This is a genomic window from Pseudacidovorax sp. NFM-22, from assembly GCF_021401245.1.
Lineage (GTDB): Bacteria > Pseudomonadota > Gammaproteobacteria > Burkholderiales > Burkholderiaceae_C > Xenophilus.
Genome location: NZ_JACBFY010000006.1, coordinates 55,002 through 275,706 on the forward strand (window position 1 = coordinate 55,002; position 220,705 = coordinate 275,706).

The following is a 220,705-nucleotide window of genomic DNA, read 5'->3' on the forward strand; positions in this document are numbered from 1 at the left end:
AGCCCGTGGCGGAAACGCTGCGGATCGCGCGAAAGCAATTCCACCAGTGCGGCGACGCTGCGCAGGAGTTCGGCGCCAAGGCCCGTTTGCTTCGCTTCGTACCACTCGAAGGCCATGCGCAGGTCTTGCTGCGCAGGCTTCTCGAGATGCACTTCGAACTGCATCGACTCAGAGCCGGACGCCCAGCGACGCGGCGAGTTCGGCGGGCGTGCATGCGGTGCCGGGATTTGCCTGAACCCACGCCCAGCGACGGTCGAGCTCGGCCTTGAGTTCTTCGCTCATCGGCGGCATGAGGTCCTGGTCGATGCTGTCCCAGAGATCCTCGACGAGTTGCAGCTTCTCGTGCACACCGAGTTGGGCGATTTCTTTCGGGAGCGCGCTCATGTCAGCCTCCTGAGACAAGACGGGGTTTGTCCAGCAGATACAGCAGCTGCGCCTTCACCTCCGGCCATTCGCCGGCGCGCACGCTGTACATCACGGTGTCGCGGATGGTGCCGTCGCGGCGCAGGGCGTGGCCGCGGATCACGCCGTCCTTCTTGGCGCCCAGGCGCTCGATGGCGCGCTGGCTGGCGAAGTTGAAGTTGTCGGTGCGCCAGCCCACCACGTGGCACTGCAGCGTCTCGAAGGCATGGCGCAGCAGCATCAGCTTGCAGGTGGTGTTGACATGCGTGCGCTGCACGCGCTGCGCGTACCACGTGTAGCCGATCTCCACCCGGCGGATGGCGGGCACGATGTCGTGGTAGCTGGTGGTGCCCAGCACCGTGCCGCTGGCCTCGTCGAGCACCGCGAAGGCCAGGCGGTTGCCGTCGTCGCGCATCTTCAGCGCCTGGGCGATGTAGGTGGCGGTGTTCTCCGGCTCCGGCACCGAGGTGACGCGGATGTTCCACAGCGCGCCGTCGGCGGCGGCCGCGGCCAGGCCGGCCTCGTGCTGCGGGGTGAGCGGCACCAGGCGCACGCCGCGTTCGCTCAGTTCAACGGGTTCGACGAAGGCCATGGCAGCTCGGCGCGGTCAGGAGGGTCGTGGGCGTGCGGCGACGGCTCAGCGGTTGTTGCGCTGCATGAAGACCAGCTTCTCGAACAGCGTCACATCCTGCTCGTTCTTGAGCAGCGCGCCCACCAGCGGGGGCACGGCCACCTTCTCGTCCTTGCTCTGCAGGGCTTGCAGCGGGATGTCCTCGGCCACCAGCAGCTTGAGCCAGTCGAGCAGCTCCGAGGTCGACGGCTTCTTCTTGAGGCCGGGCAGGCCGCGCACGTCGTAGAAGGTCTTCATCGCCGCGGCCAGCAGTTCCTGCTTGAGATCGGGGAAGTGCACCTCGACGATTCGGCGCATGGTCTCGGCGTCGGGGAACTTGATGTAGTGGAAGAAGCAGCGGCGCAGGAAGGCGTCGGGCAACTCCTTCTCGTTGTTGGAGGTGATGAACACCACCGGCCGGTGCTTGGCCTTGATCAGCTGGCGCGTCTCGTAGCAGTAGAACTCCATCCGGTCCAGCTCGCGCAGCAGGTCGTTGGGGAATTCGATGTCGGCCTTGTCGATCTCGTCGATCAGCAGCGCCACCGGCTCGTCGGCCGTGAAGGCCTGCCACAGCACGCCCTTGACGATGTAGTTGTGGATGTCCTTGACCCGCTCGTCGCCCAGCTGCGAATCGCGCAGGCGGCTGACGGCGTCGTACTCGTACAGGCCCTGCTGCGCCTTGGTGGTGGACTTGATGTGCCACTGCAACAGCGGCAGGCCCAGTGCGCTGGCGACCTCTTCCGCCAGCATGGTCTTGCCGGTGCCCGGCTCGCCCTTGACCAGCAGCGGGCGCTTGAGGGTGATGGAGGCATTGACCGCCAGCATCAGGTCCTGCGTGGCGACGTAGTTGTCGGAACCCTTGAATTTCATGGATGGCTTGCAGTGGGGAAAAGCGGGAGGGAGGTGCGCCCGATGCACGTGCGATCAGGGCTTTCCAGCGGGTCGGCGCAAGGGTCGGCTTCCTATAATCGCCCGCCGATCCCCCAAGTCCTCACGAGATTTTGCGCGCAAAATGAACAAGCTGTTGACCACGATGTTTGCCCTTGCTGTCGCTTGCGTGACCAGCGTGGCCTCTGCGCAGAAGGTGACGGGCAATGCCGACAACGGCGCCAGGAAGGTGGCCATGTGCGTGGGCTGCCACGGTATCGTGGGCTACCAGGCCAGCTTCCCCGAAGTGCACAAGGTGCCCAAGATCGCGGGCCAGAGCGCCGGCTACATCACGGCGGCGCTCACCGCCTACAAGGGCGGCGACCGCAAGCATCCCACCATGCGCGCCATCGCCGACACCCTGACCGAGCAGGACATCGCCGACCTGGCCGCCTACTACTCGGCCCTCGGCATGAACGACGGCGCGGCCCCGCCCGCCACCGCCAAGCCGCCCAGCGACAAGGTCCAGGCCCTGATCGCCCGCAATGCCGAGAACAGCTGCACCAAGTGCCACGGCGCCAACTTCAACACCCCCAACGACGCCACTGTGCCCAAGCTGGCCGGCCAGTACGGCGACTATCTCTTCGTGGCGCTCAAGGCCTACAAGACCAGCCACCCGATGGTCGGCCGCTCCAACGCGGTGATGAGCACCCAGGTCAAGCCCTACAGCAACGCCGAGCTCAAGCAGCTGGCCCAGTACATCGCCTCGCTGCCGGGCGAACTCAAGACGGTGCCGGAGTCCGAGCTGCACCGCACCGCCAGCAAGTAAGTCAGCGCTGTCGGTCCCAGGACGAAGAAGGCCTGCGAGGCGAACGCCCGCAGGCCTTTGTTCATGGGGCGCTTGGCTTACCGCCCCGGCTGCGCGGGGCGCATGGTTCAGGCGGTCTCCAGCGCCATCAATGCTGTCGCCGTGTTCGAGATCGGCAGGTGGTAGTTGGCGTGCACCTTGCGCACCGACGGGCCGGCCGCCGTCAGCGCTGCGCGCATGGCCAGCCACATGAGCAGTTCCACGCCCTGGGTGCCCGCCTTCTCGACGATCTCATGCACGGAGAACTGCGTGGCCCACTCCGGGTTGGTGAGCAGGCTGTCCATGAACTGCAGGTCGAAGCGCTTGTTGATGTGGCCGGCGCGCGTGCCGTCGAGCTGGTGCGACAGCCCGCCCGAGGCGACGAAGAGCACGCGCCGGTCCTCGCCCCAGGTCGCCACGGCTTCGCCGACGGCCTTGCCCAGCGCATAGACGCGGCTGGCCTTGGGCAGCGGGAACTGCACCGTGTTGATGCACACCGGCACGATCGTCACCGGCCACTCGCCCTGCGGCCACAACAGCTTGAGCGGCAGCGTGCAGGCATGGTCGACCAGCATCTCCTGGCAGCTGACGATGTCGAACTCGCGCTCGACCAGCGTGTTGATCAGCTGCCACGACAGCGCCGGCTCGCCGCCCACCGGCGGCTGCGCCGGAATGCCCCAGCCCTCGTCGGCCGAGGCGTACTGCGCCGCTGCGCCGACGGCGAAGGTCGGCATCTTGTCGAGGAAGAAGTTGAGCCCGTGGTCGTTGTAGAACAGGACCACCACGTCGGGCCGGGCCGTCGCCAGCCAGTCGTGCACGGGCGGATAGCCGTCGAAGAAGGGCTTCCAGTAGGGCTCGGCCTGCAGGCCTTCATGGATCGCCTTGCCGATGGCGGGAATGTGCGAGGTACCGATGCCGCCGATGATCTTGGCCATGGGGTGTCTCCGGGTTGGGGTCACTGGAAGTTGGCCGCGACGAGCCGGGCCTTGAATTCGTCCTTGGACAGGCCCGTCTGCTGGGCGCCGATGTCCTGCATGTCCAGCTTGAAGATGCCCGCGAACTTGGCCAGGTAGTAGGCATTGCCGCCCGCCGCAATGAGCTGCAGCACGTTGCGCGCACGGATGGCCGCCGCCTGCTCGGCATCGAGGCCGTAGCGGCGCATGTAGCCCTCCTCGTCGGCCATGAAGGCCTGCCGGTTGGCTTCCTCGTTGAAGGAGAAGCACATCTTGTTGAGCGCATAGCCCTTGCGGGCCTGATCGCCGTCGAACAGGGTGGTGCCCTCGATGGGCGCTGGCGTGCGAGTGTTCATGCGGTCTCCTCGTCGATCCCGTGGTGATGGAAGGCCGCCAGTATTCGCCCGTCGTTGCCAAAGATAAACCGATGGATCATCATGGATCGCATGAGCGATTTCGATTGGTCCGATCTGGACGCGCGGCTGCTGCGCCTGCTGGTGGCGGTGGTGGAGACGGGCTCCATCACCGGCGCGGCGCAGCGCCTGGGCGTGACGCAGTCGGCGGTGAGCCACCTGCTCGACAAGCTGCGCGCCATCACGGGCGACCCGCTCTTCGTCAAGTCGGGCCGTGGCATCGTGCCGACAGCGCACGCGCAGGCACTGGCGCCGCAGGCGCGTGAGCTGCTGGCGCAGCTGCAGGCCTTTGCGCGGCATGCCCGCTTCGATCCCGCCGCCTGGCGCGGTGTGCTCACCGTCGCGGCCAATGACTTCCAGCGCGAGGTGCTGCTGGTGCCGCTGGCCGCGCGGCTGCGGGCGCAGGCGCCGGGGCTGGTGCTGCGGGTGCTGCCTTCGGACGTGCCCACGGCCGAGATGCTGCGCAGCGGCCAGTGCCAGTTGGTGGTCAGCCCGCGGCCACCCGAGGGCAGCGACATCGTGCAGAAGCGCCTGTTCGAGGACCGCTGGCGCGTCTTCTACGACCCGGCCGTGCGCGAGGCGCCGACCACGCGCCGCGAGTGGCTGGCCGCCGACCATGCCACCGTGGTCTATCCGCCGCAGCGGCGCATGGCGCTGGACGAGGCGCTGGCGGCGCGCGGCATCGAGCGGCATTTCGTGGTGACGGTACCGGGCTTCGCGGGCCTGCCGGCCTTCCTGCGCGGCACGCCTTTGCTGGCCACGGTGCCGGGGCTGCTGGGCGAGGGCCTGATGCGCGAGTTCGCCAGTGCGGCGGTACCGGTCGCGTGTCCGCCGTTGCCGATGTACATGGTGTGGCACCTGCGGCATCAGCAGGACGCGGCCCATCAATGGTTGCGTGAGCAGTTGGTGGCGGTGGTGCCGGCGCGGCGCTGAGTGTTGCGTTGGGCGGTGGCGTGCCTACGTCGGGGTTGCCCAGGTCGCGCGGTATGCACGGGGCATGTGGGCATGTGGGCATGGGGTGCGTGGGTGCTTCGCATCCATCTGTCGCGGGGCAGCAGTGGCGTGCACGGGTCGCACGGGTCGCCTTGACGGTAATCCGGCAGAGGACGCCGGCATGCGTGCTGCCGGTGCACGCTCGCGCTGACCGGCTTGCTGCGCATGAAGGGTGCTCGCTCTCCACCGACGCGCCTTCTGCACTGCACGGCGCCGCGAATGGCACCTCCGCACGCACACCGGCATCCTCCGCCTGGACGCTGCGCCCGAACTGCCGGGTTCGACCGCCCAGATCCTCACTCCGTTCGCCCTGAGCCTGTCGAAGGGCAGAGCGGCGCGCGGCGCAAAGGCGGGCCGTCCTCGTCCGCCTCAGTTCAACCTCGACGGGCGAGGCTTCGACAGGCTCAGCCCGAACGGTCTGGGGTTGACTGGCCCACATTGCCCCACGCCCCCACGCCCCCACGACTCCACGACTCCACGACTCCATGACTCCATGACTCCATGACTCCATGACTCCATGACTCCATGACTCCATGACTCAAGGGCTCACGGCCCAACCTTAAAAGGGGAGGGCTCGAGCGCAGCGTCGAGGCGGAGGATGCCGGTGTGCGTGCGGAGGTGCCATTCGCGGCGCCGTGCAGTGCGGAAGGCGCGTCGGTGGAGAGCGAGCACCCGCGCTGTGCAACAAGTCGGTCAGCGCGAGCGTGCACCGGGAGCACGCATGCCGGCGTCCTCTGCCGGGTCACCGTGACGGCGACCCATGCGACCCGTGCGACCCATGCGACCCATGCGACTCATGCGACCCATGCGGCCCATGCGACCCATGCGACCCATGCGACCCGAACGACCCATGCGACCCAAGACCCAACCGACGCAATCGCCCAGGCATGCGGCACCGGGCGACGCCCGCCGAAGCCCAGGACCCCGCGTCCTCAGTTCGTCTGCGCCAACTGCTCCAGGATCGCCGGGTTCTCCAGCGTCGACGTGTCCTGCGTGATCGCCTCGCCCTTGGCGATGCTGCGCAGCAGGCGCCGCATGATCTTGCCGCTGCGCGTCTTCGGCAGGTTGTCGCCAAAGCGGATGTCCTTGGGCTTGGCGATCGGCCCGATCTCCTTGGCCACCCAGTTGCGCAACTCGTTGGCCAGGGCCTTCGCCTCCTCGCCCGTCGGGCGCGGCCGCTTGAGCACCACGAAGGCGCAGATCGCCTCGCCCGTCGTGTCGTCCGGGCGGCCCACCACTGCGGCCTCGGCCACCAGGTCGGTCTTGGCCACCAGCGCCGACTCGATCTCCATCGTGCCCATGCGGTGGCCCGACACGTTCAGCACGTCGTCGATGCGGCCGGTGATGGTGAAGTAGCCCGTCTTCGCGTCGCGGATCGCTCCGTCGCCCGCCAGGTAGTAGCGGCCCTGGAATTCTTCCGGGAAGTAGCCCTTGCGGAAGCGCTCCGGGTTGCCCCAGATCGTGCGGATCATCGACGGCCAGGGTCGCTTCACCACCAGGATGCCGCCCTGGCCCCAGGGCAGCTCGTTGCCCGTCTCGTCCACCACCGCGGCCGCGATGCCCGGGAAGGGCAGGGTGCAGGAGCCCGGCACCAGGCCCGTCGCGCCGGGCAGCGGCGTGATCATGTGGCCGCCCGTCTCGGTCTGCCAGAAGGTATCGACGATGGGGCAGCGCCCGCCGCCCACATGCTGGTGGTACCAGGTCCAGGCCGCGGGGTTGATCGGCTCGCCCACCGAGCCCAGGATGCGCAGGCTCGACAGGTCGTAGCGGGCCGGATGCACCGCCTCGTTGGCCTCGGCCGCCTTGATGAGCGAGCGGATGGCCGTCGGCGCCGTGTAGAAGATCGTCGCGCGGTGCGCCTCGATCATCTGCCAGAAGCGGCCGGCATCGGGGTACGTGGGCACGCCCTCGAACACGATCTGCGTCGCGCCCAGCATCAGCGGCCCGTAGGCGATGTAGGTGTGGCCGGTCACCCAGCCGATGTCGGCGGTGCACCAGAAGATGTCGCTGGCCTTCATGTCGAAGGTCCAGTGGCAGGTCAGGGCCGCATGCAGCAGGTAGCCGCCGGTGGCGTGCTGCACCCCCTTGGGCGTGCCGGTGGAGCCCGAGGTGTAGAGCAGGAAGAGCGGATGCTCCGCCTCCACCCATTCGGGCTCGCAATGCTCGCTCTGGCCCTCGACCAGCTCGTCCAGCCACAGGTCGCGCGGCGCCTGGAAGGGTACGGCCGCGCCGGTGCGCCGCGCCACCAGCACATGGCGCACGCTGGCGCAGCCGCCCTGGGCCAGGGCCTCGTCCACGATGGCCTTGAGCGGCAGCTGCTTGCCGCCGCGCACCTGCTGGTCGGCCGTGATGACCAGGCAGGCGCCGGTGTCGGCGATGCGGTCGCGCAGGGCGTGGGCGGAGAAGCCGCCGAACACCACCGAGTGGATGGCGCCGATGCGCGCACAGGCCTGCATGGCCGCCACGCCGTCGATGGACATGGCCATGTAGATGACGACGCGGTCGCCCTTCTTCACGCCCAGGGCGCGCAGCGCGTTGGCGATGCGGTTGACCCGCACCAGCAGCTGGCGGTAGCTGACGTGCGTGACGGCGCCGTCGTCGGCCTCGAAGATCAGCGCCGTCTTGGCGCCCAGGCCGCGCTCGATGTTGCGCTCCAGGCAGTTCCAGCTGGCGTTGAGGGTGCCGTCGTTGAACCACTCGAAGAAGGGCGCGCGGCTGTCGTCCAGCACGCGGGTGAAGGGCGTCTTCCAGCCCACGTACTCGCGGGCCAGGCGGCCCCAGTACCCCTCGGGATCGGCCTCGGCCTCGGCGACCAGGCGGTCGTAGGCGGCGCGGCCGGAGACATGGGCCTTCGCGGCCAGGGCGGTGGGCGGGGGATAGAGGGCGGCGGTGTCGCTCATGGTCGTCTCCGTCAAGGGAAAAAGGGTCACTCGATGGCGCGGGCGGAATGCACCCGCTCGCGCAGCACGAACTTCTGGGTCTTGCCGGTGGAGGTCTTGGGCAGCTCGCCGAAGACGATCCGCTTGGGCATCTTGAAGCGGGCCAGCAGCGGCCGGCAGAAGTCCAGCAGCGTGGCCTCGTCCACCGCCATGCCGGGCTTGAGCTCGACGAAGGCGCAGGGCACCTCGCCCCACTTGGCATCGGGCATGGCCACCACGGCGGCGGTCAGCACGGCGGGGTGGTGGTGCAGCGCGTCCTCCACCTCGATGGACGAGATGTTCTCGCCGCCCGAGATGATCACGTCCTTGCTGCGGTCGGTGATCTTCACGTAGCCGTCGGGATGCAGCACGCCCAGGTCGCCGGTGTGGAACCAGCCGCCGGCAAAGGCCTCCTCGGTGGCGCGCGGGTTCTTGAGGTAGCCCTTCATCACCGCATTGCCGCGGAAGAAGATCTCGCCCACCGTCTCGCCATCGGCTGGCACGGGCTGCAGCGTGGCGGGGTCGAGCACCGTCACCGCCTCCTGCAGCGGATAGGGCACGCCCTGGCGGCCGTTGAGCCGTGCGCGCTCGACCGGCGGCAGCTGGGCCCACTCCGGCTTCTGCGCACACACGGCCGAGGGGCCGTACACCTCGGTCAGGCCATAGACATGGGTGATGGCGATGCCGGCGGCCTCGCAGCCCTCGATCACGGCGGCCGGCGGCGCCGCGCCGGCCACCAGGCCCTGCACCGGGTGGTCGATGCCCGCGCGCAGCGCGGCGGGCGCGGCGATCAGCAGGCTGTAGACGATGGGCGCGCCGCACAGGTGCGTGATGCGGTGCTCGCGGATCAGGCCATAGATCACCGCCGGATCGACGCGCCGCAGGCACACGCTGGTGCAGGCCATCAGCGCCGTGGTCCACGGAAAGCACCAGCCGTTGCAGTGGAACATCGGCAGCGTCCACAGGTAGACCGCGCCCGGGGGCAGGTTCCAGGCCAGGGCATTGCTGGCCGCGTTGAGGTAGGCGCCGCGGTGGTGGGTGACCACGCCCTTGGGGTTGCCGGTGGTGCCGCTCGTGTAGTTGAGGGCGATGGCGTTCCATTCGTTGGAAGGCGGCTGCCAGTCGAAGGCGGGGTCGCCGGTGGCCAGCAGGGCCTCGTAGCCGATCTCGCCCAGCCGGGCGCCGGGCGGCGCCGTCTCGTCCTCCACCTCGATCACCAGCGGCCGGTGCGGGCCCAGGGCGCTCAGCGCCTGCGCCACCACGCCGGCGTACTCGCGGTCCACGAGCAGCACCTTGGCCTCGCCATGCTGGAGCATGAAGGCGATGGCCTGGGCGTCGAGCCGGGTGTTGAGCGTGTTGAGCACGGCCCCCGTCATGGGCACGCCGAAGTGGGCCTCGTACATGGCCGGCACGTTGGGCAGCATGCAGGCCACCGTGTCGCCAGGGCCCACGCCGCGCTGCGCGAGGGCGCTGGCCAGGCGCCGGCAGCGCTCGTAGGTGGTGGCCCAGCTCTGGCGCAGCTCGCCATAGATGAGCGCGGTGCGCTGCGGAAACACATGCGCCGCCCGCGCCAGGAAGGACAGGGGCGTCAGCGCCACGAAATTGGCCGCGTTGCGGTCCAGGCCGAGGTCGTAGGGATTGATGTGCGTCAAGCTTGTCTCCTGCGCAGTCATGCCATCGTTCGACGGCGGTCATTTGTTGGCTTGGGGTCAGCCACATGCAGCAGACTCCGCCGCCGCAAGGGATGCGCTTCACGAATCCAGCAGCATTCATGAAGCGCATCCCAAGGATGAACCCCGAAGATTGCAGGAGACGCCGCCGAATATGACGAATGTTTGCAGCCCTGCTGCAGCCGACGACGGCGGCGGCCCGGCGCCCCTGCAGCGCTACGTCACGCTGCAGACCGGCCTGGACATGCTGGACGACGGCATCTCCATCTTCGATGCCGAGCTGCGGCTGGTGGCCTGGAACAAGGCCTACCTGCGCCTCCTGGGCTTTCCGCCCGAGCTGGTGTGGCTGGGCGCACCCTTTCGCGACTTCATGGTGTTCAACGCCCGCCGCGGCGACTACGGCGCGGGCGACCCCGATCAGCAGGTGGAAGAACGCATGGCGCTGGCCCGGCGCTTCGAGCCGCACGACGTGGAGCGCACCCGGCCCGACGGCCGTGTGCTGCGCATCCGCGGCCAGCCAGTGCCGGGCCTGGGCTTCGTCACCCTGTATTCCGACGTGACCGAGCGCCACCGCGCCGAGGCCACCATCCGGCGCCAGAACGCCGAGCTCGAAAGCCGCGTGGCCGCACGCACCGCCGAGCTGCAGCGCAGCGAGCAGCGCGTGCGGCTGGTGATGGACTCCATCCCGGCGCTGGTGGCGTACTTCGATGCTGGCCGCGTCTACCGCTACCTCAACCGCGGCTATGCGGACTGGTTCGGCGTGGACACCGCGCGGCCCGAGGGCGTGAGCGCGCGCCGCTTCCTGGGCGAGGCGGTCTATGCGCATGTCAGGCCGCATGTCATGCGCGCCCTGGCCGGCGAGCCGCAGAGCTTCGCCTACGACCTGCGCACGCAGGACGGCCAGACCCGCACCGTGCGCACCTCGCTCGCGCCCGAGCGAGCGGCGGATGGTCGCGTGGCGGGCTGCTTCGAGCTCACCTTCGACATCACCGAGCAGCGCCGCGCGCAGGAGCTGGTGGCGAGGGCGCAGAAGCTGGAATCGCTCGGCCACCTCACCGGCGGCCTGGCGCACGACTTCAACAACATCCTCACGGTGGTGATCGGCAACCTCGACGCGCTGCTGCGCCGCGGCGCAGCCGACGACGAGGCGACGCGCGAGTTCGCCCAGCCGGCCCTGGACGCCGCCCGCCGCGGCGCCGAGCTGGTGCGGGCGCTGCTGAGCTTTGCGCGCCGGCAGCCGCTGCAGGCGGCCTCGGTGCACGTGGGTGCGCTCATCGAGACGGTGGCGCGCCTGGTGCGCCGCGCGCTGCCCGACACGCTGGCGCTGGAGGTGGACGCCGGCCCTTCGGCGCTGTGGACCTGGATCGACGCCACGCTGCTCGAGCAGGCGCTGGTCAACCTGGTCCTGAACGCGCGCGACGCCACCGGGCCGCTGGGCCGCATCGTGCTGCGGGCGCGCGCCGCCCGGCTCGATGCCGCCCGGGCGGCGCCCCTGCAGATGTCCGCCGGCGACTGCGTGTGCATCGAGGTGCAGGACGATGGCTGCGGCATGGACGCCGACACGCTCGCCCGCGTGTTCGAGCCCTTCTTCACCACCAAGCCGCCGGGCAGCGGCACGGGCCTCGGCATGGCCGTCGTCTACGGCTTCATCCGCCAGTCGGGCGGCGCCATCGACCTGCGCAGCACGCCGGGGCAGGGCACCACCGTCACGCTGTGGCTGCCCGCGGCCGAGGCACCCCCGCCCGAGGCCGATGAACTGCCGCCCGGCCAGAGCGCCGCACCGGCCTCGCAGGGCCTGGCGCTGCTGGCCGACGACGACGCGCAGGTGCGCCGCGTGATCCGACGCAGCCTGCTGGAGCTGGGCTACTCGGTGCTGGAGGCCGAAAGCGGCGCCGAGGCGCTGCAGCTGCTGGCCCACATGCCGGGCCTGGCGCTGGTGCTGTCGGACGTGCAGATGCACGGCCCGGTCGACGGCGTCGCCGTGGCCACCGCCGCCTGCGCCTTGCCGGCGTCGGACGGCGCGCCGGCACCTTCCGTGGTGCTGATGAGCGGCCACGCGCCCGAGGCCATCGCCCGGCCGGCCGGCGTGCCCGTGATCACCAAGCCATTCACCGCCGAGCAATTCGCGCGGGCCATCGAGGAAGGGAGACGACCGCCATGAACACGCCACGCCACGGCATGCCCCCAGCACCGGGTGCGCGCAGCCCCGGCGCCCACGACGAGGGCGGCGCGTCCGACCTCATCTACGTGATCGAGGACGAGCCCGAGGTGGCGCGCATCGTGCGCGCCACGCTGCAGGACTTCGGCTTCGCCTGCGAGGTCTTCGCGAGCGGGGCGGCGGCGCTGCGCCGGCTGCAGGTGGAAAAGCCCGACCTGTGCATCATCGACCTGGGCCTGCCCGACATGGACGGCCTGGACCTGATGCGCCGCATCACGGCGGCCAGCAGCGCCGGCGTGCTGATCCTCACCGGCCGCGGCCACCCTGCCGACCGCGTGATGGGCCTGGAACTGGGCGGCGACGACTACGTGACCAAGCCCTTCGAGGCGCGCGAGCTGGTGGCGCGGGTGCGCAGCATCCTGCGCCGCCGCGGCCAGGCGGGCGCTGCTGCGGCCACCCAGCGTCGCCGGGCGCGCTTCAACGGCTGGTGCATCGACTGGGCCTCGCACGTGCTCACCGCCCCCGATGGCACCGAGCACCTGCTGGGCACGGCCGAGGCGCAGGTGCTGCGCAGCTTCATCGAGCGGCCGCACCAGATCCTGACGCGCGAGCAGCTGCTGGGCACGCGCGACCTGCTGCCCACCGACCGCAGCATCGACGTGCGCATCTCGCGCCTGCGCAAGAAGATCGAGGCCGACACCGAGGCGCCGCAGGTCATCAAGACCGTCTACGGCGCGGGCTACCTGTTCGCGGCCAATGTGGAGTGGGACTGAAGTCGGCGTCAGCCTCGCGCAAGCCTCATTGCGCGACTTGGATTGCAATGTGACGAATGATTGCGCCGGGTCCGCGCGCCGGGACCGGCATCGAAGAATGCGGCACAGGCTCATTCCAGATGCCAGGAGACAACCCCATGAAAGACCCGGTCGCGGAGCGCATCCGCTCCCATCCCAAATACCTTGAGCTGCGGCGGCGCCGCAACCGCCTGGGCGGCTGGCTCACCGCGATCATGCTGCTCGTCTACTACGGCTATGTCGCGCTGATCGCCTTCGACAAGCCCTTCCTCGCGCAGCCCATCGGCCAGGGCGTGACCACGCTGGGCATTCCCATCGGCCTGGGCGTGATCGTCTTCACCATCGTCATCACGCTGGCCTACATCCGCCGCGCCAATGGCGAGTTCGACCGGCTCACGGCCGAGATCCTGAAGGAGGCCGGCCAATGACGCGCGTTTCCTTGCGCACCACCGCGGCCCGCCTGGCGCCGGCCGCGCTGCTCCTGCTGGCCGGCCTGGCCCATGCCGCAGGCGGCGACGTCGGCCAGGTGGCCAAGCAGCCCACCAACTGGATCGCCATCGGCATGTTCATGGTGTTTGTCGCGGGCACGCTCTACATCACCAAGTGGGCGGCCAAGCGCACGCGCTCGGCGGCCGACTTCTACACCGCGGGCGGCGGCATCACCGGCTTCCAGAACGGGCTGGCCATCGCGGGCGACTACATGTCGGCCGCCTCCTTCCTGGGCATCTCGGCGGCCGTGATGGCCACGGGCTACGACGGGCTCATCTATTCCATCGGCTTCCTGGTGGGCTGGCCGGTGCTCACCTTCCTGATGGCCGAGCGGCTGCGCAACCTGGGCAAGTTCACCTTCGCCGACGTGGCCGGCTACCGCTTCCGGCCCGGCCCCATCCGCGCCTTCGCGGCCAGCGGCACGCTGGTGGTGGTGGCCTTCTACCTGATCGCGCAGATGGTGGGCGCGGGCCAGCTCATCAAGCTGCTGTTCGGCCTTGACTACTGGGTGGCGGTGGTGATCGTGGGCGCGCTGATGATGGTCTACGTGCTCTTCGGCGGCATGACGGCCACCACCTGGGTGCAGATCATCAAGGCCGTGATGCTGCTGGCCGGCGTGACCTTCATGGCGGTGATGGTGCTGGCGGCCTTCCACTTCAGCCCCGAGGCGCTGTTCGCCAAGTCGGTGGAGGTGCGCACGCAGATCGCCGCCAACGCCGGCAAGTCGCCCGACGAGGCGCGCAGCATCGGCCTGGCCATCATGGGCCCGGGCGGCTTCGTCAAGGACCCGATCTCGGCCATCAGCTTCGGCATGGCGCTGATGTTCGGCACCGCCGGGCTGCCGCACATCCTGATGCGCTTCTTCACCGTGCCCGACGCCAAGGAGGCGCGCAAGTCGGTGGGCTGGGCCACGGTGTGGATCGGCTACTTCTACCTGCTGATCTTCATCATCGGCTTCGGCGCCATCACGCTGGTGCTGACCAACCCCGAGTTCGCCAACGTGGCCACGGGCGTGATCCACGGCGGCGCCGGCGCGACCAACATGGCGGCCGTGCTGGTGGCCAAGGCGGTGGGCGGCAACGTGTTCTTCGGTTTCATCTCGGCGGTGGCCTTCGCGACCATCCTGGCCGTGGTGGCGGGCCTGACGCTGTCGGGCGCCTCGGCGGTGTCGCACGACCTCTATGCCACGCTGATCAAGCAGGGCCGTGCCGAGCCGCGCGACGAGCTGCGCGTCTCGCGCATCACCACCGTGGCGCTGGGCGTGATCGCGGTGCTGCTGGGCATTGCCTTCGAGAAGCAGAACATCGCCTTCATGGTGTCGCTGGCCTTCGCCATCGCGGCCTCGGCCAACTTCCCGGTGTTGTTCATGAGCGTGCTGTGGAAGGACTGCACCACGCGCGGCGCGGTGATCGGCGGCACGCTGGGCCTGGCCGCCTCGGTGGGGCTGACCATCGTCTCGCCCTCGGTGTGGGAGGCGACGCTGGGCTATCCCAAGGGCTCGGCGCTGTTCCCCTACACCTCGCCGGCCCTGTTCTCCATGGCCATCGGCTTCGCGGGCATCTGGCTGTTCAGCCTGCTCGACCGCAGCCGCCAGGCCGCCGCCGAACGCGCGGCCTTCCCGGCGCAGCAGGTGCGGTCGGAGACCGGGCTCGGCGCGTCGGGCGCCTCCGGGCACTGAGCGCAGCATCTCGCGGGTGGGGCGGCATCCTTCGCTCCGCGCCTTTCCCGGGGGTGCGGCCCGCGCCAGGGGTGCGCCGGCAAGGACAGCTGGCGGCAAGGCGCAGCGGGGCATGATCGGGCCATGCCGTCTTCCGTCCGACTCCTGTCGCAGCTCTCCCGCCGTCGCCTGCTGCAAGGCGCGGCGGGCGCGGCGCTCGCCGCTCCCTTCCTCCGCTTGCATGCCCAGGGCGGCGACAGCCGGCCGCTCTTCACGCTGGGCGTGGCCTCCGGCTGCCCCACGGCCGAGGGCGTGGTGCTGTGGACCCGCCTTGCCCCCGATCCGCTGGCGGGCGGCGGCATGGGCGAGGCGCCGGTGCCGGTGGACTGGGAACTGGCCGAGGACGAAGGCTTCGCCCGCATCGTCGCCCGCGGACGGGCCATCGCGATGGCCGACCTGGCGCACTCGGTGCACGTCGAGGTCGCAGGCCTGGCGCCCGGCCGCGACTACTGGTACCGCTTCACGGCGCAGGGCATGCGCAGCCCCGTCGGCCGCACCCGCACCGCGCGGGCGCTGCAGGACGCGCAGCCGCTGCGGCTCGCCTTCGGCTCCTGCCAGCAGTACGAGCAGGGCTTCTACAGCGCCTACCGCGACATGGCCGCGCAGGACCTGGATGCGGTGGTGCACCTGGGCGACTACATCTACGAGTCCTCCTGGGGCCGCCACCATGTGCGCCGCCACGAGGCCGGCCTGCCGCAGGACCTGGCCGGCTACCGCAACCGCTACGCGCTCTACAAGGGCGACGCCGACCTGCAGGCGGCGCATGCGGCCTTCCCCTGGTTCGTCACCTGGGACGACCACGAGGTGCAGAACGACTATGCCAACGACCGCTCGCCGCAGACGCCCGATCCCGCGCAGTTCATGGCCCTGCGCGCGGCCGCCTACCAGGCCTGGTACGAGCACATGCCGGTGCCGGCCTGGATGCGTCCGCAGGGCGCGCAGGCCCGCATCCACGGCCGCTGGCAGATGGGCGGCATGGCCGAGCTCTTCGTGCTCGACGGCCGCCAGTACCGCTCGGCCCATCCCTGCGTGCCGGTGACCGGCAACAAGGGCTTCGTCGACTGCGACGAGCGCACCGCCGCCAGCCGAAGCTATCTGGGCGCAGAGCAGGAGGCCTGGCTCTACCAGGGCCTGGCGCGCGCCCAGGGCCGCTGGACGCTGATCGCGCAGCAGACGCTGATGGCGACGGCCCCGCGCAGCCGTGGCGAGGAGCGCGGCTACTGGGTCGACGGCTGGGACGGCTACGCCGCCAACCGCGAGCGCCTGTACGGCGCGCTGGCGGCGCGGCCCGAGCGCAACGCGCTGGTGCTCAGTGGCGACGTGCACTGCTTCTGGGCCGCCGACCTGCAGCGCGCCGGCGACGCGGCGCCACTGGCCACCGAATTCGTGGGCGGCTCCATCAGCTCGCAGGGTCCGTCGATAGCCACGGTGGCGGCGCTGCAGGCCAGCAACCCGCAGCTGCGCTGGGGCCGTGGCGACGTGCGCGGCTATGCGCTGGCCACGCTGGCGCCAGCCGAGGCGCGCGTGGAGTTCCGCGCGGTGGACGACATCCGGCGCGCCGATTCCAGCGTGAGCCGGCTGGCGCGCTTCGTGGTCGAGCACGGTTCGCCGGGCGTGCACACGGTGGCGGGCTGATGCCGCGCGGGTCTGCCGTCCCTGGAGTGGCGGACGACGCGCGGTGCCTGCCGGCATTGGGCGCCGTTCGGCCCCGGACGGCGCTCCGTGGCCCCTCGCAACCGCTGCACGGGAAGACCCCGCCTGCCGACCCGGATTCGCCCCTCTGTCGCCGCCATGCCCGCCGACGCTGTTAGGGTCGGCGATTTCCGGGTTTTCCCTCATCCTTGGCCGACCACCGGTTCCGCTTGCCGATTGGCAATGCCGGCCGGCGTCCTGCGCCCTGTTCTGTCCCGCGCCTTGCCCATGACTTCCGCCGCTTACCTCGCCGACGCCCAATCCGAACGCACGCTATTGCGGGCCGTGCTCGCCCTGGGCCTGGGCGGTTTCTCCATCGGCACGGGCGAGTTCGTCATCATGGGCCTGCTGCCCGAGGTGGCGCGCGACATCGGCACCAGCATTCCGCAGGCCGGTCATGCGATCAGCGCCTATGCGCTGGGCGTGGTGGTGGGTGCGCCGGTGCTGGCGGCGCTGGCCGCGGGCTGGCGCCGCCGTGTGCTGCTGATGGCGCTCATGGCCTTCTATGCCATCGGCAACATCGCCAGCGCCCTCGCGCCGGATTACCTGTCGCTGCTGGGCCTGCGGCTGTTGACCGGCCTGCCGCACGGCACTTATTTCGGCGTCGCGGCGCTGGTGGCGGCGGCCCTGGCACCGCCCGGGCAGCGGGCGCGCGCGGTCGGTCTGGTGATGCTGGGCCTGACCGGCGCCACGCTGGTGGGCGTGCCCATCGCGGCCTGGCTGGGCCAGCATTTCGGCTGGCGCGCGGCCTTCGTCTTCGTCGGGCTCATCGCCGCCGCGGCGGTGCTGATGATCCGCCTGTGGGTGCCCGACATGGCGGCGGCGCAGGGGGCCAGCCCCATGCGCGAACTGGGCGCGCTGCGCCGGCGCCAGGTGTGGTTCACCCTGGGTATCGCGGCCATCGGCTTCGGCGGCATGTTCTGCGTGTTCAGCTACGTCAAGCCCACGCTGACCGAGGTGGCCGGCCTGTCGGTGGGCCGTGTGCCGCTGGTGCTGGCGCTGTTCGGTGTCGGCATGGTGGCGGGCAACCTGGTCGGCGCGCGCCTAGCCGACCGGGCGCTGATGCCGACCATCGGCGGCATCCTGGCCTATGCGGCGGTCGTGCTGGCGGCCTTCTCGGTCACGGCCCACCACCCGGTCGCGGCGTCGATCAACATCCTGCTGGTCGGCACGCTGGTGGCCATCGGCCCGGCGCTGCAGATCCGGCTGATGGACGTGGCCGGCGACGCCCAGACCCTGGCCGCGGCCCTGAACCATTCGGCCTTCAACATGGCCAACGCCTTGGGCGCGTGGCTCGGCGGCGTGGCCATCGACGCGGGTCTTGGATGGACCTCGACGGGCTGGGTGGGCGCGCTGCTGGCGCTGGCCGGGCTGGCGCTGTTCGCGGCGGCCCTGGCAGATGGGCGTCGCACGTCGCGGGGGGCGCGGCTGGCGTGAGTTCGTTGTCTTGGCGGGCGCTTCTGCTGGGCGCTTCGTATTGGATGGTGAGCCGGGATTGCGTGTGTTCGGTGGTTGGCCTGGGTGGCTTGCTCATTGGCTGGCCCACGACTCCTGTTGCTTGATCTGCCAAGTGCCAACTTCGTCGGATGACCACCGGCAGGGGTGCTAACCGGCGGAGGGCGCCGGCATGCGTGCTCCCGGTGCACGCTCGCGCTGACCGGCTTGGTGCACACGGCGGGTGCTCGCTTTCCGTCGACGTGCTTGCCGCACTGCACGGCGCCGCGAATGGCACCTCCGCACGCACACCGGCACCCTCCGCCTCGACGCTGCGCCCGAACGGCCGGGTTCGGCCGCCCAGGTCCTCACTCCGTTCGCCCTGAGCCTGTCGAAGGGCAGAGCGGCGCGCTGGGTATATGAGCGGCGCTCCTGAGCCGCCTCCATGCAACCGCTAGGGGAGGGGCTTCGACAGGCTCAGCCCGAACGGGTTGGGTTTGACTGGCCGGCATTAGCTCCTGCGCCCGAAGGGTCCAGAGCACCCCAAGACCCAACAACGCCAAAGATCCAATGGTGTCAAAGGCCCAACGGCCCAACGGCCCAACGGCCCAACGGCCCAACGGCCCAAAGACCCAAAGACCCAAAGACCCAAAGACCCAAAGACCCAAAGACCCAAAGACCCAAAGACCCAAAGACCCAAAGACCCAAAGACCCAAAGACCCAAAGACCCAACGGCGCCAAAGACCCAGGATCCAAAAAACGGAGGGCTCGCGCGCAGCGTCGAGGCGGAGGGTGCCGGTGTGCGTGCGGAGGTGCCATTCGCGGCGCCGTGCAGTGCGGCAAGCACGTCGGTGGAGAGCGCGCACCCGTGTGGTGAGGCAAGCCGGTCAGCGCGAGCGTGCACCGGGAGCGCGCATGCCGGCGCCCTCTGCCGGGTTACCGCCCCGACGACCTGCGAACCCAGGCATTCATAGCGCCCCGACGACCTGCGGACCCGGGCCTTCAGAGCGCCGCGACGACTTGCGAACCCAGGCCTTGAGATCGCCTCACGACTTGCGAACCCAGTGCTTTCAGATCGTCCCTACGACTGGCAACAGTCCCCCCGGACTGCCCCACCCACCCGACCGGCTCAAGACCCCCGCCGCGCCCCCTCCATCGGCGGCGCGATCTCCTCCAGCGTGCGCCGTTCCGCATCCACGCCCCAGCGCAGCGCCGCCAGCCCCGCCGCGATCACCAGCGCTGCACCGATGCCGTAGCCGATGGCCACCGCCCCGCGGCTGCCCGTCTCGATCAGCGCACCGAAAAGCCAGGGCGCCACGAAGCCCCCCGCACCCGTGCCCACCGCATAGAACAGCGCAATCGCGATGGCCCGCATCTCCAGCGGGAACACCTCGCTCACCGTCAGGTAGGCCGAACTGGCCGCCGCCGAGGCCAGAAAGAACACCGCCGACCAGGCCAGCGCCTGCGTCAATGCATCCAGCCAGCCCGCCATGAAGGCCACGCCCGTCAGCGCCAGGCCCACGCCCGCGCCCGCATAGGTGAGGGCGATCATCCGCCGCCGGCCCACGCTGTCGAACAGCGGTCCCAGCAGCAGCGGCCCCAGCACATTGCCCAGCGCGAAGGGAAAGATGTAGAGCGCCACCCGCGACGCATCCACGCCGTGGAAGCGCGTCAACACCAGCGCATAGGTGAAGAAGATCGCGTTGTAGAAAAAGGCCTGCGACAGCATCAGCCCCAGCGCCACCGCACTGCGCTGGCGGTAGTGCACCAGCAGCACGCGCGCCACCTCGCGCAGGCTGGGACTGGGCCGGTGGCCCACCGGCGCATGCACGGCCGGCGGCGGCAGCGGCCTGTGCTCCCGCGCCACCCGGGCCTCGATGTCGGCCAGGATCCGCTCGGCCTCCGCCGCCCGCCCGTGCGCGGCCAGCCAGCGCGGACTTTCGGGCACATGGCGGCGGATCAGCACGATGGCCAGGGCCAGCAACGCACCCAGCGCGAAGCCCACCCGCCAGCCCCACACCGGGCCGAACACCCGCGGGTCGAGCACCACCAGCGCCAGCCCCGCGCCCAGCGCGGCGCCCAGCCAGAAGCTGCCGTTGATCGCCAGATTGACCCGGCCCCGCACCCGCGCCGGCACCAGCTCGTCGATGGCGGAGTTGATCGCCGCATATTCGCCGCCGATGCCCAGGCCGGTGAAGAAGCGGCAGACCGCGAAGACCGCGAAGGTGGGCGAGAAGGCGGTGGCGAAGGTCGCAGCGGCGTACACGGCCAGGGTGAGCATGAACAGCTTCTTGCGGCCCAGCCGGTCGGTCATGCGGCCGAAGACCAGCGCACCGGTCACCGCCCCCGCCACGTAGAGCGAGCCGGCCAGGCCCACCTGCGCGGCCGTCAGGCCCAGGGTGTCGCCGCGCTCCAGCACGCCGCCGATGGAGCCGACCATCGTCACCTCCAGCCCGTCGAGCACCCAGGCGATGCCCAGCGCGATCACCACGCGCCAGTGCCAGCGCGACCAGGGCAGTCGGTCCAGTCGTGCGGGGATGTCGGCGCCTGCAGGCGCCGAGGGAGAGGCAGAAGTGGCAAGGGTCGTCATGGCGCTCCGATCAGCGGGCCACGCTAGCGCGGCCCGGGACGCGGAGGCGTCGGCCATGGCTGACAGGCGATGTGGCGAATGGACGTAGACGGACCCGGGCGCCCGGCCGCAGCGTCGTGCCAATGACCCAAGCCCAAGACCCCTCCCAGGACGTCGCCGCGCAAGGCGCGACGCCCACCTCGTCGCCGCAGCGCGAGACGTCCCGCCAGGACAAGGCCTCGCCCGGCACGCATTACAAGGACGAGCCGGAAGTCACCCAGGAAGAATCCGTGCCCCTCGACGGCAAGGACCCGGTGGGCGAGAAGATGATGGAAAAGCTGGGCGACGAACGTCGCCAGCAGCAGGAGGATCGCCAATGAAGCGCGGGCACGACGCACTACTGGCAATGGGCGACCCGGTGCCCGTCATCGATCCGCCGCAGCCCACCCCGGTGCCGCCGTTGACCGAACCCTTCCCGCCCGGCACGGAGCCGGCGCCGCCCGTGCCGCCGTCGCCCTCGCCGGAGCCGCTGCCCGCGCCGTTTCCTGCGTAGCCGGCGAGACGGGCCGGAAGCCCCACGCCCCACGCCCCGGCCGCCCGGCCACGCGTGACGACCGATGCCGGGCCCATGCCGGCAATGGGCCGGCTCAGGTGGACCAGATGCGCGGTGGCGCCCCGTCCAGCCGCCACAGTTCGCGGCGCCAGTCGGTCCAGATGCCGCGCAGCAGCTGCATCGCCGGCTCGACCACCGGCGCCAGCACCCGAACGACGATCACCGAGGGCTGCGGGCTGGTGGCGCCCGCGGTCTCGCCCAGGGCGTGGCTGTCGATGCGGGTGCGTGCGATCTCCAGCAGGGCCTCGCGCCGTTCGCGAGGGATGGGCGTGCCGCTCACATGGAAGAGCGAGGCAAGGCAGCGCCGACCGGCCAGGCCCAGCGCACCGTCGAGCAACGGGGCATCGCCCGCCTCGATGCGCCCTCGCTCCAGCCAGACACCGGGCACCTCCAGGTGCTGCTGCAGGCGGCCCGCCACGAAGGGCTGGCCTGCATGGGGCAGGCCGAGGGCCGTCACGTCCCAGCCGATGAGTTCGCCGCCCGGTGCCACATCCAGGCGCAGGCGGTTGTGGGCCTGGCAGCCGCTGTAGCACAGGGCTTCCAGCGGCAGCCATTCCAGCCGTGCCCCGGCCTGCACCTGCAGCTGCGTCTGCTGCACTGCGGCTTCGCCTTCGCTGCGGTAGAAGCGGGATGCGCCCGGTGTGGTGACCAGGCCGTGGCTGCCGGCAGCGGCCGTCACGCGGATGTCGAGCGTGTCGCCACCCACCAGGCCGCCGGGTGGGTGCACCAGCACGTTGTGGCAGATGGCGTCGCCTTCAGGGTAGAGGCTCTGCAGGATGCGCAGCGGACCGTCGTGGCGGAAACGCGCCACGCTGCGGCCGTCGCGCGCGGCATAGTCGATGGAGAGTCGGGCGTGCCAGGGCATCGGGGGGAGTCTAAGCAGGCAGAAAGTGCGATCCCGGCGGCACGGGCCGCACAGACGGCCTGCCGCCGACGACTGCGTCGCGGCATCGCAGTGCGGCGGCCGGAAACGCGTCCGGAATGAAGCCGCTCAGGTTATGCGGCCTTCCACGCCCCGACGTGCGCCGCACCGGCCTCGTCGATCAAGGCGGGGCCGAGGCAGTCGATGGCATGCGGTGAGGCGCGGAACACGTCGCGGCAGGAGAGTTCGGCATCGCGCTGGTCCGAGCGCTCGCCACGGAATTCGCGCAGCCGCTCGGCGTCGATGCCGAACACCACCCGGCCGATGCCCGACCAGAAGATCGCCCCCGCGCACATCACGCAGGGCTCGGCCGAGGAATAGAGGGTGGCCTTGGCCAGCACCTCGCGGCCCAGGCCCAGGCCGGCGAGCTTGCGGATGGCGTTGGTCTCGGCATGGCCGGTCACGTCGCCGGTTTCGCCGCTGTTGCAGTAATCCTCGGTCAGCACGCGGTTGTCCTCGGAAACGATGACGGCGCCGAAGGGCCGGTTGCCGCGGCGGCGGCCGGCATGCGACCAGCCGATGGCCTTGCGCAGGTAGCGACCGTCGCGTTCGTCGAGCGCGACTTCCGGGGGAAGCAGGGAGGCAGAAGACATCAGGGAAGGCGGCGGGCAGTTGCCGCGGAACGAAGGGGGAGAGGCAGAACGGCCGGTCGCCGCAGACTGCAGGAGGCATGCCAGCCGCGCCGGAAAGCGCGCGGTGGGCACGGGACAGGGATTTCAATGCGCCAGGCTTGGCGACGGTGGACGGCCTGCGATGAAGCCGGCGGGAAGGACAGGATCAATCGGCGCGGGCGCGGGCGCGGGCGCGGGCGCGGGCGCGGACGATCAGGCGTCGAAGTCCAGCGAACGCTCCTGCCGGTGCAGCGGTGCCTCGGGCGGCAGCGTCGACTGGCGAAGGGTGCGCAGGCCCAGCTCGGTGATGCCGAAGACGACCGCCTCGCGGGCGGAGCCCGGCCCGAAAGGCCCTACAGCCGGCACGCTGGCGGTGATCAGCTGGGCGGCCTTCAGCAGCAGCACGTGGTCCACCTCGGCCGTCTGTCGGACGGCCAGCGGAAAGCGTTCCTTCTCGATGCGAGCCAGGTATTCGAGCGACATCGCCACCTCCTGTGCGAGCCGTGATTCTGTGACTTAATTCACAAATAAGTGTGACGCTGGATCAAGGCCTTGTGTCGACTGTGAGTACTTGTTCGCGACAGCGGCACGGGCCGGCGCCGGCAGCGCGGCGCGCCGCCGCATCAGGCCGCGGCGGCGATGCCGTAGGTGCGGCGGTACATCTCCACCAGGTGCTCGCCAGCGGTGCAGGGCGCGAAGCGCGGCGCCTCGCCCGCGGGCACGGTGCCGGGCACCGCCTCGATGCGGGCCAGGTAGTCGGGTTCGTAGAAGAAGGGGATGGAATAGCGCGGCGCGCCGCCCGAATGCAGGTTGCGCACGCGGTGCGGGTTGGAGTGGTACAGACCGTTGGTCCAGCGCGGGATCATGTCGCCCAGGTTGACCACGAAGCACCCGTCGACGGGCGTGGCGGGCAGCCAGTCGCCGCCGGGCATCTGCACCTCCAGGCCGCCATGGCCGTCCTGCGCCAGGATGGTGATGGCGCCCCAGTCGGTGTGGGCCCCGGCGCCGAAGGTGCGCTCGTCCGCGCCTTCGGGATGGGCGGGGTAGCGGATCATGCGCAGCGTGACCATGGGGCTGTCGCTGGTGGCGTCGAACCAGGTCTCGGGGAGCTGCAGCGACAGGGCCATCAGCTGCATCAACCGGCGCGACAGGGCCAGCATGGCCTGGATGTAGGCCTCGCACCGGGCGGGCGCCTCGGGCACCTCGGCCGGCCACTGGTTGTGGCCGTAGGTCTGGTAGCCGGCCAGCACATAGGGATGGTCGGCCGGGTAGGCCATGCCGCAGTAGAAGCTTTCCTTCAGGTCGGGCCGCGCCGCCGCATCCAGCGTCTGCGCGCCCATCAGCTCGTAGCCGCGCATCGCGGGCGACTTGTGCATCTCCAGCGCTTCGCGCGTGGCCATGGGCACGTCGAGCAGCCGGCGGGCCAGCTCGAACTGGGCCTGCACCTGTTCGGCCGGCACGCCGTGGTGGCGCACGTAGAAGAAGCCCGAGGCCATGGCGGCGGCGCGCATCTGCGCGGCCACCTCGGCGCTGCGCGGCCCGCCCAGGGCGAGCGCGCCGTCCAGGTCGATGACGGGGATGGTCATGACGGCCTCGTACGCGCTCAGGCCTTGAGCTTGCGGTCGGCGGCCGCGGGCAGGAAGCGGTCGGTCCAGATGTCGGCCACGGTGGGCGAGCCCTTCAGGCCGAAGGCGGCGACGGTCTCGTCGATGGTGGCCTGCAGGCGCTCGGGCGTCGCGGCGCCCCAGCCGTGGGCCATCGTACCGGGCGTCCTCATGCTGCCGTCGACGATCAGCTGCAGCCGCTCGTGCTCGATGGCCTCGTTGGCCAGCGGCTCGCGGGCCTTGATGGCGGCGGCGCCGGCCTTGGTGTCGGCCATGGCCTCGATCCAGCCGCGCGTGGTGGCCTTGACGAAGGCCTTCATGGCCTCGGCGTTCTCCATGCTCTTCGCGTTGGCGACCAGGCCGTTGCCGTACGACTTCATGCCGTAGTCGGAGAAGCGGAACGCCGTGATCTGCTCCGGCCCCATGCCGCGCAGCTTGAGGTTGAGCAGGCCGGTGAAGTAGAAGTAGCCCGCGCCATCGAAGTCGCCCTTGACGAAGCGGGTGTCGCCGATGTCGGGTGCCACGTTCTCCCACTTCACGCTGGCCGGATCGAAGCCCTGGGCCTTGGCGAAGACGGGGAACAGCTTGCGCGAGGCGTTGAAGGGCTGGCCCAGCAGCGTCTTGCCCGCCAGGTCGGTGGGCTTCTTGATGGGGCCGTCCTTGCGCACGAGGATGGCGTTGGGGTTCAGGTCGTACTGGATGGCCACGGCCTTGAGGCCGGCCGTGGGGTTGTTGACGTCGAACTCGACCATGGTCGCCAGGTCGGCCGAGGCGCAGTCGTAGGCGCCGCTGCCCACCAGGCTGATGGCGGCGGCCGAGCCGTTGCCGGTGTCGATGGCGACGTCCAGTCCGGCGTCCTTGTAGTAGCCGCGCTGCTGCGCCAGCAGGAAGCCGGCGGCCGTGGCCTCGACCTTCCAGCCCAGGTTGAACTTGAACTTCTGCAGGGAACCCTGGGCCCGCACGAAGGGCGTGGCGGCAAGCAGGGTGGCGGCGCCCGAGGCGGCCAGGAGGGAGCGGCGGTGCAGCATGGTGCGGTCTTCGAAAGGATGCGTTGGAAAGCCTCGCGGGCCATGGGCCAGACGCGGGGATGCCAGAGCAATTTCCGGGCGGCTCCGGGTGGGGCCGCTGAACGCTTCTACTCCTGCAAGGGTTTCAGCACGATCCATGCCGCGCGCGTCGCAATGCCTGCGCGCCCGCGCCGGCTGGGCTTGACTCATTAGCGCTCGCGTGTGGTGCAGGTATGGCAACGCGCGCACCGCCCTGGTTGGTCGCGCCCCGGCTTGGCGCAAGAGACCCTTGGTCGATCTCGGAAAGCGCACAAAACGCTTGCCGCGCCCCGGGGTGCGCCGCCCATAATCGCGGCCCAAAGAGTAGAAGCGTTCAGCAACGCCCGCCTGCCGCACCGGCAGGTGTCAGCGGCCCGGGAATTGCTCTTGACGTCCTGCCCACGTGCACCGTGGCGCGGCGCGATCAGGATGCAACAGCAGCCCGAAGCCCGCCCTCCATGGTCTCCGACGGACGGACATCTTTCCTTCCACCCACTCACGGAGAGCCCCACCATGACCGCCATCGCCACCACCGCCCCCGACTTCGCCCTTGCCGAGCTTGAAAAGGAATCGCGCATGGGCGCGATGGGCTCCGAGACCAACACCCGCGAAGTCCGCCGCATCAGCCTGGCCGACTTCGACGCCCGCCGCGCCGAGATCGCCGACCAGCTGTGGGACGCCGCCGTCGACGTCGGCTTCTTCCAGCTGGTGGACCACGGCATCGACTTGGCCGACATCCGCGCCGCCTTTGCCGAAGCCGAACGCTTCTTCGCGCTGCCCGATGCGGTGAAGGCCCAGTACCCGCTGGCCAACAACGCCGGCTGGGAAAGCAAGGCCCAGGTGCGGCCGTCGACCGGCACCGCCGACCAGAAGGAGAGCTACCAGATCACGCTGCCGCTGATGGGCCCGCTCTTTCCGACCGAGGCGGAGCTGCCCGGCTTCAAGGCCGCCATGCTGGCCTTCGAGCAGAAGAGCTGGGAGATCGGCATGAAGGTGCTGTCCTGCTTCGCGCTCAAGCTGGGCTTCGACACCGAGTTCTTCACGCGCGCCCACGACAAGTCCAGCGCCGAGTACCAGAGCACGCTGCGCCTGCTGCACTACTACGCCATCCCGCCCGAGGCGCAGGCGAACCTGGACCTCTGGCGCGCCGGTGCGCATACCGACTTCGACTGCCTGACGATCCTGTATCAGCGCCAGGGCCAGGGTGGGCTGCAGGTGTGCCCGGGCAAGGAATTCGAGAAGCAGGAGTGGACTTCCATCCCACCCGATGAGGACGTCATCACCTGCAACATCGGCGACATGCTCATGCGCTGGAGCGACGACCAGCTGCCCAGCAACTTCCACCGCGTGCGCAACCCGCTGCCGGGCGAGTACATGGGCCCGCGCTACAGCATCGCCTTCTTCTGCCAGGCCAACCGCGACGCGCTGATCGAATCGCCCTCTGGCAAGTACCCGTCCATCACGGCGGGCGACTATCTCAAGCAGCGGATTGCGGCGAACTTCGGCAAGAAGTACTGAGCCTCGGGGCGTGGGCCTGGGGCCCAACGCCAGTCAGCGAGCCAAAGACCGTTTGGGCTGATCGAAAGCCGTTCGGGCTGAGCCTGTCGAAGCCGGGCACGCGCCTGGCAAAGCCCTTCGACAAGCTCAGGGCGAACGGCTCAACTGACGTGCCTGGGCAACGGGCAACGGGCAACGGGCAACGTGCAACGTGCAACGGGCAGGCTTGCGCTCAGGCCAGCACGTAGTCCGGGTACTGCCGGCAGATTTCGTCCACCGCGCTGAGCGTGCCCGACAGGTGCGTGCGCAGCGCCTGCTGTGCGGCGGCCGGGTCGCCGGCCTCGATGGCGCGCACGATGGCGCGGTGGTCGCGCAGGATCGACTCGGTCTTGCCCGCCGTGGGCAGGTGCAGCCGCCGCAGCCGGTCCACATGGCCCGAGGCCTTGTTGACCAGCGTCCACAGGTCGGGCACCTCGGCCGCCTCGTACATCAGGCGGTGGAAGTCGCGGTCGGCGTCCACGAAGTCGCCGTAGCGCTGGGCCTTGGCCAGGGCCGACTGCTGCGTCAGCGTGGCCTTCAGCCGCGCCAGAAGATCGGGCGGCGCGCTCGTCGCCAGCTGGTGCACCAGCTCCAGCTCCAGCGAGCGGCGAAGGAAGTGCGCCTGCCGCGCGGCCGCGATGTCGATGCGGCTGACCAGCGTGGCGTGCTGCGGAAACACGTCCACCAGCCCTTCCTCGGCCAGGCGCAGCAGGGCCTCGCGCACCGGCGTCTGGCTCACGCCGAAATGGTCGGCCAGCTCCTGGCGCGCGAGCACCGAGCCGGGGGGGAGGTCGAGCGCGAGGATCGCGCCGCGCAGCGTTTCGAGCACCTGCGGCGCGGCCAGGCGCGTGCGGTCGAGTCGGGTCCTGGACAGGGGAGCCATCAGCGCCCGGATTCTGGCATTTGACGCACTAATATATTAGTGTTTCAATGCGCCTCGACCGCCGGATCGACGAACACCGGCGGCATCGGAGACACGCCCCTTCATGACCCGCCGCACCCCCGAGAGCCTGCGCAGCGCGCGCTGGTTCGCCCCTGACGACTTCCGCTCCTTCGGCCACCGCTCGCGCGTGCTGCAGATGGGCTATGGCTACGAGGACTGGATGGGCAAGCCCGTCATCGCCATCGTCAACACCTGGAGCGATGCCAACCAGTGCCACAGCCACTTCAAGCAGCGGGTGGAGGACGTCAAGCGCGGCATCCTGCAGGCCGGCGGCTGGCCGCTGGAGCTGCCGGCCATCTCGCTGTCGGAGAGCATGGTCAAGCCCACCTCCATGCTCTACCGCAACTTCCTGGCCATGGAGACCGAGGAGCTGCTGCGCAGCCATCCGGTGGACGGCGCCGTGCTCATGGGCGGTTGCGACAAGACCACGCCCGGCCTGGTGATGGGCGCCACCAGCATGGGCCTGCCCTTCATCTACCTGCCGGCCGGCCCCATGCTGCGCGGCAACTGGAAGGGCCGCGTGCTGGGCTCCGGCTCCGACGCCTTCAAGTACTGGGACGAGCGCCGCGCCGGCCGCCTGGACGAGACCGCCTGGCGCGAGATGGAGGCCGGCATCGCCCGCAGCCACGGCACCTGCATGACCATGGGCACGGCCGCCACCATGATGGGCATCGCCGAGGCCGTGGGCCTGACGCTGCCGGGCGCGAGCAGCATTCCGGCCGCCGATGCCAACCACATCCGCATGAGCGCCGACTGCGGCCGCCGCATCGTCGAGATGGTGTGGGACGACCTCACGCCCGCGCGCCTGCTCAGCCGCGCCAGCTTCGAGAACGGCATCGCCTGTGCCATGGCCATGGGCTGCTCGACCAACGCCATCATCCATCTGATCGCCATGTCGCGCCGCGCCGGCCACCCGGTGAGCCTGGAGGACTTCGACGCCGCCAGCCGCCGCGTGCCGGTGATCGCCAACATCCGGCCCAGCGGCGATGCCTACCTGATGGAGGACTTCTATTACGCCGGAGGCCTGCGCGCCCTCTTGGAGGCGATCCGCGGCCACCTGCAGACCGAGGCGCTCACCGTCAACGGCCGCACGCTGGGCGAGAACATCGCCGGTGCCGAGGTGCACCACGCGGACGTGATCCGGCCGCTGGACAACCCCATCTATGCCGAGGGCGCGCTGGCCGTGCTGCGCGGCAACCTGGCGCCCGATGGCGTGGTCATCAAGCCCAGCGCCTGCGCGCCGCACCTGCTGCAGCACACCGGCCGCGCGCTGGTGTTCGACGACTATCCCTCGCTCAAGAAGGCGGTGGAAGACCCGGCGCTGGACGTCACCGGCGAGGACATCCTGGTGCTGCGCAACGCCGGCCCGCGCGGCGCCGGCATGCCCGAATGGGGCATGCTGCCCATCCCCACCAAGCTGCTGCGCCAGGGCGTGAGCGACATGCTGCGGCTGTCGGATGCGCGCATGAGCGGCACCAGCTACGGCGGCTGCCTGCTGCACTGTTCGCCTGAGGCGGCGGTCGGCGGCCCGCTGGCACTGGTGCAGACCGGCGACCGCATCAGCGTGGACGTGCCTGCGCGCCGCATCCACCTGCATGTGGACGACGAGGAACTCGCCCGCCGCCGCGCCGCCTGGGCCCCGCCGCCGGCGCGCTACGAGCGCGGCTATGGCTGGATGTTCGGCCGCCACATCAAGCAGGCCCACGAGGGCTGCGACTTCGACTTCCTCGAGACCAGCTTCGGCCGGCCCGTGCCGGAGCCGGACATCTTCTGACGCCAACTGGGCGCGGATTGCAGCGCGCCCGTGCCTCCCGCACCGACTTCCTCTTCTTCCGACAGGAGCCCTCCGTGAAATACCAGACCCGCGCGCTGCTGATGAAGGTCAGCACCGCCACGCTGTGCACCGCGCTGTTCAAGCGCGGCCTGCGCCACCAGATGATCCAGGACGTGCGTCCGCTCAACCCCGGCCTGCCCAACATGGTGGGCGAGGCCTTCACGCTGCGCTACATGCCGGCGCGCGAGGACCGCAACCGCATCGACGTCTTCCTCGACCGCAACCATCCGCAGCGCCAGGCCGTGGAGCAGTGCCCGCCCGGCGCCGTGCTGGTGATCGACAGCCGCAAGGACGCGCGCGCCGCCTCGGCCGGCGGCATCCTGGTCGCGCGGCTGATGAAGCGCGGCGTCGCCGGCGTGGTCACCGACGGCGGCTTTCGCGACAGCCCCGACATCGCGCGCTACGACATGCCGGCCTACCACCTGCGGCCCAGTGCCCCGACCAACCTGACGCTGCACGAGGCCATCGAGATCAACGGCCCCATCGGCTGCGGCGATGCCCCGGTGTTCCCGGGCGACGTGGTGGTGGGCGATGCCGAGGGTGTGGTTGTCATCCCGGCCCACCTGGCCGACGAGATCGCGGCCGAGGCCACCGAGATGACGGCCTTCGAGGATTTCGTGCAGGAGAAGGTGATGGAAGGCCGCTCCATCCTCGGCCTGTACCCGCCCACGGACGAGCAGAGCCGCAGCGACTTCGCCGCCTGGCGCGCCGAGCGCGGCCGCTGAGCCCCGCAGGCCCGCACCCATCGAACAACAACGGAGACGACACCATGACCATCAACCGCCGCCAGGCCCTGCAGGCCGGCATCGCCCTAACTTTGCCCAGCCTGGCCTTTGCCCAGGGCGAATGGCCCACCGCCAAGCCCATCACCTACGTGGTGCCCTTCACGCCGGGCGGCTCCACCGACATTGTCGGCCGCACCCTGGCACAGAAGCTGGGCGAGAGCCTCAAGCAGTCCGTGGTGGTGGACAACCGCCCCGGCCAGGCCGGCGGCATCGGCGCCGCCTACGTGGCCAAGGCCGCGCCCGATGGCTATACCCTCTTCGGCGGCACCATCAGCACGCATGCCATCAATGCCAGCCTGTACCGCAAGCTGCCCTACGACCCGGTGAAGGATTTCGAGCCGGTCTGCCTCACGGCCCGCCTGCCCAACGTGCTGATCGTGAACACGCAGCTGGGCGTCAACTCGGTGGCCGAGCTGGTGGCACTGCTCAAGAAGGATCCGTCCAAGCGCAACTTCGCCTCGTCGGGCGCGGGCACTTCCACGCACCTGGCGGGCGAGATGTTCGCGGACGCCATCGGCGTCAAGTTGACCCACGTGCCCTACAAGGGCACGCCGCCGGCCATGACCGACGTGGCCGCGGGCCTGGTGCCCTTCATGTTCGACCAGGTGACGGCGGCCCTACCGCTGGTGCAGAGCGGCAAGCTCAAGCTGCTGGCCGTGACCACCGCCAAGCGCATCGCGCTGCAGCCCCAACTGCCCACCATGATCGAGGCCGGCCTGCCCGGCTTCGAGATGTCGTCCTGGCAGGCCGTGTATGCGCCCAAGGGCACGCCCAAGCCCATCGTGCAGCGCCTCAATGCCGAGATCGTGAAGGCCCTGCGCCAGCCCGACGTCAAGGACAAGCTCGAAGGCCAGCTGGCCATGGAGATCGTGGCGAGCTCGCCCGAGGAGCTGCGCGACTTCATGGCGCAGGAGATCCCGCGCTGGGCCGAGCTGGTGAAGAAGTCCGGCGCGACCGCCGACTGAAAGGGCGCGCGCCATGCAACGCAGACACCTGCTCGGCGCCCTGGGCGCCAGCGCCGCCGCCTGGGCCCTGCCGGCCGCGGCGCAGACGGCCTTTCCCAGCCGCTCGCTGACCATCGTGGTGCCCGCCTCGCCGGGCGGTGCCATCGATCTGGCCGCCCGCCTGATCGGCCAGAAGCTCTCCGAGGCCTGGGGCCAGCCGGTGGTGGTGGACAACCGCGCCGGGGCCACCGGCATCATCGGCACCGACTTCGTGGCCAAGAGCCCGCCCGACGGCCACACGCTGGCGCTGGTGGCCAGCAGCCATGCCATCAACCCGAGCATGGTGCGCAAGCTGCCCTTCGACACGCTGCGCAGTTTCGAGCCCGTGGTGCTGACCCATGTGGTGCCGCTGGTGCTGGTGGTGGCGCCCAGCCTGCCGGTGCGCAGCGTGCAGGAGCTGGTCGCCTATGCCAAGGCGCGGCCGGGCCAACTGGCCTTCGCCTCCAGCGGCTCGGGCGGCGCGCCGCACTTCTCGGGCGAGCTGTTCAAGAGCATGGCGGGGCTGGACCTCACGCACATTCCCTACAAGGGCAGCACGCTGGCCCATCCGGACCTGATGAGCGGCCGCGTGGCGCTGATGTTCGACACGCTGGCGGCGGTCAATGCCCAGGTCAAGGCCGGCAAGCTGCGCGCCCTGGCCGTGACCACGCCGCGGCGCGTGGCCATGCTGCCCGACGTGCCCACCATGGCCGAGGCGGGCCTGCCCGGCTACGAGACCAGCACCTGGGGCGGCCTGCTCGCGCCGGCCGGCACGCCGGCGGCGGCCATCGGCCGGCTGAACACCGAGGTCGACCGCATCCTGGCGCTGCCCGAGGTGCGCCAGCATTTCCAGAACGCCGGCATGGAGCCCGGCGGCGGCACGCCGCAGCAGTTCGGCGCCTTCATCGCCAGCGAGATGGCCAAGTGGGCGCAGGTGGCCCGCCAGGCCGGCATCCAGCCCGAATGAGCGGCCGTGCGCCCTTGACGAACGCAGCCCGGCGACGGTCGCCCGGGCGCACTTTGCGAGAACCATGACCCTCGACACCCGACCCCGCATCCTCCAGAACGGCCCGCTGCTCCCGCAGCTCGAACAGGCGCTGGCCGCCACCTACCGGCTCACGCTGCTGCAGGCCCAGCCCGACCCGGCGGCCTTCCTGGCAGCGGAGGGCGCGCAGTTCGACGGTATCGCCTGCACGGCGCGCATCGGTGCGCCGCGGGCGCTGATCGATGGGCTGCCCTCGCTGCGCGTCATCTCCAACTTCGGCGTGGGCTTCGAGACCATCGACGTCGAGCGGGCCCGCGAGCGCGGCATCGCAGTGGGCTACACGCCCGACGTGCTCAACGACTGCGTGGCCGACACGGCCTTCGGCCTGGTGATGGACGTGGCGCGCCGCTTCAGCGCGGCCGACCGCTTCACCCGCCGGGGCGACTGGCTGCGCGGGCAGTTTCCGCTCAGCCACCGCGTCAGCGGCAAGCGCCTGGGCATCGTGGGCCTGGGCCGCATCGGCCGTGTCATCGCCCGGCGTGCCAGCGGCTTCGACATGGACGTGCGCTACCACAACCGCCGGACGGTGGACGACGTGCCCTACGGTTACGAGCCCACGCTGGAGGGTCTGGCGCGTTGGGCGGACTTCCTGGTCGTGGCCAGTGCCGGCGGGCCCGCCACGCGCGGATTGATCTCGGCCGCGGTGCTCGATGCGCTGGGGCCGCAGGGCTTCCTCGTCAATGTGTCGCGCGGCACCGTGGTCGACCAGGCGGCGCTGGTTCAGGCCCTGCAGCAGGGCCGCATCGCCGGCGCCGGGCTCGACGTCTTCGAGCAGGAGCCCCAGGTGCCCGAGGCCCTGTTCGCCATGGACAACGTGGTGCTGCTGCCCCACGTGGCCAGCAATACGCACGAGACCCGCCAGGCCATGGCCGACCTCGTGATGGACAACCTGGCCAGCTACTTCGCCACCGGCCGCGTCCGCGTGCCGGTGCCGGGCTCGGCCTGACTCAAGCAGCCTTCGACGAATCCACAGACCAACGAGGAGCAGATCCCATGGAGACAAGACCTTTCCTTCGGCGCCGCGGCGCCCTGCTGGCGGCCACGGCCACGGCCACGGCCCTGGCCGTCCTGGCGCCATGGGGCGCGCTGGCGCAGCCGGCCTGGCCGGTGCGGCCGGTCACGCTGATCGTGCCTTTTTCGCCCGGCGGCGGCACCGACATCGCGGCGCGCCTGCTGGCCACGCGGCTCAGTGCCAAGCTGGGCCAGTCGGTGGTGGTGGAGAACCGCGCCGGTGCCGGCGGCCTGGTGGGCGCCGACCTGGTCGCCAAGGCCAAGCCCGACGGCTACACGCTCTTCTTCGGCAACGTGGGCACGCAGTCCATCAACCCCTGGCTCTACAAGATGCCCTACGACCCGGACAAGGCCTTCGCACCGGTGTCGCTGTTCGCCGAGCTGCCCTTCGCCTTCGTCATCAACACCGCGCTGCCGGCGCGCACGCCCAAGGAGCTGGTGGCACTGGCCAAGGCCGCGCCGGGCAAGTACACCTTCGCCAGCTCGGGCAACGGCGGATCGCCGCACCTCACGGGCGAGATCTTCCAGCAGGCCACGGGCATCGAGCTGCGGCATGTGCCCTACAAGGGCGGCGGGCCGGCCATGGCGGACCTGATCGCCGGCCATGTGGACATGCTCTTCGCCTCGGTGCTGGAGACCTCGGGCTACGTCAAGGCCGGCAAGCTGCGCGCGCTGGCCGTGACCAGCGCCCAGCGCTCGCCCGCCATGCCCGACGTGCCGACGCTTGCCGAACTGGGCGTGCCGAATGCCGAGTCCGGCTCGTGGACGGCCGTGATGGCGCCGGCCGGCACGCCGCCGGCCATCGTCGAGCGGCTCTCCACGGCCGTGCAGGAGGTGGCCCGCATGCCCGAGGTGAAGGAGGCGCTGATCGCGCAGGGCGCCACGCCGCGCGGCAGCACCGCGGCCGAGCTGCAGCAGGTGATCGATGCCGACAAGGCCCGCTACGGCCAGGTGATCAAGACGCGGGGCGTGCGCATCGACTGAGGCCGATGCCGCGCGCGGCCGGGCTGCCGTGGTGCGCGACGAGTCAGGGCCGCCGGGCGCTCACCGGCTGCTTGGCCCAGTACACGCCGGCAAGTTGATCCAGCCGCACCGTGCCGCCGGTCGACGGCGCGTGCACGAAGCGCCCGCCGCCCACGTAGATGCCGGCGTGCGTGGGCCGGCCGCGACCGAAGAGCACGAGGTCACCTGTGCGGAGCGCGTCGACGCGCACCGGCTCGCCGAACTCGTCCAGCTGCGCCACGGTGCGCGGTGGAACGAGGCCGGCGCGGGTGCGGTAGACATAGCCGATCAGCCCGCTGCAATCGAAGCCGCCGTCGGGCGTGTTGCCGCCATAGCGGTAGGGTGTGCCGACCAGGCCCAGGGCGTGGATGGCGATGTCGCTGGCCTGGTCGGGTGTGAGCGCGGGATAGTTGAAGCGGTCGGGCCGCGGTGGCGCGCTGCCGCAGCCTGCCAGCAGCAGGCCCTGTACAAGCATCGCCGAGAGGAAGAGTCGCTTGCCGGGCGTCACGGCCGCGATTCTGGCGCAGGCCGCTGCCCGCGCACCGACGGCCGACCCTGCTGCCATCAGCGCCATTGCAGCAGCAGCACCCACGGTGCGGTGTTCATGTGACGGTCGGTGCAACCGCTGCAGCCAGGCTGGTAGCTCGCATCCAGAAGTCGGGTGCCCGGCGCGAAGGCCAGGCGCCGACCAGTGACGCCCTCGAGCACATTGCCGCCGACGGTGTCGAGGCCGCCGTCGTCCACCTGCACGACCACGTCGCAATGCATGGGCAGGCCGCTGCCGGTGGCGCGGCGGCGCTCCAGCGCTTCGCCCAGTTCGTCCAGCGTCACGAGGTCGCGGCTGGCGGCGCGGGCATGGCACACCAGGTCGCCCACGCGGGGCGTGGTGGTGCGCAGGTCGCAGGCCCGCATCGCGCCCGCGGACGGGGCGCCGGCGCTTTCCTGCAGGCGGGTGTGCCAGGCCTCGGCCGCATAGTCGGCATGGGCCTCGGAGAAGATGAACTCGCCCGGCTGCAGGCCGGCCTCGCGCGCGACCCAGCTGACGAAGGCGGCGGACCAGGGCGTGTCGATCACGGCGACGCGGGCCAGTGCCACGGCGATGGCGCGGCGCTCGTCGCTCTGCAGTCCGACGCCCGTGCCGACGCCCAAGCCCTGCAGCAGGTCGGCAGAGGCCATCTGCAGCGCCTGTTCCAGCAGTTCGCGTTGCGCCGGGCGCAGGGCGCCGAAGCGCACGGCCGAGGGCCAGTGGGCCCGCTCGGCCTCGTCGACGGCGGACCAGTAGCGCATCACGCGCTGCCAGGGCGCGGGCCGGGCGAAGGCGCCGCGCTCCTCGGCTTCCGCGGCGCCGCTGCGGATCAGGCGGCCTTCGGCATCCAGCTGCGCGCCGCCCCAGGCGGCGTGCTCGGCCTGCGCGATGCGGGCCATGGCGAGGGCGCGCGGCGGCGAAGGCTGGCCGCTCGTGGCCGCGCAGCGTTCAGGTGGGGACGATGCCGCCGCCCTGTCGCTGGCGGCGGCGCAGGGCAGGCTGGCGATCAGCACAAGGCCGGCGACGAGACGGGCCTGCGCCCAGGTGCGCAAGCGGGATCGCGGCGCGGCGAGAGCCGATGGAGACATGGCGCGCGAGCATACGCTGCGCGGGTTGCGGGTTGCGGGTTGCGGGTTGCGGGATGCGTCAGTGCGCGCGGCGCAGGCGATGTCGCACCGGCGTTGCGCGAAGCGGGGCTTGGCCCTCCTGTATCGTCCATCCGAGACGTCGGCCAGCGCTTGAACGGCACATGGACTTGGAACACCGTCGCGCAGCCGTCGTCCCGTGGATTCCGGCCACGGCGCATCGCGGTTGAGCCGGACCCTTTCTTTTCCTTCCTTCCAAATCCAGGAGCACCGAATGACCGTCACCGTTCGCCGCAACGGCAGCAGCGGCACTGCCCACACGCTGCAGATCCGCGGCCATGCCATCACCGTCGACGCCTCGATCGCAGGCGGCGGCACCGATGCCGGCCCCGAGCCGCACGACCTCTACGACGCCGCGCTGGCCGCCTGCAAGGCGCTCACGATGCTGCTGTACGCACAGCGGCGCGGCATCCCGGTCGAGGACATCCAGGTCGACGTCGACCGCGACGCCAGCCAGGAGCGGCAGGGCATCTACCGGCTGTCGGCCCGGCTGCAGGTGGGCGGCGCGCTCAGCGATGCCCAGCGCGACGAGTTGCTGCGCGTGGCCGGCAAATGCCCGGTGCACAAGCTCATGACGGAAGTGAAGGCCGAGATCGAGACAGGCTGGGCGGACGGCCCGGCTGCCTAGGGCCGGCCGACCTTGGGCAAAGGGCCGTTTCCCTTCGGGCTGCGCCGCGCCTGCTCCTGTCCCATCGCGAAGCGGCGCGGCCCCCGTTCATCGCGCCGACAACCCTAGCCCGGCATGCGCTCGAAGGCCGTGAGCGACGGATCCACGCGGTCCCAGGTCAGGCCGCGCACGCGGTAGGTCACCACCTGCGGCGCAAAGCGCGCCGGTTCGTCCAGGCTGCCGGCGGGCACGGCGACCAGATCGGGCATGGCGGTGAAGCGCAGGGCCACCGATGTGCCGCACACCGGGCAGAAGGCGTGGATCTTGGTGTTTCCGCTGTCGCCCACTGTCTCCCAGTGCCGCAGTTCGCCGGTCAAGGCCAGCTCGGCGCTCGACGCGAAGGTCAGCCAGGAGCCATGGCCTGTACCGCTGCGGCGCTGGCAATCCCGGCACTGGCAGTGGTTCTGGAACACAGGCGCATGCGGCGTGCTGTAACGCACCGCGCCGCATGCACATCCGCCGGTGAAGGGCAGGTTCATGGCGGTGCCTGTTCAGGCCTGCGTGGGCTTGGCGAAGACGTCGATGCCTTCGCCGGTCTCGAGCAGGGACTTGAGGCTGGACAGCACGATCGGCCAGCCCTTCTGGATGCCGTTGGCCATGCCGCTGCCGGCCTCCAGCTCGTCGTGGGTCACGGTCAGCCGCACCATGCCCTGGTACTCGACGATGTCGAAGCTCACGCGGCTGCGGCTCGCCGGATCGCTGGCCTGCGAGGCATTGGCCCAGGTGATGACCAACCGGGTCGGCGGGGAGATTTCGAGCACCTCGCCCACCAGCTCGACGGTGCGCGCATCGTTGGCGCGCACATGCTGCCAGGGCGACCCGGGCCGCCAGTCGGAGATGTTCTCGTGGCCCCAGTAGCGCAGCGAGACGTCGGGCTGGGTGATGGCCTCGAACACCTTCTCGGGTGTCGCTCGGATGTAGGTCACGTAGACGAAACAGGTCTTGCTCATCCTCACTCTCCTTCCAGTTGCTTCTTCAGGTCATGCAGCAGGCCGAGGCGCTGGCGCTCGAACTTCCGTACCCAGCGTTCGTAGACCTCGTGCAGCGGCACCGGGTTGATGAAGTGCAGCTTCTCGCGGCCGCGCCAGACGGTCGTCACCAGCTGTGCGGCTTCGAGGATGCCGAGGTGCTGCGTGGTCGACTGGCGCGCCATGTCGAGGTGTTCGCAAAGTTCGCCCAGCGTCTGCCCGTTGTTCTCGTACAGCAGGTCCAGCAGCTTCCTGCGCGTCGGGTCGGCCAGGGCCTTGAAAACCTTGTCTTCATCCATTCGTTCTTGGGTGTGCGAGCCAATTATGCAGGCAGATGCCTGCATGTCAATCCGATCGAGGCGATGCGCTGACTGCACGCCGGGCAAAGCGGCGGTCAGCCGCGGCCGGCCGCATCAACTGCGATGAGCCCATCCAATGGCCGCTCGTCGAGCGTTGGAAGGTCTTATCGAATGGTGTGGCGGAGTCTTCCCCTTGGCGGGTGAACGCGGCGCAATTGTGTCCGGCGGCACCTGCGGGCAGAATATGACCGGTCGTCTTAAGTCGACTCCGCCTCGTATCCGTGGCCCTTTCCGGGGCCACTCCCCCTGAACTGGAGCCTCCATGAACAACAAGGAACTGGTCCTCGCCGCCATGACGCGGCTGTTCGGCCAACGCGATCTCAGTGCCCTCGACGCCTATTGGGACTCGGGCTATGTGCAGCACAACCCGCGCATGCCCAACGGCCTGGCCTTCTTCCGGCAGGTCATCCCCAGCCTGCCGGCGGACTTCCGCTACGAGCCCGGCCTGGTGCTGGACGACGGCGAGTTCGTGTCCATCCACGGCCGCTACGTCAACTGGAGCGGCAAGACCATGATCGGCGTGGACATCTTTCGCGTGAAGGACGGCCGACTCGTCGAGCACTGGGACGTGATCCAGGAAGAGGTGCCCGCTGCGCAGACGCTGAGCGGCAACGCGATGTTCCCGATCGCCTGACGAGCGGCGTTCCGGCACCCCGCGCTGGGTACCGGAACGCCTCGGTCCGGCACATGGCGCCGGGCCGAGCTGGCTCCTACAGGAGCTTCTCGCTGATCAGCCGCGAGAAGAAGAAGATCTTCAGGCGGGTGGCCAGGTCTACACCCGGTTCGTCGTCGTAGACCCGGGCCTGGCCGTCGCGGGTCTCGACCCACTGCACATGTTGATCGTCAGTCGACAGCCGCAACTGGTAGCTGCCGAGGCGCCGGAGCGTATCGATCAGCTGGATCACGTCCTCAGCCAGCGCGGGCGAATCCACCAGCAGGCCGACCTCGGTGTTCAGGCGGGATGAACGGAAGTCCATGTTCATCGAGCCCACGAAGGTGATGCGGCGATCGATGACGAAGCCCTTGACGTGCATGCGCCCGGCGCTGGAGCCGCCCGGCCGGTGCGCGGCGGCTTCCCGGTCGAGCACCTTGGGGCTGATCTCCACCACCTGCACGCCTTCGCGCAGCAGCATGGGGCGGTAGCGCGCGAAGGCCGCGCTGACGAAGGACTCGTCGGTTGCCGCGAGCGAGTTGGTCACCAGCGTGATGGCCACGCCCTTGCGCCGGCCCTCGCGGATCGCGGCCATGCCGCGCTCGCCCGGCACGAAGTAGGGCGAGACCAGCAGCAGCTCGCGCTGAGTGCGCAGGATGGCTGTCAGCGTCTGCTGGGTCACGGTGTGCGGGTCGTCGCCGTCCTCGGCCCGACCGGCGGCCTTCTCGGGGTCGTCGACCAGGACCTGCACGGTGCCGCGCAGCATCTTCATGGGGGGATGCATCAGGGCCGCGGAAACGGGGCCATAGCCGAGCAGGTCCTGCGCGGCAGCAGGCAGCGGCGGCAGCGTGTCGTGCGACCGGGCGGTCGCGGCGTCGAAGCGCGCCTGCCGCGCGGCTGGCGGCTCGTCGGAGGGCAGCAGGCGGGCCAGGGCATGGACGCGCGGACTGTTCCAGTAGGCGTCGAAGCCGGTCGCCAACGTGGGCACCGCGGCGCCGGTCAGCAGCAGGTCGAAATCCGCGAAGTTGCCACTGGCGTGCTGCAGGAAATACTCGTCCGCCATGTTGCGCCCACCCACCACGGCCAGCACGCCGTCCGCCACCAGCAGCTTGTTGTGCATGCGCCGGTTGAGGCGCGAGATGTCGAGCAGCGACAGCCCCCATCGTGTCGTGTCGAGCCGCCGCCCCGCGGGGAAGGGATTGAACAGCCGCACTTCCACATTCGGCGTGGCTTCGAAGTCGGCGAGCAGTTCCTGCGTGTCGGCGGTGTAGAGGTCATCGACCAGCACACGCACACGCACACCGCGCAGCGCCGCATCGCGCAGGGCGCGCAGGAAGTGACGCCCGACGCCGTCGGACTGAAGGAGGTAATACTGCACGTCGATGCTCCGCTGGGCCCGGGCGATCAGGGCCAGGCGCGCATCGAGGGCATAGGCGCTCAGTGCCAGCGGACGGAAGGCCGACTCCTGCGGCCCCAGTCCGGGTTGCGCCGCGGCGCGCGAAAGAAAGTCCTCCGGCGACGCAGGCATCGCCGCGACGGGTGGGTTGTGCGACGGCGCCAGCGCCACGCAGCCCTGCAGGAAGGCCAGCAGCGCCACGCTCGCCAACGCCGACCACCAGCGCACGCCAGCGAACATGTTCATCGGTGATCTCCTTGAAGCGAGGGCCTGCCTGCGCGACGCGGCGCTCGGGCCTTGTCACTCCTGCTCCACAGTTGCGGAGGACGTGAACTAAGACGACTGGTCATATTATGTCCAGCCAGACCGGCTGGCACAATGCGGACCCCGTTCAACCTCCCGCGCAAGGACGATCAGCCATGGGAAGACCCAGTGTCCGGCACAAGCTCGTGGATGCCGCCCTCGATGTGTTCGAGGTGCATGGCTTCAACGGGGCGAGCGTGCAGGACCTGACCGATGCGGCCGGCGTGCCCAAGGGCTCGTTCTACAACCACTTCGACAGCAAAGAGAAGCTGGCGCTCGAAGCGCTGCAGGCCTACATCGCCCGCAACGGCATCGAGGTGCTGCACGACGAGAAGCTGGCGCCGCTGGAGCGGCTGAGGCGCCACTTCCGCGCCAACTGGAAGACGGTGAAGGACCGCGGCTACCGCAGCGGCTGCTTCCTGGGCGCACTGAGTTCGGAGATCGCCGACAGCCACGAGACCTCGCGCGCGGAATTCGGGCGGCTCTTCCACCACTGGAGCGTGGCCATCGCCGGGGTCATCCGCCAGGCCCAGGCTGACGGTTCGGTGGCCGCCGCCACCGAGGCGCCGGTGCTCGCCCGCTTCGTGCTCAATGCCTGGCAGGGCACGTTGATCCGCGCGAAGGTGGTGCGAAGCGATCAGCCCTACGAGGACTTCGTGGCGATGGTCTTCGCCACGCTTCTGGCGCCGCCCGCGGCCCCCGCTGTCGCGGCACCTGCCAAGAAGGTGCCGCGAGCCGTCCGGCAAAAGTAGCCCGGCGGCGCGCCGGGCCTGGCGCGCTCAGCCGCCCTGCGTGCCCCGGTGCGCCCAGCCCGTGGTGTGCTTCTCCAGCGCGCTGAAGAGTTCGTACATGACCATGGCCATCGCGCCCACCACCATCAGCCCCGCAAAGGCCAGGCCCATCTGCATGGCCGAGCCGGCCGAGATCAGCAGGTAGCCGATGCCTTCGTTGGCGGCGGTCATCTCCGACACCGTGGTGCCGACGAAGGCCAGCGTGATCGCCACCTTGAGCGAGGCATAGAAGTAGGGCATGGAGCGCGGCAGGCCGATCTTCATCAGCACGTCCCAGCGCTTGGCGCCCAGCACCCGCAGCACGTCCTCCAGCTCCGGCTCCAGCGTGGCCAGGCCGGTGGCGATGTTGACCATGATCGGGAAGAAGCTGATGAGGAAGGCCGTGAGGATGGCCGGCCCGACCCCGATGCCGAACCACACCACCAGGATCGGCACGAAGGCCGCCTTGGGCAGGGCGTTGAAGGCGGTCATGAGCGGGTACATGGCGGCATAGGCCAGGCGCGAGCTGCCGATCACGAAACCCAGCAGCACGCCCACCACGATGGCGAGGCCGAAGCCCGCCATCGTCACCCAGAAGGTGCGCCAGGCATGGCCGGCGATGATGGCCTTGAATTCCCAGAACTGGGTCCAGATGCGCCAGGGGCTGGGGAAGATGAATTCCGAGACGGCGAAGGCCGAGCAGATGATCTGCCACAGCAGGATCACGGCCACCAGCAGCAGCCATGGCGACCAGCGTTCGAGCAATTTGTTGTTCATGGGCGGACGGCTCCCTGAGCGTTCTTACTGGGGCAGCGGCACGGCGGGTGCGCCGGTGGCGGCGCCCTGGCGGATGGCGCCGATGTGGCCGCGCAACTCGTGCACGATGTCGCTGAATTCCTTGGTGTAGGTCACTTCGAGCTCGCGCGGGCGCGGCAGCTCGATCTCGCGCTTGACCACGAAGCGGCCGGGTGACTTGCTCATCACGTACACCGTGTCGGCCAGGAAGACCGATTCGCGCAGGTCGTGCGTCACCAGGATCACGTTGAAGCGCTGCTCGGTCCAGAGGTCGCGCAGGATGCACCACAGCTCCTCGCGGGTGAAGGCATCGAGCGCGCCGAAGGGCTCGTCCAGCAGCAGCATCTTGGGCTCGTGGATCAGCGCGCGGCAGATGCTGGCGCGCTGCTGCATGCCGCCCGACAGCTGCCAGGGGAACTTGTCCTCGTAGCCGGCCAGGCCCACCTTCTGGAGCAGGCGGCGGGCGCGCTCCTCGTAGTCCTTCTTCTTGGCCTTGAAGGTGGAGCGGTAGGGCTCCACGATCTCCAGCGGCAGGAGCACGTTGTCCACCGTGGTGCGCCACGGCAGCAGCGACGGCGCCTGGAAGGCCATGCCCGAAATCTTGAGCGGCCCGGTCACCGGCTGGCCGTCGATGCGGATCTTGCCCATCGACGGCATTTTCAGGCCGGTGGTGAGCTTCATGAAGGTGGACTTGCCGCAGCCCGAGGGGCCGACGATGGCGATGAACTCGCCCTTCTTCACCTTGAGGTCGATGGCCTCGACGGCGAAGTGGTTCTCGCGCAGCAACTGCTCGTTGTAGGCGAGCCAGACGTCCTGGAAGTCGACGAAGGGGGTGGCGTTTTGCGTGTCCATGGGCGGTGCACAAGAAACGGCCTGCGCCGGCCGCAACGGGCCGGCCACAGGCCGAGGATGAGAAGGCGCGGGCGCCGCTTACTTCTTGAGGATGGCCAGCTCGGCGGCCGGCGGCAGCACGGAGCCGTTCCACACGGCCTCGGGCTTGACGCGGGTCTTGGTGCCGTAGGCGTCGGACACCTGCGAGGCCATCAGCGCCAGGCGCGACGGCACCACGTTGCCGAAGCCTTCGGCGCGGGCGTCGGGGCTGTTGATGACGGTGTCGATGGCCAGCTGCAGGCGGCGCGTCTCCAGCTTGGTGTCGATGATGCCGTCGCGGGCCTTGACCGACTCGATGGCCACGGCCGGGTTGGCGATGACTTCCTTGGCGCCCTTGGTGAAGGCCGACAGGAAGGCCTTGACCACCTGCGGCTTCTCGGCCAGCAGCTTGGGCGAGACGATGATGGCGTTGCCGTAGAGCTTCACGCCGTAGTCGGGATAGGGCAGCACCACCACGTCGCTGGCCTTGGCGCCGCGGGCTTCGAGGTTGAGCAGCGAAGTGAAGGTGAAGCCGGTGATGGCGTCGATGTCGCCGCGGATCAGCATGGTCTCGCGCAGCGTCGGGTCCATCGCCGTCCAGGTGACGTTGGTGATGTTGTTGGCCTTGGCGAAGATGGGGAAGGCGCGGCGGCCGGCGTCGAACACCGGGGCGCCCAGCTTCTTGCCCGAGAGGTCGGCCGGCTTGGTGATGCCGCTCTTCTTGAGCGCCATGGCCGAGGCCGGCGTGTTGTTGTAGACCATCATGACCGCGACCGGCTTGTTGGGGCTGTCGGGGTTGTTGGCGTGGAACTCCATCAGGGCCGCCAGGTCGGCGAAGCCCATGTCGTAGGCGCCCGAGGCCACGCGGGTGACGGTGCCGCCCGAGCCGTTGCCGGCGTCGATGGTCACGTCGATGCCGGCCTGCTTGAAGTAGCCCTTGGCGGCCGGGTGCAGGAACAGGGCGGCGGGGCCTTCGAAGCGCCAGTCCAGCTGGAACTTGATCGGCGTGGTGGCCTGGGCATGGGCCGCGCCCAGGCCGAGGGCGAAGGCCGAGGCGGCCAGGAAGGACTGCAGGACTTGTCGCTTGTTCATGAAGACTCTCGCTGAGGGATGTGGCAGGAAAAAGCAATAACGGTGCCTGCACCGTTGGGGTGCGATCCTCAGCCTTGCGCCAAAGCGGTGCACCCGGGTCATCCCGGAGCGGACAGCAAAACGCCCCACGGCGTGCACGCACGTGGGGCGTCGATGCGCCAAGTTGGCGCGTCTTCAGCGGCGGGAACTCAGCGCGTGGTGTTGGCGTTGGCCACGGCCAGGGCCGTCATGTTGAGCACGCGGCGAACCGTGGCGTTGGCCGTCAGCACATGGGCCGGCTTGGCCGAGCCCAGCAGGATCGGGCCCACCGTCACTCCGTTGGCGCCGGTCATCTTCAGCACGTTGAAGAGGATGTTGGCCGAGTCCAGGTTGGGGCAGATCAGCAGGTTGGCCTCGCCGGTCAGCGAGGAGCCGGGCAGCGATTCGCGCCGCACCGATTCCGACAGCGCGGCGTCGCCGTGCATCTCGCCGTCGCATTCGATGTCGGGCGCCATCTGCGCGAACAGGTCGCGGGCGATGCGCATCTTGCGGGCCGAGGCGCGCTCGGAGGTGCCGAAGTTGGAATGCGACAGGAAGGCCACCTTGGGCGGCAGGCCGAAGCGGCGCACCTCTTCGGCGGCCATCAGCGCGATCTGCGCCAGCTGCTCGGCCGTCGGGTCCTCGTGCACGTTGGTGTCGGCGATGAACAGCGTGTACTTGTCCAGCATCAGCGCGTTCAGCGTGGCGAAGTCCGGCACGCCGCGCTGGGTGCCCAGCAGCTGACCCAGGATCTTCAGGTGGCTGTCGAAGCGGCCGACCAGGCCGCACAGCATGGCGTCGGCGTCGCCCAGGTGCACCATCAGCGCGGCGATGGTGGTGTTGGAGCGGCGCACCATCGCCTTGGAGCCTTCCGGGTTGATGCCGCGGCGCCCCATCAGCTGGTGGTAGGCCTCCCAGTACTGGCGGAAGCGCGGGTCGTTCTCGGGGTCGACCACCTCCACGTCCACGCCGGGGCGCAGGTTGAGGCCGGCCTTCTTGATGCGCATGGCGATGATGTCCGGGCGGCCGATCAGGATCGGGCGGGCGATGCCCTCGTCCACGGCCATCTGGGCGGCGCGCAGGGCGCGTTCGTCCTCGCCTTCGGCATAGGCCACGCGCTTCTTCTCGGCCATCTTGGCGGCGGCGAAGACGGGGCGCATCACCATGCCGGTCTGGTAGACGAAGCGCGACAGCTGCTGGCGGTAGGCGTCCAGGTCCTCGATCGGGCGGGTGGCGACGCCCGACGCGGCGGCGGCCTTGGCCACGGCCGGCGCGATGCGCAGGATCAGGCGCGAGTCGAAGGGCTTGGGGATCAGGTAGTCGGGGCCGAAGGACAGTTCCTCGCCCGCATAGGCGGTGGCCACTTCCTCGCTGATGTCGGCCTTGGTCAGGTCGGCGATCTCGCGCACGCAGGCGAGCTTCATCTCTTCCGTGATCTTGGTGGCGCCGCAGTCCAGCGCGCCGCGGAAGATGTAGGGGAAGCACAGGACGTTGTTGACCTGGTTCGGATAGTCGCTGCGGCCGGTGGCGATGATGCAGTCGGGGCGCACGGCCTTGGCCAGCTCCGGGCGGATCTCGGGCTCGGGGTTGGCCAGGGCCAGAATGATGGGCTTGTCGGCCATGGTCTTGACCATGTCGGCCGTCAGCACGCCCGGCGCCGAGCAGCCCAGGAACACGTCGGCCTGCTGCACCACGTCGGCCAGGGTGCGGGCACCGGTGTCGGGCTGGGCATAGCGGGCCTTCGACTCGTCGAAGCCGCCGGCGCGGCCGGTGTAGATCAGGCCTTTGGAGTCGCAGGCGAAGATGTTGGCTGTCTTGGCGCCCAGGCCCACCATCACGTCCAGGCAGGCGATGGCCGCGGCGCCGGCGCCCGAGACGGCGATCTTCACGTCGCCGATCTTCTTGCCCACCAGCTCCAGGCCGTTGAGCAGGGCGGCGGCCGAGATGATGGCGGTGCCGTGCTGGTCGTCGTGGAAGACCGGGATGTTCATGCGCTCGCGCAGCTTCTTCTCGATGTAGAAGCACTCGGGCGCCTTGATGTCCTCGAGGTTGATGCCGCCCAGCGTGGGCTCCAGCGCCGCGATGATGTCCACCAGCTTGTCGGGGTCGCGCTCGGCCAGCTCGATGTCGAACACGTCGATGCCGGCGAACTTCTTGAACAGGCAGCCCTTGCCCTCCATCACCGGCTTGCCGGCCAGCGGGCCGATGTCGCCCAGGCCCAGTACCGCGGTGCCGTTGGTGACCACGCCGACCAGGTTGCCGCGGGCGGTGTATTCGGCCGCCTTGGAGGGGTCGGCCTGGATGTCCAGGCAGGGATAGGCCACACCCGGCGAATAGGCCAGCGACAGGTCGCGCTGGTTGACCAGCGGCTTGGTGGGCGTGACCGAAATCTTGCCGCGCATACCGGCGCGGTGGTATTCACGGGCGGCGTCGCGCAGGGCTTCTTCTGCGGGGGACAGCGGCTTGGACATGCAATCTCCTTGGGGACGGGAAACGGTCGGATTCGGGGGAAGGGGGCCGAGGCTAACGCAAGGGCGCTCGCCTGCGGGCTTGGGTGCGGGCGGGCCTTCGGGCATCCCATGCCGATCAGGCATGGCGTGATGCATGGCTGCCGCCGAGGGTGGGGCGGTCCCGGGCGCCGGTGAACCCGGCTGGGGTGGGGCCGGTCCGGGGGCAGATTGTCGCGCGGACCTGGGCGCCGCACCGTGGCTGCGACCACGGTTTCCTACACTGCCGCCGTCGCGTGGGCACGGTCAACTCGGCTGCGCACGGCGGCAATACCAAAAAGGGAGTGTCAAGAATGATCCGTTCCACCCGATCGGGCCGCCGGCGTGCGGCCCTGGCGCTGGGCGCCACTGTGTTGGCCCTGGGCGGCTGCGCCACGCGGCTGCAACCGCCCATCACCGGCTATCTCTGCTGCAACCTGCCGGTGCAGAGCGACATCATCTATGCGAGCAATGTGCTGGGCGGCCCCGTGGCCCGGCTGGGCCTGCCGGTGCGCGTCGAGCAGACCAAGCGCCATGCCTATTTCTGGGGCTATGTCGGCAACACCTACATGGGCTTCACGGACGACGTGACCCCCGGTTCGCGCAGCGCGACCGGCTCGCGCGAGTGGCTGGGCCGTATCGTGGTGTCGCAGGACCCCGCAGCCCGGTTGGCCACCTGGTCCACCGACGTGCAGCGCGCCGTCCGCAGCGGCCGCGTGCGGCAGGGGATGACGCGCGAGCAGGTGGCGATGGCCTTGGGCTATCCCTCGGCAGAGCTCACGCCGGAGCCGGCCACGGCCCCGTCCTGGGCCTATTACACGATGCAGGACGAGCAGCCGGTGACGCTCCGGTTCGACACGCAGGGACGGCTGGAGCGCGTCGATGGCTCCGAGGACGCCAAGGCGCTGGTCGACCCGGGGCTCTGACGTCGGGGTTCAGCTGGTGGCGTCGGGCGCCACGGGATGCCCGGCCATGGCCTCCAGCGCGCGTACGAGCGCGGAATGGTCCGCCTGGCCGTGGCCGAGGGCGGCGCAGGCGTTCATCAGCTGCGCCGCGCTGGCCGTCTGCGGCAGGGCAACGCCCAGGCTGCGGGCGCTTTGCATCGCAAGGTTCAGGTCCTTCTGGTGCAGCGCGATGCGAAAGCCGGGCGCGAAGCTGCGGGTGATCATGCGCTCGCCATGCACTTCGAGGATGCGGCTGGCCGCGAAGCCGCCCATCAGCGCCTGCCGCACCTTGGCCGGGTCGGCGCCGGCCTTGCTGGCAAAGACCAGCGCCTCGCCGACGGCCGCGATGTTGAGCGCCACGATGATCTGGTTGGCGACTTTGGTGATCTGGCCGGCGCCGACCTCGCCGACGCGGGTGACGTTGCGGCCCATCGTGTGCAGCAGCGGGCGCACGCCCTCGAACACCGCCTCGTCGCCGCCGCACATGATCGTGAGGCTGGCGGCCTTGGCACCGACCTCGCCTCCGGAGACGGGCGCATCGACGTAGCCGGCACCGAGTGCCACGATGCGACAGGCGAAGTCCTGCGTGGCGATGGGGTCGATGGAACTGCAGTCCACCACGGTCTTGCCCGCGCCGCCGCCGGGCGCGTCGGCCAGGCCCTCGGCCACGCCGTGCTCGCCGAACAGCACCTTCTCGACGTCGGGCGTGTCCGGCACCGTGAGGAAGACGACCTCTGCATGGCGGGTCACCTCGGCCGCGCTGGCGCAGACCTCGGCCCGGCCGGCCAGCGCCGCCGGTACCTGGCCGCGGGTATGGACGAAGAGCGTGTGGCCAGCCGCGGCCAGGTGGCCGGCCATGGGCGTGCCCATGATGCCGAGGCCGATGAAGCCGATGCGGCGGGGTTCCATCGGCTTGCCGGTCGGCGGGCCATCGGTGTGGGTGTCGCGGTGCGTGTGGGTGTTCATGGGGCGGGTCTCCTTCAGTGCTTCGTTGGCGGCCGTGCGGCTCAGGCGGCCAGGGCGCGCATCCAGCCCAGGCCTTCCTGCGTGCTGGCGCGCGGCTTGTATTCGCAGCCGATCCAGCCCTCATAGCCCAGCGCGTCGATCTGCTGGAACAGCCAGCGGTAATGGATCTCGCCCGTGCCCGGCTCGCCGCGGCCGGGGTTGTCGGCCACCTGGATGTGGCCGATGCGGCCCAGGTGCCGGCTCAGGGTGCCCGCCAGTTCGCCTTCCATGCGCTGGGCGTGGTAGATGTCGTACTGGATGCGCAGGTTGGCCTCTCCCACCTGGTCGAGCAGGGCCAACGCTTGGTCGGTGCGGGTAAGGGCGAAGCCGGGAATGTCGAAGTGGTTGATGGGCTCGACCAGCAGCCGAAGCCCGGCGTCTTCCAGCGCGCGGGCCGCGAAGCGCAGGTTGTCGACCAGCACCGGCTGCACGTCGGCGCAGGTCGCGCCTTCGGGCAGCTTGCCGACCAGGCAGTTCAGCTGCGGGCAGCCGAGCGTCTTCGCATAGCCGATGGCGCGGCCCACGCCGTCGCGGAACTCGGCCACGCGGTCCGGATGGCAGGCGATGCCGCGCTCGCCCGCCGCCCAGTCGCCGGCGGGCAGGTTGTGCAGCACCTGCACCAGGCCGCGGGCACGCAAGGCCTCGGCCAGTTCGCGGGCTTCGAAGTCGTAGGGGAAGAGGTATTCCACCCCTTCGAAGCCGGCGCGGGCGGCGGCCTCGAAGCGCTGCAGGAAGGGCAGCTCGGTGAACAGCATGGTCAGGTTGGCGGCAAAGCGGGGCATGGCAGTCTCTTGATTTCGGAATGGGACGGTGCTCAGCAGGCGTGAGTGAATCCGGCGTGGCCGAGCGGCCATGGCGGGTTCGCTCGCACCTTCAATCGAGCATGGCGGCGGCAAGTGCCGTGGGTGCGTCGGCGATGCCAGCGGCCAGCGGTTCGAACTCGCGGATGGCGTCGATCTCGGTGCCCATGGCGATGTTGGTCACGCGCTCCAGCATCACCTCGATCACCACCGGCACGCGGTGCTCGGCCATCAGCGCCTCGGCCTGGTCGAGCGCGGGTTGCATCTCCTCGGGCCGCTGCACGCGGATGGCCTTGCAGCCCAGGCCCTCGACCACCTTCTTGTGGTCCACGCCGTAGTGGCGCTCGATGCCGGCGTCGGGCGCGGCATTGATGTTCTCGAAGCCCAACTGCACGCAGTAGTCCATGTCGAAGCCGCGCTGCGCCTGGCGGATCAGGCCCAGGTAGCTGTTGTTGACCACGATGTGGAGGTAGGGCAGCTTGAACTGCGCGCCCACGGCCAGTTCCTCGACCATGAACTGGAAGTCGTAGTCGCCCGACAGCGCCACCACGCGGCGTGACGGGTCGGCGGCGCGTACGCCCAGGGCGGCCGGCACCGTCCAGCCCAGCGGGCCGGCCTGGCCGCAGTTGATCCAGTGCCGCGGCTGGTAGACGTGCAGGAACTGCGCGGCGGCGATCTGCGACAGGCCGATGGTGCTGACGTAGCAGGTCTCGCGGTCGAAGTGCCGGTTCATGCACTGGTAGACGCGCTGCGGCTTCATGGGCACGTCGGCGAAGTCGGTCTTGCGCAGCATCGTGCGCTTGCGTTCGCGGCACTCGGCGGCCCAGGCGCTGCGGTCGGGCAGGCGACCCTCGGCCTTCATCGCCTCGGCCACTTCGACGAACAGCGCCAAGGCCGCGCTGGCGTCCGACACGATGCCGAAGTCGGGCATGAACACGCGGCCGATCTGCGTGGGCTCGATGTCCACATGCACGAAGGTCCGGCCGTGCGTGTAGACGTCGACCGAGCCCGTGTGCCGATTGGCCCAGCGGTTGCCGATGCCCAGCACGAAGTCACTGGCCAGCAGCGCGGCGTTGCCGTAGCGATGGCTGGTCTGCAGGCCGCACATGCCGGCCATCAGCGGATGGTCGTCCGGGATGCTGCCCCAGCCCATCAGCGTCGGGATGACCGGCGTGCCGGTCAGCTCGGCCAAGTGCACCAGCAGCGCGCTGGCGTCAGCATTGATGACGCCGCCGCCGGCCACGATCAACGGCCGCTCGGCCGCATTCAGCATGGCCAGCGCCTTCTCTATCTGCGCCCGCGTGGCGGCCGGCTTGTAGGCTGGCAGCGGGGCATAGGTGTCGATGTCGAACTCGATCTCGGCCATCTGCACGTCGAAGGGCAGGTCGATGAGCACCGGCCCCGGCCGGCCCGAGCGCATCAGGTGGAAGGCCTGCTGGAAGACCTGCGGCACCTGCGCTGGCTCGCGCACGGTGACGGCCCACTTGGTGACGGGCTTGGCGATGGATTCGATGTCCACGGCCTGGAAGTCCTCCTTGTAGAGCCGGGCCCGCGGCGCCTGGCCCGTGATGCACAGGATGGGGATGGAGTCGGCCGATGCCGAATAGAGCCCCGTGATCATGTCGGTGCCCGCCGGGCCCGAGGTGCCGATGCACACGCCGATGTTGCCGGCCACCGCCCGGGTGTAGCCCTCGGCCATGTGCGAGGCGCCTTCCACATGCCGCGCCAGGATGTGGCCGATGCCGCCATGGGCGCGCAGCGCGGCGTACAGCGGATTGATGGCGGCGCCGGGCACCCCGAAGGCCTGCGTGATGCCCTCGCGTTCCATCACCAGCACGGCGGCCTGGGCCGCGGTCATTCTTGCCATGAGTGGTCTCCTCGTTCGATGGATCGCACTCTAGGAAGGGCGAGGCGAACGCAGAAGACGCAGGCGGGCGATAAGCGCTATTCCGTCAGCGAATGGCGCGGCCCGCACGGGCGAAGAAAAGCCGCGCGGGCCCTGGGCCGGCGCGGCTGTGCGAGGGCGGGTGCCGCCGAAGAATCAGCCCGTGTTGCGCAGGCCCGCGGCGACGCCGTTGATCGACAGGTGGATGCCGCGCTGCAGCCGCTCGCTGCCGTCGCCGCCGCGGAAGCGGCGCATCAGCTCGACCTGCAGGTGGTGCAGCGGGTCGATGTAGGGGAAGCGGTGGCGCACCGAGCGCTGCAGCTCGGCATTGCCTTCCAGCCGCTGCCTGGCGCCGGTGATGAGCGTCAGCGCATCGGAGGTGCGGCGCCATTCGGCCTCGATCATCGAGAACACCTTCTGGCGCAGCTTGCGCTCGCCCACCAGCTCGGCGTATCGCGCAGCCAGCTGCAGGTCGCTCTTGGCCAGCACCATGTCCATGTTGGACAGCAGCGTGCGGAAGAAGGGCCACTGGGCATACATCTTCTGCAGCAGCGCCTCGCGCTCCTTGCGGCCGGCCACGTCCTTGGCTTCGCCCAGGAAGGCCTGGATGGCGCTGCCGAAGCCGTACCAGCCGTTGATGGTGAGCCGGCACTGGCCCCAACTGAAGCTCCAGGGCACGGCGCGCAGGTCCTCGATGTTACGCTTGGGATTGCGCGAGGCCGGGCGCGAGCCGATGTTGAGCTCGGCGATCTCGCGGATGGGCGTCGAGCCGAAGAAGTAGTCGACGAAGCCGGGCGTCTCGTACACCAGCGCGCGGTAGGCGTCCATGCTGGCCTGCGAGATGGTCGACGCGGCATTGATGAAGGCCGTGGGCGCGGACTTGGTGGAGCCGAGGAAGGTGGCCTCCAGCGTGGCGGCGACGAGCGTCTCCAGGTTGCGCCGGCCGATCTCGCGGTTGGCGTACTTGGAGCCGATCACCTCGCCCTGCTCGGTCAGGCGCAGCTGGCCGCGCACGGTGCCGGGCGGCTGCGCCAGGATGGCCTGGTAGCTGGGGCCGCCGCCGCGGCCGACGGTGCCGCCGCGGCCGTGGAACATGCGCAGGCGGATGCCGTCCTTCTGGCCCTCGTTCAGCTCGTCGAACAGCTTCACCAGCGCCATGCCGGCGCGGTAGAGCTCCCAGTTGCTGGTGAAGATGCCGCCATCCTTGTTGCTGTCGCTGTAGCCCAGCATGATGTCCTGCTCGCCGCCGGAGCGCTGGATCATGGCGCGCACGCCGGGCAGTTCGTAGACGGCCCGCACGATGGGCGCGGCGTTGCGCAGGTCGGCGATGGTCTCGAACAGCGGCACGACGATCAGATCGCACACCGCGTCCTCCTGCAGCGTGCCGCGCAGCAGGCCCACTTCCTTCTGCAGCACCATGGCCTCGAGCAGGTCGCTCACGGTCTCGGTGTGGCTGATGATGTAGTGGCGGATGGCGGCGCGGCCGTAGCGGCGGTGCGATTCCAGCGCCTGCTGGAAGATCGCCACCTCGCTCACCGTCAGCGGCTGGTAGCTGGCGCCGGGCACACGCAGCGGCCGCGCGTCGTTCAGCAGCCTGAGCAGCAGCGTCTGCTTGTCCTCTTCGGCCAGCTCGGCGTAGGCCGGTTCGATGCGGGCCACCTTGAGCAGGTCGGCGATCACGGCCTCGTGCTTGTCGGAACTCTGGCGCAGGTCCACCGTGGCCAGGTGGAAGCCGAAGACTTCCACCGCACGCATCAGCGGCCGCAGGCGCTGGTCGAGCAGCACGCCGCCATGCTTGTCGACCAGCGATTCCTCGATCGTGCGCAGGTCGGCCAGGAACTCCTCGGCCGACTTGTAGGGGTTCTGCGGCGCCACGGCATGGCGCGCGGCCACGCCGCCGGTCAGGTCGCGCAGCGTGGCGGCCAGGCGGGCATAGATGCCGGTGAGCGCGCGGCGGTAGGGCTCGTCGTGGCGGTGCTCGTTGGGATCGGGCGAGGCCTCGGCCAGGGCCTGCATCTCCACGGTCACATCCACCAGCGTGGCGGACATCGACAGCTCGCCGCCCAGGTAGTGCACTTCGGTGAGGTAGTGGCGCAGGGCCAGTTCGCACTGGCGGCGCAGGGCGTATTCGAGCGTCTCGGCCGTGACGTTGGGGTTGCCGTCGCGGTCGCCACCGATCCACTGACCCATGCGGAAGAAGGAGGCGATGTGCTCCGCGCCCAGGGCCTTTTCCAGCGTGGCATAGACCTTGGGGATCTCGCGCAGGAAGGTGGCTTCGTAATAAGAGAGCGCGTTCTCGATCTCGTCGGCCACCGTGAGCTTGGTGAAGCGCAGCAGCCGCGTCTGCCAAAGCTGCACGACGCGGGTGCGCAGCAGGGCTTCGTTCTCTTCGAGTTCGCGCGGCGTGAGCGTGTCCTTCTGGCCGGCGAACAGGGCTTGGCGCTGCCGGATCTCGTCGCGCGCCGTCAGCAGCTGCGCGATGCCGCGTTCGGCGTCGAGGATGGATTTGCGCTGCACCTCGGTCGGGTGCGCGGTGAGCACCGGGGACAGGTAGCTGTGGGCCAGCGTGCCCACCACGTCTTCGGCCGAGACGCCCGCCTTGCGGATGCGGGCCAGGGCCGCGTCCAGGCTGCCGTCGATGGCCTCGCCCGAGCGTTCGGCCTCGGTGCGGCGGCGGATCAGGTGCCGGTCCTCGGCCAGGTTGGCCAGGTGGCTGAAGTAGGTGAAGGCGCGGATCACCTGCACCGTCTGCGCCGCCGAGAGGCCCTTGAGCAGCTGCTTGAGCGCCCGGTCGGCCGAATGGTCGGCATCGCGGCGGAAGGCGACCGACAGCGTGCGCACCTTCTCGACCAGTTCGAAGCTGTCCTTGCCTTCCTGCTCGCGGATGACGTCGCCCAGGATGCGGCCCAGCAGCCGGATGTCCTCGATCAACGGGGCGTCGTCCGTGCCTTTGCGCAGTGACGGGGTGGCGGAGTCGCCGGGCTTCTTCGTGCTTTTCGTCCGGGGGGCGGGCGGCATGCAGGACTCTCCTCTTCGCAATGGTTGTGGTGTGCGCCATCAGTCGTTGCTGCGGCGCAACATGCTAGCATCCAAGACCCAGCAAACCCACGCGGAGACCGCTCTGTGAGCCACATCGTGATCGCCACGCGCGAAAGTCGCCTCGCCCTTTGGCAGGCCGAGCATGTGCGGGACCTGCTGCAAGAACAGGGCCACACGGTCGAACTGCTGGGCATGACCACCCGCGGCGACCAGATCCTGGATCGCACGCTCAGCAAGGTCGGCGGCAAGGGCCTGTTCGTCAAGGAACTGGAGCTCGCGCTGGAAGAAGGCCGCGCCGACATCGCCGTCCATTCGCTCAAGGACGTGCCGATGGAGCTGCCCGAAGGCTTCGAGCTCGCGGCCGTGCTGGAGCGCGAGGATGCGCGCGATGCCTTCGTCTCCCCCAACCATGCGCGGCTGGAAGACCTGCCCGAGGGCGCCGTCGTCGGCACCTCCAGCCTGCGGCGCACGGTGCTGCTGCGCGCCCTGCGGCCCGACCTGCGCATCGAGCCGCTGCGCGGCAACCTCGATACCCGGCTGCGCAAGCTCGACGAAGGGCACTATGCCGCCATCGTGCTGGCGGCGGCCGGCCTGATGCGGCTGGGCTTGGCCTCTCGCATCCGCACCGTCTTCGAGCCCGAACAGATGCTGCCCGCCGCGGGGCAGGGCGCGCTGGGTATCGAGATCCGCGCGGACCGGGCCGACCTGCGCGAAGCCCTGGCACCCCTGGTCGACATGACCACCTGGCGCCGCGTGGCTGCCGAGCGCGCAGTGAGCCGGGCGATGGGCGGCAGCTGCTCCATGCCGCTGGCCGCCTTCGTGCAAGACCTGGGCGACGGCCGCCTGCATGTGCGTGCCGCCTGGGGCGATGCCGAGCAGGCCGGCGCGCTGGTGCGGGCCGAGCTGACCGATGTCGCCACCGACCTGGCTGCGGCCGAGGCCCTGGGCACCGAGGCGGCACGGCGTCTGCAGGCCGGTGGTGCCCGGCTCGGCTGAGCGGCGCCGGCAACCTGCGGCCCGAGCGCTTTCCTGCCATGACTGCGGCGCCGTCGCTGATCGTCACGCGGCCCGAGCCCGAGGCCACGCGCTGGACCGAGGCGCTGCGCGCGCGGGGCATCGATGCGCACGCCTTGCCGCTGATCGAGATCGCGCCGCTCGCCGGTGTCATCGCCTGGCCTGTGGGCACGCCGCCGCAGGCCTTGATGTTCGTGAGCGCCGCCGCCGTGCGGCACTTCTTCGCCACTCGGCCGCCAGAGGTCGTTGCCGCCTGCCGTTGCTGGGCCACGGGCCCCGGCACGGCCCGCGCGCTGGCCGAAGCCGGTGTGGATGCGACCCGCATCGACCAGCCGCCTGCCGAAGGCCCCTTCGACTCGGAATCGCTGTGGGCCCGCGTCCATGACCAGGTCGGGCCGGGCGCCTGCGTCTGGCTGGTGCGCGGTGCCGATGCCCAGGGCCGCGCCGCGGGCCGCGACTGGCTCTCGCGCCAGATCGAGGCTGCAGGGGGCGTGGCCGTGCAACTGGCCGTCTACCGTCGGCTGGCGCCCGCGCTCGGCGACGGGGATGCCCGAGTCGTGCAGGCCGGCATCGAGGGCGGGGCGACCTGGCTGTTCAGCAGCTCGGAGGCCGTGGGCAACCTGCGCGGCCTGGTGCCCCAGGCCGACTGGTCGCGCGCCGCAGCCCTGGCCACGCACGAGCGCATCGCCCAGGCCGCGCGCGATGCCGGCTTCGGCCTTGTCCGCGTGGTGTCGCCCGACCTGGACGTCGTGGCCGCGTCGATAGAATTCCCGCGATGAGCGCACCCCCCGCGACCGACGACACCGTCACCGATCCCGTCGCGCGACCCCTGGCCCCCGTTCCCCCATCTCCCATGCCCGCCCCCGGCGCCATGCTGGTGGTGCGGCTGGCCTTTGGCGCCATCACCCTCGCGGCGCTGGTCGCCATCGTCATGGCCGCCATGCTGTGGCAGAAGGTGGGCGGCATGCAGGAGCAACTGGCACGCCAGAGCGCCGATGCCACGCGCCAGGCCACCGAGGCCCGCACCCTGGCCCGCGAGGCGCAGGAGACCGTGCGCGCCGCCGATGCCCGCGTGGCGCTGCTCGAAACCCGCCTGGCCGAGGTCAGCCTTCAGCGCGCACAGGTCGAAGAGGCGCTGCAGAGCCTGTCCCGCTCGCGCGACGAAAGCCTGCTGGTGGACATCGACGCCGCCCTGCGGTTGGCACTGGAACAGGCCCAGGCCACCGGCAACGTGCAGCCGTTGCTGGCCGCCCTCAAGGCCAGCGACCAGCGCATCGTGCGCGCCAGCCAGCCCCGGCTGCAGCCCGTGCAGCGCGCCATCCAGCGCGACGCCGACCGCATCCGCGCCACGGCCAGTGGCGACGGTGGCGAGGCCCTGTCGCGCCTCGACGACCTGCTCAAGGGCGTGGACGAACTGCCCGTCATGAACGCGCTGGCGCCGCGCGGCAACCGCGCCGCGAGCGACGGCTGGGCCAACGAGGCCGTGCCGGCCGACGCGCCCTGGTGGCAGCGCATCCTGCTGGGCGTGCGCAACGAGGTGCGCTCGCTGATCCGCGTCTCGCGCATCGACCGGCCCGAATCGGTGCTGCTCGCCCCCGACCAGACCTACTTCCTGCGCGAGAACCTCAAGCTCAAGCTGCTGAGCGCCCGGCTGGCGCTGCTGGCCGGCCAGGTGGCGCCGGCACGGGCCGAGCTGGCTGGCGTGACGGCCTCGCTCAACCGCTACTTCGACCCCGCCTCGCGCCGCGTGCAGGCGGCCGCCACGCAGCTGCAGCAGGTGCAGGCGCTGGTGCGCGCCGCCGAGCCGCCGCGCATCGACGACACCCTCACGGCCCTGGCCGCCGTGTCCGCGGGGCGCTGAGGTCATGCGCGCGGCCGTCTGGCTCCTGGTGCTCTTCGCGGTCGCCGCCGCGGTGGCGCTGTTCGCGGGCAACAACCAGGGCATCGTCACCGTCTTCTGGCCGCCCACGCGGGTGGACCTGTCGCTCAACTTCGCGCTGCTGCTGCTGATCCTGGTGTTCATGCTGCTCTATGGCGCGTTGCGCGCGCTGCAGGCGCTGTTCGCGCTGCCCGTGCAGGCGCGGCAGTGGCGGCTGCAGCAGAAGGAGCGCAATCTGCACGCGGCCCTGCTGGATTCGGTCGTCCAACTGCTGGCCGGCCGCTTCACCCGCGCGCGCAAGTCGGCGCTGGCGGCGCTGGCGCAGGAGCATGTGCTGGCCGGGCTCGACGCCCGGCTGCCCCAGTCGCAGCAGGTGCGGGTGTTGGCGCACCTGATGGCCGCCGAGAGTGCCCAGGCGCTGCAGGACCGTGCGGCGCGCGACGCCCATCTGCAGCATGCGCTGAACGAGGGCCGCGACCGCGGCGGCATGTCCGCCGAGACACGCGATGGCGTGCAGTTGCGCTCGGCCCGCTGGGCCCTGGAAGACCGCAATGCCGTGGCCGCGCTGGACCGCCTGGCCGAATTGCCGCAGGGCGTGCAGCGTCGCACGCTGGCACTGCGCCTGCGTCTGAAGGCCACGCGCCTGTCGGCTCGCACGCAGGATGCGCTGGACACCGCGCGCCTGCTCGCCAAGCACCGCGCCTTCTCGGAAGACGGCGCGCGCAGCATCCTGCGCGGGCTGGCGCTGGAGCTCATCGGACAGGCGCACGACCCGGCCCAGCTGATGCGCGCCTGGAACGAACTGGACGCGGCCGAGCGCGCCATTCCCGAGGTGGCCATCCAGGCCGCGCAGCGCATGGTGGTGCTTCGCGGCGACCTTGCGATGGCGCGGGCCTGGCTGCTGCCGGTGTGGGAGCGCTCGCTGGCGCAGCCGGACGCGCTCAGCGACAGCCAGCGTGCCAAGCTCGTGCGTGCGCTGGAGGCGGGGCTCGACACGGTCGATCCCGAATGGCTGGCCCGCATCGAAGGCGCCCAGCGCGCCCAGCCGCGCGATGCGCACCTGCAGTACCTGGCCGGCATGGCCTGCATGAAGCGCCAGCTCTGGGGCAAGGCGCAGCAGCTGCTGACGCAGGCCGGTCTGGGCCAGCAGGACGCGGAACTGCATCGCCGCGCCTGGGTGGCCGTTGCCCAGCTCGCCGAGCAGCGCGAGGATGCCGAGCAGGCCCTGATGGCCTGGAAGCGGGCCGCGCAGGGCGGCTGAAAGGCCAAGGCGCGCCCGAGGGACGGGCCGGTGTCTTCGGACCGGCGGTGTTGTTCGGGCTCGGGTCCGGCATCTCCCGGTGACCGGCCGACTCCCATGCAAAAGGCCCGTGGTTTGCGCCACGGGCCTTTTGCTTTGCCGCAACCTGCAAGACGGGTCGGGCCTGGGCTGCCGGCCCGCCGCAGCGGGTCCGGCATGTTCCTTTCGATCAGGACACGGTTGCAGCCGGCTGGCTGCCGAGATCGGCCGCCTTCTCGAAGGGCAGCGTGATGGCGCCCAGGTCGCGACGGGTCTCGACCAGCACCAGCGGGCCTTCGTCCAGCACCACCACCGGCGGCCGCTCGCGCGGCACATGGACCGGCTTGGGTTCGGCTGCGATGGCCGCCCGCACTTCGGCGATGCGCTCAGGGTTGGAGTTCACCCATTCGAGGCCGGCACCCTGGGCCACGGCGGCCAGCTCGTCCGTCGGCAGGGCGAAGGCGGTCACACGGGGCAGTGCGCCGCGGCCCGGCGCGGCCGCAGCCGGTGCGGGCGCTGGCACGGGCGCGACGGCCACGGGTGCAGCGGCGACGGTCGGCTCGGTCGCCGGTTCGGCGACCGGCGCGGCAGCGGTCAGGCCCGGCTCGACGGCGGATGCCAGCGGCGCGTCGGCGGGTACCGCCTCCTCGCGGCCCGCCTCGCCGGCCTCACGCTCGCGCGAGGCGCGGTCGCGGCGGTCACGGCCATAGCGGTCGCGGGAGCGGCGGCGCTCCTCGCCTTCGCGGCGCGGCGCCTGGTCGTCGCCCACCGCGGCGTCGGCCGCTTCGGCCACGGCGGCCGCCTCGGCCGGCGTCTGGTGCAGGGCTTCGGCCTCGGTCACCGCGGCCGGCAGAGCGTCGACCGGGCGCCGCTCGCGGCGGCCCTCACGCGGCGCCTGGTCGCCGCCACGCGGTGCGTCCTCGCCCTCGGCAGCGGCGCCTTCGCGCACCATGCCTTCGTCGCGGCGGCGTTCGCCGCGCTCGCCGTTGCGTTCGCCGCGTTCACGGCGTTCGCCCTGGCGGCCGTTGCGTTCGCCGCGCTCTCCACGCTCGCCACGCTCGCCGCGTTCACGGCGCTCCGCGGGCGCATCGCTGCCCTCGACCGTGCCGTCGACCGGCGCCTGCAGGACTTCGACCGGCATGGCGTCCCGGCGCTCGCCGCGGCCGTTGCGGCGTTCGCGTTCACCCCCTTCGCGCGGTGCGCGGCCTTCGCGGCCCGCGGTGTCGCCGTTGCGGGCTTCACGCGGCTCACGGCCCTCGCGGGCCTCCCGGCCTTCGCGCGGCTCGCGCCGGCCTTCGCCGTTCAGTGCCTCGCGGCGTTCGCCACGGCCTTCCCCCCGCTCGCCCCGGTCGGCACGGCCTTCGCGGTTGCCACGACCTTCACTGCGACCTTCGCCACCACGGCCTTCACCGCGGCCGTTGCGACCTCCGCGTTCGCTGCGGCGATTGCCGCCGCCTGGGCGTGCCGTTTCTTCCGCGGCCGGTGCCGGTGCAGGGGTCGGGGCGGCGATGGGCGCCGGCGCCGGCGTGGCGCCGAACAGGCCCTTGAGCCAGCCGAAGAAGCCGCGTTCGGCCGGTGCGGGCGCAGCCGGCGCCGGTGCGACCACGGGTGCGGCGGCGACGGGCGCCGGCGCCGCGGGCTTTTCCTCGCGCGCGGGCACGACAGGCGCCGGCGCATCCGGCAGCACGCCCTTGATGACGGGGCTCTGGCGGTTGGTCGGCTCCTGCGAGCGGCGCGTGATGCGCGTCGGGTCCTCGACCTCGTCGGCCATGGTGTAGCTGGCACGCAGCTGGTCCAGGCGCGGGTCGTCGTGCTTCATCCGCTCCAGCTTGTAGTTGGGCGTCTCCAGCGTCTTGTTCGGGATCATCAGCACGTTCACGCGCTGCTTGAGCTCGATCTTGGCGATCTCGGTGCGCTTCTCGTTCAGGAGGAAGGAGGCGACCTCCACCGGCACCTGCACGTGCACGGCGGCGGTGTTGTCCTTCATGGACTCTTCCTGAATGATGCGCAGGATCTGCAGCGCGCTCGACTCGGTGTCGCGGATGTGGCCGGAGCCGCCGCAGCGCGGGCAGGGGATCGAGGAGCCTTCGGACAGCGCGGGCTTGAGGCGCTGGCGGCTCATCTCCATCAGGCCGAACTTGCTGATCGTGCCGAACTGCACGCGGGCGCGGTCCTGGCGCAGCGCGTCGCGCAGGCGGTTCTCGACCTCGCGGCGGTTCTTCGACTCGTCCATGTCGATGAAGTCGATGACGATCAGGCCGCCCAGGTCGCGCAGGCGCATCTGGCGGGCCACTTCGTCGGCGGCTTCGAGGTTGGTGCGGGTGGCCGTCTCCTCGATGTCGCCGCCCTTGATGGCGCGGGCCGAGTTGACGTCGATGGACACCAGCGCCTCGGTGTGGTCGATCACGATGGCGCCGCCCGAGGGCAGTTGCACGGTGCGGGCATAGGCCGACTCGATCTGGTGCTCGATCTGGAAGCGGCTGAACAGCGCGGCATCGTCGCGGTAGCGCTTCACGCGGGCGGCATGCTCGGGCATGACGTGCGCCATGAACTGCTGCGCCTGCTCGTAGATGTCGTCGGTGTCGATGAGGATGTCGCCGATGTCGTGATTGAAGTAGTCACGGATGGCGCGGATGACGAGCGACGACTCCTGGTAGATCAGGAAGGCGCCCTTGCCACCCTTGGCGGCGCCGTCGATGGCGGTCCACAGCTTGAGCAGGTAGTTCAGGTCCCACTGCAGCTCGGGCGCGGTGCGGCCGATGCCGGCGGTGCGCGCGATGATGGACATGCCCTTGGGGTACTCGAGCTGGTCCATCGCCTCCTTGAGCTCGGCGCGGTCCTCGCCCTCGATGCGCCGGCTGACGCCGCCGCCGCGCGGGTTGTTGGGCATCAGCACCACGTAGCGGCCGGCCAGGCTGACGAAGGTGGTGAGGGCGGCGCCCTTGTTGCCGCGCTCTTCCTTCTCGACCTGGACCAGCAGTTCCTGGCCCTCGCGGATCGCATCCTGGATGCGCGCCTGGCTGGCGGAGACGCCTTCGGCGAAGTACTGCTTGGAGATTTCCTTGAAGGGCAGGAAGCCGTGGCGGTCTTCACCGTAGTCGACGAAGCAGGCCTCCAGGCTGGGCTCGACGCGCGTGACGACGGCTTTGTAGATGTTGCCCTTGCGCTGTTCGCGCCCTTCGATCTCGATTTCGTAGTCGAGCAGCTTCTGCCCGTCCACGATCGCCAGGCGGCGTTCTTCGGCCTGCGTGGCGTTGATCAGCATCCGTTTCATGGGAGTGCGTGTCCTTGTTCGTGTGTGTCTTCACTGGCCCGGAAGGGGCCCACGATGCGCGGACGACGCGGCGAAACGACGGGACAGCGCCGTTCTCCTTTCCGCAGGTGTGCAGGCGGCACGCAGCCACCGGCCGGGCATCAGCCCGCAGGACGCAGCAGGGGAGGGGGCGCGAGGATGGGCGCGAGACCGATCTGCCGCCGGCCGGACATCTTGGGGACGTCGGGTGGCTGGGCAGGCACCGAGGTGGCGGGCGCTGGATGCATGGGCGCTGCCACCGGCATCAGCCAGCGCAGGCACATACGGAGCAGCCACATCAGCAGCACAAGGGGGTCTCGCATCGATCCGCCGTCCGGCGCCCGTCTCTGAAAGAACAGGCCGCCGGCTGGCAAGGGGGGAATCCGTCTCGGGGTTTCGTCGGCGTCGGCTCGCCTTGCGCATCCGGCGCCGCCCGTGGCCTGGTGGGCGCGGGGCCGGCGATGGTGGAGCACGCAAGTGGCATCGACCTCCAGCGCTTCCGGCGGGTGCTCTAAACTTCTCGTTCGAATAAGCACTGACCGAGCCGCGCTGGTGACAAATATTATAGGTCTTAAGCCCGGCCCCAAAGAGCGTCCGGCGCGGGCGCCGGCCCCCGAAGTCCGGTTGGTGACGGTGGACGCCGAGTCCGCCGGCCAGCGTCTGGACAACTTTCTTTTCCGTCATCTCAAAGGCGTCCCCAAGACGCATGTCTACCGCATCATCCGTTCGGGTGAGGTGCGGGTGAACAAGGGCCGCGTGCAGGCCGACTCCCGGGTGGAAGAGGGCGACGTGGTGCGCCTGCCGCCGGTTCGCGTGACGGCGGCTCCAGCGCCTTCCGCGCCGACCGCGCCGGCCCGCGACTTCGATCTGCTGATGGAGGACGAGGTGCTCCTGGCCGTCAACAAGCCCGCCGGCACGGCCGTGCATGGTGGCAGCGGGGTGAGCTTCGGCGTGATCGAGCAACTGCGCGCCGCCCGGCCGACGGCACGCTTCCTCGAACTCGTGCACCGGCTGGACCGCGAGACTTCCGGCATCCTGCTGGTCGCCAAGCGGCGCAGCGCGCTAACGGCGCTGCAGGCGCAGTTCCGCACCCGCGAGACGGGCAAGACCTACCTGGCCCTGGTGGACGGCGACTGGCCGGCCCGCCGCAAGGTGCTCGACGCCCCGCTCGCCCGCTACCTGCTACCGCCCAAGGATGGCGCCGCCGAGGGCGAGCGCCGGGTGAAGGTGGTGGACAAGGACCATCCCGATGCCATGCGTGCCCTCACGCTGGTGCGCGTGCTGGCGCGCCTGCAGCTCCCTGGCGACGACTCGCCGATGAGCCTGCTGGCCGTGACCATCAAGACCGGCCGCACCCACCAGATCCGCGTGCACCTGGCGCACGAAGGCCATCCCATTGCCGGCGACGACAAGTACGGCGACTTCGAGCGTCGCCGTACGCTGGCGCGGCTGGGCCTGCGCCGCATGTTCCTGCATGCCTGGCGGCTGCGCTTCCAGCATCCCGTCTCCGAGGCGCCCGTGGCGCTGCAGGCGGCGCTTCCCGACGAACTGGCGCAACTGCTGCCGCCGCAGGCGCTCGCCGCCCTGACCGATCCCCATGACGAACACTGACACGCCCGCGGCCAGCCGCCGCTTCGACCTGATCGCCTTCGACTGGGACGGCACGCTGTACGACTCCACCGCGGTCATCGTGCGCTGCATCCAGGAGGCGGTGGTCGACGTCGGCGGCCGCCGGCCCAGCGACCAGGACGCGGCCTGGGTCATCGGCCTGGGCCTGGCCGAGGCGCTGGCCCGCGCCGCGCCGGACGTGCCGCCCGAAAAATACCGCGAGTTGGGGGAGCGCTACCGCTTCCACTACCTGCGCCACCAGGACGACCTCGTGCTCTTCGATGGGGTGCTCCCGTTGCTCGATGCGCTGGCGGCGCGCGGCCATAAGCTGGCGGTGGCCACCGGCAAGTCGCGGCGGGGACTGGACCAGGCGCTTCATACCGTCGCGCTGCGCCATCGCTTCGATGCCTCGCGCACGGCCGACGAGACCTTCGGCAAGCCGCATCCGCGCATGCTGCTCGAGCTGATGGAAGAACTGGACGTGACGCCCGAGCGCACGCTGATGATCGGCGACACGGTGCACGACCTGCAGTTGGCACGCAATGCCGGCTGCGCCAGCGTGGGCGTGGGCTATGGCGCCCATTCGACCGAGGGCTTCGAGGCGCTGGGGCCGTTGCATGTGGCCCATTCCGTGGCGGAACTGAGCGACTGGCTTCTGCGGCACGGCTGAGGCCGCCCCGCCCCTGGCCGCGCAGGGGGCACTGCCGGTGTCGCCAAGCGGTGGCCGGTGTGGCGCTGCGGCAACCCCCGATACGGCATCCGGGGCGTTCTTTGGTACGCTGCCCAAGTGGCCGACGACGCCCCCATTCCCTTGTGCCGCAGCGCCGACCTGACCGATGGTGGGCTGGCGGTGTCATTCGACGTCATCTATGGCGGCCAGACCTGCCGGGCCTTCGCCATCCGCTGGCAAGGTCGGCCGCATGCCTACCTGAACCGTTGCACCCATGTCGCCATGGAAATGGACTACCAGGAGGGGCGCTTCTTCGATGACACCGGCCGCTGGCTGCTGTGCGCCACCCATGGCGCGGCCTATTCCCCCGACACCGGCGCCTGCGCCGGCGGGCCCTGCCGCGGCGGGCTGGTGCGCATCGAGCTCAGCGAAATCGAGGGCGTGGTGCACTGGCATACTGCCTGGAACCTGCGCCCGTTCACCTTCTGAACCCGAGCCTGCATTGATCATCACGGCTCGACGGCCTTCCGCATCATGAGTCCTCCCGACCGCCTGGAACCCTCCGGCTTCGAGCCTTTCGAGCCCAAGCCCGCGCCCTTGAACGAATCCGCAGCCCCTGCACCCACTTCCGTGAAAAACGATCCGACCTCCGCGCCCGGTTGGGAACGCGCCACCCTGGAAAAACTCGCCTTCGCCTCGTTGAAGGAGCAGCGCGCCGCGCGCCGCTGGAAGACCTTCGTCCGCCTGGCCTGGTTGGTGTTCTTCATAGCGCTGGCCTGGATGGCCCTGAGCCGCGCAGCGCCCAGCACAGCCACCACGACCGCCCACACCGCGGTGGTGAGCATCCGTGGGGAGATCGCCGACGGCGCCGACGCCAGTGCCGAATTCATCATCGCCTCGCTCAAGAGCGCCCTCGAGGATCCGGGGTCCAAGGGCGTCGTGCTGCTGATCAACTCGCCAGGCGGCAGCCCGGTGCAGGCCGGCATCATCCATGACGAGATCAAGCGCCTGCGCGCCAAATACGGCAAGCCGATCTACGCCGTGGTCGAGGAAAGCTGCGCTTCGGCCGCCTACTACATCGCCGCCGCCGCCGACAAGATCTACGTGGACAAGGCCAGCCTCGTCGGCAGCATCGGCGTGCTGATGGACGGGTTCGGCTTCACCGGCACGATGGAGAAGCTGGGCGTCGAGCGCCGGCTGCTCACCGCTGGCGAGAACAAGGGGTTCCTCGACCCGTTCAGCCCCATGAGCGATGCCCAGCGCGCCCACGCCCAGCGCATGCTCGACCAGATCCATGCGCAGTTCATCGACGTGGTCAAGAAGGGCCGGGGCGACCGGCTCAAGCTCGACACGCCCGGCCTGTTCAGCGGCCTGTTCTGGACCGGCCAGGAGGCCGTGGACCTGGGCCTGGCCGACCAGCTTGGCAGCATCGACTACGTGGCGCGCGACGTGATCCAGGCCGAGGACGTGGTCGACTACACCCGCCGCGACAACGTGGCCGAGCGCCTGGCCAAGAAGTTCGGTGCGGCCTTTGCCGATGTGGCGGTGCACGCCACCCTGCGCGCCGCGCCTTCGGTGCGCTGAGCCGGCAGCGGCGACGCCGCTTCTTTAGCGGGCGGTGCCGCGTGCCGCGAGCGGTGCCGACATCGCCAGTGCCAGCGCGAACAGCACCACCACCGAGAGGGCGTGGGTCAGCGAACTGGCGCCGGCGATGAGGCCGATGACGGGCGGCCCGGCCATGAATCCCAGGTAGGCGGCCGCAGAGACGGCGGCGATCCCCCGCGCGGGCTCCACGCCCGGGACGCGGGCCGCGGCTGCAAAGAGCAGCGGCACCACGTTCGCGAAGCCCAGGCCGACGCCTGCGAAGGCGGCCAGCGCCACCCAGGGTGAATGGGTGAGCAGGCCGACCGTCATGGAGGCGGCGGCCAGCAGGGCGCTTCCTGCCAGCAGCCGCGTCGACGGGACGCGGGCCCGCAAGGCATCGCCGCCAAAGCGCGCCGCGGCCATGGCCGCCGAGAAGCTGGCGTAGGCGAGGGCGGCCTGCTGCTGCGGGCTGCCGAGTTCCTGCTGCAGGTACAGCACGCTCCAGTCGTACATCGCGCCTTCGGCCACCAGGCCCAGGGCCGCCAGCAGGCCCAGGACGAGCAGCGGGCCGCCCGCATCGCGCAGGCCGCCGCCTTCGTCTGCGCTGGCGGTGGACGTGTGCGAGGTGGGGAGCATGCGCGTCGCTGCTACGCCGATGGCGAGCGCCATCGCCCCGGCGACGACAGCAAGGTGTGTGACGGGCGGGCAGCCGGCCGCGAGCAGCGCGGCGCCACTGCTGGCGCCTGCCATGCCGCCCAGGCTGAACATGCCATGCATGCCGCTCATGCGCGGCACGCCTTCGGCCAGTTCGATGGCGGCGGCCTCGGTGTTGATCGCGACGTCGAACACGCTGGTGAGCAGGCCGAACACGGCCAGCAGCGCGAGCAGGGCGGCATAGCCCGGCATGGCCAGCAGCAGGGCGAGCAGCAGCGCATAGCAGCAGCCGGCTGCGCCGGCGATGCGGTTGGCACCGTGGCGGCCGATCCAGCGGCCGGCGCGCGCAAGGCCGAGCAGCGCCCCCGCGCCAGCGGCCAGCATCGCGAGGCCCAGCGCCGCCTCGTCGATGCCGTAGTGCGCCTTGACGGTGGGAATGTGCACGCCCCAGGTGGCGAAGATGAAGCCGGAACAGAAGAACTGCGTGCGCGCCGCCCAGCGGGCGGCGGGCAGGCGGGCCGCCGGGTGAATCAGCGGTGGCGCACTCATCGGCCGAACGCGAAGACGGCCGGCAGCTTGCCGAGGGCGCGCTCGGGCAGGGCTCGCCAGGCCTTCACGCTGCGGCTGCTGATCTGCGCCTGCGGCAGGGTGAGTCCCGAGGCCACGGCCAGCCGCGTGTTCGGCTGCAGCGTCTGCACCAGGGCCTGGAGCACGGCCTCGTTGCGGTAGGGCGTCTCGATGACGATCTGCGTCTGGCCGCGCTTGAGGGCCAGGCCCTCCAGGTCGCGGATGCGCTGGCGCCGGGCCTCGGCGTCCTGCGGCAGGTAGCCGGTGAAGGCGAAGTCCTGGCCGCCCAGCCCGCTCGCCGCCAGCGCCAGCAGCAGGGACACGGGCCCGACCAGCGGCACCACCGGCGCGCCCAGGTCGTGGGCCGCGCGCACCACGGACGAACCGGGATCGGCCACGGCCGGCATGCCGGCCTCGCTCAGCAGCCCGACGTCGTGGCCGGCCTGCAGGTCGACCAGCAGCCCGCGGGCGTCGAAGCCGCCGCCGTGGTCGCCCTTCTTGTGCACTTCGCGGGGCAGCTCCCGGATCGACATCTGCTGGATCGGCACGGTGAGCGGCGCCACGCTGTCGATGCGCTTGAGCAAGGCCCGGGCGCTCTTGGCGTTCTCGCAGACCCAGTGGCCGAGGCCGGCGGCCGCGCGCAGGGTGGCGGCGGTCAGGCTGTCCTCGACCGGCACCTGGGTCTCGCAGCCGAAGTCCAGGGGGGCGGGCACCAGATAGAGCGTGCCGGGGCGCGGATGCCCGTCGGGTGGAAGGGCGTGGGCTGGCGTGGAGGGCTCGCTCACAGCAGTTCCACTCCCGCGGCACGCAGCATGCGGCAGGTGCGGATCAGCGGCAGGCCCACCAGGGCCGTCGGATCGTCGTTGTCGATGGCGTCGAGCAGCGCGATGCCCAGGCCCTCGCTCTTGGCACTGCCGGCGCAGTCGTAGGGCTGTTCGGCACGCAGGTACTGTTCGATGGCGGCGTCGCTGAGCGTGCGGAAGGTGACGCGCACGGGCGCCAGGTCCTGCTGCACGAAGCCCGTGCGCTGGCAGACCACGGCCAGCGCGGTCTGGAAGACCAGGGTGCGGCCGCTCATCCGGCGCAGTTGGACGGTGGCGCGCTCGTGGTCGCCGGGCTTGCCCAGTGGCTCCCCGTCGAGGTCCGCGACCTGGTCGGAGCCGATCACGATGGCCTCGGGAAATCGCTCGGCCACCGCGCGGGCCTTGGCCAGCGCCAGGCGGGCGGCGAGCGCGGCGGGCGCCTCGCCGGGGTGGGGCGTTTCATCCACCTCGGGCGGCTGGACATCGAAGGGCAGGCGAAGCCGCGACAGCATTTCGCGGCGGTAGCGGGACGTGGACCCGAGGATGACGGTGCGTTGCATGCGCGGATTCTCTGCGAGCCTTCGGGGGTGGCGGGTCGGCCGCGATGCCGTGCGGCCAGAGGCGGGACGTAGACTGCGCCCCATGAAGACGGAATTCGATGCGGCCCGCCTGGACGTGAAGGCCTTTGCCCAGGCCGGTGCCACCCTGGCCGAAACCAGCCCGCTCGCGCAATGGGCGCGCCTGACTGAAGAGGCGGCGCAGGCCACCGGTAATGCAGGACCTGTGGAAGTCGCCTGGAGCGCGCACGGTGAAATGCGCGGCAGCGCCGCCGGCCCCGGCGTGCCCTGGCTCCATGTCGAGGCCGAGGTGCAACTGCCACTGGTATGCCAACGCTGTCTGGGCCCTGTGCAGACGGTGCTGTCGGTGGACCGGTGGTTCCGCTTCGTCGCCGACGAGGCCACGGCCGCGGCCGAGGACGAAGAAGCCGACGAGGACGTGCTGGCCCTGGCGGCCGACTTCGACCTGCGCGCACTGGTCGAGGATGAATTGCTGATGGACATTCCCGTGGCGCCGCGCCACGAGGTCTGCCCCGAGCAGCCGCGCTTTTCGGCGGCGGACGAGGATTTCGACGCGGCCGGCAGCGACAAGCCCAACCCCTTCGCGGTGCTCGAAGGCCTGCGCAAGCCCAAGCCGGAATCGAACGATTGACGCCCGAGCCGGCCAGCTCTGGTGCTGACCCGGCCGGCTGGGTTATACTCATTGGCTTCGCGCGCATGCCGCAGGCCCTGTCAGACGATGCACGAATGCTTCGTGCATGTCCGGGCCGCCCCCGGTGCTCCGCTCTTTGGTCGGCATTGCTGACTGATTGTTGGCTGGGCACTCGCGGGTTGCAGCGCGGTTAGCCAGCCGGTTCGACCGCTGGCGCCGCTGCCTCAGGGTCTCGCGCCTTTCCGCCACCCCAACAGATTCGCAGGAGCCAACCATGGCCGTTCAGCAAAACAAGAAGTCGCCTTCCAAGCGCGGCATGCACCGTTCGCACAACGCGCTGGGCGTGCCCGGCATTGCAGTCGAGCCCACCACGGGCGAAACCCATCTGCGTCACCACATCAGCCCCAACGGCTTCTACCGTGGCCGCAAGGTGCTGAAGACCAAAAACGAAGCCTGATTGCCCCTTCAAGGCCAAGGCCCGAGGCTACTGAACCCGTAGCGTCGGGCCTTTGTTTTGATGTCCAGCACCGATCTGCACGCTTCTGCTGCCACGGCAATCACCCTTGCGGTCGATTGCATGGGCGGCGACCATGGCCCCCGCGTCACGCTCGCGGCTTGCCGTCGTTTTCTCGACAACCATCCTGATGCCCGCCTCGTGCTGGTTGGCGTCGAATCGGCCGTGTCCGGCTTCAGCCACGAGCGGGCACGGCATGTCGTCGCCACCGAGGTGGTGGGCATGGACGACCCCGTCGAGGTGGCGCTGCGCCGCAAGAAGGACTCGTCCATGCGCGTGGCCATCCAGCAGGTCAAGGACGGCGCCGCGCATGCGGCCGTCTCCGCCGGCAACACCGGCGCGCTGATGGCCATCGCCCGCTATGTGCTCAAGACGCTGGACGGCATCGATCGGCCGGCCATCGCCACGCAGCTGCCCAACATGAAGGGTGGGGCGACCACCATGCTCGACCTGGGTGCCAATGTGGACTGCGATGCCGAGACGCTGCTGCAGTTCGCAGTGCTGGGCTCGGCACTGGTGTCATCCATGAGCGGCGACGATTCGCCCACGGTCGGCCTGCTCAACGTCGGCGAAGAGGTCATCAAGGGCAGCGAGGTCATCAAGCGCGCCAGCGTGCTGCTGCGCCAAGCGGCCGAGTCGCGTGACCTCAACTTTCACGGCAACGTCGAAGGCAACGACATCTTCAAGGGCACCACCGACATCGTGGTGTGCGACGGCTTCGTCGGCAACGTGGCGCTCAAGGCCACCGAGGGCGTGGCGTCGATGATCGTGGACTTCCTCAAGCAGGAGTACTCGCGCGGCCTGCTGAGCAAGGTCGCGGCGCTGGTCTCCTACCCGGTGCTCAAGGCCCTCAAGAAGCGCCTTGACCACCGCCGTTACAACGGCGCAGCGCTGCTGGGCCTGCGTGGGCTGGTGTTCAAGAGCCACGGGTCGGCCGACGAGCTGGCCTTCGGGCACGCTCTGGATCGCGCTTATGATGCCGCCCGCAACAACCTGCTCGACCGCGTCCGCGCCCGCATCGCCCATGCCGCCCCATTGCTGGCGCGGCCCGAGGTGACGGCGCCCACCGACAACGCGGCACTCCAAGCCTCATGACGCTCTATTCCCGCATCACCGGTACCGGCAGCTACCTGCCGCCGCGCCGGGTCAGCAACGACGAACTGGCGCAGGAACTGGCTGGTCGCGGCATCGAGACCTCCAACGAATGGATCGTCGAGCGCACCGGCATCCATGCCCGCCATTTCGCGGCGGACGGTGTCAACAGCAGCGATCTGGCGCTGGAAGCCTGCCGCCATGCCCTGGAGGCCGCCGGCCGCAATGCGGTCGAGGTGGACCTGATCATCGTGGCCACGTCCACGCCCGACATGGTGTTCCCCTCGTCGGCCGCCATCCTCCAGCACAAGCTCGGCATCGCCGGCTGCCCCGCCTTCGACGTGCAGGCGGTGTGCAGCGGCTTCGTCTATGCGCTGACGGTGGCCGATGCCATGGTGCGCACCGGCGCGGCCAAATGCGCGCTGGTCGTCGGCGCCGAAGTGTTCTCGCGCATCCTCGATTTCAACGACCGCACCACCTGCGTGCTGTTCGGTGACGGTGCCGGCGCCGTGGTGCTGGAGGCCAGCGACACCCCCGGCATCCTGGCCAGCGACCTGCATGCCGACGGCTCGCACGTGGGCATCCTGTGCGTGCCTGGCCATGTGTCGGGCGGCCAGGTGCTGGGCACGCCGCTGCTGCACATGGACGGCCAGGCTGTCTTCAAGCTGGCCGTGCGGGTGCTCGAAGAGGCCGCGCGTGCCACGCTGGCCAAGGCCGGCAAGACCGAAGCCGACATCGACTGGCTGATCCCGCATCAGGCCAACATTCGCATCATGCAGGGCACGGCCAAGAAGCTGAAGCTGGGCCTCGACAAGGTGGTCGTGACCGTGCACGAGCACGGCAACACCTCGGCCGCGTCGATCCCGCTGGCGCTGGATGCTGCGGTGCGTGGCGGGCAGGTGCGTACCGGAGACACGGTCATGCTCGAAGGCGTGGGCGGCGGCTTCACCTGGGGCGCCGTGCTGCTGAACCTGTAAGGCGCTTCCGTCACCGGGATCGCTGGGCGTCGCGTCCACCACAGGATGCGCGCCGATGGAGACTCAATCACCATGAAGAACTTCGCATTCGTCTTCCCGGGCCAGGGCTCGCAGTCCGTGGGCATGCTCGACGCCTGGGGCGACCATCCGGCCGTTCGCGAGACCCTCGCCGAGGCGTCCGAGGCGCTGGGCCAGGACGTGGGCCTGTTGATCAAGGAAGGCCCGAAGGAAATCCTGGCCCTCACCACCAACACCCAGCCGGTGATGCTGGTGGCCGGCATCGCCGCTTGGCGCGCCTGGCTGGCCGAAGGCGGCGCCCAACCGTCGGTGGTGGCCGGTCACTCGCTCGGCGAGTATTCCGCGCTGGTCGCTGCCGGCGTGCTGACGCTGTCGCAGGCGGCGCCGCTGGTGCGCTTCCGTGCCCAGGCGATGCAGGAGGCCGTGCCGGTCGGTACGGGCGCCATGGCCGCCATCCTGGGGATGGCGGCCGAGCAGGTGAAGGCCGGCTGTGCCGAGGCCACGGCCGCCATGGGCGCCCCCGGTGAAGTGGTCGAAGCCGTCAATTTCAACGACCCGATGCAGACCGTGATCGCCGGCAGCAAGGCGGCCGTCGAGCGCGCCTGCGAGCTGCTCAAGAGCCAGGGCGCCAAGCGCGCACTGCCGCTGCCGGTGTCGGCGCCCTTCCACTCCAGCCTGATGAAGCCGGCGGCCGAGGCCCTGGCGCGTCGCCTGGCGGAGGTCGAACTGAAGGCGCCGCAGATTCCCGTGCTCAACAACATCGACGTGGCGATCGAAACCGATCCGGCCCGAATCCGCGAGGCGCTGGTGCGCCAGGCCGCGGGGCCGGTGCGCTGGGTCGAGAGCGTGCAGGCGCTGCAGGCCCGCGGCGTCGAGGCCGTCATCGAATGCGGTCCTGGCAAGGTGCTGTCGGGCATGGTCAAGCGCATCGCGCCCGGCCTGGCCAGCGGCTTCATCCAGGATCCGGCATCGCTCGGCGAAGCCAAGCAACTCGTCGCCTGAGCGTTCCGTCCTTCCTCCCTGAGCACACACGCATGAACACTCCCGCCATCCAGGGCCAGGTCGCCCTCGTCACCGGCGCCACGCGCGGCATCGGCGCGGCCATCGCGCTCGAACTGGCCCAGCGTGGCTACAAGGTCATCGGCACCGGCACGGGCAGCGACGGCGCCGCCAAGATCGGCGCGGCGCTGTCGCCCCACGGCGGTGAAGGCCAGGTGCTGAATGTGACCGACGGCCCGGCCGTCGAGGCCATGATCGACGGCATCGTCAAGGCCCACGGCGGCCTGCACGTGCTGGTCAACAACGCCGGCATCACGCGCGACATGCTCGCCATGCGGCTGAAGGACGAGGACTGGGACGCTGTCATCGACACCAACCTGAAGGCCGTCTTCCGCCTCTCGCGTGCCGTGATCCGGCCGATGATGAAGCAGCGCTACGGCCGCATCATCAGCATCACCAGTGTGGTGGGCGCCTCGGGCAACCCAGGGCAGGCGAACTACGCGGCCGCCAAGGCCGGCGTGGCGGGTATGACGCGCGCCCTGGCCCGCGAGCTGGGCAGTCGCGCGATCACCGTCAACTGCGTGGCGCCCGGCTTCATCGAGACCGACATGACCGCCAGCCTGCCCGAGGCGCAGCAGCAGGCGCTGCTGACGCAGATCCCGCTGGGCCATCTGGGCAAGCCGGCCGATGTGGCCCACGCCGTGGCTTACCTCGCATCGCCGCAGGCCGGCTATGTGACGGGCCAGGAGCTGCACGTCAACGGCGGCATGTACATGTAATCCACTCGACACCGCGCAGCCGCTTGTCGGACGAATCTGCGCGAGGGGCTGGACAGTGGCTTCTCCGAGCAGCCGTAGGCCCTTGCCGGGACTTCGCCCGGAGCGGCCCGGCTAAAATCCTTGATTCTTTACCACCCTCAGAGGGAACCTAAATGAGCGATATCGAAGCACGTGTCAAGAAAATCATCGCCGAGCAACTCGGCGTGGAAGAGTCGCAAGTGACCAACGAAAAGGCTTTCGTGGCCGACCTGGGCGCCGACTCGCTGGACACGGTCGAACTCGTGATGGCGCTGGAAGACGAATTCGGCATCGAGATCCCGGACGAAGACGCCGAGAAGATCACCACGGTGCAGAACGCCATCGACTACGCCGTCAAGAACCAGAAGGCCTGATCGGCCAAGATCCAAGCCGTTTGCCCGCTGCGCTGCACGACCGGCGCTCTGCGAGGCTCCCTCCTCTCCCGTTTCGCGGGCCTTCGGCTTCATTTCCTCCCGGAACCGTCCTTTCATTGACGCTCCAGGCGCACGGCGCCCCAGGTCTGGGAGACCCACCATTGCAGAAAGGTTCGCCGGCATGACTCAACGCCGCGTCGTCGTCACCGGGCTCGGTTGCATCTCCCCCGTCGGAAACACTGTGGCCGAGAGCTGGGCCAATCTCGTGGCGGGCCAGTCGGGGATCAGCACCGTCACCAGCTTCGATGCCAGCAACCTGGCGTGCCGCTTTGCGGGCCAGGTCAAGGGTTTCGACATCACCCAATACATTTCCGAGAAGGAAGCGCGTCACATGGACCGCTTCATCCATCTCGGACTTGCCGCCTCGATCCAGGCGGTGCAGGACAGCGGCCTGCCCACGGGCGATGCCCTGTCGCCCGAGTTGGCCGAGCGCATCGGCTGCAACATCGGTTCCGGCATCGGCGGCCTGCCGATGATCGAGGAGACGCATGCCGAGCTGACCAACCGGGGTCCGCGCCGCATCTCGCCCTTCTTCGTGCCGGCTTCGATCATCAACATGATCTCGGGCCACCTGTCGATCAAGTACGGCTTCACGGGCCCGAACATCGCGGTGGTCACCGCCTGCACCACGGGCCTGCATGCCATCGGCCTGTCGGCGCGCCTGATCCAGGCCGGCGATGCGGACGTGATGGTGGCTGGTGGTGCCGAATCCACCGTCTCGCCCCTGGGCATCGGCGGCTTCGCGGCGGCGCGTGCGCTGTCCACGCGCAATGACGACCCGGCCACCGCGTCGCGGCCGTGGGACAAGGACCGCGACGGCTTCGTCCTGGGCGAGGGGGCCGGCGTGCTGGTGCTCGAGGAGTACGAGCATGCCAAGGCCCGTGGCGCCAGGATCTATGCCGAGCTCGTGGGCTTCGGCATGAGCGCCGACGCATACCACATGACTGCGCCCAGCGTGGACGGTCCGCGCCGCAGCATGCAGGCTGCCCTGCGCAACGCCGGCATCAACGCCGACCAGGTCGACTACCTGAATGCGCATGGCACGTCCACGCCGCTGGGCGACCTGAACGAAACCAACGCCATCAAGCTGGCTTTCGGCGACCACGCCCGGAACATGGTGGTGAACTCCACCAAGTCCATGACGGGCCACCTGCTGGGCGGCGCCGGGGGCATCGAGTCGGTGTTCACGGTGCTGGCGGTGCACGAGCAGAAGAGTCCACCGACCATCAACATCTTCAACCAGGATCCGGAATGCGACCTGGACTACTGCGCCAATACGGCGCGGGACATGAAGATCGACGTGGCCGTGAAGAACAACTTCGGCTTCGGCGGCACCAACGGCACGCTGGTGTTCAAGCGGGTCTGACGCGTTCCCTTGGCGTTTATCCCGTCGCTTTTCGCCCCTCTGAATTTCCCATGCACCACGCCCCGGCGGTGAGTTTTCCGGTCGGGGCCTCCCGCCGCGCGGCAGCCCTGCATGGGGCCGTCGCGGGCATCGGAGGCCTCTGCGCCTTGGGTTGGGGCTTCCATTTCGCCGCCTTCGATGCGGCGACTGTCGCGATGATCCTGGCTGCAGTGGCGGGCGTGGCACTGGCGCGGGATGCGAGCCGGACCGCTGGCCGGGGCATGTTGCATTGGACCGGTGGCGAGTGGTCGATGACCGACCTTCGCGGCCTGCACCCGCAGGCGGGCGGCGCGCTGGCCGTGGTCATGGACCTCGGCACGCTGATGCTGGTGCGGTGCGTGATGACCGACGGCCGCACCCACTGGATGTGGCTGGATCGGGACGCCGATCCCCTGCGGTGGCGGGCTCTGCGCCGGGCTGCTTTCGATGGTGTGCCCGCCGAAGGGCGCCGTTCCCAGGGGGCGCCGGCATGACGAGCGCTCCGCTGCCGCCACCGCCTGCCAATCCGGGCGAGGCTGATCTTCTGCTGGTCCAGCGCACCCTGGCCGGCGACGCCAAGGCCTTCGAACTCCTGGTGATCAAGTACCAGCGAAGGATCGAGCGCCTGATCGGCCGGATGGTGCGCGATGTGGACCTGATCGAAGACATCGCGCAGGAAACCTTCATCCGGGCCTATCGTGCGCTGCACCAGTTCCGTGGCGACGCGCAGTTCTACACCTGGCTGTACCGGATTGCGGTGAACACCGCCAAGAAGGCGCTGGTGGACATGAAACGCGACCCGACGGTGTCCGAAGCGGCGCTGCGCAGCAGTGACGACGACGATGAAACTTACCGCGGCGGAAACGAACCAATCAGCGACGAAACCCCTGAATCCGTGCTCGCGGCCAATGAAGTGGCTGCGGCGGTGAATGCCGCCATGGAGGCGCTGCCGGCCGAATTGCGCCAGGCCGTGACCTTGCGTGAGATCGAGGGGTTGAGCTACGAGGAAATCGCCGAAGCGATGAATTGCCCGATCGGCACCGTCCGCTCGCGCATCTTCCGGGCCCGCGAGGCGATTTCTGCGCGAGTGAAACCCCTGCTGGAGAACCAGTCGGGCAAACGTTGGTGATCAGGTGAACCCCATGAACGAGCTTAGGACCCAGACCCTTGAACGGGTATCGGCGCTGATGGACGGCGAGATGCCGGCGGACGAAATGGCGCAGGCCGTGCAACAGGTGGTCGGCGACGGCGCACTGCGTGACTCCTGGCAGATGTACCACCTCGTGGGCGAGGCGCTGCGCACCGGACGGCACACCGCCTGCACCGACAGCGATGCCTTCCTCGACAAGCTGCGTCAGCGCATGGCCCAGGAGCCGCCGGTGCTGCGGCCCATCGAAGTGGTGCAACCGCCGCTCGAATGGAGCCGTCGCGCGGAGGCGGCCAACGAACCGGTGTTCCGGTGGCGCCTGGTGGCCGGTGTGGCCTCGGTGGCCGTGGCGGCGGCAGTCGGCTGGAGCTTCGTGTCGGGTGGCGCCACCTCCGGCGGTGCCCAGATGGCGAGGCAGGATGCCGGTGCGCCGACGCTGGCGTCCGTCAGTCCGGCGCCCGCGCAGCAGCAGAGCCTCGTCCAGGTGGGCAACCGCCCCGAGGTGATGCTGCGCGACCCGCGGCTCGACGAGTTGCTCGAAGCCCACCAGGAGGCCGGCGGCGCCTCCCAGATGCCCTCGGGCTTTCTGCGCAACGCCACCTTCGAAGCCCCTTCCCGCTGACCGACCGGATCGCCATTCCACTGCCGATGCCCGTTTCTCCCGCCTCGCGCCGCCGACTGGTCGCGACCGTTCCTGCTGCCTTGCTGGTATTGGCTGCTGCGCCAGCAGGCGCGCAGGCGGCACCGCCTCCGGGCAATGCCTCGCCTTCGACGACCACCTTGCCGCCCGTCCAGGCGCCGACCGGCTCGGGTGCGATCGACTGGCTGCGCCGCATGCACGAGGCGGCGCGCACCACCGAATACGTGGGCACCTTCGTGGTCTCGACCGGCGCCGGCGCGTTGTCGAGTGCGCGCATCTGGCACGCCTGCGACGGCCCGGTGTGCATCGAGCGTGTGGAGACGCTGTCGGGGCCTCAGCGGTCCACCTTCCGCCGCAACGAGCTGGTCCGTACCTTCCTGCCGGACCAGCGGCTGGTCAAGACCGAGCAGCGCGAGAACCTCGACGTCTTCCCCAATCTCCTGGGGGCGACCGAGGGCTCCATCACCGAGTTCTACGACGCCCGTCCGCTCGGGCGGGGCCGCGTGGCCGGCATCGAGGCCGACGTGGTCCAGATCGTCGCCCGCGACGCGATGCGTTTCGGTTACCGCGTGTGGTGCGAGCGACGCTCGGGTCTGGTGCTGAAGCTGCAGACCCTGGATGTGCGCGGCGCCGTGGTGGAGCAGTCGGCGTTCTCGGAACTTCAGTTCGAGGAGCCCATGCCCGTGCCGGCCCTGGCCGAGATGATGGACAACACCCAGGGCTGGAAGACCGAGCGCTCCAGGCTCGAGTCCGTCAATGTCGACGCCGAGGGCTGGACGCTGTCGCAGCCCGTCCCCGGTTTCAAGCCGGTGAGCAGCTACCTGCGTCCCATCGGCGAGCCGCGCTTCTTCTTCGGTCCCCGCAAGCGCATCCTGCAGTGGACCTTCTCCGACGGGCTGGCCACGGTGTCGCTGTTCCTGGAGCCGTATGGCGACCAGCCGCGCCAGGAGGGGGCCCAGGCCCAGGGCGCCACCTACACCCTCTCGCGCAAGCTCCCCGACGCGGCGGGCGACTGGTGGCTCACTGCCGTGGGCGAGGTGCCGATGCGCACCCTGGACGCCTTCGCCCGCGCGCTCGCGCGCACCCGCTGAACCTTTCGCCGCCTGGGCCTTCTCAAGGGCATCTCCCGAGAGGGGCGGCCCAGCGGCTATCGTGGTGCCCGCTCCCTTGCTCTCCCTGTTGTTGAAAGAAGTCCGAGGATGACGAACAGAGACCGTTTCATGTCTTCTTCCGCCCTGGCTCGCCGCGTTCCGGCGCTGGCCTTCGCCGCCCTGTCCGGATTGACGCTGCTGGTGCCGATGCAGCCGGCCGTGGCCCAGGCGGCACAGGCCACCCGCACACTGCCCGACTTCACCGACCTGGTCGATCAGGTCGGTCCGTCGGTGGTCAACATCCGCACCGTGGAGCGGGTCACGCGCCGCGGTTCGGGGGAGATGGACGAGGAGATGCAGGAGTTCTTCCGCCGTTTCTTCGGCCAGCCGCTGCCCAATGCGCCACGGCAGAACCGGCCCCAGCAGCAGCCCCAGGAGGAAGAGCGACCCCGCGGCGTCGGCTCGGGCTTCATCCTCACCTCGGATGGCTATGTGATGACCAATGCGCACGTGGTCGAGGACGCCTCCGAAGTGATCGTCACGCTCACCGACAAGCGCGAGTTCAAGGCGCGCATCGTCGGCGCGGACAAGCGCACCGATGTGGCCGTGGTCAAGATCGATGCCACGGGCCTGCCCGCGGTGAAGGTGGGCGACATCTCCCGCCTGCGCGTGGGCGAATGGGTGATGGCCATCGGCTCGCCCTTCGGTCTGGAGAACACCGTGACGGCGGGCATCGTCAGCGCCAAGCAGCGCGACACCGGCGAATACCTGCCCTTCATCCAGACCGACGTGGCCATCAACCCGGGCAACTCGGGCGGACCGCTGATCAACATGCGCGGCGAGGTCGTGGGCATCAACAGCCAGATCTATTCGCGCTCCGGCGGCTTCATGGGCATTTCCTTCTCGATCCCGATCGACGAGGCGATCCGCGTCAGCGACCAGCTGCGTGCGACGGGCCGCGTCTCCCGCGGGCGCATCGGCGTGCAGATCGACCAGGTGAGCAAGGATGTGGCGGAATCCATCGGCCTGCCCAAAGCGCAGGGCGCGCTGGTGCGCGGCGTGGAAAGCGGCTCGCCGGGCGACAAGGCCGGCATCGAGCCCGGCGACGTCATCCTGAAGTACGACGGCCGGGACATCGAGCGACCGAGCGACCTGCCGCGCATGGTCGGCAATACCAAGCCGGGCACCAAGACGACGGTGACCGTGTTCCGCCGGGGTGGGACGCGCGACCTGTCGATCACGGTCGCTGAACTGGAAGCCGACCAACCCACCCGAAAGCCCGCCGCTGGCAAGGAGGAGCCGAAGCCATCCGTTTCGGCGGCTGCGAAGTCGCTCGGGTTGGCGGTGGCCGAACTCACCGAGGCCCAGCGGCGCGATCTCAAGCTGCGCGGCGGCGTCCGGGTCGAATCCGCCACCGACGCGGCGGCCCGCGCAGGCCTGCGCGAGGGCGACATCATCCTGTCGGTGGGCAATGTGGAAGTGGCCAGCCTCAAGGAATTCGACGCCGCACTGGCCAAGATGGACCGGAACAAGGCCGTCAGCGTGCTTTTCCGGCGTGGGGATTGGGCCCAGTACGCGTTGATCCGCCCCACCCGCTGAGCGCCGAGGACGGTGTCGGGGTCCCTCATGAGTGCCGTGGGCGGATTCCGAGTGGCCCCATCCATGACTTGGTTTTTGAGGCCATTCGGGCTTCGTGGGGCGGCCTTGACCGAGCCTCTCGGATAAAAATTTGCGAACACCCGGTGGAGGCTGATAGGGCGCATCGCGTTGTCGGGATCCCAGGCGCTAACAACCATTTCGGTAGAATGCGGCCGCCTCAGTGCGGTTTTGCTTCATAAGCGCCCATCGCTTGTTCACGATGCGGGATTCAAGGTCGCGATGCACCGTCGGTCCACAGATCGCCCACAAGTTGTCCAGAAAACAGCCCACAACGGCTGTGAATAAGGTGTTGATAAATTCCTGTTGCTGACCTGCAACGAGGCTTCCCCGGCGTCCGCCGGCCTGTACGCGCCCCCCGTTTTGCCTACAATGAAGTTCCAACTACTGCAGTTGCCATTGCTTGTTGGTTCAGGGCGCGTCTGCCGAGGACGCGCCCTTTTTTCTTGTGCGCGTCGCCCTGCTGCACCAGCAAATTCAAAGACTTAAGTCTTCTCGTTGATGAACCACATCAGAAACTTCTCGATCATTGCGCACATCGACCACGGCAAGTCCACGCTGGCGGACCGCCTGATCCAGCGTTGCGGCGGCCTGGCCGAGCGCGAGATGGAAGCGCAGGTGCTCGACTCCATGGACATCGAGAAGGAGCGTGGGATAACCATCAAGGCGCAGACCGCGGCGCTGCACTACAAGGCCAAGGACGGGCAGGTCTACAACCTCAACCTCATCGATACGCCGGGCCACGTCGACTTCTCGTACGAGGTCTCGCGTTCGCTGTCCGCCTGCGAAGGCGCGCTGCTCGTGGTCGATGCCTCGCAGGGTGTGGAAGCGCAGACGGTGGCCAACTGCTACACGGCGCTGGACCTTGGCGTCGAGGTGCTGCCCGTGCTCAACAAGATGGATCTGCCGCAGGCCGATCCTGACCGCGCGAAGGAAGAGATCGAGGACGTGATCGGCATCGATGCCGGCGATGCGATTCCATGCTCGGCCAAGACCGGCATGGGCGTGGACGAGATCCTGGAGGCGGTCGTTGCCCGCATTCCTGCGCCGCGCGGCAACCCGGATGGCGCGTTGCGCGCCATGATCATCGACAGCTGGTTCGACGCCTACGTGGGCGTGGTGATGCTGGTGCGCGTGGTCGATGGCCGCCTGGCCAAGGGCGAGCGCATCAAGCTGATGGCCACCGGTGCTACCTACAACGCCGACAACCTGGGTGTGTTCACGCCGGCCAACGAGCCGCGCAACAGCCTGGAGGCGGGCGAGGTGGGCTACATCATCGCCGGCATCAAGGAGCTGCAGGCCGCCAAGGTGGGCGACACGGTCACGCTGATCAAGCAGGGCTCGGGTGGCGCGGCGTTCACGGCCACCGAGCCGCTGCCGGGCTTCAAGGAGATCCAGCCGCAGGTGTTCGCGGGCCTGTACCCGACCGAGGCGAGCGAATACGACCAGCTGCGCGACGCGCTCGAAAAGCTCAAGCTGAACGACGCCTCGCTGCACTTCGAGCCCGAGGTGTCGCAGGCGCTGGGCTTCGGCTTCCGCTGCGGCTTCCTGGGCCTGCTGCACATGGAGATCGTGCAGGAGCGTCTGGAACGCGAGTTCGACCAGGACTTGATCACCACCGCGCCGAGCGTGGTGTACGAGGTGCTCAAGAGCGACGGCGAGGTCATCATGGTGGAGAACCCCTCCAAGATGCCCGACATCGGCCGCATGGCCGAGATCCGCGAGCCCATCGTGACGGTCCACCTGTACATGCCGCAGGAGTACGTGGGCCCGGTGATGACGCTGGCCAACCAGAAGCGCGGCGTGCAGATCAACATGGCCTACCACGGCCGCCAGGTGATGCTCACCTACGAGATGCCGCTGGGCGAGATCGTGCTGGACTTCTTCGACAAGCTGAAGTCGGTGAGCCGGGGCTATGCCTCCATGGACTACGAGTTCAAGGAGTACCGTGCCTCGGACGTGGTCAAGGTCGACATCCTGCTCAACGGCGACAAGGTGGACGCGCTGTCCATCATCGTGCACCGCAGCCAGTCGCAGTACCGCGGTCGCGCGGTGGTGGCCAAGATGCGCGAGATCATCAGCCGCCAGATGTTCGACGTGGCCATCCAGGCGGCCATCGGCGCCAACATCATCGCCCGCGAGACGGTCAAGGCGATGCGCAAGAACGTGCTGGCAAAATGTTACGGCGGCGACATCACGCGCAAGCGCAAGCTGCTCGAGAAGCAGAAGGCCGGCAAGAAGCGCATGAAGCAGATCGGCTCGGTCGAGGTGCCGCAGGAAGCCTTCCTCGCCATCCTGCAGGTCGAGGACTGAGCGGACCCGCCGGTCCGCCGCCACTCAGCTTCTCCCAGAACAATTCCAAGCGATGCCCATCCTCACCTCCCTGATCCTCGCCGCGTTCGCCGGCTACATCGGCGCCTGGTACGTCGGCGCGGTGGAGGGCAACTTCGCCCTGCTGCTGTTCCTGGCCACCGTCGTCACCGGCCTGTACTGGCTGGCCGAGCGGCTGGTCTTCCTGCCGCGCCGCCGCCAGGCGGCGCAGGCCTTCGAGGCCACGCAGGCCCAGCGCCGCGAGGAACTCGCACGCCAGGGCATCGACCGGCTCGATACCGACGACGGCGGCAAGACCCGCGAACGGCTGCTGGCCCAGCCCTGGTGGCTGGACTGGACGGCCGGGCTGTTCCCGGTGATCCTGGTCGTGTTCCTGCTGCGTTCCTTCGTGGCGGAGCCCTTCAAGATCCCGTCCGGCTCGATGATGCCGACGCTGCTGACCGGTGACCTCATCCTCGTCAACAAGTTCACCTACGGTCTGCGCCTGCCGGTGCTGGGCACCAAGCTCACCGAGGGCACGCCGCTGGCCCGGGGCGACGTGGTCGTGTTCCGCTATCCGCCGCAGCCATCGATGGACTACATCAAGCGCGTCGTCGGCGTGCCGGGCGACGAGGTGTCCTACCAGAACAAGCGGCTGACCATCAACGGCCAGCCCGTGAGCAAGGACCCGCTGCCCGACTACTTCGACGAAGACACGATGCGCTACTCGAAGCAGTACTCCGAGAAGCTGGGCGCCGTCGAGCACCGGATCCTCAACGACGACAGCCGCCGTGCGGGCCTGTCGGACGCCGAGATCATGGCCTTCCCCAACCGTGAAAATTGTCGTTACAGTGTTGAAGGGTTTGTTTGCAAAGTGCCCGCCGGTCATTACTTCATGATGGGCGACAACCGCGACAACTCCCTCGATTCGCGCTATTGGGGTTTCGTGCCGGACCAGAACGTCGTGGGCCGTGCCTTCTTCGTCTGGATGAACTTCGGCAACCTCAAGCGGATCGGGCCATTCCACTGATCAGGCGCCGCAGCGTGGCGGCGGGCAACGAGGGCGGGTCATCCCGGCGAAGGAGTGAAGTTCATGAGGGCAGGCGAAGGCAGAACCCGTCAGCGGGGCATTTCGTTCATCGGGCTGTTGTTCGTCGTGGTCGTGCTGGGCTGTGTTGGCGTGGTCGCCGCCCAGCTGGTGCCCACGCTGATCGAGTACCAGGCCATCATGAAGGCGGCGGAGCGGGCCAAGGCCGGCACCACCGTGCCCGAGGTCCGCTCGCTGTTCGACCGGGGCCAGGCCATCGACGACTTCACCGCCATCTCGGGCAAGGACCTGGAGGTGCAGAAGGTGGGCGACAAGGTGGTGGTCTCCTTTGCCTACGAGAAGCAGATCCATCTGGTCGGACCGGCCTGGCTGCTGATGAAATACTCCGGCCGCACCGACTGAGAGCCCCTCCGGGTTCCAGCAGGCTGCGGCACCACAACGACAGGGAAGTCTTCACGTGAATCCGAGCAGCCTGGCGGCGCTCCAGGCGCGCCTGGGGCATGCCTTCTCCGACGAGCGCCTGCTGCAGCGGGCGCTCACGCACCGCAGCTATTCGGCCGAGCACAACGAGCGCCTGGAATTCCTGGGCGATTCGGTGCTGGGCCTGGCCATCTCGCATCTGCTCTACACCCGACTGGCCCGCCAGGCCGAGGGTGACCTGTCGCGCGTGCGCGCGAACCTCGTGAAGCAGGACACCCTGCACGGCATCGCGCAACGCCTGCAACTGCCCGGCCTGCTGCGGCTGGGCGAGGGCGAGGCCCGCTCGGGCGGTGCGGCCCGGCCGTCGATCCTGGCCGATGCGGTCGAGGCGCTGATCGGCGCCGTCTACCTGGACGCCGGCTTCGGCCCGGCACAGGCGCTGGTCCAGCGGCTCTATGCGGGCGTCGACATCGACCCGCAGATGAGCGCCGCCTCCAAGGACCCCAAGACCGAACTGCAGGAATGGCTGCAGGGCCACAAAATGAAACTGCCGGCCTACCGCGTCGTCGGTACCCTGGGCGCCGCGCACAAGCAGACCTTCGAGGTCGAGTGCGAGGTGCCGGAACTGGGCCTGGTCGAGCGCGGCAGCGGCGGCTCCCGACGGGCCGGCGAGCAGGCGGCGGCCGCCACCATGCTGCAGCGCCTGAAGACCCGCGGCCGCTGAACCTCCCCCTTGCTGTCATGAACGACCACAACGACCTTCCCGACCTTCCTTCCGAACCCGACCACGATCCCGTGCCCGACCACATGCCGCCCATGCCGGCGATGCCCGCCGGCGTGCAGGCCGAGCCCATCCCGGGCCAGCGTTGCGGGTTGGTGGCCATCGTCGGCAAGCCCAACGTCGGCAAGTCCACGCTGATGAATGCGCTGGTGGGCCAGAAGATCAGCATCACCTCGCGCAAGGCCCAGACCACGCGCCACCGCATCACCGGCATTCGTACGGTGGCCGATGCCGAGGGCCCGGGCGGCACGCAGTTCGTGTTCGTCGACACGCCCGGCTTCCAGACGCGCCATGCCAATGCGCTCAACCGCTCGCTCAACAAGACGGTGCTCGGCGCGGTGGCCGATGTGGACCTGATCCTGTTCGTGGTCGAGGCCGGCCGTTTCACGTCGGCGGACGCCAAGGTGCTGGGCCTGCTCGACCGCAACATCCCCGTGCTGCTGATCGCCAACAAGCTCGACACCGTGCTGCGCCGCGCCGACCTGGCCCCGTGGCTGCAGCAGATGCAGCGCGAGCACGGCGGCGAGGCGCAGGACCGCTTCGCCGAGTTCGTGCCCATGTCGGCCAAGAATGCCAAGGACATCGAGCGCCTGTTCGCCATCTGCGCCAAGTACCTGCCCGAGCAGAACTGGTGGTACGACGCCGAGGAGCTGACCGACCGCAGCGAGAAATTCCTGGCCGGCGAGACGGTGCGCGAAAAGCTCTTCCGCCTGACCGGCGACGAGCTGCCCTACACCTCCACCGTGGTCGTCGACAAGTTCGAGGAAGAGCCGCCGCAGAAGAAGGGCCACAAGCGCCTCGTCAAGATCGCCGCCACCATCGTGGTGGAGCGCGACGGCCACAAGGCCATGGTGATCGGCGACAAGGGCGAGCGCATCAAGCGCATCGGCATGGAGACGCGCCAGGAGCTGGAGAAGCTGATGGACGCCAAGGTGTTCATCGAGCTGTGGGTGAAGGTGCGCTCCGGCTGGGCCGACGACGAGGCCCGCGTGAAAAGCTTCGGCTACGAGTGACGTGGCGACCAGCCGCCGGGTCGCACATGAACCCGCCTTCGTGCTGCACCGCTACGACTGGAGCGAGTCCAGCCTGATCCTGGAGGTGTTCACCCGCCACCACGGGCGCATCGCGCTGGTGGCCAAGGGGGCGAAGCGGCCGAGCTCCAACTTCCGGCCGGTGCTGCTGCCGCTGCAGCCGCTGCAGCTGGCCTTCGGCGGCGATGCCGAGGTGCGCACGCTCAAGTCCGCCGAATGGATGGGCGGCCATGTCATGCCCACCGGCGACGCGCTGATGTCGGGCTACTACCTCAACGAGTTGCTGCTGCGCCTGCTGGCGCGCGAGGATGCGCACGCGGCCCTGTTCGACGCCTATGCGGCCGTGGTGCAGGTGCTGGGCACGCCGCAGGACCCGGCCTCGCAGCAGGCGGTGCAGGCCTCGGCCCTGCGGGCCTTCGAGCTGCTGCTGCTGCGCGAGATCGGCTTCCTGCCCGACCTGGACGCGCAGACCTCTACGCTGGCGCCGCTCGCCCCGGGCGGCCGCTACCTGCTGCTGCCTGAAACCGGCCTGCGCGAGGCCGGCGAGGACGAGCCCGCGTCCATCGGCGCCGAAGGCTGGCAGTCGCTGCAGCGTGCACTCGCCGACCATGCCCCCTTCACCCGCACGCTGCGCACCGTGGCCGAACTGTCGCCCGGCGCCAGCGGCGCGTTGCGCAGCCAGCTGCGCCAACTGCTCCACTACCATTGCGGCGTCGCCCAGCTGCGCACCCGGCAGATGATGCGCGACCTGCAGGATCTGTGAGGCGCGTCCGGCCACCGGCCGCAGCGCGTGCCTCACAGTCCAAGCCGAAGGTCCATCCGTGAACACCGCCACTTCCTCCCGCACGGCACTGTCCGTCAACGTCAACAAGGTCGCGCTGCTGCGCAACACCCGCCACCTGGGCATTCCCAGCGTCACCCGCGCGGCCACGCTGTGCCTGCAGGCTGGGGCGCACGGCATCACCGTGCATCCGCGGCCGGACGCCCGCCACATCCGCGCCGACGACGTGCACGAACTGCACGCGCTGCTGAAGCAGGACTGGCCGGGCGTGGAGTTCAACATCGAAGGCAATCCCTTCCACAACCTGATGGACTTCGTGCGTGAGCTGCGCCCGCACCAGGCCACCTTCGTGCCCGACAGCGAGGACCAGTTCACCAGCGACCATGGCTGGACCTTCCCGCAGGACGCCGAGCGCCTGCGCCCGCTGATCGCCGAGGCGAAGGCCCTGGGTGTGCGCGTGAGCCTGTTCATGGACCCGGCGCCCGAGATGATGGCCGCCGCCCGTGCCGTCGGTGCCGACCGGGTCGAGCTCTACACCGAAGGCTATGCCGCCTCCCGCGGCCGGCCCGATGCCGACGCCGTGCTGGCCCGTTACGCCGCCGCTGCCCAGGCCGCGCAGGCGGTCGGCCTCGACGTGAACGCCGGCCACGACCTGAGCCAGGACAACCTCGCCGACTTCCTGCGCGCCGTGCCGCAGGTCAAGGAGGTCTCCATCGGTCATGCCTTCGTCGCCGATGCGCTCGAAGCCGGCTACGCCGCCACCACGCGCGCCTACCTGGCCTGCATCGAGGCCGCGGCATCGTGATCCACGGCATCGGCACCGACCTCTGCGACATCCGCCGCATCGAGGCCACGGTCGGCCGCCAGGGCGACCGTTTCGCCGAGCGTGTGCTCGGCGATGCCGAACTCGCCATCTGGCGCCAGCGCAGCAGCCGCTGGCCCGCGCGCGGCATGCGCTACCTCGCCACCCGTTTCTCGGCCAAGGAGGCCTTCAGCAAGGCCATCGGGCTGGGCATGCGCATGCCCATGAGCTGGAAGCTGTGCGAGGTCCTCAACGACCGCAGCGGCAAGCCCTACATCGCGCTGCACGACCCGCTCAAAAGCTGGTTCGAGGCCCAGGGCCTGAGCGCGCATGTGACCGTCACCGATGAGGCCGACTACGCGGCCAGCTTCGTGGTGGTCGAGAAGCAGACCCCATGACCGATTCCCCGCTCATCATCGACGTCGCCGGCACCACCCTCACGGCCGACGACCGGCGCCGTCTGCAGCACCCGCTCGTGGGCGGCTGCATCTACTTCAGCCGCAATTTCGAGAGCCGGGCGCAGATCACGGCGCTCTCGGCCGAGATCCGGGCGCTGCGGCCCGACCTGCTGATCGCCGTGGACCATGAAGGCGGCCGCGTGCAGCGCTTCCGCACGGACGGCTTCACGGTGCTGCCGTCCATGCGTGCGCTGGGCGCGCTGTGGCAGTCGGGCGGCGACGGCCCGCAGCGCGCGTTGAACGCCGCTGCCGCACTCGGCCAGGTGCTTGCGGCGGAGCTGCGCGCCTGCGGCATCGGCTTTTCCTTCGCGCCAGTGCTGGACCTGGACCACGCCGATGCGGCGGCGGGCGAGGCGCCGGCCTCGCGCAGCGCCGTCATCGGCAACCGCAGCTTCCACCGCGACCCGGCCGTCGTCGCAGCGCTCGCCCGGGCGGTGATGCACGGCCTGCGCGATGCTGGCATGGCCCACTGCGGCAAGCATTTCCCTGGGCACGGCTTCGCAGCGGCCGACTCGCATGTGGCCGTGCCGGTCGACCCCCGCGGGCTGGAAGACCTCCTGGCCGACGATGTCGCGCCCTATGACTGGCTCAGCGCCAGCCTGGCGGCGGTGATGCCGGCCCACGTCGTCTATCCGGCGGTCGACGCGCGGCCGGCGGGCTTCTCGCGGCGATGGCTGCAGGAGGTGCTGCGCGGGCGGCTGGGCTTCACCGGAGCGGTCATCAGCGACGACCTGAGCATGGAAGGCGCGCGCCACCTCGAAGGCCGGCTGTTGACGCCGGCCCAGGCGGCGCTACAGGCCCTGCAGGCTGGCTGCGACCTGGCCCTGCTGTGCAACCAGAGCCTGGAGGGCGGCGCAGTGCTGGACGAATTCCTGGACGCGATGGCGCAGGCGCGTGCGCGCGGCGAACTCGCGCCATCGCCCGAACGCGAAGCCCGCCGCCGTGCCCTGCTGCCGCGCGGCGAGGCCCTGGGCTGGGATGCGCTGATGGCCGATGCAGGCTATCGCCACGCCCGCGCGCTGCTGCCCGCCACGGTCTAAAGAAGGTGTGAACGAACCCGCCATGCCCGCTCGTTCTGCCAAAACACGCCCACTCCGCGTTGCAAATGCTCGCCATAGCCCAAGCTATGGCTGCGCTTTGCGCCTTGATTGGCCGCGTTTTGGCAGCCCGCTCGGTCACGCCGGATTCATTCACACCTTCTGAGCTGCCATGGCAACCACCATGCTGCAGGTGAAGGTCAAGCCCAATGCCCGGGCCAGCACGCTGGTGCAACAGGAGGACGGCACCTGGCTGGCCCAGCTCAAGTCGCCCCCGGTGGACGGCAAGGCCAATGCCGAGCTGATCGGCCTGGTGGCGAAGCAACTGGGCGTGCCCAAGGCGGCCGTCGACATCCACGCCGGTGCGGGCGGGCGGATGAAGCTGGTGAAGGTGCAGCAGCGCTAGCGCGGCCAGGCCGCCGCGCCGGCCTTCGGAAGGAGAAGGCGTTCAGCCCTCGCGCCGCAGCGCAGGGAACAGGATCACGTCGCGGATGCTGGGCGAATCCGTCAACAGCATCATGAAGCGGTCGATGCCGATGCCGCAGCCGCCGGTGGGGGGCATGCCGTATTCCAGCGCGCGCACGAAGTCGTGGTCGAAGTACATCGCCTCGTCGTCGCCGCTGTCCTTGGCGGCCACCTGGGCGTTGAAGCGGGCGGCCTGGTCTTCGGCGTCGTTCAGCTCCGAGAAGCCGTTGCCGAATTCGCGGCCGGTGATGTAGAGCTCGAAGCGCTCGGTCACCTCCGGCCGCTCGTCGTTGGCTCGGGCCAGCGGCGAGATCTCGGTCGGGTGCTCCATGATGAAGGTGGGGTTCCAGAGCTTCTCTTCGACCACTTCCTCGAAGTACAGCACCTGCAGGCTGGCCAGGGTGCGGCCGGCCAGGCGGTCCTTCTCCTCGCTCATGCCCAGTTGGTGCAGCGCGGCGATCAGCCAGTCGCGGCTGTCCACGTTGTCGCCGGCCTCGGTGTGCTTGACGATGGCCTCGCGGATGGTCAGGCGCTCGAAGGGCGCGGCCAGGTCCACCGGCTTGCCCTGATAAGTGAGCTGCAGCGTGCCGACGGCCTTGGTGGCGGCGTCGCGGATCAGCGCTTCGGTGAAGTCCATCAGGTCGCGGTAGTTCCAGTAGGCCGCGTAGAACTCCATCATCGTGAACTCGGGGTTGTGCCGGACCGAGATGCCTTCGTTGCGGAAGTTGCGGTTGATCTCGAACACGCGCTCGAAGCCGCCCACGATCAGGCGCTTGAGGTAGAGCTCCGGCGCGATGCGCAGGTACATCTCCTGGTCGAGCGCGTTGTGGTGCGTGACGAAGGGCTTGGCATTGGCGCCGCCGGGAATGGGGTGGAGCATCGGCGTCTCCACTTCCAGAAAGCCATGGCTCACCATGAACTCGCGGATGCCGCTCACGGCCTTGCTGCGGGCGGCGAAGCGGGTGCGGGCGGCCTCGTCGGTGATCAGGTCGACGTAGCGCTGGCGGTACTTCTGCTCCTGGTCGCTCATGCCGTGGAACTTGTCGGGCAGCGGACGCAGGCTCTTGGTGAGCAGGCGCAGGCGGCTGACCTTGATCGACAGCTCGCCGGTCTTGGTCTTCATCAGCGTGCCTTCGGCGCCGACGATGTCGCCCAGGTCCCACTTCTTGAAATCGGCGTAAGCCTCTTCGCCCAGAGCGTCGCGGGTGACGTAGAGCTGGATGCGGCCGGTGGCGTCCTGCAGCGTGGCGAAGCTGGCCTTGCCCATCACGCGCTTGAGCATCATGCGACCGCCCACGCTGGCGGCCACGGGCGTGGCCTCGAGCGTCTCGGCGGCCGTCTCGCCGTGGGCGGCGAGCAGGGCGTCGGCGCGGTCGGCGGGCTTGAAGTCGTTGGGGAAGGCGACGCCGCGGCCCTCGGCCTGGCCGGCCCGCAGCGCCTTCAGTTTCTCGCGTCGTTCGGCGATCAGCTGGTTGTCGTCAACGGAAGGGGCGGCAGCGGCCGGCGTGGTGTGGTCGGACATGGAGGGCGTCGTGCAGTTGGAGGCCGCCGCCGGGCGCGGGGGCGACCGGGGGGAGGGCGGCTGTCAGGGGAAGGGCGCCAGGGTCGCCGGGCGGTGGGCCCGGTGCAGCGCGGCCGGCGATTTTAGCGGGGCCGCGCTGCGCAACGCGGTGCGCGCGCCGCAGTAACGTTGCCTGGGCGCAGCCTGGGTGCTCGCCGCGTGATGACGGGGGGATGCGGTCCGCGCCGTTCGCTCAGCGCTGGCCCGAGATGCGCGTCTGCGCCAGCAGGTCGCTCACCAGCTCCAGGCGAACCAGCGGACTGTCCAGGGCCAGCAGGCGCTGCCGCATCTCGGAGGGCAAGGGCAGCAGCTCGCACCAGCGGTTGGCCACCCAGGCGCAGTCGTCGTAGTCCGGCGGCTCGGCCAGGGGCAGCGGCCCGCCGCGCTGGCGCAGGGTCTCGGCGAACTGGCGCAGCGCATCGGCCACACCGAGCAGGTCGTCCGGCACGGGCACGCGGGCTTCGGGCGGCAACTTCTCGATGCGCGCCGTCCACAAGCCATTGGGTTGCTGCCGGCGCTCCAGGATGCGGAAGCGCTCGGTGCCCACGCATTCGATGACCAGCAGGCCGGACTGGGGCGACTCCAGGTGACGAATGGTGGCCAGCGTGCCCATGTCCGCGAAGACTTCGGGCGCAGCGCCGGCGGCGCGCACCTCCGCGCCCCGCATCAGCCCGACCACGCCGAAGGGCGTGCCGGCCTTGTGGCACTCGCCGATCATCTGCAGGTAGCGCAGCTCGAAGATCCGCAGCGGCAGCAGCCCGCCCGGAAAGAGCACGGTTCCGAGGGGAAAAAGCGGCAGGAAGACGTTGGCTTCGGACATGATGGGCGCAGAAGTGCGTGGCTATCATCGCACTCCCTCCATGCCCCCTGCGGCGTCTTTCTCTTCCTGACGATGCTCTACCAGATCCCTTCGTTCCTGCTGGACGTCATCGCCGGCCTGCTGGGCGGCGCCTGCCTGCTGCGCCTGTACATGCAGCTGCACCGCGTGCCCTTCGGCAATCCGCTGGGGCGTTTCGTCTTTGCATTGACCGACTGGATCGTGCTGCCCCTGCGCCGCATCCTGCCCGCGGCGGGCCGCTGGGACCTCGCCAGCCTGGTGGCGGCCTGGTTGATCGTCATGCTCAAGTACCTGCTGCTGATGCTGCTGGCCGGCGGGCTGCGGCCGGTGGCGCTGCCGCTGCTGTCGCTGTTCGGGTTGCTGCAGCTGGCGGTGTCGGGGCTGACGGCGATGCTGATCGTCTATGCGGTGCTGTCGTGGATCCCCGGCGCATCCCCCGTGCTGCATGACCTGGTGCAGCGCCTGGCCGAGCCGCTGGTGCGGCCCATCCGCCGGGTGGTGCCGCTGATCGGCGGCGTGGACCTGTCGCCGCTCGTGGCCATCGTGCTGCTGCAGATCGTGGCGATGGTGCTGGGCAATCTGCTGGTGGGCATCTACGGCATCGGGCGCTGAGGCACGGAGCCGGCGCCGAAGCCCATAGGACGCGAGGCGCCGGGCAACTGCGCCTGAAGCCGCTCAGTAGACGTCGCGGCGCAGCCGGCCTTCCATGAGCAGGGCCTCCACTGCCGCGGCGCCAAGCAGCTCGCGCAACGCGGCATCCACGCCCTGCGCCATGCCCGCCAGGCTGCCGCAGACATAGAGCACGGCACCGTCATCCACCCAGCGGCGCAACGCGTCGCCTGCATCCTTCAGGGCGTCCTGCACATGGCGGCCGGTGGGCGCCACGCGCGACCAGGCCAAGTCCACCCGCGGGAGCAGGCCGCGGGCCTGCCAGGCCTGCACGTCGTCGGCGAAGAAGGCATCGTGGTCCGGATGCCGCTCGCCGAAGATCAGCCAGTTGCGCCCGTGGCCGCGCCGCGCCCGCTCGCGCAGATGTCCGTGCAGGCCCGCAAAGCCCGAGCCGTTGCCGATGAAGATGCAGGGGCGGTCGTCGTCGATCAGCCGGAAGCCCGGGTTGTCGAGCAGTCGCAGGCGCAGCGGTGCGCCGGGCAGGGTCTGCACCGTGAGCCAGCTGGACATGAGGCCGAGGCGCCCGTCGTCCAGCACGCGCTGGCGCACCAGCAGGCTGAGGGCGCCGTCGTCCGGGATCGAGGCGACGGAATAGCGCCGGGGCGGCTCGCCGGCCGTGGGCGCTTCGATCTCCGCCAGCGCGCCTGGCTGCCAGTGGGCACCGGGGGGCAGGGCGATCTGTAGCTCGAACAGCGGCGAGCCGGCGCTCCCAGGATTCAGGTGCGTGCGCCGGCCCAACTCGGCCTCCAGCCAGCGGGGTGCGGCCAGGGCCGGGCCCAGCGTTGCGTCCTCGTCCAGCACGACGCCGAAGGCCGCGCCCACCTCGGCACGCCAGCGCACGAGGGCGGAGGCGTCCGCCTCGTCCATTTCCACCAAGGGGAACAGCGGCCGTGCGCCCAGGCGGCGCAGATGGCCATCCAGCGCATGGCCGAAGCCGCAGAAGGTGCCGTACTGGCGGTTGCCCAGGGCCAGCAGGCCGAAGGCGGGCGCCGGCGTCAGCGGCCCGCTCATCGTGCTCAACCGCCGGGCGAAGGCGCGGGCCGCGTCGGGCGGCTCGCCGTCGCCATAGCTGCTGGCCACGACCAGCAGGCGCGGGTGGTGGGACAGATCAACCGGGGCCAGCGCCTGCAGCGGCCGGACGGTGGCGGGCACGCCAGCCGCGCCCAGGGCGGCCGCGGTCTGCCAGGCGAGCCGTTCGGCATGGCCCGTCTGGGTGGCGAAGGCGATCAGCAGGCCGCCGGCCTCGGGCGTGGCGCTGCCACCCGCCGCCGCCAGCGAAGCCCGCCGCGCCCGCCGTGCCGCCGCCGCCTCGCGTCGGCGGCGCAGGTACAGCAGCCAGCCGGTGATGGCGAAGAGCAGGAGCCCGGCGCTGGCCAGCACCATCACCACCCGGCCGAGCGGGCCCCAGAAGCTGCCCATGTGCAGCGGATAGATGCTGTTGACCAGCCGCGCCGGCGCGCTCAGTTCGGCATAGCGGCGATGCTCGATGGGCTCGCCGGTGGCGGCGTCCAGGTAGAGCCGGTTGCGGGCGCGCTCGTGCTCGGCGTCGCGGCGCAGGTAGGTGACTTCGACGCGCGGATTGGCCCGTGCCGGCAGCCGCAGCGTCACCAGCTGCCAATTGCCGTCCGATGCGCGCAGGAAGCCCTGCCAGAGCCGGTCCAGATCGGGCGCGATGCGGGGAGGCGCGGGCGTGGGGATCGTCGTGGTCGCCGCGCCACCAGCGGCACCCATGGCCCGGCCGGCCGGGTTGCCGCCGCTGCGCTGCATGCGCGCCGCCTGTCCTTCGCCCACGGCGCCGTCCACCGCCGCACGCACCGCGTCGAAGCCCCAGTAGACGCCGGTCAGCCCCGACACCAGGTAGCACAGCAGGGCCAGCGTGCCTGCCACCGCATGCAGGTTCCACAGCAGCGCGCGGCCGCGCAGGCGCAGGTCCACGCGCAGCCAGGCGCGCCAGTCCAGCGCCCGTTGCGGCCAGCGCAGCACCAGGCCGGAGAGGGCCAGCAGCAACAGCGAGGCCGCCAGCACACCCGTCACCGGCTTGCCGATGTCGCGTGGCAGCAGCAGCCAGCGGTGCAGCGATTCGACGGTCTCGAAGAATTCGTCGCCCCGCGGCTCGGGCAGCGGCTCGGCGGTCCACGGGTCCAGCCAGTGCTGGGCGCCACGGCGCTGGCCGGGCGCCGGCGCGAAGCCGATGCGCACGGGCCAGCCGGCCTGCTCGCGCAGGGTGAGCGTCTGCACCTGCACTTTCGGGTCACGCGCCTGCACGGCGGCGACCAGCGCGGCGGGGGTGAGCGGGGCCGCGCCGGGCGTGGGCGGCTGGCGCTGGAACAGCGCCGGATTCACCGCCTCGACGATCTCCGCCCGGTAGGCCAGCAGCGCGCCGCTGCTGCCGATGACCGCCAGCACCGTGCCGGCCGTGATACCGGCCAGCCAGTGCAGCCGGAACAGGACTTGGCGCCAGGTCCAGCGCATGTCAGCCTCTCACCGCGCTCACAGGTCGACCTTCATCAAGGCCTTCACGGTGCGCGGCGTGCCGACGGCCAGACGCGTACCGGCGGCCGACCAGTAGCGCTTGTCGCCGGTGTTCTCCACATTCAGCTGGAACTGGGTGCGCCTGCCGAACAGCTGCGTCACGTAGCGCGCCCCCACATCGAACAGCGTGTAGCCGCCGATGAAGCCCTGGTTCAGGTCGTCGATGGGACGGCGACCGGTGTAGTAGGCGCCGCCGTTGATCGAAAGCCCGGGCACGCCGGCGATGTCGTACGACAGGAACAGGCTGGCCGTCCTGCGGGCCGTGTTCTCGGGCATCTTGCCGTTGTACTGGGCGTTGATGTCGCGGAAGGCGGCGTTCAGCAGTTGGCCCGAGGCCTGCCACGCCAGCTGCTTCGTGATCTGGCCCTGGGCCGACAGCTCCAGCCCGCGGTAGACCTGCCGGCCGTCGCCCACGAAGGTGTTGGCGCTGTTGGTGTAGGTGCCCGGGCGGTCGATGTCGAACAGGGCGGCCGAGAACATCGTGCCCATCGGCGCCTGCCAGCGCAGGCCGAGCTCCTTCTGCTTGCTCACGCCCGGGGCCAGCCGCTGGTTCTGGTTGGTGGTGCCGGCGGGCGCCGCCTCGCCTTCCTCCACGCCCTGCGCATAGGAGCCGTAGACGGCCAGCTCCGGCGTGAACTTGTAGGTCAGCGCGAGCAGCGGCGAGGTCTTGTCGACGTCGTAGGCGATCACCGGCAGCGTGGTGCTGGCGCCCTGCACGCTCTGGTAGCGCGTGTGGCGCACGCCGGCCACCAGTTGCCACTCGGGCGAGATCACGATGCGGTCCAGCGCGTAGAGGCCCAGGTCGCTGCTGTCCTGGAAGCCGTTGGTGGGCACCAGCGTGCGGTTGCTGAGCGCCAGCGGCGCGATGGGGATCGGGTCGTACAGGTACTGCACCGTGCTGGCGCTGCCGTAGCTGCGGTTGTAGAGCGGTGCCTGGCTCTTGTCGGCCCGTGCCACGCCCAGGGTCAGCTCGTGCTGGAGACTGCCCGTCTGGAAGGTGCCGAACAGCTCGGTGCGCAGCAGCTGCGACGTCTGCTCCAGGTGCTGCACGGTGCCGGTGATGCGGCCCCGGCCCGTCGTCACGTTGTAGTTGCTGAAGGTCGCCAGCCCGCGGTCGCGCTCGGCGTCGGATCGACCGGCCTCGACCATCAGCGCCCAGTCGCTGTTGATCGAATAGTCGGCGCGCAGTTGCTGGTTGGTGACCTCGGCGGCGAAGGGCGTCCAGGTGGGGCCGAGCAGGCGGGTGGGGTCGGGCAGCGCGGGCAGCGTGATCACCCCGTTGACCGCCGCCGGCCGGCCGATGCCGGCCTGCTCCACGATGCGCTTCTGGTAATGCTCGATGTCGGCCTTGAGGGTCAACTGCGAGTTCACGCGCCAGTCGAAGGCCAGCGACTGCATCTGGCGGTTGCCGTCCACGCCGCCGATGGCCGAGCCCAGGCTGCCGCCCGCGGCATTGATGCGCACGCCGAACTGATCGTCCGCGCCGAAGCGCCGGCCGATGTCCACCAGGCCCTGCGCGCCGCCGTGGTCGTCCACCTTCAGGCCCACGCTGGTCACCGGCGTGGCGCCGGCCCGTTTGGTCACGAAGTTGACGATGCCGGCCGGCGAGGTGAAGCCGTAGTAGAGCGCCGAGGCGCCCTTGAGCACCTCCACCCGCTCCTTGTTCTCCATCGGGATCTCGGAGATGTTGGGGATGGCCAGCGAGCCGTTGAGCCGGTAGTTGGTACGGTTCTCGACGCCGATGCCGCGGATCACCAGCTGGTCGAAGGTGTCGCCGCCGTTCTGCTGGCGCGTGACGCCGGCGGTGTTGCGCAGCACGTCGTAGACGCTGTCGGCCGCCTGCAGTGCGATGACGGCGCTGGTGACGGCATTCACGGTGGCCGGCACGTCCATCAGCTGTCCGCCGCGGAAGGTGCCCGCCTCCACCGTGTTGGCGACGAAGCCGTTGCTGCGGTCGGCGCGCACGTCCACGGTGTCCAGGGTGGTCTGGGCCAGGACGGCGCAGGGCAGCGGCAGCGCCAGGGCGGCGGCGACAGGGAGCAGTCTTCTCATGAGCAGGCGGGGCCGGCGAGCGGCCACAAAAAAGCGCGCCGATGCGCGCTGTTGGCGAACTGGTGAAAACCCTATTCTGCCTTGCTAATGAGAACTTTTCTCATGTTCGTGGCGATTGTCGCAATCGCACCACGGCCCGGCCACTGTGGGCCGGGCGCCCAAGGGTGATCAGCCGACCGCGTCGGCCGGCTGGCGCGTGAGCATGGCCAGCACGCTGGCGATGGTCTTGCGCAGTTCGCGGCGATCGCTGATGAAGTCGACCGCGCCCTTTTCCTGCAGGAACTCGGCGCGCTGAAAGCCGGCCGGCAACTTCACCCGCACGGTGGACTCGATCACGCGCGGGCCGGCGAAGCCGATCAGCGCCTTGGGCTCGGCGATCACCACGTCGCCCACGAAGGCGAAGCCGGCCGAGACGCCGCCCATGGTCGGGTCGGTCAGCACGCTGATGTACGGCAGGCCCTTCTTGGCCAGGCGGGTGAGGGCCGCGTTGGTCTTGGCCATCTGCATCAGCGACAGCAGGCCTTCCTGCATGCGGGCGCCGCCGGTGGCGGTGAAGCAGATGAAGGGCACCTTCTGCTCGATGGCGGTCTCGACGCCGCGCACGAAGCGCTCGCCGACCACCGAGCCCATGGAGCCGCCCATGAACTCGAACTCGAAGCAGGCGGCGACCACGCCGATGTTGAGCACCGAGCCGCCCATCACCACCAGGGCGTCGGTCTCGCCGGTGGACTCCAGCGCTTCCTTCAGGCGCTCGGGGTACTTGCGGCTGTCCTTGAACTTGAGGGCATCGACCGGCAGCACTTCCTGGCCCAGCTCGTAGCGGCCTTCGGCATCGAGGAAGGCGTCGAGCCGCGCACGGGCGCCGATGCGGTGGTGGTGGCTGCAGCTGGGGCAGACGTTCTGGTTCTGCTCCAGGTCGGTCTTGTAGAGCACCGTCTCGCAGCTCGGGCACTTGATCCACAGGCCCTCGGGCATCTGGCGCCGGGCACCGGGGTCGGTGGGCGCGATCTTGGGGGGGAGGAGTTTTTCGAGCCAGCTCATGGTGTGCGTCCGAGTTCTGTGCAAGGAGGCGGACGGGGCGGCCAGGCCGCCTGTCCGCGGCGCCTGCCGGGCGCGGTGGCCGGGCAGGGCGGGGAACGAGGGGACGGATTATCCCGCTTTCGGCCCGGGGGCCGGCAGCGCATCCAGCGCGGCACGGATGCCGCGCAGGAAATCGCCCGCCGCCGCCAGTGCCGCTTCGCGCGGCTGGCCTTCCAGCAGCTGGATGATCCGCGTGCCGATCACCACCGCGTCGGCCGTGCGGCCCACGGCCTGCGCCGTCTGCGCGTCGCGGATGCCGAAGCCCACGCCTACCGGCACGGTCACGTGCTCGCGGATGCGCGGCAGCATCTGCTCGACGGCACCGGTGTCCAGGTGGCCGGCACCGGTCACGCCCTTGAGCGAGACGTAGTAGACATAGCCGCTGGCCACGCGCGCCACCTGCGCCATGCGGGCGTCGGTGCTGGTGGGGGCCAGCAGGAAGATCAGGTCCAGCCCGTGCGCGCGCAGGTCGGCGGCGAAGGCCTCGCATTCCTCCGGCGGGTAATCGACGATCAGCACGCCGTCCACGCCCGCCGCCGCTGCGTCGCGCACGAAGGCGCCGACGCCATGCCTGAGGTCGTAGCGCTCCACCGGGTTGGCATAGCCCATCAGCACCACGGGGGTCGCGGTGTCCTTGCGGCGGAACTCGGCCACCATGGCCAGCACCTGCGCCATGCCGACGCCCATCGCCAGTGCGGCCTCGCCGGCCTTCTGGATCACGGGGCCGTCGGCCATGGGGTCGGAGAAGGGCACGCCCAACTCGATCACGTCGGCGCCGGCGGCGACCATGGCGTGCATCAGTGCAGGCGTGATGTCGGCTTGCGGGAAGCCGGCGGTCACGTAAGGGATCAGCGCCTTGCGGCCCTCGTCCGCCAGGCGCGCGAAGGTGGACGCGATGCGGCGGCTGTCCGGCTTGGTGTTCGCAGCGCTCATTGCTTGCCCCCCTTGACCGACAGGCCGCGCATGGAGGGGCGGTCGTAGAAATCGACGCCTGCCAGGTCGGCCACGGTGCCGATGTCCTTGTCGCCCCGGCCGGAGAGGTTGACCAGGATGGACCGGTCGGGCCGCATGGTCTTGGCGAGCTTCATGGCGTAGGCCACCGCGTGGCTCGATTCGAGCGCCGGGATGATGCCCTCGGTGCGGCACAGGTGGTGGAAGGCGGCCAGCGCCTCGCCGTCGGTCACGCCCACGTATTCGGCGCGGCGGATGTCGGCCAGGTAGGCATGCTCGGGGCCCACGCCGGGGTAGTCCAGGCCGGCGCTGACGCTGTGCGTCTCGGTGATCTGGCCGTCCTCGTTCTGCAGGATGTAGGTGCGGTTGCCGTGCAGCACGCCCGGGCTGCCGCGCTGGATCGAGGCCGAATGCTTGCCGCTGTCCAGGCCCTCGCCAGCGGCTTCCACGCCCACCAGCTTCACCTGCTCGTAGGGGATGTAGGGATGGAAGATGCCCATGGCATTGCTGCCGCCGCCCACGCAGGCCACCACCACGTCGGGCTGGCTGCCTTCGCCGGGCAGCATCGACGGCATCTGCTCGATGCATTCCTTGCCGATCACCGTCTGGAAGTCGCGCACCATGGCCGGGTACGGGTGCGGGCCGGCCACCGTGCCGATGATGTAGAAGGTGTTCTCCACATTCGTCACCCAGTCGCGCATGGCTTCGTTGAGCGCGTCCTTGAGCGTGCGGCTGCCGGATTCGACCGGCACCACGGTGGCGCCCAGCAGGTTCATGCGGTAGACGTTGGGGCTCTGGCGCTTGACGTCCTCGCTGCCCATGTAGACCACGCATTCCAGCCCGTAGCGGGCGCAGATGGTGGCCGTGGCCACGCCGTGCTGGCCGGCGCCGGTCTCGGCAATGATGCGCGGCTTGCCCATGCGGCGCGCCAGCATGGCCTGGCCGATCACGTTGTTGATCTTGTGGGCGCCGGTGTGGTTGAGGTCCTCGCGCTTGAGGTAGATCTGCGCGCCGCCCAGCTCACGGCTGGTACGGGCTGCGTGATAGATGGGCGAGGGCCGGCCGACGAAGTGCTTCAGCTCGTAGGCGAACTCGGCCAGGAACTCCGGGTCCTCGCGGTAGCGGTCGTAGGCCTCGCGCAGTTCGGCGATGGCATGGGTCAGCGTCTCGCTGACGAAGCTGCCGCCGTAGGGGCCGAAGTGGCCGGCGGCATCGGGCAGGGCATAGGTGGGTGTGTTCATGGCGATCGTGAAGATGGCGCCGGTGCGCGGGCGTGCACCGGCAGAACGATGAGGTCTTGTTGTTGGCACCGGCCAGGACGCGCAGTGTCCTGGTGGTGCAGCCGGTGGGCCCGAAGGCCCCGGCTCAGCGGGCGAGGAGCGCGTCGGCCGCGCGGACGGCGGCGACGAACTCGCGGATCTTGTCGCCGTCCTTGATGCCCTTGGCCGTCTCGACGCCCGAGCTCACATCAACCGACAGCGACCGGCAGCGCGGGCGCAGCAGCGCAATGCCATCGCCCACGTTTGCAGGTGCGAGCCCACCACTCAAGACGAGGTGAGCGTCGACGGCGGTTGGAAGGAGTGACCAATCGAAGACCTTGCCGGCACCGCCATAGCCGTCGACATGGGCGTCGAGCAGGATGGCGCTGGCCTGGGAATAGGAAGCCGCGTAGTTTAAGAGGTCGAAGCCGGCCCCTGCCGCGCCCAGGGGGATGCGGGCGGCGCGCAGCCAGCGGTGGCGGCCCTCGGCGGTGGACTGTCCGCACAGTTCAGGCGTCTCGTCGCCATGGAACTGGGCCATGGAACCCGGCACCGCCGCCAGCGCGGCCTGCACCTGGTCCGGCGCTTCATTGACGAAGAGCAGCACCGGCACCACGAAAGGCGGCAGCCGGCCGGCGAGTTCGGCGGCGCGCTCCACGGTCACGGCCCGCGGGCTTTTGGCGTAGAGCACGAAGCCCACCGCATCGGCGCCCGCGTCAACGGCCGCGTCCACGTCCTGCTCGCGCGTGAGACCGCAGATCTTGATGCGGGTGCGGAAGGTGGCGGACGAAGGGGTCATGGCGTGTGCGGACAGAGGAACAGGGTGCGTGACGGGGCGAGAGGCGGTGACTGCCCGACGATGTTCAGGGCAGGTCCTCGCAGGCACCAGGCTCCACGCCCATGGTGACCTCGGGCGGAAGCCCCCATGCGGCGTCGTAGAGGGGCCCGAGGAAATACAGCCCGTCGGCCGCGAAGGTGGGCGCCGCCGCCTGCCGGCTGCGCGCGTCGCGCACCTCGCGCAGCCAGTCGGGGGTGGCATGGCCCTGGCCCACGCGCACCAGGCAGCCCATGATGTTGCGGATCATGTGGTGCAGGAAGGCGTCGGCCTCGAAGTCGAAGTGCCAGCGGCAGCGCTCGGCCGCGCCGATGCGCGTGATGGCGATGCGACGCACCGTCTTGACCGGCGACCTGGCCTGGCAGGCCGAGGCGCGGAAGGAACTGAAGTCGTGCTCGCCCAGCAGGTGTTCGGCGGCGGCGCGCATGGACTCGCCATCCAGTGCATGCATCGACCAGCCCACCTTGCCCGTGTCCAGGCTGGGCCGCACCGGCGACTGGGACAGCACATAGCGGTAGCGCCGTCCCCGCGCCGCGGCGCGGCAGTGGAAGCTGTCGGGCACCGGCTGCGCCCACTGCACGGCGATGTCCTCCGGCAGAAAGCGGTTGGGCCCGCGCACCCAGGAGAAGGGCACGCGCTCGACGTCGGTGTCGAAGTGCACCACCTGCATCCAGCCATGCACGCCCGCGTCGGTGCGGCCGGCGCACAGCGTGCCGATGCGCTGCTGCGCAAAGCGTTCGAGCGCCCGTTCGAGCTGGTCCTGCACCGTGCGGCCGGAAGGCTGGCTTTGCCAGCCGTCGTAGGCGCGGCCGTTGTAGCGGACGCCGAGCGCGAGCCTCATGCGCGCGACGCGCCTGCAGCGGGCAGGCAGGCGAGGAAGATCGGAGGGCAGGACGGCAGCGCGGGCATGGCAGAAAAAAGAGGGCCGGGCCGGCCCCCCTGGCTGGGTGGCACGGCGCGGCCCTGGAGTATCAGCGCAGTTCGGCCAGCAGGCGGCGTGCGTCGTCCTGCAGGGCGCCGTCGCTTTCGGCGATCAACTCCTCCAGCAGCATGCGGGCGCCTTCCGGATCGCCCAGCGCGTGCAACTCGCGCGCGAGCGACAGCTTGACGGCGTCGGCGCTTTCCCCGGGGCCAGGGTCGATGCCCGTGGGAATGTGCAGCGGCAGGTCCATGGGCTGTGTGTCGGCCGTGTTGAGCGCGGCATGGAAGTCGCGGCTGAAGATGTCCGAGCCTTCCATGGAGAGCGGCGCATGCAGCGTGGCAGGCTGGGTGCGCACCTCGTCGCCGACATGGCGGAACCCTGCCATCGGCTCCAGTTCGGCTGGGGCGGTGTCGAAGTCGTTGCCCAGATCGCCGACCGGGGCCGAACGCAGGGGCGCCGGAATGGTGGGCTCGTCCGCCGCGCCGCGAAGTCCCGAGGACGGCCCGCCGGGAGCCGGGCGCGGGTCATCGGCCAGCGCCGACGGGAACAGCGACGAGACCGATGGCGTCGTGGGCGCCGGGGCGGCCGCCGGCGTGCGTGCGGGCGGCAGGTCCAGATCCAGGTCGAAATCTAGGGGCGCCACCGACGGCACGAACGCCTGGGGCTTCGGCTCCTCCTTGGGGGCGGCGGACATGGCGCCGGCCGCGCTGGCGGAGGCGGCGATGCCGGCGGCGCCCATGGCAGGCGCCAGGCCGGCAGGCAGGGCTGCTGCCGGGGCGTCGGCCGCATGGGCGCCCTGGTAGAGCGCGTTGGACGGGTCGAGGCTGCGGCCCAATTCCTGCGCGCGATGCCAGTCGGACCCTTTGCCGCCCGTCTGCGCCTGCAACTCGAGCGCCAGTTGCTCGAAAGCGCGGGCGTCGCGGCGGCGGGCGTAGATCTCCAGCAGCTTGAGCTGGATGCCGGTGCGTTCCGGCGACGTGCGCAGCGCTTCCTTGAGGATCTCCTCGGCCTGGAGGTCGCGGCCGTAGGCGAGGTACACGTCGGCCTCCGCCACCGGGTCCACATCGCCTGCATCGAGCTGGCTGGGCGAATAGTTGAGCGAGGAGGCGCCGCTGTGGTCCTCCTTGGTGTCGACCGTCGCGCCGCCGGAGCCGCCGAAGTAGGAGTCCTTCTGCAGGCTTTCGGGGAAGAGGCTCTCTGCCGCGTCCTTCTTCTGCTGCTGGCGCCGGCGAGCCAGCAGGGCGAGCAGCAACAACAGCACGACGATGCCGCCACCCGCCAGAATCAGCGGATTGGCCAGCAGCGACTCCAGCAGGCCTTGTTCTTCCTGCGTGGCGGAGGGGGCAGGCGGGACCGGTGCGGGAGATGCCGCTGCGGAGGCCGGTGCCGCGGGCACCGCCACGGCGGCCCCGCCGGACGCGGCAGCTTGCGGCGCCGGCACCGTGGCTGCGGGCGTCGACGAGGCGGCCCCTGTGGTGGAAGGCGCCGTCACGCCTGGTGTGCCCGTACCGCCCGCCGTTCCCTCGGAGGGCGCCGCGGTCTGAGCGGCGGAAGGCCCGGCAGGTGCGGACTGTGCGGGCGCCGCCGTGCCTGCGGACGCGCCGCTCGATGCGCCTTGCAGCCGGTTGAGCTCCTCGATGTTGCGGGAGAGTTCGGCGACCCGGCTGCTGGCTTCCTTTGCTTGGCGCTGCTGTGCCAGGCGCTCCTCGGCCGAGGCTTGGCCCGGCGCCGCGCCCCGCGAGATGGTCAGCCGGTCTGCGGATGCGCCCGCGGCCGATCGGTCCTGCACGCGCGCCTGGAGGCCGCCCGACGCCTGCCGGTCCGCCCCCTCCACGTTCATCGAGGGCGCGTTGGTGGCCAGGCGCTGCCGGTAGCTGTTGAAGTCGCGGCTCTGGGCCACGATGGTGCGGCGGGCTTCCTCCGGCGGTGTGGCCCGGGCCGCGTCGGCCGAAGGCATCTGCAGCACGGCGCCGGCGCGCAGCCGGTTGACGTTGCCGTTCATGAAGGCGCTGGGGTTGGCGCGCAGCATGGCCAGCAGCATCTGGTCGAGCGAGACATCGGCCGGCTTGGCGGCCGCGGCCAGGCGGCCGGCGGTGTCGCCCGCGCGCACGGTGATGGCGCTTGCAGCCCCTGGCGGGACCGCTGCCGGAGCGGGCGCTGCCGCGGCTTCCACCGGGGTGGCTGCCGGCCGCTCGGCTCTTGCGGCCCGGCGGATGGGTGCGGGCGTGATCGGGCGGTCGATGGCCACGCCGGACGATGGCGCGGGCGCCCGGCTCTGCGGCGGATCGATCAGTGCGGTGTAGTCCCGGACCAGTCGCCCGCTGGGCGAATTGGCTTCGATCAGGATGTCCACGAACGGGTCGTTCATCGGACGCACCCCTTCCAGGCGGACCACGTAGCCGCCGTCCGCGCGCCGCTGGAGCGTGGTGCGCACGCCCTGCAGCGTATCGGCGAACGTCAAGCCGGCGTTCTGGAAAGTCTGGGGTGCAGCCAGGCGGACCTGCAGGTTCGTCGCCTCGGCCTGGGTGACGTCGGTGACCTGGACTTCGGCCCGCAGGGGCTCGCCCAGCGCCGACAGCACATTCAGCGCGCCCAGCGTCAGCGCCTGCGACTGGCTGGACCACAGGCCGAACGCCGCCACCACGGCCCAGCCCAGTGGAGAAATGCGGAAACGGCGAACGGCCGCCGAAGCGGCCGTGTCGCGCCCGGCGGCCTGCGCAGGCGGCGAGAGTCTGGTCATGCTGTCGCGGGCCATGCCCGAAAAATGTAAGTAGACGTTAACACCCGCGCTGCCCGAAAACAAGGCGAAGGGCACCGCTCGGTTGGGGCGCCGGCCGTCTCATCCAGATCATGCGTTGCCCCGGGGCAACGCATGATGAGGAGTGTTAAGCGTCCAGCAGGATGCGCAGCATGCGGCGCAACGGTTCCGCCGCGCCCCAGAGCAGCTGGTCGCCGATGGTAAAGGCGCCCAGGTACTCGGGCCCCATGGCCATCTTGCGCAGCCGGCCGACCGGGATCGTCATGGTGCCGGTCACGGCCACGGGCGTCAGGTCCTTGAGGGTGGCTTCGCGCGTGTTGGGCACCACCTTCACCCAGGCGTTGTCGGCCGCGATCATGGCCTCGATGTCCGCCAGCGGCACATCCTTCTTGAGCTTGAAGGTCAGGGCCTGGCTGTGGCAGCGCATGGCGCCCACGCGCACGCAGAAGCCATCGACCGGCACGGCGGGGCTGCCGAAGCCTTCGCCCTGGCCGAGGATCTTGTTGGTCTCGGCCATGCCCTTCCATTCTTCCTTGGACATGCCGTCGCCCAGGTCCTTGTCGATCCAGGGGATCAGCGAACCGCCCAGGGGCACGCCGAAGTTGGCCGTCTCTTCGCCCGACAGGCTGCGCTGCCTGGCGATGACCTGGCGGTCGATCTCGAGGATGGCGCTCTTGGGGTCGTCCAGCAGGGCCTTCACTTCCGAGTAGAGCGTGCCGTACTGCGTGAGCAGCTCGCGCATGTGCTGCGCACCGCCACCCGATGCAGCCTGGTAGGTCTGCGTGCTCATCCACTCGACCAGGCCGGCCTTGTAGAGCGCGCCCACGCCCATCAGCATGCAGCTGACGGTGCAGTTGCCGCCGATCCAGTTACGGCCACCGTCGGACAGCGCGTTCTTGATGACCGGCATGTTGACCGGATCGAGCACGATGACGGCGTCGTCCTTCATGCGCAGGGTGGAGGCGGCGTCGATCCAGTGGCCGTTCCAGCCGGCGGCGCGCAGCTTGGGGAAGACTTCGGTGGTGTAGTCGCCGCCCTGGGCCGTGATGATGATCTCGCAGCGCTTGAGCTGCGCGATATCGAAGGCGTCCTGCAGCGTGGTCTCGTTCTTGGCCATGGCGGGCGCCTTGCCGCCGGCGTTCGAGGTGGAGAAGAACAGCGGCTCGATCAGGTCGAAATCCTTCTCGGCCACCATGCGGTCCATCAGGACCGAGCCGACCATGCCGCGCCAGCCGACCAAACCTACCAACTTGCTCATTTCAAAAGCCCTTTCAGAGTCATACAAAGAAGACCGCGGCGAAGGGGCTGGCCCGCCTGGCTCGTCCGGGGCCAGGGGGAAGGCACGCGCGACGAACCAGGCTGGGTCAGCCCTTAATGGTCGTCGTGGTTTTGGTGATGGATGCGCGCGCGGTGCTGGCCAGGGCGGCAGGCACGGTGTTCAGGGCGAACGGGCGGGCGACAAACATGGGGCGCGATTGTAGCGCGCATCGGTATCGTCCTACATGCAAAACGGCCCAACAGGGCCGTTTTGCAGCGGATGTCGCGTGCGCCCGACGGGCGCCGCGTTCACACCTTTTCAGGCCAGGGCCTTCAGCACGGCATCGCCCATCTCTCGCGTGCCGACCTTCGTCGTGCCTTCGCTCCAGATGTCGGGCGTGCGCAGGCCCTGCGCCAGCACGGCCTTGACGGCGGTCTCGATGCGCTGGGCGGCTTCTTCCTGGTTGAGGGAGAAGCGCAGCATCATCGCCGCGCTCAGGATGGTCGCCAGCGGATTGGCCACGCCCTTGCCGGCAATGTCGGGCGCGCTGCCGTGGCTGGGCTCGTACAGGCCCTGGTTGCTGTCGTTCAGGCTGGCTGAGGGCAGCATGCCGATGGAGCCGGTGAGCATCGAGGCTTCGTCCGAGAGGATGTCACCGAACATGTTGCCGGTCACGATCACGTCGAAGGCCTTGGGCTTCTTCACGAGCTGCATGGCCGCGTTGTCGACGTACATGTGCTCCAACTCGATGTCGGGGTAGTCCTTGTGCACCTCGGTGACCACGTCCTTCCAGAACTGGAAGGTCTCCAGCACGTTGGCCTTGTCCACGCTGGTCACGCGCCTGTTGCGCTTGCGCGCGGCCTCGAAGGCCACGCGAGCGATGCGCTCGATCTCCGGGCGCGAGTAGCGCATGGTGTCGAAGGCCTCGTCAGCGCCGGGGAAGTGGCCGTCGGTGGCGACGCGCTTGCCGCGTGGCTGTCCGAAGTAGATGTCGCCGGTCAGCTCGCGGATGATCAGGATGTCCAGGCCCGCGACCAGTTCGGGCTTGAGGCTGGAGGCATGCGTCAGCTGCTCGTAGCAGATGGCGGGGCGGAAGTTGGCGAACAGGCCCAGGTTCTTGCGCAGGCCCAGGATGGCCTGTTCGGGGCGCAGCGGGCGGTCCAGCTTGTCGTACTTCCAGTCGCCGACGGCCCCGAAGAGCACGGCATCGGCCTCCTTGGCCAGCTTGAGTGTGGCCTCGGGCAGCGGATGGCCGTGGGCCTCGTAGGCGGCGCCGCCGACCAGGGCGGTCTCCATCTCGAAGTTGAGGTCCAGCGCGTCCAGCACGCGCACGGCCTCCGCGACGATTTCGGTGCCGATGCCGTCGCCGGGCAGAACTGCGATTTTCATAAGTGGTGTTTCGGTAAGAGAGAAATGGGTCAGGCGATCATCTGGTGGGCAAGCCACGGCTTGGCGGCGAGCCGCTCGGCCTCGAAGGCCTTGATCTTGTCCTTGTGGCGCAGTGTCAGACCGATGTCGTCCAGGCCGTTCATCAGGCAGTAGCGGCGGAAGGGCTGGACCTCGAACGGCAGCTCTTCGCCATCGGGCTTGACGACCACCTGGCGGTCCAGGTCCACGGTCAGTTCATAGCCCGGGAAGGCGAACACCTCGTCGAACAGCTTGGCCACGGTGGCCTCGGGCAGCACCAGGGGCAGCAGGCCGTTCTTGAAGCTGTTGTTGAAGAAGATGTCGGCAAAGCTGGGCGCGATGATGGCGCGGAAGCCGTACTGGTCCAGCGCCCAGGGCGCGTGCTCGCGGCTTGAGCCGCAGCCGAAGTTCTTGCGTGCCAGCAGCACCGAGGCGCCCTGGTAGCGCGGCTGGTTCAGCACGAAGTCGGGGTTGGGCTTGCGGCTGGCCGGGTCCATGCCGGGCTCGCCATGGTCCAGGTAGCGCCACTCGTCGAACAGGTTGGGGCCGAAGCCGGTGCGCTTGATCGACTTGAGGAACTGCTTCGGGATGATGGCGTCGGTGTCGACGTTCTCGCGGTCCATCGGGGCGACGAGGCCCTTGTGCACGGTGAATTTCTGCATGGTGTCTGCTCCCTGGCTCAGGCGATGGTGCGGATGTCGACGAAGTGGCCGCGGATGGCGGCGGCGGCGGCCATGGCCGGGCTCACCAGGTGGGTGCGTCCGCCCGCGCCCTGGCGGCCTTCGAAGTTGCGGTTGCTGGTGGAGGCGCAGCGCTCGCCTGGCTCCAGCCGGTCGGCGTTCATGGCCAGGCACATCGAGCAGCCGGGCTCGCGCCACTCGAAGCCGGCCGCCTTGAAGACCTCGTGCAGGCCCTCGCGCTCGGCCTGTTCCTTCACGAGGCCCGAGCCCGGCACCACCATCGCCACCTTGATGTTCTTGGCCACCTTCTGGCCCAGCTTCCTGACCACCGTGGCGGCCTCGCGCATGTCCTCGATGCGGCTGTTGGTGCAACTGCCGATGAACACCTTGTCGACGAAGATGTCGTTCATCGCCTTGTTGGGCTCCAGGCCCATGTAGGCCAGGGCGCGCTCGATGGCGCCGCGCTTGTTGGCGTCCTTTTCCTTGTCGGGGTCGGGCACGCGGCCGTCGATGGGCAGCACCATCTCGGGAGAGGTGCCCCAGGTGACCTGCGGCTTGATCTCGGCGGCATTGAGTTCGACCACGGTGTCGAACTTGGCGTCCGGGTCCGAATGCAGCGTCTTCCAGTAGGCGACGGCCTGGTCCCATTCCACGCCGGTGGGCGCCAGCGGGCGGTTCTTCACGTAGTCGATGGTCTTCTGGTCGACGGCCACCAGGCCGGCGCGTGCACCGCCTTCGATGGCCATGTTGCAGACCGTCATGCGGCCTTCCATCGACAGGTCGCGGATGGCGGAGCCGGCGAATTCGATGGTGTAGCCGGTGCCGCCGGCGGTGCCGATCCTGCCGATGATGGCCAGCACGATGTCCTTGGCCGTGCAGCCCAGGGGCAGCTTGCCCTCGACCTTGACCAGCATGTTCTTGGCCTTCTTCGCCAGCAGGGTCTGCGTGGCCATCACATGCTCGACCTCACTGGTGCCGATGCCGTGGGCCAGCGCGCCGAAGGCGCCGTGGGTGGAGGTGTGGCTGTCGCCGCAGACCACCGTCATGCCCGGCAGCGTGGCGCCGTTCTCGGGGCCGATCACGTGCACGATGCCCTGGCGCTTGGACAGGAAGGGGAAGAAGGCGGCGGCGCCGAATTCCTCGATGTTGGTGTTCAGCGTGGTGACCTGTTCCTTGCTGATCGGATCGGCGATGCCGTCGTAGCCGCGCTCCCAGCCGGTGGTGGGCGTGTTGTGGTCGGCGGTGGCCACCACCGAGCTGACGCGCCACAGCTTGCGGCCGGCCTGGCGCAGTCCTTCGAAGGCCTGCGGGCTGGTCACTTCGTGCACCAGATGGCGGTCGATGTAGAGGACGGCGGTGCCGTCTTCCTCGGTGTGGACGACGTGCTCGTCCCAGATCTTGTCGTAGAGCGTGCGGGCCATGGGGTCTCGTCTTTGGTGGGAAATCGTGGGGGAAGAAGTCGTGCGGCTCAGGCGGTGGCTGCGCCGGCAGGCGCCTCCACGGCCTCGGGCGGCTGCAGGTGCTGCACCAGCGTGCGCGCCGCCACCGGCAGGGTGGAGAAGTCGCGGGCCACCAGGCGGATCTCGCGGCGCGCCCAGTCGTCGCTGAGGTCCACTGCGGCCAGGCGGCGGCCGATGCCGGCCTGCATGAGTTCGAAGGCGCGGCGCGGCATCACGCCCACGCCCAGGCCGTTGTCGATCATGCGGCACATGGCGTCCAGCCCGGTGACGTGGATGCGCAGCCGCACGCTGCGGCCTTCGGCGGTGGCGGCCTGGTACATCGCACGGTAGATGGAGCTGTGGGTGTGAAGGCCCACGTGGTCCTCGTCCAGCGTCTGGGCGAAGGCGACGGACGGCTGCGAGGCGAGCGGATGCTGCTGCGGCAGCACGAGCGCCAATTGGTCGCGGCGGTAGGGCAGCGTCTGCAACTCGCCGGCATCACCCTCGGGCACATGGCAGATGCCCAGGTCGGCCGCGCCGGCCTGCACCGCGCGCACTACCTCGTGGCTGAGGTGCTCTTCCAGGTCGATCTTGATGCCTTCGTGAAGCCGGGCGAAGGCGCCCAGATCCTCGGGCAGGTACTGCACGATGGCGGAGATGTTGGCATGCACCCGCACATGGCCGCGCACGCCCTCGGCGTACTCGGAGAGCTCGCCCTGCATCTTCTCCAGGCTGTAGAGCATGGCGCGGGCGTGGTGCAGAAGGCTCTCGCCCGCGGGCGTCAGGTCCACCCCCCGGGCATGGCGGTAGAGCAGGCTGATGCCGAGCGTGGATTCGAGGTCGGACAGTCGTTTGCTGATGGCCGATGCCGCGATGAACTCGCGCTCGGCCGCGCGGCCGATGCTGCCCAGTTCGCACACGGCCACGAACAGCTGCAGCGACGTCAGGTCGATGCGGCGCGCAAAGCTGCGTTCGAGGGTGAGTGGGGCAGGCGAGGTCATCACGATCCACGAGGGGAGGCGTGATTTTCCTATGGTTTGCTCATGTCAGTCATCGCGGATGGCGATGGGGCGGCTGGCAGCGCGAGAACACGTTGTGCGCCGTCGCGCCATGACGGTCGCGGCGTGCCAAGAAAAACGGCCCACGAGGGGCCGTCCGGTGGTGTGAAGCGGCGATGCCGCCCACGGTCACTGGCGCTTCTTCGCAGAATCTTCGATCTTTTCGCCCGCCTTCTGGACGTCCTGGCCCGCACCCTTGAAGGTGTTGCAACCGGCCAGCGGCACGGAGACGGCGAAAGTGATGGCGAGCAGGGCGGCGAGTTTCTTCATGGGACGTTTCCTTCCTCTTCGTGGACGATGTGGATGTCGGAGGTCACCCTCCGCAGCGCAATTTGACGACCGGAAAGTCAGGCGGATGTCAGCCAAGACGCAAAAAGGCCGCCCGAAGGCGGCCTATGCATTGCAGGCGGGCGCCTCGCGGCACCTGCATGCGGGCGGCGTTCAGCGCTGGGCGATCGGCTTGACGTCGCGCTTGTCGGCGCCGGTGAACAGCTGACGCGGACGGCCGATCTTGTACTCGGGGTCGCTGATCATCTCGTTGAGCTGAGCGATCCAGCCCACGGTGCGGGCCAGCGCGAAGATGCCGGTGAACAGGTTGACCGGGATGCCGATGGCGCGCTGCACGATGCCGGAGTAGAAGTCGACGTTCGGGTAGAGCTTGCGCTGCACGAAGTAGTCGTCTTCCAGCGCGATCTTTTCCAGCTGCTTGGCCAGGGCGAACAGCGGGTCCTTTTCCAGGCCCAGCTCGGACAGGACCTCGTTGCAGGTTTCCTGCATCAGCTTGGCGCGCGGGTCGTAGTTCTTGTACACGCGGTGGCCGAAGCCCATCAGCTTGACGCCGGAGTTCTTGTCCTTGACCTTCTCCATGAACTCGCCGACCTTGGAGACACCGCCATTGCGCTGGATGTCTTCCAGCATGTTCAGGCAGGCCTCGTTGGCACCGCCGTGGGCAGGGCCCCACAGGCAGGCCACGCCGGCCGCGATGGCGGCGAAGGGGTTGGTGCCCGAGCTGCCGCACAGGCGCACGGTGGAGGTCGACGCGTTCTGCTCGTGGTCCGCGTGCAGGATGAAGATGCGGTCGATGGCGCGCTCGATGACCGGGTTGACCTTGTACTCTTCGCACGGCGTACCAAACATCATGCGCAGGAAGTTGCCCGAGTAGCTCAGGTCGTTCTTCGGATACATGTACGGCTGGCCGGTGCCGTACTTGTAGGCCATGGCGACCAGCGTGGGCATCTTGGCGATCAGGCGGATGGCCGCGATCTCGCGATGCTCGGGGTTATTGATGTCGGTGCTGTCGTGATAGAAGGCCGACAGGGCGCCCACCAGGCCGGTCAGCACGGCCATCGGGTGCGCGTCGCGGCGGAAGCCACGCAGGAAGAACTGCATCTGCTCGTTCACCATCGTGTGGCGCGTCACCGTGTCGGTGAACTCGGCCTTCTGCGACTCGTTGGGCAGTTCACCGTTGAGCAGCAGGTAGCAGGTTTCCAGGAAGTCGCAGTTCACGGCGAGCTGCTCGATGGGGTAGCCGCGGTACAGCAGCTCGCCCTTGTCGCCGTCGATGTACGTGATGGCCGACTGGCACGACGCCGTGGACAGGAAGCCCGGGTCGTAGGTGAACATGCCCGTCTGCGCGTACAGCTTGCGGATGTCGATGACGTCCGGACCGACCGTGCCCTTGTAGATCGGCAGATCGATGGCTTGGCCGCCATTGCTGAACGCGAGCGTGGCCTTGATGTCGGAGGCTTTCATGTCGACTTTCTCTTGAGAAGGTGGAGGAAATGGGAGAGGGTGGCGAAGGATCGGATGGAGCGGCTCAGGCCGCGAGCCGGTCGCCCGGGGGGCGCATCAGCTCCAGCACCGCCGCCACCTCGGCCCCGGCCCATGCGGGCTCGGGCTCCTTTCGGCGCAGCAGAAGGTCGAGCAGGTCGTTGTCCGCCAGGTCCATCAGGGTTTCGATCGCCTGGGCCTGCGCCCGGGTCAGGCCAGCGCCATGCCGCTCGAAGAAGCGGGTGATGAAGATGTCGTTCTCCAGCAACCCGCGTCGGCAACGCCACTGCAGCCGGGCCAGGGCGCGCTCGTCGAGTCGTTCGTCGGATGCGCCCGGGGCTGGCTGCACTTGCGGCATGGCGTGTCGTCTCCGTTGCTTCGTTCGGCCAGGATCAGATGGCGCGGCGCACCATCAGCTCCTTGATCTTGCCGATGGCCTTGGTGGGGTTCAGGTGCTTGGGGCACACGTCCACGCAGTTCATGATCGTGTGGCAGCGGAACAGGCGGTACGGGTCTTCGAGGTTGTCGAGCCGCGCGCCGGTGGCTTCGTCGCGGCTGTCGGCGATGAAGCGGTAGGCCTGCAGCAGGCCGGCCGGGCCGACGAACTTGTCCGGGTTCCACCAGAAGCTGGGGCAGCTGGTGGAGCAGCTGGCGCACAGGATGCACTCGTACAGGCCGTTGAGCTCTTCGCGCTCTTCGGGCGACTGCAGGCGCTCGCGATCAGGCGCCAGGGCCTCGGTGATGAGGTAGGGCTTGATCGAGTGGTACTGCTTGAAGAACTGCGTCATGTCCACGATCAGGTCGCGGATCACGGGCAGGCCCGGCAGCGGCTTGAGCACGATGGTGCCCTTGAGCGTGTTCATGTTGGTGAGGCACGCCAGGCCGTTCTTGCCGTTGATGTTCATCGCGTCGGAGCCGCAGACGCCTTCGCGGCAGGAGCGGCGGAAGGCGATGCTCGGATCCTGGGCCTTGAGCTTGACCAGGGCGTCCAGCAGCATGCGCTCGTGGCCGTCGAGTTCGATCTCGACGGTCTGCATGTAGGGCTTGGCGTCCTTGTCCGGGTCGTAGCGGTAGATCTGGAATGTGCGCTTCATGTCGGTGTCTCGTGGGGTTGCGGCGATGTCAGAACGTGCGGACCTTCGGCGGCACGCTGTCGACGGTCAGCGGCTTGAGGTTGACCGGCTTGTAGGTGAGGTTGTTGCCCGCGCTGTGCCACAGCGTGTGCTTCATCCACTCCTTGTCGTTGCGGCCAAGCGGGAACTCCGGATGGTCGGCCGGGTGCTCGTAGTCGTCCACCGTGTGGGCGCCGCGGCATTCCTTGCGGGCAGCGGCCGAGACCATCGTGGCCTGCGCCACTTCGATCAGGTTGTCCACTTCGAGTGCTTCCATGCGTGCGGTGTTCCACACCATGGACTTGTCCTTGAGCGTCACGGCCGGCACGCGGCTGCGCAGATCGGCCACCTTGACCACACCCTCGTCCATGCTGGCCTGGGTGCGGAACACGCCGGCGTGCTGCTGCATGGTGGCGCGGATGTCGTTGGCGATGTCCTGCGCATAGAGGCCGTCATTCGAATCCTGCAGCTGGTTCAGGCGGGCCAGGGTGCGGTCGGCGCCGTCGGCCGGCAGGGGCTTGTGCTCGCCGCTGTTCTTGACGAAGTCGACGATGTGCTTGCCGGCGGACTTGCCGAAGACCAGCAGGTCCAGCAGCGAGTTGGTGCCCAGGCGGTTGGCGCCGTGCACCGACACGCAGGAGCATTCGCCCACCGCGTACAGGCCACCCACGACCTGGTTGTGCACGTCGCCGTTCTGCACCACCACCTGGCCGTTGATGTTGGTCGGGATGCCGCCCATCTGGTAGTGGATGGTGGGCACGACCGGGATCGGCTCCTTGGTGATGTCCACGTTGGCGAAGTTGTGGCCGATTTCCTCCACCGAGGGCAGGCGCTTGCGGATGGTGTCGGCGCCCAGGTGGTCCAGCTTCATCAGGATGTAGTCCTTGTTGGGACCGCAGCCGCGACCTTCCTTGATCTCCTGGTCCATCGAACGCGAGACGAAGTCGCGCGGGGCCAGATCCTTCAGCGTGGGCGCATAGCGCTCCATGAAGCGCTCGCCATTGCTGTTGAGCAGGATGGCGCCTTCGCCGCGGCAGCCTTCGGTCAGCAGCACGCCCGCGCCGGCCACGCCAGTGGGGTGGAACTGCCAGAACTCCATGTCCTGCAGCGGGATGCCGGCGCGTGCCGCCATGCCCAGGCCATCGCCGGTGTTGATGAAGGCGTTGGTGGAAGCCGCGAAGATGCGGCCCGCGCCACCGGTGGCCAGCAGCACGGCCTTGGCCTGCAGCACGAACAGGTCGCCGGTTTCCAGCTCGATGGCGGTGACGCCCACCACGTCGCCGTCGGCGTCGCGGATCAGGTCCAGGGCCATCCACTCGACGAAGAAGTTCGTCTTGGCCTTCACGTTCTGCTGGTACAGCGTGTGCAGCATGGCGTGGCCGGTGCGGTCGGCCGCGGCGCAGGCGCGCTGCACGGGCTTCTCGCCATAGTTGGCGGTGTGGCCGCCGAAGGGGCGCTGGTAGATCGTGCCGTCCGGGTTGCGGTCGAAGGGCATGCCGAAGTGTTCGAGCTCGATCACGACCTTCGGTGCTTCACGGCACATGAACTCGATGGCGTCCTGGTCGCCCAGCCAGTCGGAGCCCTTGATGGTGTCGTAGAAGTGGTAGTGCCAGTTGTCCTCGGACATGTTGCCGAGCGAGGCCGACACGCCGCCCTGCGCCGCCACCGTGTGCGAGCGGGTGGGGAAGACCTTGGACAGCGAGGCCACGTTCAGGCCGGCGCGCGAGAGTTCGAGCGCGGCACGCATGCCGGAGCCGCCGGCGCCGACGATGACGACGTCGAACTTGCGCGTCGCGATTTTTGCTTTGGTGTACGACATGGGCTCAGATCCTCCAGAGCACTTGAATCGCCCAGCCGGCACAACCGACGAGCCAGACGATGGTGAAGATTTGCATGAACAGACGGATGCCGACGGGCTGGACGTAGTCCATCCACACGTCGCGCATGCCCACCCATACGTGCCAGAGGAGCGCGGCGATCACTGCAAAGGTCAGGACCTTCATCCATTGCGGGGCAAAGATGCCTGCCCACTGGTCGTAGCCGACGGGGCCGCGGGTGAGGAGAACCTGCGCGAGGACGACGATGGTGAAGACCGCCATCAGCGCGCCGGTGACGCGCTGCGAGAGCCAGTCGCGCAGGCCGTAGTGCGCGCCGACGACGGTGCGCTTGGAGCCGTAATTCACTGCCATGGTGTTGTGTGCCTTCTTCTTGTGATCAGTACAGGCCGAACAGCTTGGCGCCGAGCGCCAGCGTCAGGAGGATGCTGATGGCCAGGACGACGATGGCGGAGGTCTTGCCGAACTCCTTGGTCACGGCCGCATGGCTGACGTCCATCCAGAGATGGCGCAGGCCCGCGCAGAAGTGGTGCAGGTAGCCCCAGATCAGAGCCAGGGCCACGAGCTTCAGGAACCATCCCGGCAAAAAACCAAGGCCGCTGTCGAAGGCGGCCTTGAACTTGGCATAGGAGATTTCCGAAGAGACGGAGGTGTCGAACATCCAGATGATGAAGGGCATCAGCAGGAACATCAGCACGCCGCTGACACGGTGCAGGATGGACACGATGCCTGCCGGCGGAAGCCGGTAGCCCGTGAGATCCGTGACCACGTTGATGTTGCGGAATTCGCGGCGCGGCGGCCTGGTCTTGGAAGCTAGCTCTGTCATGGGGAGGTTCTTTCTGGGAGGTCGATAGGGCGACTCGTGTCAGGACGTTTATGCAGGCAACTCAAAATTCTATTGCAATGCACCATGTTGCATGGGCTGTCTCTGAAGCTTTCTGTCGCCTTGCTTCGTTGCTATATTTTTTGAAGCAACATCGTTCCTGCCCATCAGTGCCGGAGGGGGCCGCGGGCTAGCCAAGGTCATTGCGATAGTGGTGCGTGTCGGTGCGGTACAGGCCGCGGCGCAGCTCCATCGGCGCATCGTGATACGTGTGGGCGATGCGTTCCACCGAGAGCAGCGGCGTCTGCAGTGTCACCTGAAGCAGCGAAGCCTGCTCGGCATCGGGGAGAACGGCGCGCAGCTTTTCCTCCGCCCGCACCATGCGGACGCCGAACTCGGTCTCGAACATCTCGTACATGGGGCCGCGCCACTCGGCCAGGCGTTCCGCCGTGAGCCCCTTGAAGGGCGCGCCGGGCAGCCAGAGGTCTTCGAGGATCGTGGGCACGCCGGCATAGGCCAGCACCCGGCGCACCTGCAACACGGCGTCGCCCGCGCGCAAGGCCAGCGCCCGCGCGACCTCGGCGCTCGCGCGCACCCTTCGGCAGTCCACGATGGTGCGCTCTGCAGGCCCCTCGCTGGTGGGGCTTCCCTGGTCGGGCACCAGCTTGAGGAACCGGTATTGCACCTGCTGCTCTGCATGAGTGGCGACGAAGGTGCCCTTGCCCTGCCGGCGGACCAGCAGGTTGTCGGCCGCCAGCTCGTCGATGGCCTTGCGCACCGTGCCCTGGCTCACGCGAAAGCGTGCGGCGAGTTCGATCTCGCTGGGGATCGGCTCACCCGGCTTCCATTCCCCCGCCTGCAGGCTCTGCAGGATCAAGGCCCGTATCTGCTGGTACAGCGGGCTGAAGGAAGGCGTGCCGGCATCCGCGGCGGGTGGGGAGGACATGGGTGGGGCGTGCAAGATGGGCATCGCGAAGCGTGCCAAGTCCCACATCTTATATAAGACATAAGACGTGCGCCATGGAATCGGCCTAGAATGCGCGGTTGTTTCCTGCCCCGGGTCGATTGGCGGTGCCGGTCGATGTGCAGATTCCTGCAGGCAGGGCTCGCACGGCACGTTCCGTTTCCTTTCTCTTCGTCTGGAGTCTTCCCATGAGCAAAAAGCCCGTTCGCGTCGCCGTCACCGGCGCCGCCGGCCAAATCGGTTACGCCCTCCTGTTCCGCATCGCCTCGGGCGAGATGCTCGGCAAGGACCAGCCGGTCATCCTGCAACTGCTGGAGATCCCCGACGAGAAGGCCCAGAAGGCGCTCAAGGGCGTGATCATGGAACTGGAAGACTGCGCCTTCCCGCTGCTGGCCGGCGTGATCCCCACCGGTGATCCGGAAGTCGCCTTCAAGGACGCCGACTACGCCCTGCTGGTGGGTGCGCGCCCCCGCGGTCCTGGCATGGAGCGCGCCGACCTGCTGGCCGCCAACGCCCAGATCTTCACCGCCCAAGGCAAGGCCCTGGACAAGGTCGCCAGCCGCGACGTCAAGGTGCTGGTGGTCGGCAACCCCGCCAACACCAACGCCTACATCGCCATGAAGAGCGCGCCCAGCCTGCCGCGCGAGAACTTCACCGCCATGCTGCGCCTCGACCACAACCGCGCCGCCAGCCAGATCGCCGCGAAGACCGGTGGCCAGGTCGGCGAGATCGAGAAGCTGACCGTGTGGGGCAACCATTCGCCCACCATGTACGCCGACTACCGCTTCGCCACCATCGGCGGCAAGAGCGTGAAGGACGCCATCAACGACCAGGTCTGGAACGCCGACGTGTTCCTGCCCACCGTGGGCAAGCGCGGCGCCGCCATCATCGATGCGCGCGGTCTGTCTTCGGCCGCCTCGGCCGCCAATGCCGCCATCGACCACATGCGCGACTGGGCCCTGGGCTCGCAGGGCAAGTGGGTCACCATGGGCGTGCCCTCCAACGGCGAATACGGCATCCCCAAGGACGTGATCTTCGGCTTCCCGGTCACCACCGAGAACGGCAAGTACAAGATCGTCGAGGGCCTGGAGATCGACGCCTTCTCGCAAGAGCGCATCAACAAGACCCTGGCCGAACTGCAGGGCGAGCAGGACGGCGTCAAGCACCTGCTCTGAGGCCTTCCGAGGCCACGCGCGTTCCGGCCGGCTCGGCCGGGCGCGCGGCGGGAAGAGGTTCCAGCCGCCTCGCGGACCTTCTTTCCGATGGCCCGGGAACGCGGGGCCCGTTTTCCGACTCTTCCTTCGACACCATGGATTGGGATCCCGCGCTGTACCGCCGCTACGAGGATGAGCGGACCCGCCCGGCCGCCGAGTTGCTGGCGCGGGTGCCGTTGACGTCGGCGAGGCGGGTGGTCGACCTGGGTTGCGGCCCGGGCAACTCCACCGAGCTCCTGGTGCGCCGCTTCCCGGATGCCGAGGTGATCGGCATCGACAACGCCGAATCCATGATCGTCGCCGCGCGCCAGCGGCTGCCGCAGTCCCGCTTCGAGCTGGGCGACATCGGCACCTGGCAGCCTTCAGGCGACGCGCCCGATCTCATCTATGCCAATGCCGCCCTGCAATGGGTGCCGGGCCACGAAGAGCTGCTGCCGCGGCTCTTCTCCTCGCTGGCGCCGGGGGGCGTGCTGGCCATCCAGATGCCTGACAACCGCCAGGAGCCCACGCATCGCCTGATGCGCGAGCTGGCCGGCCGTGCGCCCTGGGCCGCGCACATCGGCGACGCCGACCGCGTGCGCACCGAGCTGCTGACGATCGGTGGCTATTACGACCTGCTGGCGCCCGAGGCGGCCGAGGTCGACGTCTGGCACACCGTCTATCAGCACCGCATGGCTTCGGCCGCGGCCATCGTCGAGTGGGTCAGCGGTACCGGCCTTCGCCCTTTCCTCGATCCTTTGCCGGCGGACCTGCGGGCCAGCTACCTGCAGGCCTACGAGCAGGGCGTCGACGCGGCCTATCCGGGGCGCACCGACGGCCGCCGCCTGCTGGCCTTTCCGCGCATGTTCATCGTGGCACGCCGTCCCTCATGAGTGCCGATTCCATGGCTTTACGACGCGCCGCGCACCCGGCGGAGGTGCTGCTCGGCGCCCAGGCCGGCGCTGTCGCGCTGCCGGTGTGCGACCACTACAGCGGCGTCGAGGCCCGCATGCGCAAGAGCCTGGCGCTGCAGGCCGAGATGGCGGCCGAATTCGGGGCCTGTGTCTTCGACGTCACGCTCGACTGCGAGGACGGGGCGCCCGTCGGGGGCGAAGCGGATCATGCCCGGCTCGTCGTCGAATTGGCCCGCAACGCTGCGCCCGGCATGCGCGTGGGCGTTCGCGTTCATCCGGTCGACCATCCTGCGTTCGAGGCCGACGTCGACACCATTGCCGGCCAGGCCGGCGACCGCCTGGCCTACCTGATGGTCCCGAAGGTGGAACGGCCGGCCGATGTGGCGAGCGCCGTGGCCGCTCTGGACGCGGCCGGTGCCTCCCGACTGCCGCTGCATGTGCTGATCGAGTCCCCGCTGGCGGTGCACCATGCCTTCGACATCGCGGCGCATCCTCGGGTGCAGTCGCTCAGTTTCGGCCTGATGGACTTCGTCTCGGCCCATGCCGGCGCCATCCCGGCGGACGGCATGGGCGCGCAGGGCCAGTTCTCGCACCCGCTGGTCGTCCGCGCCAAGCTGGCCATCGCGAGTGCCGCCCACGCCTTTGGCAAGGTCCCGTCCCATTGCGTCGTGACCGAGTTCAACGATGCGCAGGCCATGAAGAGCGCTGCGCGCCGGGCGGCGCGGGAGTTCGGCTACACACGGATGTGGAGCATCCATCCGAACCAGATCCGTCCCATCCTCGAGGCCTTCGCGCCGGACGAGGATCAGATTCAAATTGCTACACAAATAATAGCTTCAGCACAAGAAGCAGATTGGGCGCCCATCAGCTTTGATGGCACATTGCACGACCGCGCGAGCTACCGCCACTTCTGGCAGGTGCTGATGCGCGCACACGCCACCGGACGTACGTTGCCGGACCAAGCCGCCGGCTGGTTTGCGACGGACGACGCGTCCACCTGAACTCCGCCATCCAAGGAAGGTTCCTCTCACCATGAACAAGACCCTCGCGTTCATCGCCGCTGCCGCGCTCGCGCTGCCGCTTTCCGCACTGGCCCAGGCCAGCAGCACCACCGAGAAGGCCGCCGCCAAGGCCAAGCCTGCCGCCAAGGCCGCGTCCAAGGACAAGGTCGTGCACGTCAAGGGCAAGCAGCACCTCAAGGCCAGCGCCGTCAAGGCGGTGGAAGAGACCACGCCCGTCGCCGACGACGCCGTGCTCACCGACAACGACATCGAGGTCGCCAAGCGCGTCTTCACCGGCAAGATCCAGTGCGAACTGGGTGCGGATGTGACCGTGACGGCCGACGACGCCAAGCCCGGTTTCTTCACCGTCAGCACCAAGGGCGCCAAGTACCGCATGCATCCGGTCGAGAGCCGCACCGGTGCCATCCGCCTGGAGGACAGCCGCGCGGGCGCCATGTGGCTGCAGCTGGGCAACAAGTCCATGCTCATGAACCAGAAGCAGGGCGTGCGCATGGCCGACGAATGCCAGGCGGCCGCGCAGGTGGCCTTCGCCGAAGAGATGAAGAAGAACCCGCCCAAGGCGCTGTTCGAAGGCGCCGACGCGCCCAAGAAATAACCCGCAGCCTGGCTGGCCATCGGCGCGGCTCTTGCTTGGAGCCGCTCGCCGTGGCCACCGTCGGCGCGCAGGCCCTGGGAGGGCTCGAACCCCTGCGGCTGCCGGCGTGAATGGATGCTGTCCGAACGTTTTCCGGAGAAAAGAAAGATGTTGCAAGCCTACGTTGACCATGTCGCCGAGCGCGCCGCGCTGGGCATCCCCCCGCTTCCCCTGTCGGCCAAGCAGACCAGCGAAGTCATCGAACTTCTGAAGTCCGCCACCGCCAAGGATGGCGAATTCCTGCTGAACCTCCTGACGCACCGCGTGCCCGCCGGCGTGGACGATGCGGCCAAGGTCAAGGCCAGCTACCTCGCCGCCATCGCCCATGGCACCGAGAAGAACGCGCTCATCAGCCGCGCGCACGCCACCGAACTGCTGGGCACCATGCTGGGCGGCTACAACATCGGCCCGCTGATCGACCTGCTCAAGGACGCCGAAGTCGGCGCCGTGGCGGCCGAAGGCCTCAAGAAGACGCTGCTGATGTTCGACCAGTTCCACGACGTCAAGGAACTGGCCGATGCCGGCAACGCCAACGCCAAGGCGGTGCTGCAGAGCTGGGCCGACGCGGAATGGTTCACCAGCCGTCCGGAAGTGCCCCAGAGCATCACCTTCACCGTCTTCAAGGTGCCCGGCGAGACCAACACCGACGACCTGTCGCCGGCCCCCGACGCCACCACCCGTCCCGACATTCCGATGCACGCCCTGGCGATGCTGAAGAACAAGCGCGAGGGCGCGCCCTTCGAGCCCGAGGAAGACGGCAAGCGCGGCCCGGTCAAGTTCATCCAGGACCTGGTCGCCCGCGGTCTGCCCGTGGCCTATGTGGGTGACGTGGTCGGCACCGGTTCGTCGCGCAAGTCGGCCACCAACAGCGTGCTGTGGTGGACGGGCGAGGACATCCCCTACATCCCGAACAAGAAGTTCGGCGGCATCTGCCTGGGCACGAAGATCGCCCCGATCTTCTACAACACCATGGAAGACGCCGGCTCCCTGCCCATCGAGCTGGACGTGAGCCAGATGAACATGGGCGACACGATCGAACTGCGCCCCTACGAAGGCAAGGCGCTCAAGGACGGTCAGGTCATCGCCGAGTTCCAGGTCAAGAGCGACGTGCTGTTCGACGAAGTGCGCGCTGGCGGCCGCATTCCGCTGATCATCGGCCGTGGCCTCACCACCAAGGCGCGCGAGGCGCTGGGCCTGCCGGCTTCCACGCTGTTCCGCCTGCCGAAGGCGCCGGTCGACACCGGCAAGGGCTTCTCCCTGGCGCAGAAGATGGTCGGCCGCGCCTGCGGTCTGCCCGAAGGCCAGGGCATCCGCCCGGGCACCTACTGCGAGCCCAAGATGACTTCGGTCGGCTCCCAGGACACGACCGGCCCGATGACCCGCGACGAGCTGAAGGACCTGGCCTGCCTCGGCTTCTCGGCCGACCTGGTCATGCAGTCCTTCTGCCACACGGCCGCCTACCCCAAGAAGGTGGACGTGAAGATGCACCACGAGCTGCCCGACTTCATCAGCACCCGCGGCGGCATCTCCCTGCGCCCGGGCGACGGCGTGATCCACAGCTGGCTCAACCGCCTGCTGACGCCCGACACCGTGGGCACCGGCGGCGACTCGCACACGCGCTTCCCGATCGGCATCAGCTTCCCCGCAGGCTCCGGCCTGGTGGCCTTCGCGGCCGCCACTGGCGTGATGCCGCTGGACATGCCCGAATCGGTGCTGGTCCGCTTCAAGGGCCAGATGCAGCCCGGCGTCACGCTGCGCGACCTGGTCAACGCCATTCCGCTCTACGCCATCAAGCAGGGCCTGCTGACGGTGGAGAAGAAGGGCAAGAAGAACATCTTCTCCGGCCGCATCCTCGAGATCGAGGGCCTGCCCGAGCTGAAGGTGGAACAGGCCTTCGAACTGTCCGACGCCAGCGCCGAGCGCTCGGCCGCCGGCTGCACGGTGCACCTGAACAAGGAACCGATCATCGAATACATCAACAGCAACATCACGCTGATGAAGTGGATGATCGCCGAGGGCTATCAGGACGCCCGCACGCTGCAGCGCCGCATCGACGCCCAGGAAGCCTGGCTGAAGGACCCGCAGCTGCTCAAGGCCGATGCCGATGCCGAGTACGCCGCCGTGATCGAGATCGACCTGGCCGACATCCATGAGCCCATCGTGGCCTGCCCGAACGACCCGGACGACGTGAAGACGCTGTCCGACGTGGCCGGCGCCAAGATCGACGAGGTGTTCATCGGCTCGTGCATGACCAACATCGGCCACTTCCGCGCGGCGTCCAAGCTGCTGGAGGGCAAGCGCGACATCCCGGTCAAGCTGTGGATCGCCCCGCCGACCAAGATGGACGCCCAGCAGCTGACCGAGGAAGGCCATTACGGCGTCTTCGGCAATGCCGGCGCCCGCACCGAAATGCCCGGCTGCTCGCTGTGCATGGGCAACCAGGCACAGGTACGCGAAGGCGCGACGGTGATGTCCACCAGCACCCGCAACTTCCCGAACCGCCTGGGCAAGAACACCAACGTGTACCTGGGTTCGGCAGAGCTGGCCTCCATCTGCTCCAAGCTGGGCCGCATTCCGACCAAGGACGAGTACATGGCGGACATCGGTGTCATCAACCAGAACGGCGACAAGATCTACCAGTACCTGAACTTCGACAAGATCGAGGACTACAAGGAAGTGGCCGACGGCGTCGCTGCCTGATCCTGGTCGCTGGCCTGAGCCGGCGCATCGCCAATGCAAGGGCCCGCCTTTCGGCGGGCCCTTTTTCGTTCGGCCAGGGGGCGGTCAAACTGCAGCCTTGCGGTCGTTCGGCTAAAGCGCTGGTGAGCCGCGCAGAGGCGCGGCAACGGAATCAGAGGTCCAGCTTCTTGTGCTCGCCCATCGACGGCGGCGCCTTGCCGCCCATCGCGGCGCGCGCAATCTTGAGCAACTGCGTGACCTTGCTCTCGGTCACGTCCCAGTACTCGGCCGCTTCGATGCCCACGGCCAGCAGGCCCAGGTTGGGATCGTCCACGCCCTTGGGGAACCAGGCCTCCGCGACCTTGTTGAAGAGTTCGCGCTTCATGGTCTCGTCATTCGAGAGCACCGCCCGGCCGGCCACCGACACATAGCTGTCGTCGTCCGGATTGGCGTAGGCCACGTTCACGACCGGATCGCTGGCGACATGGCGGGCGATCTCGCCGTCGAGCGGAATGAAGAAGTACAGCGTGGCGTTCTCGTCCACCGAGCGGTTCTGCGTGGTCAGCGGGTGGCTGTGTAGCAGGCCATCGCCGTGGCGGTGCGTGAGCATGCCGAAACGCGTGTCCTTGATCAGCTCCCAGAGCTTGGCGTGGTCGTCGGTGTGGGTCATGGCGAACTTCCTTTGTCCTTCTGATGGGTGGGTGAGGCGGCGCGTCGTGTGGACGCGTGCCATGCACCGTAGAAGCCCTCCGCGTGAGCGCCTGACGCCTGCAGGCGCGTCCGCCTGTCAGCGCATGCCGACCCCGTTCGACAGCGGCGCCTCGGTGGCCAGGGCGGCGAGCGCCGCCGAGGTGGCCGCGTCGGCCGGGAAGAAGGATTCGATGGCCAGGTCCTGCAGCGTGATGTCCACCGGCGTGCCGAAGACGGTGGTGGTGCTGATGAGATGGAGCACCGCCCCGCCATGGCGAAGGCACAAGGGCACGGCGATGCCGGCGAGATCGCCATCGGTCGCGGCCTCATCGCGGGTCGCCGGCAGGGTGTAGCCGGACAACTCCTGGTGCAGCGCCTGCAGCACCGGATCGCCGGTGGCGCCGATCTGCTGGGCCAGGCGCTCCAGCAGGTGCGCCCGCCAGGCGCGCAGGTTGGTGATGCGCGGCGCCAGGCCCTGGGGATGCAGGCTCAGGCGCAGCACGTTGGCCGGCGCTGCCAGCAGAAAGGGCGCGACGCCTTCGAGCAGCCGCGGCACGAGCGCATTGGCCGCCACCAGTTGCCAGTGGCGGTCCACGGCCAGTGCGGGGTAGGGCTCGTGGGCCTGCAGCAGACGGTCGACGGCCTGGCGGGCCATGGCCAGTGCCGGATCGTCGATGGGCCGTTCGCGGTACATCGGCGCATAGCCGGCGGACACCAGCCATCGGTTGCGTTCGCGCAGCGGCACCGAGAGCCGCTCGGCCAGCCGCAGCACCATGTCGCGGCTGGGCAGGGCGCGGCCGGTTTCGACACAGCTGAGGTGGCGCGTGGAGATGTCGGCCTCGTGGGCCAGGTCGAGCTGGCTCATTCGCCGGTGCTGGCGCCAGTGGCGCAGATGGGCGCCGAAGGACGCATCGCTGCCCGGCGGCGGGGAGGAGTCGGGGTGGGGACTGGCGGACATGCGGCCATTCTGGCGGTCCCCTCCGTGGCCGGACCATGACCTGCCAGGTCATGGCCGCGGTGCAGCGGCGGCGGGAGGATGCGTTCGACGGGGTGCCCCCGGCCCCCGTCGATTCCATCCACCCTGCAAGGAGTTGCCATGTCCCCGATCCTGAACTCGCCCCGTTTTCTTTCCCGCGTGATGGGGCTGGATGCCGCGTCCTGCCTGCTCACGGGCGCCATCCAGTGCGCAGCGACCGCGCCGCTGTCCGCGATGACCGGACTGCCTTCGGCGCTGCTTGGCTACAGCGGCCTGTTCCTGCTGGTCTATGCCGCCGCGGCGGCGTGGATGGCCAGCCGCGCTGTGTCGCCCCGCGTCCTCATTGCCCTGGTGGCCATCGGCAATCTTGGCTGGGCCCTGGGATGCCTGGTCCTGCTTGCCGGGGGCCGCCTGCAGCCTACGGCGCTCGGCGCGGCCTGGTTGGGGTTGCAGGCCGTGGTGGTGCTGGCAGTGGCTGCTGCGCAATGGGCCGGCCTTCGCGCCACGTCGCCGCGCCGCCGGCCCGCGCTGCAAGCCTGAGCGCCTCGGTAGGAGGGGCACCCCGCTGACGTCCAGTGCCTTCAAAGCCTGCTATCTTGCTCGTTGGTTCGAACAAGAAGGATGCTTCTCATGGCTGACGCTGCTACTCCCCACGTCTTCGCTTCCGCCCTCAAGACCTTCAAGACGGCCTCTGGCCGGCAAGGCAAATATTGGTCGCTGCCCGAGCTGACCAAGAAATTCCCCAATATCGCCAAGCTGCCGGTGTCGATCCGCATCGTGCTGGAGTCGGTACTGCGCAACTGCGACGGCCAGAAGGTCGCCGCGGAGCATGTGGAGCAACTGGCCAACTGGCAGCCCACTGCCGAGCGCACGGAGGAGATTCCCTTCGTCGTGACGCGCGTGGTGCTGCAGGACTTCACCGGCGTGCCGCTGCTGGCCGACCTGGCCGCCATGCGCAGCACCGCCAAGCGTCTCGACAAGTCGCCCAAGACCATCGAGCCGCTGGTTCCCGTGGACCTGGTGGTCGACCACTCGGTGATGGTGGACCATTACGGCACGCCCCAGGCGCTGGACCTGAACATGAAGCTGGAGTTCTCCCGCAACAAGGAGCGCTACCAGTTCATGAAGTGGGGCATGCAGGCCTTCGACACCTTCGGCGTGACGCCGCCGGGCTTCGGCATCGTGCACCAGGTGAACCTGGAGTACCTGGCGCGGGGCGTCTACAAGTCGGCCGACGACAAGGCCGACTTCCCCACCTGGTACCCGGACTCGCTGGTGGGCACCGACAGCCACACGACCATGATCAACGGCGTGGGCGTGGTCGGCTGGGGCGTGGGCGGCATCGAGGCCGAGGCGGCCATGCTGGGCCAGCCGGTGTACTTCCTGACGCCCGACGTGGTGGGCTTCGAGCTGACGGGCCAACTGCGCGAAGGCGTCACGGCCACCGACCTGGTGCTCTACGTCACGCAGATCCTCCGGCAGGAGAAGGTGGTCGGCAAGTTCGTCGAGTTCTTCGGGCCGGGCGCCGCGTCCATCCCGGTGCCGGACCGCGCGACCATCGGCAACATGGCGCCCGAATACGGCGCCACCATGGGCTTCTTTCCGGTGGACGAGAAGACCATCGCCTACTTCCGCGGCACCGGCCGCACGGACGAGGAGATCGAGCGCCTGGAGGCCTACTACAAGGCCCAGGGCCTGTTCGGCATGCCCGCCCCGGGCGCGCTGAACTACACCAAGACCGTCAAGCTGGACCTGTCGACCGTCACGCCCAGCCTGGCCGGCCCCAAGCGCCCGCAGGACCGCATCGACCTGGGCCACCTGTCCGGCCGCTTCACCGAGCTCTACAGCAAGCCCAACGAGGCCAACGGCTTCAACCAGCCGGCCGACAAGCTGGCGGTGCGCCACGACATCGCGCTCGACGGCAAGCAGGTCTCCATCGGCAACGGCGATGTGCTGATCGCGGCCATCACCTCCTGCACCAACACCTCCAACCCCAGCGTGCTGCTGGCGGCCGGCCTGCTGGCCAAGAAGGCGGTGGAGGCGGGCCTGACCGTGAAGCCGCACGTCAAGACCTCGCTGGCGCCCGGCTCGCGCATCGTCACCGACTACCTGCAGAAGACGAAGCTGCTGCCCTATCTGGAGAAGCTGGGCTTCTACCTGGCCGGCTACGGCTGCACCACCTGCATCGGCAATGCCGGCGACCTGGCGCCCGAGATCAACGACGTCATCACCGGCAACGACCTGGTGTGCGCGGCCGTGCTGTCGGGCAACCGCAACTTCGAGGCGCGCATCCACCCGAACCTGAAGGCCAACTTCCTGGCCTCGCCGCCCCTGGTGGTGGCCTTCGCCATCGCCGGCAACGTGACGGTCGACCTGATGACCCAGCCCGTGGGCAAGGGCACAGGCGGCAAGGACGTGTACCTGGGCGACATCTGGCCCAGCGCCTCCGAGGTGGACGAGCTGCTGCGCTTCGCCATGGACGCGCAGGCCTTCCGCCGCAACTACGAGCAGATCGCCGCCAACCCGGGCGAGCTGTGGAACAGCATCAAGGGCGTGCAGGGCGAGGTCTACGACTGGCCCACCTCCACCTACATCGCCGAGCCCCCCTTCTTCGAGGGCTTCGGCATGGAGCCGAAGGCGACGGAGGCCGGCGTGATCGGCGCGCGCGTGATGGCGCTCTTTGGCGACTCGATCACCACCGACCACATCTCCCCGGCCGGCTCCATCAAGGAAAGCTCGCCCGCCGGCCAGTGGCTCAAGGCGCATGGCGTGGGCAAGGCCGACTTCAACAGCTACGGCTCGCGCCGCGGCAACCACGAGGTGATGATGCGCGGCACCTTCGCCAACGTGCGCATCAAGAACCTGATGCTGCCGGCCGGTGCCGACGGTTCGCGCGAGGAGGGCGGTCTGACGCTGTTCCAGCCCAATGGCGAGAAGATGTACATCTACGACGCCGCGATGAAGTACATCGAACAGGGCGTGCCGACGGTGATCTTCGCCGGCGAGGAATACGGCACGGGCTCCAGCCGCGACTGGGCCGCCAAGGGCACGCAGCTGCTGGGCATCAAGGCCGTGGTGGCCCGCAGCTTCGAGCGCATCCACCGCGCCAACCTGGTCGGCATGGGCGTGCTTCCGCTGCAGTTCCTGGGCAGCGATTCCTGGCAGGGGCTCAACCTCAAGGGCGACGAGAAGATCGACGTGGTCATCCCCGGCGAGCTGAAGCCCCAGCGCGACGATGTCAAGCTGGTGATCGAAAGCGCGGACGGCAGCCGGAAGGAAGTGACCGTGCGCCTGCGCATCGACACGCCCATCGAGGTCGAGTACTACAAGCACGGCGGCATCCTGCCTTTCGTGCTGCGGCAGCTGCTGCAAGGCTGAAGCGCCCGGCCGCCGCGTCCGATTGGACGCGGTCCCGGTGCCAGCAAGGCCGCGGAACGGGGAACGCCGGTCCGCGGCCTTTGTTTTGCGCGGCCGGCGTTGGCCAGCATTGCCGAATGGCAACGCGGTTTCTGATCCCCGGGGCTCCTGCTTGCAATTGAAAATTGTTAGCATCTGGCTTTTGCCCGAGAGAGCTTCGCCTTGCGGCGGGGCCCATTGCTTCCGTGTCCACCTCTGCCTCGCGCGCACCGGCCGCCTTTCTGCCGCTCGACCAACTGCCCGACCGCCAATGGGCGACCGTGATGGATGTCGCCCGCGGCGAAGCCGCGGACGACCGCGACCTGGCGCTGCGCCTGACCGAAATCGGCTTCGTCCCCGGCGAGCGCGTCTGCGTGGTGGCCAGTGGTCACCCCGGCCGCGAGCCGCTGGCCGTGCGCCTGGGCCACACCACCTTCGCCCTGCGGCGCTACGAGGCCGCACTGATCCACGTCGCACCCGCGGAGGCCGCCCATGGCTGAGGCAAGCATCGCGTTCCAGTCGCCCAACCCGCCGCGCCGCGTGGCGCTGCTCGGCAACCCCAACTGCGGCAAGACGGCCCTGTTCAATCTGCTGACCGGCAGCCGCCAGAAGGTGGCCAACTACGCCGGCGTGACCGTCGAGCGCAAGGAAGGCGAACTGCGCACACCCGGCGGTCGCCACGTGGCGGTGCTGGATCTGCCCGGTGCCTACAGCCTCAATGCGCTGTCGGCCGACGAGGCGGTGACGCGCGACGTCGTCACCGGCCGCCGCGACCAGCTGCCCGACCTGCTGGTGTGCGTAACCGACGCCACCAACCTGCGGCTGAACCTGCGCCTGGTGCTCGAGGCCAAGCGCCTGGGCGTGCCGATGGTGATGGCGCTGAACATGACCGACATGGCCGAGCGCCAGGGCATCCGCGTCGACACCGACATCCTCTCGCGCGAGCTGGGCATCCCGGTGATCCGCACGGTGGGCGTGCGCCGCCACGGGGCCACCGAACTGCTGGCGGCCCTCGACGCGCCGGTGCCGGCCGCCTCGCCGCTGCCCTGGGAGGCGCCGTCGATGGACGACGTGCTGGCCTCGCACAAGGAAGTGCGCCGCATCCTCGACCTTGCGGTGCAGACGCCGCAGGGCAGCCTGGCCACCAGCGACCGCATCGACCGCGTGGTGCTGCATCCTGTGTGGGGCATGCTGGTGCTGGCCGTGACGCTGTTCCTGATGTTCCAGGCCGTGTTCAGCTGGGCCGCCGTGCCCATGGACGCCATCAAGGCCGGCACCGACGCCATCGGCGGCTGGATTCAGGGCGCCATGGCCGAGGGCCCGCTGCGCAGCCTTCTGGTCGACGGCGTGGTGGCGGGCGTGGGCGGCGTGCTGGTCTTCCTGCCGCAGATCCTGATCCTGTTCCTCTTCATCCTGGCGCTGGAGGACTCGGGCTACCTGCCGCGTGCCGCCTTCCTGCTGGACCGGGTGATGGGCACGGTGGGCCTGTCGGGCCGCTCCTTCATTCCGCTGCTGTCCAGCTTCGCCTGCGCCATCCCCGGCATCATGGCCACGCGGACCATCAGCAACTGGCGCGACCGGCTGACGACCATCCTGATCGCGCCGCTGATGACCTGCTCGGCCCGGCTGCCGGTGTATGCGCTGCTGATCGGCGCCTTCATCCCGCAGCGCGAGGTGCTGGGCATCTTCAACCTGCAGGGCGTGGTGCTGTTCCTGCTGTATGTCTTCGGCATCGTCTCGGCCATGGCCGTGGCCTGGGTGCTCAAGCGGCTGCGCACGCAACAGGGCCACTCGCCGCTGCTGATGGAGTTGCCGGCCTACCGCTGGCCCAACCTGCGCAACCTGCTGCTGGGGCTGTGGGAGCGGGCGTGGATCTTCCTGCGCCGCGTGGGCACCATCATCCTCACGCTCACCATCCTGCTGTGGTTCCTGTCCAGCTACCCGGCGCCGCCCGCCGGTGCCACCGGCCCGGCCATCGAGTACAGCTTCGCCGGCCGGCTGGGCCAGTTGCTGGAGTACATCTTTGCGCCCATCGGCTTCAACTGGCAGATCTCCATCGCCCTGGTGCCCGGCATGGCCGCGCGCGAAGTGGCCGTGGGCGCCCTGGGCACGGTGTACGCGCTCTCGGCCACCGGCGAAGAGGTGGCGGGCGCGCTGGAGCCGCTGATCGCCGGCAGCTGGTCGCTGGCCACGGCCCTCTCGCTGCTGGTGTGGTTCGTGTTCGCGCCGCAGTGCATCTCGACGCTGGCCACCGTGAAGCGCGAGACCAACAGCTGGAAGCAGGTCTTCATCATGGCCGGCTACCTGTTCGGGCTGGCCTACGTGGCCTGCTTCATCACCTACCGCGTCGCAGTGGCCCTCGGGGCCGGCTGACGCTCCTCTTGCGGAGATCCGAGTCATGCAGAACGCCGTCGTTGCCCTGATCGTCCTCGTGGCCGCCGTCTATGCCGCCTGGCACTGGATGCCGGCCGGCTGGCGCCGGTCGCTCGCGCCCCGCATGGCGCGCTGGATGGCGCGCAGCGGCCTGGTGCGTGAGGAGCGCGAGGCCAAGGTGGCCCGCTCCCTGGGCCAGGCGGGCGGCTGCGGTTCCTGCGACAGCTGCGGCACCTGCGGGCCGACGCCCGTCGCGGGCCGCGACGGCGCCTCGCCGTCGGCGCGCCGCTGATCCAGCGCAGCCCGGCCGGCGTCGGCGGGCCGAGAATCGTGGACTTTTTGGGATCCACGAGCGCATGCGCATCCATTCCCTCATCGTCGGCGGCGGCATCGGCGGTCTGACCGCCGCCTTGGCCCTGGCGCGGGCCGGCCACACGGCAGACCTGATGGAGCAGGCGCTCGCCTTCAGCGAGGTGGGCGCGGGCATCCAGCTGGGCCCGAACGTCGTGCGCAGGCTGCGGGCCCTGGGCCTCGATGAGGCGCTGGAGGCCGTCGTGGCCCGCCCCGAGCGGCTGTGCGTCTCGTCGGCGCTGACGGGCGCCCGCATCGCCGCCATGCCGCTCGCAGGCGCCATGGAACAGCGCTACGGCGCGCCGTACTTCACGATCCATCGTGCCGATCTGCACGGCCTGCTGCTGGAGGCCGTGCGCACGCAGGCCGCGGGCGCGGTGACGCTCGGCACGGGCGCCCGCATCGAGCGCCTGTCCACCCGCGGCGACGAATTCGTCTGCGCCGCCACCGAGGATGGCCGTGCGTGGGAGGGCGATGCGCTCATCGGCGCGGACGGGGTGTGGGGCCGTGTCCGGCCGCGCATCTGGCCCGACGCGGCGCCGGCCCGGCCGACGGGGCACATGGCCTTCCGTGCGCTGCTGAAGCAGGACACCCTGCCCGCTGCGCTGTGCAGCCGGCAGGTGGACGTCTGGCTGGCGCCGCGATTGCACGCCGTGGCCTATCCGGTGCGTGGCGGCGAATGGCTCAACCTGGTGGTGCTGGCCGAATCGCCGCTGGACGAGGCCGATGCCGACGCGCGAGAGTGGGATCAGGCCGCCAGCCGCGCCGCGCTCGACCGTGCCAGCGGCCATGTCGGTCAGCCGCTGCGGGCGCTGCTCGACGCCGTTCCGGCGTGGCGAGCCTGGACGTTGTGCGACAGGACGCCGCTGGCCGGACCGCAGGAGATGGTCGACGGGCGTGTGGCGCTGCTGGGCGACGCGGCGCACCCCATGCTGCCGTACCTGGCACAGGGTGCCGGCATGGCCATCGAGGACGCCGTCGAATTGGCCGAGTTGCTGAGGGGAAGCGGGCCGGCGCAGGTGCCGCAGGCGCTACAGCACTATGCGCAGCGGCGCTGGGCGCGCACCGCGCAGGTCCAGGCCCGCGCAAGGCGCAATGGGCGGATCTTCCATCTGGGGGGCCCGGCACGCTGGGGCCGCGACATGGTGATGCGGCTGGCCGGTCCTGCGCTGATGGACCAGCCCTGGCTGTACGCCGGATGAGGGGAGCGGAGTCGCCGTCAGGTCGCCCGCCTCGCCTGGAACCACCGCAGCGAGAGAATCAAATGGCCGCGAAGCGGCATGGGGTGCTAAAGCTCCGTCCTCAGCGTCCAGAGCTCAGGGAACAGCACCACGTCCAGCATCTTGCGCAGGTAGCTCACCCCGCCGGTGCCGCCAGTGCCGCGCTTGAAGCCGATCACCCGCTCCACCGTCGTCACATGGCGGAAGCGCCAGAGGCGGAAGGCGTCCTCGATGTCGGTGAGCTTCTCGCCCAGCTGGTACAGGTCCCAGTGCGCCTTCGGGTCGCGGTAGACCGTGAGCCAGGCCTCCTGGACGGCCTCGCTCGCGGTGTAGGGCTGGGTCCAGTCGCGCTCGAGCTTGTCGGCCGGAATGGCGAGGCCCTCGCGGGCCATCAGTCGCAGGGTCTCGTCGTAGAGCGAAGGGCGGCGCCATGCGGCGTCCACCATGGCCAACAGGTGCGGCCGGTGGGCATGCGGCTTGAGCATGGCGGCGTTCTTGTTGCCCAGCGCGAACTCGATGCAGCGGTACTGCGCGCTCTGGAAGCCGCTGGAATTGGCCAGGTAGGGCCGCATGGCGGTGTACTCGGGCGGCGTCATGGTCGAGAGCACCGTCCACGCGCCCACCAGCTGCTCCATGATGCGTGTCACCCGCGCCAGCATCTTGAAGGCCTCGGGCTTGGTGTTCTCGCTCGGGTTGGCGATGGCCGCCGTGGCGGCCGTCAGCTCGTGCAGCATGAGCTTCATCCACAGCTCGCTGGTCTGGTGCTGAATGATGAACAGCAGCTCGTCATGCGTGGGCGACAGCGGATGCTGGGCGCTCAGGATCTCGTCGAGGTGAAGGTAGTCGCCGTAGCTCATCGACTGGCTGAAGTCGAGCTGGGCCTTTTCTTCATGGACGATCTGTTCGGGCAGTGCTCCGCCCTCCGCCGGGCCGGCGGATGTCGAGGAATTCATCGCAAGGCTCCTGGGAGGGGTGGGGTCAGTCCAGCACGGCGGCCATGGCCTGGGCGACGTAGGCCACGTTCTTGGTCGACAGGCCGGCGATGCACATGCGGCCCGAGCGCACCAGGTACACCGCATGCTCTTCGCGCAGGCGGTCCACCTGCTCGGGCGTGAGGCCCGTGTAGCTGAACATGCCGCGCTGGGTCAGGAAGTAGCCGAAGTCGCGGCCGGGCAGGCGGTCGGCCAGCGTGGCATGCAGCGCCTCGCGCATGGCCTTGATGCGGCCGCGCATCTCGGCGAGCTCGGCGTCCCACTGGGCGTAGAGCTCGGGCGTGCTCAGCACGCGCGTCACGATGCGCGCGCCATGCGTCGGCGGGCTGGAATAGTTGGCGCGCACCGAGCTCTTGAGCTGGCCCAGCACCCGGCCGGCTTCCTCGGCCGAGCCGCACACCACCGACAGGCCGCCGCAGCGCTCGCCGTACAGCGAGAAGCTCTTGGAGAAGGAGTTGGCCAGGAAGAAGCGAACGCCCGCATCGGCCAGCGCGCGCGGCGCGAAGGCGTCCTCGACCAGGCCATCGCCGAAGCCCTGGTAGGCCATGTCCACATAGGGAATCAGGCCGCGCTCGGCGATCACGGGGATCAGCTGCTTCCACTGGTCCTGCGACAGGTCGACGCCCGTGGGGTTGTGACAGCTGGCGTGCATCAGCACGATGCTGCGAGCGGGCAGCGTCTTGAAGGCCGCCAGCATGTCCTCGAAGCGCAGGCCGCCGGTGGCCGGGTCGTAGTAGGGGTACAGGTTCACCTGGAAGCCGGCACCCTCGAACATGGCGCGGTGGTTCTCCCAGGTCGGGTCGCTCACCCACACCTGCGAATCGCCGAAGTAGCGCTTGAGGAAGTCGCCACCCACCTTCAGACCGCCGGAGCCGCCGATGGTCTGGATGGTGGCGACACGGCCGCTGGTGACGGCCTCGTGCGTGGGGCCGAAGGCCAGCTTCTGCACGGCGGCGCGGTAGTCGGCCATGCCTTCCATGGGCAGGTAGGAGCGTGGACCGATCTCCTGCAGCAGCGCGGTCTCGGCCGTGCGCACGGCCTTCATCACCGGCAGGCGGCCGTCGTCGTCGAAATAGATGCCGATGCTCAGGGACACCTTGTTGGGCCGCGTGTCGCGCTGGAAGTCCTCCATCAGCGAGAGGATCGGGTCACCGGGGTAGGCGGGAATGTGTTCGAACATGGCGTGGCTTTCGGTGGTGCGGTCCGTGGGCGGAGGGCGGCACGGACGATGCAAGCTGCGGGCCGGGCGGGCTGCCCCGCTCGGGGACGAGCGGCGTAGTACAGGGCGCTGCGGAGCGAAGCGGGGAAGTTATCACTGTCAAAAAATGCGTTGTGTCGCTTATTCCCAACGGTGACCATAAAATAAACGTCGTTTTATGTATGGAACATCTGGAGCTGTGATGAAGCAAGTGATCGATGTGGGTCTGCCGGCGCTCAAGCAACCTTTTTCGTGGGCCGTGAAGGCCACGGGCGCGATGCTGTTCACCGCGCATGGGCCCGTCCGCACCGACGGGACCATCGACACCGGGACGATCGAGGCGCAGACGCGCCTGACCTTCGAGAACCTCCGGCGCGCCGTGCAGGCAGCCGGCGGCACGATGGCCGATGTGACGCAGGTGCTGATCTACATGACCGATGTGGCGGACATGCCGGCCATCGACGCGGTCTACCGCGAGTTCTTCGAGGCGCCGTATCCCAACCGCTCCAGCGCCGCCGTGGCGGCGCTGGTGGTGCCAGGCATGAAGATCGAGATCGTGGCCTACGCCATGGTGCCGGCCTGAGGGCCGTCAGCCGAGCGCACGCAGCACGGCGCGCACCGGCGAGGCGTCCGCCTCCACCAGCTTGAGCGGCAGCGCGATCAACTCGTAGTCCCCTTCGGGCACGGCGTCGAGCACCAGGTTCTCCAGCACCCGCATGTCGTGGCGCCGGATGGTCTGGTGGCTGGGCAGGGCCTTGCTGTCGGCCGGGTCGATGCTGGCCGTGTCGATGCCGATCAGACGCACGCCGAGCGCGGCCAGGCGCTCGACCGTCTCGGGCGCGTAGGCAGGAAGGGCCGGGTCCCATCGGTCCACCGGCGCCTGGTCGTAGGTGCGCACCAGCACCCGTGGCGGCAGCCGGTCATCGATGGCATGGGCAATGTGACGCCATTCGATGAGCGGCGCGGCGCCGATGGCATGGATGACGCGGCAGGGGCCGAGGAAGGCGTCCAGGTCCACCTGGCCGATGGTGGCGCCGTCGGCCGCGTAGTGCAGGGGCGCGTCGGCGTGCGCGCCCACGTGCGGCGACATCGTGATCTGGCTGACGTTGACCGGGCAGCCCGGGCCCAGCGTCGCGGCCCATTGCTGGGCATAGGGCGTGTCGCCGGGAAACACCGGCGCGCCGACGTAGACGGGAGGGGAAATGTCCCAGAGACGGGGAGAGGTGGCAGACATGGCCCGGACCATAGCGCTGGCGCGGCGGGCGTGGTGTCGGTTATTCCCAACGCGAGCAAAGGGGCGGCCCGCCTGCGGGGCCCCGTGCGTCAGGGGCCGGCCTCTCAAGGTGTGAATGAAGCCGGCGTGGCCGAGCGGGCATGGCGGGTTCGTTCACACCTTGTCAGCCTTCGAGGGCCGGCAGGCCGTGCCGCGCGCGTGCCTTCTCGCAGCCGTAGCTGCCGGCTTCCAGTTCGCGGCAAGGATTCGGCCGCCATTCGTAGATGCCGCAGCCCACGGACTGGCCGACCTTGCCGGTGAGGGCAGCACAGCGGATCGGCACATGGTCCGTGCCCCGCATCCGGCAGGTGGCGCCATTGACTTCCACCGTCAGGCCGGCGGGGACCGTGCCGCCCATGTCGTCCAGTTCGTAGATGCTGAAGTCGACGCGGTAGCTGGCGCAGCAGGCGCCGCAGCTCTGGCAGGGGCTCATGGAGGCGGCGGGGCAGCGTCAGCCGATGCGGCCGAGCAGCAGGTACTCCATGAGTGCCTTCTGCACATGCATGCGGTTCTCGGCCTCGTCCCAGACCACCGATTGGGGACCGTCGATGACCTCGCCCGTGACCTCCTCGCCGCGGTGGGCGGGCAGGCAGTGCATGAAGAGGGCGTCGGGCTGGGCCACGGCCATCATGGCCTCGTCCACGCACCAGTCGGCGAAGGCCTGGCGGCGCTGCTCGTTCTCGGCCTCGTAGCCCATGCTGGTCCACACATCGGTGGTGACCAGGTGCGCGTCGCGACAGGCGTCCATCGGGTCCTTGAAGACCTTGTAGCTGTCGCCGGAGCGGATGCCGGCGACAGCCTGGTCCACCTCGTAGCCACTGGGCGTGCTCACGTGCACTGCAAAGCCGAGGATCTCGGCCGCCTGCAGCCAGGTGTTGGCCATGTTGTTGCCGTCGCCCACCCAGGCCACGGTCTTGCCGCGCAGCGCCTCGGGGTCCGGCGTGCCGTCGGCGCCGAGACCGCGGTGCTCCAGGTAGGTGAACAGGTCGGCCAGGATCTGGCAGGGATGGAATTCGTTGGTCAGGCCGTTGATGACCGGCACCCGCGAGTTGGCGGCGAAGCGTTCGATCTTCTCCTGCTCGTAGGTGCGGATCATCACCAGGTCGGTCATGCGGCTGATGACCTTGGCGCTGTCCTCGATGGGCTCGGCGCGACCCAATTGGCTGTCGCCGGTGGTCAGGTGCACGACGCTGCCGCCGAGCTGGTACATGCCGGCCTCGAAGCTCACGCGGGTGCGGGTGCTGGCCTTCTCGAAGATCATGGCCAGTGTGCGATCCGCCAGCGTGTGGTGCTTCTCGTAGGTCTTGAACTTCTTCTTGATGAGCGCCGCGCGTCGGAACAGGTACGCGTACTCGTCGGCCGTGAAGTCGCTGAACTGGAGGTAGTGGCGGATCGCAGGAAGGCTCATGGGCTTATTGTGCCGGCTCGGCCAGGAAGGCTTTCACGATGGGGGCGAGGAGGGCGACGATCTCGTCGGCCTCGGCCACGGTGAGGACGAGCGGCGGCACCAGGCGGATCACGCTGTCTGCCGTCACCGACAGCAGCAGGCCGGCGTCGCAGGCACGGGTCAGCACGGCGCCGGCGGGCCGGTCGAGCTCGATGCCCAGCATCAGGCCCTGGCCGCGCACTTCCTTCACGCCCGCCACGCCTTCGAAGGCAGCCTGCAGGGCGCCCTTGAGATGGGCACCGACATCGGCAGCGTTCTGCAGCAGGCCGTCCTTCTCCATGATGCGCAGCGTCTCGATGCCGGCGCGCATGGCCAGCGGATTGCCGCCGAAGGTGGTGCCGTGGTTGCCCGGCTGGAAGATGTTCGCGGCCTTGGGGCCGGCCACCACCGCGCCCACCGGCACGCCGGAACCCAGGCCCTTGGCCAGCGACATCACGTCCGGCACGATGCCGGCCCACTGGTGCGCGAACCACTTCCCGGTGCGGCCGATGCCGGTCTGGATCTCGTCGATCATCATCAGCCAGTCGTTGGCGTCGCACAGAGCCCGCACCTGCTGCAGGTAGTCCCAGCGCATCGGGTGGATGCCGCCTTCGCCCTGGATGGTCTCGAACATCACGGCCACCACGTTTGGGTTGCCTTCGGTCGCCTTCTTCAGCGCCTCGATGTCGTTGAGCGGCACGCGGATGAAGCCCTCGACCAGCGGGCCGAAGCCTTTCTGGATCTTCGGATTGCCGGTGGCCGACAGCGTGGCCAGGCTGCGGCCGTGGAAGGCATGCTCGTACACCACGATCTCCGGCCGCTCGATGCCCTTGTCGTGGCCGAACTTGCGGGCCAGCTTGATGGCGGCCTCGTTGGCCTCCAGCCCGGTGCAGCAGAAGAAGGCGTTGGTCATGCCCGACAGCGCCGTCAGGCGCTCGGCCAGCACTTCCTGGCCGGGCACGTAGTAGTAGTTGGAGGTGTGGATCAGCTGGGTGAGCTGTTCCTGCAGCGCCGGCACGAGTTCGGGATGGTTGTGGCCCAGCGTGTTGACGGCGATGCCGCCCAGGCCGTCCAGGTAGGCCTTGCCATTGACGTCCCACACGCGGCAGCCCTGGCCGCGCACCAGGGCGATGGGCAGCCGGCCATAGGTGTTCATGACGTGGGGCGAGGTGGGGGCGGCAGTGGCGCTCATGGGTTCTCCTGAAAGTGAAGAAATTCTAGGTGGGGGCATGACGCCTTCGTTGAGGATTGCGCATCACTGCCATGCGCCCCGATCCCCATCGGATGCATGTCCCGCGGAGGTCGCGCGCGGGACACGCTGGGTAGAATCCCTTGTGCGGCGCAACACGCCTGCGCCGAACACGAGAACAATGGTTTCCCCCTCTGCCAAAGAAGTCTTCATCCAGGGCGTCACGAGCCAGGGTCGCACCTTTCGGCCCAGCGACTGGGCCGAGCGGCTGGCCGGCGTGATGAGCCAGTTCCGCCCCGGCGGTGCCCGCCTCGGGGGGCACCTCAGCTATTCGCCGTGGTGCGTGCCGACGGTGATCAATGGCGTGAAGTGCGTGGTCGTCCACCGCGACCTCCAGGAGTCCGAGCCGATGGCCTGGGATTTCGTCATGAACTTCGCCAAGGACAACGACCTGCAGGTGGCCGAGGCCTGCCTGGTGCCGGACGGGAAGTCGGCCAAGGGCTGATTGCCTCGCCCCTTTGCTGCTCCGGAGTCGCCGGATCCAGAAACGAAAAAACCGCCCGAAGGCGGTTTTTCTTTTTTCGCTGCAGCGCACCCGATCAAACGGCGGACCGCCTGTGGGCAGTCCGGGCTGACCTGAATTCCGTCAGGCGGCGGCCGCCGGAGCGGCAGTGGCCAGGGCCTTGACCTTGGCGGCCAGGCGGCTCTTGTCGCGCGCGGCCTTGTTCTTGTGGAAGATGCCCTTGTCGGCGATGGTGTCGACGACGCTCTGGGCCTTGGCGAACAGCTCGGTGGCCTTGGCCTGGTCGCCAGCGGCAACGGCCTTGGCGACGTTCTTCAGGGCCGTGCGGTACTTGGAGCGCAGCGAGCTGTTGGCAGCGTTGAGTTTGGTGTCCTGGCGGACGCGCTTGCGGCCCGACGCGAGGCGCGGGTTCTTCTTCTTGGGCTTGGCGGATGCCATATTTGTGTTCCTTGAGTGTCTGGGGATGATGCGGCGAACCCGCGAGTATAGCCCACCCGTTTGTTGCTCGCCTCGTGCAAGAGTGCCCGGGCCAGCGGCGGCCACGGGAGCAGGCGGTGGCCCGCGCAGTCCGGCGCCCCAAGGCCCCGCCTACACTGCGCCGCCGTGTCGCTCTTCAAATCCGCTTCCACCGTCTCCCTGCTGACCCTGGCCTCGCGCATCACCGGCCTCGTGCGCGATGTGCTGATGAGCTCGGTGTTCGGCGTGAGCGCGCTGACCGACGCCTTCTACGTCGCTTTCCGCATTCCCAATCTCTTCCGGCGCGTGCTGGGCGAGGGCGCGTTCAGCCAGGCCTTCGTGCCGGTGCTGTCGGCCACCCGCACCGAGGGCGGCGAGGACCGGGCGCGGCAGCTGATCGACCACGTCGGCACGCTGCTGCTGTGGGCGCTGGTGCTGCTGTGCGTGGTGGGCGTGGTCGCCGCGCCGCTGATGGTCTGGGCCATGGCCAGCGGCCTCGAACGCTCGGGCAGCTTCGATGCCGCCGTCGTGATGACGCGCTGGATGTTCCCCTACATCGGGTTCATGTCGCTGGTGGCCTTTGCCGGCGGCATCCTCAACACCTGGAAGCGCTTCGCCGTGCCGGCGGCGTCGCCAGTGCTGCTCAACATCGCGCTGATCCTTTCCATCGTGGCGGGCGCGCCGCTGTTCCGGCGCTGGGGCATCGAGCCGATCTACGCCCAGTGCGTGGGCGTGATGGTCGGCGGCATGCTGCAGCTGGCGATCCAGATCCCGGCGCTGCGCCGACTGGGCCTGATGCCGAAGCTGGCGGTGCGCTTCGCAGCCCTGCGCGAGGCCTGGGCCGACCCGGGCACCCGCAAGATCCTCGGCCTGATGCTGCCGGCCATGATCGGCGTCAGCGGCGCGCAGCTGTCGCTGCTCATCAACACGCAGATCGCCTCGCACCTGACCGCCGGCAGCGTCACCTGGATCACCAATGCCGACCGGCTGATGGAATTTCCGAGCGCGATGCTGGGCGTGGCCCTGGGCGTGGTGCTGATGCCCCAGCTGGCGGCGGCCCGCGCGGCCCAGGATGCGGACCGCTATTCCGCCATGCTGGATTGGGGGCTTCGGCTGATCGTGCTGCTGGCATTGCCCTGCGCGGCGGCCCTGCTGGTGTTTCCGGTGCCGCTGGTGGCGGTGCTGTTCCACAACGGCGCCTTCGACGACGCCAGCGTGCTGCGCACGGCGGATGCGCTGGCGGGCTACGGCGTCGGCCTGGTGGGCATCGTGTCGATCAAAGTGCTGGCGGCGGGTTTCTATGCGCGCCACGACATGCGCACGCCCATGCGCATCAGTCTGGCGGCGCTGGCCATCACCCAGCTGCTCAATCTGGCGTTCGTGCCCTGGCTGCAGCATGCGGGCCTGACGCTGGCCATCGGCGTGGGGCAACTGGTCAACGCATTGGCGTTGTGGGTGGGCCTGCGCCGCAGCGGCAGCTACCGGTTGGCGCCGGGCTGGGGCCGCTTCCTGCTGCAGGTGCTGGCGGGAACCGTGGTGATGACGGCGCTGCTGGTCTGGGGGGCCCACGGTTTCGACTGGGTGGGCCTGCGCAGCCAGCGGCTGCTGCGCATCGGGCTGCTGGCGGCCTTCGTGGCGGGGGCGGCGGCGCTGTATTTCGGTGTGTTGACCGCCTGCGGCCTGCGGCTGCGCAGCTTCGTGCGGCGCTGAAGCACGGCTCCGGGCATCGCCGAGGTGGCCGTGGGGCTTCCGCCGGCTGCCTTGACGCTGGCGACGCGGCTCCACTACAAAGGCCCATGTCTCTTCGATACGACACGCCGACGCCACTGGCCTATTTCGAATCGCTGGTGCAGAGCGACGAGCACTTCCCCTTGTTCGAGGCCGCCGCCAGCCTCGCGCAGGACGAGTATCCCGAGCTCGACGTCCAGCAGGTGCTGGGCGACATGGACCAGCTGTTGGCCCGCCTCAAGCGGCGTCTGCCGGCGGACGCAGCGCCGCTGGCGCGGCTGCGGGCGCTGAACCAGTTCTTCTTCCATGACCTGGGTTTCGGCGGCAACGTCAACGACTACTACGATCCCGACAACAGCTTCCTGCATGTGGTGCTGCGCACCCGGCGCGGCATCCCGATCTCGCTGGCGGTGCTGTGGATCGAGTTGGCCCAGGGCCTGAACCTGCATGCGCGCGGCATCAGCTTTCCGGGGCATTTCATGCTGAAGGTGTCGCTGCCCAAGGGGCAGGTGGTGATCGACCCCTTCACCGGCCGCTCGTTGTCGCGCGAGGAACTGGCCGAACGCCTGGAGCCCTACAAGCGCAGCAATGGCTTGGTGGGCGAGTTCGACGTGCCGCTGGGCCTGTACCTGCAGCCCGCGCCGGCGCGGGAGATCATCGCCCGCATGCTGCGCAACCTGAAGGAGATCCACAGCGCGCAGGAGGACTGGGCCCGCCTCATCGCCGTTCTGGATCGCCTGATCGTGCTCCTGCCGCAGGCCTGGGGCGAGTACCGCGACCGCGGCCTGGCCTGCGCCGAGCAGGGCCACACGGCGCAGGCCGTGCAGGATCTCGACACCTACCTCGCCCATGCAGAGGACGCCCTGGATGTCGACGCCATCGCCGAGCGCGCCGCCGCGCTGAGGCGAGAGATTTCCTGAACGGGCGTCGTCCAGTCGCGAAGTCCAGGACGCCGAAGCCGTCCGCCGCCCCGCCGGCCCCGTGCGACGACCTGACCAATAGCTGACTCTTCTCTGGTCAGCTTCCCTTCGGGTGGGGTAGCCTTCGCCCCCATGCGAATCCTGTTGGTGGAAGACGATGCGACCCTGCGCGACGTGATGTTGCGCAGCCTGACCGATGCCGGGCATCGCGTCGATGTGGCGGCGAGCATGGAGGAGGCCGATTACCTCTGGCGTGTGCAACCCTTCGATGCCGTGCTGCTGGACCTGAACCTGCCGGCCGGCCCCGGCCCCGGTAGCCCGCTGGGCAGCGGCCTGACCGTGCTGCGCCAGGCGCGCAGCCGCGGTGACCGTACGCCGGTGCTGGTCCTCACCGCCCGCAACCGCACCGACGAGCGCATCGCCGGCCTGGACGCAGGCGCCGACGACTACCTCGGCAAACCCTTCGAGCTGCCCGAAGTCGACGCCCGCCTGCGTGCGCTGGTGCGCCGGGCCCAGGGCACGGACGACGTGGCGCTGGTCGGCCAGCTCAAGCTCGACCGCCGGGCGCGCCGCTTCTTCATCGGCAGTGCGCCGCTGGACCTGCCGGCCCGCGAATTCGAGGTGCTCTGGGAGCTCATGAGCCCGCCGGGCCACGCCGTCAGCAAGCGCGTGCTCTCCAACAAGCTCTCGAGCTTCGACGACGCGCTGGGCGACAACGCGCTGGAGGCCTTCATCTCGCGCCTGCGCAAGAAGCTGCTCGGCAGCGGTGCCGGCATCCGCACGCTGCGCGGCATCGGCTATCTGCTGGAAGGCGACGCTTGAGCGCCCGGCCGGCCACCGCCGCGGCAGTTGCGGCGGCCGGGCATCGACCGCGCCCGTCGCTGCGCGCGCGGGTGCTGCGGCAGGTGATGCTGCCGCTGGCGCTCACCTGGCTGGCCGGGACGGTGGTGGTGCTGACCATCTCCAACTACTTCGTGCGCCAGGCCTTCGACCGCGCGCTGGTGGACGATGCCTATGCCATCGCCGCCAACATCCAGCCCCAGGGCCGGCCCGACGCGCAGTTGCAGCTGACGGCGCGCGAGATGACGACGCTGCTGTTCGACCAGCGGGAGACGGTGTACTTCTCCGTCCGTCGGCCCGACGGCAGCCTGCTTTCAGGCGAGCCGACGCTGCAGACGCCCTTCCTGGCCGACGGTGCGACCTGGCATCTGGCGGACGTGCGCTTTGCCGGCAAGCAATTGCGCGCCGTGGTCCTGCGCCATCCCGCCGGGACGGGCGACTTCACCGTGGTCGTGGCCCAGACGACCGGCTCGCGCACGGCGCTGCTGCGGCGCCTGGCGCTCTATGCGACGCTGCCGCAGATCCTGCTGCTGGGCGTGCTCGCCTGGTGGCTGTGGCGTGGCATCGCACGGGAGCTGGCCCCGCTGGGCGCGCTCCAGCAGGACCTCGGCCGACGCGACGCCAGCGACCTGTCGCCGGTGATCGTGGGCGGCGACACACGCGAGGTCGCGCAATTGGGCGATGCCCTGAACGACCTGTTCGTCCGCCTGGACGGCAGCGTGCGGGCGCAGCGGGAGTTCGCCGGCAATGTGGCGCATGAGTTGCGCACGCCATTGGCCGGCATCCGCGCGCTGGCGCATTACGGCCTGGGCCATTCCGACCCGGGTGTCGCGCGCGAACAGTTGCAGCGCATCGCCGACAGCGAGGCCCGGGCCAGCCACCTGGTCGACCAGTTGCTCGCGCTGGCGCTGGCGGCCGAATCCGATGCCGTGCTGCAGCGCGAGCCGGTGGTGCTCGACGAACTGGCCCATGAGGCCGTGCTGCGCCACCTGACCCGTGCCGACGCCCGCGGCGTCGACCTGGGCGCCCGCGGCCTGGACGAGGCGCAGGAAAGCGGCGGCTTCACCATCAACGGCAGCGTGGCGCTGGTGGAGGGCATCCTCGACAACCTGATCGACAACGCCCTGCGCTACGGCGGCAAGACCGTGACCATCGAGCTGTCGAAGGAGGAGGTCGATGGCGCGATGGTGCCCGTGCTCTCGGTGGCCGACGACGGACCCGGGATACCCGAGGTGCAGCGGCAGGCGCTGATGCACCGCTGGGCCCAGGGTACCGATGGGCGCAAGCTGGGCGAAGGGTCGGGCCTGGGCCTGTCCATCGTCGCCCGCTATGCGAAGCTGCTGGGCGCGCAGATGCGCCTGGCCGCCACGGCGAGCTCGGGCGGGTTGCGGGCGAGCATCCTGTTCACGACCCGCTGAGCCGGCCGGCCATCACCGCCTGTCGGTGCGCCGGGCCCCCGCCTGCATCGACGGGCGCGCTGCTTCAACAGACCTGCGGCATGCATCCTGCGTGACCCGGACGACTTCCCGCTCTTCCATGGACTCCCTGATCTCGATCGACGGCCTGCGCGGCCAATGGCGGCTGCTCTTCCAGCGCGCGCAACCCCTGCGCGTGCTGCTGGCGCTGGCCACGCTGATGGCCGGCGCGCGGCTGGCCGGCCACCAGGATGCGGTCATCCCGCTCTTCCTCGGCACCATCGCCAGCGCGCTGGCCGAGACCGACGACAGCTGGCGCGGCCGGCTGCGTGCGCTCCTGGTGATGCTGGCCTGCTTCGCAGCCGTGGGCGCGGGGGTGCAGGCCCTGTTCGGCCTGTCGTGGGTGTTCATCGGCGTGTTCTGCCTGGCGGCCTTCGGCATCACCATGCTGGGCGCCATCGGCGCACGCTACAAGGCCATCGCCTATGGCACGTTGATCCTGGCGATGTACGCCACCATCAGCATGGAGCATGCCGTGGCGGCGCACGGCCCCGGCCACCACTGGCGCGAGCCGCTGCTGCTGGTGGCCGGCGCGGCCTGGTACGGGGCGATCTCGGTGATGTGGTGCGCGCTGTTCCCCTCGCTGCCGGTGCAGGCCATGCTGGTGCGGGTCTATGGCGTGCTGGGCGAGTACGTGCGCTACAAGGCCTCGCTCTTCGAGCCGCTGCGCGGCGTGGACGTGCAGCGCAAGCGGCTGGCGCTGGCCGGGCTCAATGCAAAGGTGGTCTCCGCCCTCAACGATGCCAAGGAAGCCATCTTCTCGCGCCTCGGCCCGCGGGCACCCACGGGCCGGCTTGCGCGCTACCGCGGCCTCTACCTGATCGCGCAGGACGTGCACGAGCGCGCCAGTTCCTCGCACGAGGACTACAACGCGCTGGCCGAGGCCTTCTTCCACAGCGACCTGCTCTACCGTTGCCAGCGCGTGCTCTGGCTGCAGGGCGATGCGTGCAGCCAGCTGGCCCGGTCGGTGGAGCGGCGCGAGCCCTTCGTGATGGATGGCCAGAGCGTGCAGGCCCTGGCCGAACTGCGCAGCGCCATCGCCCATGCGCGTGCGACCGCAGGTGACGACGCGCAGCAACGGCTGCCGGCCATCGAGGCACTGGCGCGCAACCTGGCCCTGCTCGACGGGCAACTGGCCGGCGCCAGCGACACGGCGCATCCCTCGGCCCGGCTCGGCCGCACCGACATGAGCCTGTTCGACCGCTCGGCCCGCGACTGGCGCGATGCGCTGGCGCGTGTGCGACGGCAGCTCACGCCCCGCTCGCCGCTGTTCCGCCATGCCGTGCGCCTGGCCGTCGCGCTGGCCGCCGGCTATGGCGTCATGCATGTGGTGCAGCTGCAGGAGGGCTACTGGATCATGCTGACCACGCTCTTCGTCTGCCAGCCGGGCTACGGCGAGACCATCGCGCGCATGGGCCAGCGCGTGGCCGGCACGGCCCTCGGCGTGGTGGCGGGCTGGGCGCTGATCGACCTCTTTCCGCAGCCGCTGCTGCAGTCGGTGTTCGCCGTGGTGGCGGGCGTGGTGTTCTTTGCCAACCGCAGCACGCGCTACCTGCTGGCCACGGCGGCCATGACCTTGCTGGTGCTGATGTGCTTCAACCAGATCACCGACAGCGCGCGCCTGATCGAGCCGCGGCTGATCGACACCGCCATCGGCAGCGTGATCGCCGGCCTGGCTGTGCTGCTGGTGCTGCCGCACTGGCAGGCCCGGCGCATCCACGAGATCGCCGCGCAGGCCATGCGCCAGCATGCGGCCTACCTGCGCCAGATCGCGAGCCAGTACGACAGCGGCGCACGCGACGACCTGGCCTACCGGCTGGCGCGGCGCAACGCCCATAACGCCGACGCGGCGCTGTCCACGGCCGTGACCGAGATGTTCCGCGAGCCCGGCTTCGCCCGCCGCCGCGCAGGCGTGGCGGTGCGCTTCGTGATCCAGTCGCACACGCTGCTGAGCTACCTCTCGGCGCTCGGCGCGCACCGTGCCGCGGTGCCCGACGGCCCGCAGGTGGCGGTGCTGCGCGAGGCCGCCCAGCAGGCTGCCGCGGCGCTGGAACAGTTGGCGGCGGACGTCGAGGCGGGCCGGTTGGGTACGGCGCCGCCGCACCCGGCGCGCGAGGCACTGGCCGCGGGTGCCGAGGCGGACGCCGGTCGCAACGTTCCCCAAGCGGACGAGGCCGACGAGGTGATGGCCCGCCTTCGGCTGATGCGCACCGAACTGCTGCTGGTATGGGTGCAGATCGACGTGCTGCGTGCCCACGCCGCCGACTGGCTGGCCGCGGCCGACGCGGCGCCCGATCAGGCGGCCGAGGGACGCGCGGGCGTGCCCGGCAGCCCGAACTGATGCCAGGCCCGGCGCAACTGCGTGTCCGTGCCGAAGCCCGAAGCCTCGGCCGCCTGGGTCACGCTGGCGCCGGCGCCGATGGCCTGCCGCGCCTTCTCGAGCCGCAAGCGCCGCAGGTAGGTCAGGGGCGCCACGCCGGCATGCTGGACGAACAGGCGTGTCAGGTGCCGTGGTGAGGTGTGGGCCAGGGCGGCCATGCCCGGCACCGTCCAGTCGGCCTGGGGCGCCTCGCTCACCGCATCCTGCACGCGGTGCACGGCGGCATGCAGGTGATGGCGGTGGGCCAGGAAGGGCGAGAGTTCCGGATCCTGCGGGCCGCGCCGCAGCGGCATCACCATTGTCTGCGCCACCTGGGCTGCCAGCGCCTCGCCGCACAGCGTGCCGATGCGGTGCAGCACGAGGTCGATGCCGGTGGTCACTCCGGCGCTGCTGAAGACGGGCGCGTCGAGCACGAATACCCGGTTGGCCACCACCTCGCAGGCCGGTTCGCTGGCCTTCAGCTCATCGAGGTGATGATGGTGCGTGGTGGCGCGCCGGCCCGCCAGCAGGCCCGCGTGGGCCGCGAGCAGGGCGCCGCCGCAGATGGTCAGCAGTTCCAGCTGGCCGGCTTCCAGACGCTGGCCGCGCAGCCAGTGCAGCAGATGACGCGCCTCGGGTGTGTCGACGTCGATGTGTCGCCCGGGCAGGCCCACCAGCACGAGCCAGGTCGCCCGCGCATCCCAGGCGCCGGGCAGCGGCATGAGGCCCGCCAGCTGCACGCCGACGGAGCTGCGCAGTTCGGGCTGGGCAGCCGCGAATTCCACCTCGAAACGCAATGGCCGGCCGCTGGCCTCGAGCAGCCGGTTGGCGATGCGCAGCGCCTCGGCGGGCCCGGCCCAGTCCAGCGCGAGGCTGTCGGGCAGCAGGGCGAAGACGACGCGGATGGTGGTGTGCGCTTCCTGCGGCTGGCGCGCCGGTGCTGTTGCGGCGCGTACGTGCGTGGGCGCGGCCGGACGGTCGCTCATGGCCGGCCGCTGCCATAGGCCCGTTCGACGCGGGCCACGCGCAGTTCGAAGGCCGTGTACCAGCGGCTGCGGCCCTGCGCGCGTGCGGCGGCGTGCTCGGCATGGCGGCGCCAGGCGGCGATCGCCTCCTCGCTGGCCCAGTACGAGACCGTGATGCCGAAGCCATCGGCGCCGCGTGCGCTTTCCACGCCCAGAAAGCCGGGCTGCGCCGCCGCCAGCTCGACCATGCGGTCGGCGGCCTCGGCGTAGCCGTCGTCGTCATGCCCGGCACTTCGCTGAGAGGAAAAGATGACGGCGTAGCAGGGGCCGTCGGGCAGGTGCGCAAAGGGGCTGGCGTTCGGGGTCGTCATGGAGAGGGTCCGGGGGCATGGGCCCTCAGCGCGCCGTCGCATGGAGGGCGCAGCGCGGGGCGCCGGACGTCGAGGTCTGCCTGCGATTCTGTGCGCTTCAGGCCGTTTCGAACGCCGGGAGGCGTGCGAGGGCCTGCGCCGCGCTGCACACCTGCGCGAACCGGCCCTGCAGCACGGTGGCCGTCCGGGCCTTGATCTGCGGGGCCGTCAGCGGCTGGCCATCGGGCTGGACCATGTCGAAGGTGAGCGTGGCGTCCAGCGCATAGTCCACCTGCCAGCCGAGATCGCTGGCGTGGCGGGTCGTCGTCTCGCAGCATTGCTCGGTGCGGATGCCGCTGACGATCAGCCGGCGGACGCCCTGCTGCGTGAGCCAGACGTCGAGCCCGGTGCCCACCAGCGCGCTGTGCCGGTGCTTGACGAAGGTGGCGTCGGCATCGAAATCGGCCAGGCCGTCGAAGGGGCGGACGTGGCCGCTCTCCTCGGCGAAAGGGTTGGCGGCATCGTGCGGGCCGTCGACGTGGTAGACCCTGACGATGGGCACACCGGCGTCGCGGCAGCCTGCGATCAGCGCGTTCTGCGCGGCCAGCCACGCGGGAACGTCGTCGGGACGGTAGAAGGGGCGGTGGAGAAAGGACGCCTGGGCGTCGATCACGAGCAGGGCGGTGGTCATGGCTGCTTCCGGTCTGGGCGTTGAGGAAGCCTGCATTGTTCGGACCGCTGCGCCCTGCGTCCGCACCGGCTGCGCCCGCCTTCGATCGGAATCGGACATCGGCAAATCGCGTCCCGCGCCTGCCTCAGACCAGCTTCGCCGCCTCCAGCTCCTTCTTGAGGTAGGCGTAGAACAGCGGCGCCGCCACCAGCCCGGCCGGCCCGAAGACGGTTTCGGCCACGAACATCACCGACAGCAATTCCCACACCGCCATGTGGGTGCGCTTGCCGACCACCTTGGCGTTGATGACGTACTCGGCCTTGTGGATCAGGATCAGGAAGACCAGGCAGGCCGCTGCCGTCACCGGCGAGACCGAAAGCCCCACCAGCGTCAGCACCACGTTGCACAGCAGGTTGCCCACGATGGGCACCAGCCCCGCCACGAAGGTGAAGGTGATCAGCACGGGCGTGTAGGGCAGCCGCGTGTCCCACAGCGGCAGCACCAGCAGCAGGAAGGTGGCCGTGAGGGCGGTGTTGAAGCTGGCAATCCAGAACTGGGCCGCCACGATCTGCTTGAAGGCCAGGCCGAAGGTGGTGATGCGCTGGTGGAGTTCGGCAGCCAGGGGGCGGCGGTGGAGCGGCGGCAGCGCGACGGCGGCCAGGCCGCCGACGATCAGGCCCACGTAGCCGTGCAGCACGGCGTTGAGCCAGGCCCGGCCTGCCAGGGCGAGTGTGCCCGCTTCGTTGCGCAGGTAGTTGGCCACCATGCGCTGGACGTCGTCGGCCGCCGCCGGCAGCGAAGCGGCCAACTCGGGCGGCAGCTTCTGGCGCAGTTCAAGGATGGTGCGGGCGATGTAGTCGAGCAGTCCGCGGTACTGCTGCGGCGCCTCCACCACGTATTCGCGCGCCTGCGAGACGCCCAGCGCCAGCAGCGCCAGCGGGCCCAGCACCACCAGCAGGATCGCCACGGCCTTGATGATCGATTCGACCCGCGCCCGCGCGCGGGGTGGCAGCCGCCGATGTGCCCACTGCACCGTGAGGCGCGTGAACCAGCGCGTGAACAGAAAGCCCACGCAGGCGCACAGCAGGCCCACCAGCAGATGGCTGACCAGGATGCCCAGCAGGCCCAGCCCCATCAGCAGGTAGCTGGCGATGACCACCGGCCGGTTTGCGCCGACGGCGACAGGATGCGGCATCGTCACGGCGTTGCCGGGCGGATCCTCAGGCCACGACGACCGCGGCGCCGTTGCCGCGCTCGGCGATGGTGCCGATCTGGTAGACCGTCTCGCCTTGCGCGCGCAGCGTGGCGGCGCAGGCCTCGGCGTCCGCCGCGGCCACCACCACCACCATGCCGATGCCGTTGTTGAAGGTGCGGTTCATCTCGATGTCGTCGATGCCCGCCACCTTCTGCAGCCAGGCGAACAACTCGGTCTGCGGCCAGCTGCCCTTGGTGAGGTGGGCGGCGGTGCCTTCGGGCAGCACGCGCGGAATGTTCTCCAGCAGGCCGCCGCCGGTGATGTGGGCCAGGGCCTTGATGCCGCCGTCGCCCGCCTCGCCGCCGTGCGGATGCGCGGCCAGCGCCGCCAGCACCGGCTTGACGTACAGGCGGGTGGGCGCCATCACGGCCTCGCGGAAGGGCTGGCCGTCCAGCGTGGCAGGCAGGTCGGTGCCGGCGCGCTCGATCACCTTGCGCACCAGCGAGAAGCCGTTGGAATGCACGCCGTGCGAGGCCAGGCCCAGCACCACGTCGCCGGGCTTGACGTTCTGGCCGGTGAGGATCTTCGACTTCTCGACCGCGCCGACGGCGAAGCCGGCCAGGTCATATTCGCCGGCGGGATACATGCCGGGCATCTCGGCCGTCTCGCCGCCGATCAGGGCGCAGCCCGACAGCTCGCAGCCGCGGGCGATGCCGCCCACGACGCGGGCGGCGGTGTCCACGTCCAGCTTGCCGCAGGCGAAGTAGTCCAGGAAGAACAGCGGCTCGGCGCCTTGCACCAGCACGTCGTTGACGCTCATGGCCACCAGGTCGATGCCAACGGTGTCGTGCATCTGCCATTCGAAGGCCAGCTTGAGCTTGGTGCCCACGCCGTCGGTGCCGGAGACCAGCACCGGCTCCTTGTAGCGCTTGGGCACCTCGAACAGGGCGCCGAAGCCGCCGATGCCGGCCAGCACGCCTTCGCGCATCGTCTTCTTCGCCAGCGGCTTGATGCGGTCGACCAGCGCGTCCCCCGCATCGATGTCGACGCCGGCGTCCTTGTAGCTGAGGGGGGTGGAGGAGGGCGAAGTCATGGTGGCGAGCGGCGCAGGGAAGGGACAAAAAGAAGGCGGCCCGGGCGTCTTCGACAGGCGCGGAGGCGGGCCGCATAGAATTTCACGCGATTTTAAGGGTCGGCTCCGGCCCGCCCCGCCGCATTCCCGCATCCCCTCCGCCGCCATCCATCTCCCTCGCATGAAGCAGCTCGCGCTCGACATCGGCCTGCAGACAGCGCCGACGCTGGCGAGCTTCCACGTCGGGCCGAATGAAGAGGCGGTGGCCCATCTGCGGGCCTGGGTGGGCACGGGCCGGGGCACGCTGCACTCGCCGGTACCGATCTATCTCTGGGGCGAATCGGGCACCGGCAAGACGCACCTGCTGGAGTCGGTGGCCGCGGCCCTGTACGACCAGGGGGCGCGGCTGGGCTGGATGCACCCGGGCCTCTACGACCCACCGCCCTTCGACGAGCAATGGGACGCCGTGCTGATGGACGACGTGCACCTGTACGACACCGTGCAGCAGCAGGCCGCCTTCAGCTGGTTCGTGCAGGCCCAGTCGCTGCAGTGCGGCGTGGTGGCGGCGGGCGAGCTGCCGCCGGCCGACCTCAAGCTGCGCGAGGACCTGCGCACGCGGCTGGCCTGGGGCCATGTGTTCCAGCTGCAGCTGCTGAGTGAGGCAGAGCGGCGGGCGGTGCTGCACGAGCTGGCCTCGGCGCGCGGCCTCAAGCTGCCGCCGGAGGTGGTCGACTACATGCTGCACCGCTTCAGCCGCGACCTGGGCAGCCTCATCGAGCTGCTCAAGAAGCTCGACGGTTATGCGCTGCAGACGCAGCGTGCCATCACCATCCCGCTGGTGCGGCACATGCTCGAGAACGAATGAAGACACTCCGGGCCGCCCTGCGGGGGCGGCCCGACATACGGATTCCATGATCAAGCAATTCATCGACAAGATCCTGGCCAAGACGGGCTCGGCCCGCGGCGGCCGTTCGCGCTTCGGCAAGCGCCAGGAAGTGGATGCCAGCGTGCACCGCATCGACCCCGCCCTGGTGGACGAGCGGGCCAAGAATGTGGTGACGACGCTGCAGCAGGCCGGCTTCGAGGCCTACATCGTGGGCGGCGCGGTGCGCGACCTGCTGCTGGGCCTGAAGCCCAAGGATTTCGACGTCGCCACCAACGCCACGCCGGAAGAGGTCAAGGGCCTGTTCCGCCGTGCCTTCATCATCGGCCGGCGCTTCCGCATCGTGCACGTGGTGTACGGCCGGGGGCGCGAGCACGAGGTGATCGAGGTCTCGACCTTCCGTGCCTACATGGAGGCCGGCGCTGCCGAGCAGGTGGCCGGCAACGAGCGCACCAGCAAGAGCGAACTCTCGGCCATGAAGCATGCCGTGGACGCCAGCGGCCGCGTGCTGCGCGACAACGTCTGGGGCCCGCAGGACGAGGACGCCGCGCGGCGCGACTTCACCGTCAACGCGATGTATTACGACCCGGCGCGGCAGATCGTGGTGGACTACCACAACGGCATCCGCGACGCGCAGAAGCTGGTGCTGCGCATGATCGGCGACCCCGCCACGCGCTACCGCGAGGATCCGGTGCGCATCGTGCGCGCCATCCGCTTCTCGGCCAAGCTGGCGGCGCTGGGCTTCAAGATGGACGCCAAGACGGCGGCGCCGCTGGTCGAATCGGCCCGGCTGCTGGCCGACGTGCCGCAGAGCCGCATGTTCGACGAGATGCTCAAGCTGCTGCAGACCGGCCATGCACTGGCCAGCATCGCGCAACTGCGCACGCTGGGCCTGGCGCGCGGCATCTATCCGCTGCTCGACGTGGTGGTGGAGCGCGCCGACCTGCCCTTCGTGAAAGCCGCGCTGGCCGACACCGACCGCCGCGTGGGCGAGGGCAAGCCGGTGGCGGCCAGCTTCCTGCTGGCCTGCGTGCTGTGGAGCGATGTGCGCGAGGGCTGGCAGGCGCGCCTCAAGGAGCGCCCGGGCCAGCGGGCACAACCGCCGATCCCCGCGTTGCAGGACGCCATCGACGACGTCTTCAACACCCGCATCGGCGACGTGTCGGGCCGCGGCAAGCTGGCGGCCGACATGCGCGAGATCTGGATGATGCAGCCGCGCTTTGACAAGCGCGTCGGCAGCACGCCCTACGGCCTGGTGGAGCAGGCGCGCTTCCGTGCCGGCTTCGACTTCATGCGCCTGCGCGCCGACATCGGCGAGGTGGACGAGGCGATTGCCGAGTGGTGGCAGGAGTTCAGCACCGCCGACGACATCCGCCGTGAGGACCTGATCGAGCAGGTGCGGGCGGAGCAGCGCAAGACACAGTCGGGCAACCGCGCACCGCGCGTGCACACGCGCAGCCCTCGTGCCGCGGCGCCTGCGCCGACAGGCGGTGGTGAACCGGCCGAGGCCGCGCTGGGCGAACAGACCGGCGATGGCGACGAGGCCCTGGTGCCCGTTGACGGCGAGGGCGGGGCACCGCGCAAGCGCCGGCGGCGCCGCAAGCCGCGTACCGGCGGCGGCGCGGCGGGTGGGGGCGACGCGGGCGGCTCCTCGCCCGACGCGGCGTGAGCCTCGCGCCGGGCACGCCGACGGGCGCACCCATCGCCAGCGACGCTGGAGGTCGCCCCGTCCCAGGCATGCACGCCGTACCCGAAGTGCCCTGCGTGCGCGCCTACGTGGCGCTTGGCGCCAACCTCGGCGACGCCCAAGCGGCCGTGGTTCGTGCACTCGCCGACCTTGGCGGCCTGCCGCGGACGCGCCTGGTCGCCCGCTCCAGCCTCTACCGCAGCGCGCCCGTCGATGCTGGCGGCCCGGACTTCATCAATGCGGTCGCCGCCCTCGACACGCAGCTGTCGCCGCTCGATTTCCTCGATGAACTGCAGCGCCTGGAGCTCGAGGCGGGCCGTGAGCGACCGTATCGCAACGCGCCGCGCACGCTGGATCTGGACCTGCTGCTCCATGGCGATGCCCGCATCGCCGAGCCGCGCCTCGTGGTGCCCCACCCGCGGATGCACGAGCGGGCCTTCGTACTGTTGCCACTGGCGGAAATCGCGCCCGAGCGGGTTGACGGGGCGCAGCTCGCAGCCGTGTCGGGCCAAGCCATCCAACGCCTCTGAAGCACCCGTTGGGGGCGCCGGCAGGCGCCGCCCTTTACACTCGCGGGTTGCTCGGGTGTCATCACCCTGTCGCATCTTTCGTGTAAGGACGCCAATTTCATGCTCGGCAAGCTGCTGCCCCGCGAGGGCAATTTCTTTGAGATGTTCAACCAGCATGCCGAGCGCATCGTCGAGGCCGCACGGGCCTTCGAACAGCTGGTCGCCAACTACAACGACGTACACCTGCGTGAGCAGTACAACCGCGACGTCGACAACGCCGAACGCGCGGCCGACCGGGTGACGCACGACGTCAACCTGCTGCTGCACAAGACCTTCATCACCCCCATCGACCGGGAGCAGATCCACAAGCTCATCAACACGATGGACGACGTGGCCGACCTGATCCAGGACTGCGCCGAGACCATGGCGCTGTACGACGTGCGGCAGATGACGGACGAGATCTCCCGCCTGACCGCCCTGTCGGTCAAGTGCTGCGGCCGCCTCAAGGATGCCGTCAAGTACCTGGGCAAGATCGCCGATCCCGCCGTGGCCGAGGCCACGCTCAAGACCTGCGAAGAGATCGACCGCATCGAATCCGACGCCGACCGGGTCATGCGCAGCGCCATGAGCAAGCTCTTCCGCGAAGAGCCCGACGTGCGCGAAGTGATCAAGCTCAAGGCCATCTACGAGCTGCTGGAAACGGTCACCGACAAGTGCGAGGACGTGGCCAACGTGATCGAGGGCATCATCCTCGAGAACTCCTGAGTCGCCGGGAGCAGTCTCCATGGCAACGGTTCAGGTCGCCCTCTGGGTGGTGGTGGTGCTGGTCGCGCTGGCCATCGCCTTCGACTTCATGAACGGCTTCCACGATGCGGCGAATTCCATCGCCACTGTGGTGTCCACCGGCGTGCTCAAGCCGGGCCAGGCGGTGCTGTTCGCCGCCTTCTTCAACTTGATTGCCATCTTCGTCTTCCACCTCAGCGTGGCGGCGACGGTGGGCAAGGGCATCGCGCATGCCAATGTCATCGACGTGCACGTGGTGTTCGGCGCGCTGATCGGGGCCATCAGCTGGAATCTGGTCACGTGGTACTACGGCATTCCCAGCAGCTCGTCGCATGCGCTGATCGGCGGCATCGTGGGCGCCGTGTTGGCCAAGACCGGCACCTCGGGCCTGGTGGGTGCGGGTATCTGGAAGACGGTGGCCTTCATCTTCGTTTCGCCGCTGCTGGGCTTCCTGCTGGGCTCGCTGATGATGGTGGCCGTGGCCTGGATCTTCCGCCGGGCCACGCCCTCCCGGGTGGACCGGTGGTTCCGGCGGCTCCAGCTGGTCTCTGCCGGCGCCTACAGCCTGGGCCATGGCGGCAACGATGCGCAGAAGACCATCGGCATCATCTGGATGCTGCTGCTGGCCACCGGCTACGCCTCCGCCGCCGACACCTCGCCGCCCACCTGGGTGGTGGTGTGCTGTTACACGGCCATTGCCCTGGGCACCATGTTCGGTGGCTGGCGCATCGTGCGCACCATGGGCCAGAAGATCACCAAGCTCAAGCCGGTGGGCGGCTTCTGCGCCGAGACGGGCGGGGCGCTGACGCTGTTCCTGGCGACGGCGCTGGGCATTCCCGTGTCGACCACGCACACCATCACGGGTGCCATCGTCGGTGTGGGGTCGGTCCAACGCGCCAGCGCGGTGCGCTGGGGCGTGGCGGGCAACATCGTGTGGGCATGGATCTTCACCATCCCCGCCGCCGCCTTCGTGGCAGCCATCGCCTACTGGCTGAGCATGCAGCTGTTCTGAGGCGGCGGCGCGCCGGCCTGCCACCTGCTCATTGCGAGATGCGGCGGCCTTCCTCGATCTGGTGCTCGAAGTAGCGCTGGAAGCTGAAGACGATGCTCGACATCAGCACCGTCGCGCCGATCAGCAATGCAAGCACGACGGCGCCGATGGTGAACCAGTTGGTGGTGCCCGGCGCCGCATCGGGCGCGAGCTGCGGGTTGTGCTTCGCGTTCCAGCGTTCCGGCGTCATCAGGCCGTAGATGATGGCCATCAGCGCGCAGCCCGCGATGGTGAAGCCCAGGAACGGGATGAGCACCCAGCTCCAGCCGTCGTCCAGCCCGTACATGCGGGCCCGCTCCACGCCGTAGAGGCCCAGCGCCGTCGGGATCGGCAGCAGCCAGCCCAGCATGTCGCCCAGGCCGTGGAGGTAGAAGCGGTGCAGTCCCAGCGGGCCGCCCACGAAGGCGAGCCACGCTGCGAGGGTCTTGCTGCGGGGGCTGCGAACGGTAACGGCGCCGGGGACGGTCCCGGCCTGGGTGTCGATGGTCATGGCGGGTCCTTATTCGGGTGACGTGCTGCTGCCTTCGCCGAGCACCTTGTCCATCAGCACCACATCGCGCCACTGGCCGAACTTCCAGCCGCAGTCCTTGATGACGCCGACTTCGACGAAGCCCAGCTTGCGATGGACGCCGACCGACCCGGCATTGGCCGAGTCGCCGATCACGGCGATGAGCTTGCGCACACCGGCTGCCTGGGCGGCGGCGACCAGGGCTTCAAGAAGCCGTGCCCCGACGCCCATGCCGCGTGCGGCGTCGGCGATATAGATCGAGTCCTCGGCGGAATAGCGATAAGCGGGCCGCGGCTTGAACCAGTTGCAGTAGGCGAAGCCGAGCACCTCGCCGGCCTCGTTCTCGGCCACCAGATAGGGCAGGCCCTTGGCCAGCACGTCGGCCCGGCGATTGGACATGTCGGCCTGGGTCGGGGCGTCGGTCTCGAAGGTGCCCGTGCCGTTCAGGACGTGATGGGCATAGATGGCCGTGATGGCCGCGAGATCTTCGTCGCGGCTGGGTCGAATGGTCAGGTGCATGGAAGCAGGGGTGCGGAAGGGCGCTATACTGGCGGGCTTTTCAGCGTGTCGCTGGCCGGGTGGCCATGTCGCGTGTCTCAACGCTGGAGAAGAATTCACCGGCCGATCCCAGGCATTCCCAGAAACCTGCGGCTGGCTCCACCCCAAGGATAAATCATGGTCGTCATTCGACTCTCCCGCGGCGGCTCCAAGGGCCGTCCGTTCTTCAACATCGTCGTCGCCGACAAGCGCACCCGTCGCGACGGCCGCTTCATCGAGCGTCTGGGCTTCTACAACCCCACCGCCCGCGGCGGCGAGGAAAGCATCCGTATCGCCCAGGACCGCCTGGCCTACTGGAAGAGCGTCGGCGCCCAGGCTTCGCCCACCGTGGTGCGCCTGATCAAGCAGGCCGGCACCGCCGCCCCTGTCGCTGCCGAACAAGCCGCCGCCTGATCGGCGCGCCGTCGCCGATGCTGCCCACGCTCGACGCTGCCGAACTGCCGGCGGACGCCATCGAAGTCGGGCGCATCGTCGATGCCTGGGGCATCAAGGGCTGGTTCAAGGTCCTGCCCCACAGCGCCGAGCCCGAGGCGCTGTTCACTTCCAAGCGCTGGTTCCTCCAGCCGCCTGGCAACGGTCGCCAGGTCTTTCGACTTCCCATCCGAGAAGCCCGCGAGCACACCGACTGCATCGTGGCGCATTCCGACGAGGTGCCCGACCGCAACGCGGCCGAGGCCCTGCGCGGTGCGCGCATCTTCGTGCCGCGCTCCCTGTTTCCGACGCCGGGCGACGACGAGTACTACTGGGTCGACCTTGTCGGCCTGTCGGTCGTCAACCGCGAAGGCGTGGCCTTGGGCACGGTGCGTGAACTGCTGGCGACCGGCCCGCAGACCACCCTGGTCCTCGAGGTGCCGCCGGCTGCCGAAGGCGACAAGCCCGGCGAGCGGTTGATTCCCTTCGTCTCCGCCATCGTCGACAAGGTCGATCTGGCCGGCCGCCTCATCGTGGCCGACTGGCAGCCCGACTACTGAGCGGCTGGCCCACTGCCGCCTGCACGCGGACGCGCATGCGCTTCGACGTCCTCACCCTTTTTCCGGAACTGTTCGCGCCCTTCCTCGCCAACGGCATCAACCGGCGCGCCTTTGCGTCCGGACAGGTGGACGTGCGCTTCTGGAATCCGCGCGACTTTGCCGAAGGTAATTACCGGCGCGTCGACGACCGGCCTTTCGGCGGCGGGCCCGGCATGGTCATGATGGCCGAGCCCCTGGCCCGTTGCGTGGAGGCTGCCGTTGCCGACCGGGGTGAGGCCTCGCCCGTGGTCCTTTTCTCGCCCGTGGGCCAGCCATTGCGCCACGCGGTGGTGACCGAATGGGCGGCCAGTGCGGGGGCGGTGCTGCTCTGCGGCCGCTACGAGGGGCTGGATCAGCGCTTCATCGACCGCTACGTCACCCACCAGATCAGCCTGGGCGATTTCGTGCTGTCCGGCGGCGAACTGGCGGCGCTGGCGTTGCTCGATGCCGTGGCACGGCTGCAGCCCGGCGTGCTCGGCGACGCCGACAGCCATGCGCAGGACAGTTTCAATCCCGAGCTGGATGGCCTGCTCGACTGTCCGCACTACACGCGACCCGAGGTCTGGCGCGACATGTCCGTGCCGGCGCCCCTGATGTCCGGCCACCACGCCCAGATCGAGCGCTGGCGGCGGGAGCAGCGGCTGGCGCTGACGGCCGAGCGCCGGCCCGACCTGATCGCCGCGGCCCGCGCCGAAGGCCGTCTCCAGCCGCGGGACGAGCAGTACTTGCAGCAACTGCCGCAGCCCGCGCTATAATCGAGGGCTTTTCGATCCTCTGTCCGGCCGCGGCCCTCGTCCCGAGGCTCGCCCTTGTGGATCCGGCGCCTTCTTCGCAACTCGCGATGCCGCAGGCACCGGCAGCCGCCTTCAGTGCAGCGCGGACACGATCCTTTCGCAGGAAACCATGAACCTCATCCAGACCCTCGAGCAAGAGGAAATCGCCCGCCTGGGCAAGAAGATCCCCGCGTTCGCTCCTGGCGACACCGTGATCGTCAGCGTCAACGTGGTCGAAGGCACCCGCAAGCGCGTGCAGGCCTACGAAGGCGTCGTCATCGCCAAGCGCAACCGCGGCCTGAACAGCGCCTTCACCGTGCGCAAGATCTCCAGCGGCGAAGGCGTCGAGCGGACCTTCCAGACCTACAGCCCGCTGATCGCCGGCATCGAAGTCAAGCGCCGCGGCGACGTGCGCCGTGCCAAGCTGTACTACCTGCGCGAGCGCAGTGGCCGTTCTGCCCGCATCAAGGAAAAGCTGCCGGGCAAGGCCTCCAACGCGGCCGCCGCGAACTGATCGCGACGTGCAGGCAGGACCGGTCACCGCTCCTGCCGTCCGCACAGGGCCGCCTTCGGGCGGCCTTTTTCATTGCAGTTCACCGCCATGTCCCTGAGTCCTGAACACCCTTCTTCCGGTAGCCCGGGCCATGCACCGCCCGAGGTGGTCAACGCGGTCGGCACGCCGGCCGGGGCGGTGACGGATCCGCGCGCCGTGCCGGTGACCCGCATCGACCGCCACCTGCCCGCGGTGCCTGCCGCCCGTCTGACGGCTGCGGCCCTGCGCGAGCGCTTCTCCACGCCCCACAGCGTGACGTGGACCCCCGAAGTCCGCCGGGAGCCGAGCCTGACGCGCCGCAACCCCGCCCCTGCTGCCGTCCTGGTGCCGATCGTGCAGCGGGCCGAGCCCACGGTGCTGCTGACCGAGCGCGCCACCCGCATGTCCACCCATTCGGGCCAGATCGCCTTTCCGGGCGGGCGGGTGGATCCCGGCGATGCCAGCATCGCTGCGGCAGCCTTGCGCGAAGCGTGGGAGGAGGTGGGACTGGAGGCGGGCTTCGTCGAGGTGCTGGGTGAACTGCCCACCTACACCACCATCACCGCCTTTGTCGTGACGCCGGTCGTCGCGCTGGTGCAGCCCGGCTTTGTGCTCCGACCCAATCCCGCCGAGGTGGCGGACGTGTTCGAAGTGCCGCTGGCCTTCCTGATGAACCCGGCCCACCATCGCCGCCATCAGGTGGAAGGGGAGGGCCCCGCGGCGCGGCACTTCTTCTCGATGCCGTACCAGGACGGCGGCCGCGAGCGCTTCGTCTGGGGCGCCACGGCGGGCATGCTGCGCAATCTCTACCGTTTCCTGGCTGCATGACGGCACTGTGCATGCCAGCGATGGCTGCGCTGCCGGAGTCCGTGGCGGGCCTCAGGGCCGTCTTATGATTCCTCGATGAGCTTCTTTGCCATCCTGTGCGCGCTGCTGATCGAGCAGGTCCGGCCGCTGGCATCCGACAACCCGGCGGCTCGCGCGGCGCTGGCCTGGACACGCTGGACGAGCCGCAACTTCGATGCCGGCAAGCCGCACCACGGATGGGTCGCATGGTCGCTGGCAGTGGGGGCGCCCAGCCTGCTGGCACTGGGGCTGCACTGGCTGCTGATGCTCACGCTGGGCGCGCCTTTTGCGCTGGTCTGGGGCGTGGGCGTGCTCTACGTCACGCTGGGCTTCCGGCAGTTCAGCCATCACTTCACGGAGATTCGCGACGCGCTGGATGTGGGCGACGAGGCGCTCGCGCGCAGCCTGCTCGCACGCTGGCAACGGGTCGACGCGGCCGAGCTGCCGCGCAGCGAGATCGTCCGGCACGTGATCGAGTACTCGGTCATTGCGGCGCACCGCCATGTGCTGGGCGTGCTTGCATGGTTCTCGCTGGGCGCGCTGCTGGGGCTGGGGCCGGCCGGGGCCGTGTTCTATCGCATGAGCGAGTTCGTCGGCCGCTATTGGGCCTACAAGCACAACGCCATGAGCCAGCCGGCGAGCGTCTGGGTGCAGCAGGCCGCGGACCGCGCATGGACGGTGATCGACTGGCTCCCCGCCCGCATCACGGCCCTGGGCTTCGCGGTGGTCGGCAGCTTCGAGGAAGCCATCGACTGCTGGCGCAACGACGCGCGTCATTTCGCCGGGGTGAACGATGGCGTGATCCTGGCTGCCACCTCGGGGGCGCTCAATGTACGCCTGGGTGGCGAGCAGTTGCGGCCCAGCCGGCCGCTGGCCGACGCGCTGGTGGATGCTGCCGACCAGCCCGGTCCTGCCATGTCGGCCGGTGGCGGCACGGCGGGGCGAGAGCCCGAGCCGGCCCATCTGCGCAGCGTCGTGGGCCTGGTGTGGCGCTCGGTGGTGCTGTGGATGCTGCTGCTGGCGCTCCTGACGCTGGCGCGCCTGCTGGGCTGAAGGCCCACGCCGTCTTCTCTCTTTCATCTTCCTCGGCGGTCTTGTGCCGCATGGCGAGCGATATGTCCCATCCCTATCCTGCCTTCTGGAGCCCGCGTGTCGCGGGGCTCGAGCCCTATGTGCCCGGCGAGCAGCCGCGCATCGCCAACCTGGTCAAGCTCAACACCAACGAGCATCCGAGTCCGCCGTCGCCGCGGGTGATCGCCGCCATCGCGGAGGCCGCGCGTGAAGGGCTGCAGCGCTACCCCGATCCCGAGTCCACGTCGCTGCGCGAGGCCATCGCCCGCCGTCATGGCTTGCAGCCCGGGCAGGTGTTCGTCGGCAACGGCTCCGACGAGGTGCTGAGCCACGCCTTCCTGGCTTTCTTCCAGCGCGGCGAGCCCCTGCTCTTTCCCGATGTCACCTACAGCTTCTACCGGGTCTGGACCCAGCTGCACGGCATCGAGGCCGAGGCAGTGTCGGTGGACGAGGCCTTGCGCATCGACATCGACGCCCTGGCCCTGCGGGCGGAGCAGGGCTGCGCGGGCGTGGTGATCGCCAATCCGAACGCGCCGACGGGGCAGGGGCTGCCCCTGGACGCCATCGAACAGTTGCTGCGCGCCTGTCCCACGCGGGTGGTGCTGGTCGACGAGGCTTATGTGGACTTCGGTGCCCGCAGCGCTGCGGCGCTGGTCGAGGCCCATCCCAACCTGCTCGTGGTGCAGACCCTCTCCAAGTCGCGCGCGCTGGCCGGCCTGCGTGTGGGCTTTGCGCTTGGGCAGGCGCCGCTCATCGAGGCCCTGGCCCGCATCAAGAACAGCTTCAACTCCTACCCGCTCGACCGGCTGGCACAGGCGGGCGCACAGGCGGCCATCGAGGACGAGGAGTGGTTCAGCGCGCAATGCCGCGCGGTGATCGACACGCGCGAAGGGCTGACGCTGCAGCTGGAGGATCTCGGCTTCGACGTGTTGCCTTCGCAGGCCAACTTCGTGTTCGCACGCCATCCGCAGCGCGATGCGGCCACCCTGGCGGCAGCGCTGCGTGAGCGTGCCGTGCTGGTGCGGCATTTCCGGCAGCCGCGCATCGACCAGTGGCTGCGCATCAGCATCGGCACGCGGGCGCAGTGCAGCGCTTTGGTGGAGGCGCTGCAGGCGATCCTGGAGGGCTGAGGCTGAGGCTGAGGCTGAGGCGAGGTTCGGCGCGGCTGGTCGCGCCAGCATGTCCGGCTTGCGACTGGGAGGCGGGGCGCAGCCCGTGGCCCTTCAGTACGCCGGCCGGCTCAGCTCGCCGAAGAGCTCGTTGTAGATGCGGTAGCGCATCGCGCTGATGTCCGCGTCGCTGTTGACGTTGCGCTCGTCACCTTCCACATGGGCGATCACGCCGCACCCAGGCTCGTGCCGGTGCGTGCAGTTGTAGAAGCGGCATTCGCCCGTGTGGGCCGCGATGTCGGGCATCAGCGCCGGCAATTGCGTGGGCTCGATGTGGTGAAGGCCGAATTCCTGGAATCCGGGCGAGTCGATCAAGGCCGTCCCGGCTGGCTTGTCCATCCAGTACCAGGTGGTCGTCGTGGTGGTGTGGCGGCCCGAATTGAGTGCCTGCGAGATCTCGCCCGTCTGGGCCAGCGCCGAGGGCACCAGCCGGTTGACCAGCGTGCTCTTGCCCACGCCCGAGGGTCCGAGGATGAGCGTGGTGCGGCCGGCCAGTTCGGCCTGCACTTCGGCCAGGCCCGAGGCGCCGTCGTCCTTCAGCGAAAGGGGCAGCACCCCGTAGCCCATGCGGCGGTAGGGTGCGAGCCGCTCCCAGGCCGGCGAGAAGAGGCCTGGCAGGTCGCTCTTGTTGAGCACGATCAGCGCGCGGATGTGCTCGGCCTCGGCCGCGATCAGCGCCCGCGCCAGCTGATGCTCCGAGAAGTCGGGTTCCGCCGCGACCAGCATCAGGATCTGGTCCAAGTTCGCCGCGAAGGACTTGGTGCGGATCTCGTCCTGGCGGTAGAAGAGATTGCGGCGCGTGTCCACCCGTTCGATGGTGCCCTCGTCGGTGCTTGGCAGCCATTGCACCCGGTCGCCCACCACGGCCTGGCTCTTCTTGCCGCGCGGGTGGCAGATGCGGCGCTCGCCGTCGGGCGATTCCACCAGGCAGTGGCGGCCGTGGCTGCCAACCACCAGGCCTGGCTGCACCGTTGCCGTGGCGGGTGCGGCGCCGACTTGCGTGCTGTGCTTGCTGCGGCCCACGGATGTCCTCAGGCCACCGCGGCCGGCTGCAGCCGCGCGAGGCGCTGCGCCGCCGGCGGGTGGGAGTAATAGAAGCCGACATAGACCGGATCCGGCGTCAACGTGGACGCGTTGTCCTGGTGCAGCTTGAGCAGGGCGCGGGACAGGTCGGCACCGTCGGCATGCGTGGCCGCGAAGGCGTCGGCCTCGAATTCGTCCCGACGCGACATGCGCGCCATGACCGGCGAGACGAAGAAGCTGAACACCGGCACCACCAGCATGAACAGCAGCAGCGCCAGCGCATCGTTGGGCGCCGCCATGTGCGGCTGCACGCCCAGCCCGGTGTAGAACCACGCCTGGGCCGACAGCCATCCCAGCAGCGCGAAGGCCGCCAGGCTCAGCACCAGCATCAGGCCCATGCGGCGGGTGATATGGCGGTGCTTGAAGTGGCCCAGTTCGTGGGCCAGCACCGCCTCCACCTCGCCCGGCGTGAGCTGCCGCAGCAGCGTGTCGAAGAACACCACGCGCTTGGACCGGCCGAAGCCAGTGAAGTAGGCATTGGCGTGGGCGCTGCGGCGGCTGCCGTCCATCACGAACAGGCCCTTCGCCGCGAAACCGCAGCGGGTCATCAGCGTCTGGACGCGCTGCTTCAGCGATTCATCGTCCAGCGGCGAGAACTTGTTGAACAGCGGGGCGATCCAGGTCGGGACGATGAACTGCAGCAGCAGCGTCCAGCCCGCGAGCGCCACCCAGGCCCATAGCCACCAGAGCGGCCCGGCCGCACCCATCAGCCAGAGCACCAGTGCGGCCAGCGGCAGGCCCAGCGCCACGCCCAGTGCCGTTCCCTTGAGCAGGTCGGCCAGCCAGAGCCGGGGCGTCATCTTGTTGAAGCCGAAGCGCTCTTCGAGCCGGAAGGTCTGCCACCAGGTGAAGGGCAGGTCGATCAGCCCGCCGATCAGGCTGAAGGCGCCAAGCAGCGCGAGCTGTTGCCACATGCCGGCGCCGAGCCAGGCGGCCAGCGTCTTGTCCAGCAGGTCCAGGCCGCCCAACAAGGTCCAGGCGATCAGGGTGGCCGCGCCCCAGGCGGCTTCGATCAGGCCGAAGCGCATGCGCGCGACCGTGTAGTCGGCGGCCTTGCGGTGTGCTTCCAGATCGACGGTGCCGGCAAAAGGCGCGGGCACGGCATCGCGGTGCCGGGCCACATGGCGGATCTGGCGTGCCGCCAGCCAGAAGCGCAGCAGCAATCCGGCACTCAGCGCGACGGCGAAAAGAAGGGTGAAGGCAAGGGAGGCGGACATGCGTGGCGCAGTGTAGTGGGCGCCCACCGGCCACACGGGGCGCAGGTGACTGTGGGCGAGAATGCCCCGATGTCCGCATCCCAAGCCTCTTCTGCCCCGGCCCTCCCCAAGAGCGACCAGAACCTCGTCTGGCTCGACTGCGAGATGAGCGGCCTCGATCCCGAGAAGGAGCGCCTGCTCGAGATCGCCGTCGTCGTCACCAGCCCCGACTTGTCGGTGCGTATCGACGGCCCCGTGCTCGTCGTTCACCAGAGCGACGCCGTGCTCGACGCCATGGACGCGTGGAACAAGGGTACGCATGGCCGCAGCGGCCTGATCGACAAAGTGCGTGCGTCGACTCTCGACGAAGCCGCGGCCGAGCAGCAGCTCATCGACTTCCTCATGCGCTACGTGCCGCGCAGCGGCTCGCCGATGTGCGGCAACACCATCGGCCAGGACCGCCGCTTCCTCGTCAAGTACATGCCGCGGCTGGAGGCCTTTTTCCACTACCGCAACCTCGACGTCAGCACGCTCAAGGAGCTGGCCAAGCGCTGGAAGCCCGCCGCCTATGCGGCCTTCAAGAAACAGCAGGCCCACACGGCGCTGGCCGACGTGCACGAGTCCATCGACGAGCTGCTGCACTACCGCGACACCTTCCTGCGCCTGCAGGATTGAACATTTGCTCAAAGCGGGATTAGGCAAAACCCTGAACTCCTGCCATAATCATGGGCTCGCTGCAAAACCAAGACCGCAGCGAGTTTGCGCATCTCCCTTCTTGCACATTGGTCGGCGGCTCCCGCACAGCGCGGAACAGCTCGATGAACCCGACCACGGCGCCTGATCCTCACCCGGATCGCCACGCGCCGATCGTCGTTGGATGGTTGATGTTTTTCTGAACCTCCAACGTGCCTGCCCCAACGGGGCGGCGTGCGTTCACGATCAGTTTTATGACCGACTCCCTGCATGAGCAGGGCGCTGCTGCGCCCGTGCTCGACCCTTCCTTTTCCACCGAAATCGTGGCTGATGGCCGCGCCGACGCGCCCGAAGCCGCCCTGGCCAACGACGTCGCCGCCGAGGCGGCTGCGCCCGAAGGCCCCCATCCTTTCGCCGAACTGGGTCTGGCTCCTGAGCTCGTTGCCGCCGTGCGCGACCTGGGCTACACCGAACCCACCGCCGTCCAGACGAAGGTCATCCCCATGGCCATGGCGGGCAATGGCGACGAAGACGCCAGCGCCGCCGGTTTCGTCGACCTGATGGTCTCCAGCCAGACCGGCAGCGGCAAGACCGCCGCCTTCCTGCTGCCCGTGCTGCACACGCTGCTGCTGCAACAGCAGCGCGAAGAAGAAGAGGCCAAGGCCGAGCACGCCCGCCTGGCGGCCGAAGCCGCCGCCCGCGGCGAAGCGCCGCCCAAGAAGCCCCGCCGCGTCAACCCGACGCAGTCGCGCAACTTCAAGGCGGCCGTCCCCGGCGCGCTGGTGCTGTGCCCCACGCGCGAACTGGCGCAGCAGGTGGCCCACGACGCCATCGAACTGGTGCGCCACTGCCGCGGCCTGCGCATCGCCAACGTGGTGGGCGGCATGCCCTACCAGTTGCAGATTGCCCGCCTGCAGAACGCCAACCTGGTGGTGGCCACGCCCGGCCGCCTGCTGGACCTGCAGCGGTCGATGCAGATCAAGCTGGACCAGGTGCGCTTCCTCGTCGTCGACGAGGCCGACCGCATGCTCGACCTGGGCTTCGCCGACGACCTGGCCGAGATCAACCAGCTGACCATCCAGCGCCAGCAGACCATGATGTTCAGCGCCACCTTTGCGCCGCGCATCCAGCAACTGGCCGCCCGCGTGATGCGCGAGCCGCGCAAGGTGCAGATCGACAGCCCGCAGCAGAAGCACGCCAACATCCGTCAGGTGCTGCACTGGGCCGACCACGCCAGCCATAAGCGTGCGCTGCTCGATCATTGGCTGCGTGACACGGCCATCCAGCAGGCCGTGGTCTTCGCCAGCACGCAGATCGAATGCGACGGCCTGGCCAATGACCTGCAGCAGGCCGGCTTCTCCGCCGTGGCGCTGCACGGGGCGCTGAGCCAGGGCCTGCGCAACCGTCGCCTCATGGCGCTGCGCAACGGCCAAGTGCAGATCCTCGTGGCCACCGACGTCGCTGCCCGCGGCATCGACGTGCCGACGATCAGCCACGTCTTCAACTTCGGCCTGCCGATGAAGGCGGAGGACTACACCCACCGCATCGGCCGTACCGGGCGGGCGGGCCGCGATGGTATCGCCGTGACCTTCGCCGAGTTCCGCGACCAGCGTCGCATCTTCGACATCGAAGCCTTCACCAAGCAGCAGTTCCAGCCCGAAGTGATCGAAGGCATGGAGCCGACCCGCCGTGCGCCGACGGCCCAGCCGCCGCGTGGCGGCGCGGGCCGGGGCCGTGGTGGTCCCGCCGGTCGCCAAGGAGACGACCGCCGTCGCTCGCCCGGCTTTGCCGGCGGTGGCCGTGCGCAGGGCTGGGGTGAGTCCTCGGGCGGCGCGCGTCATGGCGGCCAGCGCTCGCAGGGCTTTGACGGCGGCGCTCGCGCAGGGGGCGGCTTTGGCCGGCCTCAGGGCGACGACGGTTTCGGGGGCGGCCATCGCGGCCGTCAAGAGGGCTTCGGCGGCCCGCGTTCTGGCGAAGGCTTCGCAGGTCATCGTGGACACAACGAAGGCTTTGGCGGTCGTGGACATGGCGAGGGCTTTGGCGGTCCCCGCTCGCACGGCGACAGCCGCCGGCCCGCGCCTGCTGCGCGCGACGGTCGTCCTTCGGGCGCCGGTCGTGGCCCCGGCGGCAAATCTTTTTCGGGTCGTGCCTTCGTTCCGCGTGACAGAGGCTAAAAAAATCGTGTCATAATCTCACCTCTTCGGGCCGTTAGCTCAGTTGGTTAGAGCAGAGGACTTGAAGGGCAGCAGCCTAAAGGTGCCTCGGCGCCAACGGATGAGGCCCGACGGGTTGCTCAAGGTAAGTTCACTCTGCCTTGAAGTAGAACTTCTCAAATTCGGCGAACGCTAACGTGCTCTTCCGAGCGCCAGGCCAACGCCGAGCGAAGCCCCGAAAGGGGAACGTGTAGAGACTCGACGGGAAGGCCGAAAGGCAAGACAGAGTCCAGACCACGAACCGGAAACGGGCAGCGAAAGCTGAAGTGGTAGGCATAATCCTTTGGTCGCTGGTTCAAGCCCAGCACGGCCTACCAGGACGGAAGAAACGAAGAAAGTTTTGCTTGATAGTTGGCGCCACGAAAATGTCGTGCTATACTAGAAAGCTCAGCGGCTGTAGCTCAGCTGGATAGAGTACTTGGCTACGAACCAAGGGGTCGTGGGTTCGATTCCTGCCAGCCGCACCATATTTCCCTATGGGGAACAACGGGTTAGCGCCACAAGCGCTAGCCCGTTTTTCTTTGTCCGAAACTTTTGAGGGATCTCGCGCATGAGCAAAGCCTTCACCAAGGAAAGCGACAACGGTGATGAGGACGACGAGGCGGGCGGCCTCCCGCCCTTGCCCCCAGGTGGCAAGAACTACATCACCCCAGCGGGCTACGAGCGCCTGCGTGCCGAACTGCTGTCATTGATGGATGTGGAGCGTCCCAAGGTGGTCGAAGCCGTCCACTGGGCCGCCAAGAATGGTGATCGCTCGGAAAACGGCGACTACCTGTACGGCAAGAAGCGGCTTCGAGAGATCGACCGGCGGATCCGTTTTCTCACCAAGCGCCTGGAAATCGCCGAAGTGACCGATCCATCGGTCCACCACGGCAGCGACCAAGTGTTCTTTGGCGCCACCGTGACCTATGCGGACGAATCCGGCGAGGAGCACACGGTCACCATCCTGGGGATCGACGAGGCGGAGAGCGCACAACGCCAGGTGAGCTGGATCGCGCCCATCTCGCGGACCTTGCTCAAGGCCCGCGTGGGCGATGCGCTCAAGCTGGTGACACCCGGCGGTACGCAGGAGATCGAGGTGGTCGAGGTCGTGTACCCCGCCCCGGCCTCCCGCTGATCGGACCACAGCGCGGCCGGCCGACGGCGTAGGGGGGCGCTCAGGGTGCAGGCACGATCCGCCGGGCCGACAGCACCGACGGTGTACGCCGCGCGGCGCGCAGCACGGATTCGACATGGGCTGCGTCGCGCACAGCGATGACGAAGCGCAGGTCGGTCGAATCCTGCTGGCTTTCGTCCGGCATCTCGACGTGGGTGATGTCCGCCTCGGCCCGGGCGAGGGTGGAGGCGACGCGCGCCAGCACGCCCTTGTCGTTGCGAACCGTCACCAGGATGCCCGTCTCGAAGCTGCGCACGGGCTCGTCGGCCCATTCCACGGCGAAGAAGCGCTCGGCGTCCTTGTGGCGCAGTCGCTGGCCGACCCCGCAGGCGTCGGTGTGGACCACCAGACCTTCACCATGGCCCAGATAGCCCACGATCGGATCGCCGGGCACGGGGCGACAGCACAGCGCAAAGCGCACGGATGAGTTCTCGCTGCCGTCCAGCGTGACCGCGCCTTGCGAGACGTTCTCATGCGCCGTGAAGCGCTCGCGGCTCATCAGCAGCGCATCGGGCTTCTCGCCACGCTCGGCCAGCAGCGTCATCAGTCGCTTGGCCACGATGCTGGCCACCCGCTTGCCGAGGCCGATGTCGGTCATCAGGTCTTCGCGGTTGCGGTTGCCAGTGAAGCGCAGCAGCTTGTCCCAGATCGCCTGGTAGTCCGCTTCGGTTCCCGGCAACTTGCGCACGCCCTCGGCACGCAGCGCCTGGGACAGCAGCTTTTCGCCCAGGCGCTCCGACTCGGCCTGGGCCAGCGTCTTGAGGTAGTTGCGGATCTTCGAGCGGGCCCGGCCCGTGCGAACGAAGCCCAGCCACGCCGGGTTAGGTGTGGAGACCGGCGCGGTGATCACCTCGACCACGTCGCCGTTCTTGAGTTCGGTGCGCAGTGGCACCTGCTCTCCGTTGATGCGCGCCGCCGAGGCGTGGTGGCCCACGTTGGTGTGGATCGCATAGGCAAAGTCCACCACCGTGGCACCGCGCGGCAGCGCCAGGATCTCGCTGCGGGGCGTGAAGACATAGACCGCGTCCGGGAACAGGTCGACCTTGACGTGTTCCCAGAACTCACGCGCGTCGCGCGTCTCGTCCTGGATGTCGACCAGCGACTGCAGCCACTTGGCGCTGAGCCGCTCGCCCTGGTCTGCATCGCCGGCGGCCTTGTACAGCCAATGTGCCGCCACGCCGGACTCGGCAACCACATGCATCGCTTCGGTACGGAGCTGGAACTCCACGTTCACGCCCGAAGGGCCCACCAGCGTCGTGTGCAGCGACTGGTAGCCGTTGATCTTGGGGATCGCGATGTGATCCTTGAACTTGCCCGGATGCGGCTTGTACAGCTGGTGTAGCACGCCCAGGCCCGTGTAGCAGGCGATGGTGCTGGGCACGACCAGGCGAAAGCCGTAGATGTCGGTGACCTGTGCAAAGCTCAGGTGCTTGTCGTCCATCTTGCGGTAGATGGAGTACAGCGTCTTCTCGCGGCCAGCGATACGCACCTGCAGCCCGGCAGCGGCGAATGCAGTCTCCACGTCGCGCTGCACTTTCTGGATCAGGTCGCGCCGGCGGCTGCGGGCCTTGGCCACGGCCTTGGTCAGGATCGCGTGGCGCCATGGCTTGAGGTGCCGGAACGAAAGCTCCTGCAGCTCGCGGTAGGTCTGGTTGAGCCCCAGGCGGTACGCGATGGGGGCGTAGATGTCCAGCGTCTCGCGCGCGATGCGGCCCCACTTGGCCCGCGGCGCATCGCTGAGCGTACGCATGTTGTGCGTACGGTCGGCCAGCTTGATGAGAATGACGCGCACATCGCGCGCCATGGCCAAGAGCATCTTGCGGAAGGATTCGGCCTGGTTCTCCTCGCGCGTGTCGAACTGGAGCTTGTCGAGCTTGGTGAGGCCATCCACCAGTTCCGCCACCGCCGAACCGAAACGCTCGACCAACTCAGGCTTGGTGACGCCGCAGTCCTCGATGGCGTCATGCAGCAGCGCAGCCATCAGCGCCTGGGCATCAAGCTTCCACTCGGCACACTGGGCGGCGACGGCGATGGGATGCGTGATGTAGGGCTCGCCGCTGTTGCGCAACTGGCCCAGGTGGGCTTCGTCGGCAAAGCGGTAGGCACGGCGGACCAGTTCCACATCCTCCGCGGCGAGGTAGTCCAGCCGCGCGGTCAGCGCCGCGAAGCTGGCCGCGGCCGCGTTCAGCGCAGCGGTCGGCGCCTTGCCGGGCGCCGGCGCCGCGCCGGACGCGGAAGAGGGAAGGACCACACTCATGCTTCGACTTTAGCCGCTGAAGCGTCCCGCGGTCTCCGGGCGCAAAAAAAGCACCTCGAAAGGTGCTTGTTCTTCGCCGGAGTTGCAAGAGGTGGCGGCAATCAGCCCGGAACCTTCTTGAGCATCTCGAGGCCGACCTTGCCATCGGCGATCTCGCGCAGGGCGGTGACCGCGGGCTTGTTCTTGCTCTCGATCTTGGGCGCATGGCCCTGGCTCAGCATGCGGGCGCGATAGGTGGCGGCCAGTACGAGCTGGAAGCGGTTGGGGATCTGCTGCAGGCAGTCTTCGACGGTGATGCGGGCCATGACGGTATGCCTTGATGAAGTGTCAGGGAATGTTCAGTGCCGCGAAGGTATCGGCACGGGCGCGGCGCTGGGCAGAGTAGCGAAGCCGCTGCGCGTGAACGATCGCTTTGAGGTCGAAAAGCGCGCGTTCAAATAACTCGTTGATTATAACGTAGTCGAATTCACGGGTTTGCGTCATCTCCTCCGCCGCATTCTGCAAGCGCAGCTCGATGACCTCGGGGGCGTCCTCGCCGCGGCGCTCCAGGCGGGAGCGCAACTCTTCCCAGCTGGGCGGCAGGATGAAGATCAGCACCGCGTTGGCGAACACCTTGCGCACCTGCAGCGCCCCCTGGAAGTCGATCTCCAGGATCACGTCGGCACCCGAGGCGATGCGCTCTTCCACCGCGCGCTTGGACGTGCCGTAGCGGTGGCCATGCACATTGGCCCACTCCAGGAAGGCCTCGGCCTGCACCATGGCGTCGAATTCGGCGGGCGAGACGAAGAAGTACTCGCGGCCGTGCTTCTCCTGCCCGCGCGGCGCACGGGTGGTGTGCGAGACCGACGGATTGACGGCCGAATCCAGCTCGCGCAAGGCCTTGACCAGGCTGGACTTGCCGGCGCCGCTCGGCGCCGCGACGACAAACAGGTTTCCAGGATATTCCATGGCGCTCATTCGATGTTCTGGACCTGCTCGCGCATCTGCTCGATCAGCACCTTCATGTCGACGCCGATGCGGGTGAGTTCGAGCGCCGCCGACTTGGAGCCCAGCGTATTGGCCTCGCGGTGCAGCTCCTGGATGAGGAAGTCGAGCCGCTTGCCGACTTCGCCACCCTTGGCGAGCAGCCGGTCGATCTCGTCGAGGTGGGCGCGCAGACGGCCCAGTTCCTCGGCGACGTCGATGCGGATCGCGAAGGCCGTGGCCTCGGAGAGCGCACGGTCCTGCGCGGCCTCGGGCGTCGCACTGCCGGCGGCCAGGCCCATGGCTTCCTGCCAGCGCTCCAGGAAGCGGGTGCGTTGCTGCTCCACGAGCCGGGGCACGAGCGGTTCCGCCTGCTCGGCCAGGGCGCGCAGGCCTTGCAGCCGCTCCTGCAGCAAGGCCACGAGCCGGGCGCCTTCGCGCTCGCGCGCCGCGATCAGGTCGTCCACCACGGAGGTGGCGAGGGCGACGACGTCGAACTGTTCGGCGGGGAGCGTGCGGCCGCCGTCGCTGCCGGCCAGCCGCAGCACATCGGCCACGCTCAGCTCGCGGGCCGTGGGCAGCCAGGCACGCACCGCGTCCTGGACGCCGTTGAGCCGCTGCAGGAGGCGCACGGAGGGCTCGGCCACCGCGGCGTCCGTGCCGGTCTCGACCGAGCCTCGCATCTCGACCTTGCCGCGCTTGAGGCGGCGGGTGAGCAGTTCGCGAAGGGCCGGCTCGTGCTGGCGCAGCTCTTCGGGCAGCTTGAAACTCAGGTCCAGGAAGCGGCTGTTGACGGCGCGCAGCTCCAGGCCGAGGCCGGGGCCCGGGCGTTCCTCGCCCGCGGGCGCGTCCGCGCTCGACGCGCGGCTCTGGCCGCTGGCGTAACCGGTCATGCTGTAAACTGCCATTGCACCTCGCTCTCGGCTCGTGTTCGTCTGACAAGCCCCGCAGAAGCGACGGGCCGGCGCCCTCTCTCATGTGGATCGACGGGCTTGCCGCCTCACCTCTTCGGGCGAAGCCTCCGATTATGTCAAAGGTCAAACCGTCGCCCCTGATGCCGGACACGGTGATCGGTGGCTACCGAGTCGTTCGACGCATTTCCTCCGGCGGTTTCGGCGTGGTCTACCTGGCGGTGGACAAGGCGGGCCAGCAGGTCGCCATCAAGGAATACCTCCCTTCGTCGCTCGTGACGCGCGAGGACGGCAGCCTCATTCCGCAGGTGGCGCCCGAAAAGCTGTCGCTCTACCGGCTCGGACTCAAGAGCTTCTTCGAGGAGGGCCGGGCCCTGGCGCAGATCGCCCATGCCTCGGTGGTGAGCGTGCTCAACTTCTTCCGCGAGAACGAGACCGTCTACATGGTGATGAACTACCTGGAAGGCGCCACGCTCCAGGACTTCATCGTCACCGCCCGCGAACTCAAGCGCGCCAAGGTGCTGCGCGAGTCGACGATCCGCTCCCTGTTCGACGAGATCCTGCGCGGCCTGCGCGTGGTGCACCAGCACAAGATGCTGCACCTGGACATCAAGCCCGCCAACATCTTCATCACCGACGACGACCGCGCGGTGATGATCGACTTCGGCGCTGCCCGCGAGGTGCTCTCCAAGGAGGGCAACTTCGTGCGGCCCATGTACACGCCCGGCTTCGCAGCGCCCGAGATGTACCGGCGCGACTCCTCCATGGGCCCGTGGACCGACATCTATGCCGTGGGCGCCTGCATGTACGCCTGCATGCATGGCTACCCCCCGCTGGACGCGCCCCAGCGGCTCGACAAGGACCGCCTGGGCCTGTCGCTCACGCGCATGCGCGGCGTGTACTCGGACGACCTGATCGAGGTGGTCGAGTGGTGCATGGCCCTCGACCCGCTGTCGCGGCCCCAGTCCGTCTTCGCGCTGCAGAAGGAGCTGGGCCGCGAGGGCGAGCGCCGCTACACCAAGCTGTCGGTGGCCGAGCGCATGCGCCTGTCGATCGACAACATGCGTGCCGCGGAGCGCAAGCCGCTGGCCAAGGCCGGCACGCCCACCACCCGTCCGGCGGCGTCATGAAGTTCTCCGTCTTCCAGGTCAGCCGCAAGGGCGGGCGCCTCAAGAACGAGGACCGCATGGGCTACTGCTACACCCGCGAGTCGGCGCTGTTCGTGCTGGCCGACGGCATGGGCGGCCATCCGGAAGGCGAGGTGGCGGCGCAGATCGCGCTGCAGGCCGTGGCGGCGCTGTTCCAGCGCGAGGCGCGGCCCGTGCTCAAGGACGTGCGCGCCTTCCTCGCGGCGGCGGTCATGGCGGCCCACCAGCAGATCATGCGTTACGCCAGCGGCAAGGCCATGCTCGACACGCCGCGCACCACCATCGTGGTGGCGGTGCTGCAGCAGGGTTGCGCCACCTGGGTCCACTGCGGCGATTCGCGCCTGTATGCGGTGCGGGGCAATCGGCTGATGGTGCGCACGCGCGACCATTCCAATGCCGAGCGGCCTCGTGCCGAAGGGGGCGCCATGCCGGTGAACCGCAACCTGCTCCAGACCTGCCTGGGCTCGCCGGTGCCGCCGCTGTTCGATCTGTCCGAGCCGCTGCCCTTGCAGCAGGGCGACCGCCTGATGCTCTGTTCCGACGGGCTCTGGAGCGTGGTCGAGGACGCGCTGCTGGTCCGCACCCTCGGCGCGCGCCCGGTGGCCGATGCGGCGCCCGAACTCGTCGAGATGGCCCTGCGCCGCGGCGGCAGCCACTCCGACAATGTCACGCTGATCGCGGTGGAGTGGGAGACGCCCGATGCGCCCGGCTCCGAGCCCGGCGTTTCCACCGACAGCATCGGGGCCGACGTCTTCGCCTCCAGCATCCAGGCCGGGCTGCCGGGCGAGGAAGACCACGACGAGCTCGACGAGGCCGCCATCGAGCGCTCCATCGCCGAGATCAACGAGGCGATACGGCGCTCCGCCGCCCGAAAGAACTGATCCGCGCAAGGTGCTGCACGGCGAGCCGTCCGGGCCCGCGGCCAGCGCCTTGCTTTTCCACGTTTCCGATCCAGAGATTCACATGAGCCCTTTCATCCGCAGCAGCGCCCGCGCCGCCGACCAGCTCCGCCCCGTGCGCATCACCCGCGGCTTCACCATCCATGCCGAAGGCTCCGTCCTCATCGAATTCGGCCAGACACGCGTGCTGTGCACGGCCTCCGTCGAAGAGAAGGTGCCGCCGCACAAGCGCGGCAGCGGCGAAGGCTGGGTGACCGCCGAATACGGCATGCTGCCCCGCGCCACCCACACCCGCGGCGACCGCGAGGCCGCACGCGGCAAGCAGAGTGGCCGCACGCAGGAGATCCAGCGCCTCATCGGCCGTTCGATGCGCGCCGTGTTCGACCTGGCGGCCCTGGGCGAACGCACGATCTACCTCGACTGCGACGTGCTGCAGGCCGACGGCGGCACCCGCACGGCGGCCATCACGGGCGCCTTCGTGGCGGCGCACGATGCGGTCGCCAAGCTCATCGCCGCCGGCACGCTGGCCGCGTCGCCCATCCGCAGCCATGTGGCCGCCATCTCGGTCGGCATCGTGCAGGGCACGCCGCTGCTGGACCTGGAATACGTCGAAGACTCCGCCTGCGACACCGACATGAACGTCGTGATGACCGGCGCCGGCCACTTCGTGGAGGTGCAGGGCACGGCCGAAGGTGCCGCCTTCAGCCGCGACGAGATGAACCAGCTGCTCGCGCTGGCCGACAAGGGCATCGCCGAGCTGGTGCAACTGCAGAAGCAGGCGCTGCAGATCGCCTGAGTGGGCGTGAGCACGGAAAGCGCATCCATGAAACTGGTTCTCGCATCCAACAACGCGGGCAAGCTGGCCGAGCTGCAGCAGCTCTTCGGCACGCTGGGCCTGACGCTCGTGCGCCAGTCGGAGCTGGGCGTGGGCGAGGCGGAAGAGCCCTTCCGCACCTTCGTCGAAAACGCGCTGGCCAAGGCCCGCCATGCCAGCGCGGCCACCGGTCTGCCCGCCATCGCCGACGACGCCGGCCTGTGCGTGGATGTCTTCGGTGGCCTGCCCGGCGTGGACACGGCCTACTACGCCACGCAGTTCGGCTACGAGAAGGGCGATGCCAACAACGTCAAGGCACTGCTGGCGCAGCTAAGCGGCGAATCCAACCGCCGCGCCGCGCTGGTCAGCACGCTGGTCGCGCTGCGCCATGCCGAGGACCCCGAGCCGCTGGTGGCCGTGGGCCGCGCGGTCGGCGAGATCACCACCGAGCCCGTGGGCGAGCATGGCTTCGGCTTCGACCCGGTGATGTTCCTGCCGCAATTCGGCAAGACCTTCGCGCAACTGCCGCCCGAGGTGAAGAACGCCCACAGCCACCGCGGCCAGGCGGCGCGCGCCATGCTGGCCCTGATGCGCGAGCGCTGGGCCCTGGGCGGATGAGCAGCATCCCGATCCAACCCGCCGTGGCCGTCGCGCCGCAGGCCAACGACGTGCTGCACATGATGCGGCCCGGCCCGCTGCAGCTGGCCGCATCGCCACCGCTGTCGCTCTACATCCACCTGCCCTGGTGCCTGCGCAAGTGCCCCTACTGCGACTTCAACTCGCACGAATGGCGCGGCGAGGGCGCTGACGCCGCGGTGCCCGAGCAGCGCTACATCGACGCCCTGATCGCCGACCTGGACGCCGCGCTGCCGCTGGTGTGGGGCCGCACCGTGCACACCATCTTCATGGGTGGCGGCACGCCCAGCCTGTTCGCGCCCGACAGCATCGACCGGCTGCTCGGCGCCGTGCGCGCCCGCCTGCGGCTGGAGCCCGGCTGCGAGATCACGCTGGAGGCCAACCCTGGCACCTTCGAGCGCGACCGCTTCCGCGCCTACCGCGCGGCGGGCGTCACGCGGCTGTCGGTCGGCGTGCAGAGCTTCGACGACGCGCACCTGAAGGCGCTGGGCCGCGTGCACGACCGCCGCCAAGCCATCGCCGCCGTGGAAGAGGCCGCCCAGGCCTTCGAGACCTTCAACCTCGACCTGATGTACGCCCTGCCCGGGCAGACGCTGCAGGGCCTGGAGGCCGAGCTGGACCAGGCCCTTGCCCTCGCGCCGCCGCACCTGTCGATCTACCACCTGACCATCGAGCCCAACACCTTCTTCGCCAAGCACCCGCCCGCGCTGCCCGAGGACGACATCGCCTACGCCATGCTCGACCGCATCACCGAGCGCACGGCGGCCGCGGGCCTGGCGCGCTACGAGGTGTCGGCCTATGCAAGGCAGGGCCACAGCTGCACACACAACCTCAACTACTGGCAGTTCGGCGACTACCTGGGCCTGGGCGCCGGCGCGCACGGCAAGTTGAGCTTTGCCCACCGCATCGTGCGGCAGGTGCGCGTGCGCGATCCGCAGCGCTACATGGCGCAGGCCCTGGCCGGCCAGGCCGTGGCCCAGAGCGACGACGTGGCGCTGGCCGACCTGCCGTTCGAGTTCATGCTGAACGCGCTGCGCTTGAAGGAAGGCTTCACGCTGGCCCAGTTCGGCGAGCGCACCGGCCTGGCCATCAGCGCCATCCGCCGCCCGCTGGAAGAGGCCGAGGCCCGCGGACTGCTGGCGCGCGACCTGCACCGCGTGTGGCCCACCGAGCGGGGCATGGATTTTCTGAGCGACCTGCAAGCGATGTTCCTGCCCGAAGGCGACGGGGCAGACTGACGCCGCGGCCGCCGCGGCCGCCGCGGAAGGGCGCGGCGGTGCCCTTACACTTGCGGCCGCATTTCGCCTTCGGGTGCCTAACGGCACCGCCGCAGAAGGTCGACCCAGGAAGCGTGGCAGAGTGGTCGATTGCACCGGTCTTGAAAACCGGCGACGGGCAACCGTCCGTGAGTTCGAATCTCACCGCTTCCGCCAAGATCGATCCAAGGTAGTCCATCGGCGTCCAACTCGCCGCGTTCGGTCCCTTCTCTCCATTGGGAGAGCATCCATAATCGTCCAGAACAGCCCTTGATCGGTCCCGCCCAAGCCAGAGGCGGGCGATGGTACGGGGCATGGTACGGAGGCGGGCGATACCATGGGTTTGACGACGAAGGCGATAGAGGCGGCAAAGCCTCGCGACAAGGGCTACAAGCTGGCGGACACCGCCGGTCTGTACCTGTTCGTGACGCCGGCCGGAGGCAAGAGCTGGCGGGCCAACTATGTTCGGGATGGGAAGCAGGGCACGCGGACCTATGGCCGCTTCCCTGCGATGAGCCTGGCCGAGGCGCGGCGTGCCCATGCCGCAGCGCGCGAGCCTGGCGCCGTCGATGCGCCGGCCGCGCCGAGGGTTCCCACCTTCAAAGAGGTTGCGAAGCAGTGGTTGACGGTCAAGTTGCCGGGGCTGTCCAACCCGAAGCATCAGATCCAGGTGGCGAACACGCTGGAACGGCTCGTCTATCCCGGCATCGGTAAGCTGCCGATCAACAACATTCCGCGCACGCAACTGGTCAGCATCGTGCAGGCCGTGCAGCAAGAGGGCGACCGTGTCGAGACAGCGCATCGAGTGGCCGGCCGGATCACTCAGGTCTTCGAGTTCGCGCAGGACTCCGGACTGATCGAAACCCACGGGGCTGCGGGCCTAACGCGTGTGCTGCAGCCGCGCAAGGTGCGACGGCCCATGGCCAGTCTTCCGCCCGCCGAGGCGGGGCGCCTGCTGCAGCTGATTGATGACTACGACGAGCCCGTGACCCGACTGGGCCTGCAGCTGCTATCGCTCACGTTTGTGCGCGTGGGGGAGCTTCGACACATGCGGTGGGATGAGCTGCGCGAAGACGGGGCGATCTGGGTCGTACCTGGCGAGCGCATGAAGGCCAGGCTTCCCCATGTCGTGCCGATGTCCACCCAGGCGCAGGGTGTGCTCACCAAGCTCAAAGAGCTGACGGGCGACCGTGCATTGGTGCTGGAGTCGCCACGCCAGCCCCGGCATCCTCTTTCGGAGAACACCTTTCTTTTCGCGCTGTATCGCCTCGGCTACCGCGGGCGGATGACGGCGCACGGCTTTCGTGCGTTGGCGTCGACGGTGCTCAATGAAGAGTCCGGCTTCCCGCATGACGTGATCGAGCGGCAGCTCGCCCATCAGGAGACGGACGCGGTGCGCGCGGCATACAACCGCGCGACCTATCTCACGCAGCGGCGCGCACTGATGCAGTGGTGGTCTGATTGGCTGGATCGCCAAAAGACCGCTGCAGGTCCGCCACACGCCACCGCGTAGCGCTGCCGATCTTGATCGGCTTCGGGACGTGGCCGTCCTTGACGGCCTGCCAGAACGTGGATCGGCCCATCGAAAGCATGGCTGCCGCTTCCTTGGCGGGCACGAGCAGCTTTTGGGGTGGGGCTTCGGTGTCGCTCATACAGCGCTCCCTATGGTGATGAGGGGCGCGCGTTTGACGGCGACGGCCAGGCGGCCCAGTTCAAAGAAAAGGCCAGTGCCGTAAGCCTCGGCAGGCAGGGCCTCGATTTCGTTGCGGACATCGTCCAGCAAGCTGTGATGCGTCCAGCAGAAGCGCGGCACGTGGGCGGCAAGGTGGTCGCGCAGCGCGGTGCAGCGACAGCACGTGCGCACGATGTCGATGGACCCGTCCCACTTCGCGCGTACGCGCTCGTATCGCTCGCCTGGCTGAATGGCTCGCGCGCATTCTGCGCATCGGTGCACCTTGCGGGCGGTGTGCGTGGCCTGGTGATAGAACTCGGCGGGCTCGTAGTCGCAGAAGCATTCGCGATCAGGCATCGAGGGCCTCCTTCTTGCGCCCGCGATGCTCGTCCACCCATGCCTGCGCATCCTCGGGCTTGCCGAGCGCGCCGGTGACCCGGCGGCGGATCGTCATGAGGCCGGCTTGACGCCACGTGATTTCCACGGCACCGGCGGCCACGGCTGCGGCGCGCTTGGTCAAAGCGATGTCGTAGTGGCTGTCGTGACGCGGCGGGGCCTGGTGCCATCGGCGCTGCACGCCGATGCGGTCGGCCATCGCGTGCAGTTCCTCGTCCGTGTCGGCGATCATGTGACACATGACCATCCGGCCGAACTGGGCGCGCATGTCGTCCACGTAGACCGTCACGAGGGCACCCCGTCCCAAGTGCGGCCGTCGAGCGGGCGGCCTCCGTTGCTGATTGAGCCGAACTTGGCAACGGCGGCTTCCAGTTCCGCGATGCGGTCCAGCAGGGCAAGCATCGTCCGGGGGCACGCTGCGGCGATGTAGTCAGCGAGAGGCCCCGAGTAGTCGCCAACGCTGATGACGGAGGCGATTGCTTGCCGGCCCATCCCTCGAAAGTTGTCGCCGTAGACGGAGGCATGCACCGTCTTGTGATTGTGGCGTTGCGCGGTCGCGTACCAGCCCGACGTCTGGATATGGGCCGGGACGGCTTCTGCCAGCTTTCTTAGTAACTCGCGGTCGGGCAGGGGGCACACAAGGGGCGTCGCACCGGGGCCTTGTCCCCAGCATTCAACGGGAAAGACGCCTTCATCGCGCCACCGCCGCCGCTGCTCTTCGGTCATGGGGTGGACCTTGTCAGCCATGGGCCGGCCCCCGGTCTTTCTTGCTGGGAGCGACCGCATCCGAGGGGGCGGCCGGGTGGGGCCAGCACGTCACGCACTGAAAGCCCTTGCCGTGGATGCAAACGCCATCTGCGGCAGCAGGTGCAGAAAGCATCGCGCTAGGCTGGCTCACGATGGCTACCGCGCGGCAGCGAGTCCATCCGCTGGCGAATCCGTACTCGAAGAAGCGGCGCTCGCGTTCGGTCATGGGCATGCCGGCATGCCACTGGTCCGCGGCCTCGTTTCGGTTCGCCTCCATCAGCGCGCGTTGGTGCTCGTAGCGCTCGATGTCGGGGTGGGTGGCCGGCGCGTGCTGGGCAACGTAGAGGGGCGTCCACGCCCCCGAGTGCCTGCGCACGTTGTCCAACGCGGCGTCGGCCACAGGGCCCTCGTAGCCACCATCGGAGCGCGGTCGATACCAGAATGCTGGCTTGGCGGCGGGCTGCGCTATCACTCTGGCAAATTGCTGCAGGCGGCCGATGGCATGGCCGATCACGATGCGCGCCTCCCAGTCCAGGTGATCAGCGCGGGCTGTGGACATCAGCTTCGCGCAGATATCTGCCGTGCTGGGTGCTTTGGTCGACAGCGTGGGGTTTTGATCAGCCATTTGTGCTTCCTCCATTGACGGCCGGCGGTTGGTCGTTCTGGGCCTTGTCGAGGTGCGCGTCACTGCAGAACCCCTGACCCATCCAACCGATGTTGGAAGGCCGGCCGCAGAAGCACTTCGGCATTGGGTTCGACTGGTTGGCATCAAAGTAGGCTTGCGCTTCGCGCCCGTAGGGCTCGTCCTCGTCGGGGATGTGGCCTGGGCCCGCGAGGCCGTTTTGAATCCATCTCATGGCTGCCTCGGCGCCCGCGCCGTGCTTCCACTCGATCCACGCCGCCTGATTGGCTGTGATGTGATCGTGCAGGCAGTTGGCCAGGACGTTGAGGGTGCTGTCGGGCTTCTGGGCCTCGTCGGCCGCGAGCCGCGCGGAGGCTCGCATGCCGAGCGCGAAGCCGAGCCAAAGCAGGTCGGTGCGCGCGTCTTCGTAGTGCGAGAGCGTGCCGTCGCGCTCGACCGCGCGGAGGTCGGCGTGCTGCTGCACCGGTGGGGTGTCGTTCACCATCTTCTCGAAGACCGCCCGCATGCGCGCAACGGTCGGTGCGCCGGGTCGATCCACCAACGCCAGCGGGATCGTGGCGGGTGGCGAGGCGGTCGCCTTGGACTGCTGTGGTGCCGGCGGGTCGTCGCTCTTGGCGGCCTGCCAGCCGTCGCAGAACTTCGCCAGGTCCTCGACCATCGAGGGGTCTGCCGGGTCAGCGTCATACGTGGCCGAGAACGCGGCGAACATGCGTTCGCTGTCATTCGGCAACTGGGAGGGCGTGAGGGCCTGGCAGGCGGCGAGCAACGCGGGCGTCTGCTCGAAGGCTGCAAACGGGTCGGCGGTGCCGGCCGGAGCGGGGATGTGGTCGGCGCTCACGATGCCTTCCTTCCCTTTGCCGAGGGGGCCTTCGCCATGGTGTAGACGCCGCCATGCCGACCCGATTTGTCGAGGCCGTGCAGCGTGCTGCGGTCGCGGCCTTCGGCGCGGGCGCGTTCCACCGAGCGCGTGCTCGTCGCGCGCTTGGAAGCGTGCTCCTGCAAAGCGGCGCCGATGGTGCTGCCGCTCGATGCGGCGATCTGGCGAAACGCGGACAGCGGCGATGCAGGCCGACCAGCCGGCCAGCGCGGATCGCGGCCCGGGGGGAGGGTCGTGGTCTTCAAGCGGGTTCCAGTGAAAGGAAGTTGGAGGCGGCTCGTGCACCGAGCGCCTTGGCGATGTCCTGCGCCGAGAGCGCATCGCTCTGCTCGCACAAGCCATAGGACGAGCTGCACCCGAGGCCGTCGTTTTCGACGTCGTCCAGCAGGTTGCGTTGGCGGCCGCCGCGGCTGGTCTTCGACCACTCCACACGCGCCCAAATGTTCAGATCGGCGAAGACGACGCGCCGGTCCTTGGCTGGGTGGGCATCGGCCATGAAGGTGCTGTAGCCGTGCTTGCTGCATTGGCCGACGATCCGCTCCCATTCAGAGATGCGCGCGGGATGCTCGGGGAAGCGTGCGGCGATGGCGCGCAGCTCGGCCTTGTTGCAGTTGATGCAGGGCATGCAGCCAACGCGGCTCATGTCCTGCAGGTAGAGGGGGTTCGGCTGGACGCCGCGGGACTGCGCCAAAGCGAACACTTGGGCTGCAGTCGCGTCCACCAGCGGACGGGCGATCCGCAAGCGATGGCCAACGCGCTCCCACTTTTTGGCATCGGCGCGGTTCTGCGATTCGTCGCGGCGGACGCCTTGCCAGGAAATGACGCGGTGGCCCGCCTCCATCAGCTCCAACTGAAAGCCGACCGCCATGTTGCGTTTCAGCTCTTCGGTGCAGAACTGGGCCGTGCGCGACGGAAAGCGGCCCTTCCACATGCACAGGTCCAAGAACGGGTTGCCGGTGGGGTGCATCACGGCCAGGGCGCGGCGCTTCGCCTTGTTGGACCAGCGCACGCGGCGCCCGCCGCCGACCTTCACCGTCTTTTGGACGGGCTTGCCCTTCTTGTTGAGCACGATGTTTCCGCGACCATCACGCTTCGGCACCGGCGTCTTGCCGTCCGCCTCGAACACGGGCCGGGTGTCATATTCCCGACGGGTGCGAACGTCGGCGGCGATGAAGGCCCGCTTCGCCAGCAGCTGCTCGCGGAAGTCAGCTTTGAGGCGCACGATAGTGATACCCAGGGCCTGCTCCAGATAGATGAGGTAGGCGTAGGTCAGATCGTGTTCATTGCCCGTGTCGCAGAAGATCGCGATTACGTTCGCGTGCCCGCAGCGCTCCAGCGCGATGAGCAGCGTTGCCAGGCTGTCTTTGCCGCCCGATACGCTGACCACATGGATGACGCGTCGATACAGGGCCGTCATGCCGCCAGCCTTTCAGCCTCGAACTCGCGATAGTTCGCGGCCACGATGAGGCGCATCGGGAGTGGGCTCACGCTGTTGCCCGCCATGCGCACCTGCGCCGTCTTGGTCAGCGGCTTGCCGCTGGCCGTGCGGTCGATCACGTAGGTGCCCGGGAAGTCCTGCGCGTTGTACAGCTCGCGCGGCACCAGCATGCGCAGCGTGATATCCACGATCACCCAGGGCTCGCCCTGCAGCCACACGGTGACCAGCGCGAGCCTGTCGTGTGTGGTGATCGTGGTCATGGGGTAACGCAGGTCGGCCCACTGGCCGCCGTTGGCGTGGTAGCGCATCAGGAAGGCGGCGCAGCGCAGCGCGCCGGCCTCGTGCTCCTTGCTCAACGCGTACTGCACCAGCGCGTGATGCTCGGCGCCGGCAGTGACCGTCGACACGGGCTCATCCATGGCCCGGCTGTTGCAGTTGCGGCGCAGCGTGACCATGTGCGCGGCCGTGAGCTGCTGCTGACTGCCGGAGGTGGTGACCGTGGAGACGCCTTCGCGCAGGTCGCGGGCGTGGCTGGTGTTGAAACCGCCGTTCGCCTGGACCATAAACGCGGCGGCGAGGCTCTGGCCGCCGCCGCTAGCCGTCACGGTGCCGAGGGGGCCGGTCACGTCGTTGGCGCCATGGCTCCAGCGCTTCCCGCCCTGGCTGCCTTCGCCGTGGCCGGCCTGCACGAGGTAGGCCGAGGCGGTTGCGAACTTCTGGCCGCCGGCAGTGATGGTGCCCAGCGGCTTCATCGGATCGAGTGAGCGCGGTTCCTGGCCGGGGCGCTCGCCATAGCCCATCTGCACCAGGTGCGCCGCGGCGAGGGCCGTCTCGCCGCCCTTGGCCGTCGTGATCGTGCGCAACGGCTTGCCGATGTCAAACGAGGTGTCCCGCGTATGCGTGACCGGCACAAGAGCCGGAGCAATGCCCTCGACGATGAACGGCGTCGGCGTGTCCAGCACGTACTTCTGCATGCCGTGCGCGATGCGCCGCATGGTCGCCTCGGCCAGCGGCTTCCTGCGCCCGAAGATGCTCGTTCCGGCAATGCTCCAGTCGATGCACTCGGCCGCGGGCCGGTGGGCCAGCAGGCCGGCACGGGGGCGCTTCGCGTGCGTCTGTGCAGGCCACACGATGGGCAGGCCATCGCAGCGCGCGACCATGTACAGCCGCGTTCGCGTGCTGTGCGCACCCAGATCTGCATTGCAGATCACGCGCCATTCCACCTTGTAGCCCAGCGCCCTCAGGGCGGCGACGAAGTGGTCCCAGTTCTTGCCCTTGCGCTTCGGATCGGGGATCAGGAACTGACTGCCACGGGCGACCCGTTCGCCTGGCTCGGCAACGCGGTGCACGAGCTTGCCGCTCACGGGGTCGCGGACGCGCTCCAGTGTGAGCACGCGCCCGGTCGCTGGGTCGCGCTTCGCGATCAGCGGCGACCACAGCAGCATCTGCTCGACGTTCTCCAGCGTGATGACGTCGGGCCGCGTCTTGCCAGCCCAGCGCAGCACCTGCCATGCGAGCGAACGGATTTCGGCCTTGCGTGGCTGCCCGCCGAGCGCCTGCGAGTGGTGCGTGCAGTCCGGCGAGGCATGCAGCAAGCCCACGGCCTGGCCGCGCGTCACCGCCAGCGGGTCAACCTCGCGGATGTCGGCGCGGTAATGGCGCGTCTGCGGGTGGTTGATCTCGTGCATGCCGATGGCCTCGGCATCGTGGTTGATCGCCACGTCCACCGGGCGGCCGATGGCTTGCTCGATGCCAGTCGACGCGCCGCCGCCGCCGGCGAACAGATCGATGACCAGCTTGGCCGCCAGCGGCAGCAGGAATTGCGGGGTCAGCATGCCGGGCTCCGCTGCAGCTGGCGGGCGTGCTCCAGCGCGTCGAAGCGATCAAGGAAGGCTTGGCGCCAGTCCTGCCACGCCATCTGCCCACGCTCCCGCGTGTTCAGGCGCACCCAGTCCACGGGCTCGATGCGCTCCGCCGGGTCTTCGTCGCACAGCACTGCCCAGGGCGCATTGCGTTCGGCGTTCCATGCCGTCAGGTCTCGGCGCTCGGTGGCGAGCGCGATCAGGTCGATCTGCCTGATCACTGCCCTGGCCGTCACGAAGACCGTTTCCAGGCCCAGCGCGCGGCGGAAGCGCTTCGCATGCCCCGCCTCGAAGACCGTCCATGCGCTGGTGCCGCCGCCGGCGCAGGCAACGCGGTTTACGGCTCTCTTGGCGGGGCTGCTCAGGTCTTGCGTCGCGCACTCGTGCGCGTCGTGCCAAAGCGCGGCCATCTGCACATGCACCGAGCGGCCGAGCTGCTCGGCGATGTCGCAGCACAGCAGGGAGTGCTCGGCCACGCTGTACGGCCGCGAGGTCGCGCCATGGAAGCGGTTGATCAGCGCGAGCTGGTGCGCCACATCGTGCACGTTGACGGGGCGCCCGTCGTCGGTGAAGGAATCGACGCCGTCAAGGTGGTATTCCCCGCCGCTGGGGGTCAGCATCCAGCTGCTCATGACGGTTGGCCCTCCTGCGAGGCCTCTTGCGCCGCGCCGGCCTGCTCGGCCTGCTCTGCCTGCATGCGCTGGATCTCGGCTTCGTAGTAGGCCTTGAAGCTGCCTGCGGCAGCGCTCTCGAAGGGGTAGGGGCAGGCTTCGTCGGCGGACTTTCGTGCGCGCGCGGCTTCCTGGGCCCGCTTCTTCACAGTGGCGAGGGCCACGATGGAATGAGGCATGTGAGGGGATGAGGGAGTGAGGGGGTGAACGCCGCAGGACACAACCTGCGGGGGCGTGGGAAGGGCCGAGGGGTCCTCGGCGGCGGCGGGCCAGCGCGGCGGAGCCAAATCGCCGCGCTCGACGAAGCCGACGATCTCGTCCCGGCTGACGTGCAGCCGGTCAAGCTGCAGGTCCAGGCAGTCGCCGGCCTTCAATTCGGGGTGGGCCTGCATGAACGCGTCCGCCTCCGGGCCGAGCCACATGGCGGCAAGCATCTGGATGCCCCGCTGCGAATGGCGCTCGCCGAGCAGCAGCTGCCAGCCGTGGCCGTGCCCATCGCGCGGAGACGCCAGCTGCACGCGGTACGGCGGGCGCCGCAGAAAGAAGATGCCAGACGTCTTCATGGCTACTTGCCTCCGAGATAGAAGCCCAGCAGCAGCGCAACCATGCACATGGCTGCGATGGCGGACAGGATCGGCGTGATGGATTTGCGCCGGTCCTTGGCCTCTTCGGCTTCGGCCTGGGCCTCGGTGATGAGCGTGATCAGTTCGGCGCGCGTGCGGCGCGCGGGCCGGGTGTCCGTGGGTGGGGTGGGCTGCGGCATGGCGGGCTCCAACGCGTCACCGGGGCGGCCACGGCTCGGGTAGGTCGCGCTCGCGGGCAGCCAGGCGAGCGCCCTCGATGGCGTCGGCCACGGCGGGCGGGGGCGGCGGAGGCGCTTCGTCCTTGCCCACCGTGAGCGCCAGGATGAACGTCGCGACGATGGCGCCGAGCGCCCAGTCGGTGGCGTGCCGCTTGATGCTGGCTTTGCGTGCTGCGCTGATCACAGCAGCGCTCCCGAGCTGCGAACCGGCACGAGGAAGCCGAAGTCGTCGACGGTGGCGAGGTAGCCGCTGCGGATCGACGCGCCTGGGTTCATGACGTCGTACAGCTCGGCGGCCTGCGGCGCGCGGGGATAGGCAAGCCAATAGCTTCCGGCGGCACTCCACGATTCGGGAATGCAGTAGGGCACCTCCGGCATGCTGCGCTCGGCGTTCAGCCCCCGCTCGATGTTGTCGAACTCGCGACGGTCCATCTGGTCGCGGCGCTCTTCGGCCTCCGCGTCTTCCAGCGAGACAGCGGGCAGCGTGTGGCCGAACCCCATGTCGAGCAGGCCGCGTTTCAGCGCCTTTTCAGCCGCAGGGACGGGGAGGGTGATCCAGTTGCACCGCCGAGTGCCTTCTACCTCGCGGTAGAACGCCTGGCGGCGTGCACCGCGCTGGCGGATCTGGATGACGGCGCGCGCGGCGCCGGCTGCTGCTGTCGTCGTGACGAGCGCGCCCATGTCGGTTGACTCCGAGGTGGCGCGAGTCAGGCGACGACGTCGTCAAGGCGCTCGGCCTCGGCGATGGGGCAGCCCGTGACGTGATGGGCTGCGCGCTGCGCGCCCTCTGCGTTGTTGGCCTGCACCTGCACGAAGGGCATCACGCCTGCGTCTGATGGGGCCAGGTTGCCGAAGGGGCTCTTTGGCGTGTAGTAGCACCGGTAAGTCTTCACGTGTCGCTCCGGCCGACGGACTCCACGCGAGGGCGTGGAACTCATCACATCGGACTGCGGCGGACTGTAGCAAACGCTACTTGGACACGCAATAGCAAACGCTACTCGTGGGCGAGTGGCTTACGCTGGTTTTTTTTGACCGACGGGTCAGTAGATTGCGTGAGTGACTTGGTGGGCTAAGCTATGGCATGTCTAGGGAAGGTCGCACAGCTTTGGAGTTGCAAGCCATGCTCATCGCGAGAGTGGCTGAACTCTGTCCCCCGGTACTCGCGGGTGAGGCCCAGAACGCATTCCGTGTCGTAGGGGTAAGTTCAGAGGACGTAGATGCTCCAAACTGGACCGTGCGCACGAACACGCCCATTGCACAATGGCGGCATGATGTGGCGCGGGTCGTCAAACAGCTTCAGCTCGAATATGTCTTAGAGGCTGAAGATTTTTAAGACGATTCTGTTCTGCTATTTAGCGTCAACTCTCACTGCGGAGTAAACACGACCTGTGGCGCTGTCGAAAACTCTCACTTCATCTAAGCGCATTGCCACTGCCGGCCCGGTTTCAATGAGAGACGTGGGAGAGTTGAAGGTCGGCGAAATTGAGTTGAAGTACTTCCCGACGTAGGGCGCCGTTAAAGTGCCAACAAAGGCTAGGCTCAATCTTTCTTTCAGAGTTCTTGCTTCCTCTGTCGGAACTTCAAAAGATGTCTGAAAATTTACCTTTGAGATTGAGAACGCCTTTAGATTGGTGAATCCTGCGCCGCAGACCTCTCTGCGTAACTCAGTGACGTTTACCCTTGCCCCATAACCATTGGTTGCGGCGTACTCTCGTGTCGTTGGCCTCTCTGCTTTAATGATCGTGCCGGGAATGAATACAGCTGCTTTCGGTTGTAGGGCAAAAGAGTTGGATAGATTGCCGAATGAAACGGACATGACGTGCCGATCGGCGTCGTAGGTTACTTGACTGGGCTCAAGCCGCTTTGCCAAGATTAATGGGTCAATGCCGGTCACCGCCCCGTATATGGGTGAGGCCAATAAAGCGTCTAGCCGATCCTGAAACTGTTCTGTCGACTCAAACTCATCCTTTTGCGGCTTGAGAGCGGCTAGCCGAGAGGCAATCTGACCGCAGTCATATCCTGTGAAGCGGGGCGGAAAATTTGGCTCAGCAATGTCTATTTTTACCTGCGCGTGCGATAGTGAGAAGGAAGATAGAAACATGCACAAGAAAAGTTGTCGCGCGTTATTCATAGTCTTCCTTTTTTTGGTGGATCACCAGCGCTGTTTAATTTTGCGCCGGGGAACCGGGTAGGCAACGTAATAAATCCAAGTTACATCTTCACTAGGGAACGAGAGGACAGTGGAATTGTTATAGCTACCAAACCTATATCCGTTGCGCCTACTAAGCAAGCGTTTAAGCAAGGTTTCGCCCGTGTGAAGCCTCACGATGACGTCATCCTCAAGTTCTGGCTCTGTGCCAGGCTCAACCAAAGCAAAATCGCCTGGCACGTACTTTGGCACCATGCTGTCTTCGGTAACTTCACAAAGAAATGCCAGGGGATCAGTGCTGATAACGGCTCCCACACGGTCTGTCGCTCCAATTGGCTGATCGCCATCGTTCCATATGCGTTCGGGAAGGCCCCCAGCAACCTTGCCGACAACCACAATTTCCCGCTGCTTTCCCGGAGGCACCGGAATCGCGCCCGCCGGAAGCCCTTGCGAGACAGCCTCGCCTATCACCATTTGGCGGGCGATGTCTGGTTGCCGCTCGGCCCAAAGAGCTAGAGTTTTTTCATTGATTGGCCGCTCTCCCCGTAGAAGTTGGCCGATGTAAGCACCGTCTCGATAGCCGAGCAGGCGCCCAAGCGCAGTCTTCCCGCCGCGGGTCTCGGCTAGTTCGGAGAGCCGGCGGCGGCGCTGCTCTTGAGGATCGAAAGACATGCCGCACACAGTAGCATTCGCTACGGTAGCGGTTGCTACTTGTGAAAAGGTAGCGTTTGCTACAGAATTCCGGCCCATGCTACTTGACGCCTATCTGAAGCAGCGCTGCGGACTCACCGTCGCGGAGCTGAGGGCGGCCGTCGGTGCAAAGAGCGATTCGCAGGTGCGGCAGTGGCAGCACGGCTACCGTGAGCGAAAGCCCGATCCGAAATACTGCGTACGCATCGAGCGTGCCACGGGTGGAATGGTGCGGAGGCAGGATCTTCGCCCTGACGATTGGCACGAGATCTGGCCGGAGCTCGTTGGGCGGGGTTCCGCGCACCGCTCTGCACGGCCGCCCGAATCGTTGGGCCTCTTTGACCTGCCTGTTCAGGGTGCAGTCCATGGTTAGCCGCGGCAGCATGCCAGAGCCGCGGCACCCGGCTTGCTCTCCGGGGCGCCCTGCCCAGAGATGCCGCGGGCCGCCCGGCTAATGGCGGCCCGCAGTACGGCCGGCGCGCTCTCGTGCGCTTCCATCCGCTGGACACACAGCTCCAGCCATTCCCGGAACCCATCCACCGTGAAGGGCTCCGCATTGCCGTCCTCGCAACCGATGCCAGTTGGGCGCGAGGGGAGGCGAGCGCGCATGTCCGCGCTGTCCGCCTCGATTGCCAGCGCGAGCTGGCCGACCACAAATTCCAGGGCGTCAAGCCGATCCAGCACCGTAGGCGCGTCGTTGCCGTGTCGGGGTGTTTCCGTGCTCATTTGGGGGAGTCCTTTCCGTGCACTGCAGTTTCTCGATGTCGACCGGCGGCGGCCATGTCGACGATGAGGGCGCGCCCGACAGGGCAGGCCCCATGTCGATTGATGACGCCGCCTATCACGTGGTCCATGGTGGGCCGGGTGGTGTCGAGAGCCTGGCGCCTCGCATGGGCCTGCCGGTGGGCACGCTCACCCACAAGGCGAACCCCAACAACACGACGCACTTCCTGCGGCCTACCGAATTGGTGGCTGCACAGCTATTCAGCGGCCGGGCCCATGTCCTGCACGCGATGGCCGCGGCGCTGGGCTACGTGTGCACGCGGGCCACGCCCGACCAGGCGGGCGGCGAGCCCGTCGAGGCCGTCATGCGCCTTGAGGTGGCGCAGGCCGACTTCGTGCGCGCACTGGCAGATGCCGTGCTCGTGGGCGAAGGGCAGGTCACCCGGAATCAGGTTCGACGGGCAGAGGCGATGGGCCAGGAGCTGATTGCATCCGTGGGCCATGCCGTTGCGATGCTCCGCGGGCGGATGCGGCCGGCGCCGGTGGTGGATCTGTGAGCGGGGCGCAGTGAGTACGCGAATCATGGGCCTGTGCTGGCCGTTGAGCATGAGGCCGCCGGCGAAGGCGGTCTTGATCGCGCTCGCGGACATGGCGAACGATGAGGGGTTCTGCTGGCCCAGCATCGACCGCATCTGTGAGCGGACGTGCTACGGCAGGACGGCAGTGATCGAGGCGATTGGCTGGCTGGAGTCGGCGGGCATCGTGCGTGCCAACCGAACGAATGGGCGCAAGACGACGTACTGGGTTGAACCCGAGAAATTCGCTGCAGATGCAGCGGGCGAGCCGTCACCAAATGCGCCTGACCAGTCCGCCACGCGGACCGGTCCGCCAGGCGTACCGGTCCGCCACGCGAACCCCACCAGTCCGCCACGCGGACCGGTACCAGTTCGCCACGCGGACACTAATCGTCATTTAATCGTCAAGGAATCAAAGCCCCCCATACCCCCCGCCGTCGCGGGGGGCGAACACGTCCGCCGAGCCGATCCCCCACCGAAACCCGGGGCACGCCCCGCGCCGGATATGGCTGCCTTCGAGGCCCTCGTCGCGGTGTACCCGCGCCGCAAGGCGCAGGAGCGGGCTCGGCGGCAGTGGGTAGCTCTGGCGCCGGACCCCGCTCTGCAGCAGCGCATCCTCGCGGCGGCCACGGCACAGGCGCACGGGCCGGAATGGCTGCGGCTCAAGGCCGAGGGGCGCGAGCACCTGATTCCGATGCTGTCCTCGTGGCTGCATGGCCGCCGCTGGACGGACGAGGTGACCGCAGCGCCATCGTCGGCAGGCTCGGCGCGGGCATGGGACGAGACGGCAGACGGCATCGTCGCGATGGGCGTCAAGCTCGGTCTGCCGCCCTGGGACCGCAAGGCATTCGAGGCAGGCCGGGGCGAGCAATTCCCGGTGTACGCAGCGCGGGTGCGCAATGCCCTGCGGAAGATGGAGACAGGCCATGCGCATTGACGCGACCATCACCGGCATCGACAAGGTGCGCCACCTCGCCGACAAGCTCACGGGGCCGCAGATGCGCGCCGTGCAGGCTGCGGCCATCAACGACACCGCCTTCAAGGTGCGCGGCGTGATGGTGTCGGCGCTCACCAGCGCCTTCGACAGGCCCACGCCGTTCATTGCCCGCTCTCCGAAGGTGGTGCAGGCCACGCCCGAGAACCTCACCGCGCGCATCATCCCCACGCTCGATTCGCGTGGCACATGGTCGCCCGGCGGCAAGATCGGCGTTGATCCGCAGCATGTGCTCCAGGCGCAGGAGTTCGGAGGGCGGCGCGCCGACAAACGCAGTGAGGTTGCACTGCGGCGGGCTGGCATCCTGCCTGTGGGTATGCAGACGGCTATCCCGCGCACGCCGTACCCGGGCAGTGATGACGGTCGCGGCAACCTGCGCGGCGCCTTCCTATCGCAGCTCATCAGCTACCTGCAGGCCAGCGGAGAGCAGGGCTACCGCGCCAACATGACCGACCGGCGCAAGGCGCAGCTGCGCAACCAACAGGGCATCGGTTCGGTTGCTGCGCGCAGGGTCTACATGACCACGCTGGGCGTGCGCTACTTCGTGGCCTATGGCCGGCTGCGCGGTGGCCGCACTCGGCATCTGGCGCCCGGCGTGTGGGCGGCGCGGGGCACGCACGACGTGGACCTCGTGCCGGTGCTGCTGTTCGTGCGGACGCCTGGCTACGCGCCGAGGATCAGCATGGACGACATCGCGGCCGAGGCCCAGGCAAGCGAAGTCCTCGCGCGCCGCATGCGCTACCGCATCCGTCAGGCGGCGGGGGTGTGATGACGGAGACGCTGCCCTCAGTACGTTTCGCGTGGAACACACGCGGTCGTTTCATGGTCGACGGCCTTCGACACGTTTCGCGTGGAACACGGCCGACGTTCCACCACGGCCCAGCCCAGGGCGACCGGCCCCGCGGGGAGGCGGCCGACCCGGCCCACCCCCCCCGGGGGGTTAGGTTCTTCCGGGGTGGGTCGAGTGCGGGTAATTCGCACCGCGCCTTCGGACTGTTCATCGACTCTCCTAAGGGGGTTAAGTGAAGGTCATCCCTCTACTGGAGCAGTCGATCTCTCAAGCGGAGTTCGCGCAGTTGATCGGCGTCAGTGAGGCCCGTGTCAGCCAGCTCGTGAGCGAGGGCGTGATTGCCCGCGGCGAGACGGCGCAGGCCTGGCTCCTCGGCTACTGCGAGCGCCTGCGGGATCAGGCGGCGGGCAGGGCGGGTGCCGAGGCGGGCGGGCTCGACCTCGTGCAGGAGCGCGCTGCGCTCGCCCGCGAGCAGCGCATCGGGCAGGCCATCAAGAACCAGGTCGCGCGCAAGGAATACGCGGCCGTGGGCCTGCTGGCCGACGTGCTGGCGCGGGCGGCCAGTGCGGTGGTCGACCGCTTCGACCAGCTGGAGGGCACGCTGCGCAAGGCTGTGCCCGATCTGCCTGACGAGGCAAAGGTCGCAGTCCTGCAGGTCATCGCGCAGGCCCGCAACGAGTGGATCAAGGGAACGGAGCGGCTGGTCTCCGACGAGGTGGACGCCATGATGGCCGACGAGGGCGAGGAAGACGCAATGGACATTGGTGAGGCGGAGGGCTTCGCGGAATGACGATGAATCCGCCGGTGCTGCACCCGGAGACTGCAGCCGCCATAAAGGCCGCTGTGCGCCTCGGCCTGGACAGCCTGCGCGCCGATCCGCCGCAGCGGCTCGGTGACTGGGCTGCGGACGAGTTCAAGCTCGCAGGCGAGAGCAGCCACCAGAAAGGGGCGTGGGTGGCCTGGGCCTTTCAGGTCGGCATCCTCGACTTCATGAGCGATGACCGGATCGAAGAGCTGGACGTGATGAAGGCCAAGCGGGTCGGCTACACGAAGATGGTCACCGCGTTCGTTTGCTACAACATCGCGCACCGCCGCCGGAAGCAGGCGCTGTGGCAGCCCACCGACGACGACCGGGACAGCTACGTCAAGAGCGAGATCGATCCGTTGCTTGACCCCGTCACTGGAGTGCCGGCGGTCAATAAGGCCCGCAAGCGCGGCAAGGGTGCCAACGACGAGACCATCAAGCTCAAGAGCTTTCGGGACAGCGTGACGCACCTGCTCGGCGGCAAGGCCGCCCGCGCTTTCCGCCGGATCACGGTGGCGGTGTCCATCCTCGACGAGATCAGCAAGTTCGACCGCAGCATCGAGAAGGCCGGCCCGCCGCGCGGCCTGGCGCGTGGGCGCCTGGAGGGTGCGCCGTATCCCAAGCTCGTGTGCGGCTCCACGCCCCTGCTCAAAGGCCTCTGCCACATCGAGGACGCAGCGACCGAGGCCGAGGGCTTCGTGCGCTTCCACATCGAGTGCCCGCACTGCGGTCTTGACCATCCGCTCATGTGGGGCGGCAAGGACAAGCCCTACGGGTTCAAGTGGGACAGGGGGCACCCCAAGAAAGTCCGGCACGTGTGCCCCCACTGCCGGGAATCCATCACGCAGGCCGACTACCTGCGCGGCGGCGTGCCCATGCAGGGCGTATGGATCTGCGAGCGTACGGGCAAGCGCTACGGGCGGGATCGCATTTGGCGCGATGACGCCGGCATGCCGTGTCGGCCGCCCCGCTCGCTGGGCGTGCATGTGTGGACGGCGTACAGCCCGCAGCGTGCGTGGTCGGACATCGTCGAAGAGTTCGAGAACGCCCTCAAGGCGCTGGAGAAGGGCGACGCCGGCCCAATGCAGCTCTTCGTCAACGAGACGTTGGGCGAGACGTGGGAGCTGGCGGGCGAGCGTACGGACGGCCATGCCCTGCAGGCGCGCGCGGAGTCCTACAAGCTGTGCACGGTGCCCAAGGGCTGTCTCGTCCTCACCGCTGGCGTCGACGTCCAGCGCAACCGCTGGGAAATCACGGTCTATGGCTGGGGCCGCGGAATGGAATCATGGGTGGTTGATGTCGTCGTGATCGAGGGCAACCCTGCGGTGGATGAGGAATGGTCAGCCGTCACCGTGCAGCTGCAGCGCCGGTATCGGCAGGACTGGCATGGTGGAAGCCTGGGCATCAGCGCGACCAGCATCGACAGCTCCGACCAGACACAGGCCGTCTACAACTGGGTGCGCTCCGCACAGCACGTGCTGTCCCAGCTGCGCGCCATCAAGGGCGATGGCAACGAGTCGGTCCCCATCCTAGGGGCAAGTGGATTGCAGGACGTGGATTGGCGCGGGAAGAAGGTCGCGCGCGGCATCAAACTGTGGCGCGTGGGCACGGATGCGGCTAAGGATCTGCTGCTGGGTCAGCTCGCCATCGAGCAGGCTGGGCCCGGTTATGTCCACTTCTCCAATGAGCTCCCCCGCGAGTTCTATGAGCAGCTCACCGCCGAGCAACGGGTGCTGGCGAAGGTCCAGGGCCGCGACGCCTACAAGTGGGTCAAGCGGCGCCCGCGCAACGAGCAGCTGGACAACCGCAACTATGCGCTGCACGCGGCCATGGGCCTGGGCCTGCACAAATGGGCGGAGGCCCGATGGGCGGCGCTGGAGATGGCTGTGCAGCCGCCGGTTGATCTGTTCTCGGCGCCGGCGCCCGTGGTGGAGTCTGCCGCCGAGACGGCGGCTGCCGATGTGCCGGCGGTGGTGGCTACGCCGCCGACGCCGTCCCCGGCGCCCACGCGCTTGCCTCTGCAGCGGCGACCCAAGGGTCGGGCTTGGTGAGGGAAGCGATGAACGAAGACGGTCAGAAGGAGATCAAGGCGCTCATCGCTGCAGAGCCGGACCTCGTCGACAGGATCTTTGAATACCTGTTGGCAGAGTTCCCAGCGCTCGGTGTAGACGCAATGGGCCTGCGGCGCGCACGGGCCGCGGTGCGTGCGGAGTTCGCGGGCGAAGAGGTGTACATCGCGCGCCGTGGCAGCCGCGAGGCGGCCGAGGTTGCGGCCGAGGTGCTGCGGCTCTTCAACGGCAGGAACGCGGACGAGGTCGCCAGACGGCTGGGGGTCTCGCGCAGGACGGTTTATCGCTATCTCAAGCAGCCTGGCAAGTAGTGACAGCTTTCCGGGAAATGGCACAGCTGTCCCGATAGCGTGCCGGCATGAGCACGCAAGATCTCCAACAGCGCCTGGCCCGGCTCAATGAGGCCATCCAATCCGGTGAGCGCACCGTCACCACGCGTGACGGCGCATCCGTCACCTATCGCAGCCTCGACGAGATGCGCGAGGCGCGTCGCGAGCTGGAGGGGCAGCTCGCCCCTCGCGCCACGCGGCAGCGGGCCGTGGTCGTTCGCGCCACGTTCGGCACGATCCGGGGCGGCTGACATGGGCGCCGTCAGCAACCGCGTCCAGGCTATGGCGCGCGCCACCTGGCTCGACAGGGCCATCGGATGGGCGAACCCGAAGCAGGGCCTCAAACGCGCATGGTTCCGTGATGCGCTCGTGCGTGCCTACGAAGGTGCAAGCAAGGCAGACGGCTGGCGCCCACGCCGGCCTGGCGCGAGCGCCCGCGCCGACTACGTGGCCGACGCGCGCGAACTGCGGCACCGGGCGCGGGCGTTGTGCGCCAATGTGCCTTACGTCGCGCAGGCCCTGAGCGTCATGGTGTCCTGCACCATCGGCGTGGGCGTGCTGGCGCGCTGGGTCGGAGATCGCGAGGGCCTGACTGGCAAGCGCTGGAAGGCCTGGACGGCCATCGCCGACTACGACGGGTTGCTCGACTTCGGTGGGCTGATGGCGAAGGCCTGGCACACGATGAAGGTCGACGGCGAGGTGCTCGTGCGGCTGCGCGACCGACGCACCGGTCCCGCGACTGCGCCGCTGCAGCTGCAGTTGCTGGAGATCGATTGGCTCGACGTCGACCGCTGCGAGGTCCGCGGGGATAACGAGGTGATCGCCGGCATCGAGTACAACGGCCGCGGCGAACGGGTCGCGTACTGGCTCTTTGATCGGCATCCTGGCGACGTCGGCTTTCGGGCCATGCTGCGAGAGAGCCAGCGTGTGCCGGCCGACGAGATCCTCCACCTGTTCAATCCGGCGCGGCCCGGGCAGCAGGCAGGCATCACGGTCCTTGCGCCAGTCATCGCCAACGTGCGCGACCTGCAGGTCTATGAAGACGCCGAGCAGGCCCGCAAGAATCTCGAAGCCCGCATGGGTGCAATCGGCGAGTGGGACGAGAGCTTGCTGGAGCATGTCAAGCTGCCCGAGCAGCCTATCGGAGCGGATGGCCCGGGCCGTCCGGCCACCATGGATCTCGGCGAGCTGGCAGGCGGCGGCATCGTGGCGCTGCCGCCCGGCATGCGCAACCCCACGTTCATCCAGCCCACGGCAGCGCCGGGCCATGTGGAGTACGTCAAGCACCGGCAGAAGATCATCGCGGCCGGGCTGGGCGTGCCCTATGAGTACATGACGGGCGACATGGTGGAGGTGAACTTCTCCAGCTCGCGCGTGCGCACGAACCTCTATCGCCGTGAGGTCGAGCGCGAGCAATGGACGCTGCTGGTGCCCATGTTCCTGGCGCCAATCGCCCGGCGCTGGGCCCAGCTCGACGAGCTGGTCGCCGGGCCGCTTCCGGTGGGCGTCTATGCCGACTGGACCATGCCGAAGTGGCCCAGCGTCAACCCGGGGCAGGACGTCGCGGCCGACCTCTCGGAGATCAAAGGCGGCCTGCAGTCCATCAGCGAGAAGATTCGGGAGCGCGGCTACGACCCGGATCAAGTCTTCACGGAACTGCGTGATGACCTGCGCCGCTTGAAGGATGACGGCACGTTGCCACTGCTGGCGGCGTTGCTGGGTGCAGCCAATCCGCTTGAGCTGCTCGCAGCCCTTGGTGGCGACAAGACGACGACGGAGAAGCCGGCCCAAAAGTTGTGACAGTTTTCCGGGAAATGGCACAGCAGTCCCGGAACACTGCGCGCATGCCTCAAGCCACTGCACCCCAACAGCCCGCAGGCGATCAGCAGACCCGCGACATGCCCGTCCAGACGCGGGCCGCGCAGCTGGTGCCGGCGACCTTCAACGAGACCGAGAACACGGTCGACGTCGTCTGGACGCAGGGCGCGTCGGTGCGGCGCTACGACTACTGGAACGACCGGCCCTACGACGAGCAGCTCGACGTCACGCCCGAGGCGGTCGACATGGCCCGCTTCGAGGCCGGCACGGTCCAGGTGCTGGACAACCATCGTGCCTACGGCGGCATCGCGTCCATCCTCGGCGTTGCCACGCGCGGATGGATCGAGGGCGGCGAGGGGCGCGCAACCCTGCGCCTGAGCCAGCGCCCTGAGCTGGCCGGCATCGTGGCCGACATCCGCGCCGGAATCATCCGCGCGATCAGCTTCGGCTACAGCGTCGAGCGCTACGAAATCACCCGCGCGCAGGACCGCACGGACGGCGTCAACGTCGATCTGTACCGCGCCACGCGCTGGACCCCCAAGGAAATCTCTTTCGTCGCCGTGCCCGCCGATGGCAATGCGGGCACGCGCGGCGATCAGCAGTCTTCGCAGCAGCGGGCCAGCCAAGCGGGCACGCCGTGCGAATTCGTCCGGGCAGCCGCCCATTCCCCCGCAACTCAGGAGCAACGCATGCCCCAATCGAACGAGCAGGGCGCCGGCGGCGACGCTGGCACCCCGCGCCCCAACGACCCTTCTTCGCAGTCCCGCGGTGCAGCCCCTGCGCCCGCTGGCGGTCCTGCGCCCAACACGGACGCGACCCGCGCGGCCGACATCATTGCGCTGTGCACGCGCCATGGTGCGGCCGAGCTGGCCGAGCAGCTGGTGCGCAACAACTCGACGGTCGATCAGGCACGCGCCGCCATCCTCGACCGCATGGATGCGCGCGACCAGCAGCGCCGTGGCGGCAGCTCGGTGGTGACCACGGTCCGTGACGAGCACGAGGTGCGCATGGCCGGGATGGCCGAGGCGATCTCTCATCGCATGGACCCGGCGGCCCAGCTCACCGACGCGGGCCGTCAATACCGTGGCCTGTCGCTGGTCGAGATGGCGCGCGAGGCCCTGACCGGCCTGGGCGTGTCGACGCGCGGCCTCTCGCGCAACGAGATCGCCACGCGCGCATTCGCCGTGCGTGCGGCCGGCACCCACACCACGGGCGACTTCCCGTCGTTGCTGGGTGGCGTCGGCGCGCGTCGCCTGCGCAGCGCCTACGACCTGGCCCCGAGCACTTTCCAGCTGTGGGCGCGTCGGGCCGCCAATCTGCCCGACTTCCGCATCGTCAACGTGCTGGCGGTGGGGGGTGCGCCCGAACTCAAGAAGCTCAACGAGGCGGGCGAATACACCTACGGCACGATCACCGAGGACGCCACCGGCTATCGCGCCTTCAGCTACGGCCGTGCCATCGCCATGACGCGGCAGATGTTCGTCAATGACGATCTGGGCGCCTTCGACCGCCTGCTGACCCGCTTCGGCGAGTCGGCGCGTCGCCTGGAGAACCGCCTCGTGTACGACCAGCTGGCCGGCAACCCGACCATGCAGGACGGCAAAGCCCTGTTCCACGCCGACCACGGCAACCTGCAGGGCGGCGGCGGCAGCGCGCTTTCCCTGGACTCGCTGCGCGCTTCGCGCGCGGCCATGCGCAAGCAGAAGGACCTCGACGGCAAGACGACGCTGAACCTGCGCCCGGCCTTCCTCATCGTGCCTTCGGATCTGGAAACGCTGGCCTACCAGCTCACCAGCGCCAACTACACGCCCGCCAAGCAGACGGACATCAACGAGTTCGCCGCCGGCGGCCGGACGGCTGTCGAGCCGGTGGTCGAGCCGCTGCTCGACGAGAAGAGCGCAACGGCCTGGTACATGGCCGCCAGCGCGGGCCAGATCGACACGGTGGAGTTCGCCTACGTCGACGGCTCCGAAGGCGTGCGCACCGAGACCTTTGCCAGCGAGGACATCGACGGCGTGAAGGTGCGCGCCACGCTCGATTTCGCGGCCAAAGCCATCGACTGGAAGGGCCTGCAGAAGGCTGCCGGCGCCTGACGGCCTGCCGCAGGCCATGCCTGCGGCGCCTCATCCCTCTCTTCCCTGGAGCACTTTTCATGAAGAACTACGTTCAACCCGGCGACACCATCGAGGTGTCCGCCGCTGCTGCCGCGGTCGATTCCGGTGACCTCGTCGTCATCGGTTCGCACCTGGCCGTCGCCAACCACGGCGCCGCGGTCGGCGAGCCCTTCAATGCCAAGCTCAGTGGCGTGTTCGAGCTGCCGAAGGTCGCGGGCGCCGCCTGGACCCGCGGCCAGCAGCTCATGTGGGACGCGTCCGCCGGTGCCTTTGTGGCGGTCGGTGCGACCTCGGCCGGCGACGTCACGGGCGCGGGCGCGACCGCGTGGGAGCCGGCGCTTGCCGCTGCCACCGTGGGCCTCGTGCGCCTGGCCGGCATCCCCGGCACCGTCGCCGCCTGACCTGCGCGCCATGCTCAACGCAGATCGCGAGCGCCGGGTCAATGCGGCCGTGGTGCGCCACCACGCCAACGCCATGGCCGTCTATGGCGGCGGCGAGCCCTTTGCCGTCGTCTTCGTCCAGGCGCCCGCGGTCTTCGAGGGCATGGCCGAGGCCGTGGCGCCCACGGCGGCCTTCGACATCGCGCACGCACCGGAGATCGTGATGGACGCGCCCATCCTCATCAACGATGAGGAATGGTTCGTTGCCGGCGGGCTGACCCCCGACGCCGCGGGCTGGGTCACTGTCCGTCTGAGCAAGGGGGCCTGACGTGCACGCACAACAACAGATCCTCGAAGCGGTGCGCGCCGGCCTAGTCGGCGCCACCGATGCGGGCGACCGCGTCTTTCTCGATCGCGTCCGCGTGCTGGGCGCGAGCCAGCTGCCCGCGATCCTGATCCGGGAGCACGAGCAGGGCGAAGAGGTGGACCCGCCCGTCGCCGGCCGTGCCGAACAGCGGCGCCTGCGCGTGCTGCTGCGGGCCGTGGTCGCCGAGGCCGAGGACGCGCCTGCCAAGGGGCGCGAGCTGGGCCTGCAGATCGAGCGTGTGCTCGGCTCGCCCCAGTTCAAGGCGGTCAAGGCCGGGCGCATGCGAATGCTGGCGAGCCGGCACATGCCCTTCGATGGCGGCGAAACGCCCATGGCTGCGCGTGAACAGCTGTGGACCGCCACCTACTTTCTTCTCCGGCGCGAGTCGCCGGATCAACCTTCCTGAATCTGGAGCCGCACATGGACGTGCAAATCTGGGCCGACGTGAGCGTCGCCGTACAGACCGAACTGGGCGCTGCCAAGCCGCTCGCAGGCGTCACGAAGGGCGCCGAGACCATTCTGCAGTGCGTAGACCACGGCTTCGCCGATGGCGCGCCTGTGCTGGTGCGGGCGCGCGGCATCGGCGCACTGGACTACGCCGTGGGCATCGTGGACGTGGTCGACGATGACAGCTTCAAGCTGCTGGGTATCGATTCGACTGGCATGCGGGGCGAGCTCATCGCGGGCAGCACGGTGCGCCTGGTCACCTTCGGCGCCGAGGCCGAGACGCTGCAAGAGATCACTCCCAGTGGTGGCGAGGCAGCGGACGTCAACATCGAGACGATCCATCCGCATCCCAACTACTCGGTGCCGGGCAAGCCCACGCCCATCGTGTACTCGTTCGGCTCGCTGTGGGTGCCCACCGATCCGGCACTGGTGGCGCTCAAGGCCGCGGCGGGAGTGCGCGAGGTGTGCGCGGTGCGCTTCCAGTGGGCGGACGGCACGCAGCTGCTCTTCGCGGGCTCGCCCAGCGCGTCGATGGCGCCGGGCGGCAGCTCGGGCCAGGCCGTGACCACGCCGCTCAAGATCAACGTGCGTGGTCCGCTGGCGACCCTGGCCGGCGCGGAGGCCTGACGCGATGGTGCGGCGAACGAACCCGCCCACCGCGGCGGCGGTGCCCTCGCTGGGTGCAGCTGTGTCGGGCCCCGCATTGCCCGGCGTGCCCGAGGGCGTGCCGGCAGAGCAGGTGCCGACCCAATCCCTCGGAACCGTCACGGTGCGGGGCGCGCTCTTCACCGAAGTCCTCTCCGACGACGTGCTGACCGCTCGCGCGAAGCCTGCGGAGGGCGAGGACGAGCAGGCCGCTGCCGTGCGCGCGACCGTGGAGAAGACCGTGCGCACGCTGGCCCGCCAGGTGCTCGGCGCGGATGGCTTGCCGCTCAAGACCTACGCCGAGTGGCAGGTCTTCGGCGTCCGGCATCGCGACGAAGCGCTCCACCTCTTCAACGTCGCGAGCCGGCTGAACAGCTCGGCGGAGGACGCGGAAAAAAACTGAGGGCGCACCCCGCGCTGCGCGATGCCTTCACGCTCGCGCAGCTGCTGGGGTGCACCGTCGCCGGCCTGGCCCGGCAGAACCTAAGCGCGCAGGAGTTCGAGCATTGGCGAGTCATGATCAAAGCGGAGCAGTTGCATCCGCGCGTGGCACAGCTGCGCCACGCGCAGCTGCTGGCGGCTGCGTATCAGGGGCCGTCGACCCGGCGCGGGCAGCGCCGGCCGTGGGTTGCATCGGACTTCTCGGCGCCCGATCCCTGGGCGTCGGGGGGGGGCGATGCGGGTCAGGGTGGGTCCGTCCGGCGCGTCAGGAAGGGGCGCGACGTGCTTGCGATTGCCAGGGCCAGCCAGGCGGCGCGGCGCCGGTGAGGGCGGGGGCGCGATGACCGCAGAAATCTCGATTCTGTTGACGGCCAAGAACGCCACGAAGGGGGCGTTCGACTCACTGAACCGGGAGATCGACAGCGTGCTGTCGGGCGTGGGCTCGCTGCAGGGCGCGCTCGCTGGCGCCTTCGCGGGCCTGTCGATCTCCAGCGTCATGCAGAAGTTCTTGAACGAGACGCGCGACGCCGAGCAGGAGCAGGCCCAGCTCGCCGCCGTGCTTCGCTCGACAGGCGAAGCCGCAGGGTGGTCGCTCGATCAGCTCAATGACATGGCGACCGAGCTGCAGAAGAACAGCATCTTCAGCGACGGCGACATCAACAAGGCGCAGACGCGACTCCTGAGCTACACCGGTATCGTGGGCGAACAGGTGCCCCGCGCCATGCAGGCGGTCATCGACATGGCTGCGCGCCTGGGCATGGACCTGAACCAGTCAGCCGAGACCATCGGCAAGGCGCTTGACGTGCCGAGCCAGGGGCTCACCGCGCTGTCGAAGCAGGGCTTTCGCTTCACCGACGATCAGAAAGAGTTGGTCAAGCAGTTGGAGGCCACGGGCAAGACGGCCGAGGCCCAAGGGATCGTCCTGCAGGCCCTGGAGTCCAGCTACGGTGGTGCCGCAAAGGCCGCCCGCGACACCTTCGGCGGGGCCATCAGTGCCCTGCAGAACAACATCGACAGCCTCATGACGGGTGACACCGGCAGCATGCGGGTGCTCAAGGAATCCATCGAGGGGCTCAATCAGCAGCTGGAATCGGACGATACGAAGCAGGCGTTTCAGACCCTGCTCGGCTGGCTCACGCAGGTATCCAAAGCGGCGATCCAGGCCGGTACCGACATCGTGGCGTTTGCGTCGAGCCCTGCCAAGGGAACGATCCTGTTCGACTACCTGGCCTCGGAGTTCGGCCTAGACGGGCGTGTGAAGGGTGATCGGCTCGCGGGGTCGAACATCGCGGCGCGCAATCGAGAGATCGAGAACGCGAAGCGCTTCCTCGAAGCGGCAAAGACGGATGACGAGCGGCAGCGCGCGCAGAAGATGCTTGATCAGTCATTGGCTGCGAAGGCCTATTGGCTGCGGCAGCAGCGCGACCAGGCGCTCGATCTCGTCGACAGCTATCCCGATCAAGTCGACCGCCGCATGCGCAAGGCGGACGACGGCAAGGGAAGGAAGGTGGCGACGGGAGGCGGATCAGGCTCCAGTACCGACAAGACGAAGGACCCTGAGGCCGCGGCGAAACGCTACCTTGAGACGCTCGCCAAGCAGGTCGAGAAGGCGCAGGACCTGAGTCAGGTCGAGCAGACGCTCGCCGAGATCCAGCGCATCCGTAACAACGGGGGTGCTGTATCCCTTGCCCTTGAGCAGCAGTTGCTTCGCACCGCGGCCAACCTCGATGCGGCGGAAGAGAGAAAGCAGACCCAGAAGCAGACGGAGAAGGAGGACAAGGAGCGTCAGGCCGCCTATGAGAAGCAGCTTGACGAAGGGCGCCGCATCATGGAGCAGATGCGCACGCCTGCGGAGGCATATGCGGCTGAGGTGCAGCGCCTCAACGATCTCGTGAAGGCCGGCGCGCTCGATCAAGAGACCTATTCCCGCGCTGTGGCGGGCGCCTTCGGCTCCTATCAGGAGGCAGAGAAGGCGCTCAAGGCCATGAACAGCGAGGTCGATGACTTCGCGAAGCGCGCGGCCGGCAACATCCAGGACCAGATCGGCGACGTCCTCTACAAGTCGATGACGGGCGACTTCGACAGCATCGGCAAGGCCTGGGGCCAGCTGCTCCTGCGCATGGTGGCCGAGGCCGCTGCCGCGAAGCTGTCGCGTGCCCTGTTCGGCGACCTTGTCGAAGGCGGCAGCGGCAGCGGTGTGCTCGGCTCCGCGTTGAAGGGGCTGGGGGGCCTGCTTGGCCTCAGTTCGTCGTCTGCGTCCGTCACCAAGGCGCTGGCCGCCGGCAATGCCGTGACCGATGCGGGTGGGGATGGCCTGGGCATCTTCATGAACCTGTTGAGCGGTGCGCCCAAGCTCGATACCGGCACCAACTACGTGCCCGAGGACATGCTCGCCGTGATCCACAAGGGCGAGAAGATCACGCCCGCACGCTACAACCGCGCCGCCGACCCTGATGCGGCAGGCGGGGGCGGCATGGTCTTCGCACCCGTCCTTCACAACAACATCGATTCGCGCTCGGACAAGGCGTCCATCGTCCAGATCACGCAGCAGATCGTGGGCGAGTCGCTGCGCCAGTTCGCCGAGCAGCTCAAGCGTACCGGGGCCATTCCGTCATGAGCGTGATCGTGGCACTTCCCGACGACATCAACATCGCCAGCATGGAATGGGGCCTGATGTCCTTCGACCTCGGCAACACCAATGGCGACACGGGCAGCACGCAGGTCGCCGTCCTCGGGCCGCAGCGCCGGACGTGCGCCATCGTGAGCAACGAGCGCGAGGAAGACCCGGAAATGATGGCCCGGTGGCGGGTGCTGCTGCACGCCATGCGCGGACGCGTCGGCCGCATTGCCGTGTGGGACGTCCGCAGCCCGGAGCCGCGTGGTACCGCCCGCGGCGTGTGGACGGTGGCCGCGGCGACGGCGGCCGGTGCCACCTCCGTCACGCTAGCCGTTGCTGGCCAGAACGGCCGCACTGTGCTGATGGGGGATTGGGTCGGCGTGCATCAAGACGCGACGGGCGCTGCTCACCAGTTGCTGCACGTCCAAGCCGATGCCGTGGCGCAGGACGGCACGGTGACGCTGCAGTTCGAGCCTGCCCTGCGCGTGTCGTTGGCTGCCGGCGCCGTGGTGGTGTGGGACCGGCCCACCTGCCTCATGCGGCGAACGAGCAACGAAACGAGCTGGAAGGACACGCCCGGCAACTTCCAGGGCGGGTACAGCCTGGATCTCATGGAGAGCTGGGAATGACGGTCGCCGTCGACACGGACTTTGCCGCGCTTGCCGGCTCTGAGGTCTTCGGAGAGCTGACCCTCGTCGAGTTGCAGGCGACCACGGGGACGCTGCGCCTGACGAATTGGCCGCTCGACGTGGAGGTGATGGGCTATACGTGGTCGGGCGTGGGCGGACTCGGCAAGATTGGCGAGATCCACGAGAGCGACGATGGCGCCGCCGAGAAGCTCACGCTGTCGCTGTCGCCGGTGCCGCTCGACATGCGCGCCTTCGCGCTGAGCGACCCCCACGAGTACCGGGACCGGCCCGCACGCATCTGGGTCGCCATGGTGAACCCACACACGATGCAGATCAGCGGCGCCCCGGTGTTGCGCTTCGCTGGTGTGATGGATCAGATGGCCATCGACCGCAAGGACCGCGAGGGCTCCATCGGCGTGACCTGCCGCACGGTGAGTTATGACGTGCGCAGCAACCCGGCCGCGCTGCGCATGAACCATGTCCAGCACATCGCGCGCTTCCCGGATGAACGGGGCTTCGAGTACCTGCAGAGCCTGGTGGGTAACCCCACCGTGTATGCCTCGCTCGCTTTCCAGGCGTACCAGTACATCCGCGGGATGTTGGGATATCGATGATGGCGGACCTCGATGCTTTCATCGACGCGCGGCGCGCCGTGGCATTCGCCTACTTCAACCATGACTGCGCCCACGTGGCGGCGGACTGGGTGCGGGAGGCAACGGGCGTCGATGCGCTTGCGCCGCTGCGCTGCGATGGCGGGCCGCTCCACGGGGAGAGTCTGCTCAGGGCGCTGCGCTTCGTGCGCGAGGCGGGAGGGCGCGGGCCTGCTCGTGAGTGCTTTATCGCCGCGGGCGATTTCTTGCTCGGCCCGTCCGTGTCGGGGCTTGCGGCTCATCGCGGGGATGTTGTGCTTGTTCGCAGCGGCGGCCGAGTGGGGCGCGTTTCGGGGTATGGCTTCGGTGTTTGCACGGGCGCTCATGTTGTGGCGCCCGGGGTGGACCATTTGAGGTTCCTGCCGATCACAGCCGCGGAGGCCGCATGGCGCATCTGATCCGCGTGTTGTTGGTGCTCGGGGCGCTACTCGGCGCGACTGCTGCTCATGCTGAGGTGGTTTCTGGCTTCCTGGCAGCCATCGGCTCGATCACGGGTGCCACAGGCGCAGCTGCCGTCTCGGCTGGCCTCACCATCGTCACGACGGTGGTCAGCCTCGCGACCACGGCATACGCCAACAGCCAGGCGAAGCGCAAGGCACGGCAGGAGGCGGCGCGAAAGCTCGCACAGGACATCGCGAACCTTGCTGATCGACGGGTCACGCTGCTGCAGAGTGATTCGCCGAATGCCGTGGTCTACGGTTCGCCGGGGCGGATCGGCGGAAGCATCGTCGCGATGGTCACCACCGGCGCAGGGGCGCAGCTCACCCATCTGGTGGTGATCTTCGCGGCGCACCCGTGCGAGGGCATCGACGAGATCTACATCGAGGACGATCCCGTCCAGGCCGGCCCGGATGGCTGGACCACGAACGAGGCTTTAAGTCGCAAGCCCAGCGGCTTTCTCGACTACGACAACGGGCCGATGGTGCACGTCGGCATCCATCTATCCCCCGGCGGCGTGGACGTCGCGGATCAGTGGCTGATCGACCAGTGCAACGGTGCTATTGGCGGCGCGCCCGGCATGTGGACGGCCGAGCACCGGCTTTCGGGCTACACCTATGCGGTGGTCACCGTCAACAAGGTGATGGAGCGCTTCCAGGGTGGCCCGCCCTCGATCTCGGCCAGGGTGCGCGGTAAGAACACGATCTATGACTTCCGCACCGGCACGCGCGGATATACCCGCAACCCCGCGCTGTGCCTTGCGGACTTCATCATGTCCCGGGAGGGGTACGGCGCGAGCATCAGCCAGATCGAGACGGGCTCGGTCATTGCTGCGGCCAACGCCTGCGACTTCGAGGTCTACGGCTCCGAGGCCGACGACGACGGCGAGAACTACGGATGGTCCCGCGCCCGCTATGTGTGCGATGGGATGTTCCGCAGCGATCAGGACCGGGATTCCACCCGGCAGCAGCTGGAAGACAGCATGGCCGGCTTCACGCTGCAGGCGGCGGGCGTCTGGCGCATGCAGGCCGGCGCCTGGAGCACGCCAGTGCTGGTGCTGGGCGACACCGACATGCTCGCGCCCACCAGCGTCGTGCAGACGTGCAACCCCGGGGAACGCGTCTACAACACCGCCCGCGGGACCTACATCAACGCCGAGCGCAACGGCGTGAGCGAGGACTTCACCGCGTACCAGAACGCGGTGTTCCTGGGCCTGGACCCACACGAGAAGGCTACGGATCTGGCGCTGGCCTTCACTGGCTCGCACGTGCGCTGCCATCAGCTGGCCCGCGTGCTGGTCGAGCGTAGCCGCGGCGGCCTGGTGCTCAAGATCCGACCCAAGATGCTCGCTTGGCACCTGCAGCCCGGCGACCGCGTGGTGTATTCGAGCGCCTTCTACGGCATCGAGAACAAGCCGTTCATCGTCACGGACTGGAGCTACACGCGGGGGGCGCCGCTCACGCTGGAGTTGCTGGAAGACGTCCCGGCCTACTACGACACGGCGGACGAGGTCCTAGCCGATGCGGCGCCGAACAGCAACCTCCCCAATCCGTATGAGGTTCCGCCGGCCCCGCAGAACCTGCAGGTCGAGAGCGGCCCGGATCAGCTCGCAGTGCAGGGCGGCAGTGTCATCGCGCGGGCGCGGGTCAGCTGGAACCGCTCGACGAGCAGCTTCGTCCTGAACGGCGGCGTGACCCGTGCGCAGTGGCGCGAGGGTGCCACGGACCCCAACGAGCCCGACCCGCCGGACGTGGCGCCGTGGAAGACGGTCGACCTGCCGGGCGATGCGGTGGAGACGTTCCTGCTCGGCCTGGACGTGGGCAACGAGTACACGGTGCGCCTGCGCTTTCAGACGGCGTTCAATGCCTCGGCCTGGGCCTATGCCGGTCATCTGTTGAACGGCGCCGAGCCGCCGGCCGAGGTGGGCGACCTCACGCTGTCGGTCGAGGGTGACGGGATCTATGCGCGCTGGAGCCCGCCGGCGGGCGTGGACCTGATCGAGTGGGACCGCACCCGCATCGGCCGCGGCGACACGCCCGAGGCCGCCGGCGGCGATGTGCGCTTCGACGGCCATGCCACGGGCGCGAACATCGGGTGGTTTCCCGCGGGCCTGCAGACGGTGTGGGCGGTGCACTACAGCCGCAGCGGCCAGGGCTCGCAGCCGTCCAGCGCATCGCTCGATGTGCTCCTGCCGCTGGCTCCCGACGTGAGCGATTCCACGCAGGGCCGGTCCGTGTCGATCAGCTGGGGCGATTGCCGCACCACGCAGCCGATCCGCGAATACCAGATCCGCAAGGGCGACCCGCTCGACGCGGCCGAAGAGATCGCGAGAACCAACTCGCGAACCTTCACGCGCGTGGAGCAGGAGGCCGGCCTGCACCGCTACTGGGTGCGGGCCGTCGACATGGGCGGCAACGTCAGCGGCTGGGGCACGACCGAGGCCATGGTCCTGCCGCAGCTCGACGATGTGCCCAACATCGCCCAGTACGTCGAGCTCGTGGACACGCGCCTGCAGCGGGTGCGGGACGAACTGGCGGCGCAGACGGCCTCCGGAATCCTTCGCAGCGAACGGGCGGTGACGGAGGCGCGCAAGTCCTCGACCCGCATGAGCACGATCCTTGAGGCCAAGGTCGACCACAACTATGCGATCTATGCGGCCCAGGTGGAGGCGCTCGTCGCTGCGGACGAGGCGCTGGTGACGCGGACTGAGCTTCTGTCTGCCGGCCTGGCCGATGCTCGCGCCGACATCCTCGAAGAGCAGACCGTGCGCGCGACCGCAGATGCCGCGTTCGCCAGCTCGCTGGAGGTTGTGGTCGCCCGTGTGGGCGACATTGAGGCCTCCTATGTCAATGAGACCGAGGTCAACGCGACGGTCAATTCGGCCATCGCCACGAACAACACCTATCTGCAGTCGGCGGTGGGCCCCATCGGCGAGCTGTCGGCCACGGTCAGTTCAGTGTCGACCACGATGGCGAGCCTGGACGGCAACGTCGCCGCGCAGATGATGCTCAAGACCGAGATTTCCGCTGCGGGTAAACGCGTGATCGCCGGCATCAAGTCCAGCGTGTCGAGCACCAATGGCGGCGCGGACGTGCAGTCGGAGGTGGTGGTGCTGGCGAATCTGTTCCGCGTCATGAACGATCTGGGGTCGGGGATGGATGCGCCCTTCAAGGTGCAGGACGGCCGGACCTACATCGACATGGCCATGATCCGGAACGCGGAGATCGACACCTTGAAGGTGGCGGGCGGTGCCATCGTGGCGCCGGCCTTCGCCAGCGGATCGGGCGCCGCCTCTGTCAGCTTCACGGTGCCTGGGGGGCAGATCTGGGAAGTCTTCTCCGTCGCTGAATTCGGCCAGCAATCAGGCTGGGGTGCCATGGGCGCGGCCTCTCAGACGCGATCCCTGACGGGCGCCGGCATCAGCGTGGTCTATCCCGACGCGCAGTGGCAGGACGTGGGCGAGGGTGGCGGCAACGTCTACCGCTTCCCGGCTTCCATGATGACGGGGGTCGCCTCCTTTGGTCCCGGCTTTCATACGGTCACGGCGGTGGGCGGTGAGACGACGCGGCTCGCGGTGTTCATTGGAAAGCGAGGCGGCTGATGCTCATGCGTCCTTTCGTCATCGTCGACGAGTGCGGCCGGCAGGTCATGGCGGGCATGAGCCCGCAGCCGCCGGCATGCCCCGCAGGCTGCACGCTGCTCGGCCTGGAGCCGCCCACGCCTGCGTCCTTCTGGGATTTCGCTGCGCAGGACTGGCGCGAGCCGGCGCCGCGGCCCACGGCGCACCACGTCTTCGATTGGGCGGCCCATGACTGGATCGACCCGCGCACGGTCAAGGAAGTGCGGGCGGCCCAGCTGCGGGCACTCAATGCCGCCTTCGAGGCCGCCGCAGCGGCGCTGACGGCCGGCTATCCCGCGTCGGAACGCCAGACCTGGCCCCTGCAGCAGGAAGAGGCCATGGCCTGGCACGGGAATCCTGGCACTCCCACGCCCTACCTCGACGGCATTGCGGCCGTGCGTGGCATCGCGCCCGAGGACATGCGCGCCAAGACGCGGGATGCCGTCCTGCAGTGGCGCGCCGCCAGCCAGCAGCTCGTGGGCCTTCGCCAGCAGTTGCGCGATGCCATCCAGTCGGCCCTGACCGCTGAAGAGATCGAGGCCATCACCTGGCCGCCGTCCAACCTCCCCACCTGACACCATCATGAGCAACGTAGACACCCTTCCGATCATTGGGCTCCAGAAGCCCACCAAGTGCATGCGCACCGGCGCCGCCGCCACCTGGCACGAGGTCCACCTCTATCAGGTCAATGTGGTGGCCGGCTCCACGGTCGCGACCCTCGGCTCCTACGCCTCGCGCGAGGACCGCGACAACGGCTTGAATCACCTCAGCCACGTCAGCGCGCAGATCCCGGGCACGCCGACTGGTGACGCCGTGCAGTGGATCTATGCGCAGCTGCTGGCGAGCAGCTCGGAGAAGAACGTGCTGGCCGGTGCCACGGCCGTGCGGGTGCAGGCGCTGCCGGCGCCGGAGGCCGACTGATGGCCTGGTATCGCGTTGGCACCATCGCGCTGACGTCCGGCTCCGACCTTGTGGCCGGCACCGGCACGGCGTGGGTGCAGAACGCTGTGCCGGGCGGCATCCTCTTCACGAACAGCGGCCTGGCCCTGGAGGTCAAGAAGGCGCTGAGTGACACGTCGCTGCAGCTCGCCCAGCCCTACGCCGGAGAGACGGTCGCCGGCCTCGCCTATGGCATCGCGCCCACCCAGGCCTACGTGCCCGAGCTGACCGCCAAGCTGCAGGAGTTCCTCGACGGGCTCGGCGACCTGCGGCAGGAATGGCTCGAAGGCAACCTGCAGGGCAAGGGCCTCGCGCTCAAAGGGGCGTTGGACGATGAGTCGCAGCTGCCCCTGACCGGCAACGCGGCCGGCGACGGCTACATGGTGGGCCCCGACCTCTTCGTCTGGACGGGCAGCGGTTGGTCCAACCGCGGCAAGATGGTCACGACGCCCGAACTGGAGGATCTACGGACGGGAGCCCAGCAAGCCGCCGCAGCTGCCATCGCGGCCAAGACGGCCTATGAGGATCGCGTCTATCCCGGGGTCTACAGCACGCCTCCTACGACGAAACCGAGCGGCGCCGCCTGCGCCGAGGGTGACCGCTGCACCATCCTCGTGTCGGGCGTGCCCTATGAGCACCTTCGCGCGAGCGGGGCCTGGCTGATCCCCAACATTGACGCAACGCAGCTCCAACTGCCGAACGGCTCTTCGCGCATCGGCTATGACAGCGGCACCGTCCAGGACGTCCTGAACACCGTCAAACCCGTGGTGAGCTACACCGCGTTGCGCACGTACACCGGGCCAGCGATAGCTGTGCGCGTCACCGCATCCGGCATCGCTGGCGAATTTCAAGTTGCTGCCGGGTCCACCGAAGCGGACAACGGGGGTACGGTCATTCTGGATAGCACCGGGCGCCGGTGGAGACGCCTGTTCTCCGGGGCGCTCAACGTCAGATGGTTCGGTGCAAAGGGTGACAACGCGACGGACGACTCCGCGGCGTTCACGCTGGCCGTTGCCCTCTTGAAGACTGCAGGCGGCGGCGCTCTTTACGTTCCCACAGGCGGCTACCGCGCATCCATCCTGATGCAGGACATGTCCAACATCGATCTCTATGGGGACGGTGCAGGCTCGGAGATCTTCCGCCCGGTCATGGCGTCGGCGGGTCAGTCGGTCATCTCGATCAAGGCCAAGACCAAGGCCATCGCCAACATCGAGATCCGGAATCTGTCGCTGCGCGGCCCCGGCCTGGAGAACACGGCCGACGCGATGGGCATCGAGGTCAACCGGGACATGAACGAGTGTCCTTTCCTCGCCACCAACATCACGGTCCGCGGCGTGCAGGTCAGCTTCGTGCGCAGCGCCGGCATGGTGCTGCGCGGTGTGATCAATGCCAAGGTGCTGCACAACGATGTGCAGAACACCGGGCGCGACGGCATCCAGGTGATGGGCACGGCCCTGATCCAGGGCAACAGCACCTACAACACGGGCGATGACGGCATCGGGTGCCACGGCATCGTGAATGCCGGGGCCAATGTCTACACGCCGTCGTATCGGGTCCTCGGCAACAACATCAGCGTGGTGCGCAACAACGCGCGCGGCATCGCGGTGGCCGGCGGCCGTGACACCGTGGTGGCGGACAACACCATTCGCGGCTGGGGCAACGCCGCGATCATCGTCGTGCGGGCGAAGTCGTTCGCCGAAGAGAAATACCCCGTCTGCCGGGTCACGGTCGCCCGCAACATCTGCCTGAGCAGCACCACGCAGAACAATCAGGGCGCCATCGTGCTGTATGGCCTCACGGACCAGAGCACGTTCCCCGTCGATAACTTCGTCGACTACCCGAACCGGCAGATCCTCGACAACACGGGCAACGAGCCCATGACGCACGTCAGCGTACGCAACAACTACGCGGGGGGTTGTGAGTACCAGGACAAGACGGTGGATGGGGTCACGTACTACGCCCCCAAGTACGGCGCCCGCCTGATCGGCAACAGCTCCTATCAGCTGATCGCCATTGACGACAACGATTTCTATGGCGTCGCCACCCGCGCGGTGATGGTCGAGCTGATCACGACCAACGACTACGGCGTGCGCAAGATGCGCGTGCGGCGCAACGACTTCAGCGCCTGTGCGAGTGCCATTGCGGTGACGGGCAATGCCCCGAACGGTGGTTTCTTGGTCAATGACGTCGTCATGGATGACAACACCATCGACGGCGCCAACAACCTGGGCTATGCCGCGCCCACCGGGATCATTGCCAACGGTGTCCGGAAGCTCTCCGTCAACCGCAATTCGTTCTCGAACCTCGCGACGAGCTGGTCCTACTCGGCCTCGTCGTTCGAGGCGGACGGCAACAAGTTTCAGGACGCGCTGCCCCTGTTCGGCACGAACCAGAAGGTCTACAACCCCGCCACCAACACTTGGGTGACGACGCGGCACGTGACCTCGGGGTGGTCCGAGTCCCATCTCGTGATGGGAACGAAACACCTGTGGGTCGACAGCACCGACCGGCTGCGCATCAAGGCCAGTTCCCCCACCTCAGACATCGACGGCGTCGTCGTCGGCACCCAGACCTAAACAAGGACCGCAATGGCATTGCTCATCAATTGGAAGTTCAAGGGGCTCACCCTGGACGGCGCCTATGTGCGCATCGTGTCGCCCATGATCGGGCCATCCAAGGACCGGATCTCCTTCGGCGTTCACTACCACGTCGCCCCGGACGAAGAGGTCCTGCATGCGGAGACGCGCGAGGCCCCCTACAGCCTGCAGGGTGGCAACCCCTTCGAGCAGGCCTATGACTTCCTGTTGGCACAGGAAGAGTTTGCCGGCGCCGAGTCGGTGTAGGGGAGAGCGGGCGTTCCATGGCAGAACCTACGACGACGGCGGTGATGACCTTTGCCGCGGCGACGGCCACCGTGCCGGTGCTGACCGCCTTTGGCATCCCCCTGGGCTTGCGGCCCGACTTTCTGGTGGCGGGCTTCGCGGGCGCGGTGGTCGCCATCGCGGTCCTCGACATCGTGCCGCCGACCGGCGACACCATCGTGCACCTGGTGCGCACGTCGCTGCGGCGCATGGGCGTGGCCTTCGCCAGCAGCCTGACTGCGGGCTATCTGGCGCCTGCGGTGCTATGGGCCACGAACGCGCCCGAGCCCGTCATGCTGGGGATTGCGTTCGCCATCGGTGGCGGCGCGCGCGAGGTGCTCCAGCGGGCCATTAAACGGGTCGCGGATCGGGTGGAGGCGCAGCCATGAAGCTCATGCTCTGGGTCTATGCGATCTGTGGCCTCATCGTGGTCGCCGAGGGCCTCAACAAGCTGGAGCGCTGCCGCGGGTGGCGGCAGTGGCCGCGCAGCACGCGGGCCCGCGCTGTCGAGCTGCTCAAGATGCTCGCATGGGGCCTGCTCACCATTGGCGGGGCCGGCGCCGTTGCAACCCTGATCCTGCCGCTGCGCGCGCCGGACCTGCAGGACGTGTGTGTGATCGGCGGCTTTGCCGTGCTCATCGTGCGAACGCGCGTGAAGGAAGGTTGAAATGGTGCTGTCTGAAATGCGCTCGGGCGACGCCTGTCACGCGCTGAATCACCACTATGAGGCCTGCAGGTTGCTCGCCTATCCGGACCCGGCCTCACCGCTCTTTGCGGCGCTGCGCCGTGCCGGCTTCGACCCTTACAACATCCGAGCTGTGCCGGCGCCCTATGCGCGGTTGAGTGGCGCCCCGTGGACCATTGGCTGGGGTGACACGCTCGATGTGCGGCCGGGCCTAGTGATCTCGCAGGCGGAGGCGGACGCCCGCTACGCGCGTCGCCTTGTGCGCGACTTCGAGCCGCCCGTGCGCGTGGCCGTGACCGGGCCGCTCTCGCAGTGCCAGTGGGATGCGACCGTCTCGACCGTCTACAACACCGGGCCAGGTGGCCGGGGTCGCGATGGCATCCTATGGCTGGCAGACGGGCGGCCCAGTACGTTTCTGCGCAAGCTCAACGCTGGCGACTATGCGGGCGCGGCCGACGAGTTGCCGAAGTGGGTGAGAGCGGGCGGCCAGGTGCTCAAGGGCCTGCAGCGGCGGCGCCACGCGACGCGCCTGGTGTTCCTCGGTGGTGACGTGCAGGATGCGATTGCCGCTGGCGAGAGGGCTTTCCCATGATGACGGGACTGCAGACGCTGGGCTTGGCCCTTGCGTTGAGCGTGGCGGCGAATGGGGCCCTCGGCGCGGCGTGGCTTCATGCGCGGGACGCTGCCACGCGCACGACGGGAGAGCGCGACTCGGCGCGAGCCGATGCGTCGGCCTGCAGCGACGCGGCACAGGACCTGCGGGACCTCGCCGATGGACGGGAGAGGCGCGCCAAGACCGCTCAGGCCAATGCCGCCGAGCTTCGGCGCGGCAAGGAGGTGTTGGCGCAGATCATCCTTTCGACGCCGCCAGCCGTGCCAGGCGACGCCTGCGCCAGTGCTCAGGCTCGCGTAGATGCCTGGGTGAAGGGCCGGGCCGCGCCATGATCAGATCGGCCTCGCTCTGTACTCTGGCCGCCCTGCTGGCCGGCTGTGCGGCGCAGCCCGCTGGCCGCGTCAAGATGCCCGTCCCCGTAGAGTGCCGCGTGCGCATCCCCGAGCGGCCCTCGATGCCGACGGAGGCTCTTCGCCTGGGCGTCGATGTCGATCGCTGGGTAGCCGCAGCACAGGCCGAGTTGCTGCTGCGAGATGGCTACGAAGCCGAACTTGTCGCAGCGCTCGGCGAATGCACCGAGCCTGTTGCCGCACGTTGAAAGCAGGCCGGAAACACGAGTGCCAAGTGAAGCCGTCGGCCCCTGCCTGTACGCACTACGAGCTTCAGCGAGGCGGCCACCCCGCGTTCTGCAGTAAGTAGGCGAGGAAGACGGCGGGCGGACCGCTAGAGGGCTTCCGGCCGACGGAAGCCCGTGTCGAAGGCTTGATCGTCCAAGACGCGTACCGCATCGCCATCCCGCTGCACCGCGCCGCGATCCTCCAGCGTCCTAAGAACTCTGTTTACCACCTGCCGAGATAGCCCAGCATAGGATGCAATCACCCCCTGGGATATGTGGCGGTGAAAGGCATGATCACCCTCCGGAGCCAACTGGGTAAGTTCCTGCAGCACGCGGCCAACCAAGTGTTCGGCCGACAGTGTGGTCCGTCGGCGGATTTGCTTGCGTAGCGACAGAATTTGCTCGCCCTGAATGTGCATTAGCGTCAGCGCGACTCGCGGATAGGCTTCGCACAGACGCTTCAGGGTGTCCAGTGGCATCGTGTAAACAGACGAGGGCAGCGTAGCGACGATGCTTACGGTTGAAGCGTGCGCCGCGCCATCGAGCGGCACGCTCAGATGGAGATCGTCTGGGGCGAGCAGATTAGTCGTCGTTGTAGTTGCTGCGGGGCCATGCACGACGACCCGCAGGAGCCCGGAGCCGACGCAGTAGAGGGCGTCAACCTTATCGCCTGCCTTCAATACCACCTCATTGCGTCGAAAGTGGCGTAAGTCGATCAGCCGGATGAGCGCTTCGCGCACGCGAGCAGGCACAGAACAGAGCAGTGGGTGGATGTACATCCGTGGTTTCCTCCTTGATCACCTCCACGGCTTGCACTATTGCTGCACATTAGAAGAAAGTTGTGTCGGCAACAAGGGTTTTGCACGCAATGGTGTTAACCCCACGACAAGCTCTCGCATTCCTCATGGAGTTCGTGTGGCGGTGGGGTCTCACTCCGGCTGACAGAGAGCCCGCTCGATGGGAACGGACACCGGTGCGCATCAATGTGCCTGGGCCGGGCGTGGATGCCGAATCGATGGGTTGCCCCCGCACAGGCTGAGTCGTTGCTGCGGGAAGGCTACGAAGCCGAACTCGTCGCCGCGCTGAGTGCATGCACGGAGGCCGCAGGCGCCCATTGAAGCACCGCAGCTGCCGCCGGCGCGACCTCATTACCGGCGGTGCTCGCCAGTCCGCTGTAGGACAATGCATGGATGGTCTCGCCCCCGTCGTCTCTTCCGACCCTGCCAGCCAAAGATTTGGTCGAGCTCGTGCGCAAGGAGGTGAGAAGGCGGAAGCGCGACGACATGGCTGCCTACGCGGCGTTCGCAGTCCTGAGGTGCCCAGACGGTTCCGGCGATTGGCTGGTTCAGCCCAGCTTTGAGGTCCCTGACCCTGACGTCTACGCGCTCCAGAGCGCTGCGAAGGTCGTGCGAAAGCGGTTCCGGCTGGAACCCGTTTCGACAGGTGAAGATAGATGACCGATGAGGGAATCCTGCGGAGCCTTTCCGCCGACGATGTCGTCAGCGCAGGAAGGCTGCTTCCATATCCCGGTTCAGGGCAGCCCACGCCAGTGGCTATCCGGGTGCGAACCCAGAGTCATGGGCTGGTAAGCGTCACCTTCGAACTCTGGAAAGGCAAGCGCGGTGGGAATGAGGTGTGGCATTGGCGGGCTGTGCACGCAGCCCTCGACGCGCGTGAAGAGCGGGCGACCTGACTAGCAGCGTCGCTGAATTTGTGCGGTAGAAAAAGGGCTGTCAGCGATCCGCCCCAAGCTCTGCGTAGATCGGCTGCCAGAGCCAGACGGGATTGCCGTGCAGACTTCCCCTGGTCAGGCGATAGGTGATCCACACCCTTCCGATCAGCAGCGATGTAACTTGCACGGCGACCCTCTCGGGGCTGCCCTCTTCGGCTGGCGGGAGGGCGCGGCGTCCGGAGTCGATGAGCGCGGCATCGAGGCTCTCCAGGATGCCTTTGTGCTGCAACTGCATGCGTGCTCCTGCTTAGGATGTGCGACCGGCCTCTTGCCGCTCGTTGAAGCTGGCCAGAGATTCGAGCGCGAACTGAACGCAGTAGGGTGCGTCCGTGTGGTCCGCCAACTCGCGCGAGGCGCAGTAGTAGCGCATCATGCGCTCGCTCACTCCGAGCTGCCGGGCCGCCCCGCGCTGGGACATGCCCGCCCGCTCGATGAGTGAGCGGATGTAGGCGGGGTCGGGGTTGTGCTTACTTGCGTCGGGCTGCATTGGCGTTGGCGCGGTCGCGCGCGGCTTGGTAGAGGGGATGGCCTTCGAATAGCACCACGTGACCACGCTCGAAGTAGTCGACCATCGAGTCGGTCCTGTTTTCGTAGCCGGTGGGGATGATGGCGCGCAGATCGTCGCCATAGTCCCGGTCGTAGATCCTGACGCAGGGGCGGCCGTCGGCACGATTGTCCAAGCTGTAGTGCACGCGGGCCTTGAGCTTGCCCTTCGTGACGGCAAAGACGCCGAAGCGCACGCCGACGAACTGGTCCGCAGCGGCCTGCATGCGCGCGGCGTAGGTGGCAACCTCGGCCGTCTTCGCTGCGGTCGCCAGGACCTCGCGCGTCGTCGCAATGGCGACCAGCTCGTCCAGGTAGGGGCGGCCGTGCATCTTGCCGTTGATGAGGAACGTGGCGCGCAGGCCGCCGAAGGCGCGGGACAGGCGGTTGTCCCGGATCACGCGGCCGTCTTCGAGGTGCACAACAAACGACACGTCGGCGCCAATGGCCTCGGCGCTGGTGATGGCGCCGGATTCGGAGGCGCTGCCGTAGAAGCCTTGGAAATAGACGCCGAGACCGATCAGCCGCTCGGGCTGGGTGGCGAGCGTGCGGACTTCGTCGGCGGTGAGGGTGAGGTGCGTCGGGTGCATGGTGGCTCCGGTGGGGTTCGCCGCGCCGGGAATCGGCTGGCATGGGTCGCAGTATATAGGCAAAAACTGCCTAGTTCAAAGACCCTTTATCCCAATCAACCATGCCCCGCCGCAGCCGGGGCGAACTGCCGTCAGCCGTCTATGCGGACGGAGAAATAGGCCTCGGCGGTCTCCCCGAGATCACGCATGCCCGCCTGGCGGGCCTTGTCGTACGCGGTCGCCCAGCGGCTGGCGAGCCGGATTTCGTCCTTGCTCAAATCCTCCGCGCTGCTGTCCTGGGCGGACTCGAACGCGCGCAGTGCCGGTGCAAGGTCATCGCAGAGCAGCCGCTCCAGCTCGCGCAGGAAGCGAGCCTCCGCGGTGCGCAAGATATCTGCCGGTGTGCCGGCCGGTGCGTCGATGAGGTGTGCAGAGACAGGCATGGGGACCTCCGATCAGAAGGGGGCGGGCGAGCGGACCACGTCGACGGGGCCGATGCCGTCATAGACGACTGCACCGCTGGAGCTGGTGACGATCCATCGGCCGTTGATGCCCTGGCCGGGCTCCACGTCGTATTCCTCGGGCGCGAGCGGCAGCACGATTTCGTCCTTGATGCGGTCGCTGTACCAAGCTGGCACGCGAAGCAGGGTGGGATGGCCGAGAGTCATGGTCTATGGGGTGGGTATGAACTGAGCGAGTTGCGTCCAATGCACTGGATCTAAGTCTTCGGTTCCGTGGCAGGGGCGCAGCAGCCATAGCTGTGAGAACTCATGCACCCGGTTCTCTATCGCCTCGATCTCTGTGCCGGCGATCAGCAAGCCCAGGTCGGCCGGGCATGGCAGCAAGACCGGGTCAGCCATTACCAGTGGCGTGCGGTATGTGCGGATGCCGACGCTGACACGAACCTCGATGCGTCGGATGAACCGTTGGAGGTTGTTGTGCGGCCAGGCAGCCACCTCCACGCGGCCGCGCACCGGCGGCGGGTACTCGGACCGGCGCAGGCGCATGCCTTTGGAGCGGAGGGTGCTGACTTCACAGAACACTGTGCAAATATACAGTGAATCGGTAGACTGGCAACCTGGCGCCGGCGCCCGTTCAACCAAGGAACCACTATGCGCATTGAGCTTGACGTTTTCTATCCCGTGGCCACACCCGCGCAGTTGGATGCGGCGCGCGCGGCGGCCTTGGCGGTCTACGGGGCGGCTGACGTCGATCCCTACGACGCCTGGCTGGCCTGGGCCGAGGAAGTGCGGTGGATGGAGTGCGGCTGTGATGACGCCTTCCGCCCCAGCGAAGGCGCTCGGCGCCTGATGGATCTGCATTCCCGGGCGCAGGTGGCGGCGAATGAAGTGCTGGGTGTGCCGCTTGGCGAGGTGGTCACGCTGGACTTCGTAGAGCGCTGAACCGTAGCGGCGCCCGATCCATGGCACGGTTCATGGTATCGGACAGCTAATGCGTTGATTTAAAAAGGCTTCTGACTGTCACCGCTTCCGCCAGGACAGATCCCATGCGATCTGTTCGGTCCTCGTTGTGGGCCCAAGTCCCTAAGCTCCAACTGGCAGTCCGCCGTGCTCGCCCTTTGTGGCTCCAATCGATCCGCTAAGCCAGAGACGCGGCGTGGGCCGGGGAGGCGGCAAGATCGGCTTGGGGCCGCGGCACGCGTTCAAGACGCAGGAGTTTCGCTGACGCCAGCCCGACAAGCGCCGCGAGGGCGCACTGCCCAGCGCAGGCCGACGGCAATGTCCGAGCGCCGACGACGAGCGCAGCAACTTCGGCTCAGCTTGGGCTGAGCCTTTCAGGTTGGCATCCCTCGACTTCATGAGCGATGACCGGATCGAAGATCTGGAAGTCATGAAGGCGCGTCGGCTACACGAAGATGGTCACCGCCTTCGTTTGCTACAACATCGCGCACCGCCGCCGGAAGCAGGCCCTGTGGCAGCCCACCGACGACGACAGGGACAGCTACGTCAAGAGCGAGATTGATCCGCTGCTCGATCCGCAGACTGGCGTGGCCGCCGTCAACAAGGCCCGCAAGCGCGGCAAGGGCCTCAACGACGAGACGATCAAGCTCAAGAGCTTTCGGGACAGTGTCCTGCACCTGCTCGGTGGCAAGGCCGCGCGCGCGTTCCGCCGGATCACGGTGGCCGTCTCCATCCTCGATGAGATCAGCAAGTTTGATCGCAGCATCGAGAAGGCCGGCCCGCCGCGCGGCCTGGCCCGCGGCCGACTGGAAGGCGCCCCGTATCCGAAGCTCGTGTGCGGCTCCACGCCGCTGCTCAAGGGCTTGTGCCACATCGAGGACGCGGCCAACGAGGCCGAGGGCTTCGTGCGCTTTCACATCGAGTGCCCGCACTGCCGCGCGGACCATCCGCTCATGTGGGGCGGCAAGGACAAGCGCTACGGATTCAAGTGGGATCGCGGCCACCCGCAGACGGCGCACCACGTCTGCCCGCATTGCCATGGATCCATCACGCAGGCCGACTACCTTCGCGGCGGCATGCCGCTGCAGGGTGAGTGGGTGTGCGAGCGAACCGGCAAGCGCTATGGGACCGACCGCACTTGGCGCGACAGCGCTGGCAACCCGTGCCGGCCGCCCCGAAGCCTGGCCGTGCACGTTTGGACCGCATACAGCCCGCAGCGCGCC

General features: G+C 68.9%; 226 protein-coding genes, 2 tRNA genes and 1 pseudogene (2 of these 229 only partly in view). 125 read left to right on the forward strand and 104 right to left on the reverse strand.

Annotated elements, in window-relative coordinates; genetic code table 11:
- The 4 genes in view from L0984_RS20540 to L0984_RS20555 are tightly spaced (at most 45 nt apart) and all read right to left on the reverse strand, a layout consistent with a single transcriptional unit that may run on beyond the window.
- Positions 1-164, reverse strand: partial view of a type II toxin-antitoxin system RelE/ParE family toxin gene (locus L0984_RS20540; protein WP_234195959.1) — the 5' portion only. 130 nt of this gene lie to the left of the window's left edge; 164 of the gene's 294 nt are visible here — the first part of the coding sequence; it begins with the start codon at positions 162-164; its stop codon lies off the left edge, out of view.
- 4 nt (positions 165-168) lie between these two features.
- Positions 169-384 (reverse strand): addiction module protein, encoded by a 216-nt coding sequence (locus L0984_RS20545; protein WP_017759647.1) that lies wholly within the window; start codon positions 382-384, stop codon positions 169-171.
- 1 nt (position 385) lies between these two features.
- On the reverse strand, positions 386-994 hold the full coding sequence (locus L0984_RS20550; RefSeq protein WP_234195961.1) for a GNAT family N-acetyltransferase: 609 nt from the start codon (positions 992-994) through the stop codon (positions 386-388).
- A gap of 45 nt (positions 995-1,039) precedes the next feature.
- The gene (locus L0984_RS20555) at positions 1,040-1,882 is read right to left on the reverse strand and encodes an AAA family ATPase (protein WP_017759645.1); all 843 of its coding nucleotides are present in this window, start codon (positions 1,880-1,882) and stop codon (positions 1,040-1,042) included.
- Positions 1,883-2,024: 142 nt separating this feature from the next.
- Between L0984_RS20555 and L0984_RS20560 the strand changes: the two genes are divergently transcribed.
- Entirely contained in the window at positions 2,025-2,708 is a 684-nt protein-coding gene (locus tag L0984_RS20560; RefSeq protein WP_234195962.1) for a c-type cytochrome, read from the forward strand.
- A 107-nt stretch (positions 2,709-2,815) separates the two neighbouring features.
- On the opposite strand, the gene L0984_RS20565 is transcribed toward L0984_RS20560, so the two are convergent.
- Together L0984_RS20565 and L0984_RS20570 are read right to left on the reverse strand one after the other, a co-directional pair.
- Complete coding sequence (locus tag L0984_RS20565; RefSeq protein WP_234195964.1) at positions 2,816-3,661, reverse strand: class III extradiol dioxygenase family protein; 846 nt, start codon at positions 3,659-3,661, stop codon at positions 2,816-2,818.
- 20 nt (positions 3,662-3,681) lie between these two features.
- Positions 3,682-4,035 (reverse strand): protocatechuate 4,5-dioxygenase subunit alpha, encoded by a 354-nt coding sequence (locus L0984_RS20570; protein ID WP_234195966.1) that lies wholly within the window; start codon positions 4,033-4,035, stop codon positions 3,682-3,684.
- Positions 4,036-4,116: 81 nt separating this feature from the next.
- On the opposite strand from L0984_RS20570, the gene L0984_RS20575 reads away from it, so the two are divergent.
- Complete coding sequence (locus tag L0984_RS20575) at positions 4,117-5,025, forward strand: LysR family transcriptional regulator (protein ID WP_370646114.1); 909 nt, start codon at positions 4,117-4,119, stop codon at positions 5,023-5,025.
- 992 nt (positions 5,026-6,017) lie between these two features.
- On the opposite strand, the gene acs is transcribed toward L0984_RS20575, so the two are convergent.
- Both acs and L0984_RS20585 read right to left on the reverse strand, forming a co-directional pair.
- Positions 6,018-7,985, reverse strand: coding sequence for an acetate--CoA ligase (gene acs / locus L0984_RS20580; RefSeq protein WP_234195970.1), 1,968 nt, complete (start codon positions 7,983-7,985; stop codon positions 6,018-6,020).
- Positions 7,986-8,011: 26 nt separating this feature from the next.
- Positions 8,012-9,676, reverse strand: a complete 1,665-nt coding sequence (locus L0984_RS20585) for an acyl-CoA synthetase (RefSeq protein ID WP_234195972.1) — start codon at positions 9,674-9,676, stop codon at positions 8,012-8,014.
- Between the two features lie 151 nt (positions 9,677-9,827).
- Here L0984_RS20585 and L0984_RS20590 point away from each other — a divergent pair, with 151 nt between their 5' ends.
- The 6 genes from L0984_RS20590 to L0984_RS20615 all read left to right on the forward strand — a co-directional run bounded on the left by L0984_RS20590 (position 9,828) and on the right by L0984_RS20615 (position 17,957).
- Positions 9,828-11,834, forward strand: a complete 2,007-nt coding sequence (locus tag L0984_RS20590; RefSeq protein ID WP_234195973.1) for a hybrid sensor histidine kinase/response regulator — start codon at positions 9,828-9,830, stop codon at positions 11,832-11,834.
- On the forward strand, positions 11,831-12,604 hold the full coding sequence (locus L0984_RS20595; protein ID WP_234195974.1) for a response regulator transcription factor: 774 nt from the start codon (positions 11,831-11,833) through the stop codon (positions 12,602-12,604). Before L0984_RS20590 ends, L0984_RS20595 begins: the two co-directional genes overlap by 4 nt.
- A 137-nt stretch (positions 12,605-12,741) precedes the next feature.
- On the forward strand, positions 12,742-13,050 hold the full coding sequence (locus L0984_RS20600; protein WP_234195975.1) for a DUF485 domain-containing protein: 309 nt from the start codon (positions 12,742-12,744) through the stop codon (positions 13,048-13,050).
- On the forward strand, positions 13,047-14,789 hold the full coding sequence (locus L0984_RS20605; protein WP_234195977.1) for a cation acetate symporter: 1,743 nt from the start codon (positions 13,047-13,049) through the stop codon (positions 14,787-14,789). The genes L0984_RS20600 and L0984_RS20605 overlap by 4 nt, the downstream gene beginning before the upstream one ends.
- A gap of 123 nt (positions 14,790-14,912) precedes the next feature.
- A complete protein-coding gene (locus tag L0984_RS20610; protein ID WP_234195979.1) occupies positions 14,913-16,463 on the forward strand; it encodes an alkaline phosphatase D family protein in 1,551 nt (516 codons plus the stop codon).
- Between the two features lie 285 nt (positions 16,464-16,748).
- Positions 16,749-17,957, forward strand: coding sequence for an MFS transporter (locus L0984_RS20615; RefSeq protein ID WP_234195981.1), 1,209 nt, complete (start codon positions 16,749-16,751; stop codon positions 17,955-17,957).
- A 1,126-nt stretch (positions 17,958-19,083) separates the two neighbouring features.
- Here the strand turns inward: L0984_RS20615 and L0984_RS20620 are convergent.
- Complete coding sequence (locus tag L0984_RS20620; protein ID WP_234195983.1) at positions 19,084-20,544, reverse strand: MFS transporter; 1,461 nt, start codon at positions 20,542-20,544, stop codon at positions 19,084-19,086.
- Positions 20,545-20,666: 122 nt separating this feature from the next.
- Here L0984_RS20620 and L0984_RS20625 point away from each other — a divergent pair, with 122 nt between their 5' ends.
- Complete coding sequence (locus tag L0984_RS20625) at positions 20,667-20,903, forward strand: hypothetical protein (RefSeq protein ID WP_017758568.1); 237 nt, start codon at positions 20,667-20,669, stop codon at positions 20,901-20,903.
- Between the two features lie 267 nt (positions 20,904-21,170).
- On the opposite strand, the gene L0984_RS20630 is transcribed toward L0984_RS20625, so the two are convergent.
- From L0984_RS20630 to L0984_RS20650, 5 genes are all read right to left on the reverse strand, one after another.
- The gene (locus L0984_RS20630; RefSeq protein WP_234195985.1) at positions 21,171-22,001 is read right to left on the reverse strand and encodes an urease accessory protein UreD; all 831 of its coding nucleotides are present in this window, start codon (positions 21,999-22,001) and stop codon (positions 21,171-21,173) included.
- Positions 22,002-22,132: 131 nt separating this feature from the next.
- Positions 22,133-22,651, reverse strand: a complete 519-nt coding sequence (locus L0984_RS20635; RefSeq protein ID WP_234195987.1) for a nucleoside deaminase — start codon at positions 22,649-22,651, stop codon at positions 22,133-22,135.
- 231 nt (positions 22,652-22,882) lie between these two features.
- Positions 22,883-23,152 carry a hypothetical protein gene (locus L0984_RS20640; RefSeq protein ID WP_234195989.1) on the reverse strand — a complete coding sequence of 90 codons (270 nt, stop codon included), beginning with the start codon at positions 23,150-23,152 and terminating at the stop codon, positions 22,883-22,885.
- 140 nt (positions 23,153-23,292) lie between these two features.
- Positions 23,293-24,255, reverse strand: a complete 963-nt coding sequence (locus L0984_RS20645) for an isopenicillin N synthase family dioxygenase (protein ID WP_234195991.1) — start codon at positions 24,253-24,255, stop codon at positions 23,293-23,295.
- 17 nt (positions 24,256-24,272) lie between these two features.
- Positions 24,273-25,301 carry an ABC transporter substrate-binding protein gene (locus tag L0984_RS20650; RefSeq protein WP_234195993.1) on the reverse strand — a complete coding sequence of 343 codons (1,029 nt, stop codon included), beginning with the start codon at positions 25,299-25,301 and terminating at the stop codon, positions 24,273-24,275.
- 531 nt (positions 25,302-25,832) lie between these two features.
- Here L0984_RS20650 and L0984_RS20655 point away from each other — a divergent pair.
- The gene (locus L0984_RS20655; protein ID WP_234195995.1) at positions 25,833-26,837 is read left to right on the forward strand and encodes an isopenicillin N synthase family dioxygenase; all 1,005 of its coding nucleotides are present in this window, start codon (positions 25,833-25,835) and stop codon (positions 26,835-26,837) included.
- A gap of 211 nt (positions 26,838-27,048) precedes the next feature.
- Here L0984_RS20655 and L0984_RS20660 read toward each other — a convergent pair whose 3' ends face one another.
- Positions 27,049-27,738 (reverse strand): GntR family transcriptional regulator, encoded by a 690-nt coding sequence (locus L0984_RS20660; RefSeq protein ID WP_234195997.1) that lies wholly within the window; start codon positions 27,736-27,738, stop codon positions 27,049-27,051.
- Between the two features lie 103 nt (positions 27,739-27,841).
- Between L0984_RS20660 and araD the strand changes: the two genes are divergently transcribed.
- The 6 genes from araD (at position 27,842) to L0984_RS20690 (ending at position 34,440) form a co-directional block, all read left to right on the forward strand.
- On the forward strand, positions 27,842-29,572 hold the full coding sequence (gene araD / locus L0984_RS20665; protein ID WP_234195998.1) for an L-arabinonate dehydratase: 1,731 nt from the start codon (positions 27,842-27,844) through the stop codon (positions 29,570-29,572).
- A gap of 74 nt (positions 29,573-29,646) precedes the next feature.
- A complete protein-coding gene (locus L0984_RS20670) occupies positions 29,647-30,357 on the forward strand; it encodes a ribonuclease activity regulator RraA (RefSeq protein ID WP_234196000.1) in 711 nt (236 codons plus the stop codon).
- A gap of 44 nt (positions 30,358-30,401) precedes the next feature.
- The gene (locus L0984_RS20675; RefSeq protein WP_234196002.1) at positions 30,402-31,382 is read left to right on the forward strand and encodes a Bug family tripartite tricarboxylate transporter substrate binding protein; all 981 of its coding nucleotides are present in this window, start codon (positions 30,402-30,404) and stop codon (positions 31,380-31,382) included.
- A gap of 13 nt (positions 31,383-31,395) precedes the next feature.
- Positions 31,396-32,367: a tripartite tricarboxylate transporter substrate binding protein gene (locus tag L0984_RS20680; RefSeq protein WP_234196004.1), complete on the forward strand. Its 972-nt coding sequence runs from the start codon at positions 31,396-31,398 to the stop codon at positions 32,365-32,367.
- Between the two features lie 64 nt (positions 32,368-32,431).
- Positions 32,432-33,391 (forward strand): 2-hydroxyacid dehydrogenase, encoded by a 960-nt coding sequence (locus L0984_RS20685; RefSeq protein ID WP_234196006.1) that lies wholly within the window; start codon positions 32,432-32,434, stop codon positions 33,389-33,391.
- A 47-nt stretch (positions 33,392-33,438) separates the two neighbouring features.
- On the forward strand, positions 33,439-34,440 hold the full coding sequence (locus tag L0984_RS20690; RefSeq protein WP_234196007.1) for a Bug family tripartite tricarboxylate transporter substrate binding protein: 1,002 nt from the start codon (positions 33,439-33,441) through the stop codon (positions 34,438-34,440).
- A 43-nt stretch (positions 34,441-34,483) separates the two neighbouring features.
- On the opposite strand, the gene L0984_RS20695 is transcribed toward L0984_RS20690, so the two are convergent.
- Entirely contained in the window at positions 34,484-34,933 is a 450-nt protein-coding gene (locus tag L0984_RS20695) for a C40 family peptidase (RefSeq protein ID WP_234196639.1), read from the reverse strand.
- 89 nt (positions 34,934-35,022) lie between these two features.
- Complete coding sequence (locus L0984_RS20700) at positions 35,023-36,072, reverse strand: DUF2272 domain-containing protein (RefSeq protein WP_234196009.1); 1,050 nt, start codon at positions 36,070-36,072, stop codon at positions 35,023-35,025.
- Between the two features lie 271 nt (positions 36,073-36,343).
- Here L0984_RS20700 and L0984_RS20705 point away from each other — a divergent pair, with 271 nt between their 5' ends.
- On the forward strand, positions 36,344-36,757 hold the full coding sequence (locus tag L0984_RS20705; RefSeq protein WP_234196011.1) for an OsmC family protein: 414 nt from the start codon (positions 36,344-36,346) through the stop codon (positions 36,755-36,757).
- A 104-nt stretch (positions 36,758-36,861) separates the two neighbouring features.
- Here L0984_RS20705 and L0984_RS20710 read toward each other — a convergent pair whose 3' ends face one another.
- The 3 genes from L0984_RS20710 to L0984_RS20720 are packed head-to-tail and all read right to left on the reverse strand — an operon-like array spanning position 36,862 to position 38,063.
- On the reverse strand, positions 36,862-37,275 hold the full coding sequence (locus tag L0984_RS20710) for a GFA family protein (RefSeq protein WP_234196013.1): 414 nt from the start codon (positions 37,273-37,275) through the stop codon (positions 36,862-36,864).
- Between the two features lie 12 nt (positions 37,276-37,287).
- Entirely contained in the window at positions 37,288-37,746 is a 459-nt protein-coding gene (locus tag L0984_RS20715; protein WP_234196016.1) for an SRPBCC family protein, read from the reverse strand.
- A gap of 2 nt (positions 37,747-37,748) precedes the next feature.
- Complete coding sequence (locus L0984_RS20720) at positions 37,749-38,063, reverse strand: ArsR/SmtB family transcription factor (protein WP_234196018.1); 315 nt, start codon at positions 38,061-38,063, stop codon at positions 37,749-37,751.
- Between the two features lie 322 nt (positions 38,064-38,385).
- Here L0984_RS20720 and L0984_RS20725 point away from each other — a divergent pair, with 322 nt between their 5' ends.
- A complete protein-coding gene (locus L0984_RS20725; RefSeq protein WP_234196020.1) occupies positions 38,386-38,757 on the forward strand; it encodes a nuclear transport factor 2 family protein in 372 nt (123 codons plus the stop codon).
- A 76-nt stretch (positions 38,758-38,833) separates the two neighbouring features.
- Here the strand turns inward: L0984_RS20725 and L0984_RS20730 are convergent, their stop codons facing one another.
- Positions 38,834-40,417, reverse strand: a complete 1,584-nt coding sequence (locus tag L0984_RS20730; RefSeq protein ID WP_234196022.1) for a phospholipase D-like domain-containing protein — start codon at positions 40,415-40,417, stop codon at positions 38,834-38,836.
- 173 nt (positions 40,418-40,590) lie between these two features.
- Between L0984_RS20730 and L0984_RS20735 the strand changes: the two genes are divergently transcribed.
- Complete coding sequence (locus L0984_RS20735; protein WP_234196024.1) at positions 40,591-41,226, forward strand: TetR/AcrR family transcriptional regulator; 636 nt, start codon at positions 40,591-40,593, stop codon at positions 41,224-41,226.
- Positions 41,227-41,253: 27 nt separating this feature from the next.
- Here the strand turns inward: L0984_RS20735 and L0984_RS20740 are convergent, their stop codons facing one another.
- The 4 genes from L0984_RS20740 to L0984_RS20755 form a co-directional block, all read right to left on the reverse strand.
- The gene (locus tag L0984_RS20740; RefSeq protein ID WP_234196025.1) at positions 41,254-42,021 is read right to left on the reverse strand and encodes an ABC transporter permease; all 768 of its coding nucleotides are present in this window, start codon (positions 42,019-42,021) and stop codon (positions 41,254-41,256) included.
- A 24-nt stretch (positions 42,022-42,045) separates the two neighbouring features.
- Positions 42,046-42,891: an ABC transporter ATP-binding protein gene (locus L0984_RS20745; RefSeq protein WP_234196026.1), complete on the reverse strand. Its 846-nt coding sequence runs from the start codon at positions 42,889-42,891 to the stop codon at positions 42,046-42,048.
- A gap of 78 nt (positions 42,892-42,969) precedes the next feature.
- Positions 42,970-44,001, reverse strand: coding sequence for an ABC transporter substrate-binding protein (locus L0984_RS20750; RefSeq protein WP_234196028.1), 1,032 nt, complete (start codon positions 43,999-44,001; stop codon positions 42,970-42,972).
- Positions 44,002-44,189: 188 nt separating this feature from the next.
- Positions 44,190-46,490 carry an NADP-dependent malic enzyme gene (locus L0984_RS20755; RefSeq protein ID WP_234196030.1) on the reverse strand — a complete coding sequence of 767 codons (2,301 nt, stop codon included), beginning with the start codon at positions 46,488-46,490 and terminating at the stop codon, positions 44,190-44,192.
- Positions 46,491-46,819: 329 nt separating this feature from the next.
- Here L0984_RS20755 and bamE point away from each other — a divergent pair, with 329 nt between their 5' ends.
- Complete coding sequence (bamE, locus tag L0984_RS20760) at positions 46,820-47,431, forward strand: outer membrane protein assembly factor BamE domain-containing protein (RefSeq protein ID WP_234196032.1); 612 nt, start codon at positions 46,820-46,822, stop codon at positions 47,429-47,431.
- A 9-nt stretch (positions 47,432-47,440) separates the two neighbouring features.
- On the opposite strand, the gene L0984_RS20765 is transcribed toward bamE, so the two are convergent.
- From L0984_RS20765 to ppc, 4 genes are all read right to left on the reverse strand, one after another.
- Positions 47,441-48,532 carry a 2-hydroxy-3-oxopropionate reductase gene (locus L0984_RS20765; RefSeq protein ID WP_370646144.1) on the reverse strand — a complete coding sequence of 364 codons (1,092 nt, stop codon included), beginning with the start codon at positions 48,530-48,532 and terminating at the stop codon, positions 47,441-47,443.
- Entirely contained in the window at positions 48,457-49,236 is a 780-nt protein-coding gene (hyi, locus tag L0984_RS20770; RefSeq protein WP_234196034.1) for a hydroxypyruvate isomerase, read from the reverse strand. Before hyi ends, L0984_RS20765 begins: the two co-directional genes overlap by 76 nt.
- 91 nt (positions 49,237-49,327) lie before the next feature.
- A complete protein-coding gene (gcl, locus tag L0984_RS20775; RefSeq protein ID WP_234196036.1) occupies positions 49,328-51,121 on the reverse strand; it encodes a glyoxylate carboligase in 1,794 nt (597 codons plus the stop codon).
- 174 nt (positions 51,122-51,295) lie between these two features.
- Positions 51,296-54,157 (reverse strand): phosphoenolpyruvate carboxylase, encoded by a 2,862-nt coding sequence (gene ppc / locus L0984_RS20780; protein ID WP_370646116.1) that lies wholly within the window; start codon positions 54,155-54,157, stop codon positions 51,296-51,298.
- A 105-nt stretch (positions 54,158-54,262) separates the two neighbouring features.
- On the opposite strand from ppc, the gene hemC reads away from it, so the two are divergent.
- Genes hemC through L0984_RS20800 form a run of 4 tightly spaced genes read left to right on the forward strand, consistent with a single transcriptional unit; the run spans position 54,263 to position 58,332 of the window.
- On the forward strand, positions 54,263-55,174 hold the full coding sequence (hemC, locus tag L0984_RS20785) for a hydroxymethylbilane synthase (RefSeq protein WP_234196039.1): 912 nt from the start codon (positions 54,263-54,265) through the stop codon (positions 55,172-55,174).
- A gap of 38 nt (positions 55,175-55,212) precedes the next feature.
- Positions 55,213-55,971 carry a uroporphyrinogen-III synthase gene (locus L0984_RS20790; RefSeq protein WP_234196041.1) on the forward strand — a complete coding sequence of 253 codons (759 nt, stop codon included), beginning with the start codon at positions 55,213-55,215 and terminating at the stop codon, positions 55,969-55,971.
- Positions 55,968-57,053: a uroporphyrinogen-III C-methyltransferase gene (locus L0984_RS20795; protein WP_370646117.1), complete on the forward strand. Its 1,086-nt coding sequence runs from the start codon at positions 55,968-55,970 to the stop codon at positions 57,051-57,053. Before L0984_RS20790 ends, L0984_RS20795 begins: the two co-directional genes overlap by 4 nt.
- A 4-nt stretch (positions 57,054-57,057) precedes the next feature.
- Complete coding sequence (locus tag L0984_RS20800; RefSeq protein WP_234196042.1) at positions 57,058-58,332, forward strand: heme biosynthesis protein HemY; 1,275 nt, start codon at positions 57,058-57,060, stop codon at positions 58,330-58,332.
- 208 nt (positions 58,333-58,540) lie between these two features.
- Here the strand turns inward: L0984_RS20800 and L0984_RS20805 are convergent, their stop codons facing one another.
- Complete coding sequence (locus L0984_RS20805; RefSeq protein ID WP_234196044.1) at positions 58,541-61,624, reverse strand: Rne/Rng family ribonuclease; 3,084 nt, start codon at positions 61,622-61,624, stop codon at positions 58,541-58,543.
- A gap of 140 nt (positions 61,625-61,764) precedes the next feature.
- Positions 61,765-61,965, reverse strand: a complete 201-nt coding sequence (locus L0984_RS20810) for a hypothetical protein (RefSeq protein WP_147284333.1) — start codon at positions 61,963-61,965, stop codon at positions 61,765-61,767.
- 229 nt (positions 61,966-62,194) lie between these two features.
- Between L0984_RS20810 and L0984_RS20815 the strand changes: the two genes are divergently transcribed.
- The 4 genes from L0984_RS20815 to L0984_RS20830 all read left to right on the forward strand — a co-directional run bounded on the left by L0984_RS20815 (position 62,195) and on the right by L0984_RS20830 (position 65,504).
- Positions 62,195-63,253: an RluA family pseudouridine synthase gene (locus tag L0984_RS20815; RefSeq protein ID WP_370646118.1), complete on the forward strand. Its 1,059-nt coding sequence runs from the start codon at positions 62,195-62,197 to the stop codon at positions 63,251-63,253.
- Complete coding sequence (locus L0984_RS20820) at positions 63,240-63,920, forward strand: HAD-IIIA family hydrolase (protein WP_234196046.1); 681 nt, start codon at positions 63,240-63,242, stop codon at positions 63,918-63,920. The genes L0984_RS20815 and L0984_RS20820 overlap by 14 nt, the downstream gene beginning before the upstream one ends.
- Positions 63,921-64,037: 117 nt before the next feature.
- Complete coding sequence (locus tag L0984_RS20825; RefSeq protein WP_234196047.1) at positions 64,038-64,409, forward strand: Rieske (2Fe-2S) protein; 372 nt, start codon at positions 64,038-64,040, stop codon at positions 64,407-64,409.
- Between the two features lie 45 nt (positions 64,410-64,454).
- Positions 64,455-65,504: a S49 family peptidase gene (locus tag L0984_RS20830; RefSeq protein WP_234196049.1), complete on the forward strand. Its 1,050-nt coding sequence runs from the start codon at positions 64,455-64,457 to the stop codon at positions 65,502-65,504.
- A 24-nt stretch (positions 65,505-65,528) separates the two neighbouring features.
- On the opposite strand, the gene L0984_RS20835 is transcribed toward L0984_RS20830, so the two are convergent.
- From L0984_RS20835 to L0984_RS20845, 3 genes are read right to left on the reverse strand one after another with little or no spacing between them, the layout of a single operon-like run.
- On the reverse strand, positions 65,529-66,707 hold the full coding sequence (locus L0984_RS20835) for an MFS transporter (RefSeq protein WP_234196051.1): 1,179 nt from the start codon (positions 66,705-66,707) through the stop codon (positions 65,529-65,531).
- The gene (locus L0984_RS20840) at positions 66,704-67,510 is read right to left on the reverse strand and encodes an SAM-dependent methyltransferase (protein ID WP_234196053.1); all 807 of its coding nucleotides are present in this window, start codon (positions 67,508-67,510) and stop codon (positions 66,704-66,706) included. Before L0984_RS20840 ends, L0984_RS20835 begins: the two co-directional genes overlap by 4 nt.
- A complete protein-coding gene (locus L0984_RS20845; protein WP_234196055.1) occupies positions 67,507-68,088 on the reverse strand; it encodes a Maf family nucleotide pyrophosphatase in 582 nt (193 codons plus the stop codon). The genes L0984_RS20840 and L0984_RS20845 overlap by 4 nt, the downstream gene beginning before the upstream one ends.
- 82 nt (positions 68,089-68,170) lie before the next feature.
- On the opposite strand from L0984_RS20845, the gene L0984_RS20850 reads away from it, so the two are divergent.
- The 23 genes from L0984_RS20850 (at position 68,171) to L0984_RS20960 (ending at position 88,560) form a co-directional block, all read left to right on the forward strand.
- Positions 68,171-68,737 (forward strand): YceD family protein, encoded by a 567-nt coding sequence (locus tag L0984_RS20850; protein ID WP_234196057.1) that lies wholly within the window; start codon positions 68,171-68,173, stop codon positions 68,735-68,737.
- A 274-nt stretch (positions 68,738-69,011) separates the two neighbouring features.
- Positions 69,012-69,194, forward strand: coding sequence for a 50S ribosomal protein L32 (gene rpmF, locus L0984_RS20855; protein WP_017760020.1), 183 nt, complete (start codon positions 69,012-69,014; stop codon positions 69,192-69,194).
- A 60-nt stretch (positions 69,195-69,254) separates the two neighbouring features.
- Entirely contained in the window at positions 69,255-70,346 is a 1,092-nt protein-coding gene (plsX, locus tag L0984_RS20860) for a phosphate acyltransferase PlsX (protein ID WP_234196060.1), read from the forward strand.
- Positions 70,343-71,320, forward strand: coding sequence for a beta-ketoacyl-ACP synthase III (locus L0984_RS20865; RefSeq protein WP_234196062.1), 978 nt, complete (start codon positions 70,343-70,345; stop codon positions 71,318-71,320). The genes plsX and L0984_RS20865 overlap by 4 nt, the downstream gene beginning before the upstream one ends.
- A gap of 72 nt (positions 71,321-71,392) precedes the next feature.
- Entirely contained in the window at positions 71,393-72,340 is a 948-nt protein-coding gene (fabD, locus tag L0984_RS20870; RefSeq protein WP_234196063.1) for an ACP S-malonyltransferase, read from the forward strand.
- A 32-nt stretch (positions 72,341-72,372) separates the two neighbouring features.
- On the forward strand, positions 72,373-73,116 hold the full coding sequence (fabG, locus tag L0984_RS20875) for a 3-oxoacyl-ACP reductase FabG (protein WP_234196064.1): 744 nt from the start codon (positions 72,373-72,375) through the stop codon (positions 73,114-73,116).
- 152 nt (positions 73,117-73,268) lie between these two features.
- On the forward strand, positions 73,269-73,508 hold the full coding sequence (acpP, locus tag L0984_RS20880; RefSeq protein ID WP_017758944.1) for an acyl carrier protein: 240 nt from the start codon (positions 73,269-73,271) through the stop codon (positions 73,506-73,508).
- Between the two features lie 181 nt (positions 73,509-73,689).
- A complete protein-coding gene (fabF, locus tag L0984_RS20885; RefSeq protein WP_234196066.1) occupies positions 73,690-74,934 on the forward strand; it encodes a beta-ketoacyl-ACP synthase II in 1,245 nt (414 codons plus the stop codon).
- A gap of 50 nt (positions 74,935-74,984) precedes the next feature.
- Entirely contained in the window at positions 74,985-75,446 is a 462-nt protein-coding gene (locus L0984_RS20890) for a hypothetical protein (RefSeq protein ID WP_234196068.1), read from the forward strand.
- Positions 75,443-76,081 carry an RNA polymerase sigma factor RpoE gene (gene rpoE / locus L0984_RS20895; protein ID WP_017758941.1) on the forward strand — a complete coding sequence of 213 codons (639 nt, stop codon included), beginning with the start codon at positions 75,443-75,445 and terminating at the stop codon, positions 76,079-76,081. The genes L0984_RS20890 and rpoE overlap by 4 nt, the downstream gene beginning before the upstream one ends.
- 13 nt (positions 76,082-76,094) lie before the next feature.
- Positions 76,095-76,721, forward strand: coding sequence for a sigma-E factor negative regulatory protein (locus tag L0984_RS20900; RefSeq protein ID WP_234196069.1), 627 nt, complete (start codon positions 76,095-76,097; stop codon positions 76,719-76,721).
- 26 nt (positions 76,722-76,747) lie between these two features.
- Positions 76,748-77,830: a MucB/RseB C-terminal domain-containing protein gene (locus tag L0984_RS20905; protein WP_234196070.1), complete on the forward strand. Its 1,083-nt coding sequence runs from the start codon at positions 76,748-76,750 to the stop codon at positions 77,828-77,830.
- Positions 77,831-77,959: 129 nt separating this feature from the next.
- Positions 77,960-79,429 (forward strand): DegQ family serine endoprotease, encoded by a 1,470-nt coding sequence (locus L0984_RS20910; RefSeq protein WP_370646120.1) that lies wholly within the window; start codon positions 77,960-77,962, stop codon positions 79,427-79,429.
- A 558-nt stretch (positions 79,430-79,987) separates the two neighbouring features.
- Positions 79,988-81,799, forward strand: a complete 1,812-nt coding sequence (gene lepA / locus L0984_RS20915; protein WP_234196072.1) for a translation elongation factor 4 — start codon at positions 79,988-79,990, stop codon at positions 81,797-81,799.
- A gap of 52 nt (positions 81,800-81,851) precedes the next feature.
- Entirely contained in the window at positions 81,852-82,826 is a 975-nt protein-coding gene (gene lepB, locus L0984_RS20920; RefSeq protein WP_234196074.1) for a signal peptidase I, read from the forward strand.
- Between the two features lie 63 nt (positions 82,827-82,889).
- Complete coding sequence (locus tag L0984_RS20925; RefSeq protein WP_017758935.1) at positions 82,890-83,246, forward strand: DUF4845 domain-containing protein; 357 nt, start codon at positions 82,890-82,892, stop codon at positions 83,244-83,246.
- Between the two features lie 55 nt (positions 83,247-83,301).
- A complete protein-coding gene (gene rnc, locus L0984_RS20930; RefSeq protein WP_234196076.1) occupies positions 83,302-83,988 on the forward strand; it encodes a ribonuclease III in 687 nt (228 codons plus the stop codon).
- 83 nt (positions 83,989-84,071) lie between these two features.
- On the forward strand, positions 84,072-85,058 hold the full coding sequence (gene era / locus L0984_RS20935) for a GTPase Era (protein ID WP_234196645.1): 987 nt from the start codon (positions 84,072-84,074) through the stop codon (positions 85,056-85,058).
- A gap of 1 nt (position 85,059) precedes the next feature.
- On the forward strand, positions 85,060-85,839 hold the full coding sequence (recO, locus tag L0984_RS20940) for a DNA repair protein RecO (RefSeq protein ID WP_234196078.1): 780 nt from the start codon (positions 85,060-85,062) through the stop codon (positions 85,837-85,839).
- Between the two features lie 58 nt (positions 85,840-85,897).
- Positions 85,898-86,662, forward strand: coding sequence for a pyridoxine 5'-phosphate synthase (locus L0984_RS20945; RefSeq protein WP_234196080.1), 765 nt, complete (start codon positions 85,898-85,900; stop codon positions 86,660-86,662).
- Entirely contained in the window at positions 86,659-87,057 is a 399-nt protein-coding gene (acpS, locus tag L0984_RS20950; RefSeq protein WP_234196082.1) for a holo-ACP synthase, read from the forward strand. The genes L0984_RS20945 and acpS overlap by 4 nt, the downstream gene beginning before the upstream one ends.
- On the forward strand, positions 87,054-88,157 hold the full coding sequence (nagZ, locus tag L0984_RS20955; RefSeq protein ID WP_234196084.1) for a beta-N-acetylhexosaminidase: 1,104 nt from the start codon (positions 87,054-87,056) through the stop codon (positions 88,155-88,157). Before acpS ends, nagZ begins: the two co-directional genes overlap by 4 nt.
- Before the next feature lie 169 nt (positions 88,158-88,326).
- Positions 88,327-88,560, forward strand: coding sequence for a DUF167 domain-containing protein (locus L0984_RS20960; protein ID WP_234196085.1), 234 nt, complete (start codon positions 88,327-88,329; stop codon positions 88,558-88,560).
- A 42-nt stretch (positions 88,561-88,602) separates the two neighbouring features.
- Here L0984_RS20960 and lysS read toward each other — a convergent pair whose 3' ends face one another.
- Positions 88,603-90,141 (reverse strand): lysine--tRNA ligase, encoded by a 1,539-nt coding sequence (gene lysS, locus L0984_RS20965; protein WP_234196087.1) that lies wholly within the window; start codon positions 90,139-90,141, stop codon positions 88,603-88,605.
- A gap of 232 nt (positions 90,142-90,373) precedes the next feature.
- Positions 90,374-91,000 carry an LON peptidase substrate-binding domain-containing protein gene (locus L0984_RS20970; RefSeq protein ID WP_234196089.1) on the reverse strand — a complete coding sequence of 209 codons (627 nt, stop codon included), beginning with the start codon at positions 90,998-91,000 and terminating at the stop codon, positions 90,374-90,376.
- Positions 91,001-91,072: 72 nt separating this feature from the next.
- On the opposite strand from L0984_RS20970, the gene L0984_RS20975 reads away from it, so the two are divergent.
- Complete coding sequence (locus L0984_RS20975) at positions 91,073-91,630, forward strand: YggT family protein (RefSeq protein ID WP_234196091.1); 558 nt, start codon at positions 91,073-91,075, stop codon at positions 91,628-91,630.
- Positions 91,631-91,693: 63 nt separating this feature from the next.
- Here the strand turns inward: L0984_RS20975 and L0984_RS20980 are convergent, their stop codons facing one another.
- The 21 genes from L0984_RS20980 to L0984_RS21080 all read right to left on the reverse strand — a co-directional run bounded on the left by L0984_RS20980 (position 91,694) and on the right by L0984_RS21080 (position 116,404).
- Positions 91,694-94,159: a PepSY domain-containing protein gene (locus L0984_RS20980; protein WP_234196093.1), complete on the reverse strand. Its 2,466-nt coding sequence runs from the start codon at positions 94,157-94,159 to the stop codon at positions 91,694-91,696.
- An 18-nt stretch (positions 94,160-94,177) separates the two neighbouring features.
- Entirely contained in the window at positions 94,178-96,271 is a 2,094-nt protein-coding gene (locus L0984_RS20985; RefSeq protein WP_234196095.1) for a TonB-dependent siderophore receptor, read from the reverse strand.
- A gap of 168 nt (positions 96,272-96,439) precedes the next feature.
- On the reverse strand, positions 96,440-97,312 hold the full coding sequence (gene accD, locus L0984_RS20990; RefSeq protein WP_017761322.1) for an acetyl-CoA carboxylase, carboxyltransferase subunit beta: 873 nt from the start codon (positions 97,310-97,312) through the stop codon (positions 96,440-96,442).
- Between the two features lie 108 nt (positions 97,313-97,420).
- Positions 97,421-98,284, reverse strand: a complete 864-nt coding sequence (gene trpA, locus L0984_RS20995; protein WP_234196097.1) for a tryptophan synthase subunit alpha — start codon at positions 98,282-98,284, stop codon at positions 97,421-97,423.
- Positions 98,281-99,543, reverse strand: coding sequence for a tryptophan synthase subunit beta (gene trpB, locus L0984_RS21000; protein WP_234196099.1), 1,263 nt, complete (start codon positions 99,541-99,543; stop codon positions 98,281-98,283). The genes trpA and trpB overlap by 4 nt, the downstream gene beginning before the upstream one ends.
- Before the next feature lie 124 nt (positions 99,544-99,667).
- A complete protein-coding gene (locus L0984_RS21005; RefSeq protein WP_234196101.1) occupies positions 99,668-100,360 on the reverse strand; it encodes a phosphoribosylanthranilate isomerase in 693 nt (230 codons plus the stop codon).
- Between the two features lie 64 nt (positions 100,361-100,424).
- Positions 100,425-101,237: a tRNA pseudouridine(38-40) synthase TruA gene (truA, locus tag L0984_RS21010; protein ID WP_234196103.1), complete on the reverse strand. Its 813-nt coding sequence runs from the start codon at positions 101,235-101,237 to the stop codon at positions 100,425-100,427.
- 130 nt (positions 101,238-101,367) lie between these two features.
- Positions 101,368-104,058: a FimV/HubP family polar landmark protein gene (locus tag L0984_RS21015; RefSeq protein ID WP_234196104.1), complete on the reverse strand. Its 2,691-nt coding sequence runs from the start codon at positions 104,056-104,058 to the stop codon at positions 101,368-101,370.
- A 145-nt stretch (positions 104,059-104,203) separates the two neighbouring features.
- Complete coding sequence (gene asd / locus L0984_RS21020; protein ID WP_234196106.1) at positions 104,204-105,334, reverse strand: aspartate-semialdehyde dehydrogenase; 1,131 nt, start codon at positions 105,332-105,334, stop codon at positions 104,204-104,206.
- 318 nt (positions 105,335-105,652) lie between these two features.
- Complete coding sequence (gene leuB / locus L0984_RS21025; protein ID WP_234196108.1) at positions 105,653-106,723, reverse strand: 3-isopropylmalate dehydrogenase; 1,071 nt, start codon at positions 106,721-106,723, stop codon at positions 105,653-105,655.
- Positions 106,724-106,752: 29 nt separating this feature from the next.
- Positions 106,753-107,403, reverse strand: coding sequence for a 3-isopropylmalate dehydratase small subunit (gene leuD, locus L0984_RS21030; RefSeq protein ID WP_076507931.1), 651 nt, complete (start codon positions 107,401-107,403; stop codon positions 106,753-106,755).
- 17 nt (positions 107,404-107,420) lie between these two features.
- Positions 107,421-108,842, reverse strand: coding sequence for a 3-isopropylmalate dehydratase large subunit (leuC, locus tag L0984_RS21035; protein WP_234196110.1), 1,422 nt, complete (start codon positions 108,840-108,842; stop codon positions 107,421-107,423).
- A 47-nt stretch (positions 108,843-108,889) separates the two neighbouring features.
- Complete coding sequence (locus tag L0984_RS21040; RefSeq protein ID WP_234196112.1) at positions 108,890-109,861, reverse strand: LysR family transcriptional regulator; 972 nt, start codon at positions 109,859-109,861, stop codon at positions 108,890-108,892.
- A 186-nt stretch (positions 109,862-110,047) separates the two neighbouring features.
- Entirely contained in the window at positions 110,048-110,188 is a 141-nt protein-coding gene (locus L0984_RS21045; RefSeq protein ID WP_114802580.1) for an entericidin A/B family lipoprotein, read from the reverse strand.
- A gap of 171 nt (positions 110,189-110,359) precedes the next feature.
- Positions 110,360-111,670 carry a citrate synthase gene (locus L0984_RS21050; RefSeq protein WP_234196114.1) on the reverse strand — a complete coding sequence of 437 codons (1,311 nt, stop codon included), beginning with the start codon at positions 111,668-111,670 and terminating at the stop codon, positions 110,360-110,362.
- Positions 111,671-111,734: 64 nt separating this feature from the next.
- On the reverse strand, positions 111,735-112,046 hold the full coding sequence (locus L0984_RS21055; RefSeq protein WP_234196116.1) for an FAD assembly factor SdhE: 312 nt from the start codon (positions 112,044-112,046) through the stop codon (positions 111,735-111,737).
- 34 nt (positions 112,047-112,080) lie between these two features.
- A complete protein-coding gene (locus L0984_RS21060) occupies positions 112,081-112,782 on the reverse strand; it encodes a succinate dehydrogenase iron-sulfur subunit (RefSeq protein ID WP_234196118.1) in 702 nt (233 codons plus the stop codon).
- Between the two features lie 28 nt (positions 112,783-112,810).
- Positions 112,811-114,619: a succinate dehydrogenase flavoprotein subunit gene (gene sdhA / locus L0984_RS21065; protein WP_234196119.1), complete on the reverse strand. Its 1,809-nt coding sequence runs from the start codon at positions 114,617-114,619 to the stop codon at positions 112,811-112,813.
- Between the two features lie 4 nt (positions 114,620-114,623).
- Positions 114,624-114,989, reverse strand: a complete 366-nt coding sequence (gene sdhD, locus L0984_RS21070) for a succinate dehydrogenase, hydrophobic membrane anchor protein (protein ID WP_017761522.1) — start codon at positions 114,987-114,989, stop codon at positions 114,624-114,626.
- 25 nt (positions 114,990-115,014) lie between these two features.
- Positions 115,015-115,461 carry a succinate dehydrogenase, cytochrome b556 subunit gene (gene sdhC, locus L0984_RS21075; protein WP_234196121.1) on the reverse strand — a complete coding sequence of 149 codons (447 nt, stop codon included), beginning with the start codon at positions 115,459-115,461 and terminating at the stop codon, positions 115,015-115,017.
- A gap of 187 nt (positions 115,462-115,648) precedes the next feature.
- Positions 115,649-116,404, reverse strand: coding sequence for a GntR family transcriptional regulator (locus L0984_RS21080; protein ID WP_234196123.1), 756 nt, complete (start codon positions 116,402-116,404; stop codon positions 115,649-115,651).
- A gap of 206 nt (positions 116,405-116,610) precedes the next feature.
- Between L0984_RS21080 and L0984_RS21085 the strand changes: the two genes are divergently transcribed.
- From L0984_RS21085 to L0984_RS21105, 5 genes are all read left to right on the forward strand, one after another.
- Positions 116,611-117,597 (forward strand): malate dehydrogenase, encoded by a 987-nt coding sequence (locus L0984_RS21085; protein ID WP_058644257.1) that lies wholly within the window; start codon positions 116,611-116,613, stop codon positions 117,595-117,597.
- Between the two features lie 134 nt (positions 117,598-117,731).
- Positions 117,732-118,508 (forward strand): trans-aconitate 2-methyltransferase, encoded by a 777-nt coding sequence (gene tam / locus L0984_RS21090; RefSeq protein ID WP_234196124.1) that lies wholly within the window; start codon positions 117,732-117,734, stop codon positions 118,506-118,508.
- Positions 118,505-119,530, forward strand: coding sequence for an HpcH/HpaI aldolase/citrate lyase family protein (locus L0984_RS21095; protein WP_234196126.1), 1,026 nt, complete (start codon positions 118,505-118,507; stop codon positions 119,528-119,530). The genes tam and L0984_RS21095 overlap by 4 nt, the downstream gene beginning before the upstream one ends.
- Before the next feature lie 31 nt (positions 119,531-119,561).
- Positions 119,562-120,146 carry a hypothetical protein gene (locus L0984_RS21100; RefSeq protein ID WP_234196128.1) on the forward strand — a complete coding sequence of 195 codons (585 nt, stop codon included), beginning with the start codon at positions 119,562-119,564 and terminating at the stop codon, positions 120,144-120,146.
- Between the two features lie 147 nt (positions 120,147-120,293).
- A complete protein-coding gene (locus L0984_RS21105; RefSeq protein ID WP_234196129.1) occupies positions 120,294-122,885 on the forward strand; it encodes a bifunctional aconitate hydratase 2/2-methylisocitrate dehydratase in 2,592 nt (863 codons plus the stop codon).
- A gap of 151 nt (positions 122,886-123,036) precedes the next feature.
- Here L0984_RS21105 and L0984_RS21110 read toward each other — a convergent pair whose 3' ends face one another.
- Both L0984_RS21110 and L0984_RS21115 read right to left on the reverse strand, forming a co-directional pair.
- Positions 123,037-123,534: a pyridoxamine 5'-phosphate oxidase family protein gene (locus tag L0984_RS21110; RefSeq protein WP_234196131.1), complete on the reverse strand. Its 498-nt coding sequence runs from the start codon at positions 123,532-123,534 to the stop codon at positions 123,037-123,039.
- 117 nt (positions 123,535-123,651) lie between these two features.
- Positions 123,652-124,512 carry a helix-turn-helix domain-containing protein gene (locus L0984_RS21115; RefSeq protein WP_234196133.1) on the reverse strand — a complete coding sequence of 287 codons (861 nt, stop codon included), beginning with the start codon at positions 124,510-124,512 and terminating at the stop codon, positions 123,652-123,654.
- Positions 124,513-124,650: 138 nt separating this feature from the next.
- Between L0984_RS21115 and L0984_RS21120 the strand changes: the two genes are divergently transcribed.
- The 6 genes from L0984_RS21120 (at position 124,651) to L0984_RS21145 (ending at position 131,852) form a co-directional block, all read left to right on the forward strand.
- Positions 124,651-125,070: a hypothetical protein gene (locus L0984_RS21120; protein ID WP_234196134.1), complete on the forward strand. Its 420-nt coding sequence runs from the start codon at positions 124,651-124,653 to the stop codon at positions 125,068-125,070.
- A gap of 90 nt (positions 125,071-125,160) precedes the next feature.
- On the forward strand, positions 125,161-127,908 hold the full coding sequence (gene acnA / locus L0984_RS21125; RefSeq protein WP_234196136.1) for an aconitate hydratase AcnA: 2,748 nt from the start codon (positions 125,161-125,163) through the stop codon (positions 127,906-127,908).
- Positions 127,909-128,132: 224 nt separating this feature from the next.
- Positions 128,133-128,426, forward strand: a complete 294-nt coding sequence (locus L0984_RS21130) for a FeoA family protein (protein ID WP_234196137.1) — start codon at positions 128,133-128,135, stop codon at positions 128,424-128,426.
- Positions 128,419-130,299, forward strand: a complete 1,881-nt coding sequence (feoB, locus tag L0984_RS21135; protein ID WP_234196139.1) for a ferrous iron transport protein B — start codon at positions 128,419-128,421, stop codon at positions 130,297-130,299. Before L0984_RS21130 ends, feoB begins: the two co-directional genes overlap by 8 nt.
- 25 nt (positions 130,300-130,324) lie before the next feature.
- A complete protein-coding gene (locus L0984_RS21140; protein ID WP_234196141.1) occupies positions 130,325-130,591 on the forward strand; it encodes a DUF6587 family protein in 267 nt (88 codons plus the stop codon).
- A gap of 64 nt (positions 130,592-130,655) precedes the next feature.
- Positions 130,656-131,852 (forward strand): FAD-dependent monooxygenase, encoded by a 1,197-nt coding sequence (locus L0984_RS21145; RefSeq protein WP_234196143.1) that lies wholly within the window; start codon positions 130,656-130,658, stop codon positions 131,850-131,852.
- 86 nt (positions 131,853-131,938) lie between these two features.
- On the opposite strand, the gene kynA is transcribed toward L0984_RS21145, so the two are convergent.
- Positions 131,939-132,823 (reverse strand): tryptophan 2,3-dioxygenase, encoded by an 885-nt coding sequence (gene kynA / locus L0984_RS21150; RefSeq protein WP_234196145.1) that lies wholly within the window; start codon positions 132,821-132,823, stop codon positions 131,939-131,941.
- Positions 132,824-132,848: 25 nt separating this feature from the next.
- Positions 132,849-134,042, reverse strand: coding sequence for an amino acid aminotransferase (locus L0984_RS21155; protein WP_234196147.1), 1,194 nt, complete (start codon positions 134,040-134,042; stop codon positions 132,849-132,851).
- 220 nt (positions 134,043-134,262) lie between these two features.
- Here L0984_RS21155 and L0984_RS21160 point away from each other — a divergent pair, with 220 nt between their 5' ends.
- On the forward strand, positions 134,263-134,643 hold the full coding sequence (locus L0984_RS21160) for a RidA family protein (RefSeq protein ID WP_017761821.1): 381 nt from the start codon (positions 134,263-134,265) through the stop codon (positions 134,641-134,643).
- 6 nt (positions 134,644-134,649) lie between these two features.
- Here L0984_RS21160 and kynB read toward each other — a convergent pair whose 3' ends face one another.
- From kynB to L0984_RS21180, 4 genes are all read right to left on the reverse strand, one after another.
- Entirely contained in the window at positions 134,650-135,294 is a 645-nt protein-coding gene (gene kynB, locus L0984_RS21165; RefSeq protein ID WP_234196149.1) for an arylformamidase, read from the reverse strand.
- Positions 135,295-135,457: 163 nt separating this feature from the next.
- Positions 135,458-135,766 carry a YkgJ family cysteine cluster protein gene (locus tag L0984_RS21170; RefSeq protein ID WP_017761819.1) on the reverse strand — a complete coding sequence of 103 codons (309 nt, stop codon included), beginning with the start codon at positions 135,764-135,766 and terminating at the stop codon, positions 135,458-135,460.
- Between the two features lie 18 nt (positions 135,767-135,784).
- Complete coding sequence (gene argF / locus L0984_RS21175) at positions 135,785-136,741, reverse strand: ornithine carbamoyltransferase (RefSeq protein ID WP_234196151.1); 957 nt, start codon at positions 136,739-136,741, stop codon at positions 135,785-135,787.
- A gap of 4 nt (positions 136,742-136,745) precedes the next feature.
- Positions 136,746-137,951, reverse strand: coding sequence for an aspartate aminotransferase family protein (locus L0984_RS21180; RefSeq protein WP_234196153.1), 1,206 nt, complete (start codon positions 137,949-137,951; stop codon positions 136,746-136,748).
- A 178-nt stretch (positions 137,952-138,129) separates the two neighbouring features.
- Between L0984_RS21180 and L0984_RS21185 the strand changes: the two genes are divergently transcribed.
- Positions 138,130-138,453, forward strand: a complete 324-nt coding sequence (locus L0984_RS21185) for a DUF3579 domain-containing protein (RefSeq protein WP_234196155.1) — start codon at positions 138,130-138,132, stop codon at positions 138,451-138,453.
- A gap of 141 nt (positions 138,454-138,594) precedes the next feature.
- Here L0984_RS21185 and rpsT read toward each other — a convergent pair whose 3' ends face one another.
- Complete coding sequence (rpsT, locus tag L0984_RS21190; RefSeq protein WP_017761815.1) at positions 138,595-138,909, reverse strand: 30S ribosomal protein S20; 315 nt, start codon at positions 138,907-138,909, stop codon at positions 138,595-138,597.
- Positions 138,910-139,074: 165 nt separating this feature from the next.
- Between rpsT and murJ the strand changes: the two genes are divergently transcribed.
- From murJ to yccS, 5 genes are all read left to right on the forward strand, one after another.
- The gene (gene murJ / locus L0984_RS21195; protein ID WP_234196156.1) at positions 139,075-140,637 is read left to right on the forward strand and encodes a murein biosynthesis integral membrane protein MurJ; all 1,563 of its coding nucleotides are present in this window, start codon (positions 139,075-139,077) and stop codon (positions 140,635-140,637) included.
- 86 nt (positions 140,638-140,723) lie between these two features.
- The gene (locus L0984_RS21200) at positions 140,724-141,575 is read left to right on the forward strand and encodes a SirB1 family protein (protein ID WP_234196159.1); all 852 of its coding nucleotides are present in this window, start codon (positions 140,724-140,726) and stop codon (positions 141,573-141,575) included.
- A gap of 132 nt (positions 141,576-141,707) precedes the next feature.
- Complete coding sequence (locus L0984_RS21205; RefSeq protein WP_076507850.1) at positions 141,708-142,397, forward strand: response regulator transcription factor; 690 nt, start codon at positions 141,708-141,710, stop codon at positions 142,395-142,397.
- The gene (locus L0984_RS21210; RefSeq protein ID WP_234196160.1) at positions 142,394-143,833 is read left to right on the forward strand and encodes a sensor histidine kinase; all 1,440 of its coding nucleotides are present in this window, start codon (positions 142,394-142,396) and stop codon (positions 143,831-143,833) included. The genes L0984_RS21205 and L0984_RS21210 overlap by 4 nt, the downstream gene beginning before the upstream one ends.
- 118 nt (positions 143,834-143,951) lie before the next feature.
- Positions 143,952-146,231, forward strand: a complete 2,280-nt coding sequence (gene yccS, locus L0984_RS21215) for a YccS family putative transporter (RefSeq protein WP_234196162.1) — start codon at positions 143,952-143,954, stop codon at positions 146,229-146,231.
- Here yccS and L0984_RS21220 read toward each other — a convergent pair.
- The 5 genes from L0984_RS21220 to purM form a co-directional block, all read right to left on the reverse strand.
- Positions 146,186-147,235 carry a GlxA family transcriptional regulator gene (locus tag L0984_RS21220; RefSeq protein ID WP_234196164.1) on the reverse strand — a complete coding sequence of 350 codons (1,050 nt, stop codon included), beginning with the start codon at positions 147,233-147,235 and terminating at the stop codon, positions 146,186-146,188. The two genes, yccS and L0984_RS21220, sit on opposite strands and share 46 nt — an antisense overlap.
- Complete coding sequence (locus tag L0984_RS21225) at positions 147,232-147,585, reverse strand: antibiotic biosynthesis monooxygenase family protein (protein WP_234196166.1); 354 nt, start codon at positions 147,583-147,585, stop codon at positions 147,232-147,234. The genes L0984_RS21220 and L0984_RS21225 overlap by 4 nt, the downstream gene beginning before the upstream one ends.
- Positions 147,586-147,682: 97 nt before the next feature.
- On the reverse strand, positions 147,683-148,255 hold the full coding sequence (locus L0984_RS21230; RefSeq protein WP_234196168.1) for an isochorismatase family protein: 573 nt from the start codon (positions 148,253-148,255) through the stop codon (positions 147,683-147,685).
- Between the two features lie 124 nt (positions 148,256-148,379).
- Entirely contained in the window at positions 148,380-149,429 is a 1,050-nt protein-coding gene (locus L0984_RS21235; RefSeq protein WP_234196169.1) for an AI-2E family transporter, read from the reverse strand.
- Positions 149,430-149,454: 25 nt separating this feature from the next.
- Positions 149,455-150,522 carry a phosphoribosylformylglycinamidine cyclo-ligase gene (gene purM / locus L0984_RS21240; protein WP_234196171.1) on the reverse strand — a complete coding sequence of 356 codons (1,068 nt, stop codon included), beginning with the start codon at positions 150,520-150,522 and terminating at the stop codon, positions 149,455-149,457.
- Between the two features lie 160 nt (positions 150,523-150,682).
- Between purM and hda the strand changes: the two genes are divergently transcribed.
- From hda to L0984_RS21265, 5 genes are all read left to right on the forward strand, one after another.
- Positions 150,683-151,366 (forward strand): DnaA regulatory inactivator Hda, encoded by a 684-nt coding sequence (hda, locus tag L0984_RS21245; protein WP_076507839.1) that lies wholly within the window; start codon positions 150,683-150,685, stop codon positions 151,364-151,366.
- A 46-nt stretch (positions 151,367-151,412) separates the two neighbouring features.
- Positions 151,413-153,053 (forward strand): polynucleotide adenylyltransferase PcnB, encoded by a 1,641-nt coding sequence (gene pcnB / locus L0984_RS21250; protein WP_234196173.1) that lies wholly within the window; start codon positions 151,413-151,415, stop codon positions 153,051-153,053.
- 68 nt (positions 153,054-153,121) lie between these two features.
- A complete protein-coding gene (gene folK / locus L0984_RS21255) occupies positions 153,122-153,601 on the forward strand; it encodes a 2-amino-4-hydroxy-6-hydroxymethyldihydropteridine diphosphokinase (RefSeq protein ID WP_234196175.1) in 480 nt (159 codons plus the stop codon).
- A gap of 99 nt (positions 153,602-153,700) precedes the next feature.
- Complete coding sequence (locus L0984_RS21260) at positions 153,701-154,345, forward strand: DUF47 domain-containing protein (protein ID WP_017759823.1); 645 nt, start codon at positions 153,701-153,703, stop codon at positions 154,343-154,345.
- Between the two features lie 19 nt (positions 154,346-154,364).
- On the forward strand, positions 154,365-155,375 hold the full coding sequence (locus L0984_RS21265) for an inorganic phosphate transporter (protein WP_234196177.1): 1,011 nt from the start codon (positions 154,365-154,367) through the stop codon (positions 155,373-155,375).
- A 28-nt stretch (positions 155,376-155,403) separates the two neighbouring features.
- On the opposite strand, the gene L0984_RS21270 is transcribed toward L0984_RS21265, so the two are convergent.
- Both L0984_RS21270 and L0984_RS21275 read right to left on the reverse strand, forming a co-directional pair.
- Entirely contained in the window at positions 155,404-155,904 is a 501-nt protein-coding gene (locus L0984_RS21270; protein ID WP_234196179.1) for a TM2 domain-containing protein, read from the reverse strand.
- Positions 155,905-155,913: 9 nt separating this feature from the next.
- Positions 155,914-156,441, reverse strand: a complete 528-nt coding sequence (locus L0984_RS21275) for a GNAT family N-acetyltransferase (protein ID WP_234196181.1) — start codon at positions 156,439-156,441, stop codon at positions 155,914-155,916.
- Between the two features lie 156 nt (positions 156,442-156,597).
- Here L0984_RS21275 and rpsP point away from each other — a divergent pair, with 156 nt between their 5' ends.
- From rpsP to hisC, 7 genes are all read left to right on the forward strand, one after another.
- Positions 156,598-156,873, forward strand: coding sequence for a 30S ribosomal protein S16 (gene rpsP / locus L0984_RS21280; RefSeq protein ID WP_234196183.1), 276 nt, complete (start codon positions 156,598-156,600; stop codon positions 156,871-156,873).
- A 17-nt stretch (positions 156,874-156,890) separates the two neighbouring features.
- The gene (gene rimM, locus L0984_RS21285) at positions 156,891-157,451 is read left to right on the forward strand and encodes a ribosome maturation factor RimM (protein WP_234196184.1); all 561 of its coding nucleotides are present in this window, start codon (positions 156,891-156,893) and stop codon (positions 157,449-157,451) included.
- 35 nt (positions 157,452-157,486) lie between these two features.
- Positions 157,487-158,245 carry a tRNA (guanosine(37)-N1)-methyltransferase TrmD gene (gene trmD, locus L0984_RS21290; protein WP_234196187.1) on the forward strand — a complete coding sequence of 253 codons (759 nt, stop codon included), beginning with the start codon at positions 157,487-157,489 and terminating at the stop codon, positions 158,243-158,245.
- A 148-nt stretch (positions 158,246-158,393) separates the two neighbouring features.
- Positions 158,394-158,777, forward strand: a complete 384-nt coding sequence (rplS, locus tag L0984_RS21295) for a 50S ribosomal protein L19 (RefSeq protein ID WP_017759816.1) — start codon at positions 158,394-158,396, stop codon at positions 158,775-158,777.
- 87 nt (positions 158,778-158,864) lie between these two features.
- Entirely contained in the window at positions 158,865-159,623 is a 759-nt protein-coding gene (locus tag L0984_RS21300; RefSeq protein WP_234196188.1) for a CoA pyrophosphatase, read from the forward strand.
- 75 nt (positions 159,624-159,698) lie between these two features.
- The gene (locus L0984_RS21305) at positions 159,699-160,694 is read left to right on the forward strand and encodes a CobD/CbiB family protein (protein WP_234196190.1); all 996 of its coding nucleotides are present in this window, start codon (positions 159,699-159,701) and stop codon (positions 160,692-160,694) included.
- Positions 160,695-160,756: 62 nt separating this feature from the next.
- Positions 160,757-161,842, forward strand: coding sequence for a histidinol-phosphate transaminase (hisC, locus tag L0984_RS21310; RefSeq protein WP_234196191.1), 1,086 nt, complete (start codon positions 160,757-160,759; stop codon positions 161,840-161,842).
- Positions 161,843-161,935: 93 nt separating this feature from the next.
- On the opposite strand, the gene rsgA is transcribed toward hisC, so the two are convergent.
- Both rsgA and L0984_RS21320 read right to left on the reverse strand, forming a co-directional pair.
- Positions 161,936-162,904: a ribosome small subunit-dependent GTPase A gene (gene rsgA / locus L0984_RS21315; protein WP_370646123.1), complete on the reverse strand. Its 969-nt coding sequence runs from the start codon at positions 162,902-162,904 to the stop codon at positions 161,936-161,938.
- Positions 162,905-162,912: 8 nt separating this feature from the next.
- Positions 162,913-164,181, reverse strand: coding sequence for a M48 family metallopeptidase (locus L0984_RS21320; RefSeq protein ID WP_234196193.1), 1,269 nt, complete (start codon positions 164,179-164,181; stop codon positions 162,913-162,915).
- Between the two features lie 69 nt (positions 164,182-164,250).
- On the opposite strand from L0984_RS21320, the gene orn reads away from it, so the two are divergent.
- From orn to greB, 4 genes are all read left to right on the forward strand, one after another.
- Positions 164,251-164,835 (forward strand): oligoribonuclease, encoded by a 585-nt coding sequence (orn, locus tag L0984_RS21325; protein ID WP_234196195.1) that lies wholly within the window; start codon positions 164,251-164,253, stop codon positions 164,833-164,835.
- Positions 164,836-165,107: 272 nt separating this feature from the next.
- The gene (locus L0984_RS21330) at positions 165,108-167,027 is read left to right on the forward strand and encodes a DEAD/DEAH box helicase (protein ID WP_234196197.1); all 1,920 of its coding nucleotides are present in this window, start codon (positions 165,108-165,110) and stop codon (positions 167,025-167,027) included.
- A gap of 429 nt (positions 167,028-167,456) precedes the next feature.
- A tRNA-Arg gene (locus L0984_RS21335) sits at positions 167,457-167,533 on the forward strand.
- A gap of 83 nt (positions 167,534-167,616) precedes the next feature.
- On the forward strand, positions 167,617-168,183 hold the full coding sequence (gene greB, locus L0984_RS21340; protein ID WP_234196200.1) for a transcription elongation factor GreB: 567 nt from the start codon (positions 167,617-167,619) through the stop codon (positions 168,181-168,183).
- Positions 168,184-168,223: 40 nt separating this feature from the next.
- Here the strand turns inward: greB and L0984_RS21345 are convergent, their stop codons facing one another.
- The 4 genes from L0984_RS21345 to L0984_RS21360 form a co-directional block, all read right to left on the reverse strand.
- Positions 168,224-170,479 (reverse strand): RelA/SpoT family protein, encoded by a 2,256-nt coding sequence (locus tag L0984_RS21345; RefSeq protein WP_234196202.1) that lies wholly within the window; start codon positions 170,477-170,479, stop codon positions 168,224-168,226.
- Positions 170,480-170,580: 101 nt separating this feature from the next.
- On the reverse strand, positions 170,581-170,784 hold the full coding sequence (gene rpoZ, locus L0984_RS21350) for a DNA-directed RNA polymerase subunit omega (RefSeq protein WP_017758912.1): 204 nt from the start codon (positions 170,782-170,784) through the stop codon (positions 170,581-170,583).
- A 22-nt stretch (positions 170,785-170,806) separates the two neighbouring features.
- The gene (gmk, locus tag L0984_RS21355) at positions 170,807-171,427 is read right to left on the reverse strand and encodes a guanylate kinase (RefSeq protein ID WP_017758911.1); all 621 of its coding nucleotides are present in this window, start codon (positions 171,425-171,427) and stop codon (positions 170,807-170,809) included.
- Positions 171,428-171,432: 5 nt separating this feature from the next.
- The gene (locus tag L0984_RS21360) at positions 171,433-172,350 is read right to left on the reverse strand and encodes a YicC/YloC family endoribonuclease (protein WP_234196204.1); all 918 of its coding nucleotides are present in this window, start codon (positions 172,348-172,350) and stop codon (positions 171,433-171,435) included.
- A 119-nt stretch (positions 172,351-172,469) separates the two neighbouring features.
- On the opposite strand from L0984_RS21360, the gene L0984_RS21365 reads away from it, so the two are divergent.
- From L0984_RS21365 to L0984_RS21395, 7 genes are all read left to right on the forward strand, one after another.
- Positions 172,470-173,483, forward strand: a complete 1,014-nt coding sequence (locus L0984_RS21365) for a serine/threonine protein kinase (RefSeq protein ID WP_234196205.1) — start codon at positions 172,470-172,472, stop codon at positions 173,481-173,483.
- On the forward strand, positions 173,480-174,382 hold the full coding sequence (locus L0984_RS21370) for a PP2C family protein-serine/threonine phosphatase (RefSeq protein ID WP_234196206.1): 903 nt from the start codon (positions 173,480-173,482) through the stop codon (positions 174,380-174,382). The genes L0984_RS21365 and L0984_RS21370 overlap by 4 nt, the downstream gene beginning before the upstream one ends.
- Positions 174,383-174,464: 82 nt before the next feature.
- Positions 174,465-175,196 (forward strand): ribonuclease PH, encoded by a 732-nt coding sequence (gene rph / locus L0984_RS21375; RefSeq protein WP_234196208.1) that lies wholly within the window; start codon positions 174,465-174,467, stop codon positions 175,194-175,196.
- A 27-nt stretch (positions 175,197-175,223) separates the two neighbouring features.
- Positions 175,224-175,832, forward strand: a complete 609-nt coding sequence (gene rdgB, locus L0984_RS21380) for an RdgB/HAM1 family non-canonical purine NTP pyrophosphatase (protein WP_234196210.1) — start codon at positions 175,224-175,226, stop codon at positions 175,830-175,832.
- The gene (gene hemW / locus L0984_RS21385; RefSeq protein ID WP_234196212.1) at positions 175,829-177,088 is read left to right on the forward strand and encodes a radical SAM family heme chaperone HemW; all 1,260 of its coding nucleotides are present in this window, start codon (positions 175,829-175,831) and stop codon (positions 177,086-177,088) included. Before rdgB ends, hemW begins: the two co-directional genes overlap by 4 nt.
- 107 nt (positions 177,089-177,195) lie before the next feature.
- Positions 177,196-177,283 (forward strand) — tRNA-Ser (locus L0984_RS21390).
- Positions 177,284-177,443: 160 nt separating this feature from the next.
- The gene (locus tag L0984_RS21395) at positions 177,444-178,619 is read left to right on the forward strand and encodes a tyrosine-type recombinase/integrase (protein WP_234196214.1); all 1,176 of its coding nucleotides are present in this window, start codon (positions 177,444-177,446) and stop codon (positions 178,617-178,619) included.
- On the opposite strand, the gene L0984_RS30020 is transcribed toward L0984_RS21395, so the two are convergent.
- From L0984_RS30020 to L0984_RS21480, 17 genes are all read right to left on the reverse strand, one after another.
- Complete coding sequence (locus L0984_RS30020; protein ID WP_370646124.1) at positions 178,531-178,758, reverse strand: helix-turn-helix transcriptional regulator; 228 nt, start codon at positions 178,756-178,758, stop codon at positions 178,531-178,533. The two genes, L0984_RS21395 and L0984_RS30020, sit on opposite strands and share 89 nt — an antisense overlap.
- Entirely contained in the window at positions 178,755-179,135 is a 381-nt protein-coding gene (locus L0984_RS21405; RefSeq protein ID WP_234196216.1) for a hypothetical protein, read from the reverse strand. Before L0984_RS21405 ends, L0984_RS30020 begins: the two co-directional genes overlap by 4 nt.
- Positions 179,128-179,463, reverse strand: coding sequence for a DUF4031 domain-containing protein (locus L0984_RS21410; protein WP_234196218.1), 336 nt, complete (start codon positions 179,461-179,463; stop codon positions 179,128-179,130). Before L0984_RS21410 ends, L0984_RS21405 begins: the two co-directional genes overlap by 8 nt.
- On the reverse strand, positions 179,460-179,900 hold the full coding sequence (locus L0984_RS21415; protein WP_234196220.1) for an ead/Ea22-like family protein: 441 nt from the start codon (positions 179,898-179,900) through the stop codon (positions 179,460-179,462). Before L0984_RS21415 ends, L0984_RS21410 begins: the two co-directional genes overlap by 4 nt.
- 13 nt (positions 179,901-179,913) lie before the next feature.
- Positions 179,914-180,546 carry a hypothetical protein gene (locus L0984_RS21420; protein WP_234196222.1) on the reverse strand — a complete coding sequence of 211 codons (633 nt, stop codon included), beginning with the start codon at positions 180,544-180,546 and terminating at the stop codon, positions 179,914-179,916.
- Positions 180,539-181,402, reverse strand: coding sequence for a hypothetical protein (locus L0984_RS21425; RefSeq protein ID WP_234196224.1), 864 nt, complete (start codon positions 181,400-181,402; stop codon positions 180,539-180,541). The genes L0984_RS21420 and L0984_RS21425 overlap by 8 nt, the downstream gene beginning before the upstream one ends.
- On the reverse strand, positions 181,399-181,686 hold the full coding sequence (locus L0984_RS21430) for a hypothetical protein (protein ID WP_234196226.1): 288 nt from the start codon (positions 181,684-181,686) through the stop codon (positions 181,399-181,401). The genes L0984_RS21425 and L0984_RS21430 overlap by 4 nt, the downstream gene beginning before the upstream one ends.
- A complete protein-coding gene (locus L0984_RS21435; protein ID WP_234196229.1) occupies positions 181,683-182,858 on the reverse strand; it encodes a phosphoadenosine phosphosulfate reductase domain-containing protein in 1,176 nt (391 codons plus the stop codon). Before L0984_RS21435 ends, L0984_RS21430 begins: the two co-directional genes overlap by 4 nt.
- Complete coding sequence (locus L0984_RS21440; RefSeq protein ID WP_234196231.1) at positions 182,855-184,714, reverse strand: DNA cytosine methyltransferase; 1,860 nt, start codon at positions 184,712-184,714, stop codon at positions 182,855-182,857. The genes L0984_RS21435 and L0984_RS21440 overlap by 4 nt, the downstream gene beginning before the upstream one ends.
- On the reverse strand, positions 184,708-185,373 hold the full coding sequence (locus L0984_RS21445; protein WP_234196233.1) for a hypothetical protein: 666 nt from the start codon (positions 185,371-185,373) through the stop codon (positions 184,708-184,710). Before L0984_RS21445 ends, L0984_RS21440 begins: the two co-directional genes overlap by 7 nt.
- Positions 185,370-185,975 (reverse strand): hypothetical protein, encoded by a 606-nt coding sequence (locus L0984_RS21450; protein ID WP_234196234.1) that lies wholly within the window; start codon positions 185,973-185,975, stop codon positions 185,370-185,372. Before L0984_RS21450 ends, L0984_RS21445 begins: the two co-directional genes overlap by 4 nt.
- A gap of 2 nt (positions 185,976-185,977) precedes the next feature.
- Positions 185,978-186,175: a hypothetical protein gene (locus L0984_RS21455; protein WP_234196236.1), complete on the reverse strand. Its 198-nt coding sequence runs from the start codon at positions 186,173-186,175 to the stop codon at positions 185,978-185,980.
- 16 nt (positions 186,176-186,191) lie between these two features.
- Positions 186,192-186,398 carry a hypothetical protein gene (locus L0984_RS21460; RefSeq protein ID WP_234196238.1) on the reverse strand — a complete coding sequence of 69 codons (207 nt, stop codon included), beginning with the start codon at positions 186,396-186,398 and terminating at the stop codon, positions 186,192-186,194.
- Positions 186,395-186,895 (reverse strand): hypothetical protein, encoded by a 501-nt coding sequence (locus L0984_RS21465; RefSeq protein WP_234196240.1) that lies wholly within the window; start codon positions 186,893-186,895, stop codon positions 186,395-186,397. Before L0984_RS21465 ends, L0984_RS21460 begins: the two co-directional genes overlap by 4 nt.
- 26 nt (positions 186,896-186,921) lie before the next feature.
- A complete protein-coding gene (locus tag L0984_RS21470; protein ID WP_234196242.1) occupies positions 186,922-187,107 on the reverse strand; it encodes a hypothetical protein in 186 nt (61 codons plus the stop codon).
- 455 nt (positions 187,108-187,562) lie between these two features.
- Positions 187,563-188,315 carry a hypothetical protein gene (locus tag L0984_RS21475; RefSeq protein ID WP_234196244.1) on the reverse strand — a complete coding sequence of 251 codons (753 nt, stop codon included), beginning with the start codon at positions 188,313-188,315 and terminating at the stop codon, positions 187,563-187,565.
- Between the two features lie 51 nt (positions 188,316-188,366).
- Positions 188,367-189,035 (reverse strand): S24 family peptidase, encoded by a 669-nt coding sequence (locus L0984_RS21480; RefSeq protein ID WP_234196246.1) that lies wholly within the window; start codon positions 189,033-189,035, stop codon positions 188,367-188,369.
- 76 nt (positions 189,036-189,111) lie between these two features.
- Between L0984_RS21480 and L0984_RS21485 the strand changes: the two genes are divergently transcribed.
- Positions 189,112-189,426, forward strand: a complete 315-nt coding sequence (locus L0984_RS21485) for a transcriptional regulator (protein ID WP_234196248.1) — start codon at positions 189,112-189,114, stop codon at positions 189,424-189,426.
- Here the strand turns inward: L0984_RS21485 and L0984_RS21490 are convergent.
- The gene (locus tag L0984_RS21490) at positions 189,423-189,779 is read right to left on the reverse strand and encodes a hypothetical protein (RefSeq protein WP_234196250.1); all 357 of its coding nucleotides are present in this window, start codon (positions 189,777-189,779) and stop codon (positions 189,423-189,425) included. The two genes, L0984_RS21485 and L0984_RS21490, sit on opposite strands and share 4 nt — an antisense overlap.
- Before the next feature lie 35 nt (positions 189,780-189,814).
- On the opposite strand from L0984_RS21490, the gene L0984_RS21495 reads away from it, so the two are divergent.
- The 29 genes and pseudogenes from L0984_RS21495 (at position 189,815) to L0984_RS21630 (ending at position 215,199) form a co-directional block, all read left to right on the forward strand.
- Positions 189,815-190,333, forward strand: a complete 519-nt coding sequence (locus L0984_RS21495) for a phage regulatory CII family protein (RefSeq protein ID WP_234196252.1) — start codon at positions 189,815-189,817, stop codon at positions 190,331-190,333.
- A gap of 49 nt (positions 190,334-190,382) precedes the next feature.
- Positions 190,383-190,529: pseudogene (locus tag L0984_RS30025) on the forward strand (helix-turn-helix domain-containing protein); the annotation flags it as partial.
- A gap of 327 nt (positions 190,530-190,856) precedes the next feature.
- Positions 190,857-191,288 carry a hypothetical protein gene (locus tag L0984_RS21500; RefSeq protein ID WP_234196254.1) on the forward strand — a complete coding sequence of 144 codons (432 nt, stop codon included), beginning with the start codon at positions 190,857-190,859 and terminating at the stop codon, positions 191,286-191,288.
- The gene (locus L0984_RS21505; protein ID WP_234196255.1) at positions 191,278-192,114 is read left to right on the forward strand and encodes a hypothetical protein; all 837 of its coding nucleotides are present in this window, start codon (positions 191,278-191,280) and stop codon (positions 192,112-192,114) included. The genes L0984_RS21500 and L0984_RS21505 overlap by 11 nt, the downstream gene beginning before the upstream one ends.
- Positions 192,115-192,367: 253 nt before the next feature.
- Entirely contained in the window at positions 192,368-192,925 is a 558-nt protein-coding gene (locus L0984_RS21510; protein ID WP_234196257.1) for a hypothetical protein, read from the forward strand.
- Positions 192,922-194,991, forward strand: a complete 2,070-nt coding sequence (locus L0984_RS21515; RefSeq protein ID WP_234196259.1) for a phage terminase large subunit family protein — start codon at positions 192,922-192,924, stop codon at positions 194,989-194,991. Before L0984_RS21510 ends, L0984_RS21515 begins: the two co-directional genes overlap by 4 nt.
- 8 nt (positions 194,992-194,999) lie before the next feature.
- Positions 195,000-195,320 (forward strand): helix-turn-helix domain-containing protein, encoded by a 321-nt coding sequence (locus L0984_RS21520; protein ID WP_234196261.1) that lies wholly within the window; start codon positions 195,000-195,002, stop codon positions 195,318-195,320.
- A 47-nt stretch (positions 195,321-195,367) separates the two neighbouring features.
- Positions 195,368-195,589, forward strand: coding sequence for a phage head-tail joining protein (locus L0984_RS21525; protein ID WP_234196262.1), 222 nt, complete (start codon positions 195,368-195,370; stop codon positions 195,587-195,589).
- Position 195,590: 1 nt separating this feature from the next.
- Positions 195,591-197,138 carry a phage portal protein gene (locus tag L0984_RS21530; protein ID WP_234196265.1) on the forward strand — a complete coding sequence of 516 codons (1,548 nt, stop codon included), beginning with the start codon at positions 195,591-195,593 and terminating at the stop codon, positions 197,136-197,138.
- Positions 197,139-197,236: 98 nt separating this feature from the next.
- Positions 197,237-199,249, forward strand: coding sequence for a prohead protease/major capsid protein fusion protein (locus L0984_RS21535; protein ID WP_234196267.1), 2,013 nt, complete (start codon positions 197,237-197,239; stop codon positions 199,247-199,249).
- 59 nt (positions 199,250-199,308) lie between these two features.
- Positions 199,309-199,671, forward strand: a complete 363-nt coding sequence (locus L0984_RS21540) for a DUF2190 family protein (RefSeq protein WP_234196270.1) — start codon at positions 199,309-199,311, stop codon at positions 199,669-199,671.
- 10 nt (positions 199,672-199,681) lie between these two features.
- Positions 199,682-199,978 carry a hypothetical protein gene (locus tag L0984_RS21545; protein ID WP_234196271.1) on the forward strand — a complete coding sequence of 99 codons (297 nt, stop codon included), beginning with the start codon at positions 199,682-199,684 and terminating at the stop codon, positions 199,976-199,978.
- Between the two features lies 1 nt (position 199,979).
- A complete protein-coding gene (locus L0984_RS21550; RefSeq protein WP_234196273.1) occupies positions 199,980-200,423 on the forward strand; it encodes a hypothetical protein in 444 nt (147 codons plus the stop codon).
- 14 nt (positions 200,424-200,437) lie between these two features.
- Complete coding sequence (locus L0984_RS21555; protein ID WP_234196274.1) at positions 200,438-201,091, forward strand: phage tail protein; 654 nt, start codon at positions 200,438-200,440, stop codon at positions 201,089-201,091.
- Between the two features lie 4 nt (positions 201,092-201,095).
- On the forward strand, positions 201,096-201,512 hold the full coding sequence (locus tag L0984_RS21560; RefSeq protein ID WP_234196276.1) for a hypothetical protein: 417 nt from the start codon (positions 201,096-201,098) through the stop codon (positions 201,510-201,512).
- Positions 201,513-201,890: 378 nt separating this feature from the next.
- Positions 201,891-204,167: a phage tail length tape measure family protein gene (locus tag L0984_RS21565; protein ID WP_234196278.1), complete on the forward strand. Its 2,277-nt coding sequence runs from the start codon at positions 201,891-201,893 to the stop codon at positions 204,165-204,167.
- Positions 204,168-204,175: 8 nt separating this feature from the next.
- On the forward strand, positions 204,176-204,796 hold the full coding sequence (locus L0984_RS21570; protein WP_234196280.1) for a hypothetical protein: 621 nt from the start codon (positions 204,176-204,178) through the stop codon (positions 204,794-204,796).
- Positions 204,793-205,410, forward strand: coding sequence for a hypothetical protein (locus L0984_RS21575; protein WP_234196282.1), 618 nt, complete (start codon positions 204,793-204,795; stop codon positions 205,408-205,410). The genes L0984_RS21570 and L0984_RS21575 overlap by 4 nt, the downstream gene beginning before the upstream one ends.
- Entirely contained in the window at positions 205,407-205,844 is a 438-nt protein-coding gene (locus L0984_RS21580; protein ID WP_234196283.1) for a DUF6950 family protein, read from the forward strand. Before L0984_RS21575 ends, L0984_RS21580 begins: the two co-directional genes overlap by 4 nt.
- On the forward strand, positions 205,832-209,485 hold the full coding sequence (locus L0984_RS21585) for a phage tail tip fiber protein (RefSeq protein ID WP_234196285.1): 3,654 nt from the start codon (positions 205,832-205,834) through the stop codon (positions 209,483-209,485). The genes L0984_RS21580 and L0984_RS21585 overlap by 13 nt, the downstream gene beginning before the upstream one ends.
- Positions 209,485-210,078, forward strand: a complete 594-nt coding sequence (locus L0984_RS21590; RefSeq protein ID WP_234196286.1) for a hypothetical protein — start codon at positions 209,485-209,487, stop codon at positions 210,076-210,078. Before L0984_RS21585 ends, L0984_RS21590 begins: the two co-directional genes overlap by 1 nt.
- Positions 210,079-210,085: 7 nt before the next feature.
- A complete protein-coding gene (locus L0984_RS21595) occupies positions 210,086-210,424 on the forward strand; it encodes a hypothetical protein (RefSeq protein WP_234196288.1) in 339 nt (112 codons plus the stop codon).
- Positions 210,424-213,018: a glycosyl hydrolase family 28-related protein gene (locus tag L0984_RS21600; protein WP_234196290.1), complete on the forward strand. Its 2,595-nt coding sequence runs from the start codon at positions 210,424-210,426 to the stop codon at positions 213,016-213,018. Before L0984_RS21595 ends, L0984_RS21600 begins: the two co-directional genes overlap by 1 nt.
- Before the next feature lie 12 nt (positions 213,019-213,030).
- Positions 213,031-213,285, forward strand: a complete 255-nt coding sequence (locus L0984_RS21605) for a hypothetical protein (RefSeq protein WP_234196292.1) — start codon at positions 213,031-213,033, stop codon at positions 213,283-213,285.
- Positions 213,286-213,329: 44 nt separating this feature from the next.
- Entirely contained in the window at positions 213,330-213,692 is a 363-nt protein-coding gene (locus L0984_RS21610; RefSeq protein ID WP_234196294.1) for a hypothetical protein, read from the forward strand.
- On the forward strand, positions 213,689-213,970 hold the full coding sequence (locus L0984_RS21615) for a hypothetical protein (protein ID WP_234196296.1): 282 nt from the start codon (positions 213,689-213,691) through the stop codon (positions 213,968-213,970). Before L0984_RS21610 ends, L0984_RS21615 begins: the two co-directional genes overlap by 4 nt.
- Position 213,971: 1 nt before the next feature.
- Positions 213,972-214,580, forward strand: coding sequence for a lysozyme (locus tag L0984_RS21620; protein WP_234196298.1), 609 nt, complete (start codon positions 213,972-213,974; stop codon positions 214,578-214,580).
- Entirely contained in the window at positions 214,577-214,933 is a 357-nt protein-coding gene (locus L0984_RS21625; protein WP_234196299.1) for a hypothetical protein, read from the forward strand. The genes L0984_RS21620 and L0984_RS21625 overlap by 4 nt, the downstream gene beginning before the upstream one ends.
- A complete protein-coding gene (locus L0984_RS21630) occupies positions 214,930-215,199 on the forward strand; it encodes a hypothetical protein (RefSeq protein ID WP_234196301.1) in 270 nt (89 codons plus the stop codon). The genes L0984_RS21625 and L0984_RS21630 overlap by 4 nt, the downstream gene beginning before the upstream one ends.
- A 125-nt stretch (positions 215,200-215,324) precedes the next feature.
- Here the strand turns inward: L0984_RS21630 and L0984_RS21635 are convergent, their stop codons facing one another.
- The 7 genes from L0984_RS21635 to L0984_RS21665 all read right to left on the reverse strand — a co-directional run bounded on the left by L0984_RS21635 (position 215,325) and on the right by L0984_RS21665 (position 219,068).
- Positions 215,325-215,996 carry a Crp/Fnr family transcriptional regulator gene (locus tag L0984_RS21635; protein ID WP_234196303.1) on the reverse strand — a complete coding sequence of 224 codons (672 nt, stop codon included), beginning with the start codon at positions 215,994-215,996 and terminating at the stop codon, positions 215,325-215,327.
- Positions 215,997-216,950: 954 nt separating this feature from the next.
- On the reverse strand, positions 216,951-217,184 hold the full coding sequence (locus tag L0984_RS21640; protein ID WP_234196306.1) for a hypothetical protein: 234 nt from the start codon (positions 217,182-217,184) through the stop codon (positions 216,951-216,953).
- A 12-nt stretch (positions 217,185-217,196) separates the two neighbouring features.
- Positions 217,197-217,367 carry a hypothetical protein gene (locus L0984_RS21645; protein ID WP_234196308.1) on the reverse strand — a complete coding sequence of 57 codons (171 nt, stop codon included), beginning with the start codon at positions 217,365-217,367 and terminating at the stop codon, positions 217,197-217,199.
- A gap of 49 nt (positions 217,368-217,416) precedes the next feature.
- Positions 217,417-218,082, reverse strand: coding sequence for a hypothetical protein (locus tag L0984_RS21650; protein WP_234196310.1), 666 nt, complete (start codon positions 218,080-218,082; stop codon positions 217,417-217,419).
- A 131-nt stretch (positions 218,083-218,213) separates the two neighbouring features.
- Complete coding sequence (locus L0984_RS21655; protein ID WP_234196312.1) at positions 218,214-218,504, reverse strand: hypothetical protein; 291 nt, start codon at positions 218,502-218,504, stop codon at positions 218,214-218,216.
- A gap of 12 nt (positions 218,505-218,516) precedes the next feature.
- Positions 218,517-218,729, reverse strand: a complete 213-nt coding sequence (locus L0984_RS21660) for a hypothetical protein (RefSeq protein WP_234196313.1) — start codon at positions 218,727-218,729, stop codon at positions 218,517-218,519.
- Positions 218,730-218,732: 3 nt separating this feature from the next.
- Complete coding sequence (locus L0984_RS21665; protein WP_234196315.1) at positions 218,733-219,068, reverse strand: hypothetical protein; 336 nt, start codon at positions 219,066-219,068, stop codon at positions 218,733-218,735.
- A gap of 105 nt (positions 219,069-219,173) precedes the next feature.
- On the opposite strand from L0984_RS21665, the gene L0984_RS21670 reads away from it, so the two are divergent.
- Positions 219,174-219,464 carry a hypothetical protein gene (locus L0984_RS21670; RefSeq protein ID WP_234196317.1) on the forward strand — a complete coding sequence of 97 codons (291 nt, stop codon included), beginning with the start codon at positions 219,174-219,176 and terminating at the stop codon, positions 219,462-219,464.
- 473 nt (positions 219,465-219,937) lie between these two features.
- A protein-coding gene (locus L0984_RS30030; RefSeq protein ID WP_370646127.1) for a phage terminase large subunit family protein crosses the window boundary here: on the forward strand, positions 219,938-220,705 show its 5' portion. The gene runs 36 nt beyond the window's last position; the window shows 768 of its 804 coding nt (coding positions 1-768); the start codon lies at positions 219,938-219,940; its stop codon lies beyond the right edge, outside the window.

What these genes read in the sequence shown, in the direction of transcription:
- lepA (WP_234196072.1), top strand. Translation starts at nt 79,988, where the DNA reads ATGAACCACATCAGAAACTTCTCGATCATTGCGCACATCGACCACGGC.
- L0984_RS21495 (WP_234196252.1), top strand. Translation starts at nt 189,815, where the DNA reads ATGTCGACCGGCGGCGGCCATGTCGACGATGAGGGCGCGCCCGACAGG.
- L0984_RS21045 (WP_114802580.1), bottom strand. Translation starts at nt 110,188, where the DNA reads ATGAAGAAACTCGCCGCCCTGCTCGCCATCACTTTCGCCGTCTCCGTG.
- rpsT (WP_017761815.1), bottom strand. Translation starts at nt 138,909, where the DNA reads ATGGCATCCGCCAAGCCCAAGAAGAAGAACCCGCGCCTCGCGTCGGGC.
- L0984_RS20810 (WP_147284333.1), bottom strand. Translation starts at nt 61,965, where the DNA reads ATGCGAGACCCCCTTGTGCTGCTGATGTGGCTGCTCCGTATGTGCCTG.
- L0984_RS21360 (WP_234196204.1), bottom strand. Translation starts at nt 172,350, where the DNA reads ATGGCAGTTTACAGCATGACCGGTTACGCCAGCGGCCAGAGCCGCGCG.
- L0984_RS21205 (WP_076507850.1), top strand. Translation starts at nt 141,708, where the DNA reads ATGCGAATCCTGTTGGTGGAAGACGATGCGACCCTGCGCGACGTGATG.
- L0984_RS20980 (WP_234196093.1), bottom strand. Translation starts at nt 94,159, where the DNA reads ATGCGCTGGACCTGGCGCCAAGTCCTGTTCCGGCTGCACTGGCTGGCC.
- L0984_RS21330 (WP_234196197.1), top strand. Translation starts at nt 165,108, where the DNA reads ATGACCGACTCCCTGCATGAGCAGGGCGCTGCTGCGCCCGTGCTCGAC.
- araD (WP_234195998.1), top strand. Translation starts at nt 27,842, where the DNA reads ATGACCCGCCGCACCCCCGAGAGCCTGCGCAGCGCGCGCTGGTTCGCC.
- L0984_RS20790 (WP_234196041.1), top strand. Translation starts at nt 55,213, where the DNA reads ATGACTGCGGCGCCGTCGCTGATCGTCACGCGGCCCGAGCCCGAGGCC.
- L0984_RS20905 (WP_234196070.1), top strand. Translation starts at nt 76,748, where the DNA reads ATGCCCGTTTCTCCCGCCTCGCGCCGCCGACTGGTCGCGACCGTTCCT.
- truA (WP_234196103.1), bottom strand. Translation starts at nt 101,237, where the DNA reads ATGAGGCTCGCGCTCGGCGTCCGCTACAACGGCCGCGCCTACGACGGC.
- rplS (WP_017759816.1), top strand. Translation starts at nt 158,394, where the DNA reads ATGAACCTCATCCAGACCCTCGAGCAAGAGGAAATCGCCCGCCTGGGC.
- L0984_RS20620 (WP_234195983.1), bottom strand. Translation starts at nt 20,544, where the DNA reads ATGACGACCCTTGCCACTTCTGCCTCTCCCTCGGCGCCTGCAGGCGCC.
- gmk (WP_017758911.1), bottom strand. Translation starts at nt 171,427, where the DNA reads ATGGAATATCCTGGAAACCTGTTTGTCGTCGCGGCGCCGAGCGGCGCC.
- L0984_RS20730 (WP_234196022.1), bottom strand. Translation starts at nt 40,417, where the DNA reads ATGAACATGTTCGCTGGCGTGCGCTGGTGGTCGGCGTTGGCGAGCGTG.
- L0984_RS21485 (WP_234196248.1), top strand. Translation starts at nt 189,112, where the DNA reads ATGCTACTTGACGCCTATCTGAAGCAGCGCTGCGGACTCACCGTCGCG.
- L0984_RS20685 (WP_234196006.1), top strand. Translation starts at nt 32,432, where the DNA reads ATGACCCTCGACACCCGACCCCGCATCCTCCAGAACGGCCCGCTGCTC.
- argF (WP_234196151.1), bottom strand. Translation starts at nt 136,741, where the DNA reads ATGAGCCTTCCTGCGATCCGCCACTACCTCCAGTTCAGCGACTTCACG.
- L0984_RS21605 (WP_234196292.1), top strand. Translation starts at nt 213,031, where the DNA reads ATGGCATTGCTCATCAATTGGAAGTTCAAGGGGCTCACCCTGGACGGC.
- L0984_RS21345 (WP_234196202.1), bottom strand. Translation starts at nt 170,479, where the DNA reads ATGAGTGTGGTCCTTCCCTCTTCCGCGTCCGGCGCGGCGCCGGCGCCC.
- L0984_RS21655 (WP_234196312.1), bottom strand. Translation starts at nt 218,504, where the DNA reads ATGCCTGTCTCTGCACACCTCATCGACGCACCGGCCGGCACACCGGCA.
- L0984_RS21320 (WP_234196193.1), bottom strand. Translation starts at nt 164,181, where the DNA reads ATGTCCGCCTCCCTTGCCTTCACCCTTCTTTTCGCCGTCGCGCTGAGT.
- L0984_RS21170 (WP_017761819.1), bottom strand. Translation starts at nt 135,766, where the DNA reads ATGAGCCCCTGCCAGAGCTGCGGCGCCTGCTGCGCCAGCTACCGCGTC.
- L0984_RS21450 (WP_234196234.1), bottom strand. Translation starts at nt 185,975, where the DNA reads ATGAAGACGTCTGGCATCTTCTTTCTGCGGCGCCCGCCGTACCGCGTG.
- kynA (WP_234196145.1), bottom strand. Translation starts at nt 132,823, where the DNA reads ATGAATTCCTCGACATCCGCCGGCCCGGCGGAGGGCGGAGCACTGCCC.
- L0984_RS20645 (WP_234195991.1), bottom strand. Translation starts at nt 24,255, where the DNA reads ATGACCATCCCCGTCATCGACCTGGACGGCGCGCTCGCCCTGGGCGGG.
- L0984_RS21540 (WP_234196270.1), top strand. Translation starts at nt 199,309, where the DNA reads ATGAAGAACTACGTTCAACCCGGCGACACCATCGAGGTGTCCGCCGCT.
- L0984_RS21365 (WP_234196205.1), top strand. Translation starts at nt 172,470, where the DNA reads ATGTCAAAGGTCAAACCGTCGCCCCTGATGCCGGACACGGTGATCGGT.
- rpoE (WP_017758941.1), top strand. Translation starts at nt 75,443, where the DNA reads ATGACGAGCGCTCCGCTGCCGCCACCGCCTGCCAATCCGGGCGAGGCT.
- L0984_RS20900 (WP_234196069.1), top strand. Translation starts at nt 76,095, where the DNA reads ATGAACGAGCTTAGGACCCAGACCCTTGAACGGGTATCGGCGCTGATG.
- L0984_RS21435 (WP_234196229.1), bottom strand. Translation starts at nt 182,858, where the DNA reads ATGACGGCCCTGTATCGACGCGTCATCCATGTGGTCAGCGTATCGGGC.
- L0984_RS21060 (WP_234196118.1), bottom strand. Translation starts at nt 112,782, where the DNA reads ATGAAGCGCACATTCCAGATCTACCGCTACGACCCGGACAAGGACGCC.
- L0984_RS21465 (WP_234196240.1), bottom strand. Translation starts at nt 186,895, where the DNA reads ATGGGCGCGCTCGTCACGACGACAGCAGCAGCCGGCGCCGCGCGCGCC.
- L0984_RS21115 (WP_234196133.1), bottom strand. Translation starts at nt 124,512, where the DNA reads ATGTCCGCCAGTCCCCACCCCGACTCCTCCCCGCCGCCGGGCAGCGAT.
- L0984_RS21265 (WP_234196177.1), top strand. Translation starts at nt 154,365, where the DNA reads ATGGCAACGGTTCAGGTCGCCCTCTGGGTGGTGGTGGTGCTGGTCGCG.
- L0984_RS21105 (WP_234196129.1), top strand. Translation starts at nt 120,294, where the DNA reads ATGTTGCAAGCCTACGTTGACCATGTCGCCGAGCGCGCCGCGCTGGGC.
- L0984_RS21475 (WP_234196244.1), bottom strand. Translation starts at nt 188,315, where the DNA reads ATGTTTCTATCTTCCTTCTCACTATCGCACGCGCAGGTAAAAATAGAC.
- L0984_RS20565 (WP_234195964.1), bottom strand. Translation starts at nt 3,661, where the DNA reads ATGGCCAAGATCATCGGCGGCATCGGTACCTCGCACATTCCCGCCATC.
- accD (WP_017761322.1), bottom strand. Translation starts at nt 97,312, where the DNA reads ATGAGCTGGCTCGAAAAACTCCTCCCCCCCAAGATCGCGCCCACCGAC.
- L0984_RS21260 (WP_017759823.1), top strand. Translation starts at nt 153,701, where the DNA reads ATGCTCGGCAAGCTGCTGCCCCGCGAGGGCAATTTCTTTGAGATGTTC.
- L0984_RS21535 (WP_234196267.1), top strand. Translation starts at nt 197,237, where the DNA reads ATGCCCGTCCAGACGCGGGCCGCGCAGCTGGTGCCGGCGACCTTCAAC.
- L0984_RS20925 (WP_017758935.1), top strand. Translation starts at nt 82,890, where the DNA reads ATGAGGGCAGGCGAAGGCAGAACCCGTCAGCGGGGCATTTCGTTCATC.
- L0984_RS21270 (WP_234196179.1), bottom strand. Translation starts at nt 155,904, where the DNA reads ATGACCATCGACACCCAGGCCGGGACCGTCCCCGGCGCCGTTACCGTT.
- rpsP (WP_234196183.1), top strand. Translation starts at nt 156,598, where the DNA reads ATGGTCGTCATTCGACTCTCCCGCGGCGGCTCCAAGGGCCGTCCGTTC.
- L0984_RS20865 (WP_234196062.1), top strand. Translation starts at nt 70,343, where the DNA reads ATGACGCTCTATTCCCGCATCACCGGTACCGGCAGCTACCTGCCGCCG.
- L0984_RS21055 (WP_234196116.1), bottom strand. Translation starts at nt 112,046, where the DNA reads ATGCCGCAAGTGCAGCCAGCCCCGGGCGCATCCGACGAACGACTCGAC.
- rdgB (WP_234196210.1), top strand. Translation starts at nt 175,224, where the DNA reads ATGAAACTGGTTCTCGCATCCAACAACGCGGGCAAGCTGGCCGAGCTG.
- L0984_RS20575 (WP_370646114.1), top strand. Translation starts at nt 4,117, where the DNA reads ATGGATCGCATGAGCGATTTCGATTGGTCCGATCTGGACGCGCGGCTG.
- L0984_RS20600 (WP_234195975.1), top strand. Translation starts at nt 12,742, where the DNA reads ATGAAAGACCCGGTCGCGGAGCGCATCCGCTCCCATCCCAAATACCTT.
- gcl (WP_234196036.1), bottom strand. Translation starts at nt 51,121, where the DNA reads ATGGCAAGAATGACCGCGGCCCAGGCCGCCGTGCTGGTGATGGAACGC.
- L0984_RS20755 (WP_234196030.1), bottom strand. Translation starts at nt 46,490, where the DNA reads ATGTCCAAGCCGCTGTCCCCCGCAGAAGAAGCCCTGCGCGACGCCGCC.
- L0984_RS20735 (WP_234196024.1), top strand. Translation starts at nt 40,591, where the DNA reads ATGGGAAGACCCAGTGTCCGGCACAAGCTCGTGGATGCCGCCCTCGAT.
- L0984_RS20615 (WP_234195981.1), top strand. Translation starts at nt 16,749, where the DNA reads ATGACTTCCGCCGCTTACCTCGCCGACGCCCAATCCGAACGCACGCTA.
- L0984_RS21625 (WP_234196299.1), top strand. Translation starts at nt 214,577, where the DNA reads ATGATGACGGGACTGCAGACGCTGGGCTTGGCCCTTGCGTTGAGCGTG.
- L0984_RS21560 (WP_234196276.1), top strand. Translation starts at nt 201,096, where the DNA reads ATGGTGCGGCGAACGAACCCGCCCACCGCGGCGGCGGTGCCCTCGCTG.
- L0984_RS20740 (WP_234196025.1), bottom strand. Translation starts at nt 42,021, where the DNA reads ATGAACAACAAATTGCTCGAACGCTGGTCGCCATGGCTGCTGCTGGTG.
- L0984_RS21545 (WP_234196271.1), top strand. Translation starts at nt 199,682, where the DNA reads ATGCTCAACGCAGATCGCGAGCGCCGGGTCAATGCGGCCGTGGTGCGC.
- L0984_RS21500 (WP_234196254.1), top strand. Translation starts at nt 190,857, where the DNA reads ATGGCTGCCTTCGAGGCCCTCGTCGCGGTGTACCCGCGCCGCAAGGCG.
- leuC (WP_234196110.1), bottom strand. Translation starts at nt 108,842, where the DNA reads ATGGCCCGCACGCTCTACGACAAGATCTGGGACGAGCACGTCGTCCAC.
- L0984_RS21575 (WP_234196282.1), top strand. Translation starts at nt 204,793, where the DNA reads ATGACGGTCGCCGTCGACACGGACTTTGCCGCGCTTGCCGGCTCTGAG.
- L0984_RS21120 (WP_234196134.1), top strand. Translation starts at nt 124,651, where the DNA reads ATGTCCCCGATCCTGAACTCGCCCCGTTTTCTTTCCCGCGTGATGGGG.
- L0984_RS21555 (WP_234196274.1), top strand. Translation starts at nt 200,438, where the DNA reads ATGGACGTGCAAATCTGGGCCGACGTGAGCGTCGCCGTACAGACCGAA.
- L0984_RS21085 (WP_058644257.1), top strand. Translation starts at nt 116,611, where the DNA reads ATGAGCAAAAAGCCCGTTCGCGTCGCCGTCACCGGCGCCGCCGGCCAA.
- fabD (WP_234196063.1), top strand. Translation starts at nt 71,393, where the DNA reads ATGAAGAACTTCGCATTCGTCTTCCCGGGCCAGGGCTCGCAGTCCGTG.
- L0984_RS21530 (WP_234196265.1), top strand. Translation starts at nt 195,591, where the DNA reads ATGGGCGCCGTCAGCAACCGCGTCCAGGCTATGGCGCGCGCCACCTGG.
- L0984_RS21230 (WP_234196168.1), bottom strand. Translation starts at nt 148,255, where the DNA reads ATGACCACCGCCCTGCTCGTGATCGACGCCCAGGCGTCCTTTCTCCAC.
- L0984_RS21420 (WP_234196222.1), bottom strand. Translation starts at nt 180,546, where the DNA reads ATGGCTGATCAAAACCCCACGCTGTCGACCAAAGCACCCAGCACGGCA.
- tam (WP_234196124.1), top strand. Translation starts at nt 117,732, where the DNA reads ATGGATTGGGATCCCGCGCTGTACCGCCGCTACGAGGATGAGCGGACC.
- L0984_RS20610 (WP_234195979.1), top strand. Translation starts at nt 14,913, where the DNA reads ATGCCGTCTTCCGTCCGACTCCTGTCGCAGCTCTCCCGCCGTCGCCTG.
- asd (WP_234196106.1), bottom strand. Translation starts at nt 105,334, where the DNA reads ATGAGCAAGTTGGTAGGTTTGGTCGGCTGGCGCGGCATGGTCGGCTCG.
- L0984_RS21590 (WP_234196286.1), top strand. Translation starts at nt 209,485, where the DNA reads ATGCTCATGCGTCCTTTCGTCATCGTCGACGAGTGCGGCCGGCAGGTC.
- pcnB (WP_234196173.1), top strand. Translation starts at nt 151,413, where the DNA reads ATGATCAAGCAATTCATCGACAAGATCCTGGCCAAGACGGGCTCGGCC.
- L0984_RS20690 (WP_234196007.1), top strand. Translation starts at nt 33,439, where the DNA reads ATGGAGACAAGACCTTTCCTTCGGCGCCGCGGCGCCCTGCTGGCGGCC.
- L0984_RS21405 (WP_234196216.1), bottom strand. Translation starts at nt 179,135, where the DNA reads ATGCCTGATCGCGAATGCTTCTGCGACTACGAGCCCGCCGAGTTCTAT.
- L0984_RS21015 (WP_234196104.1), bottom strand. Translation starts at nt 104,058, where the DNA reads ATGACCAGACTCTCGCCGCCTGCGCAGGCCGCCGGGCGCGACACGGCC.
- L0984_RS20910 (WP_370646120.1), top strand. Translation starts at nt 77,960, where the DNA reads ATGTCTTCTTCCGCCCTGGCTCGCCGCGTTCCGGCGCTGGCCTTCGCC.
- L0984_RS21610 (WP_234196294.1), top strand. Translation starts at nt 213,330, where the DNA reads ATGACCTTTGCCGCGGCGACGGCCACCGTGCCGGTGCTGACCGCCTTT.
- L0984_RS21415 (WP_234196220.1), bottom strand. Translation starts at nt 179,900, where the DNA reads ATGACCGAAGAGCAGCGGCGGCGGTGGCGCGATGAAGGCGTCTTTCCC.
- L0984_RS20800 (WP_234196042.1), top strand. Translation starts at nt 57,058, where the DNA reads ATGCGCGCGGCCGTCTGGCTCCTGGTGCTCTTCGCGGTCGCCGCCGCG.
- L0984_RS21505 (WP_234196255.1), top strand. Translation starts at nt 191,278, where the DNA reads ATGCGCATTGACGCGACCATCACCGGCATCGACAAGGTGCGCCACCTC.
- L0984_RS20635 (WP_234195987.1), bottom strand. Translation starts at nt 22,651, where the DNA reads ATGTCTTCTGCCTCCCTGCTTCCCCCGGAAGTCGCGCTCGACGAACGC.
- L0984_RS21490 (WP_234196250.1), bottom strand. Translation starts at nt 189,779, where the DNA reads ATGAGCACGGAAACACCCCGACACGGCAACGACGCGCCTACGGTGCTG.
- L0984_RS21440 (WP_234196231.1), bottom strand. Translation starts at nt 184,714, where the DNA reads ATGCTGACCCCGCAATTCCTGCTGCCGCTGGCGGCCAAGCTGGTCATC.
- L0984_RS21595 (WP_234196288.1), top strand. Translation starts at nt 210,086, where the DNA reads ATGAGCAACGTAGACACCCTTCCGATCATTGGGCTCCAGAAGCCCACC.
- acnA (WP_234196136.1), top strand. Translation starts at nt 125,161, where the DNA reads ATGGCTGACGCTGCTACTCCCCACGTCTTCGCTTCCGCCCTCAAGACC.
- L0984_RS21180 (WP_234196153.1), bottom strand. Translation starts at nt 137,951, where the DNA reads ATGAGCGCCACTGCCGCCCCCACCTCGCCCCACGTCATGAACACCTAT.
- L0984_RS20560 (WP_234195962.1), top strand. Translation starts at nt 2,025, where the DNA reads ATGAACAAGCTGTTGACCACGATGTTTGCCCTTGCTGTCGCTTGCGTG.
- L0984_RS20820 (WP_234196046.1), top strand. Translation starts at nt 63,240, where the DNA reads ATGACGAACACTGACACGCCCGCGGCCAGCCGCCGCTTCGACCTGATC.
- L0984_RS20725 (WP_234196020.1), top strand. Translation starts at nt 38,386, where the DNA reads ATGAACAACAAGGAACTGGTCCTCGCCGCCATGACGCGGCTGTTCGGC.
- L0984_RS20605 (WP_234195977.1), top strand. Translation starts at nt 13,047, where the DNA reads ATGACGCGCGTTTCCTTGCGCACCACCGCGGCCCGCCTGGCGCCGGCC.
- ppc (WP_370646116.1), bottom strand. Translation starts at nt 54,157, where the DNA reads ATGCCGCCCGCCCCCCGGACGAAAAGCACGAAGAAGCCCGGCGACTCC.
- L0984_RS20960 (WP_234196085.1), top strand. Translation starts at nt 88,327, where the DNA reads ATGGCAACCACCATGCTGCAGGTGAAGGTCAAGCCCAATGCCCGGGCC.
- L0984_RS20795 (WP_370646117.1), top strand. Translation starts at nt 55,968, where the DNA reads ATGAGCGCACCCCCCGCGACCGACGACACCGTCACCGATCCCGTCGCG.
- L0984_RS21155 (WP_234196147.1), bottom strand. Translation starts at nt 134,042, where the DNA reads ATGTTCGAACACATTCCCGCCTACCCCGGTGACCCGATCCTCTCGCTG.
- L0984_RS20695 (WP_234196639.1), bottom strand. Translation starts at nt 34,933, where the DNA reads ATGCTTGTACAGGGCCTGCTGCTGGCAGGCTGCGGCAGCGCGCCACCG.
- L0984_RS20630 (WP_234195985.1), bottom strand. Translation starts at nt 22,001, where the DNA reads ATGCCCTGGCACGCCCGACTCTCCATCGACTATGCCGCGCGCGACGGC.
- L0984_RS20700 (WP_234196009.1), bottom strand. Translation starts at nt 36,072, where the DNA reads ATGTCTCCATCGGCTCTCGCCGCGCCGCGATCCCGCTTGCGCACCTGG.
- L0984_RS20555 (WP_017759645.1), bottom strand. Translation starts at nt 1,882, where the DNA reads ATGAAATTCAAGGGTTCCGACAACTACGTCGCCACGCAGGACCTGATG.
- L0984_RS20890 (WP_234196068.1), top strand. Translation starts at nt 74,985, where the DNA reads ATGCACCACGCCCCGGCGGTGAGTTTTCCGGTCGGGGCCTCCCGCCGC.
- L0984_RS20750 (WP_234196028.1), bottom strand. Translation starts at nt 44,001, where the DNA reads ATGAACAAGCGACAAGTCCTGCAGTCCTTCCTGGCCGCCTCGGCCTTC.
- rpoZ (WP_017758912.1), bottom strand. Translation starts at nt 170,784, where the DNA reads ATGGCCCGCATCACCGTCGAAGACTGCCTGCAGCAGATCCCCAACCGC.
- L0984_RS20745 (WP_234196026.1), bottom strand. Translation starts at nt 42,891, where the DNA reads ATGGACACGCAAAACGCCACCCCCTTCGTCGACTTCCAGGACGTCTGG.
- L0984_RS21370 (WP_234196206.1), top strand. Translation starts at nt 173,480, where the DNA reads ATGAAGTTCTCCGTCTTCCAGGTCAGCCGCAAGGGCGGGCGCCTCAAG.
- L0984_RS21200 (WP_234196159.1), top strand. Translation starts at nt 140,724, where the DNA reads ATGTCTCTTCGATACGACACGCCGACGCCACTGGCCTATTTCGAATCG.
- L0984_RS21650 (WP_234196310.1), bottom strand. Translation starts at nt 218,082, where the DNA reads ATGCACCCGACGCACCTCACCCTCACCGCCGACGAAGTCCGCACGCTC.
- L0984_RS20640 (WP_234195989.1), bottom strand. Translation starts at nt 23,152, where the DNA reads ATGTCGCTCGAATACCTGGCTCGCATCGAGAAGGAACGCTTTCCGCTG.
- L0984_RS21100 (WP_234196128.1), top strand. Translation starts at nt 119,562, where the DNA reads ATGAACAAGACCCTCGCGTTCATCGCCGCTGCCGCGCTCGCGCTGCCG.
- L0984_RS21640 (WP_234196306.1), bottom strand. Translation starts at nt 217,184, where the DNA reads ATGCAGTTGCAGCACAAAGGCATCCTGGAGAGCCTCGATGCCGCGCTC.
- purM (WP_234196171.1), bottom strand. Translation starts at nt 150,522, where the DNA reads ATGACTTCGCCCTCCTCCACCCCCCTCAGCTACAAGGACGCCGGCGTC.
- L0984_RS21600 (WP_234196290.1), top strand. Translation starts at nt 210,424, where the DNA reads ATGGCCTGGTATCGCGTTGGCACCATCGCGCTGACGTCCGGCTCCGAC.
- L0984_RS20805 (WP_234196044.1), bottom strand. Translation starts at nt 61,624, where the DNA reads ATGAAACGGATGCTGATCAACGCCACGCAGGCCGAAGAACGCCGCCTG.
- L0984_RS20585 (WP_234195972.1), bottom strand. Translation starts at nt 9,676, where the DNA reads ATGACTGCGCAGGAGACAAGCTTGACGCACATCAATCCCTACGACCTC.
- L0984_RS21615 (WP_234196296.1), top strand. Translation starts at nt 213,689, where the DNA reads ATGAAGCTCATGCTCTGGGTCTATGCGATCTGTGGCCTCATCGTGGTC.
- L0984_RS21665 (WP_234196315.1), bottom strand. Translation starts at nt 219,068, where the DNA reads ATGCGCCTGCGCCGGTCCGAGTACCCGCCGCCGGTGCGCGGCCGCGTG.
- fabG (WP_234196064.1), top strand. Translation starts at nt 72,373, where the DNA reads ATGAACACTCCCGCCATCCAGGGCCAGGTCGCCCTCGTCACCGGCGCC.
- L0984_RS20835 (WP_234196051.1), bottom strand. Translation starts at nt 66,707, where the DNA reads ATGAGTGCGCCACCGCTGATTCACCCGGCGGCCCGCCTGCCCGCCGCC.
- L0984_RS20970 (WP_234196089.1), bottom strand. Translation starts at nt 91,000, where the DNA reads ATGTCCGAAGCCAACGTCTTCCTGCCGCTTTTTCCCCTCGGAACCGTG.
- L0984_RS21145 (WP_234196143.1), top strand. Translation starts at nt 130,656, where the DNA reads ATGCGCATCCATTCCCTCATCGTCGGCGGCGGCATCGGCGGTCTGACC.
- L0984_RS20680 (WP_234196004.1), top strand. Translation starts at nt 31,396, where the DNA reads ATGCAACGCAGACACCTGCTCGGCGCCCTGGGCGCCAGCGCCGCCGCC.
- L0984_RS20655 (WP_234195995.1), top strand. Translation starts at nt 25,833, where the DNA reads ATGACCGCCATCGCCACCACCGCCCCCGACTTCGCCCTTGCCGAGCTT.
- L0984_RS20675 (WP_234196002.1), top strand. Translation starts at nt 30,402, where the DNA reads ATGACCATCAACCGCCGCCAGGCCCTGCAGGCCGGCATCGCCCTAACT.
- L0984_RS21630 (WP_234196301.1), top strand. Translation starts at nt 214,930, where the DNA reads ATGATCAGATCGGCCTCGCTCTGTACTCTGGCCGCCCTGCTGGCCGGC.
- L0984_RS21445 (WP_234196233.1), bottom strand. Translation starts at nt 185,373, where the DNA reads ATGAGCAGCTGGATGCTGACCCCCAGCGGCGGGGAATACCACCTTGAC.
- acpP (WP_017758944.1), top strand. Translation starts at nt 73,269, where the DNA reads ATGAGCGATATCGAAGCACGTGTCAAGAAAATCATCGCCGAGCAACTC.
- plsX (WP_234196060.1), top strand. Translation starts at nt 69,255, where the DNA reads ATGTCCAGCACCGATCTGCACGCTTCTGCTGCCACGGCAATCACCCTT.
- hda (WP_076507839.1), top strand. Translation starts at nt 150,683, where the DNA reads ATGAAGCAGCTCGCGCTCGACATCGGCCTGCAGACAGCGCCGACGCTG.
- hyi (WP_234196034.1), bottom strand. Translation starts at nt 49,236, where the DNA reads ATGCCCCGCTTTGCCGCCAACCTGACCATGCTGTTCACCGAGCTGCCC.
- rpmF (WP_017760020.1), top strand. Translation starts at nt 69,012, where the DNA reads ATGGCCGTTCAGCAAAACAAGAAGTCGCCTTCCAAGCGCGGCATGCAC.
- trmD (WP_234196187.1), top strand. Translation starts at nt 157,487, where the DNA reads ATGCGCTTCGACGTCCTCACCCTTTTTCCGGAACTGTTCGCGCCCTTC.
- L0984_RS20845 (WP_234196055.1), bottom strand. Translation starts at nt 68,088, where the DNA reads ATGCAACGCACCGTCATCCTCGGGTCCACGTCCCGCTACCGCCGCGAA.
- L0984_RS21040 (WP_234196112.1), bottom strand. Translation starts at nt 109,861, where the DNA reads ATGACCTCGCCTGCCCCACTCACCCTCGAACGCAGCTTTGCGCGCCGC.
- L0984_RS20595 (WP_234195974.1), top strand. Translation starts at nt 11,831, where the DNA reads ATGAACACGCCACGCCACGGCATGCCCCCAGCACCGGGTGCGCGCAGC.
- L0984_RS21660 (WP_234196313.1), bottom strand. Translation starts at nt 218,729, where the DNA reads ATGACTCTCGGCCATCCCACCCTGCTTCGCGTGCCAGCTTGGTACAGC.
- rph (WP_234196208.1), top strand. Translation starts at nt 174,465, where the DNA reads ATGAGCCCTTTCATCCGCAGCAGCGCCCGCGCCGCCGACCAGCTCCGC.
- L0984_RS21225 (WP_234196166.1), bottom strand. Translation starts at nt 147,585, where the DNA reads ATGACGACCCCGAACGCCAGCCCCTTTGCGCACCTGCCCGACGGCCCC.
- L0984_RS21395 (WP_234196214.1), top strand. Translation starts at nt 177,444, where the DNA reads ATGGGTTTGACGACGAAGGCGATAGAGGCGGCAAAGCCTCGCGACAAG.
- sdhA (WP_234196119.1), bottom strand. Translation starts at nt 114,619, where the DNA reads ATGTCGTACACCAAAGCAAAAATCGCGACGCGCAAGTTCGACGTCGTC.
- L0984_RS21580 (WP_234196283.1), top strand. Translation starts at nt 205,407, where the DNA reads ATGATGGCGGACCTCGATGCTTTCATCGACGCGCGGCGCGCCGTGGCA.
- L0984_RS20850 (WP_234196057.1), top strand. Translation starts at nt 68,171, where the DNA reads ATGAAGACGGAATTCGATGCGGCCCGCCTGGACGTGAAGGCCTTTGCC.
- fabF (WP_234196066.1), top strand. Translation starts at nt 73,690, where the DNA reads ATGACTCAACGCCGCGTCGTCGTCACCGGGCTCGGTTGCATCTCCCCC.
- orn (WP_234196195.1), top strand. Translation starts at nt 164,251, where the DNA reads ATGTCCGCATCCCAAGCCTCTTCTGCCCCGGCCCTCCCCAAGAGCGAC.
- L0984_RS21185 (WP_234196155.1), top strand. Translation starts at nt 138,130, where the DNA reads ATGGTTTCCCCCTCTGCCAAAGAAGTCTTCATCCAGGGCGTCACGAGC.
- L0984_RS21300 (WP_234196188.1), top strand. Translation starts at nt 158,865, where the DNA reads ATGTCCCTGAGTCCTGAACACCCTTCTTCCGGTAGCCCGGGCCATGCA.
- L0984_RS21585 (WP_234196285.1), top strand. Translation starts at nt 205,832, where the DNA reads ATGGCGCATCTGATCCGCGTGTTGTTGGTGCTCGGGGCGCTACTCGGC.
- L0984_RS21645 (WP_234196308.1), bottom strand. Translation starts at nt 217,367, where the DNA reads ATGTCCCAGCGCGGGGCGGCCCGGCAGCTCGGAGTGAGCGAGCGCATG.
- folK (WP_234196175.1), top strand. Translation starts at nt 153,122, where the DNA reads ATGCACGCCGTACCCGAAGTGCCCTGCGTGCGCGCCTACGTGGCGCTT.
- L0984_RS21620 (WP_234196298.1), top strand. Translation starts at nt 213,972, where the DNA reads ATGGTGCTGTCTGAAATGCGCTCGGGCGACGCCTGTCACGCGCTGAAT.
- L0984_RS21520 (WP_234196261.1), top strand. Translation starts at nt 195,000, where the DNA reads ATGAACGAAGACGGTCAGAAGGAGATCAAGGCGCTCATCGCTGCAGAG.
- L0984_RS21160 (WP_017761821.1), top strand. Translation starts at nt 134,263, where the DNA reads ATGAAGCAAGTGATCGATGTGGGTCTGCCGGCGCTCAAGCAACCTTTT.
- L0984_RS20550 (WP_234195961.1), bottom strand. Translation starts at nt 994, where the DNA reads ATGGCCTTCGTCGAACCCGTTGAACTGAGCGAACGCGGCGTGCGCCTG.
- sdhD (WP_017761522.1), bottom strand. Translation starts at nt 114,989, where the DNA reads ATGGCAGTGAATTACGGCTCCAAGCGCACCGTCGTCGGCGCGCACTAC.
- L0984_RS21455 (WP_234196236.1), bottom strand. Translation starts at nt 186,175, where the DNA reads ATGCCGCAGCCCACCCCACCCACGGACACCCGGCCCGCGCGCCGCACG.
- leuB (WP_234196108.1), bottom strand. Translation starts at nt 106,723, where the DNA reads ATGAAAATCGCAGTTCTGCCCGGCGACGGCATCGGCACCGAAATCGTC.
- L0984_RS21670 (WP_234196317.1), top strand. Translation starts at nt 219,174, where the DNA reads ATGCGCATTGAGCTTGACGTTTTCTATCCCGTGGCCACACCCGCGCAG.
- hisC (WP_234196191.1), top strand. Translation starts at nt 160,757, where the DNA reads ATGTCCCATCCCTATCCTGCCTTCTGGAGCCCGCGTGTCGCGGGGCTC.
- rimM (WP_234196184.1), top strand. Translation starts at nt 156,891, where the DNA reads ATGCTGCCCACGCTCGACGCTGCCGAACTGCCGGCGGACGCCATCGAA.
- L0984_RS21480 (WP_234196246.1), bottom strand. Translation starts at nt 189,035, where the DNA reads ATGTCTTTCGATCCTCAAGAGCAGCGCCGCCGCCGGCTCTCCGAACTA.
- trpA (WP_234196097.1), bottom strand. Translation starts at nt 98,284, where the DNA reads ATGAGCGCTGCGAACACCAAGCCGGACAGCCGCCGCATCGCGTCCACC.
- L0984_RS20590 (WP_234195973.1), top strand. Translation starts at nt 9,828, where the DNA reads ATGACGAATGTTTGCAGCCCTGCTGCAGCCGACGACGGCGGCGGCCCG.
- L0984_RS20710 (WP_234196013.1), bottom strand. Translation starts at nt 37,275, where the DNA reads ATGAACCTGCCCTTCACCGGCGGATGTGCATGCGGCGCGGTGCGTTAC.
- acs (WP_234195970.1), bottom strand. Translation starts at nt 7,985, where the DNA reads ATGAGCGACACCGCCGCCCTCTATCCCCCGCCCACCGCCCTGGCCGCG.
- L0984_RS20720 (WP_234196018.1), bottom strand. Translation starts at nt 38,063, where the DNA reads ATGGATGAAGACAAGGTTTTCAAGGCCCTGGCCGACCCGACGCGCAGG.
- L0984_RS21220 (WP_234196164.1), bottom strand. Translation starts at nt 147,235, where the DNA reads ATGAGCGACCGTCCGGCCGCGCCCACGCACGTACGCGCCGCAACAGCA.
- L0984_RS21305 (WP_234196190.1), top strand. Translation starts at nt 159,699, where the DNA reads ATGAGCTTCTTTGCCATCCTGTGCGCGCTGCTGATCGAGCAGGTCCGG.
- bamE (WP_234196032.1), top strand. Translation starts at nt 46,820, where the DNA reads ATGATCCGTTCCACCCGATCGGGCCGCCGGCGTGCGGCCCTGGCGCTG.
- nagZ (WP_234196084.1), top strand. Translation starts at nt 87,054, where the DNA reads ATGACCGATTCCCCGCTCATCATCGACGTCGCCGGCACCACCCTCACG.
- L0984_RS21005 (WP_234196101.1), bottom strand. Translation starts at nt 100,360, where the DNA reads ATGACCCCTTCGTCCGCCACCTTCCGCACCCGCATCAAGATCTGCGGT.
- greB (WP_234196200.1), top strand. Translation starts at nt 167,617, where the DNA reads ATGAGCAAAGCCTTCACCAAGGAAAGCGACAACGGTGATGAGGACGAC.
- sdhC (WP_234196121.1), bottom strand. Translation starts at nt 115,461, where the DNA reads ATGACAGAGCTAGCTTCCAAGACCAGGCCGCCGCGCCGCGAATTCCGC.
- lepB (WP_234196074.1), top strand. Translation starts at nt 81,852, where the DNA reads ATGCCCATCCTCACCTCCCTGATCCTCGCCGCGTTCGCCGGCTACATC.
- kynB (WP_234196149.1), bottom strand. Translation starts at nt 135,294, where the DNA reads ATGTCTGCCACCTCTCCCCGTCTCTGGGACATTTCCCCTCCCGTCTAC.
- L0984_RS21110 (WP_234196131.1), bottom strand. Translation starts at nt 123,534, where the DNA reads ATGACCCACACCGACGACCACGCCAAGCTCTGGGAGCTGATCAAGGAC.
- L0984_RS20705 (WP_234196011.1), top strand. Translation starts at nt 36,344, where the DNA reads ATGACCGTCACCGTTCGCCGCAACGGCAGCAGCGGCACTGCCCACACG.
- yccS (WP_234196162.1), top strand. Translation starts at nt 143,952, where the DNA reads ATGGACTCCCTGATCTCGATCGACGGCCTGCGCGGCCAATGGCGGCTG.
- lysS (WP_234196087.1), bottom strand. Translation starts at nt 90,141, where the DNA reads ATGTCCGACCACACCACGCCGGCCGCTGCCGCCCCTTCCGTTGACGAC.
- L0984_RS21140 (WP_234196141.1), top strand. Translation starts at nt 130,325, where the DNA reads ATGCAGAACGCCGTCGTTGCCCTGATCGTCCTCGTGGCCGCCGTCTAT.
- L0984_RS21050 (WP_234196114.1), bottom strand. Translation starts at nt 111,670, where the DNA reads ATGAAAGCCTCCGACATCAAGGCCACGCTCGCGTTCAGCAATGGCGGC.
- L0984_RS21525 (WP_234196262.1), top strand. Translation starts at nt 195,368, where the DNA reads ATGAGCACGCAAGATCTCCAACAGCGCCTGGCCCGGCTCAATGAGGCC.
- L0984_RS20985 (WP_234196095.1), bottom strand. Translation starts at nt 96,271, where the DNA reads ATGAGAAGACTGCTCCCTGTCGCCGCCGCCCTGGCGCTGCCGCTGCCC.
- leuD (WP_076507931.1), bottom strand. Translation starts at nt 107,403, where the DNA reads ATGCAGAAATTCACCGTGCACAAGGGCCTCGTCGCCCCGATGGACCGC.
- L0984_RS21275 (WP_234196181.1), bottom strand. Translation starts at nt 156,441, where the DNA reads ATGCACCTGACCATTCGACCCAGCCGCGACGAAGATCTCGCGGCCATC.
- feoB (WP_234196139.1), top strand. Translation starts at nt 128,419, where the DNA reads ATGGCTGAGGCAAGCATCGCGTTCCAGTCGCCCAACCCGCCGCGCCGC.
- L0984_RS20660 (WP_234195997.1), bottom strand. Translation starts at nt 27,738, where the DNA reads ATGGCTCCCCTGTCCAGGACCCGACTCGACCGCACGCGCCTGGCCGCG.
- L0984_RS20625 (WP_017758568.1), top strand. Translation starts at nt 20,667, where the DNA reads ATGACCCAAGCCCAAGACCCCTCCCAGGACGTCGCCGCGCAAGGCGCG.
- L0984_RS20975 (WP_234196091.1), top strand. Translation starts at nt 91,073, where the DNA reads ATGCTCTACCAGATCCCTTCGTTCCTGCTGGACGTCATCGCCGGCCTG.
- L0984_RS30020 (WP_370646124.1), bottom strand. Translation starts at nt 178,758, where the DNA reads ATGAGCGACACCGAAGCCCCACCCCAAAAGCTGCTCGTGCCCGCCAAG.
- L0984_RS21235 (WP_234196169.1), bottom strand. Translation starts at nt 149,429, where the DNA reads ATGCCGCATCCTGTCGCCGTCGGCGCAAACCGGCCGGTGGTCATCGCC.
- hemW (WP_234196212.1), top strand. Translation starts at nt 175,829, where the DNA reads ATGAGCAGCATCCCGATCCAACCCGCCGTGGCCGTCGCGCCGCAGGCC.
- L0984_RS20715 (WP_234196016.1), bottom strand. Translation starts at nt 37,746, where the DNA reads ATGAGCAAGACCTGTTTCGTCTACGTGACCTACATCCGAGCGACACCC.
- trpB (WP_234196099.1), bottom strand. Translation starts at nt 99,543, where the DNA reads ATGAACACACCCACCTATGCCCTGCCCGATGCCGCCGGCCACTTCGGC.
- L0984_RS21515 (WP_234196259.1), top strand. Translation starts at nt 192,922, where the DNA reads ATGACGATGAATCCGCCGGTGCTGCACCCGGAGACTGCAGCCGCCATA.
- L0984_RS20545 (WP_017759647.1), bottom strand. Translation starts at nt 384, where the DNA reads ATGAGCGCGCTCCCGAAAGAAATCGCCCAACTCGGTGTGCACGAGAAG.
- L0984_RS21080 (WP_234196123.1), bottom strand. Translation starts at nt 116,404, where the DNA reads ATGTCCTCCCCACCCGCCGCGGATGCCGGCACGCCTTCCTTCAGCCCG.
- L0984_RS21635 (WP_234196303.1), bottom strand. Translation starts at nt 215,996, where the DNA reads ATGTACATCCACCCACTGCTCTGTTCTGTGCCTGCTCGCGTGCGCGAA.
- L0984_RS20650 (WP_234195993.1), bottom strand. Translation starts at nt 25,301, where the DNA reads ATGCTGCACCGCCGCTCCCTCCTGGCCGCCTCGGGCGCCGCCACCCTG.
- L0984_RS20830 (WP_234196049.1), top strand. Translation starts at nt 64,455, where the DNA reads ATGAGTCCTCCCGACCGCCTGGAACCCTCCGGCTTCGAGCCTTTCGAG.
- era (WP_234196645.1), top strand. Translation starts at nt 84,072, where the DNA reads ATGCCGCCCATGCCGGCGATGCCCGCCGGCGTGCAGGCCGAGCCCATC.
- L0984_RS21095 (WP_234196126.1), top strand. Translation starts at nt 118,505, where the DNA reads ATGAGTGCCGATTCCATGGCTTTACGACGCGCCGCGCACCCGGCGGAG.
- L0984_RS21565 (WP_234196278.1), top strand. Translation starts at nt 201,891, where the DNA reads ATGACCGCAGAAATCTCGATTCTGTTGACGGCCAAGAACGCCACGAAG.
- L0984_RS20570 (WP_234195966.1), bottom strand. Translation starts at nt 4,035, where the DNA reads ATGAACACTCGCACGCCAGCGCCCATCGAGGGCACCACCCTGTTCGAC.